Below are 227,005 nucleotides of genomic sequence, written 5' to 3'. Positions count from 1 at the left end.
CAGGCCGTATTTCGCCTGCAAGGTCGGCACCGCGCCGCATTCGATATAGCGGTCGGGGAGGCCGATGCGCGTTACTGTCTTCGCAATGCCGGCATCGAACAAGGTCTCGACGACCAGGCTCGCCAAACCACCCAGCACGACATGGTTTTCCGCCGTGACGATACGGCCAACCGAGTTGGCGAATTCGGCCACCGCCTCGGCGTCGAACGGCTTGATGGTCGGCACATGCAGCACGCCAGCGGAGATGCCTTGTTTGCGCAAGGCATCCGCCGCATCCAGTGCTCGCTCGGTCATGAAGCCGGTCGAGATGATGCCGACATCGCTGCCTTCCCGAAGACGCCGCGCCTTGCCGATCTCGAAGCGATAGCCAGGTTCGAACACGACAGGCACGCTGCCGCGCAGCAGCCGCATGTACACCGGCCCCCGATGCTCCGCGATCGCTTCGGTTGCCGCCTCGATCTCGGTGGCGTCGCAGGGGTCGATGATGGTGAGGCCGGGGATCATGCGCATCAGCGCCAGGTCCTCGATCGCCTGGTGCGTGCCGCCATAGCCGGTCGTCAGGCCCGGCAGGCCGGCGACGATCTTGACGTCGAGGTTGGAGTGGGCAAGCGCGATGGCGACGAAATCATAGGCGCGCCGCGTCGCGAACACGCCATAGGTGGTGGCGAACGGCACCTTGCCGGTGCGCGCCAGCCCGGCGGCGACGGCGACAAGATTCTGCTCGGCCATGCCGACATTGAAGAAGCGGTCCGGGAAGGCATCGCGGAACGGCAGGATGTCGGTGTATTTACCGAGATCGGCGGTCAGCCCGACAATGTCGGGACGGCTCTGGCCGAGCCTCGCCAACGCCTTGCCAAACGGCGCCTCGACGCTCTGCCGGCCGCCATCGACCGCTTCATCCTGGCCCATGGCCAGCGTGCGGCCGGCCTCCATCGCCGCGCCGCTCATTGGGCTGCTCCCACGGTCTGCTCGAATTCGGCGATGATGCCGTCCCATTGCGCCACGTCGATACGGAAGAAGTGTGATTTCTCGGAGGTTTCGATGCGCGGCACGCCCTTGCCCGGCAGCGTGCGCAGCACGATCGCCTTCGGCTTGCCGTTGCGGTTCCTTGCATCCGCCAGCGCGCCGACCACGGCGGTCATATCGTTGCCGTCGATTTCCGCTGTCTGCCAGCCGAAGGCGCACCATTTGTCGGCAACAGGTTCCATGTCGAGCACGACGGGTCCGTCGGCCTGGATGCCATTGCAGTCTATCAGCGCCACCAGCCCGTCGAGCTTGAAATGGCTGGCCGACATCGCTGCTTCCCAGGTCGAGCCTTCCTGCATTTCGCCATCCGACAGCTCGACAAAAACGCGCGCGTCGGATTTGTCGACGCGCAGGCCCAGCGCCTGGCCGACGCCTTGGCCCAGCCCATGGCCGAGCGAGCCGCCGATCATCTCGACGCCGGGCGTGGTGTCGAGCGTCGACATTTCGAGCCGGCTGTCGTCGGCGCCATAGGTGACGAGTTCTTCGACCGGGATGATGCCGGCCTCAGCCAGCGCCGCCCACAGCGCGATCGAATAGTGCCCGGTCGACAGCAGGAAGCGGTCGCGGTCGGACCAGGCCAGATTGTGGGGGTCGTAGCGCAGTTCATGGAAGTAGAGCGCGGCCAGCGCATCGGCGATGCCGAGACCTTGGCCGATATAACCCTGGCCCTGGCCGCGGGCCATCGTCAGCATGTGGCGACGCAATTGTGTCGCCTTGCGTTCGAGCGCGCCGATGTCGGCGGTGCCCGGAGGGGAGTTTCGCAGCATTGGATCAGTCCTTGTCGAGCCCGCCCGACATGTTGAGTCGCTCGGCGGTCATGTATTTGGGCGAATCGAGGCACAACCAGACCACTGCCTCCGCCACCTCGGAAATCTCGGCGCGGCGGCCAACCGGGATCCGTCGCGTGCGCTCGTCGAGAAAGGCTTGCAGATCGTTGCGGCCGTTGGCGCGCGCGAGGTCGACCTCGGTCGAGCGCTGCATCTCGGTGTCCATCATGCCCGGCGCCAGGCTGTTGACCAGCACGCCATAGGGCGCCAACGCCACGGCAGCGGCGCGGGTGATGGAATCGACGCCGGCCTTGCTCGCCGTGTAGGCGGTGTAATCCGGCAGCGCCATGCGCGAGCCGGGCGAGGTGATGTTGATGATGCGTCCCGAACGCTGCTCGCGCATCACCCGGCCCGCCGCCTTGCAGGCCATGGCCAGGGCCGTGACATTAAGCGCCAGCGTCCGCGTCCAGGCCTTGAAGGTGGCGTCGAGGAACGGCTCGATCACGCCATAGCCGGCATTGTTGACGAGGATGTCGATGCCACCCCAGCGCGAGACCACTTTTTCCACTGCCGCTTCCGGCGCGTCCTCCAAGGTGAAATCGCCAATGATGGTCTCGGCTTCCGCGCCGGTTTCTCTTATCTGTTGAGCGGTTTCGGCAAGCCCGCCGCCATTGATGTCGGTGACCGCGACGCTGCAGCCACGCCGGGCCAATTGGATCGCCACCTCGCGACCTAGGCCGCCGGCAGCGCCGGTGACCAGTGCTCTCCTGGGCGTCGTGTTTTGATTTTCGGCAGGCAAGCGAGCACCCTCCCGGTGACCATCTTGACGCATTTGATACCGGTACCATAAATGGCTGTCAACGAGGATGTGTTATTGTCCGCTGGGCCATAGGGTCCGTCGCAGCCGGGAGGAAAGAGATGAAAGTCGTCGCGCTCGAAACGCTGCAACTGGCCGAGTTCCCGTTCCTGTTCTGGCTGCGCGTCCACACCGATGCCGGCCTCATCGGCACTGGCGAGACCTTCTGGGCGCCGGGGCCGGTCGCCGCCTACATCCATGACAATGTCGCGTCCTATCTCATGGGCAAGGATCCGCGCGACATCGAGCTGCACGACCGCACAATGGGCAGCGTCTATGTCGGCGCGCGCGATTCCGGTGCCGAGGTGCGCGGCAATTCCGCCGTAAACATCGCGCTGTGGGACATCTATGGCCAGGCGCTCGACGAGCCGGTCTGGCGGCTGCTTGGCGGCCGCACACACAAGACCGTGCCGATCTACAACACTTGCGCCGGCTACAAACATGTCCGCGCTACAAAGAAAAACGCCCTGTTCGAGCGCGGCGAGGACTGGTCGCTCAAGGCTGGTGATTCCAACGAAGGCCCGTATGAGGACCTGCTCGCCTGGCGCTACAATGCTGGCGACCTCGCCAAAAGCCTCAAATCCGAAGGCATCGGCGCGATGAAGATATGGCCCTTCGACATCGCCGCCGAGGCCTCGAACGGCACGCGCATTTCACTCGCCGATCTCGACAAGGCGCTGGAGCCCTTCCAGAAAATCCGCGACGCTGTTGGCCGCGACATGGAAATCATGGTCGAGTTGCATGGCCTGTGGACCTTGCCGCCGGTGCTGCGCATCGCCGAGGCATTGAAGCCCTACGACGTCGCCTGGCTGGAAGAGCCGATCCGCTACAACGAACTCGACGCCATGGCCGAGCTGGCCCGCCGCACCTCCATTCCGATCGCCGCCAGCGAGCGGCTGGCCTCGCGGCAGATGTTCAAACAGCTGATCGACAAGCGGGCGGCCAGCGTGATCATGATCGACCTCGCCTGGTGCGGCGGGCTCTCCGAGGCACGCAAGATCGCCAATATGGCCGAGGCCAGCGAGCTGCCTGTCACCTTGCACGACTGCACCGGGCCGATCGTCTATGCCGCCAGCTGCGCGCTGTCGGCGACCTTGCCGAACGTCAACTACCAGGAAGCAGTGCGCGCCTATTTCACCGGCTGGTACACCGAAATCGTCGCCGACATTCCACCGGTCAAGGACGGCCATGTCGCGCCGCTCGAAGGGCCGGGGCTCGGCCTCACCCTGCGGCCGGAGCTGTTCCAGCGGCCTGATGCCACCGTTCGGATTACGAAAATCTAGCGCGTGAATGCTCCATTCAGAGTCAGTAGACATTATGCTATTATAATCTATGATGCGCCAAAGCGAGCGACCAACAAGCTCGCCGCCGGCATCTGTCGCCCGGCACCAGATGGATTCAGGGAGGCCTCGGTGGCAATTTCAGCGGCGCGGGCGCGCGACGATTTCAAGGGCGCTCCAAACTTGCCCGACAGGCAGGTTTTGCTCGACCTGTTCGAGCGCATGGTGCTGTTGCGCCGCTTCGAAAGCATCGCCCAGATCGCCTGCCGCAAGGGCGAAACCCCCGGCTTCCTGCATCTCTACATCGGCGAGGAGGCGACAGGCGTCGGCGTCTGCGCGCATCTCAGACCGACCGATTGGGTCACCTCGACCCATCGCGGCCACGGCCACGCACTGGCCAAGGGCGCCAACCCCGGCCGCGTAATGGCCGAATTGTTCGGCAAGGCCGACGGCATTTGCGGCGGCCGCGGTGGCACCATGCATCTCTATGATCGCTCGGTCGGCCTGTTCGGCACCAACGGCATCGTCGCCGCCGGCATCGGCCATGCCGTCGGCATCGGCATGAGCGCGCGCCAGCAGGGGCGTGACGACATCGGCGTTGCCTTCTTCGGCGACGGCGCCGCCAACCATGGCGGCTTCCATGAGGCGCTCAACTTCGCCGCCGTGCAGCGTGCGCCTGCCGTCTTTATCTGCGAAAACAACCTCTACGCCACCGCGACGCCGCTCAAGTCGATCACGCTCAATCCCGAGATCGCCACCAAGGCCGCGTCCTATGGCATGCCTGGTGTGGCGGTGGACGGCAATGATGTCTTCGCCGTCTGGCTGGCCATGAAAGAGGCGACAGAGCGCGCCCGTTCCGGCAAGGGTCCAACGCTGATCGAGGCCAAGACCTATCGCACCGTCGGCCACCATGAGGGCGATCCGGTCATCGGCACCTACCGCACGCAGGAAGAACTCGACGCGTGGATCAAGCGCGATCCTATCGACATGTTCCGCAAGAAGCTGATCGAGGATTACGGCATTGCCGATGCTGAAGCTTTGGCGGCCATCGAGGCGCGGATCGAGAAGGTCGTCGAGGAAGCGCTGACCTTCGCCCGCAACTCGCCGGAACCAGATCCGGCCACTGTGCGCTTGCATGTCTTCGCCGACCCTATCAATCCGCCTGCAGCCCTGCAGCCGCGCGCCGTCGGCGAGACGCGCACACAAGGCTGGCTCGAAGCGGTCCGCGACGGCATCGCCGAGGAAATGCGCGCCAATCCGGCGCTCCTTTATTTCGGCGAGGGCACCGGCGAGCGTGGCGGCAGTTTTGCCCACACGAAAAACCTCTGGCAGGAGTTCGGCGCCGAGCGCATGGTCGACACGCCGATCTCCGAGCAGGGCTTTACCGCCGCCGCTGTCGGCGCCTCGGCCACTGGCGCACGCACCGTCTCGGACCTGATGTTCGCCGACTTCGCTTTCGAAACCGCCGGGCAGATCTTTCTGCAGGCGGCAAAGCTGCGCTACATGACCAGCGGCCGGATGAGCGCGCCGATGGTGGTGCGTGTCGGCGCTGGTGCGCTGCGCAGTTCCGGCCCGCATCACAGCGGCATCTATCATCCGGTCTTCGCCCATATGCCGGGCCTCATCGTTTGCGTCCCATCGACCCCAGCCGATGCCAAGGGGTTGATGAAGACCGCGCTCAGGGCCGGCGATCCCGTCATCATGCTAGAACCCAAGGCGCTGTTCGCCTCCAAGGGCGAGGTACCGGTTGGCGAACATTATGTGCCGTTCGGTGTGGCGCGCATTGCGCGCGCCGGCACCGACATCACCATCGTCGCCGCCGGCCAGATGGTGCAGCGCACGCTTGAAGCGGCCGAAGTCCTGACCGGCGAGGGCATCGAGGCCGAAATCATCGACCCGCGCACCATCATGCCGCTTGATATCAACACGATTGTCGCCAGCGTCCGGAAAACCCATCGCCTGCTCATCGTCGATGAAGCCTGGGCGATGTGCGGCCTTGGTGGCGAGATCGCCCAGGCCATCAATGAACTCGCCTTCGACGAACTCGACGCGCCGCCGGGAAGGCTGCATACCGCGCCGACCTCGCATCCCTTCGCCCCGGTGCTCGAGCGCGCCATGCTGGTCGACAGCGCCCGCATTGTCCAAGGCGCTCGCGATGTCATTGCCGGCAAGCCGCCGGTGCCGGATCACTGGTACACGGTCGGCCTGAAAAGCGCCGCGCCGGCTAATCCTGTTTCTGTGCCGGTCAAATCGCAGCCCACCGCGCCAGTCGTTGCCGCCCTTTCCAGCGACGATGAGCCGATAACGATGCCGTTCGGCGATCTCACCGTCAGCGAAGGCACCGTCATCAAATGGCTGAAAGCGGTTGGTGATCCGGTCAAGGAGGGCGAATTGATCGCCGAGATCGAGACCGACAAGGCCGTGGTCGAGATCGAGGCGCCCATCACCGGCACGCTTGTCGCGATCGATCAGCCGGTTGGCACCGTGGTGCCGATGGGCGGGCGGATCGGCGGCATCAAGAAGTAACCACCACCAGATTATGAAATCCAAAGGGCTGGCATGAAGATCCTGTGCGCCAACTGGCAAGCCGCCGACGAGGCAGAACTCGAGCGCGAGCATTATCCCGATATCGAGTTCATCCTCGCCAGATCGACCAATGACAAGGCGGCAGCACTTGATTCGGCGATTTGCGAAACGGTCGATGCCGTCATCAACTATTCGCCGACCCACAATGTCGCTGCCGCTCCGTCGGCCTTTTCAAAGGCGCGTATCGCCGTGCGTTCGGGTGTCGGCTTCGACAACATCGACACAGCGGGCTGGGGCGCGCGCAAGATTCCGGCCTGCAACGTGCCGGACTATGGCACGACCGAGGTCGCCGACCACGCCATTGGCCTGATGCTGGCGCTGACGCGTGGGACGTCGGCTTATGGGGCCGAGCTCTCCGGCCACGGCGCCGAAGGCTGGCATTTCTCCAAGGCGCCGCTGGTGCGTCGTCACAAGGGCGCCACCTTCGGCATTGTCGGCCTCGGCCGCATCGGGCTCGCCACCGCACGCCGTGCCGCCGCCTTCGACATGAAGGTGGTGTTTTACGACCCGCATCTTCTGTCCGGCGTCGACCTGTCGACCGGCTATGAGCGCGTTCATTCGCTTGACGAATTGATGGGGCGGTCGGACGTGGTCAGTGTCCACGCACCGCTGAGCGAGGAAACCCGCAATTTGCTTGGCGCCACTGCCTTCGCCGCCGCGAAGCCTGGCTTGGTGCTGATCAACACCGCGCGTGGCCCGATCGTCGATCTCGACGCGCTGGAGGTTGCCATGCGCAGCGGCACTGTCGCTGGCGCCGGACTGGATGTGCTGCCGAACGAACCCGGCGATCTCGATCATCCGCTGCTGGCGGCATGGCGCCGCCGCGAGCCGTGGATCGCCAATCGCCTGATCGTCACCCCGCACGCCGCCTTCTATAGCCCGGCGTCGATGCGCGACCTCCGGCTGAAATCGATCGAGGTCGTGCACGCCTACCTCGCCGAAGGCCGGCTCACCAACTGTGTCAATTCTGAGTATCTGAAATGAACATGGCGGTAGCCCAGACCCCGCGACTGGCGGTTTCGCCCTATGCCCGCCGGTTGGTGCGCGAACGCGCGCTGCCGCTTGAGACGCTTCGCGGCAGCGGCCCGGGTGGCCGTATCCTGGCGGCCGATGTGCTGGGTTTTGCTGCAATTGCAGTGCCTGTCAGTCAGCCGACTGTTGAAGCCACGGCTGAAGCGCCTTCTCTCGCCGTGCCCCGGATCGCAGCCTTTGCCGCATTGGTCGCGCTGAATGCATTGCGAGAGTTGCTGGCGGCACTGGAGAGTGCCGGGAAAGCCTTCGATATCGAGGATATGTTGCTGCGTGCGGCAGGTCGGGCATTCGCAGGAGCCTCCGAAATCGCCAGCGGTGCCGAAGCGTCCGTAGCGCTGGAATTGACCGGCCGGCAAGTTGTGTTCGCGACAAGTCCGGAGATGTCCCTGACATCGCTGCGCGCAATGCGCCTTGCGGCTTTGAGCGACAGCCGTGACGAAACGGAAAAGCCGGCGGCTCTGTCCCTGCGTCTGCTTACGGCTAGCGACATCCGGCCGGTGATGATGCCACTTCTGCCCGGCCGCGCCATGCGCCTGACCGTCTCACTCGACATGGCGGGTGATCATGTCGAATGCCTGCTCACGACTGATGCCGTAAACGTCGACGAGGCGATGGCTGTCAAATGGCTCGCTGCCCTGAAATCGACGATCGAGCATCCGCTTCGGCTGTTCGTCTGAGACGGTTGATAGCCGCCCGCCTTGCCTAGCCTCAGGCGAAGGAAGCTATTATAAAAGCTTCGACAAGAGGCGCGACGAGGCACATGGACCATCCCACCATCGACAGTCTTCCCAGGCGCACGCTCGGCCGCGCCAATGGCCCGCTCTATCGCCAGCTTGCCGATATATTGCGCGAACCGATCGGCAACGGCACTTTCCCGGTCGGTGGCGAACTGCCGAAGGAAGCGACCATAGCCGAGCATTTCGGCGTCAGCCTCATCACCGTGCGCCAGGCGCTGCGCGATCTCGAGGCCGACGGTCTGATCCGGAAACGCTCGGCCAAACCTGCCGTGGTCGCGGCGCGCAGCCCGTCGGTCAATCTGAGCTGGAAGTTCAAGAACTTCGCCGACATGGCGGCCTTCACCAAGGACGCTGAGCTGACGGTGAAATCCTACCGCAAGGAGGTTTCGCCCGTTCTCCAGCGCCATTTCGGCATGGGCAAGGACGAGGCCGGCTACTGCCTGCGCAGCGTGCTGGCGATCGGTGAACAACGGAAAGCGCAGATCACCACTTACTTTCCGCCAGACATCGGCGCCCGCCTGAAGCGAGAAGATTTTTCGGATGTGCTGATCTTCCGTTCGGTGCAAAAACATCTCGGCCTGCGGCTCGATGTGGCGCACGTCACGGTGCGTGCCGAAATCGCCGACGAGGCGGTTGCCGCCGACCTTGGCATCACGCTCGGCAGCCCGGTGCTGACCGTGGAGATGCTCTATCAGTCGGCGGACCAGCGCAGCATCGAGTTCTCCGTTGCCCGTCACCCCGCCGACATCTTCAGCATCACCTACGACGCGCCGAACGACCTGTCCTGAGACGCGCCCGCTCGGGTATTTTCTGATGCTGGTCGCATAGACAGACCTATAAAATTATAATAGCATGATAGCTAGGCTGAAGTGCCGGCCACGGGAGAAGTCGCCAGGGAGGAAATCCGGCGAGTTTGGCTCGCGGGCGCAGCCTCGGGGGAAGCCAGGTCAAATTGACATTCGCAATTGGTACCGGTATCAATTTGTCACCTTCATCCGATCAAGATGGCGCAGTCCGTCACCGGCTGGACAGGAAACACTGGGAGGAAGACCATGAAATTAAGGAGCTTGAGCGCCTGCTTCGTGGCGCTAGCCGGGTTCGCAGTCTCGATGAGCGCAACGCCCGGCCATACCGAAGACAAGAAGCCCTACGTCATCTATCTCTCGAACAATTTTGTCGGCAATGACTGGCGCCAGCAAATGGAGCGCGTTGCCAATGTGGCGGTCAACAAGGGGCCGCTGAAGGGCCGCGTCGACCTCAAGATTGAAAACGCCGAAGGCACCGTCCAGGCGCAGATCAATTCGTTGAACAACATCATCCGCCAGAAACCGGCAGCCATCCTCATCGATGCGTCGTCGGCTGAAGCGCTCAATCCAACCATCAAGAAGGCCTGCGACGCTGGCATCATCGTCGTCAGCTTCGACCAGACCGTGTCGGCCGAATGCGCCTACAAGATGCATTCCGATTTCGACATCATGGCCAACAACCAGGCCGAATGGATGGCCTCCATCCTCGGCGGCAAGGGCAAGGTGCTGATGGATCGCGGTCTGGCCGGGGCGCCGATCTCCGAACAGTTCGAGAAGAATTTCGGTGCCGTGCTGAAGAAATATCCCGGCATCGAGATCGTCGGCTATTTCAACGGCAATTATGCCGCTGGTCCCGAACAGGAGGGCGTCGCCAGCCTGCTTGCCGCCCATCCGGAAGTCGACGGCATCTTTTCGCAGGGCTACGGCACCGGCGCCATCAAGGCACTGCAGAATGCCGACCGGCCGATGGTGCCGATCGTCGCCGCCGCCTTCAACGGCACCGGCGTCACCTGCGCGCAGACCAAGGGCGCCAAATGCTGGCTGGGCGCCAATCCACCGTCGCTGTCCGCGGAAGCGATCAAGCTCGCGGTCGACATACTCGACACCGGCAAGAAGCCCGCCGACACCACCGTGCTGTTCAACTCACCCGGCCTGACCACGGATATGGTCGATGCCAAATACGCCCCGAATTCCTCGGCGGTGAAGATCGAACTCGGCAAGACGGTATTCCCGGACCTGGCACCGGGGCTTTCCTTGCCGGTGTCGCCGAGCTGGGTGGAGATTACGCCCAAGGAGGCTTCGGGAACCTGACGCGTGCAACGCGCCGTATTTGGCGCCACTGTTTCGAAACAAAAACGGGAGGAGAAAATCATGAAATCATTGAGCCGTAACATCGGCCTTGCAGCACTTGCCGCGACGATGATGGCGACTGGAATCCAGGCCGGCCATGCCGAGGCCAAGAAGTCCTACACCATCTATCTCTCCAACAATTTCGTCGGCAATGACTGGCGCCAGCAGATGGAGCGTGTCGCCACGGTATCGGTCAACAAGGGTCCGCTGAAGGGCCGCGTCGACCTCAAGATCGAGAATGTCGAGAACACCGTCCAGGCGCAGATCAACTCGTTGAACAACATCATCCGGCAGAAGCCGGATGCCATCCTCGTCGATGCCGGTTCGGATTCGGCCTTGAACCCGACCATCAAGAAGGCCTGCGACGCCGGTATCGTCGTCATCTCCTTCGACCAGGTGGTGACCGAGCCCTGCGCTTTTGCCGTCGCTTCCGACTGGGACCGTATCCCTTCGGTCATGGCCGAGTGGATGGCCACGCAGCTGGGCGGCAAGGGCAACATCATCCTCGACCGCGGCCTTGCCGGCGCACCGATCTCGGCGCAGCTGCAAGGAGGCTATGAAAAGGTGCTGGCCAAGTATCCCGACATCAAGGTCGTCGGTTACTACAATGGCAATTACGCGCTCGGTCCGGAGCAGTCGGGTGTCGCGGCGCTGCTTGCCGCCAATCCGAAGATCGACGGTATCATGACGCAGGGCTACGGCTCCGGCGCCATCCAGGCGTTGAAGGATGCCGGCCGGCCGATCGTCCCGGTCGTCGGCTTCTCCTACAATGTCGCGGCCGTTACTTGCGCGCAGACGCAAGGCGCCAAGTGCATCCTCGGCTCCAACCCGGCCTACCTCTCGTCGGAAGCGATCAAGCTGGCGGTCGATATCCTCGACACCGGCAAGAAGCCGGCCGAGCGTTCCGTCTCGGTCAAGGGTGACTTCGTCACCACCGATCCCTTCGAGTCCAAGCTTTATCCGGGCACCAAGATGATCAAGATCGCGGTCGGCGAAAATGCTTTCCCCGACCAGGCTCCCGGCCTGACGCTGCCGATCACGCCCGATTGGGTCGAGATCACCGCTGCGGAAGCCGCCGGGGCGAAGTAACATCATGTGACCACGACCCTGTCTCCCGGCATCGCAAGATGTCGGGAGAGCTTTTCGAAGGCGCATTCATGGACCTCGTCACCGTCAAAGGCCTGTCCAAACGCTATGGCGGCATCGTTGCGCTGAGCGAGGCGACATTCAGTGCCCGCGCCGGCGAGGTGCACGCACTGCTCGGCGAGAATGGCGCGGGCAAGAGCACCTTCATCCAGATCCTGTCGGGGGCGGTGCAGCACGACAGTGGCTCGATCCTGGTCGATGGCCAGGACTATCGCCCGGCCAATCCGGATGCGGCCCAGGCGTTGGGTATCGCCGCGGTCTTCCAGGAACTGTCGCTGATCCCCGACCTCAGCGTCGAGCAGAACATCTGGTTTCGCCACGAACCGCGAACCTTGCTGCGCACCGTCAACCGCAGCGAGATGCGCCGCAAGACACTGGCACTGCTGGAAAAATATGATTTCCCGACGCTGCGCCCCGAACAGGAACTGCGGCGGCTGACCCTAGCTGAACGCCAGATTGTCGAGATCGCCAAGGGCCTCGCCAAGGATCCGCGCATCCTGATCCTTGACGAGGCGACCTCGGCGCTGCCGGCGCGGGAAGCCGAGTGGCTGTTGAAGCTCACCCGCCAACTGGCGGCCGAAGGCAGGCTGGTCATCTTCATCTCGCACCGCATGGCCGAGGTGCGCGCCATCGCCGACCGGCTGACCATCTTCCGCAATGGCAGCACTGTTGCCGCGCATGAGGCCAATGCCGTGTCTGACAACGAGATCGTCACCCAGATGATCGGCCGGCATCTCGACCGGCTCTATCCCGAGCGCGTCGCCACCGCGACCGATCGCATCGCGCTGAGCGTCAAGAATTTCTCCAGCGGCAGCCGGCTTTCCCAGGTGGATTTCGCGCTGCGCGAGGGCGAGGTGCTCGGCGTCGGCGGCCTTCAAGGCCACGGCCAGCGCGAACTGTTCCAGGCGCTGTTTGGCGCCACCAGGGCCAGTGGCAGCATTGAACTCTGGGGCAAGCCGGTTTCAATCAACAATCCGCGCCAGGCGCTGACCGGCAAGGACGGCATCGCGCTGGTGCCCGAGGATCGGCGCGGGCAGGGGCTGCTGCTGACCAAGAGCGTGCGTGAGAACCTCACTTTGTCGGTCATCAAGCGCTTTACCGAAAACGGCTTGCTGAGCCGGCAAAAAGAGGCGGCGCTGGTCAAGGAGATGGTCGATTTCCTGCGCATCAAAGCCGGTACTTCGGAACAGCTTGCCGGCACGCTGTCGGGCGGCAACCAGCAGAAGGTGATCTTCGGCAAAATGCTGCTCACGCAGGCACGCGTCCTGCTGCTCTATGATCCGACGCGCGGCGTCGATGTCGGCACCAAGGGCGAGATTTTTCTGCTGATGCGCGACCTCGCGGCCAAGGGCTACGCGATCCTGTTCCATTCCAGCGACATGCCGGAACTCGTCCATGTCGCCGACCGCGTGCTGGTCATGCGCAACGGCCGCATTGCCGCAACGCTGGAAGGAGATCACATTTCGGAGGAGGAAATCCTGCGCGCGGCCATGCTTGAAACCAGGGCGGCCTGAGGCATGGTGATGTCCGCGGAGCACCTTATGGAGATGGCGCAAAGGCCAGTTGAAACGAAGCCCACCAAGCCGGCCATCGACTGGCGCGGCCGCGTGCTCGACCGCGCGCCGTTCCTGGTCGCCTGCCTGATGCTGGCATTGATCGTTGGCATCTACGGCAGCCTGCAATCCGGCGTCTTCACGCTCGACGAGCTCAATCTCGATACGGCGGCTGCGATGACGCTGATGCTGGCGGCAACCGGTCAGACGATCGTGCTGCTGCGCGGCGGCATCGATTTGTCGATCGGCGGCATGATCAGCCTCGGCACGGTGATCGCGGCGACACGTTTCACCGACGATCCGTCGACCACGGCACTATGGATGTTGATCATCCTGGCGCTGGGCTTCCTGATCGGCGCACTCAACGGCCTGCTGATCTCGCTGCTCAAACTACAGCCCTTCCTGGTCACGCTCGCCACATGGTCGATCCTCAACGGCGTCGCCATGATCATCCTACCGACCGATGGCGGCAGCATTCCCGGCTGGTGGGTTGGCTTTGCCTCCGCGAAGCTCTTTGGCCTGACCAGCCCGGTCTGGATGCTGCTGGCGTTGCTGCTGTTCTGGTGGTGGTTCCGTGCCACCGGCGTTGGCCTCACCATCCAGGCAACCGGATCCAACGAGAAATCGGCCTTCCTGTCCGGTGTCTCGATCACAAGGGTCAACCTCGTCACCTACGGCCTGTCCGGCCTGTTTGCCGCCGGCGCCGCGTTGTTTCTGGTGACGCAGACCGGTGCCGGTTCGCCGACCATCGGCAAGGACTATATCTTGCCTTCAGTGGCGGCGGCGGTCATCGGCGGCGTCAGCCTGTTCGGCGGGCGGGGCCATCTCGCCGGCACGCTGATCGGCGCCTTCGTGCTGACCCTGATCGGCAACCTCGTCTTCGTCCTGCATGTGTCGAGCTACTGGCAGCCGGTCGCTTCCGGCGTCATCCTGCTGCTTTCGGTGCTCGCCAGTTCCGTTGCCGAGAAAGCCGCAAGGAACCGCGTCCAATGAGCGCCTTCCTCGCCCGCAACCGGCTCATCGTGCTTGCCTATGCCGGCATGGTCGTGCTGCTTCTGGTCACGGCGCTGTTCTCGCCCGGCTTCCTCTCGGTCTCCAACATGCGCTCGACCGTCGTGCTGGCCGCCTTCGTCGGCATCGTTGCGCTCGGCCAGACCTTCGTCATCATCGGCGCCGGCATCGACCTGTCGGTGCCTTGGGTGCTGAATTCGGCGGCCATCATCATGGCGCTGCTGTGCGGCGGCCAGGACCTGCCGCTGGCCTGGGTCATGCCGCTGCTGCTCGCCGGTGGTGCCTTCATAGGTCTGATCAACGGCGTCGGCGTCGCCCAGTTCGGTGTGCCGCCAATCATCATGACGCTGGCCACCAACGTCATCCTGCAAGGCCTGATCCTGGTGCTGACGGGCGGCTCGCCGACGCCTTCGGCACCGTCCCTGATCCAGTTTCTGTCGGTTGGTCGCATCGGCGGTTTTCCAGTGATTGCGCTGATCTGGCTTGCGCTGACGCTGGTGGCGACGATGCTGCTCTCCAAGGCGGCGTTCGGCCGCCATCTCTATGCGCTCGGCACCAGCGCCACCGTGGCCGAATTCTCCGGCGTGCCGACCGCGCGCACCACCATCCTGACCTATGTCATTTCGGGCCTGACCGCCGCCTTCGCCGGCATGCTTTTGACCGGCTATTCCGGCCAGGCCTATCTCGGCATGGGCGACGCCTATCTGTTCACCTCGATCGCCGCGGTCGCCATCGGTGGCGCCTCGATCCTCGGCGGTAGCGGCCATTATCTCGGCACCGTCGCCGGCGCCATGGTGCTGACCATCCTCACCGGTCTTTTGCCGGCGCTGAACCTGTCGAGCGGCGCGCTGCTCATCGTCTATGGCGCTGTGATCCTGCTCACCGTGTCGATCGGCAGCGAAACCTTTGCCGGGCTTGGCGGCAGGCTGCGCAGAAAAGAGAGCTGACCATGGTCGAAATCACTTGTGTCGTCGATGCCAGGGCCGAACTCGGCGAAGGCACGTTATGGGACCCGCAAGCCGGTGTGCTCTGGTGGATCGATATCTGGAAGAAGCTGATCCACCGCTACGATCCCGCCACCGGCAAGGATGAGGTCTTCGCCACGCCGGAATATCTCGGTTGCCTCGGCCTGCGCGAAAAGGGCGGCCTGGTGCTGACCATGACCAACGGCTTCCATTTCTTCGACCCTGCGACCGGTAAATTCGAGGCGATCGTCGATCCGGAATCCCATATGCCCGAAACCCGCTTCAATGACGGCAAGCCGGACCGCCAGGGCCGCTTCTGGTCGGGCTCGATGTTCGAGGTGCCGGGCGAGCCGATCGAATTCGTCGGCGCGCTCTATAGGCTCGATCCCGATCTCTCGGTGCACAAGATGATCGGCGGCATCGGCTGCTCCAACGGTTTGGCCTGGAGCCCGGATTCGAAAACTATGTATTTCTCCGACAGTCATGCCGGCGCGGTGTGGGCCTATGATTTCGACCCCGCCAGCGGCGACATCGAGAACCGCCGCACCTTCATCGACATGACGCTGACCGGCGGCGTCGCCGATGGCGCCACGGTGGACGCCGAGGGCTGCTACTGGGTGACCATCCCGGTGACCAGCAAGGTCTGCCGTTACGATCCCGATGGCCGGCTGATGCAGACCGTGCTGCTGCCGACCGACCTGCCGACCTGCTGCGAATTCGGCGGCAAGGACCTCGACATTCTCTACGTCACGTCTGCCGTGCTCAAGCGCCCCAATAGCCACTTCATCGGCCAGAAGAATCCGGGCGGATTGTTCGCGCTCGATGTCGGCGTCAAGGGCCTGACCTTGCCGGCGTTCAAGGGCTGACGGGCTCGCTCAAGCATCGTTTCGTTGCCGAAACGATTCCCGAGCAGCGAGCATATGGGTCGTCTTTACCGATTGGAGGCGCGCGCTGCACGGCGAACGCTTTGCAGCAGGATGGCGAGGCAGCCGACCAGCAGCAGCGCCCCGCCGATGAGCGGCGGCAGTGCAAGCAGCTTCACCGCCGCCGCGATGGCGGCCACCAGCACCAGCGCGAGCACCGCCAGATTGCCGTCATCGACGAACATGCCGAAGAATTCCCTGGCAACAAGACGAATGGCGTTCATCGGGCGAGCCCTCCAGCTGATAAGGGATAGGTGCTGCGCAGCCAGCGCACCATGGCAAAGGACGCCAGCGCCACGATGGCGAAGATGGCGAGCAGAGCGAGATCGGCGCCCGGCCAGTCGGCACCGATGCCCTCGCCGGTCCAGAAGATGCCGAAGCTGGTCAGCATCAGCCCGACCACGAATTTCAGCGAATTCTCCGGCACGCGCGCCAGCGGCCGGTGGACGGCCAGGCCGACAAGCATCACCAGGATGAACGCCGCCAGCGCGCCGAGGCCGGCGTACAGCGTCTGGCCGTGCGCGGCGCCGACGGCAATGACGATGAACACCACCTCGACACCCTCGAGCAGCACCGCCTTGAACGACGCAAGTCCGGCGAGATAGTCGGCGCGGCGGTCATTGGCCTGCTGGTGCAGGGCCGCCGTTTCCTTGGAGAAGGCCGCCTCCTCGTCATGCAGCGCGATGACACCGACGCTGCGCAGGATGGCCTTTCGCAGCCAGCGCATGCCGAACAGTATCAGCAGCACCCCGACGACGAATTGCAGCGTGGTGATGGGTACCAGCGCCAGCAGCGGACCGAACGCCAACACCAGGGCCGCCAATACCGCCAGCGCCAAGGCGGCACCGGTCAGTGCCGGGCGCCAGCCGCGCGTCACGCCGACCGCAAGCACGATGGTGAAGGCCTCGACGACCTCGACGAAGGAGGCGAGAAATGCCGCCGTGACCGTTGAGAGGATGGGCGTCAGCGTCTGCATTAAGGTTTCCTGTCTCGTTTGCCCCGGACCTTCTGGGCGGGTGCCCGGGAAGCATGGCCCGGAATCAAATGCCTAGAGCAATTCCAGGAAAAGTGTGTGCGGTTTTCCGTCCGGAATTGCGTCAAAACAAAGAGTTAGAGCAGTTCGCCGTTTCCGTGAAACGGTGAAATGATCTAGTCAGCACCACATAGCGCTCCGGGGGCATCGGGAAAGCAAGCGAAGCGCCAACAAGCGGCGCTTCGGGCCAGTCGAGCAGCACGCTACGCAGCCGAGGATGCACGTCTAAATCAGATCAGGCCCGACATGTCGGAGAAGGCCATTGCCTTGCGCAGCAGCTCGGCGAAGCGCTCGCCGGCCACTTCGCGCGGGCCGCTGTTGTCGATCGAGGTCACGCCAACGCCGGTCAGGGTCACATTGGCGCTGCGCGCCAATCGCGCCAGCACTTCGCCGCGCGACTCGCGACCGCGCATCGCCAGTCGCTCGGCCAGCACATCAGGCGAGGCGGTGATTTCGACGATGGCCAGATTGGCATAGCGCTCGCGCAGCACCGGAATAATCGCGCGCGATACATTCGCGACCGCGACATGGCCATTGGTGACGGACCAGTCGACATCGGCCGGCAGGCCATAGCGCAAGCCATGCGCTTCCCACGAAATGGCGAAGGCGCCGTCGGCCTCGGCTTCGACGAAGGCGGCGTCGGCCAGCGTGTCGTGGTCCTCGCTCGCCGCATCGCTCGGCCTGGTGATGACGCGACGGACGAACTCCAGCCGGGTCTCATCAGCGAAAAGCGCGCGGGCATAGCCGATCACCGTGTCCTTGCCGGCGCCACTGGGGCCGACAACGGCGACAAAGACTCCGTTTCGGATCGGAAACTCTTCCGCCGACAACTCACGCTCGATCGATGCCGACACCATCATGCGACCCGGCGTCCCTGCCGCCAGACAGTGCGCACGACAGGAACATGGTCGTCGACGCGCACGCGCACCAGATCGGCGCGTCGGCCCTGTTCGATCATGCCGCGGTCGTTGAGGCCAACGGCTTCGGCCGGGTTCTTCGACACCATCGCGACCGCCTGCGGCAGCGAAATGCCTTCGACCACATCGCCGAGGAAGAAAGCGGACTGGATCAGGCTGAAGGGAATGTAGTCCGACGACAAGATATCGAGCAGCCCGTCGCTGGCCAGCGTGCGGGCCGAGACGTTGCCCGAATGCGAGGAGCCGCGCATGACGTTGGGCGCGCCCATCAGCACGCCAAGCCCGGCCTCTTTCGAGGCCCGGGCAGCCTCTTGCGTGGTCGGGAATTCGGCAACGCGCACGCCCTGTTCGATCGCCTCGCCGACATGGCCAATTGTTGCGTCGTCATGGCTGGCCAGCACGATGCCGCGCTCATGGCAGGCGGCGGCGATCACCGCTCGGTTCGGTGCCGAATTGCGTGCCGATTCGCTCATCCGCTTCTCGCAGAACAGCTTGAAGTCACGGTCGGTCAGCTTCAGCTTGCGCTGGTAGTAATAGGCATAGGTTTCGAGATTGACGAACTGGCGCTGTCCCGGTGCATGGTCCATCAGCGATGCCAGCTTGACCCGTTCGTCCTCGTCGAAATTGGCGAAGGCCTGCAGGCAGTCCGGTGCCGAGACCTCGCAACGCAGATGCAGGAAGTGATCGGCCCGCAGGCGATCCTGCTGCACGCTGTCCTCGATCGCGTCGGCGAGCTTGCGGATATCGTCCGATGTCAGGTCGGCGTCCTCATCCATGCCGACGCGCAAGGCGTCGAGCACAGTGGTGATGCCGGCGGTCGCCACTTGCGCGTCATGGGCAAGCACGGCGGCGATCGGGTTCCAGCGCACCTTCGGCCGTGGCGCATAATGGCCCTCCAGATGGTCGGTGTGCAGCTCGACCAGCCCGGGAATGATATAGTCGCCGCCCATGTCCTCGCCAATCCGGCCAGAACCTGCATCGATACCGGCGATAAAGCCGTCACGCAGCACCAGCGACCCCTCGACGATCTCGTCGGCAAGCACGATGCGGGCGTTGGAAAGAACGGTCTCGGCGGTCATTTCAGGCAGTCCTTGATCATTTGGCCTTGATAGTTGGGGCAGGGCTTGTTCAGGCGATTTTTCTGGCAGGGCGGCGTCCCAGCGCATGCTGGGAAAGCACCATGAACGGCGCGCCCGGTTCAGGTTCGACAAACAGCGTCAGCGCGTCGACCACAACCGGCTGCCGCAGTATATCCGCGAACAGGCCGTCGATTGCTGCGTGCAGGCGAGGGCTTTCCTGTGGCCCGGCCCGGCCGGACAACGTCATGTGGAAGCGGAAGGTCTCGAAGACATAGGGGTAGCCCCACTGGCAGAGATTGCGAAACTCGGCCGGCTTCAGCGAATCCGGGCTGCGTCGTTCGATCTCGGCATCGCTCAACGGCGCGCGAAAGCGGTCGAAATCGCGCACGACCTCGTCGGCGAAGCGGTTGAGCGGCGGCAATGGCCCTTCCGGCACCAGCGCGAAGAAGCTGTCGATCTGGCTGATGACGAGACGTGGGATCGTCACCACCGGCGTCGCCTCGGCAAAATGGTCGAGTGCGGCGCGCAGCGAGCTTTCCGTCTCGTTGGCGGCCAGGCGGAATGGCGCTTTCAGCGTCGCGTGGAAGCCATAGCGGCGCGCCGAGGCGGTGTGGAAGGCAACTTCCGCCGCCGACAGATCAGCCACGGCCTCGACCGGCTTCGTCGCGGCGCCGAACGGGTCGCGGCCCAGCCAGTTGGCGGCGATCCGCGCCAGCGGTTCGTCCTGCCTTGGGGTGAAATAGATGGCATAACGCATGGGAAGTCCTCGTTAAAGCGCGCCGCGATGCGCGCTTTAAGTCTTCATTTGGTGCATGTCGTCGCCCAAAACCGCTGCACACTTTTGGGCGACATGCACTAGCCTCGCTGCCATAGGTGATTTCCATGACGGATTGACGAAGCTTCTGAGGGTTTTCGAAGGCAAATCGCCCCGGCAACTCCTTAGCCGACGATTTTCTTGAGCTGGACCAATAAGTTCGCTCGCAAGCGCTAAATGGTCAGGCCTTCATCAACCATTCGTGCTCGGGCGCATTGTGGAATTTCCACGTCCGCTTCGGCCCGGCCATGACGTTGAGATAATAGAGGTCGTAGCCATGGCAGGCGGCGCAGGGGTGATAACCCCTGGGCACCAGCACGACATCGCCATCCTCGATCGCCATCGCTTCGTCGAGCGCGCGATGGCCATCCTTGTCGGCGTCGGTGTAGACGCGCTGGAAGGCAAAGCCCTGCGGTGGGTTGAGGCGATGATAGTAGGTCTCCTCGAGATAGGATTCGGCTGGCAGATTGTCCTGGTCATGCTTGTGCGGCGGATAGCTCGACGTGTGGCCGCCGGGCGTGATGACTTCGACCACCAGCAAGGAATCGGCTGGCTTGCCTTCCGGCAGGATGTTGGTGACGTAGCGCGTGTTGGTGCCCTTGCCGCGCACCTCCTGGCCGAGATCGTCCGGTGCTATCACGCGAACCGGCAGGCCGCCACCCAGACCAGGCGCGGAGCACACAGCGAGTTCGAGGCCCGTATCTGCCGTCACCGACCAATCCGATCCCTCGGGCACATAGACCGACCACGGCTTGCCTTCGAAGGGTGACATGCGTTCTCCGAGCAGGCCAAGATCCTTGCCTCCGGCTTTTGCCGTGCCCTTGCCGGTGACGAACACCAGGCAAACCTCGCGGTCGCCCGTTTTGCCCGAAGCGCTTTCGCCGGGTTGAAGCCGGTGCAGGTCGAAACCGACATAGGCCCAGCCGGCGTTCTTCGGCGTCACATGGGCAACGCGGCCATGGCCCTTGTCGGCCTTCACCAGCAGCTTCGACATTCGTTACTCCTTCGGTTCGGCCTCGACCGGCGGCTTGGCCTCGTCTGCCGGCTTGTACAGATAAAAAAACTGCCAGACGCCGTAGCCGGCGAAGCCCAGCGCGATGACCCCCCAGAACGGTGTGCCGGTGGCGAACTCGATGATCGACCAGATGACGCAGACCGCGACGACGGCAACACGACGCCATAGCGGGCGGAAGAATGGGTGCTCGTAATCTTTCATCGGGCCAATCTACAGCAACCTGCTTCGTCGGGAACCCTCGCATCAGGCATTCGGAAAACCTTGGGTCTCCACCGTGTAGCCGGTTGAAGTCATCACCCGCATCAGCTCCTTGTGGCCAACCTGCGCCATCTTGAGCGGCGGGTTCTTCTTCGGGTCCTGCTCGGCCTCGACCACGAACCAGCCTTCATAGCCATGGTCAGCGAAGCGTTGCACGATGGCCCCGAAATCCAGCGAGCCGTCGCCCGGCACGGTGAAGGCGCCGAGCGCCACGGCGTCGAGGAAGGATTGCTTGGTGCGGTCGAGCTTATCGATCACACCCATGCGCACATCCTTCACATGCGCATGGCTGATGCGCTTGTGGTGGTTGTCGATGGCGCGCAGCACGTCGCCGCCGGCAAAGGCCAGGTGCCCGGCATCGAGCAGCAGCGGAATGCCTTCGCCGGAATGGCGCATGAAGGCATCGAGCTCCGGCTCGGTCTCGACCACCGCGGCCATGTGGTGGTGATAGGACAGCGGCATGCCTTGTTCGGCGCACCATTCACCGAATTCGGTCAGGCGCCTTGCATAGGCTTTCATCTCGCCGTCCGAGAGCTTCGGCTTGGTAGCGAGCGGCTTGGAGCGGTCGCCCTGGATCGAGCGGCCAACCTCGCCATAGACGATGCACGGCGCGTTCACTGCCTTGAACAGATCGATCATCGGCTGGATGCGATCCTTGTTCTTGCTCATGTCCTCATCGACCAGCGTGCCCGAGAACCAGCCGCCGCACAGCGTCACATCGGCTGCTTTCAGGATCGGCAGCATGATTGCGGGGTCGTTGGGAAAGCGCCGGCCCATTTCCATGCCGGTGAACCCGGCCGAGCGCGATTGGCGCAGGCATTCCTCCAGCGACACGTCATCGCTCAATTCCGCAAGATCGTCGTTCCACCACGCAATGGGGGACATGCCCAGTTTGGCTTTCAAGTCGTCACTCCAGATTAGAACAGTTCATTTTTGGGCGCTGGCGCCGCCCCTTATCCGCCTGCCGGCACCTTCTCCCCGTATAGGGACGGGGAGAAGGGAGCTAGCATCAATCGCCGATGGTCTGCATCTGCCGCTTCTCGTCATAGGCTTTGCGCGCCGCGTTGACCTGGGGCCGCGCGGAGACTTCCGGCACCGCCACATCCCACCAATGGCCGCCTGCGTCGGTGGAAACCAGCGGATCGGTGTCGATGACCAGAACGGTGGTGCGGTCGTTTGTCTTCGCCTTCTGCAGCGCATTTTCCAGCCCGGCGATCGACGGTACTTTTTCTGATATCGCGCCCAGGCTCGCCGCATGGGCGGCAAAGTCGATGTCGGGCAGGATATCGTGGCGCGAGTCCTTCAACAGATTGTTGAAGTTGGCACCGCCGGTCGCCATCTGCAGCCGGTTGATGCAGCCATAGCCACGGTTGTCGAGCAACACGATGGTCAGCTTCAGCCCGAGCATCACCGAGGTGGCGATCTCGGAATTCAGCATCAGATAGGAGCCGTCGCCGATCATGACGACGACCTCTTCGCCGGGCTTGGCCATCTTGGTGCCGAGCCCACCGGCAATCTCGTAGCCCATGGTCGAGAAGCCGTATTCGGCGTGGTAGGAGCCAGGCGCGCCGGCCTGCCAAAGCTTGTGCAATTCGCCCGGCAGCCCGCCGGCGGCATGCAACAGTGTCACGCCGGAGCCCATCGCGCGCTGCACCGCGCCGATCACCTGCGCATCCGATGGGAAAGCTGTATTGGTCGATGCCGTCACCTTGGCCGCATCGACCTGCCATTCCTTTTTGCCCTCGGCCGAATTGTCGGTCCATGCGGCAGGCGCCTTCCAACCCTTCAGCGCGGCGCCGAGTTCAGCGAGCCCCTCGGCCGCATCGGCGACCAGTGGCAAAGCCCGGTGCTTGCCGGCATCGAAAGGTTGCACGTTCAAGCCGATGATGGTCTTGCCGGAATTCTTGAACAGCGCCCATGAGCCGGTGGTAAAATCCTGCAGGCGCGTGCCGATGGCCAGCACGACATCGGCCTCTTCCGCCAGCCGGTTGGCGGCCGAAGTGCCGGTGACGCCGACCGCCGCCATGTTGAGCGGATGCGTGTCGGGCAGCGAGGATTTGCCGCCTTGCGTCTCGCAGACCGGAATGCCGGCACCTTCGGCGAATTTCGCCAGTTCGCCCGAAGCCTGCGAATAAAGCACGCCGCCGCCGGCGATCACCAGCGGCTTCTTCGCACCCTTCAGGGCCGTGACAGCTGCGGCAAGCTCATGGCGGTCCGGGCGCGGCCGGCGCTGGTGCCAGACGCGCTCGGCGAAAAAGCTCTCGGGATAGTCATAGGCCTCGGCTTGCACATCCTGGCAGAGCGACAGCGTCACCGGGCCGCACTCGGCCGGATCGGTCAGCACCTGCATGGTTCGCGCCAGCGCCGGAATGATCTGCTCCGGCCGCGTGATGCGGTCGAAATAACGCGACACCGGCCGGAAGCAGTCATTGACCGTCGCAGTGCCATCGGAAAAATCCTCGGCCTGCTGCAGCACCGGATCGGGAATACGGTTGGCGAAGACATCGCCGGGCAGAAACAGGACCGGCAGCCTGTTAACATGCGCCAGTGCGGCCGCCGTCACCATGTTGAGCGCGCCGGGGCCGATCGACGAGGTCGCGGCCATGAAGCGGCGGCGGAAATTGGCCTTGGCATAGGCAATCGCCGCATGCGCCATCGCTTGTTCGTTATGGGCGCGGAAGGTCGGCAGCTCGTCGCGCACCTGGTAGAGCGCCTCGCCGATGCCGGCGACATTGCCATGGCCGAAGATCGCCCAGACACCGCCGAAAACAGGCACTGTCTTGCCGTCAATCTCGGTCATTTGCTTGCTGAGAAAGCGGGTCAGCGCCTGCGCCATCGTCAGGCGGATTGTCTTGCTCATGGTGGTTTCCTCCGCAGTCCTGTGCCGCGCCTTTATGCTGCTTTACGGCCACGCGCGGCAAGCCACGCCTCGGTCAACTGTTCGAAGCGCGACGCCATGTCGGCGACAGCCTCGTCATCCGACATCTTGCCCGCCAGCCACTGTTCGGCCGCGTGGACGAAGATGGTGCGGCCGACGGCAAACCCCTTGACGATCGGCGCCTTGGCGGTGGCGGCGAAAGCCGCCTCCAGCTCATCCGGCGGCGCTTCCAGGCCAAGCAGCACGATGCCACGGCACCACGGATCATGCTTCAGGATGACCGCTTCGATCTTGGCCCATGCGGCGCTCGACGCCTGCGGCTCGAGCTTCCACCAATCCGGCTTGATGCCGAGCGCATAGAGTTCCTCCAGCGCGCGCGGAATGGTCGTGTCGTCGAGCTGGCCGTGCTTGCCGGCGATGATTTCGATGAGCAGTTCCCGGCCAACTTTGCGTGCGGCCTCGAACAGCGCGCGCAGCTTCTGCTGCTGTTCTTCCTTGAGCGCTGCCGGATCGTCGGGGTGATAGAAGCACAGGCACTTGATGCAGTGATCAACTGGCCATTCGGTAAGCTGCGAGCCGATGTCCTGCGAGAATTCGAAACGCAGTGGCCGCGAGCCCGGCAGTTCCACCGGGCGCCCGAGCCAGGCGAAAGGATGGCGGGCGAATTCGAACATCGCCTCGCGGCCATGCTTCTCGTCGATCAGCATGCCGTAGCCGTCGCGGCCGGCGGCGACCTTCGCCGCGGCCTTGACCGCCAGCACCTTGAAATCGCGGATGCGGGCCGGATCGGCGCCGGCCTTGGCCGCGACGTCCTCGAGCTGCACCCGGTGGTCGCAGGCGAGCGCCATCAGCGAGGGGATGTCGCGCCGGCGGGTCGTTGCCCAATGGATGTGGTTGATCGCCTCGTCCTTGCGCAGGGCGCGATGCTTGCTGCCGTTCTTGAGGAAGAACTGCAACTCCTCGAAGGTCGGATATTCCGGTGCGCAGAGCAGCCGCGACACGGCGAAGGCGCCGCAAGCATTGGCCCACGTCGCCGCCGTCCCATGGTCTTCGCCACCCAGCCAGCCGCGCAGGAAGCCGGACATGAAGGCGTCGCCCGCACCCAGAACATTGTAGATCTCGATCGGAAAGCCCTTGCCGACGACACCGTCCTCGAGATCGTCGCTGATCGGTCCGTCATAGACGATGCAGCCCATGGCGCCGCGCTTCAAGACGATGGTGGCCGAGGACAGCGCCCGGATCGTCTTCAGCGCGCTCAGGCAATCGTCGGCGCCCGACGCGATCATGATCTCTTCCTCGGTGCCGACGATGAGATCGCAATCGGGCAGCACGGTCTTCAGTTGGGCCGAAACCCGGTCCGATTTGACATAGCGCTCGAACCCTTCTGCGTGGCCGGCGAGACCCCACAGATTGGGGCGATAGTCGATGTCGAAGACAACCTTGCCGCCCTTGGCCTTCATGATGCGGATCGCCTTGCGCTGGGCGGCGTCGCTGTTGGGGCGCGAAAAATGCGTGCCCGTGACGACGATCGAGCGGGCCGAGGTGATGAAGGCCTCGTCGATATCTTCTTCCGAAAGCGCCATGTCGGCACAGTCGGTGCGGTAAAAGATCATCGGCGAAACGCCTTCGCTTTCGACCGAAAGCAACACCAGCGCCGTCAGCCGCTCCTTGTCGGTCTTCAACCCGTCCGTGTTGACGCCTTCGCGCTTCAACTGTTCGCGGATGAAGCGGCCCATCTGCTCGTCGCCGACGCGCGTCAGCAGCGCCGAGCGCAGGCCGAGCCTGGCCGTGCCGACCGAAATATTGGCCGGGCAGCCGCCGACCGACTTGGCGAAAGAGGTGATGTCCTCCAGCCGCGAACCGATCTGCAGGCCATAGAGGTCGACGGAAGCGCGACCGATGGTGATGACGTCGAGCGGCGCCTGTTTGGCGTCCACGGCTTCGCTCATTGGAACCTCCCGTCAGTCTTGTTGTAATGAACAACATTGTTTGGGTAACACGCGCGAGCGGCAGCGTGGTGCCGGCAATATGAAATAATAATTCCAATCCATAGTCAATATGGAATGAGCATTCCCTGACCCTAAAATTGACTTTTGGAGTGTAGGCTCAGGCCTTGCGCTTGCGGCCTGCGTCGCGCCGCTTCTCGCCGACACCGACCGTCAGCGCCATGGCCAGCGCCATCGTTGCCGACAGCGAGCGGAAGCCGGCGAAATCGGCCTCGGCAACCTCGAACCAGACCCTGGCGAACTGCGCCAGCGGCGAAAACGCGCTGTCGGTGATGGCAACGATCGGCACGCCCTGTTCCGAAATGGTGCGGGCCTCCTCGATCGTGGCCGGCGCATAGGGCGAGAAACTGATGGCGATGACGGCATCCGCCGGCGTGGCGAAACTGATCATCTCGGCGTTCAGGCCGGCGGCCGATTCGATCAGCTGGTTGCGAATCTTCAATTTGCCCAAGGCATAGGCGATGTAGGTCGCCACCGGATAGGAGCGCCGCTTGGCCAAGACATAGATGGTCTGCGCCTTCGCCAGCAGCGCAATCGCATCTTCCAGATGCGCGTCGTCCAAGGTGCGGGAAATGTCGTTGAGCGAGGTGCTGGCGGCGGCGACGAAACCGTCGAAGATCGCGCGGTGACCGGCACCGCCTTCGGCCTTGGCGCGCAGCGCCTGCAAGCGCTCGTCATAGGAAGAGTTGCGCTCGCGCAGCCGCTCGCGGAACACCTGCTGCAGGCTGGTGAAACCATCGAAGCCAAGCTGCTGGGCAAAACGGATCAGGGTCGAAGGCTGCACGCCGGCTGAAGCCGCGATGCTGGCAGCGGTGCCGAAAGCGATGTCATCGGGATTGTCGAGCGCGTAGGCGGCGATCTGGGCGATGCGCTTGGGCAGGCTTTCGCGCCGGTCGAGGATGGTGGCGCGCAGCGTCTCGAAGTCGCGAGGTACCCGTTCGTCCATCGTCGGCCCGTCCAAGCTCATCGGGTGAAAGCGTCCTCTGTGCCCCATCATAGCGAGCCTGCGCAAGAACACCAATAAAAATGAGGCAGACATTCCATTCCGAAATGAAATGGACTAATTCATCCATCAGCGCTTCAGGCAGTGGAGAAACGGACAATGGTCGGCGTCGGTCTTATCGGCACGGGTTTCATGGGCAAGTGTCACGCCATCGCATGGAGCGCTGTCGGTGCCGTCTTTCCGGATGTGGCCAAGCCCAGGCTGGTCCATCTCGGCGAGGTCAATGAGGAGCTCGCAAAACGCAAGGCAAGCGAGTTCGGCTTCGCCAAGGCCTCAGGCGACTGGCGCGCCGTCGTCAACGACCCCGAGGTCGACATCGTCTCGCTGACCACGCCCAACCAGTTCCATCCGGAAATGGCCATCGCCATTCTGGAGGCCGGCAAGCATCTGTGGTGCGAAAAGCCGATGGCGCCAAGCTTTGCCGAGGCCGAGGCGATGGCGGAAGCGGCAAAGAAGTCCGGCAAGGTCGCGGCGCTTGGCTACAATTACATCCAGAGCCCGGCCATCCGCCACATCGGCGCTCTGCTCGACGAGAAGATCATCGGCGAGGTCAACCATCTGCGCATCGAGATGGACGAGGATTTCATGGCCGACCCCGAAGCCCTGTTTTTCTGGAAGCACGAGGCGTCTTCCGGCTATGGCGCGCTCGACGATTTCGCCGTGCACCCGCTGTCGCTGGTGTCGGCCTTGTTCGGCCGCGTCGCCAGCGTCATCTGCGACATGGCCAGGCCCTATGCCGACCGCAAGCTGGCGGCGGGCGGGCGCCGCGCGGTCGAGACCTATGATATCGCCAGCGTCTTGATGCATCTGGAGAACGGCATTGCCGGCACGCTTCAGGTCAATCGCTCGGCCTGGGGCCGCAAGGGCCGCATCGCCATCCAGATTTTCGGCTCCAAGGGGTCGATCCTGTTCGACCAGGAGCGGATGAACGAAATCCAGCTCTATGTCACCGCGGATCGCCCGACAGAGCAGGGCTATCGCACCATCCTGATGGCGCCGCATCACAGGCCCTACGACGCCTTCCTGCCGGCGCCCGGCCACAATCTCGGCTTCAACGACCTCAAGATCATCGAGTGCCACGAACTGCTGACGCGGCTCGCCGGCAGACCGGCGCGGCTCGTCGAGTTCGCGCAGGGGCTGGAGATCGAGCGCACCGTGCACGCCATGGCGAGATCGTTCGCGGAAAGGCGCTGGGTGGATGTGCGGTAATCTCCACTCGTCTCAACCGCCGGCAGCGGCGTTTGACTCCCAGCCATTGACCCAGACCTGCCGCAGGCGATCGCCTTCGCCCTTGAAGCGTAGGCCTGTCGGCTGCCAATCCTCGATGCGGTCGCTGCGGAAATTGCGGATCGCCTGGCGCAGTTCGCACCAGGCGACGATGTTGGCGGTTTCAGCATAATAGATCAGCGCGATCGGGCGGATGAGGCGTTCGGAGGTGCGGCCCATTTCGTCGCGATAGGAGAGGTCGAGCTTCTCCTCGTCACGTATGGCGCGGCGCACCAGCGCCAGGTCGATCATGCCGGCCGAAGGCGCGGCGAAACCCCAGGCATGCAGCGCGTTGGCTTCAAATGTCTGGCGCAAAGGCGGCGGCACCGCGCCGGCAATCTTGGCGCTGACCCGCTTGGCCGCCTGCTTGAGCTCGTCGTCGCCCGTGCGCTCCAGCAGCGCCAGCGACAGGACGATCGCCTCCATCTCCTCGATCGAAAACATCAGCGGCGGCAGGTCGAAGCCGGGGCGCAGGATATAACCGATGCCGCGCCCGCCCTCGATCGGCACGCGCAGCGCCTGCAAGGCCGCGATGTCGCGATAGATCGAGCGCACCGTCACCTCCAACTGCTCGGCAATCATTGCCGCCGTCACCGGCTGGCGCGCCAGCTGCAGGATCTGGATGATCTCGAACAGGCGTGACGCCTTGCGCATTTTTCTCACCCGATGCCGATCACAACTGACACACCATCGTCAGTTGGGTCTGGGTATAGGACTGCCTATCGAATTGAAAATCAACAGGTTCCGCTGTGGCTTGGCGGAGCGAGGCGACAGGCAACTGACATGGGTTATACGGAAAATCTCTGGCTTTTCTTTATCCTGCTGTTCGGCATCATCGTCGTTCCGGGCATGGACATGCTGTTCGTGCTGGCCAATGCGCTGACGGGCGGGCGCGACAGGGGCCTGGCCGCTACCGGCGGCATCATGGTCGGCGGCATGGTGCACACGCTGAACGGCGCCATCGGCGTGGGCCTGCTGATGCATTTCGTACCGATCCTGTTCAAGCCGCTGCTGATCGCCGGCGCCGCCTACATGGCCTTCATCGGCATCACGCTGATGCGCAGCTCCATCACTGTCGGCGAGGGCGGCCCCGCCGGCAGCCGCTCCGCCTGGAAGGCGTTTCGCCAAGGACTGGTAACCTGCCTGATCAATCCCAAGGCATACTTGTTCGTGCTTGCCGTCTATCCGCAGTTCCTGAAGCCGGACTACGGCCCGATCTGGATGCAGGCGACTGTCATGGGGCTGATGACAGTCCTGACCCAGGCCGCGATCTATGGTGGGCTCGCGATCACAGCCGGCCGCAGCCGCAATCTTTTGATCGCCAATCCGCGGGCGACCACTCTTGCCGGCCGCGCGGCCGGACTGCTGCTCTTCGCGGTTGCCGTGTTTACCGCCTGGGAAGGATTGGGGGCGGCGTAGTCTAACTCTTTTTTGGAGCATGATCTCTGGACAAACGAAAACCGTTTGTCCGAGAAAACCGGTTCCCACTTTTCGGGATCATGCTCTAGCGCCGCCCTTCCCACATCGTCATCCTATCAGGCGGCGCCCTGCCGGCTCTCCAGCATGGCGCGGCGTGCCGAGCGGCGCCATTCGACGGCACCGGCGAGACCGTGCAGCACGGTCTCGGTGGTCGCCCAGTCGATGCAGCCATCGGTAATGCTCTGGCCATAGACGAGCGGCTTGCCCGGCACCACGTCCTGCCGGCCGGCGACGAGATTGCTTTCGATCATGAGGCCGATGATGCGCTCGTCGCCGGCAGCGACCTGGCCCGCCACGTCGGCGGCGACCTTGGGCTGGTTCTCCGGCTTCTTGGCCGAGTTGGCGTGGCTGACATCGATCATCAGCCTGGGCGCGACACCGATGCGGGCGAGTTCGGCGCTCGCGGCTTCGACGCTTGCCGCGTCATAGTTCGGCTGAACGCCGCCGCGCAGGATGACGTGGCAGTCTTCATTGCCCGTAGTGGTCGCGATGCCGCTGCGGCCGCCCTTGGTCACCGCCATGAAATGATGCGGCTGGGCGGCGGATTTCACGGCCTCGGCGGCGATCCGCAGATTGCCGTCGGTGCCATTCTTGAAGCCGACCGGGCAGGAGAGACCCGATGCCAGCTCGCGATGGATCTGGCTCTCGGTGGTGCGCGCGCCGATGGCACCCCAGGCGACGAGGTCGGCAATATATTGCGGAATCGTCATGTCGAGGAACTCGGTCGCCGCCGGCAGGCCGAGATTGTTGACGGCCGACAAGACGTTGCGCGCCATGCGCAACCCTTTCTCGATGTTGAAGCTGCCGTCGAGGTCAGGGTCGTTGATCAGGCCTTTCCAGCCGACAGTGGTACGTGGCTTCTCGAAATAGACGCGCATGACGATCTCGAGCCGGTCGGACAGGGTCTCGCGCAGCGCCGCCAGACGGCTGGCATAGTCAACGGCCGCGACCGGATCGTGTATGGAACAAGGGCCAACGATGACAAGCAGTCGATCGTCGGCCCCCGTCAGAATGGAATGGATCGCGTTGCGCGCGGTGGCGACGGTGCGCGTCGCCGTCAGCGTGCGCGGTATCTCGCGCATCACCTCTTCCGGCGCGCTCAATGCTCTGATTTCGGTGACCCGAAGGTCGTCTGTGGTGGTCAACACGGCTTTCTGCTCCTGTTTCAAGAGACCTGCCGGCTGATACAAAAAAGCCGCCAGGTCTGGCGGCTGTTCGGATCTTGTTGCTGCAATCTTCAGATCGAGCGCAATCCTCCCGCCGCCAGCGAGCTCCTAAAGTACCAATACGTGGCGGACAGGTTGATCATGAGCGGTCATATAGTCGATGCGGAGGCGTTTGTCACGGGGGTGTTGGCATCCATTCAGGATGGGCCGAACCCACGCGATTTCGTCATCCCAGGGCGAAGCAGGAGCGAAGCTCCGTCGCGAAGACCCTGGGATCCATTCCGTTACATTAGCCAAAGGAAGCGGCGGTGCAGAAATCTGCACCGTGGCGGCGCTCCGGAGTCCCGGCATGGATCCTCGGGTCTGCGCCGCGTCGCTTCGCTCCTTGCTCCGCCCGTGGATGACGAAGTGATGGGCGTTTTCGCTGGGCTCGGCTACTCGCCGACCACTCCCGCGATGTTCTGATCGTAGTCGACCAGCGACCCGGTCATGACGCCGGCCTGCGGGCTGATCATGTAGCTGATCAGCCGGGCGAGCTGTGCCGGCTTCACCAACTGGCCCATAGGTTGTGAGGCCTCGGCCTTTTCCAGCCAGTTATCCGGCGCATTGTGCCACTTCTTCTGCACGATCGCCTCGCCCTCCGTGTCCATCCAGCCGGGCAGCACCGCATTGCAGCGGATGCGGTTCTTTCGGTACGAGCTGGCGACATTCTTGGTCAGCGTCATCAGCGCGCCCTTGCTGGTCGAATAGGGCGTCAGGAAGGACTGGCCGGCATGCGCCGACATCGACAGCACGTTGACGATCGAGCCCGGCGCCTTGCGCTCCAGGAGATGCGCCACCAGTCCCTGCATCAGGAAGAACGGGCCACGCACATTGGTGTCGAAGATCTGGTCGAAAAGTTCTTCCGACGTTTCGACCAGCGACCCGCGCGCCGAGGTGGCGGCGGCATTGACCAGCGCGTTGAGCGTGCCGAAACGCGAGATCGCGGTGGCGACCGCGCGCTTGCAGTCCGCCACTTTTGAGACATCGGCGCTGATGAAGATCGCGTCGACTCCCAACGTCTTGAAGTGGGCGACCGCCTTGTCGCCCTTCTCCTGCGAGCGGCCGATGAGCGCCAGAGCACGGCAGCCCTCGTCGGCCAGCGCCTCGGCGACGGCAAAGCCGATGCCTTGCGCGCCGCCGGTGACGATGGCGCGTGTCTCGTGATTGCGATCGGCGGATGCGCTCATCGCTCTGCTCCTTTTGTTGGATCTCAAACAGCTCAAGGTGTGTTTAGATTCGGGTCAGGCCGGCCTCACCCGAATATCAACGCACCGTGTCGAGACGGACGGCCTTGCCCGTCGTCGCCGACTTCAGCGCCGCATCCGCCAGCTTCAGCGCCACGAGGCCATCGGCGCCGCTCGGTGTCGCCTTCTTGCCCGACGTTGCCGCCGTGATGAAGGCAGCGATCTCAAGGGCATAGGCGTCCAGATAGCGGGTCATGAAGAAGTCGTGCAGCGGCGGGCGCGTATAGCCCTTTTCGTTCGCCACTTCGATCGACACCGGCCGCTGGTTTTCGGCCGCGACCATGCCTTTCGAGCCATGCACTTCGATGCGCTGGTCATAGCCATAGGTGGCGCGGCGCGAGTTGGAGATGATGGCCTGCTTGCCGGAAGCGGTTTCCAGGATGACGCTGACCGAGTCGAAATCGCCGGCAGCACCAATCTTCTTGTCGACCAGCACCGAGGCATGCGCGCTGACCGCCACCACCTCCTCGCCGAGCAGGAAGCGCGCCATGTCGAAATCATGGATGGTCATGTCGCGGAAAATGCCGCCCGAGCGCTTGATGTAATCGATCGGCGGCGCGCCGGGATCGCGTGAGGTGATGGTGACCATCTCGACGGTGCCGATGGCGCCGTCGTCGATCGCCTTGCGCACGGCGGCGAAATGCGGGTCGAAGCGCCTGTTGAAGCCGACCATCAGCGTGGCCTTGGTCTTCTCGACCACGGCCAGGCATTTTTCCACACGCTTGACGTTGAGGTCGATCGGCTTCTCGCAGAAGATCGCCTTGCCGGCCTTGGCGAAACGCTCGATCAGATCGGCATGGGTGTCGGTCGGAGTGCAGATGACGACGGCGTCGATATCTTCGGATTTCTCGATGGCATCGATCGTGCGCACTTCGGCGCCATAGGCCGATGCCAGTTCCTTCGCCGCCTTCTCGAAGGCGTCGGCGACGGCAACCAGTTTGGCCTGCGGATTGGAGCCGACGGCGCGGGCGTGGACCTTGCCGATGCGGCCGGCACCGAGGAGGGCGAAGCGGAGAGTCATGGATATTTCCTCTAAGGATGGTTCGGGAGAGTTGTGTCCGCACCTTCCCGTCGAGGAAAGGTGGTTAGGGTATTTTCTTGGCGCGGCAGATCGTCCCGGAGCGGGTGACCACGCGCCCGGCCTCAAGCCGCGAGTTCCGCCTCTCCGGTCTTGGCGCCGGTGATGTAGGAGACGATGTCGTTTCCGTCGGTGTTCTCCTTGCGCAGATTGGCAACGATGCGGCCGCGCCGGAAGACGACAATGCGATCGCAGAGGTCGAACACCTGCCGCATGTTGTGGCTGACCAGGATCAACGATTCGCCATTGTCCTTCAGCGTGCGGATGATGTTCTCGACCTGCGCCGTCTCCTGCACGCCGAGCGCCGCCGTTGGTTCGTCCATGATGACGAGCTTGGAAGCGAAGGTCGCGGTCCTGGCAATCGCCACGCATTGGCGCTGGCCGCCCGACATGTGGCGGATGGTGTTGGACAGGTTGGGGATTTTCACCGCCGTGCGGATCAGCGCCGCCTCGGTCGCCTTGCGCATATATTTGCGGTCGAGGATCGAGAAGGGTCCCAGATTGAACAGCACCTTTTCGCGACCGAGGAACAGGTTCGACGGCACGTCGAGGTCGTCGGCCAGCGCCAGGTTCTGGAACACGGTCTCGATACCCGCCGTGCGGGCCTCGATCGGCCCGGCAAAATTCACTTCCTTGCCGTCGAACCAGATCTGGCCGCTGGTGCGCTGCTCCACAGCGGTGATCTGGCGCACGAAGGTCGACTTGCCGGCGCCATTGTCGCCCATGATGGCGACATGCTCGCCTTTGCGCAGCTCGAAGTTGGCGCCTTCCAGCGCATGCACGCCGCCATAGCGCTTGGTCAGGTTTTCGGTCTTCAGGACGATGTCTGACATGGTCAAGCCCTCAATGCCCGCAGGCGTTGGCGCCACTGGTCGAGAACGACCGCGCCGACAATGATCACGCCCTTGACCATCTCCTGGTAGTAGGCGTCGAGGCGCAGGAAGGTGAAGCCGGAGATGATGACGCCGAAGATCAGCGAGCCGATGACCGTGCCGATGATCGACCCACGGCCACCCGACAGCGAGACGCCGCCGATGACCGCCATGGCGATGGCGTCGAGTTCGTACATCACGCCCATGCCCGACTGCGCGGTCAGGTTCTTGGAACTCAGCACCACGGCGGCGAGCGCGGCGAGTATGCCGGCGATGACGTAGACGAGGATCTTGTGGTTGGCGATCTTGATGCCGGACATGCGCGCGGCATCCTCATTGGAGCCGATCGCATAACAATGCTTGCCGTATCTTGTGTAGGTCATGATCAGCTGGAACAGCACGGCTAGCGACAGGAAGATAATGACCGGCATCAGGCCCTTGCCGATTGCCGCGAAACCGTCGGTGGGAAACGAGATCGGCTGGCCCTTGGACCACCATTTGGCAATGCCGCGCGCGGTCACCATCATGCCAAGCGTGGCGATGAACGGCGGAATGCGCGTGTAGGCGATCAACGAGCCATTGACGAGGCCGGCCAGAAGCCCACAGCCGATCGCCACCAGCACCGGCACGAGAACCGGCAGGTCGGTCCAGCCTTGCGCCAGGAACATCGCCTTGGGGTTGGGATTGCCGTTGACGGTCGCCACCTGGGCGAAACTCATGGCGATCATTGCTGTGGCGCCGACGATCGAACCCGAGGACAGGTCGATGCCGCCACAAATGATCACTTGTGTGACGCCGATGGCAATGATGCCGACGATCGACACCTGCAGGATGATGATCTGCAGCCGCGCCTCGTTGAAGAGGCCGCCGACATCGCTGCGCGTGTTGAACAGGAAACTGTCGCCGAGAAAGATGCGGCCGATCAGTTCGAAGATGACGACGAGAATGACGAGCGCCAGGAAGACGTTGAATTCGGCCGGCCATGTGCGCTTCTTCGCGTCATAGCTGACCCCGCCGACGCCATGCGATGTCTGTGACAATCTTCTATCCTCCGTCAGCCACCGTCGTTCCTCAGCACCTGGAGGCGCTGGGGGAAGAGGAGCGGCACTGCCTTGCGCGAGAGCGCCGCTCCGTATGTCCGTGGCTCAGTTCTTCTTCAGGAACTTATCGATGTTGGCAGGGGTGACGAGCTGGAAGGGAATGTAGACCTTGTGGTCGACCTTCTCGCCCTTGGCCAGCTTCAGCGCTGCATCCAGAGCGCCTGCGCCCTGGCCGGCCGCATCCTGGAACACGGTTGCGTCGAGGTCGCCTGCCTGCATTGCCACCAGTGCGTCCTGGGTGGCGTCGACACCGCCGACGACAACAGTCTTCATGTCGATGTTGGCGGCCTTCATCGCCTGGATGGCGCCGATGGCGCTCTCGTCATTGTTGGCGATCACGCCATCGAACTTCTTGCCCGTCGACAGCCAGTTGGTCATCAGGTTCTGCGCTTCGTCGCGGTTCCAGTTTGACGTCTGCTTGTCGATGATCTTGATGAAGCTGCAATCCGGCGTGGCTATCACGTCGTCGATGTCCTTGGTGCGCTGTACGGCGGCCTGGTTGGAAAGCTCGCCCATGATGACATAGACATTGGCTTCCTTCTTGCCGGCTTCCTTGAACAGGCGGCAGACTTCCTTGGTTTCGAGCGTGCCGGAATCGGCCTCGTTCGACGCGACGAAGGCCTGGTTGGCGGGCAGCGTGTCGACATTGACCGGCTGGCGATTGACGTAGACCAGCGGAATCTTGGCTGCTGCTGCGGCGTCCGACATCGCCTGCGTGGCCGAGGTGTCGACCGGGTTGACGATGATGGCGTCGACGCCCGAAGCCGCGAAGTTCTTGATCTGGTCGAGTTGCTTGGCAACATCGTTCTGGGCGTCTTCGACCTGCAGCTCGACGCCGCTTATGCCCTTGGCCTGCGCGATCATGCCGTTGCGCAGCACAGTGAGGAAGTTGTCGTCGAACTTGGCCATCGACACGCCGATCTTGGCGGCCATGGCGGATGAACTCATCAGCGCCGCGAAGGCGACGCCCAAAAGCAGTTTCTTCATTGTATCTCTCCTCCACTTTTGGTGTCCGGTTGCACCGATCTATCCGGAATCCCCGATCTCCCCGGGGAATCTCTCCCTGATGTCGTCTCGTTCCGCGCGGCGTTCCCTTTTTTGCTGGAACGTCAAACCGTCTTTTTGAAACAGACGTTACGGAACGAAAGAACCAAAATGTATAGTTGGTGAAATATTTATTCCATTTCGCCACGATGCGTCAAGGGCGATTCCAAAACCGGACGCGCGATTTTGGCCGATGCGGAGAAGCGGGTGAGAGACTGTGTGCTGTGTCAGGGCAGGCCCAAGGCAAGGCACGTCTGAGATATCAGCGACAGGACAGTGCCTGTGGGCTAGAAGTGCCAGATGTCCCGTTGCATCAACAGGTCCAGCGGCGCCCGCCACACCCGGTACTTTGCCGCAGACTCTATCTGCTGGCTTACGGGCAGATAGTTGACGCGCTCGAAAAAGGCTTCAAGGCGTTGCCTGGCAAAGAGCTTTCGACCCCTGGTGGTGTAGTTTCGAAGCGGCAGCCCATGACGCCTGATCGTCCGGCCATCTTGTGAAAGCGCAACGCTAGCGCAGAACTGTTCTGGAGTGTGCACACTGACGACGCGAATCACGCGCTCGATCGCCACATAGGCGCGCTCTAAAGCCGGCATGTTGTAGTTGTGGACGCCAAGGACGCCACTGGCCCACATCGTTTCGTCGCCTGTCAGGACGCGATCCCCCAGCGTGATGCCCTTGCCTTGAAGTGATCGGTATTCGGGCTTTGGCCGCCCCTCGCGTCTGTACATGATGGAATGCGAAGATGAGATGCGGTCGAAGCATTGTGAGATATCTCCGACAGGATAGATGTCCGTGTCCATGACAAGGAGCCGCTCGCAACGTTGTAGCAGTTCGATAATGCCGGCAGCCTTGATGCCAAACATGTAGCGATCGCCAAAAGACATCTCGGTCATCTGTTTGGCGGTAAGCTCGATCGCTTCGATTGGATAGCCGTCGAAAATGCTTGGCCGATCCGTCAGGACTGAAATTCTGGCTCCGGGCACAAAATGCAGCAGGCGAAGGGCGCTGAAGAGCGCTCCACGCGCATAGAGCTCATCCTTGCCAAACGCGATGTACCCGAATCCGCCCATGCCCATTAGCGGATCATAATATATTGGTGGCCCGACTTTCAACTCTGCTTCGCGCTTCGGCTACGGTCGCGCTTGAGGAGAAAGAATGTTCCTAGATATTTTCGGGCAGATAAATGTCGAACGGCAGGAAGGTCTGCCCCGGCGCGTTCGCCGCGCCCGTTTCGATGGCATGCACCATCAGCTCCAGCAACTCGCGGCAAAGTGCGGCCAGCGGCGTCGAGATCACCATGGTCAGGATGCCGTCCGCCAGCGCCGAACGCGAGACCGCCGTGATCTCGTTGCAAACCACCGCCGGCATCTCGGCCGGCCTGGCCTGCCTTAGCGCCGCGACCGCTCCTTCCATGCCGCCGCCGGCGACGTAACAGCCGACCAGATCAGGATGGCGGCCGAGAAGCTCGAGCAACGTGTCCTGGGTGATCTGGTTGGCCTCGAGGTTGACCTGCGTTTCCAGCAAGGTGAAGTCCGGTGCTTGTTCGCGGAAGAAGGAGCGAAAGCCGATCTCGCGCAGTTCGTGGCCGTGAAAGCGGTGGCTGCCGACGAACAGCGCGACCTTTCCCGGCCGTTTCGCCGCTTTCGAGATCATCCAGGCCGCGCTGCGGCCAACCTTGCGGTTGTCGAGGCCGACATAGCCTTCGCGGATGCCGGCGGCGAAGTCGGACAGCAGGGAAAACACCGGCAGTCCCCTGGCCTTCATCTCCTCGACAGCGACCGTCAGTGTCGGATGATCGGGCCCGACCAAAGCGACGGCCCTGCATTTTGCCGCCAGTTTGCGCGCGCGCTCGACAATCTCGTCGGGCGCCAGAGAGTCGGCAAAATCGATGATCGCGACGCCGCGAAAGCGTGGCGATCGCGATACAGCCAGTTCAAGCTCGCGGGCGAACTCGCTGTAGAAGACATAATTGCCCCTCAGCAACAGGAAGCCGAGCCGGTATTCCGGCAGTTCATGGCGCATCCGCTGCTTGATCAGGCCGGCGGCGTGATAGCCGATCTCGGTCGCGGCTTCGTAGACCCGGCGCGCGGTGTCCTCACGCACTGGCAGGCGGCTGTTGAGCACGCGGTCCACCGTGGCAACACTGACGCCGGAGACGCGCGCCAGATCTGATATGGTCGGCCGTTTCGCCATGCTCGCCTCGATGCAGTGTTCGAGTCTTCCTACATCATTCTGATAGGAAATGATAGAAACTATCTTTGTGATGTTGAGTCTATCATCGGCTGGGGCTATTTTTAGCCTGGAAGCCAAAGGGTATCGTGCATTCGCTATGGCGAGCGCCGTTTGCCGTGGGAGACAATCATGACCGCAACGCCGTCCCGGCGTGACTACAGTCTGATCGGCCGCGACGCCAAGCTCGCCGTGGAAAACGGCCTGTCGGCCGCCGAGTGGTATCACACCGACGTGTCCCGCAAGCAGATGAAGGAGCTGATGCAGCGCTCCGACGGACCGGCGATCCGCGACACCGCGATCTGGCTCGCCGCCCTGATCATCAGCGGCGCCGGTGGCGCCTGGTTCTGGGGCACATGGTGGTGCGTGCCGTTCTTCTTCGTCTATGGCGTCCTCTACGGCTCATCGACGGATTCACGCTGGCATGAATGCGGCCACGGCACGGCGTTCCGGACACCGTGGATGAATGATGTGGTCTATCAGATCGCCTGCTTCATGATCATGCGCAATCCGGTGACCTGGCGCTGGAGCCACACGCGCCATCACACCGACACCATCATCGTCGGCCGCGACCCGGAGATCTCGGTCATGCGGCCGCCGGACTTGGCTCGCGCCATGCTCGGCTTTGTCGGCGTGCTCGATGCCTGGCATGCGATGAGCGATATGCTGCGCAACGCTGCCGGCAACATCAGCGCCGCCGAAAAGACCTTCATTCCCGAGCAGGAACAGGGCAAGGCGATCCGCATCGCCCGCATCTGGACCGCGATCTATGCCGCGACCATCGCGCTGGCACTCTACACCGGATCGTTCCTGCCTTTGATGCTGGTTGGCCTGCCCAGGCTCTATGGCGCCTGGCATCACGTCATGGTCGGCCTGCTGCAGCATGGTGGCCTCGCCGACAATGTCATCGACCATCGGCTGAACAGCCGTACCGTCTACATGAACCCGATCAGCCGCTTCATCTACTGGAACATGAACTATCACGTCGAGCATCACATGTTCCCGATGGTGCCCTACCACGCGCTGCCCAAGCTGCATGAGCTGATCAAGCACGATTTGCCGGCGCCGACGCCGTCGATCCTGGCCGGCTACCGCGAGATGATCCCGGTCTTCCTGCGCCAGCTGCGCAACGAGGATTACTTCCTCAAGCGCGAACTGCCGCCGACCGCCAGGCCTTACCGCGAGGATTTTCACAACGACGCCGCGATGGCGGCGGAATGACATCAGCCCAGGCCGGGCAAAGGATTTACCGGGAGGATTTATGAGCGACTGGGTCGAAGCGTGCGGCGCCACGGATATCGACGAAGAGGATGTGATGCGCTTCGATCATGGCGGGCGCACCTTCGCGATCTACCGTTCCCCGGACGACGAGTTTTTCGCCACCGATGGTCTATGCACGCATGAGAAGGTGCATCTGGCCGACGGTCTGGTGATGGGCGACATCATCGAATGCCCCAAGCACAACGGCCGCTTCAACTACAAGACGGGTGCGGCCAGGGGCGCCCCGGTTTGCGTCAACCTGAAAACCTATCTGGTCAAGGTCGACGCCGGCAAAGTCCTCGTCCAGATCGGATGACGGATATGGCGCGTGGCATGGTCATCATCGGCGCCGGCGAATGCGGCGGGCGGGCAGCACTGGCACTGCGCGATCTCGGCTATGACGGGCCGGTGACGCTGGTCGGCGACGAGCCGCATCTGCCTTACGAGCGGCCGCCTCTGTCCAAGGATGCGATGGCCAGCGACGCGCCGGAAATCAAGGCGATTGCCAGCGACGAGGTGCTGGCCGGGAAATCGATCCGGCATATCCATTCCGTCCAGGCCGTGGCGATCGATCGCGCGGCGCATGCGGTGCGGCTGTCGGATGGTTCGGTCCTGGCCTATGACAAGCTGCTGCTGGCCACCGGCTCGACCCCGCGCAAGCTGCCGATGCCCGGCCCTGGCGAGCGCTGCGTCTATCTCCGCACCTTCGCCGACGCGCTGGCCATTCGCGCCCATCTCCGTGCGGGCAATCGCATTGCCGTCATCGGTGGCGGCTTCATCGGCCTCGAACTCGCCGCCGCCGCCAGCAAGCTCGGCGCCTCGGTCACTGTTATCGAGGCGCAGCCGCGCCTCCTGATGCGTGGCGTGCCGGCCGAGATCGCCGAAATCATCCACAAGGCGCATGTCGCGGAAGGCGTCGACATCGTGTGCGGTGAAGGCATTGCGTCCATCGCCGACGACGGCAGGCAAGTGCGTGTGGCGCTGGCCAACGGGCGCGAAATCACAGCCGATCTCGCCATCATCGGCATCGGCGCCGTACCGGTGACCGGGCTAGCGGCCGAAGCCGGCCTGACCATCGACAACGGCATTGCCGTCGACGTGGAGCTCCGCACCAGCGATCCCGACATCTTTGCGGCCGGTGACTGCTGTTCGTTCCCGCTTGCCGTCTATGGCGGCCGCCGCGTGCGGCTGGAGGCCTGGCGCAACGCGCAGGAACAAGGTGCGCTGGCGGCGAAGAATATGCTGGGCGCCGGCGAAGCGCATATGGCGGTGCCGTGGTTCTGGTCGGATCAGTATGGGCTCACACTGCAGATCGCGGGGCTTTCCGACGAAGGCCGTAGTACCGTGCGCCGCGAACTCGGTGACGGCGCCTTCATCCTCTTCCATCTGGCCGGGGATGGCAGGCTGGTGGCGGCCAGCGGCATCGGTCCTGGCAATGCGGTCGCCCGCGATATCCGCCTGGCCGAAATGCTGATCGGCAAGCAGGCCAGGCCGGCGCCGGAAGCGCTGGGATCGCAGGCCGTCAAGCTGAAGTCGCTGCTGGCGGCCTGAGCCGTGCTAAATTTGAGCGCGGTTTCTAAAGGTTGCCGGCTCATGCCCTATTCGATCCTCTATGGCCTCTCCGTCGCCAGATCAGGGACGATTTTGCCACTGCGAAAGAAGCTATTGGGCGCGTCGAGGCGCTGCGGCGCGGCAACGCCGTCGGTATCATCATCCTGGATGAGCACGGCGCGGAAATCAGTGGAGTGCATCTGAATGCACTTGCCAAAATCGAAGACGGCAACAGGCAGACGTAGACCGAGCGTTCCGTGAAACGCCCTAGAAAAGCGCCTTCAGCTCCGGCAGCTTGTCGTTGACCAGCCAGCCGTAATAATTCTCTTCCGGCAGCTTCGCCTGTTCACCCGCGGCGCGGCGCTTGTCGTTTTCTGCCTTCAGCGCATAGGCGCGCTGTTCCGGATTACCGACATTGTAGAGCGTGGCGGTCAGTCCCGGGTTGCCCGAAATGTCGAAGCCGGCAATGCTTTTGTAGGCATCGATCGATTTCCGGATCGTCGCCGCGACGTAGGGCAAAGTCAGGTCGGGATCCATGATGGTCTTGTAGACCGAGTTGGGATCAGCGACATCGAGCTTCGGCAGGCCGGACACCTTGTGCACGAGATCGCTCATCTGCAAGGCGGTCAAGGGGTTCAACTGGCCGAGGCCAAAAGTCTGGCCGGCATAGTAGGGCTGGAAGAAGGTGGCGCCGAAACGGTCGTCGGGAAAGTCCTCGCCGCCAACTGTCTTGCCGCGAAACGCGTGGTTCCAGACCTGTTCGCGGCACTCCCACAGATCGTAACTGTCAGACATTGCCGCACATTTCTTGAATTCGGGCCGCTGCACGAAATCCGTGATGTCCTCGCCGTCATAGGCAAAGGACAGCTTGCTGGAGAGGTAGGAGATCGCCTTGACGTAATAGGTCTGCAGCCGGTCATAGGCGTCGACGTTGTAGGTATGCTCGCCGACGATGGCACCGACGATGTGCATGGGATCGATGCCGTAGGCGGCGGCAGCCTTCTTGATCTTGGCGCGCAGGTCAGGGTCGTTCTGCAGCAAGGCATAAACCTTGCGGTATTTCGCCTGGAAGGTGGTGTTGGTCGCTTGCGTACGCCGGCTCGAAGCGCCGGGAATATCAGGCTGCTCGGCATTGCGGTTTCCCGGCGGCACCAATGTCGCCGCCTCAGTGGCGAACACCGTCGCCACCAGCATCAAGCCGAGAATGACCGAAATCAGTTTTTTCATGCGCCGCCGCCCACCGATATTGCCGCGCAAACTAGGTAAAGCTCAGGGTTGAGTCGAGAGCGGCCCTTCACCTTGCAAGACGAAAGGTGGCCAGCTGGTACCATCTGGCCACACATGATTCCTGCCGGAAGTTGCTGCCTGGACCGGCGTCGGAGCCTTCCGACGCCGCCGCTCAAAGGATGAATCGCGACAAATCAGTGTTTCGCGAGAGGTCGCCGACATGCTTTTCCACATAGGCGGCGTCGATGGTGACGCTCGTTCCGTTGCGGTCGGGCGCGTCATATGAAATCTCGTCCAGCACCCGCTCCATCACCGTCTGCAGCCGCCTGGCGCCGATATTCTCGACGCTGGCATTGAGGTCGACAGCGATCCCGGCCAGCGAATCGATGGCGTCGTCGGTGAAGGTGAGGTCGACGCCCTCGGTCTTCATCAGCGCGATATACTGCTTGATCAGGCTGGCTTCCGTCTCGGTGAGGATGCGGATGAAATCGTCCTTCTCCAGCGCGCGCAGTTCGACGCGGATCGGCAAGCGGCCCTGCAATTCCGGCAAAAGGTCTGACGGCTTCGAGACATGGAACGCGCCCGACGCGATAAACAGGATATGGTCGGTCTTCACCGATCCGTATTTGGTCGCCACCGTGGTGCCTTCGACCAGCGGCAGCAGATCACGCTGCACGCCTTCACGCGACGGGCCGCCTGAAATATCCGATCTGGCGGCGATCTTGTCGATCTCGTCGAGAAAGACGATGCCGTCATTCTCGGTGGCGTCCAGCGCCTGGCGCACCACCTCGTCCTGGTCGAGCAGCTTGTCGGACTCGTCGTTGACCAGCAGCGCGTAGGATTCCTTGACGGTCGTCTTGCGCGACTTGGTCTTCTTGCCGCCCATCGCCTTCGACAGCATGTCGTTGATGTTGAGCACGCCGATATTGGCGCCCGGCATGCCGGGAATCTCGAAGCCGGGCATGCCGCCATTGCCGGTGTCGGCCACTTCGATCTCGATTTCCTTGTCGTCGAGTTCGCCATCGCGCAGCTTCTTGCGGAAACTGTCGCGCGTCGCCGGGCTCGCCGTCTTGCCGACCAGCGCCTCCAGCACGCGTTCCTCGGCGTTGATGTGGGCGCGTGCCTTGACGTCCTCGCGCATCTTCTCGCGCACCAGGCCGATGGCGATCTCGACCAGATCACGAATGATCTGCTCGACGTCGCGGCCGACATAGCCGACTTCGGTGAACTTGGTGGCCTCGACCTTGATGAAGGGCGCGCCGGCCAGACGCGCCAGGCGGCGCGAGATTTCGGTCTTGCCGACACCGGTCGGCCCGATCATCAGGATGTTCTTCGGCATCACCTCTTCGCGCATCTGGCCTTCCAGTTGCTGGCGGCGCCAGCGGTTGCGCAAGGCGATGGCCACGGCGCGCTTGGCGTCCTTCTGGCCGATGATGAAGCGGTCGAGTTCCGAAACGATTTCGCGAGGAAGAAATGTGCTCATATCACTGAATTCCACTTTGCCACTGCTTGATGGCCTCGAACGGATGCAGCAGCATGATCACGTTGAGTGTCAGATTGTCCCGGATGAGATAGCCGGTACCGAGTTCAAAGAGGATGGCGAGGCTGACGATCACCCATATAGGTAGCCTTCGCGCCATCACAAATCCCAGCACCATGGCCAGTGTGTCGGACACCGAATTGATGATGCTGTCGCCGTAATAGTCGAGCGAAATGGTGCCGGCCCGGTAGCGGTCGATGATGAACGGGCTGTTTTCCAGGATTTCCCAGCCGCCCTCGATGAGCACGGCGAATGCCAGCCTCAAGCCGATCGGCGAGCGCGGGAACAGGAACCTCGCAAGCGCGTAGAACAGGAAGCCATGGATGATGTGCGAGAAAGTGTACCAGTCCGAAACATGCTGGGAGTTCTCCGAACTGTTCACCACGCCATGCCAGAGCTTGACGTAGCCGCAAGTGCAGATCGGTGGGTGGCCCATCAGATAGAGTGTCACCGCCTGGACTATGATCAGGCCAAGCACGATCAGCAGCCCCATCCGCCAGCTGTTTTCGTAGGCCGAGAGGTCCTTGTCCTCGCCGGATGCGTTCATGCCTGTTGCCTCTCGTCCCCGCCGTCCTCGGCATCGCCTTCTTCGGCATCAATAGCCATCAGCACGACGTCGCCATATCTGGATTGCCGGCGATCAATGGCCCGGAATCCGGCTTTTTCATAGGCGCGGATGGCCCTGATGTTGGCGGGGTCTGGGTCGATGATGACACGCGGCACGCCTTCTTCGAACAGATCTTCGACGAACTGTCTGGCGATGGCTGAGCCGTGCCCGATGCCGATCAGCTCCGGTCGGCCGATCGTGAGATCGATGCCGAGCGTGCCGAACGGTTGATCGGCATAGGGATGGTCGTCTTCCAGATGCGGGTCGTAACTCTGCAGATAGGCGATCGGCTTGCCGTCGAGTTCGACGATCAGCGGCTCGACGGAAATCGAGTCGATATGATCGCGAATCCCGGCGATTTCCGTCGCCGGATCGTCCCACCACTGAGCGACTTCAGGCTCGGCAAGCCAGCCAGCGATCATCGGCAGGTCTTTTTCCGTCACCGGTCGAAAATCGTACAGCACCGCCTCTTCAAGCGGCATCGAGCGTTTCGACGACAAAATTGTTGTTGGTGTAGACGCAGATGTCGGATGCGATCTGCATCGCCTTGCGGGCGATTTCCTCGGCATCCTTGTCGGTATCCATCAGCGCGCGGGCGGCGGCCAGCGCATAATTGCCGCCCGAACCGATGGCCATGACGCCATATTCGGGTTCCAGCACGTCGCCGGTGCCGGTCAGCGCCAGCGAGATCGACTTGTCGGCCACCAGCATCATCGCTTCCAGCCGGCGCAGATAGCGGTCGGTGCGCCAGTCCTTGGCAAGCTCGACGCAGGCACGCGTCAGCTGGTCGGGATATTGTTCGAGCTTGGCTTCGAGGCGTTCCAGCAGCGTGAAGGCATCCGCCGTGGCACCGGCGAAACCGGCAATCACATTGCCGCCCTTGCCGATGCGACGCACCTTGCGGGCATTTCCCTTCATGATGGTCTGGCCAAGGCTGACCTGGCCGTCGCCGGCGATCACCACCTTGTTGCCCTTGCGCACTGTCACGATGGTCGTGGCGTGCATGGTCAGATTATCAGACATTCCTTGGCTCCGAGCAGCGCCATCCCAAAAGGCGATTGGCGCGGTACGAGTAACTTTGATCGGCCATATGTATGCACGGGACCAATGATTGCAAATCGCCTCTCCGGCAAGGCCGATACCGTTGTGAGAGGCAACTGGCAATCGCCGGACCATGCTGGTAGAAGGCTTTCGTTTTCAAGCCCGCAAGCGCTTGAAGCCTGTGAACCGGTCACCATGTGAACCCGGTTTACCCTGTGAACCGCTGGGACAAGGATAGAGTGATGGCGCCCCGTTCCGCCGAAGCCAGCCGCAAGACCAGGGAAACCGACATCTCGGTGTCGGTCCATGTCGATGGTTCGGGCAAATCCGATATCGCCACGGGTGTCGGCTTCTTCGACCACATGCTGGACCAGCTTTCGCGCCATTCGCTGATCGACATGACGGTCAGGGCGAAGGGTGACCTGCATATCGACGATCACCACACGGTCGAGGATACCGGTATCGCGCTCGGCCAGGCTTTGACCAAGGCGCTGGGCGAACGGCGCGGCATCATGCGCTATGCCTCGATCGACCTTGCCATGGACGAGACGCTGACACGCGCGGCGATCGATGTGTCCGGCCGCCCGTTCCTGGTCTGGAACGTTTCCTTCTCGTCGCCGAAAATCGGCACCTTCGACACCGAACTGGTGCGTGAATTCTTCCAGGCGCTGGCGCAGAATGCCGGCATCACGCTGCATGTCACCAACCATTATGGCGCCAACAACCACCACATTGCCGAGACCTGCTTCAAGGCGGTTGCGCGTGCGCTGCGCGCCGCACTCGAGCACGACCCGCGCCAGCCGGACGCGGTTCCTTCCACCAAGGGATCGTTGAAGGGATAGCGTCATGCCCAGCTATGTCGTGATGGAACCGCCCGGCCGCAGCGAGAAGGTTGACGCCACAGCCTTTGTCCGCGATGGCTTCGCCTGGCTCGGCTTCTTGGTGCCGCCTCTATGGCTTGCCTGGCACCGGTTGTGGATCGAAGCGGCGCTGGCCTTCATCGTCATGGGCGCGCTTTCGATGCTTGGCCAAAGGCTTGGCCTTGGCCTGGCTGGCTCGCTGCTGTCGCTGCTGGTTTCGCTCTATGTCGGCCTGGAGGGGCAGGGGTTGCGCATCGCGGCTCTGCGCCGCCGCGGCTGGCATGAATGGGGCGTGGTTCAGGCCGGCCAGCTCGACGATGCCGACCTGCGCTATGCTTTGGAGGTCGAGGCACAGGCCGATGAGGCGGTGCCCGCGCCGCGCATGGTTCCGGATGCCGCCCTGGCCCGCCCGGCGCAGCCCGGCATGGCACTGGGGCTGACCCACATTCCGGGACGGCCCTGACATGCGGGTAGCAATCATCGATTACGGCTCGGGCAATCTGCGCTCGGCCACCAAGGCCTTCGAGCGCGCCGCGCGCGAAGCCGGCATATCAGCCGAGATCGACCTGACGGCCGATGCCGAACGGGTGCGCAGCGCCGACCGCATCGTCCTGCCCGGCGTCGGCGCCTATGCCGACTGCGCGGCCGGCTTGCGCGCCGTCGACGGCATGTGGGAAGCGGTCGAGGAAGGCGCCATTGCGAAGGCTCGCCCGTTCCTTGGCATCTGCGTCGGCATGCAGCTGATGTCTGAGCGCGGCCTCGAAAAGACCGTCACCAACGGCTTTGGCTGGATATCAGGCGACGTCAAGGAGATCACGCCGGCCGATCCGGCGCTGAAGATCCCGCAGATCGGCTGGAACACGATCGAGCTCAGGCGCCAGCATCCACTGTTTGCCGGCATCCCCACCGGGACCAACGGACTGCACGCCTATTTCGTCCATTCCTACCATCTCGATGCGCGCAAGGCAGACGAGGTGCTGGCGGTGGCCGACTATGGCGGCCCCGTCACCGCGACTGTCGCCCGCGACAATCTCGTCGGCACGCAATTCCATCCGGAGAAGAGTCAGGCTCTAGGCCTGGCGCTGATTACCAATTTCCTGAAGTGGAGGCCCTAGATCATGAACAAGAAGGGCTACTGGATGGCGATGATCGATGCCCGCGATCCCGAGATGTACAAGCAGTACATCGAGGCTAATGCTGTTGCCTTTGCCAGGTATGGCGCGAAGTTCGCGGTTCGCGCCGGCCGCCATGAGAACCCGGAGGGACCGACCGGCAACCGCAATGTGCTGGTGGAGTTCGAAACCTACGACAGGGCGGTCGAATGCTATCATTCACCAGAATATCAGCGTGCCTCGAAGTTCCGGCTTGCCGCCTCATCAGGCCATTTCGTCATCGTCGAAGGCGCCTGAACGGATGATCCTTTTCCCCGCCATCGATCTGAAGGACGGCAAATGCGTGCGCCTGAAGCACGGCGATATGGCGACCGCAACCATCTACAATGATGATCCTGCCGCGCAGGCGCGAGCCTTCGAGGACCAAGGCTTCGAGTGGCTGCATGTCGTCGACCTCAACGGCGCCTTCAAGGGCCAGAGCGTCAACAGCGCCGCGGTTGGCGCCATACTCAAGGCGACGAAGAACCCGGTGCAGCTCGGCGGCGGCATCCGTTCGCTGGAGCAGATCGAGGACTGGCTCGACCGCGGCCTCGCCCGCGTCATCCTCGGCACGGTGGCGGTGCGTGATCCCGACCTGGTCAGGCAGGCCTGCAAGGCTTTCCCGGGCAAGGTGGCCGTCGGCATCGACGCCAAGGGCGGCAAGGTCGCCGTCGAGGGCTGGGCCGAGGCGTCGAGCCTCGGCGTCGTCGAACTGGCCAAAAAGTTCGAGGGCGCGGGTGTGGCCGCCATCATCTACACTGACATCGACCGCGACGGCGTGCTGACCGGCATCAACTGGGATGCCACCATCGACCTCGCCGACGCCGTGTCGATCCCGGTCATCGCTTCAGGCGGCCTCGCCTCGATCGCCGACATCGTGCGCATGACCATGCCCGACGCGCAGAAGCTTGAGGGCGCGATCTCGGGCCGCGCGCTCTATGATGGCCGCATCGATCCGGCCGAGGCGCTGGCGATCCTGAAGGGCCGGCCGGTGGCGGAGGCGAAATCGTGAAGATCACCATCATCCTCGCCTCTTATGACAGCGGCCATTACCATGGCGGCATGGGCCAGGGCCCGGACGCGCTGATCTCAGGCGGTCTCGTCGATGCGCTGACCATGGCCGGCCACGAGGTCACGGTCGAGGATATCGGCAAGGTCGGCGACGGCCAGGAGCGCGAGATCGCCACCGGCTTTGCCGTCTGCAACGCCGTCTCGGGCGAGGTCCGCATTGCCATCGATAGAGGGCGCTTTCCCATCGTGCTCGCCGGAAACTGCCTGACATCGGCCGGTGCGGTCGCCGGCGAGGGCGCCGACGCGATCATCTGGGCCGACCAGCATGGCGACCTCAACACGCCCGAGACCTCGGTCTATGGTTTTCTCGACGGCATGGCACTGGCGACGGTGCTTGGCCTGTGCTGGCGTCCGATGGCGTCAGCCATTCCCGGCTTCCAGCCGATCGACCCCTCACGCTGCGTGCTGGTCAACGCCCGTGATCTCGACCCGGCCGAGAAAGAACTTCTCAAGACCTTGCCGGTCATCCGCACGGAATGTCCAGGCGTGGGGCAAGCGACGCAAAAGCTGCAGGCAGTAGGCGCCAAGCGTGTGCACATGCATCTCGACCTCGACGTGCACAACCCCAAGGACCTGCAGGCCAACCGCTATGTCACGTCGGGCGGTCCGAGCCCCGAACAGTTTCGCGACGCGGCTTGCGCCATGGCGTTGACGCTGCCGGTCGTCGGCATCACCGTTTCGGCTTACGATCCGGCTTTCGACGCGCAGTCCGACGTTCCGCCGCGGGTCGGCCAGCTGCTCAACGATCTCATCGCCACGATGGAGGGCCGCTGATGTTGAAAGCCCGCGTCATTCCGTGTCTCGACGTCAAGGATGGCCGCGTCGTCAAGGGCGTCAATTTCGTCGATCTGATCGACGCTGGTGACCCGGTAGAGGCGGCCAAGGCCTATGATGCCGCCGGTGCCGACGAGCTTTGCTTCCTCGACATCACCGCTTCGTCCGACAACCGTGAAACCATCTTCGATGTCATTGCCCGCACCGCTGAGCAATGCTTCATGCCGCTCACCGTCGGCGGCGGCGTGCGCAAGGTCGCCGACATCAGGAAATTGTTGCTGGCCGGCGCCGACAAGGTGTCGATCAACACCGCGGCGGTGAAGAATCCGGACTTCGTCGCGGAAGCCGCCGACAAGTTCGGCAACCAGTGCATCGTCGTTGCCATCGATGCCAAGAAGGTTTCCGGCGCCGGCGAGACCGACCGTTGGGAGATCTTCACTCATGGCGGGCGCGAGAAGACCGGCATCGACGCGGTCGAATTCGCTCGGAAAATGGTCGATAGTGGCGCCGGCGAGATCCTTTTGACGTCGATGGACCGGGATGGCACCAAGGCCGGCTACGACATCGCGCTCACCCGCGCGATTGCAGACGCGGTGCGTGCGCCGGTCATCGCTTCAGGCGGCGTCGGCACGCTGGATCACCTGGTCGAAGGCATTCGTGATGGCCATGCCGGCGCCGTGCTGGCGGCCTCGATCTTCCATTTCGGCACCTACACGATCGCCCAGGCCAAGGCGCATATGGCTGAGGCCGGCCTGCCGATGCGGCTGGACTCCACGAAAGATCGGTCCTAAACGGCGGCATGACCGAGTTTTCGCTGCCCGATCTGGAAAAAATCATTAGGGAACGCGCCCATTCCGGTGACGCCGACTCGTGGACGGCGAAACTGTTCGCGCGCGGCATCGACAAGGCGGCGCAGAAGTTGGGCGAAGAGGCGGTCGAGACGGTGATTGCCGCCGTCAAGGGCGACAAACAGGGCCTCGTTTCCGAAAGCGCCGATCTTATATATCATTGGCTTGTCGTTCTCGGCATCTCGGGTGTTCCGTTGAGCGACGTGCTCAAGGAGCTCGAAAGCCGCACCGGGCGTTCCGGCATCGCCGAAAAGGCGTCACGGCCCAAGGGCTGACCGCGAGGGAGGGCAGGTATCTCGATGGATCAGCTCGCACCAACCGAGAAATATTCCCCCTTTCGTTTCTTCTCGGCCGAGCAATGGTCGCGATTCCGCGCCGACACGCCGCTGACGCTGAGCGACGACGAATTCCGCCGCCTGCGTTCGCTCAACGACCCGATCGACCTCGCGGAGGTCTCGCGCATCTATCTGTCGCTGTCGCGGCTTCTGTCGGCCCATGTCGAGGCGAGCCAGCTTCTGTTCCGGCAGCGTCAGGCCTTCTTCAACGCCGTCGACGTGGTCAAGACGCCGTTCATCATCGGCATCGCCGGCTCCGTCGCTGTCGGCAAGTCGACCACGGCGCGCGTGCTGAAGGAACTTCTGGCGCGCTGGCCGTCGAGCCCCAAGGTCGATCTCATCACCACCGACGGTTTCCTGCTGCCCAACGAGGTGTTGCGCCGCGAAAACCTGATGGAACGCAAGGGCTTCCCCGACAGCTACGATGTCGGCGCGCTGCTGCGCTTCCTCTCTGGCATCAAGTCGGCGCTGCCCGATGTCCGCGCGCCGGTCTATTCGCATCTCACCTATGACGTCATTCCCGGCGAGTTCGTGACCATCGACCGGCCTGATATCCTGATCTTCGAAGGCATCAATGTCCTGCAGCCGGGCAAGCTGCCGCATGACGGCAAGATCGTGCCTTTCCTGTCAGACTTCTTCGACTTCGCCATCTACATCGATGCCGACGAGAAGCTGATCCACAACTGGTACATTTCCCGCTTCATGCGGCTGCGCGAGACGGCCTTCCGCAATCCGGACTCCTTCTTCCATCGCTATTCGCAACTCTCGGAGGATTCGGCGCGCGCCATCGCCGAAGGCCTTTGGACCAACATCAACCTGAAGAATTTGCGCGAAAACATCCTGCCAACGCGTGCCCGCGCCGACTTGATCCTGCGCAAGGGCGCCGACCACCTGATCGAGGAAGTGGCGCTGCGCAAGCTCTAGCTCGCACCGCAACAGGCTTTAGAACGCCCTTAACCGCTGGCTTGCTACATATCCGGCTCAATTGCTGCTTTGGTGGTGAGGACCGCTGGCATGGACGCGCCATTCGTTGCTTCCGACGAACCGGTCGGTTTGCACTCGGCCAGGGCCGCGCCCGCCGTCCGGCTCGGCTGGCCGATGGCCGCGACGCTTCTGATTGCCGCCTATGCGATCATTGTCTCGCTGCTTGTCATGCCCGGCAATGTCGACGTGTCCTGGCTGCTGGTGATCGGCGAACGCGTGCTCGACGGCGCGCGCCTCTCGGTCGACATCATCGAGGTCAATCCGGCTTTTTCCGTCTGGCTCTATTTGCCTTTCGTTCTGCTCGAGCGGCTGACCGGGCTTTCGGCGGAGCTCTGGGTGAGCGTCGGCGTGACCGTGTTGGCGATCGCGTCGGTCTGGTTCTCGGCCGGCATTGCCGCACGCGCGGACGAAACGCTGAAACGGCACCTCTGGATGGTACCGGCCGCGCTATTCTTCGTGCTGTTCCTGTTCCCGATCGATTTTGGCCAGCGCGAACAGATAGCCGTCATCGCCCTGCTGCCGTGGCTGACGCTGTTTTCCGCCCGCGACAGGACTGTCGATTTTCGCGCCGGCAGCACGGCCGAGCGGATCGTCGCGGGCATCGGCGCCGGTGTCTTCGTGATGATCAAGCCACCCTATAGCGTGCTGGCCCTGGCGGTGCCGGCCGCGGTCATCGCGCTGAAACGGCGCTCGCTGCATCCGCTGCTGACGACAGAGAATATGATCGGCGCCGCTCTCACCGTCGTCTACCTGGCTGCACTTGCCGTCTTCATGCAGCCTTTCTTCACCGACGTCATGCCCTTGCTGCGCCAGGTCTATCTGCCGATGCGCATGCCGGTGGTTGACGTGCTGATGCTGTGGCAGGTCACGATGTTTGTGGCGATGACCGTCGCCACGCTGGCGATGGCCTCTCCCGCCCGGCCGGATCGCGATGCGAGCATAATGTTGCTCGCCGGGGCCGCCTACGTCCCGGCTTTCGTCATTATGGGCAAGGGCTGGACCTATCAGGCATTGCCCTTCCTGACGCTCGGCGTGCTGGCGCTGCTGCTGCAATACATCAGGCTGAAACCGTGGCGCAGCCTCACGCTGACGGCAAAGGCCGGTGCCGCGCTCGGCCTGTTTTCGATCGTACTTTTGGCGGGGTTGCAGCAAGGCCTGGCCTTCACCCAGTCGCGTCGCGATCTTGATGCCGCGACAGCAGCAATCGTGCGCGCGGTCGATCATCCGACCATGATGTCGATCGCTTCGCAGCTGCAGTTCAGCAACCCGCTCACCCGCATGACTGGCGCTCGATTCGTGGCGCGCCAGCAATCGGGCTGGATGGTCAATGACACGGGCATATTGATGGGGCTGGAACAGGATCCCGCGATACGCCAGGACCTGGCCGGCCTCAGGGAAAGATACACCGCATCGATCGCAGGCGAACTTGCCGCGAAACGGCCCGACATCATCATCGACGACGGAACATCAGGACCGCGCCCGCCGGTGCTGCTGAACGTAAAGGACCAGCATCCCATGCCGCCGCTGCACGATGCCCCCGGGATTGCCGAGGCGCTGCGCAACTACCGCGTTTTGCATCAGGACGCTTCGGTGACGGTGTTCATCCGCACCGATATCGCCGCCCACGAATAGACGGGCTCCGGAGCGGCCGGTCTGTCACCGCTTGGCAACAGACCGGCCGCAACCGCACTCAGCCGTTGGCGAAAGGCACCGCGACATAGATCTGGCTGCCGTCGCGTTCGACCAGCAGCAGCACCGACTTGCGGCCCGACTTGCTGGCCTGTGCGATCGCCTGCGTGACCTGCCTGGCGCTCTTCACCGGAACCTGGTTGACGGCTGCGATGATATCGCCCGGCTGGATGCCGGCAGCGGCCGCCGCCTTGTCGGGATTGACGCGCGCAACCACCGCGCCATGCTCGTTGTCGGCGAGGTTCATCTGCTGGCGAATGTCGGGCGTGATGTCCAGCAGGCCAAGCCCGATCGCCGGCGCACGCGCGCCCTGTTCGGTGCTCGGCGTGTCGGAACTATCAGTCGATGCCGTCTTCACATCGTCGCTGTTTTGCCCGACATCGACGGAGATCTGCATGGCCTTGCCTTTGCGCCAGATATCGAGCGATTCCTTGGCGCCCGGCGCGACATCGGCGACGGCCCGCGACAGATCCTTGGGATCCTTGACGTCCTGTCCGGCGAAGCTGGTGATGACGTCGCCGGTTTCGACGCCGGCGCTGGCCGCGGGCGAGCTGTCGTTGACCTTTGAAACCAGCGCGCCGCCGGCATGGTCGAGCCCGATGGCGCTCGCCACGTCAGGCGTCACCGGCTGGATCTCGACACCGAGATAGCCATACTGGATGGAGCCGTCCTTCATCAGCTTGGCGACCACTTTCTGCGCCTGGTCGGACGGGATGGCGAAGCCGACGCCGACGCTGCCGCCATTGGGCGAATAGATCGCCGTGTTGATGCCGATGACATTGCCGTTCACGTCCACCAGCGGGCCACCGGAATTGCCATGGTTGATCGGCGCGTCGATCTGGATGAAATCGTCGAACGGCCCGCTGTGCAGGTCGCGGCCGCGTGCCGAAACGATGCCGGCGGTGACCGTGGTGCCGATGCCGAACGGATTGCCGATCGCCAGCACCTGGTCGCCGGTCATCAGCCTGTCGGAATCGCCCCATTTGACCGTAGGCAAGGGCTTGTCGGCCTTGATCTTGAGCACGGCGAGATCGTTCTTGGCGTCGCGGCCGACGAGCTTGGCGGGGAGCTCGGTGCCGTCATCGAGCGTCACCTTGATCGATGAGGCACCATCGACGACGTGATTGTTGGTGACGATGGTGCCATCGGCGTCGACAATGAAGCCGGAACCGAGCGCCTCGGCGCGTTGCGCCTGTTGCGGTGGCGTCTGCGGAGCGGGCATGCCCTGGTCGCCAAAGAACTGGCGGAAATACTGGTCGAATGGCGAGTTGCCGAGTGGCATCCCGTCATCGGCGCTTGCCGGCTGTGCCTTCATGATGGTGGTGACCGTCACCACCGCCGGCTTGTCGGCCGCGACGATCGGCGCAAACGAGCCGTTGGGGGCAGTGATACCGGCGACAGGGGTCTGGGTCGTCGCGACGACGTTGCTCACGCCTGCATTGCTGGCACTTTGGGCAAAGGAGACGACGAAGGGAGAGATGATGAGGGCGGCGCCCAGCAATGCGGCGACGCGATGTCTGCGAAGAATGTTGATGGATGACATGGTCGTTGTCCGTGCGAGACATTGGGTTCGGCGCCGTGGCCTCGGGAGGGAGCGGGCCCATTCGGCGTACCGGCCCTCGCGGCTGCCTGTCTCGCTTCATGCGGCAGCCGTTCAGGTCGATGACCGGAATCTAGGACGCGGATGCGGGCGAATTAGGTTTTTTCGGTTATATTACAAAGATTTAATTCTTTACGCAGGATTGTTGCCGGGACCCGGCCTCTCCCACAAGCCGACAGTCATGCCGAAGCTCAGATATTGCCGGCTTGTCTGAGGTAAGCCGTTGCAATCTCACGCATACGCCTGCCGTCGTAGCTTGGCCCGTGACCGCCGTGGCCGATGCGGATCGGCAGGTCGAGCAGCCGCTGCATGGTGTTGACATAGGCCGAGCGGTCCGAATCCGGCAGGCTGTCGATCAGCGTGTCGTCGTAAATGGCGTCGCCGCTGAAGAACAGGCCGTCGGCTTCGTCGAACAGCGCGATCGAATCCGGTGAATGCCCGGGCAGATGCAGCACGCGGAATTGCCGGTCGCCGAGATCGACCACGTCGCCCTCATCAAGCGTCCGCGATAGCGGTGCCGGCGGGATCTTGTAGTCGGCGGCCTTCCAGCCCGGCCCGGGCAGTTTCGAAACGCCACCTTCGAGATCATGGAACATGTAGGCGTAAGTCACGGCCTCATCCATGCTCTCGAACTGCGCGGCGCTATGCCTTGGCCCGGCCCGCCATGGAAATTCGTGCAGTGAGCCGACATGGTCGAGATGGATGTGGGTGGCGACGACCAGCAGAGGCTTGCCGTCAGGCGTTTCGATCTGCGGCGCCAGCGGACAGATGCCCATGCCGGTGTCGACCAGAAGGTCGGCGTCACGGCCGCGCAGATGCCAGATGTTGGCGCGCAGATAGTCATGCACAAAAGGTTCGGTCAGCATCGTCGTCCTGTCGTCGACGATGCTTTTGCTGAACCACTCCTGGCTCACGTCTGAGCCTGGCATCAGACGAACGGCTTCCCGACCTTGTACTTTTCCGGCACCAGCCGCTTGAGATAGGTCATGCCGGCCTCCGACAACTGGTTGACGTCGGGCTTCATGAAATCGTCGGGCATGTGACGGGTCTTGCCGGCGACATTCTTCAGCGGCACCTTCTTCAGGACGGTCTTGGTGCCATCATATTGCAGCGCCACCGAGCCGCCGCCCTGTTCGGCGACAGAGACGGCGAAGGCGCCGGCATCGAATGCCTCCTGCGCATCGACCGCGCTGATGGCGCCGATATAGCCGCGCGGCATGTAGCCAAGCGCATCGACGCGGGCTCGTTTGCCCGGCAGCCCATCGGCCAGCGCGCGTTCGAGCGCGGCCGGCAGATCGCTGCCCGACAATTTGACGTTGCCATGCGCGTCGCGTTCCAGTTTGTCCGGGGGTACCAGGCTTTCGACCAGCGCCTTGCCATCGGCGGTGCTCACCCCTTCCGACACAGCGACGATGCAGCGCTTGTGGCGGTCGAGCGTGGCGCGCACATCATCGATGAAGCCGGCCGCCGAGAATGGCCGCTCCGGCACGTAGACCAGGTGCGGGCCGCTGGCGGGATCGAGTTGCCATGCGGCGGCGGCCGCCGTCAAGAAGCCGGCATGCCGGCCCATGACGATGCCGACATAGATGCCGGGCAAAGCGCGAAAATCGAGATCGACCGAGAGAAAGGCACCGGCAACGAACTCGGCCGCCGAGATGAAGCCCGGAGTGTGGTCGTTTTCCTCGAGGTCATTGTCGATGGTCTTTGGCGCATGAACGAAAGCGATCGAGCCGCCGGCAGCATCGGTCAGGATCTGCTGCGTGCCCGACGTGTCGTTGCCGCCAATATAGATGAAGGCATCGGCGCCGGCCTTTTTCAGGCCGTTGAGGATGACATCGCAATAGGCGGCATCCGGCTTGTCGCGGGTCGAGCCGAGTGCCGCGCTTGGCGTTCCGGCGATCAGCCGCAGCCGATCTTCGGGGATGGCCGAGAGGTCGACATAATTGCCGTCACGAATGCCGCGCACGCCGTGGATGGAGCCCAGCACCTTGGCGCCGGGATGCCGCTTGCGGATCTCCAACGTCGCTCCGACAACCGTCTGGTTGATGACGGCGGTTGGGCCGCCGCCCTGCGCGATGACAAAAGTTCCGGCCATTCCTGACGTCTCCCGAGCGATGAATTCGCAGGCACATTCGCCTGTCTTTCGCTATCGCGCAACGGGGGAGTCGGGTCGACTGGACGATCACATGACGACGACGGGGTTTTTCTTCGAAACGCGGCTGTAGAGGTCGATGATGTCCTGGTTGATCAGGCGCACGCAGCCCGACGACATCGCCTGGCCGATGCTCCACCACTCCGGCGAGCCATGGATGCGGTAGCCGGTGTCCTTGCCGTCCTGGTAGATGTAGAGCGCACGCGCGCCCAGCGGGTTGGTGAGGCCACCGGGCTGGCCGCCCTGCCACTTAACCAATTCGGGCTTGCGCTGGATCATTTCTGGCGGCGGCGTCCAGGTCGGCCATTCCCTGCCATACTGGATGTTGGCACGGCCGGACCAGCGGAAGCCGTCCTTGCCGATGCCGACGCCGTAGCGGATGGCATCGCCGCCCGGCTGGACCAGATAGAGCATGCGCTCCTTGAGGTGGACGACGATGGTGCCGGGCGCCTCACCGGTCGTGTCGACGACGATCTGGCGGCGGAATTCCGGCTTGACCTTCAGGTAAGGCACCTCCGGCACGTTGAAGCCGTTGTCGGTCAAGGCGGCATACATGACATCGGCGCTGGTGATGTTCTTGTCGACGCTGATCGCGGGCCGCATCGGCGGCACCGAACCGGTGACCGTATTGTCAAGATCCAGCGCCGGCATGCCGCCGTCACCCGAGGTCGAGCAGCCGGCGGCGCTGAGCAGCGCCAGCGCGCCTGCCCCAGAAAGGATGGCGCGGCGGGAAAGATGATAATCGGTTTCGATTGCGTCGCCGTTTCGTGGCGGCGTCAGACCTTGCGGCAACTCACGCATATACCCAAACCCTACGCTGTCGGCGGGAAGCACGGTCCGGCCGGATAGAAGGCATTTTCATCATTCATGGTTGATAAAGCGTGAACGCCTTGCGCTGCCTGCATTTGCGCGTCGCCTGGCGGCGTCAGGCTGTCCTGGATAGCCATCAGCCGAGAGCTCCTGCACAAAGAGACCTCGGTCGGGTCATAATCCCGGCACCGGCCTTTCCTACCCATCGGGTGATCAGCGAGGGGCCTCCATGTGCAAGACTTTAAAAACCGACATCAAGCTTTTTGCCGCTGCCATTGTCGCGGCCGCATTGGTTCTCGGTGCCAATGTCAGCCTGGCCGATATATTGAGCACGCTGGGCGGCGCGAACTGACGCCGAGCTGCCGTTGGCGCAATTGAGGCCGCAGTAACTCCAGAAAAGCGCGTGGCGGTTTTCCGTCCGCAATTGCTCAAAAAGAAAAATCAGGCCTCTTTACATTCTCCCTGGGCTCGGGATTTATCCTTTTCCTTAACCCAAGGGAGACAGACATGTCCTTCGAAAACTGGGCCGCTTTCGCCGCCGCTTCGACCATCCTCCTCATCATTCCGGGCCCGACCATCCTGCTGGTCGTGTCCTATGCGCTGGGCCAGGGCTGGCGCACCGCTCTGCCGATGGCCGTTGGCGTGGCGCTGGGCGACTTCACCGCCATGACCTTGTCGATGCTGGGCATCGGTGCGCTGCTCGCCGCTTCGGCTGGTGTCTTCACCATCCTGAAGCTGATCGGCGCCGGCTATCTGATCTATCTCGGCGTCAAACTGTTCCGCGCCGGCGGGGCGCTGAAGGCCGAACCGCGCACCGACGCGGTGTCTTCCGCCAAGATGATGGCGCATGCCTGGCTGGTCACCGCGCTCAACCCGAAAAGCATCACCTTCTTCGTCGCCTTCCTGCCGCAGTTCCTCGACAGGCACGCCAATTTCTGGACGCAGATGCTGATCTTCGAGACCACCTTCCTGGCGCTCGCCTTCGCCAATGCCTTCGGCTACGCGTTGATCGCGGCACGCGCCCGCAACGTCGTGCGCAATCCCAAAGCGATCCGCATCTTCAACCGCACCGGCGGCACGCTGCTGGTCGGCGCCGGCATCGCCACGGTGGCGATGCGTTCGGGCAATTAGCTGGCCTGTTTTATTCGACCATCTGAAAATCGGCTTCCGGTTTTCAGATGGTCTGGTTCACCACTTCACGCTGATACCCAGATTGCCCTCGAGGATGCGGCGCTTGTCGCCGCCGAGATTGGTGGTGTAGTCGCCGGTAGCAAAGATGCTGACCTTGTCCGTCACCTTGGCGACGACACCGCCGCCGAACTCGAACGAGGTCGATAGGTCCTCGGTCGAGATGTTGGTGGTGTCGAAGCTGACAGTGTCGGTGCCGCCGAAATCGTGCCAGATATTGGCCTTGAGGTAAGGCTGCAGCGCCATGCCATTGACCGTTGTCTCGCCCTGCAGCCGGGCACCCAGCCGGCCGGACACGCTGTCGTCGGTGCCGAAAGAGACCGACGAGAAGCGGTCGTTGGTGTCATCGAGCGACAAATGCTGCCAGACCAGTTGCGCCTGCGGTTCGAGCGTCCAGCCCTGTCCCAGCGCTATGGGATAGCCGCCTTCCAGCGATGCGGTGACGCCGGTTCCGCCGACATCGATGCCGATGTCACGTGACGACGTCGCGTTGCCGCCGAAGAAAGTGGCCATGAGCACGCCGTCCAGGTACCAGCCGCTTTGGCCGATGCGGGTCCAGTAGCCGCCGACGCTGGTGCCATTGACGTCGAGCTTGCCAACGGCCAGATCGTCTCGTCCCAGCGCCTGGCCGCGCACATCGCCATGCATGCTGCCATAGGCGACGAACAGGCCGGCGCGGTCGATTCCGCCAGAGGCGGTCTCGCGTCCGAACAGGTCGAAGCCCGCCTGAAGGCCGAACAGCGTGCCGTCGAACGAGGGTGATACCGTTCCCGACCAGCCCATCTCAGTGTCCTGGCCGAAAATGCGACCCCAGACCGGCGACAGCTCCGTGTCCGACAGCAGGCTCTGTTCGCCACGCCGTTCGTGGAAGGTGCCGAGTGTCGTCATCGCCAGGTGCTCGACGACCGGCTGCAAGGCCGAATAGACGGGGACCTCGATGCGATAGAGCAGAATCTGCTCGCCTGGCGCCGGTGTCGGCAGATCCGGCACAGCGGTTGGAACCGGGGGCGGTGGAGGTGGCGGATCCGCAGGCGGCGCCTCGGGCGGGGCCGGTGGCGGCGTGGGAGGAGGATCGCCGGCCTGCACCGGCGGCGTCGGATCGACCGGAGGGTTGTTGATGTCGCCATCGGTCGGCACCGGCACCGGCGGCAGTTCGGATGGCGGCGGCGGTGCTTCCGTCGCCGGGGGCTCCGGTTCGGGGTTCGGCGCTGGTTCCAGCGCCGGCGGCGCGGGCGCCGGCGGAGCCGGTGTGGTCAGCGTCGAGCGCAAATACCAGTTTTCGTCGCTACCGGCGCTGACGCCGCCCTTGAACAGATAATATTCGAAGGCGCCCGCCGCGACCGGCGCGTCGAGAGCAAAAGCCGTGGCGCTGGATGTGGCGCCATTGGTCGCCTGCACGACCATGATGCCATCGGCGGCGGTCTGCGCGCCTACGCCGCCGACATTGACCACGGCGATGCCGGTCGAGCCGGAGGCGGTTCCGCCCGACAGGACGAGCCGGTCGGAAGCCGAATTGTCGTCGCCAAGTTCGGTCTGGATAAGCAGCAGGCCACCGAGCCCGGTATAATTGCCTGTAATCGTCAGCCGGTCGGTGGCGCCGGTTGTGCCATTGGTCAGGTCGATGCGGCCGGCATTCATCACTTCGGCCATCTGGCCAGATGTAAAGGCCCGGATCTCGGCGTTGAAGCCGCCGCCATAGAGCGTGCTCGCAGCGTCGACATTGAGTGACCCCTTGCCGGTGCCGCTGTCGCCAAGCACCAGATTGCCATCCAGCGTCAATTCGGTGTCGTTGGTAGCGTTGATCGTCTCCCAGTTCTGGACCCTTGCGATGCCGTCCAGCTTGACGTTGTCGAAGGTCAGTGTGTCGGCGCCAAGACCACCATTTATGGCATCCATGCCGCCGAGATTGCCATTGGTGAGGTTGCTGAGCTTGGCTGTGTCGTTGTCACCGCCGAGATCGACGGAACCATAGACGATGCCGCCGCCGTTCCACACGAAGCTGTCGGCGCCAAAGCTCATCAGCACATCGCCACCGACCGTGCCGCCGGTGATCGTCACGCTGTCATTGCCGCCGCTGACGCTGATGTTGCCGCCAATCGTGCCGCCGGAGAGGATAATGGTGTCCTGGTCGAAGCCGGTGACGAGGTTGCGGTCAATGGTGCCGCCGGACATGTTGAAATAGTTCTTGTCGAGTTTCATGTTGACGCGGCCGATGCGGCCGCCGGTCATGACAGCCTGGTCGCCATCGTCGAAGAAATCGACGATGCGCCCGCCCGTAATGGTGAAGGTGTCGAGCCCGTCGCCCTGGTTGAGCGAACCGATCTGGCCGCCGCTCATGTTGAAGTCGTCGATGCCGGCGCCCTGCTGGACATTGCCGGCGACAGTGCCGCCACCGATGGTGAAGAAATCCGTGCCGTCGCCCTGGTCGACCGTGCCGGTGATAGTGCCGGACTGCATGTTGATGCGGTCCGCGCCGACGCCGAAGGTGACGCTGCCTGATATCTGGCCGGTGCCGCCGGCGGGAAAATTCAGAGTGTTGTCGCCGCTGGTATCGGTGAGGCTGCCGCCCGAATCGCCGCTGTCGCAGGTGAAGGTGGTATTCCCCGCCGACGGAACCAACACGCAGGCCGCCAAGGCCATGGAATTGGGCAGCAACGCCAGCGCTGTAGTTGCAAGTAAGCTAATAAACCATGGATGGATTTGCCGCGACCTTCGCCGCAACAAGGCAATCTCCTCGCCCACGTACTCCGAACGGCTGTTCGGAAGCTGTATTTCAAAATGCCGCATCGCGTCCCCTCTCAGATCGCGATTGCAAACCCTCCGCCGCGCCGCAATGAAGCCACAATTCGCTCGATTTTACAAAGCCTAATCTGCCAGTCATGGTTGATGAACTGAAAAGCATACTGGGATAGATCTTGTATAGTGCGTGATTGGCACGTCCGTGGCCTATGCTCTAAGATCGCTTTGGCCCGAAGGGTCTGGGGCTTGTCCCAGGCAGATCAAAGGACATTGCATGCCAATCAAGGACACATTCGGCCTGGCATTTTCGGGTGCGACGGTAGCGGGGTTCACGCCCTACAGCGAGGCGGTACGCCAATTGCAGTGCTTCATCGGCGACCCCGTCGCCTCCGTCGATCGCGCCATCGCGGAAGATCCCGGTTTTGTCATGGCGCATGTCTTCAAGGGCTATCTCTTCGGCCTGGCCACCGAGCGCGAGGCGACGGCCGTGGCCAGGGCCTGCCACGAGGCGGCCCTGCCGCTGGCCGCGACAACGCGCGAACAGGCGCATGTCTTAGCCCTCGGTCACCTCGCCAATGGACGCTGGCATGACGCCGCCCGCATTCTCGAGGATATCGCCATCGAGAGCCCGCTCGACGCCGTGGCGCTGCAGGTCGGGCATCAGATCGACTTCTTCACCGGCAATGCCCGCATGTTGCGTGATCGCATCGCCCGCGCCTTGCCGTCATGGCAGATCGACATGCCGGGTTACCACGCCATGCTCGGCATGCAGGCATTCGGGCTGGAGGAGATGGGCGAGTACGCATTGGCCGAAAAACTCGGCCGCATAGCGGTCGGGATTGAGCCGCGCGACGGCTGGGCTCAGCACGCAGTGGCGCATGTCATGGAAATGCAAAGCCGGCAAAGGGATGGTATTGCCTGGATGCGCGCCGATCCCGAAGCCTGGACAAAGGAGAGCTTCCTGCAGGTGCACAATTGGTGGCACCTGGCGCTGTTTCACTACGATCTCGGCGAGACCGACGAGGTGCTGGCGCTCTATGACGGGCCGATCTATGGCACGCCATCAACGATGGCGCTGAACATGGTCGATGCGTCGGCAATCCTGTGGCGGCTGCATCTCGGCGGCGTTGATGTCGGCACCCGTTGGACCGCGCTCGCCGCCAACTGGCCCAAGGCCGGCGCCGGCGACTACGCCTTCAACGATGCGCATGCGATGATGGCCTTCGTCGGCGCCGGCCTCGACGGACCCGCCCTTGCCCTGCTCGAGGCGCAGCGCGAGGCGATGCATGGCAGCGGCGACAACGTCGCTTTCACCAGGGATGTCGGCCATCCCTTGACGCGGGCCATCAAGGCGTTCGGCGAGGGCAAATACACCGAGGTCGTGCGCCTGATCAGGCCGATCCGGGCGATCGCCCATCGTTTCGGCGGCAGCCACGCCCAGCGCGATGTCATCGATCTGACGCTGATCGAGGCGGCCTTGCGGGCCGGTGACGGCGCGCTCGCCAGGACGCTCACCGCCGAGCGTTCGATGGCTCGGCCCGACAGCCCACTGTCCGCGCTGTTCTTACGGCGCGCAGCCGATTTGTCAGAGAATTGACCCGGAGCGGATCTTGCCTTAAAAACTGGCTCGGCCAGATTTTTTCGGGATCCGAAAAAAATAAGGACGTGGGAGGAAAACATGTATCTCGGCCTCGACCTGGGCACGTCGGGCGTCAAGGCGCTGCTGATCGATGCCGGACAGACCGTCGTCGGCTCCGGCCATGGCACACTTGATGTTTCGCGGCCGCATCCCGGCTGGTCCGAGCAGGACCCGTCCCACTGGATACGCGCCTGCGAAGACGCGATCGCCGAACTCAAGGCTTCCCATCCCAAGCAGTTCGAGGCCGTAAAAGGCATCGGCCTGTCCGGCCAGATGCATGGCGCCACCTTGCTCGATGCGGCCGATCATGTGCTGCGCCCCTGCATCCTGTGGAACGATACGCGCAGCCATGTCGAGGCGGCAGCGCTTGACGCCGACCCGCGCTTCCGCGCGCTGACCGGCAACATCGTCTTCCCTGGCTTCACCGCGCCAAAACTCGCCTGGGTGAAGAATAACGAGCCCGCTGTCTTCGCCAAGGTGGCGAAGGTGCTGCTGCCGAAGGATTTCCTACGGCTCTGGCTGACCGGCGATCACATTTCGGAAATGTCCGATTCGGCCGGCACGTCCTGGCTCGATGTCGGCAAGCGCCGCTGGTCCGCCGAATTGCTGGCGGCGACATCACTTGATGAAAAGCAGATGCCATCGCTGGTCGAGGGCACGCAGAAGGCTGGCGCGCTTCGTGCCGAACTGGCGTCGAAATGGGGCATTGTGTCAGGTATTCCGATCGCCGGCGGCGCCGGCGACAATGCGGCTTCGGCCTGCGGCATGGGCACGGTCGGCGCCGGCCATGCCTTTGTTTCTCTGGGCACGTCGGGCGTGCTGTTTGCCGCCAACGCGTCCTACCTGCCCAACCCGGCCAGCGCGGTCCACACCTTCTGCCATGCGCTGCCCAACACCTGGCACCAGATGGGCGTCATCCTGTCGGCGACCGATTCGCTGAACTGGCTGTCGGAAATCACGGGCAAAGGCGCCGGCGAGCTGACATCGGAACTCGGCGACACGCTGAAGGCGCCGAGCGGCGTGTCCTTCCTGCCCTATCTCTCGGGTGAGCGCACGCCGCACAATGATTCCGCCATTCGCGGCTCCTTCACCGGGCTGGCGCATGAATCGAGCCGCGCGGTGCTGACGCAAGCGGTGCTCGAAGGCGTCGCCTTCGCTTTCCGCGACAGCCTCGAAGCCTTGAAGACGGCCGGCACCACATTGACGCGCGTGACCGCGATCGGTGGCGGCTCGCGCTCGCGCTACTGGCTGAAGGCGATCGCCACCGCGCTGCAGGTTCCAGTGGATATTCCCGCCGACGGCGATTTCGGCGCCGCCTTCGGCGCGGCCAGGCTTGGCCTGATCGCAGCGACGGGCGCCGATCCGCTGGCCGTGTGCACGGCGCCTAGGACAGACGCCACCATTGAACCGGACGCCGCACTCGGCGGCGCCTATGCCGATGCCTATCATCGCTACCGGGCACTGTACCCGGCGATCAAGGGCGCCACGGCGTGAACGATTACTCGCCCACGCCGCAACTTGCCGGCTCACTGCGCCGGCATTTTGTCCAGAAACCCGGTCACGCCCTTCAGCCGGCCGTTCTCGATGTCGCCGATATCGGTGCCTTCGATGACGGACTCTGTGCCTTCAGGCCCGAGGTTCCACGAGAAGCGGATCTTGTCGGCAAAGCCATCTGGCGTGCCTTTCAGCGAGAACCGGAAGCCGGCAAAGCGATTTTGAACGGCATCGATGAGCGCCGCGACGCCGTCATGGCCGTCGCCCTGCATGAGCGGATCACGATAGTTGACGTCTTCGGTGAAGACAGCCTTGAGCAGTTCGGCGCGGCGGCTGGCATCGCTTTCGTTCCAAGCGGTGATGTAACCCTCGGCGATTGTGTTGAGGTCGGTCATGGATTGTCTCCTGTTTTGAGTGGCTTTGACATCAGCTTTTTCGACCGGCCCAAGAGCGAAACCAATTACGCCTGAGGTAATCAGGGCGAACTATTCGAGAGAGGACAGAAATCATGAGCAGCGGATTTTTCGGCGACATCCAGAAGATCAAATATGAGGGGCCGGATTCGACCAATCCGTTGGCCTACCGATTCTACAATCCCGATGAGGTGGTGGCCGGCAAGCGGCTGGAAGACCATCTGCGCTTTGCCGTCGCCTATTGGCACTCCTTTGCCTGGCCGGGCGGCGATCCCTTTGGTGGCCAGACTTTCGACCGTCCCTGGTTCCCCAAGGCCGGCGGCATCGACACGATGGAACTGGCGAAACTCAAGGCCGATGTCGCCTTCGAGATGTTCTCGCTGCTCGGCGCGCCCTATTTCTGCTTCCACGATGCCGATGTCCGGCCCGAGGGCAAGGATTTCTCCGAAAGTGCGGCCCATCTCGATGAGATCGCGGACTATTTTGCCACCAAGATGAAGCAGACCGGCGTCAAGCTTCTGTGGGGCACGGCGAACCTGTTCTCCAATCGCCGCTTCATGTCGGGCGCCGCCACCAATCCCGATCCGGATGTCTTTGCCTATGCGGCAGCGACGGTGAAAAGCTGCATCGACGTCACCAAGCGCCTGAAGGGCGAGAACTACGTGCTGTGGGGCGGGCGCGAGGGCTATGAGACGCTGCTCAACACCGACCTGGCCCGCGAGCAGGAACAGGCCGGTCGCTTCCTCAGCCTCGTCGTCGACTACAAGCACAAGATCGGCTTCAAGGGCACGATCCTGATCGAGCCGAAGCCGCAGGAGCCGACAAAGCACCAGTACGACTATGATGTCGCCACGGTGTACGGCTTCCTCAAGCGCTTCGGGCTGGAGAAGGAAGTCAAGCTCAACATCGAGCAGGGCCATGCCATCCTGGCCGGCCATTCCTTCGAGCACGAACTGGCGCTGGCCAATGCACTCGGCGTCTTTGGCTCGATCGACATGAACCGCAACGACTACCAGTCGGGCTGGGACACCGACCAGTTCCCCAACAACGTGCCGGAAATGGCGCTCGCCTATTACCAGGTCCTGCAGGCCGGTGGCTTCAAGACCGGCGGCACCAATTTCGACGCCAAGCTGCGCCGCCAGTCGCTCGACCCGCAGGACCTGCTGATCGGCCACATCGGCGGCATGGACTCTTGCGCACGCGGTCTGAAGGCCGCGGCTCGCATGGTCGAGGACAAGGCGCTGTCCGCGCCGCTCGCCGAGCGCTATGCCGGGTGGAATACCGCAGAGGCCAAGGCGATGCTTTCCGGCAAGCGCACGCTGGAAGACATCGCCGAGCGCGTGTTGAAGAAGAAGATCGAGCCGCAGCCGCGCTCCGGCCGCCAGGAACTGCTGGAAAACATCGTCAACCGCTACGTGTGAAGCCTGACGCTGGACCGACACCTGCCTGGTGTGGCTGAAAGCCGCCGTGATCGCCTTTTGCTAGTCCGCTCTCCCAAGTGATGGAGAAAGACGATGGCAAACGGGAAGATCACGGTGCGCGAGGCGCGGCAGGGCGATGTAGCGGCTCTCAAACAGGTGCTGCAGGAAACGTTCGAAGGCACCTGGCTGCCACACATCACCCAGGCATCGGCGCAGCGCTATGTCGAGACCGATATTGGCGGGCGCTATGTCGAGGAATACTGGCCGGATTTCACAGTGGCCGAGATCGCCGGTGAAATTGCCGGCCTGATCCACTGGCGCGGCGATTTCATCGAGGCCGTGCATGTCAGGGCCTGCCATCAGGGCCAGGGTGTCGGCGGCAAGCTGCTGTCGCATGCCGAACAAGCGATTCGCGCTGCCGGCTTCCGCCAAGTGCGGCTCGAAACCGATACGTTCAACGATCGCGCCCAGGGCGTTTACAAGGCGGTCGGCTATATCGAAAAAGACCGCTATCCGGATGATGAATGGGACAGCGGCTGTACGACTGTGTTGTTCGAGAAGCGGCTCGGCTGAACCTCACCCACTTCGGATTTTCGTACGGAACAGCTTTGCGCCAAAGGCCGTGTTTGGCGACAAGGTTTTGCCCCTTCGCGCCCCTCAATCACCTCGCTCTTGCCTTCAAACTGCCGTCACGTATCTCGTATAAGAGTGACGTTGTGGCGGGTGAAAAGGAAGGAGGCGAACCGATATGCAGCACGAACGCGAAATCGACGCCCTACTCTCATCTGGCGAGACCGGATCGATCATCGACCGGCTGATGGCGCTGCCGAGGAAAACCGACGACGCCAAGGTCTCGAACGAATGGGATCGCGCTGTCAGCAGCCGATTCGAAGTCCGGCTGGTGAGGCAAATGCGCTCGCAGATCGACGCCGGCAGCGATCGACAGAACGCCGCGTAATCCCCTGGATGTGATTATCCTCGGCGCAGCCTGACTGGGGCTTCGCCAAAAGCTCTTGAAAACGCTCTGGAAAATGCTGCGGCGGACGAGAATCCCGTCCGCCCGGCAATATCGGCCATGGCTATCCGCGTGTCGACGACCAGCCGGCGCGCGGCCCCCAGCCGCAGCCTGAGATAGTAGGCGCCCGGCGTCTCGCCGATCGACTTGCGAAAGATGCTTTCCAGTGTGCGCGCCGTCACCCCGGCACGCTTTGCGATGGCTTCGATGGTCAGCGGCTGGTCGACATGCGCTTCCATCAGCCGAATGGCTTGCGCCAGGCGCGGGTCGTAGCCGTCAAGCCGGCCAAGCGAGACCAGCGGCTGCGCATCGGTCGCCACCCGCGCCTGATCGTAGATGAACGCGCTTGCCACATCGAGCGCCACGGCCATGCCGAGCCGGGTGCGAATCAGGTGCAACATCAGATCCAGGGTCGGTGACGCCCCGCCCGTGGTGAACACCGGCCCATCAATGATGTATCGATCGGGGCGCACGTCGACACCGGGAAAGGCGGACGAGAAATCCTCCATGTCCTCCCAATGGGTGGTGGCGCTGCGCCCTTCCAGCAGGCCGGCGCGCGCCACCAGCCATGTGCCGGCCTCGACGCCGCCACAGGCGCGGGCTGAGCGCGCCGCACGGCGCAAGCCGGCGAGCAAGGCTGACGTGGCATAGTTCTGGGTGCCGAAGCCCGCGACCACGATCAGGACATCGGTCGGTTCCGTCGCGTCGAACCGGCCGCTGACCGCCACGGGCAGGCCGCATGTCGTGACCGGCGCCTCCCCGGTCACCGAAACCAGTTTGAAGTCGAACAGGGTTTCGCCGGCGATACGATTGGCGGCGCGCAGCGGGTCAACGGTGCATGCCACGCACATGATGGACGCCCCGGAAAACACCAGCAGCGTAACCTTGAGCGGCGACTGCTCGGCGCGAAAGATTGTCGTTCTTTCGTTTTTTATCATGGCGCCTTCGTAAAACGCAAAACAGTTCCCGGCAAGTCGCGCAATGTTGTACCTCTGTTCGAATTGGGAGGAGAATTCCATGCCGCTTGCGATGAACCGTGAGGTCTTCATTACCTGTGCCGTGACCGGATCCGGCGGTTCGCAGGATCGCAGCCCGCATGTGCCGCGCTCGCCCAAGCAGATCGCCGATTCGGCCATCGACGCGGCGAAGGCGGGAGCGGCGATTGTCCACTGCCATGTCCGCGATCCCGAGACCGGCAAGCCTCGCCGCGACGTGCATCTCTACCGCGAAGTGACCGAGCGCATCCGAGCGGCGAACGTCGACGTCATCCTGAACCTGACCGCCGGCATGGGCGGCGACATGGTGTTCGGTTCGCCCGAGGCGCCGTTGCCGCTCAACGAAAAAGGCACCGACATGGGCGGCGCCACCAACCGCATGGAACATGTGCGCCAGTGCCTGCCGGAAATCTGCACGCTGGACTGCGGCACCATGAACTTCGCCGAAGCCGATTATGTCATGACCAACACGCCCGGCATGCTGCGCGCCATGGGCGGCATGATGACGGCGCTCGGCGTCAAGCCCGAGATCGAGGCCTTCGACACCGGCCATCTCTGGTTCGCCAAGCAGCTGGTCGAGGAAAAAGTGCTCAACCCCGACGCACTGGTGCAGCTCTGCATGGGCGTGCCGTGGGGTGCGCCCGATGACCTCAACACCTTCATGGCCATGGTCAACAATGTGCCGTCGACCTGGAACTGGTCGGCTTTCGCCATCGGCCGCAACCAGATGGCCTATGCCGCGGCTGCCGTTTTGGCCGGCGGCAATGTCCGCGTCGGGCTCGAAGACAATCTCTGGCTCGACAAGGGTGTGCTGGCCACCAACGCGCAGCTCGTCGAGCGCGCCGCCAGCATCGTCACCAATCTCGGCGCCAGGATCCTGGGACCGGAGGAAGTGCGCCAGAAGCTCAACCTGACCAAGCGGGCGCCAATAGCAGCCGCGGCATAGAGCGGGGGTTTGAGATGACAACCGTCAAGTTCACCGCGATGAAGGATGGCGACAAGGACGATTACGAGTTCCTGACCGCCCATGAAATCGACTATGCCGCCAGGACTGGCGATCGGCTGCTCGACGCCCTGGTGCAGCTCGACGAAGGTCTGTCGGGCTACAAGATCACCCGGCTCGGCCATTCGCTGCAGGCGGCGACGCGCGCCTGGCGCGACGGCGCCGATACCGATTGGATCGCCTGCGCGCTGCTGCACGACATCGGCGACATCTACGCGCCCTACAATCACGACGAATACGCCGCTTCGATCCTGAAACCCTTCGTGCGCGAGCAATGCACCTGGGTGGTGGAGAAGCATGGCGATTTCCAGCGGCTCTATTACGCCCACCATCTCGGCGGCAACCGCCATGCCCGGGACCGCTTCGCTGGTCATGCCTATTTCGACGATTGCGACCAGTTTTGCGAACGCTGGGACCAGTCGAGCTTCGACCCTGACTACGAGACGCTGCCGATCGAGTTCTTCCGGCCCTTCGTGCTCGAAGTTTTTGCCCGCAAGGCCTACGACCCCTCGGTGATCCGCGCCGGCGAGCGCGTGCCTCTCATCGATCCCGAAACAGCCAAGACAAGAACCGGAGCCTCAGCATGAGCATCATCAACAAGGCGGCCGCCATTGGCGGCGGTGTCATCGGCGCCGGCTGGGTGGCGCGCCTGCTCTTGAACGGCATCGACGTGTCGATCTTCGACCCCGATCCGGAGGCGTCGCGCAAGGTCTCGGAAGTGATGAAGGGCGCGCGCCGCGCCTACAAGCAGATGGTGCCCGGCGGCCTGCCCACCGAAGGCAAGCTGACCTTCGCCAAGACCATCGCCGAGGCGGTGGCAGACGCCGACTTCATCCAGGAAAGCGTGCCGGAACGACTCGACCTCAAGCACAAGGTGCTGGCCGAGATCGACGCCCATGCGCCGGCCAATGCCATTGTCGGCTCGTCGACATCAGGCATCAAGCCGACCGACATGCAGGTGGCGATGAAGAAGCATCCGGAGCGATTAGTCGTCGGCCATCCGTTCAATCCGGTCTATCTCCTGCCGCTGGTCGAGATCGTCGGCGGCGAGCAGACTTTTCCCGAGGCGATCGAAGTCGCCAAGGAGATTTATGCTTCGATCGGCATGAAGCCGGTGGTCATCCGCAAGGAGATCGAAGCCTTTGTCGGCGATCGCCTGCTGGAGGCAGCCTGGCGTGAGGCGCTATGGCTGATCAAGGACGGCATCTGCACCGTCGAGGAACTCGACGATATCATGCGCTATGGCTTTGGCCTGCGCTGGGCGCAGATGGGCATGTTCCAGGTCTATCGCGTCGCTGGCGGCGAAGCCGGCATGCGCCACTTCATGGCCCAGTTCGGACCGTGCCTGAAATGGCCATGGACCAAGCTGATGGACGTTCCGGAATTCAACGACGAGCTGGTCGACCTGATCGCCACCCAGTCGGACGACCAAGCGCACGGCCTGTCGATCCGCGAGCTGGAAAAGATCCGCGACGACAATCTGGTCGCCATCATGGATGCGCTGTCGAAGCAGAACAAGGGCAAGGGCTGGGGTGCCGGCGCGCTGCACAAGGACTATACCAAGCAGCTCGCCAAGCTGGCGGCAAAGAAGCCGGCGGCCTCGAAGGCTGCCGAGAAGGCCAAGGCTTCCAAGCCGGTGAAGAAGGCCGAAAAGCCGAAGAAAAAGAAGAAGGGCTGAGACCATGGATTTCGGTCTTTCGGAAGAGCAGAAACTCATTGTCGAGACGACGCGCGCCTTCGTCGAGAATGAGCTCTACCCGCATGAGCGCGAGGTGGAGCGCACCGGCGTGCTGCGCCGTGACCTGATCGAGGAGATCAAAGCCAAGGCGATCGAAGCCGGCCTCTACGCCGCCAACATGCCGGCCGATGTCGGCGGCGCGGGCCTCGATACGGTGACCTGGCTGCTCTACGAAAAGGAGCTCGGCCGCGCCAACTACGCGCTGCACTGGACCTGCGTGGCGCGCCCGTCCAACATTCTGCTTGCCGGCACGCCGGAGCAGCGCGAAAAGTACCTGTTTCCTTGCATCCGTGGCGAAAAGTGGGACTGCCTGGCGATGACTGAGCCCGGCGCCGGTTCCGATCTGCGCGGCATGAAAGCGACGGCGGTGCAGGATGGCGACGACTGGGTGCTGAACGGCACCAAGCACTTTATCTCCCACGCCGATCTCGCCGACTTTGCCATCGTGTTCATGGCATCAGGCGAAGAGGATTCGCCGCGCGGCAAGCGCAAGAAGATCACCGCCTTCTTCGTCGACAAGGGCACGAAGGGCTTTGCGGTGCGCGATGGCTATCGCAACGTCTCGCATCGCGGCTACACCAATGCCATCCTCGAATTCGACGATTGCCGGCTGCCGGCGAGCCAAGTGCTCGGCGAAGTCCATAAGGGTTTCGAGGTCGCCAATTCCTGGCTCGGCGCCACGCGCCTGCAGGTCGGCGCCACCTGCCTCGGCCGTGCCGAGCGGGCGCTGGGCCACGCCATCGAGTATTCCGCGCAGCGCCAGCAGTTCGGCCAGCAGATCGGCAAGTTCCAGGGCGTGTCGTTCAAGCTCGCCGACATGGCGACCGAATTGAAGGCCGCCGACCTGATGGTGTTCGAAGCCGGCTGGAAGTACGATCAGGGCACCGTCGCCGACCAGGACATGGCCATGGCCAAGCTGAAAGCCACTGAAATGCTGGCTTACGTTGCCGACGAAGCGATCCAGATCCATGGCGGCATGGGGCTGATGGACGACCTGCCGCTGGAGCGCATCTGGCGCGACGCCCGCGTCGAGCGCATCTGGGAAGGCACTTCGGAAATCCAGCGACATATTATTTCGCGCGCGCTGCTGCGTCCGTTCGGAGCATAGAGCATGATCGCCAAAAGCCGGAGTTCGGCTTTTGGGAGAAAATGATGCTCAAACGAAAAGATGACCATGCATAAACTCGAACGTCTCCTGCGCCCGAAATCGATCGCCGTCTTCGGTGGCGTGCAAGCGGCTGCGGTCGTTGCGCAATCGATCAAGATGGGCTTTGCCGGCGAAATCTGGCCGGTGCATCCGACCAAGGACGAGGTTGCCGGCCGTAAGGCCTATCGCTCCGTCGCCGATCTGCCTGGTGCGCCGGATGCCGCCTTTGTCGGCGTCAACCGGCATCTGACCATCGAGGTCATCAAGGCGCTGGCCGAGCGCGGCGCCGGCGGCGCCGTCTGCTTTGCCGCCGGCTTCCTCGAAACCGAGGCCTATGACGACGATGGCGAGCGGCTGCAAGCCGAACTGGTCGCGGCTGCCGGCCAGATGCCGATCATCGGGCCGAACTGCTATGGCCTGATCAACTATGCCGACGGCGCGCTTCTGTGGCCCGACCAGCATGGCGGCATCCGGCTGGACGAGGGCGGCAAGGGCGTCGCCATCATCACCCAATCATCCAACATCGCCATCAACATGACGATGCAGAAGCGCGGCCTGCCGATCGCCTTCCTGATGACAGCCGGCAACCAAGCGCAGACCGGTCTCTCCGAAATGGCGCTCGGCCTGATCGAGGATGACCGGGTCACGTCGCTCGGCCTGCACATCGAGGCTTTTGACTCCGTAGCCGGCTTCGAGCGGCTGGCGGCACGGGCGCGTGAGCTGAAAAAGCCAATCATCGCCATGAAAGTCGGCCGCTCCGAACAGGCGCGGCAGGCGACCGTCTCGCACACCGCGTCACTGGCTGGCTCGGATGCCGCCTCCGGCGCTTTCCTGAAGCGCCTCGGCATCGCGCGCGTTGATTCCATCCCCTCTTTCATCGAGGCGCTGAAGCTGCTGCACATCACCGGCCCGCTGGCCGGTTACAAGCTCTCCTCGATGAGCTGTTCGGGCGGCGAGGCTTCCGTGATGGCTGACAGTGCCGAAGGGCGCTGGGTCAACTTCCCGGTCCTGACGGAAAAACACCGCGCCCACGTCAAGTCGACGCTCGGGCCGCTGGTCGCGGTCGCCAACCCGCTCGATTACCACACCTTTATCTGGAACAACGAGCCGGCGATGACCGCCACCTTCACCGCCATGGTGTCGGGCGGTTTCGATCTCAACATGCTGGTGCTCGACTTCCCTCGTCCCGACCGTTGCTCGGTCACCGACTGGTGGGCGACGCTGCGCGCCTTCGAATCGGCGCTAAAGACCAACAAGGCGCATGGCGCGATCGTCTCCTCGCTGCCGGAAAACCTGCCCGAGGAATACACCGCCGAACTGATGGCGCGCGGCATGGTGCCATTGTTCGGCATTTCCGAGGCGATGGATGCCGCGGGTGCCGCAGCCTTCATCGGCTGGGCGTGGGCTGAACCGCAGGCGCAGCCGATCGACACCTCTGCTTCCGGTGCTGCCGGCGGCGGTCACGTTACGCCTGATGAGGCCGAGGCCAAGGCACGGTTGATCAAGGCCGGACTGCCCGTGCCGAAGGGTGAGCGGGCCGGCAATGCGGTCGAGGCCGTCATCTCGTCGATGGCGCTCGGCTTTCCCGTCGCTCTGAAAGCACTTGGCGTCGCCCATAAATCCGAGGTTGGCGCCGTCAGGCTCAACCTCAGGGATGCCGAATCCGTCAGCACGGCGGCCCATGATCTGCTGCCGCTCGGTACGGGCCTCTATGTCGAGCGCATGGTGCGCGACGGCGTTGCCGAACTGATCGTCGGCTTCACCAGGGATCCGATGTTCGGCGCTGTCATGACGCTGGGTACCGGCGGCGTGCTGGTTGAACTGTTGCGCGACAGCGTCACGCTGATGCTGCCGGCGACCCGCGAAGACATTGAGGCGGGCTTGCGTGGGCTAAAGCTCTATCCGTTGCTCGACGGCTATCGTGGCCGGCCGAAGGCTGATGTGGCTGCCGCCATCGACGCGATATCAGGCATTGCCGCCTTTGTGCAGAAGAATGCCGGTGAGATCGAGGAACTCGATATCAACCCGCTGATCGTCTGCGCGCAGGGCAAAGGCGCCTGGATCGCCGATGCCTTGCTCGTGCTTGGAGAGAACAAGAATGTCTGACGTTATTTCGACCCGCCGCGAAGGCACCATCCTTGAAGTCACGCTCGACCGGCCCAAGGCCAACGCCATCGACCTCAAGACCTCGCGGCTGATGGGCGAGACCTTCAAGGCGTTCCGCGACGACGCAGACTTGCGTGTCGCCATCGTCAAGACCGCGGGCGACAAGTTCTTCTGCGCCGGCTGGGACCTGAAGGCGGCTGCCGGCGGCGATGCGGTCGATGGCGACTATGGCGTCGGCGGCTTTGCCGGCTTGCAGGAATTGCGCGACCTCAACAAGCCGGTCATTGCTTGCGTCAACGGCATGGCGGTGGGCGGCGGCTTCGAGCTGGCGCTGTCCTGCGACCTTATCTACGCATCAGATCATTCCTCCTTCGCGCTGCCCGAAATCCGCGCTGGCACGCTGGCCGATGCGGCGACGATCAAGCTGCCGAAGCGCATCCCCTATCACGTCGCCATGGATCTCCTGCTGACCGGCCGCTGGATGGATGTCGCCGAGGCGCATCGCTGGGGCCTGGTCAACGAGGTGCTGCCCAAGGAAAAGCTCGAGGAGCGCGTCTGGGAGATCGCAAGGCTGCTCGCCGGCGGCCCGCCGCTGGTCTTCGCCGCGATCAAGGAGACGGCGCGCGTGGCCGAGTCCCTGACCTTCCAGGACGCGATGAACCGCGTGACGCGGCGCCAGTTGGCAACGGTGGATGCGCTCTATGGTTCGGAGGACAATATGGAAGGGTTTCGCGCGTTCGCGGAGAAGCGCGATCCGGTTTGGAAGGGGAAGTGACTCTGCGGAAATGATAGCGCGAAGCACCCCCCTCTGCCCTGCCGGGCATCTCCCCCTCAAGGGGGGAGATTGGCAGCTTTGGACCCGACGCATTTCTTGGGACGTAGGAGATTGGCGAAAGCCTTCGCGACATCTGATCTCCCCCCTTGAGGGGGAGATGTCCGGCAGGACAGAGAGGGGGGACTGGGCGCCATCATCTAAAGTTGGTTACCCTACATGACCGACTACAAAACCCTTATCGACGCCGAGACTTGGGCCTTCATCGAGCGCACCAACTCCTACTATCCTCCCGATACGATCGACTACACGATCACCCAGCAGCGCGCGATCTACGACCGCATGTGCAGGGAATTCTTTGCCGGCTATCCCCAGGGTGTCGCGGTCGAAACTTCTTCCATAGCAACGCCCACCCACCACATTCCGATCCGCATCTACCGCACCGCCCCGCAACCGACAGCAACAGTGCTCTACATCCATGGCGGCGGCTTCATCCTTGGCGGGTTGGACAGCCATGACGATGTCTGCGCCGAGCTCTGCGCCCGCACCGGCTACGAGGTGATTTCGGTCGACTACCGGCTGGCGCCGGAGCATCTGCATCCAGCCGCCTTCGACGATGCGATCAGCGCCTTCGCATGGGCTGCGTCCACCCGCGATCGTCCCATCCTGCTCTGCGGCGACAGCGCCGGCGGCAATCTCTGCGCCGCCGTCAGCCACGCCACGCGCGGCCACGCGAAACGGCCGATCGGCCAGGTGCTGATCTATCCCGGCCTCGGCGGCGACCGCTCGACAGGGTCCTACGTGACACACGCCGAAGCGCCGATGCTGACCAGACGCGATCTTGAATTCTACAAGCACATCCGCACCGGTGGCGCGGACCGGGCCGGCGACGTAACGCTCTCGCCGCTCGCCGACACCGACTTTACCAACTTGCCGCCGACGGTGCTGATCACCGCGCAGTGTGACCCGCTGTCTTCAGACGGCGAGACCTATCGTGACCTTGTCATCGCCGCGGGCGGGCTCGCCACCTGGTTCGAGGAGCCGGGCTTGGTGCACGGCTATCTCAGGGCCCGACACACGGTCGGTCGCGCCCGCGAAAGTTTCACGCGGATCGTCGATGCGGTGGCAGCGCTCGGACGGGGCGCCTGGCTCTGGTGAGCGTTTTCCCTATCCTGTGAGTTGGGCATGCTTGGATAGGTACGCGTAATGCAGGTGCAATGCAGGCGGTGCAGACCACGCTGGGTTTGACCGACAGCAGGACATCACAGACATGACCAGGTTCGCAAGCGCGTTGGCGCTCATCATCTGCGCTGCGGCGCTCAGCGCATGCGTAGACACGGACGACTATCGCGACCGCCCCTGGCGCGACCATCATTGGCGCGACCGTGATCACAGACCCGACAGGCCATGGCGCCCCGACAGACCCGATCGTCCGGACAGACCAGGCAGGCCTGATCGTCCGGACAGACCCGACTGGCCGGACAGACCGGATCGTCCAGACAGGCCCGATCGACCAGACAGGCCCGATAGGCCGGATCGGCCTGATTGCGGCGGACCAGCAATCGATTGCGCGCCAGTACCCGACATACAACTTGGCGCCCCGGACTGCGGCGGCGGCCCGGCGACGACACCGTCGCCCGACTGTATCGAGCCGGGCCGTCCGCGCCGGAATCCCTGACGGAGGGCGGGGCATATGCGGCCTTTATATTTAAGGCCAAAACCTGCTCTCGAATTCCTATGCAGCCAGCGACTATGTAATTCCGAGCCGCCGCTTGACTGGCGACCGGACCAACAGCTGGCTTCAGACGACCATGAGATTACATTCAGTCTGGCTGACCTCAAGGGCCAGCCGCAGGGTGCCGACGGAGTATTTCGTCCTGGCAAACCTCAAGGAAGAAGGGGCGATCATCGGCCGACTCGCCGGCCACCCGATCGCCGACACAGTCGTCGATGCAAGAGGCCGGCGATACAATTTTGTCGGTGTTGCAACACGCGACGCCAGTGGACGCTTCGATGTCGAAGCGCTCCGGGCTGGCGAATGGATCGTCCAGCCCGGACTGGTCTATGCCGCTGATGGCAAGGCGTCTCCGTCAAAGCCGCCACGGCGCGGGCGAGGCCTGCACCGCTCTTGATTGCGCGACGCCGGGGATGCTTCCGGACAGAGCCTGCATGGCTTCCCGTATGGCGGTTTCGGTTTCAGGGCGAACAGCTGTCATCGGCAAGCGGACATCCGGGCTCATGCCCAGCGCCAGGCTGAGCGCATATTTGACCGGCACGGGATTGCTTTCCAGCTCAAGCGCCGCGATCAGCGGCCGTAAGCGGTGATGGATGGCCCGCGCGGTGTGGTGGTCGCCCTGCCGGCACGCATCATGCATCTCGACGCACAGTCGCGGAGCGACATTGGAGACCACCGAGATCGTTCCGCGCCCGCCCATCGTGTTGAAGCCGAACGCGGTTGCGTCATGGCCGGAGAGGCAGATGAAGCGGCGCCTGAGCACAGCCGGAAGCGAGGATAGCCGGCTCACATCGCCGGTGGCGTCCTTGATGCCGATAATGGTCGGAATCTGCGCCAGCCGTTCGATCGTCTCCTCGGACAGGTCGACGCCGGTTCGCGCTGGCACATTGTAGACGATGATCGGTATCCTGACCTTGGCCGCGACCGATTCGAAATGGCGAAAGATCCCTTCCTGGCTCGGCCTGTTGTAGTAAGGCGTCACGATCAGGGCGGCGTCGGCGCCAAAGGCTTCGGCGGCTGTCGAAAAGGCGATCGTCGTCTCTGTGCTGTTGGTTCCGGTGCCGGCAATGATCGGCACCCTGCCGCCGGCGATTTTCACACACAGCGCGATGATGTCGAGGCGCTCCTCCCACGACAGGGTAGGGGCCTCACCTGTGGTGCCGCATGGGACCAGCCCGTTGATCCCTTGTTCGATCTGCCAGCGCAACAGTGCGGTCAGCTGCTTCAGATCGACCTCGCCGTCGGTGAACGGCGTTACCAGCGCGGTCATCGCTCCGGTCAGGCGCATTCGGGCTTGTTCTGGGGTCATGGCAATCAGAGTCTCCTGGATGAATTTCTGGGTGCACCGTTTTCATGAGGTGCGAGGAAAGCAGGGCCGACAGCAGCGCGGCGGCCAGATCGATGTGGTCCGCTTCGATTGTAGGGGCCTTAGCCGTTGTTCTTGGCGGTGTGATTTGAACGGAGCAAAACCAGCGCTCGCCGACCCTGCCGATGGCCGACACTGAACGCCCCGGCTTCGACAAGGTGACGAGCAGGAGGACGGCTTCGAGCATGGCGCCAGCCTCCATCAGACCGGCAAACCGGCGGCCTTGCCGGGACGACCTGACGAGCGACAGGGCGCGCGCCGCCTCCCAAAGCTGGTGCTCAAGCAGCCTGCCGACATGCGGCAGGCGATCAAGCAATCCGGCGAGATCGGCGCCGTTGGGCTCAGCAATGGTGTTGGAATTGTCCATGGCCAGATCGTTCCGATCAGTTCGGAACCGGGCGCGGCTCAATTGAACAGGGAAAGCCGCATACTTGCCGGGGCGAAGTGTATCGCTCCGGCGCGATGGCCGCTTTCCATCGTGGCGAAACGGACAGCGGAATTCTTGTCGGCAAAAACGCCGCCGGTCAGGCCTTCTTCGTCGCGTGCGATCCAGTGGCCTTCACCATCACGTCCGACGACGAAGCGGTGAAGGGCATTTCCGTCAGGAGGAATAGGGGAGCTTTGCATGGTTATCTCCTGTCTCTCAGGAAAGCTGGGCAGCGATCGCGGCGGCAGCCAGCAAGGCGCCGACGACCAGGAGCCACCATGTCGGTGTGAACGGCGCGACCAGGCTGACCGGCGCGCGATTGCCGTTGGCGGCACGCCTGATCTGTTCGACCTGCGACGCCGGCAACGGACGATGGGTGGGCAGATAGAGCCCGTCTGAGAGGAACATCGAAGACTTCCTTCTTCCTGGTACTGCCGCCACAAGGTGGCGGCCGCCTGCAGCGGCTCAGGACCGGCTGCACTCAGAAAGATAAAAGCATCGGCATTTGTATTCGAGGCGGGCGAAATCTGAAAAATATAAAAAAGTCATATGTTTATCGCACGGGCGTATAGGACCACAGGCGACGGTGATGGCTTCGTTTCACGCCACCGAGGCCGCTGCTGCCCGGCCGGCGCTGCGGCCGGAAAAGATGCAGCCGCCGAGGAACGTACCCTCCAGTGCCGCATAGCCATGTACGCCGCCGCCGCCGAATCCGGCGGCTTCGCCGACGGCATAGAGCCCGGGCACCGGCTGGCCATCGGCACCCAGCACGCGGCTGTCGAGATCGGTCTGCAGGCCGCCGAGCGTCTTGCGCGTCAGGATGTTGAGGCGCACCGCGATCAGCGGGCCGTTTGCCGGGTCGAGCATCTTGTGCGGCTTGGCCGTGCGGATGAGCCTGTCACCGAGATAGGCGCGCGCACCGCGCAGCGCGGTGATCTGCATGTCCTTGGAGAATGGATTGTCGAGTTGCCTGTCGCGGGCGCGGATTTCGCGTTCCACCTGGGCAAACTCAAGCAGCGGTTCGCCGCCGGCCAGTGCGTTCATGCGCGCCACCAGCGTCGACAGATCGGCCTCGACAATAAAGTCCTCGCCCTTCTCCATAAAGGCCTTCACAGGGCCGGGAATACCCGAAGTGGCGCGGCCGAGCACCTGGCGCCAGCTCTTGCCCGTCAAATCCGGGTTCTGCTCGGAGCCCGACAGCGCGAACTCCTTCTGGATGATCTTCTTGGTCAGGATGAACCAGGAATAATCGAAGCCGGTGCTCATGATGTGGTTGAGCGTGCCCAGCGTGTCGAAGCCGGGATAGAGTGGCACAGGCAGGCGTTTTCCACGCGCGTCGAGCCACAGCGAGGACGGGCCAGGCAGGATGCGGATCGCATGGTCGGTCCAAATCGGCGCCCAGTTCTTGATGCCCTCGACATAGTGCCACATGCGGTCGCGGTTGATGATCGAGCCGCCGGCCGCTTCGGTGATTGCCAGCATGCGGCCGTCGACATGGTCGGGCACGCCGGTGATCATCCGCGTGGGTGCTGCGCCCAGCCGCTCGGGCCAGTTTTCCCGCACCAGCTGATGGTTGGCGCCGATACCGCCGGAGGCGACAATCACCGCTTGCGCATGCAGCTCGAAATCGCCTGATATTTCGCGCGAGCTCTTATGGCCGCGCTCGACCGTGCTCGGCTCGAGGATATCGCCACGCACGCCGGTCACGACAGCGCCCGTCCGCGTCAGTTCATTGACCCGGTGGCGGAATTTGAAGCTGATCAATCCACGCATCTGCGCCTCACGCACGCGTAGGACAAAGGGCTCGAGCACGCCGGGGCCGGTGCCCCAGGTAATGTGGAATCTGGGCACCGAATTGCCATGGCCGATGGCATTGCCGCCGCCACGCTCGGCCCAGCCGACGACCGGAAAGAATTTCAGGCCGCGCTGCAGGAGCCATGGGCGTTTCTCGCCGGCGGCGAAGCCGACATAGGCCTCGGCCCATTTGCGCGGCCAGAAATCCTCAGGCCGGTCGAAGGCGGCGGTTCCCATCCAGTCCTCGAGCGCCAGATCATGCGCATCGCGGATACGCATGCGCCGCTGTTCGGGTGAATCAACGAGGAAAAGCCCACCGAACGACCAGAAAGCCTGGCCGCCCAGCGACTGCTCCGGCTCCTGGTCGACGATGATGATTTTCTTGCCGGCCTCGGCAAGTTCGGCGGCGGCAACCAGCCCGGCAAGGCCGGCACCGACTATGATCACGTCCGCGTCGTCAGCCATTTGTCCTCCCAGGATTAGCCGGCTAACGCAATTCCAGGAAAGTGTGAGCGGTTTTACGTCCGGAATTGCGTCAAACTAAGGTTTAGACAGCCTCCCAGCCGTCCTTGCCGCCGGCGCGGAAGATGGCGTCGATGACCTTCTGGTTAAGCACGGACTCCTCCAGCGTGAAGACACGCTCCTTGCCGCCCTGTGCCGTGCGCGCGAAGGTCTCGACCTCCAGCCGGTACTGCTGGGTGCCTGGGAAGCGAAACACTTGTGCTTCGGTGTGGTTCTGGTTGTGCAGTTCGACGCGGTGATGGTCGTAGAGTCCGGCATTGAAGGGCGAGAACACCTCGATGAAACCCTTCTCGCCGTGGAACACCATCACCTGGCGCGCCGCCATCTGCGTCGACAGATAGAAGGACAGTTCGAAATCGCCGAAATCGGCGCGGATCGAGGAGTAGATGTCGGTACCGAATTTCTTGTCGCGCTCGATCGTCGCCTGCACACGGCTAGGCTCCTTGCCGGTCGAAAACCGCGTCGACACGGTCGGGTAGACGCCGATATCGGGCAGCGCGCCGCCGCCGAGGTCGAGCTGGTTGCGCATGTTGTTGGGGTCGACATTGTAGTAGGAGAACGCGCCCTGCACATGGCGCAGGCGGCCGATGGCGCCACTGGCAATGAGGTCGCGCACCTTGATCCATTGCGGGTGGTAGATGACCATGAAGGCTTCGCAGACCAGCACTTTCTTGGCGTCGCGCAACTTGATCAGGGGGAGAATATCCTTGGCATCGAGCGCCAGCGGCTTTTCGACCAGCACATGCTTGCCGGCTTCGATTGCTTTCGCCGTCCATTCGACATGCTGCGAGGTCGGCAGCGGAATGTAGACGCCGTCGACGTCTTTCGAGGCAAGCAGTTCCTCATAGGAGCCGAACGCATGACGCGCGCCGAAGCGCTCGGCCAAGGCCTTGGCCTTCGACAGGTCGCGGCTGGCGATGGCCGACAGCACGCCGTTCTCGGCCTCGACCATTGCCGGCAACAAATGCTCGCGGCCGATCTTGGCCGTCGACAGAACACCCCATCGGAACATCACGCTTCTCCCTATCGATTACATCAGGGAGATTTGCCTGAAATCTGCGGAAAAGCCAATGACTGGAGGCTGACCCTTGGTCAGCGCGATCTCAGCACCTTGCCGGTGACATGGAATTTGATCGTGCCGCCCTTGAGGCCGCCAAGCTCGGCGGTGAATTTGTCGATACGGGTCGAGCTTCTTTCCAGCGGCCTTCACCCTCCACCTTGCGGGCGGGTGGGCTAGCGGCCTGTCTTGAAGAAATCCACAAACGCTCTCAGCGCCGGCCGCATCTGCCGGCGGCTGGGATAATAGACAAAGAACCCCTCGAAAGACGGGCACCAGTCCTCCAGCACGCGGATCAGCCTGCCGTCGGCGAGCGGCCCCCGTACATAAGGCTCGAAGACGAAGGCAAGTCCTGCGCCGTCGACCGCCGCTTGCGCGATCAGATGGTCCTCGTCGAGGATCAGCGGCCCTTGCGCCGCGATCTCGATCTCCTCGCCGCCCTTTTCGAATTCCCAGCGGTAGAGGATGCCGCTGGAGAAGCGGAAGCGGATGCAGCGATGGTCGGCGAGGTCGCGCGGATGATGCGGTCTGGGCATGGCCTCGAAATAGGATGGCGCGCCGACCACCGCGCCGCGCATGTCCGGCCCGATGCGCACCGCGATCATGTCGCGCTGCAGGCTCTCGCCAAGCCGCACGCCGGCATCGAAACCACCTTCCACCACATCGGTGAAGCGGTCCTCGATGACGATCTCCAGAACGATGTCGGGATAGGCCCTGGCAAAGGCGCCAAGCCGCGGCGTCAGCACCAGATGCGCTGCCGTGCGCGGCACGCTGAGCCTGAGATTCCCGGCTGGCCGGTCACGCGATTCGACCGCCGTCTCCAGCGCCAGGTCGATCTCGGAAAGCGCCGGCCGCAATCGCTCCAGCAACTGCGCGCCTTCCTCGGTCGGCGCAACGCTGCGCGTGCTGCGTGCCAAAAGCCGCACGCCAAGCCGCGCCTCCAGGCTGGACACCGCATGGCTGACCGCCGACGGCGCGATGGCCAATTCCCTGGCCGCGCCGCGAAAGCTGCCGCACTGGGCAACGGTTGCCAGAACCGCCAGCTGCGAAAGATGTGCTCGATTCATTGATCTATTTCTTAGAACACCCCGTGCTCAGAAGAGCCGATTATCGAACACAACGCAAGACGCTATCTCATGCTGCATGTCGCCCAAAAGTGCTCTGCGGTTTTGGGGCAACGACATGCACAAGGACAAGACTTAAAGCGCGTCGCAGACGCCCTTTAAGCATCACAACACGGAGACGCGTGATGCAAACCCGCAAACTAGGAACTGAACTGAACGTCTATCCCGTCGGCCTCGGCTGCATGGGCATGAGCTTCGCCTATGGCGGTCAGCCGGAGGCCGAAGCGATCGCCACGCTGCACCGCGCCGTCGAGATCGGCGTCAACTTCTTCGACACGGCGGAAGTCTATGGCCCCTACGAAAATGAGATCCTGCTCGGTAAGGCGCTGAAGTACGTTCGGAACAAGGTGACCATCGCCACGAAATTCGGCTTCAAGATTCTGGAGGAAGGCACGGGCCTCGACCGCATGGCTGGCGTCGACAGCCGCCCCGAGCACGTCAAGGCTGTTGCCGAAGCCTCGCTGAAGCGGCTGGCTACCGATGTCATCGACCTCTACTACCAGCACCGTGTCGACCCCAACGTGCCGATCGAGGACACGGTCGGCGCCATGGCCGAGCTGGTGCGCGAGGGCAAGGTACGCGCGCTCGGCCTGTCGGAGGCAAGTGCTGCGACCATCCGCCGGGCGCATGCGGTGCATCCGATCGCGGCCGTGCAGAGCGAATATTCGCTGTGGACCCGTGACCCGGAAGACGACGTGTTCGCCGTCTGCCGCGAACTCGGCGTCGGTTTTGTTCCCTATAGCCCGCTCGGCCGTGGCCTGCTGACGGGCACGATCGCCAAACCCGAAACGCTTGATGACGGCGATTGGCGCCGGACCTTGCCGCGCTTCCAGGCCGAGGCCATGGAAGCCAATGCCAAGGTTATTGCCACGCTGGAAAAGCTGGCAGCTGAAAAGGGCGTCACCTCAGCGCAGCTGGCCCTGGCCTGGGTGCTGCATCAGGGCGACTTCATCGTCCCGATCCCCGGCGCGCGAAAGATCCGCCATCTCGAGCAGAACACGGCGGCGGCTGCAATTGAACTGAGCGGAGCCGAGGTGGCGGCGATCGGTCACGCGTTGTCGCCGGACAAGGTGATGGGGAAGCGCTACACCGAGGAGTTGTTGGCGCTGGTGAATGGGTGAGCCGGGAGCGGCTGAACAATCGAAAGGGGCGCTTCGGTGCCCCTTTTTTGCATGTCGCGTGGCTAAGGAGGTGCGGGACGTTGGCGCGAGGCACCCCCCTCTGTCCTGCCGGACATCTCCCCCGCAAGGGGGGAGATCGGATGTCGTCGCTGCTTTCGCTAAATCACCAAAGTTGCAGGAGGAGGGAGAAGGCCGAAGCTGCCAATCTCCCTCCTTGCGGGGGAGATGGCCGGCAGGCCAGAGGGGGGTGCCTCGCCCCGACATTCCGGCAATCCTACCAAGGCACCACCGAAATCTCCGTCCAGTTCTCCTGGGCCCGCTTACCCTTCGCCTCATGCGTCCGCTGATTGTCCAGCACCCGGTTCGGCGTGATGCGAAACGAAAAAATGTCGTCCAGCCCAAACGGCGCCACCAACTCCAATGCTCGGTCGCGGCCGTACCGCACCCCGACCGCATGCGTCTTCGAAGCAAAATAGCTGACGGATTGACTGGCACTGACGTACCGCGGGCACGGCTGGCCGAACTTCTGCGGATACCACAGATGCACCCGGGCCTGGTTACGCACCTCGACCGGCAATGCCAGCCCCTCGAAATGCTCCGCTGCCTGGCGAATGACCGCATCCTCGGCCTCGTAAGACAGATCATCGCCATCGAAGTAGAAGAGATCGACGTCCTTGATGCCGTAACCCGACGGCTTGCCGGTCAGATGGTTCCAGACGCTGTTGTAAAGCACGCCGGATACGACCAGCCAGTCCGGCAGAGCCAGCGCGTGAGCCCGTACCAGCGCGTCGCGGACGAGCGGATCCCCCGACACGATGTCGAGAAACGCCACACGTTGTGCTTCGAACGGGAGCCCGGAATAGCGCAGATGGTCCATCGCCCCTTGGAGGACGATTCGCCATCTGCTCGCAAGTTTCGGAGCAATTCCAGGAAAAGTGTAAGACGGTTTTCCGTCAGGAATTGCGTCAAAACAGAGAGTTCTACCCGCGCAGAATCCCGCCTGTCTGCTTGCCGACATTCTCGATGATGCGCTTGGCGAGCGATTCGAAATCCTCGTCGGTCAGCGTCTTCTCGACCGGCTGGATCGACACCTCGATGGCGATCGATTTTTTTCCCTCGCCGAGCGCCGCGCCCTCGAAGATGTCGAAGACCGAGACGCCCGTGATCAGCTTCTTGTCGGCGGCCAATGCGGCGCGCACCAGGGTGCCGGCCTCGACCGTTTTGTCGACGACGAAGGCGAAGTCGCGCTTCACTGCCTGGAAAGCGGAGAGTTCCAGCTTCGGCTTGGTCTTGGTCGGCTTGGCCTTCGGCTCGGGCACAGCATCGACGAACACTTCGAAGCCGCACAGCGGTCCGGAGACATCGAGCCCTTCCATTGTCTTCGGATGGAACTCGCCGAACGTGCCGAGCACGGTCTTCGGCCCGAGCTTGATCGTGCCGGAACGGCCGGGATGGTACCAGGCTGGGCCGCCCGCCTCGATCTGCAGTCGGTCGATCGGCGCGCCGCAGGCTTCGAGCGCCGCGATCGCGTCGGCCTTGGCATCGAACACACCGACGGGGCCGGAATTGCCGGCCCAGTTGCGGCCGGAGCCGTCGAGCTTGGCAGTGCCGCGGCGCACGCCGGCGGCAACGCGCCGCTGCTGGTCGGCGCCGTCGCCCTCATAGGTGCCGGACACCTCGAACAGCGCCACATCGCCAATTCCCTTGTCGGCATTGCGCTGGGCAGCCGCGATCAGCCCCGGCAGCAGCGACGGCCGCATATCCGACATGTCGGCGGCGATCGGGTTGGCAAGCTTCAGCGCCGTCTGGCCGCCGCCGAACAGTTCGGCGTGTTTGGCCGGGATGAACGACCAGGTGACGGCTTCCATCATGCCGCGCACGGCAAGCGCCCGCTTGGCGGTGCGGGTGCGGACCTGCAGCGTAGTCAGGATCTTGGAATTGACCGCATCATGTGCGCCGAGCGGCTGCGGCGCGATATTGTCGACGCCATGGATGCGCATCACCTCTTCGACAAGGTCGGCCTTGCCATCGACATCGGGGCGCCAGGACGGCACCGCCACATCGACGACATCGCCGGAGCCCTGCGGCTTGAAGCCAAGGCGCGACAGGATGTCGAGGCTTGTCGAGCCCGGCACCTCGATTCCGGTCAGCCGCTTCACTTCCGACAATGGGAAAGAAACGATCTTGGGTGTGTGACCGGCATAGCCGACGACCTCGGTCTCGGTTGGCTCGCCACCGCAGAGATCGAGCACCAGCCTGGTCGCCAGCTCGACGCCGGGGACCATGAATTCGGGGTCAACGCCGCGCTCGAAGCGGTAGCGGGCATCGGTGATGATGCCGAGCGTGCGCCCGGTGCGGGCGGTTGTGATTGGGTCCCAAAGCGCCGATTCGATCAGCACGTCCGTCGTGTTTTCGTCGCAGCCGGAATGCTCGCCGCCCATGACGCCGGCGATCGACTCGACGCCATTGTCATCTGCAATAACACATATCTCAGGCGTCAGTGTGTATTCGCGCCCGTCGAGCGCCAGCACCTTCTCGCCGTCGCGCGCGCACCGCACGACGAGGTTGCCGGCAACCTTCTTGGCATCGAACACATGCAACGGCCGGCCGCGATCGAAGGTGACGTAGTTGGTGATGTCGACCAGCGCGCTGATCGGCCTCAGCCCAATGGCGATCAGCCTCTGCTGCAACCATTTCGGCGAGGGGCCGTTCTTCAAGCCCTTGACCAGCCGCAAGGCGAAACCGGGGCAAAGCTCCGGCGCCTCGATCGTCACCTTGATCGGCGTCTTGCCCTTGCCGGGGATTGCCGCGACGGCCGCACTTTTCAGTGTGCCGAGCCCGCTCGCCGCCAGATCCCGGGCGATGCCGTAGACGCTGGTGGCATCAGGCCGGTTCGGCGTCAGATTGATCTCGATCAGCGGATCGTCGAGATGCGCATAGGCGGCGAAGCTGGTGCCGACCGGTGCATCCTCGGGCAAATCGATGATGCCATTGTGCTCATCGGACAGCTCCAGCTCGCGCTCGGAACACATCATGCCATGGCTCTCGACGCCACGGATCTTGCCGACCGTCAGCGTCACGTCGATGCCGGGCACATAGGCGCCGGGCGCGGCAAAGGCGCCGATCAGACCGGCGCGGGCATTGGGCGCACCACAGACCACCTGGACGGGCGGCTTGCCGTTGCCTGTATCGACGGTCAGCACGCGCAGCCGGTCGGCATCGGGATGCTGCACCGCTGTCAACACCTTGGCGATGACGAAGGGTTTCAGGCTCGACTTGTCGTCCACATGCTCGACTTCGAGGCCAATCGACGTCAGCCGCTCGACAATCTCGTTGAGCGAGGCATCGGTCTCGAGATGATCCTTGAGCCAGGAGAGGGTGAATTTCATTGGATTGTTCCGTCTGGTCTTTTGACGCTTGTTTTCAGATGTCTCGGCAGCTCGTCGGACATATGCAGGAAAGGAAGCTGCTCGCTGACATAGGCATGCTGCGTCGGTTCGAAATCGGCCGGCATGTCCATCGCACCGAGCATGAAGTAGATATCGTCTTCAAGCCGGTCGTCGACATAGGCGATCGGCGAACCGCAGATGCCGCAGAACGAGCGCGTCACAGGGCCGTTCTCGTACATCTTCAGCGCCTTGCCCGTAAACGCCACCTTGTCGATCAGCAAGCCGACAAACGCCGATACCGGCGCGCCGCTCGCCCGCCGGCAATCGCCGCAATGGCAATAGCTGACGTGGTGCGGTTCGACGGAAGCCTCGAACCGCACGGCGCCGCAGCGGCAGCCGCCGATATGGAGCGCTGTCACGCGCTCAACCCGCCGAACAGGGTCGGCATGTCGAGCGGCCGGAAGCCGTAATGCGACAGCCAGCGTACGTCGGCGTCAAAGAAGGCGCGCAGGTCCGGCATGCCGTATTTCAGCATGGCGATACGGTCGATGCCCATGCCCCAGGCAAAGCCCTGATACTCGTCCGGGTCGAGCCCGCCGGCGCGCAGCACATTGGGATGCACCATGCCGCAGCCGAGGATCTCCATCCAGTCGGAGCCTTCGCCAAAGCGCACCTCGCCGGGCCGCGAGCGGTCGCACTGGATGTCGACCTCGAGGCTTGGCTCGGTGAACGGGAAGAAGGACGGCCGGAAGCGCATCTTGACCGAGGGCACCTCGAAAAACGCCTTGCAGAACTCTTCCAGCACCCACTTCATGTTGGCGACGTTAGCCGTCTTGTCGATCACCAGGCCCTCGACCTGATGGAACATCGGCGAGTGCGTGGCGTCGGAATCCTGCCGGTAGGTCTTACCCGGAATGACGATGCGGATCGGCGGCTTCTGCTTCTCCATGGTGCGGATCTGCACGGGCGAGGTGTGGGTGCGCAAAAGCTTGCGCTCGCCCTTCTCGTCCGGCTGGAAGAAGAAGGTGTCGTGCATTTCGCGCGCCGGATGCCCCTCGGGGAAATTCAGCGCAGTGAAATTGTAATAGTCGGTCTCGATATCGGGACCTTCGGCGATGGCGAAGCCGAGATCGCCGAAGATCGCTGCGATCTCGTCGATGACCTGGCTGATCGGATGGATGCGGCCGCGTTCGGCCGGCGACTGCCGCACCGGCAGCGTCACGTCGACCTTTTCAGCGGCAAGGCGGGCGGCGATCGCCACGTCCTTGAGTTCGGCCTTGCGGGCCGTCAGCGCCTCGGTGACGCGGTTCTTGAGCCCGTTGATGACGGGGCCCTTGAGCTGGCGCTCCTCGGCGGTCATGGCGCCGAGCGTCTTCAGCATCTCGGACACGGTGCCCTTCTTGCCGAAGGCAGCGATGCGCACGGCTTCGATGGCCGGCTCATCGGCTGCCGACGCGATGTCGGCCAGCAGTGAAGCTTCCAGGGTTTCAAGATTTCCAGCGGTGGCGTTCACGGCGAAACTCTCTCGATCGGCGACCGGCACCATTTTGGTTTCGGTGTCACCATTTTGGTTACATCAGGCATAAGAAAAACCCGCGCCAGCCGTGCCAGCGCGGGTTCCCCAAATCAGAATTGCGAATGCTTGGGAAGCGCTGGTCTTAGGCGACAGCGCTTTCAAAAGCGTTCGGCGTGGTGTTCTTCAGATATTCGAGCGCGACCTTGGCCTTGGCGACCAGGGCTGCGAAAGCCTGCGGCTCATGGATGGCCATGTCCGACAGGATCTTGCGATCGATCTCGATGCCCGACTTGTTGAGGCCGTCGATGAAGCGGCCATAGGTCAGGCCATGCTCGTGCGTCGCGGCGTTGATGCGCTGGATCCACAGTGCGCGGAACGAGCGCTTGCGGTTCTTGCGGTCGCGGTAAGCGTACTGCAGTGACTTTTCCACCGCCTGCTTGGCGATGCGGATGGTGTTCTTGCGGCGGCCGTAAAAGCCTTTCGCGGCTTTCAGGACCTTCTTGTGCTTGGCGTGCGAGGTGACGCCTCTCTTTACGCGTGCCATGTCATGATCTCCTTAAAAGCAATTCCAGGTGCCTGGCGGCGTTCCGTTCCGAATTGCGTAAAACTGATGCGTGTCCGGACCGAATGCCTTAGAGGCCGTTCGGCAGAAAATTCTTGATGACCTTCTTGCCATCCGGTTCAGCCAGAACCATCGTGCCGCGGGCATTTCGAATGAACTTGTTGGAACGCTTGATCATGCCGTGACGCTTGCCGGCCGCAGCCGACAGGACTTTACCCGTACCTGTGATCTTGAACCGCTTCTTGGCGGCCGATTTGGTCTTCATCTTGGGCATTTTGCTACTCCGTCTAGTTGGCGCACTATCGCGCTTCTTGTTCGCTTCAGGCCGACCAAAGCCCGAAAAGCAAATGAAACCGCCACGGCATGCCCTGCCGGGCGGTTTTCTTGAACGGCGGTCCTATACGTCAAAGATAGCCAGCGCGCAACACCTGAAGCCGTGCGACGCTGTGTCCCCGGTCAGGGCAGGGTGAACCAGACCGGCAGCATGCCCGACAGTTGCGCGCCGTCGATCAGTTCGAAGGCGGGCAGCGCGATCAGGAACACCAGCCCATCGAGCAGCGTGGTGAGCAGCAGGCGCGGCTTGAAACTGCCGGTATCGCCTTCCTCGTAGAGCGAGAGCTTGGGAAAGAAGCGTGGCACCTTGTCCAGATAGGCCTGGTAGGGCGCGCCGAGCGCCACCTTGAGGAATTTTTCCTCGCGCAGGATGACGATGTGGAAGGCGCCCGCGCAAAGCAGCGCGAACAGGATGATGCCCGAGAACGAGCCGATCTGGGCGCCAACGCCGGCCGCGGCCACGGTCGAGAAAACATAGAGCGGGTTGCGGGTGATCGAGTAGGGCCCGCCCGTCACCACTTCCGACGATTTGCGCCCGCCTATGTAAAGTGTCGCCCAGAGGCGCCCGACAATGCCAAGGAAAATCAGCAGCACGCCAAACATCTCGATCGATTCATGCACCGGCGTATTCGGCGGAAAGGTCGATTGTCCGAACAGCAGCGCCAGGAACAGAACGACCACGAGCACGGCAAGCACCAGCCGGCGCATTTGCTGGTAGTTGCCCAGTTCGTGCGTGGCGGGCTTGGCATTCGGGGATTTTACGTCTTCGACCATGTCAGGAATCCGATCGTCGAGAAGCTGAGCCGGCGATCGCAGCTTTTGCTGGCAAACAGGCGTCCCGCCAATCGCCGGGACGGCCTGTAACACAATTCAGGAGGATTTTGCGCGAGATGACCACGCCTAACCTTAACGTGACCACGCCGTGATCTGATGCATGTCGCCGGCGGCGCGCTTCAGCGCGGCGCCAGCACCATCATCATCTGGCGGCCTTCAAGCTTCGGCTCCGCCTCGACCTTGGCAATGGTCGCCACTTCCTCGCGCACCTTGTTCAGAAGCTGCATGCCGAGCTCCATATGCGCCATCTCACGACCACGGAAGCGAAGCGTCAGCTTGACCTTGTCACCTTCCTCGAAGAAGCGGCGAACCGCCTTCATCTTGGTCTCATAGTCGTGGCTGTCGATGTTCGGGCGCATCTTGATCTCCTTGATCTCGATGACCTTCTGGTTCTTGCGCGCCTCGGCCGCCTTCTTCTGGTTGGCGTATTTCAACTTGCCGAGATCGAGGATCTTTACGACGGGGGGCACCGCATTGGGCGATATCTCGACCAGATCGAGCCCGGCCTCTTCGGCCAGCAGCAATGCGTCGTTGATTGAAATATCGCCGCGGTTCTGGCCATCGGCGTCGATAAGCTGGACCCGGGGAACCCGGATATCACGGTTGGAGCGCGGCCCATCCTTGGTCGGCGCCGCTGCTTTGAAAGGTCTGCGAATGGTCGTGGTCTCCTTGGCCGTTTCGTTCCGGGTTTTGTCGGTCTGATGTCTGGACGCGCCAATGTGGTGAGCGCGCGGGCGGAGTCAATAGCACAGCATTGACAGAAAATCACCCTGATCACTGGCCTGTACCAAACAAAGAAGCAGCGCGAGCACTTTTCGCCACGCCTGTGGCTGTGTCACAAGAACCCCATGCCAAAAGAGGGGCCTGAGGAAATAGCCATGACCGCCACGCCCCCAACCTTTCTCGATGTCCCAATCTTTCTGGATGTTGGGGGATCGCGCATTGCGGTGCGCCATACGGCTGGCTCGGCGCCGGGCATCGTCTGGCTCGGCGGCTACAAGTCGGACATGCTGGGCACGAAAGCCGAGACGCTGTCGGACTGGGCGGCAAAAGAGGGCCGTGCCTTTCTGCGCCATGACTATTCCGGCCACGGCGAATCCGGCGGTGCGTTTGCCGACGGTACCATTTCGACATGGCTATCGCAAAGCCTTGCCGTGTTCCGGCATTTCACCAGCGGCAGCCAGATCCTGGTCGGCTCCTCGATGGGCGCCTGGATCGCGCTGCGCATGGTGCAGGAATTGCGCAAGGCGGGCGATGCCAGAATCGTTGGCCTTGTGCTGCTGGCGCCGGCGCCGGATTTTACCTCTGAGCTGGTCGAACCGGTGCTGACCGAGGCGCAGAAGCGAGACCTTGCTGAAAAAGGCTTCTTCGCCGAGCCATCCGACTATTCCGCCGAGCCCTATATCTACACGCGTGCGCTGATCGAGGACGGGCGCAACAACCGGGTGATGAGCGGCCCGATCGACACGCATTGCCCGGTCCACATCCTGCAGGGCCTGGCCGATGCGGACGTGCCGTCGAGCCATGCATTGAAACTGGTCAGCCTGCTGCCCGCCGACGATGTCACCCTGTCGCTTATCCCTGATGGCGACCATCGCCTGTCGCGGCCGCAGGACCTCGACATGCTGCTGCGGGCGGTCGGTGACATGGCCGGGCGGAGCAGCTGACGATGCGCCTTTCCATCCCGATCTCGGCCTTTGTCGCGGCCATCGTCGGCTTCGGCGGCACGCTGGCCATCGTCATCGCCGCCGCTCATGCGGTCGGTGCGACACAGGTTCAGACGGCAAGCTGGGTGACGACCATTTGCCTGGCCATGGCGATCGAGAGCCTGTGGCTGTCCTGGCGCACGAAAATGCCTGTCATCACAGCCTGGTCGACGCCGGGCCTGGCGCTGATGGCGGCATCGAGCGGCTTTTCGATCGGCGAGGCAGTCGCCGCCTTCATCGTCACCGCCATCCTGCTGATCGCCACCGGCCTGTTTCGGCCCTTGACGCAATTGATCTCCAGAATACCGCCCTCGGTCGCTTCCGGAATGCTGGCCGGCATCGTCGTCACCTTCGCCATCAATGCGGTCAAGACCATTCCTGTCGACCCGTGGCTGATCCTGCCTCTGATCGCGGCCTTCTTCATTATTCGCCTGTTCAACCCGGCGCTGTCCGTGTTGGCGGTGCTGGTCGGTGGCGGTCTCGCCGCGTTTCTCACCGGCCGCGTCGGCGGCCTGCCGACACCCGAACTGTCGACGCTGACGCTGATCACACCTGATTTCACCGCCAAGGCGATCATCGGTCTGGCGCTGCCGCTCTACCTCGTCACCATGGCTTCACAGAACCTGTCCGGTCTCGCCGTGCTGCGCGCCGCCGGCTATCACCCCGAGCCCGGCCCGTTGATCGGCATCACCGGCCTGTTTTCGCTGCTGTCGGCGCCGTTCGGCGGCTCGACCACCAATCTGGCGGCGATCTCGGCGGCGATCTGCACCGGGCCGGACGTCCACCCCGACCCCGCCGAGCGCTGGAAGACCGGCCCGTTCTATGCGCTCGCCTATCTCATCTTCGCGATTTTCGGCGCCTCGCTGGTGGCGATCTTCGCCGTCCTGCCGCAGAGCCTGATCGTGCTGGTGGCGGGTCTGGCGCTGATGGCGTCGCTCGCCAACGCGCTGGCGATCGCGCTGAAGGACGAGGGCGACCGCATGGCCGCCACCGTCACCTTCGTCGTCACCGCCTCCGGGCTGACACTGTTCGGCGTCGGCGCCGCATTCTGGGGGCTGATTGCCGGGCTGGTCGTGCTTTTCCTCGATATGCTTAAAAAGCGATAATCATTTCAAACCCTTGTCCGGTTTTGGCCGGCATTGTCTTGAATCGCCGTTTTCTCTTTCCCATTTCGATTCCACGCAGCCGGGTTTGGCTGTCTCCAACCGAAGGAATGGGAGAAAATGAACACATCTGCATTGATCCGCCCAGCCTGGACGCCGGCGACCATCGCGTTGATGGTGATCGGTTTCATGGTGTTCTGGCCGCTCGGCTTCGCCATGCTCGCCTACATCATCTGGGGCGACCGGCTCGACGGTTTCAAGCGTGACGTCAACCGCGCCACAGACGGCATCTTCGCCGGCTGCCGTCGTGGTTCCGACAAGGCCGCGCGCTGGGGCAATGGCTCCGCTCGCACCGGCAACGTCGCGTTCGACGACTGGCGCGAAAAGGAACTTGAGCGCCTGAATGAAGAGCGCGCCAAGCTCGACGAGATGCTGACGCAGTTCGACGACTATGCCCGCGAATTGCGCCGCGCCAAGGATCAGGACGAGTTCGATCGCTTCATGGCGAACCGCAACAAGTCGACCGCGCCGGCCAAGACCGATCCGAGCACCGGAACGACCACCACCAAGCGTGGCAAGGGTTCGAACCTGCTTGACGACTAAGGCCCGGCGACAGGGCCTGACGTAAAAAACGGCGTCGCGCGAGCGGCGCCGTTTCTTTTTTGTTCTAGTCGTTTTTCTCGAATCGCGTATCGTCCCGCCATGACCATCGGATTCTTCCGCAATCTGACAAAGCCCAAACCCACGCCTGTCGTCGAGCGTGAGTATTGTGTCGCCGGCCGCACGCTGCCGCTCAAGATCGTCGAGAGCGCCAGGGCACGACGCCTGACGTTGCGTATCGATTCCGGCGGCCAGGGCCTGCGCATCACCGTGCCGCCGGGCCTGCGTCGCGGCGAGGTGGACAGGTTCCTCGAACGCCACCAGGACTGGCTGGAACAGCGCCTGGCCAAGGTGCCGACGCGCCCGCAGGTACGGCCGGGCATCAAGATTCCGGTGCGCGGTGTGGCGCATCGCATCGTTCACGAACCGTCAAAGCGCGGCACCGTCACCATATCGCGCGACGAGCGCGGCCCGCTCCTGATCGTGTATGGCGACCGCATACATCTCCCGCGCCGCATCGCCGATTTCCTGAAGCGCGAGGCCAAGAAGGAGATCGAGAAGCTGGTGATCAAACACACCGAGGCACTCGGCAAGCGCGCCAAGGCGATCCGCTACAAGGATACGTCCAGCCGCTGGGGCTCCTGCACCTCCGAAGGCAATCTCTCCTTCTCCTGGCGCATCATGATGGCGCCGCAGCCTGTTATAAACTACCTCGTCGCGCATGAGGTGGCGCATCTCAAGGAGATGAACCACGGGCCGAAATTCTGGAAATTGTGCGAAAAACTCTGTCCCGACACCGACCGCTGCAAGGACTGGCTGAAGCGCAACGGCGGCGCGCTGCAGGCGATCGTGTTCGAGTAGTTCTCAATCGTCGTTCGCGGCGTTAAGCTCATCCGGCCGCAAACCCTCATCGCCATGATGTGGCCAAGGCAAGAAATTTCCGTCGAAGGCATCGCCACCGAAATAATCGAGCGCCCGGTGCGCTTCGGCACCGTTGAAGGCCGCCTTGTCCATCAGATGGGCGATCACCTCACGGGCTTGCGCGATTTTCTGTTTCAGTTCGGCAACGGTTCTGTCGGCCATGCTTTTACTCCCGCCTTGCATCCACTTCATCAATAGGTAGCGCCTTTGGCCTTGCCGGCAAACAGCATGCTTTTTCTCGACTCTTGGAGCTTTTCGTGCCAATTCCCGCGCCATGGCGCTCGATATCAAAATCTGCGGCTTGAAGACCGACCAGGCAATGGCCGCGGCCCTGGCTGGCGGTGCCAGCCATGTCGGCTTTATTTTCTTTGCGAAAAGCCCCCGCTATGTCGAGCCGGCGGAAGCCGGGCGTCTGCGCGAAGCGGCGCGGGGCAAGGCTTTGGCGGTCGCTGTCACGGTCGACGCCAGTGACGCCTTCCTCGATGAGATCGTCAAGGCCATGCAGCCCGATATGCTCCAGTTGCACGGGTCGGAAACACCTGAGCGGGTGGCCGAACTGAAGGCCCGCTACGGCCTGCCGGCGATGAAGGCGCTGCCGCTCAGCGAGGCTGCCGATCTGGACCGGATCAAGCCGTTCGTCGGCGTCGCCGACCGCTTCCTGTTCGACGCCAAGCCACCGAAGGGCTCCGTATTGCCGGGCGGCAACGGCGTCGCCTTCGACTGGCGCATCCTTGCCGGCCTTGACGCCGGCGTCGATTACATGCTTTCCGGTGGGCTCAACGCCGCCAACATCGGCGATGCCCTTCGGCTTGCCAATCCGCCCGGAATAGACATTTCCTCGGGCGTGGAAAGCGCCCCGGGCGTCAAGGATCCGGCGCTGATCGAACAGTTTTTCCGGGCCGTCCGGGCAGCACGCGACGACCGCGCCGCCTGAACGGTTTTCCAATCAGAGCATGTCCCGGAAGAGTGGTATCCGGTTTTCCGATGAGGACATGCTCAAAACATAGCAGTTAGGAGATCGGCGATGAACAAGCCGGCGACACCCAATTCCTTCCGCACCGGACCTGACGAGCAAGGCATGTTCGGCATGTTTGGCGGCCGTTTCGTCGCCGAAACCTTGATGCCGCTGATTCTGGACCTCGAAAAGCACTGGACCTTCGCCAAGACCGACCCGGCCTTCAAGGCCGAGGTCGAGCATCTCAACAAGCACTATACCGGCCGGCCCAGTCCTCTCTATTTCGCCGAAAGGCTGACCCAGCATCTCGGCGGCGCAAAAATCTATTTCAAGCGCGACGAGCTCAACCACACCGGCTCACACAAGATCAACAACTGCCTTGGCCAGATTCTGCTGGCCAAGCGCATGGGCAAGACGCGCATCATCGCCGAGACCGGCGCTGGCCAGCACGGCGTTGCGTCGGCGACAGTTGCCGCGCGCTTCGGCTTGCCTTGCGTGGTTTACATGGGTGCGACCGACGTGCAGCGTCAGGCGCCTAACGTTTTCCGCATGAAGCTGCTCGGCGCCGAGGTGGTGCCGGTAACTTCCGGTCACGGCACATTGAAGGATGCCATGAACGAGGCGCTTCGCGATTGGGTGACGAATGTCGACGACACCTACTACATGATCGGCACCGCCGCGGGTCCGCACCCCTATCCCGAGATCGTGCGGGAGCTGCAGTCGGTCATCGGCCGCGAGGCCAAGGAGCAGATGCTGGAGGCGGAAGGCCGGCTCCCGGACCTGCTTGTCGCAGCGGTGGGCGGCGGCTCAAACGCCATCGGGCTGTTCCATCCGTTCCTCGACGACACGGATGTGAAGATCGTCGGCGTCGAAGCCGGCGGCAAGGGCCTTGATGGCGACGAGCACTGTGCGTCGCTTACCGCCGGTTCGCCTGGCGTTCTGCACGGCAACCGCACCTACCTGCTGCAGACGTCCGACGGCCAGATCATGGAAGGCCATTCGATCTCGGCCGGCCTCGACTATCCCGGCATTGGCCCGGAACATTCGTGGCTGAAGAATCCAATCGTGTCGAATACGTGCCGATCATGGATTCGGAGGCACTCGAGGCGTTCCAGTTGCTGACCCGGCTGGAGGGCATCATTCCGGCGCTGGAACCGGCGCATGCGCTGGCCGAGGTGATCAAGCGCGCGCCGAAGATGGGCAAGGATCAGATCATCGTCATGAATTTGTGCGGCCGCGGCGACAAGGACATTTTCACTGTCGGCAAAATTCTGGGGATGGAGCTTTAGGATGACCACCCGCATCGATCGCCGCATGGCGAAACTCAAGGCCGAAGGCAGGCCGGCGCTCGTCACCTATTTCATGGGCGGCGACCCGGACTACGACACCTCGCTGTCGATCATGAAAGCCCTGCCGGGCGCCGGCAGCGATGTCATCGAACTCGGCATGCCGTTTTCCGATCCGATGGCTGACGGCCCGGCGATCCAGGCGGCGGGCCTGCGCGCACTGAAAGCTGGCCAGACCCTCGTGAAGACGCTGAAGATGGCGTCGGATTTCCGCGCCGGCGACAATGAAACGCCGATCGTGCTGATGGGCTATTACAACCCGATCTACGTCTACGGCGTCGACCGCTTCCTGAGCGACGCGCTGGCCAGCGGCATTGACGGGCTGATCGTCGTCGACCTGCCGCCTGAGATGGACGAGGAACTCTGCATTCCGGCACTGAAAGCCGGCATCAACTTCATCCGCCTGGCAACGCCGACCACCGACGACAAGCGCTTGCCCAAGGTGCTGCAGAACACATCCGGCTTCGTCTACTACGTGTCGATGACCGGCATCACCGGCTCGGCGCTGGCCGACACCGGCAAGGTGGCGGCGGCGGTCAAGCGCATCAAGGGCCATACCGACCTGCCGGTCTGCGTCGGCTTCGGCGTCAAGACAGCGGAGCAGGCGCGCGTGATCGGCGCCAATGCCGATGGCGTCGTCGTCGGCACGGCGATCGTCAATGCGGTCGCCAACGTGCTGGGGCCAAATGGCGAAAAGACTGCCGACCCGGCCGAGGCCGTGGCCACGCTGGTCAGCGGCCTGGCGCAAGGCGTGCGCCAGGCCCGCCTTGCTGCCGCCGAATAGTTCTCCTACCTCTCTTCCCAAATCTTCGTCAGGACAGGAGCCGAAGCGATGAACTGGATCACCAATTACGTTCGCCCGAAGATCAATTCGATGCTCGGCCGGCGCACCGACATGCCCGAGAATCTCTGGATCAAGGATCCCGAGACCGGCGAGATGGTGTTCCACAAGGACCTTGAATCCAACCAGTTCGTCATTCCATCGTCCGGCCATCATATGAAGATTTCGGCCAAGGAGCGGCTGAAATTCTTCTTCGACGACGGCAAGTACGAGCAGCTTGAGAACCCCAAGGTCGTCCAGGATCCGCTGAAATTCCGCGACGAGAAACGCTATGTCGACCGGCTGAAGGACGCCAAGGCCAAGACCGGCCTGGAGGACGCCATCATCAACGCGCTGGGCACCGTCGAAGGCCTGCCGGTGGTGGTGACGGTGCAGGATTTCGCCTTCATGGGCGGCTCGCTCGGCATGGCCGCCGGTGACGCCATCGTGCATGGTTTCGAAGTCGCCTTGCAGCGTAAGCGGCCGCTGATCCTGTTCGCCGCCTCCGGTGGAGCCCGCATGCAGGAAGGTATTTTGTCCCTGATGCAGTTGCCGCGCACCACGGTCGGCGTCGACCGGCTGAAGGAAGCCGGCCTTCCCTACATTGTCGTTCTGACCAATCCAACCACCGGCGGCGTCACCGCCTCCTACGCCATGCTGGGCGACGTGCACATTGCCGAACCCGGTGCTCTGATCGGTTTTGCCGGCCCGCGCGTCATCGAGCAGACCATCCGCGAAAAGCTGCCGGATGGCTTCCAGCGCTCCGAATATCTGATGGAGCACGGCATGGTCGACATGGTGGTGTCGCGGCTTGAGATGCGCGAAACGATCGCGCGGCTGTTGAAGATGCTGCTCAAGATGCCGGTTGAGCAAAAGCCGCTGGAGCCGGAAATCCTGCCGCCGGCGGTGATCCCAGCCGAAGCCCGGCCGCAGGCCTGACGCGACATTGTGCATGTTGCCCAAAAGTGGCCTCGGTTTCGGGAAAACGACATGCACAAAACACGACTTTGCCCGCCGCGAACGGCGATTGCGCCACCTGCATGGCGCGCTGTAGCCTTTTGATTGCCATGGCCAGTCCGGGAGCGATTCTGGCTCTCGGGCCATGCGCGAGGATTTTGTCATGACAACGCTCGCCGCCGACCGCGAAATCGAAGCCCTGATGGCGCTTCACCCGAAAGGCTTCGACCTTTCGCTCGACCGCATCACGCGGCTTCTGGAACGGCTTGGCAATCCGCAGGACTTGCTGCCGCCCGTCATCCATATTGCCGGCACCAACGGCAAGGGCTCCTGCGCCGCCTTTTCGCGCGCGCTGCTCGAAGCCGCCGGCCACCTTGTCCATGTCCACACCTCGCCGCATCTGGTGAACTGGGCCGAGCGCTATAGGCTGGCCGCCGAAGGTGGCGGCAGGCTGGTCGACGACAAGGTGTTCGCCGAAGCTATAGCCCGCGTCGCCAAGGCCAACGGCGGTCAGAAGATCACGGTCTTCGAAATCCTCTCCGCTGTCACCTTCATCCTGTTTTCCGAACATCCGGCGGCGGCCGCGATCATCGAGGTCGGTCTCGGCGGCCGTCTGGACGCCACCAATGTTATCGCCAGGCCGGCGGTGTCGGTGATCATGCCGGTGTCGCTCGACCACGAAGCCTATCTCGGCGACCGAGTCGAACTGATCGCCGTCGAAAAGGCCGGCATCATGAAGCGCGGCTGTCCAGTGGTGATCGGCGCCCAGGAAAGCGACACGGCGCTGCAGGTGCTGATCGAGACCGCCGAGCGGCTGGAGTGCCCGACCTTCGTCTATGGCCAGGATTTCCTTGCCTTCGAGGAAAACGGCCGCATGGTCTACCAAGACGAAGACGGTCTGATGGACTTGCCGCCGCCACGCCTGCCCGGGCGCCACCAATTCGCCAATGCGGCCGCAGCGATCGCAGCCGTGAAGGCTGCCGGCTTCGAGATCAGCCATCGCGCCGCCGAGAAGGCAATGACCAATGTCGCCTGGCCCGGTCGCATGCAGAAGCTGTCACAAGGCAGACTGGTGGATTTGGCGCCGAAGGGCGCCGACATCTGGCTCGACGGTGGCCACAATCCGGGCGCCGGCGTGGTTGTTGCCGAGGCGTTGGCCGAGCAGGAGGAAAGGAACCCGCGCCCGCTGTTCCTCATCTCCGGCATGATCAACACCAAGGACCAGAGCGGCTATTTCCGTGCCTTCAAGGGCCTGGCCCGGCATGTCTACACCGTGCCGGTGAGCATGAGCGAAGCCGGCGTGCCGAACGACGAACTGGCGATCCGCGCGACGGAAGCTGGGCTGACGGCCGAACCGGTGAGTTCCGTCGCCAGCGCGCTGATGCTGTTGCGCGATACCTGGGACGGTCCGCCGCCGCGGATCCTGATCGGCGGATCGCTTTACTTCGTCGGCGCGGTGTTGGCCGAGAACGGCACGCCGCCGACGTGAGGTCGGCCGGACGACCTTACTTCAGCTCGATCTCGATAAAAGCATATTCGCCCTCATTGGCACTGATGACGTCGTGTTCGACGCCCTCCTTGCGGAAATAAGGCACGCCTTTCTTCATCTCGGCGAAGGTTTCGCCGTCCTTGGTCACCAGCTTGAGCTTGCCGTCCATCAGCGGCACCACGACATAGTCGTGGCCATGGCGGTGCCAGCCGGTGTTCTCGCCGGGCTGGAAGCGGTACTCGGTGACGATAACGCGATCATTGTCGATAAAGACGGTGGCTTTGGCGGATCCGGTCATGGCGTTCTCCCTGTTTCTGCTCCAGCAGAAGACATGGAACGCCCTGATGTGAGGGCCAGAGCGACCCAGCGATGACGCCAACAAAAAGCCCGGCGCGATTGGCCGGGCTCGATATCAGGATCTCAGGCCGATCAAAGGTTGCCGTTGATCCAGTGCGACAGTGCCGTCTTCGGCGCCGCACCGACCTTCATGTCGGCCATTTCGCCGCCCTTGAAGATCATCAGCGTCGGGATCGAGCGCACACCGAACTGCGCGGCAAGCTCGGGATTTTCGTCGATGTTGAGCTTGGCGATCTTGACCTTGGCGCCGAGTTCAGTGGCGATGTCTTCGAGCGACGGCGCGATCATCTTGCACGGTCCGCACCATTCCGCCCAGAAATCCACCACGACCGGCACGTTGGCGTCGAGCACGTCGGCCTGAAAATTGTTCTTGTCAACCTTGACGGTGGCACCCATCCGGAAAATCCTTTCGAGAGTTCTTTGTCGCACCAAATGTGGTGGTTGTCTGGCCCTTCTTCAAGCAGGTCTTGTGTCACGCTCCCGTGAGTCGGGCAAGGGCGTCATCCATGGCCCCGGCCGGCAGTTCGATCAGCCGCGGCGCTTCGGTGAACAGCAGAGCCGCCTTGACCTCGCGCCCGGGATAGAGCGGCTGCAACAGCGCACGATAGAGCGCCAGCTGTAGCAGATAGGCCGGCGGGACATCGGCCAGAGAGGCTGGCGCCGGCCGGTTGGTCTTGTAGTCGACGATCGAGATCTTATCCGCTGTCACCGCCAGCCGGTCGATCTTGCCGGAAATCGAGCGTTTTTTCCCTCTCACGTCCAGGCTGCCCATGATGGCCACCTCGGCGCGCGACGACGGTGCGAACAACTGGCCGAGGTCAGGGTCGGCAAGAATGGCGATAACCGATGCCAGGGCCTTTTCCCGCTCTGACGGCGGCCATCCGGCACCTGTTCGCGCGAGATAACGCGAGGCTGCGCCTTCGCGCTCATTCTCGGCAATGCCGGGCAGCATCTGCAGCAATTTGTGCAGGGCCAGCCCGCGCAGCACCGCAAAACCTGGTTCTGTATCGGCATCCAGCACCGGCGAAGCCTTGTCGACCACCGCTTCCTTGCCTTCGTCGATAAGTGCCGAGGCGCCGGAGGGCGACAACGGTCGCGGCAGGTCCTCGAAGGGCGGCAAAGGCCGGAACAGGGTCGCCGGCAACGGCCCGAAAGCGTCGGCCTGCCGCGCCTGCTCACTGGTGCTTGGCGCGACCGGCGGCAATTTGGTGACGTGGAAACGATGCACCGGCTCGCCGCTGGCGGGGTGCGGGCGCTGCTCGCTTTCCGGCGTACCGATCAGCGCGCGGCTGACGATCGAATGCCAGGTGCCGGCATTCGGCGCCCGCTTGCCGTGATAGCCGCAGACGATCAGCCGGTCCTCGGCGCGGGTCATGCCGACATAGAGCAGCCGACGGTATTCGTCGTCGGCGAGTTCCCTTGCCCGCGCTGCTGCTGCCTTCGAGAAGCCGTTGGCGACATCGCTGGCCGAACGCCAGAGATAGCCCTTGCCCTCCCAGTAGCTACCCGAGCCCTTGAAGGGCATCAGCCGCGGCAGATGCTGGTCGCTGAACGGGGCGGAGCCGCCATCGACCAGGAACACCACCGGCGCTTCCAGGCCCTTGGCGGCGTGCACGGTCATGACGCGGACCTCGTCGCGGGTCTGGTCCATCTCGCGCTTGATCTCGGGGCCGGCATTCTCCAGCGTCGACAGGAAGGCTTCCAGCCCGGGCAGGCCGGTCCGTTCCTCTGCAAGGCAGAAGCTGAGGAATTCGTCGAGAATGTCACCGGCTTCGGGCCCGAGCCGCGCGATCATTTTCCGGCGCACGCCATCACGCGCCAGCAGGCCGGCATAGAACTCGAACACCGGCTGGAAGGCGGCCTCGTTTGTCCAGACGTCAAGCTGGGCGACAACCTTTGCGAGGACTTCGTCGTCACCGGCATGCTGGCGCAGCGATGCGGCCAGCGACATACCGGGCGGCCTTTGCGCGGCAAGCGCGAACAGCGTCTCCTCCGGCAGGTCGAAGATCGGGCTGCGCAGCACGGCGGCGAGCGACAGATCGTCCTGCGGCTGGATGAGGAGATGGCCGAGCGCGATCAGATCCTTGACCGCGATATGGCCGGGCAGGCTGAGCCGGTCGGCGCCGGCGACCGGAATGTCGCGGCGCTTGAGGGCGCGGGTCAGGGCATGGACAAAACTATCGCGCTTGCGCACCAGCACCAACACGTCGCCCGGCCGCAGCCGCTTGCCGCGACCTTCGATGATCTCGCCCTTGCCGATCCAGCCGGCAATTGTCGCCGCCACATTTTCGGCAACCCGCACCGCCGGCGCATGGGCGTGGTCGATGGATTTCGTCCAATCGTCGGGCTCGTCGACGGCTTCAGTGCCGATCGACGGCCAGACCTCGACATAGCCCGGCGCATCGGTGCGGATCGCCCTGTGGCTCAGCGGATCGGGATCGTGGCTGATGCCACGCCGCACGATTGGGTCGGCAAAGACGCGGTCGACAGCGGCCAGCACATCGTCGGTCGAACGGAACGACCAGGTCAGCTTGAGGTCGGCGAATGACGCTTCGGCATCGCGCACCCGTCCGGCAAACAACAGCCGGCTGTCGGCGAAGGAATCCGGGGCCGCGCCCTGGAAGGAATAGATCGACTGCTTTTCGTCGCCGACGGCGAAGACGGTACGATGGACACGATCGCGTGCGCCAAAACCGGCAAAGAATTCCTCCGCCAGCCGCTTCACCACTTCCCATTGATCCGGACTGGTATCCTGCGCCTCGTCGAGCAGGATGTGGTCGATGCCCTGGTCGAGTTTGTACTGCACCCAGGGACCGGCATCGGGCCGCGCCAGAAGGTTGACCGTGCGGGTGATCAGATCGTTGAAGTCGAGAAAGCCGCGGCTGCGCTTCAGCACTTCGTAGCGGGCGATCAGCCAGTCGGCGATGGTCAGCGCAGCAGCCGTGCCTTCCAGCATGCGGAACAGCGCCAGCCGGTCGACGGTTTCGATGATGGCACTCGATGCCGAGAGATAGCGCTCGGCCAGATCCGGCAAGCGGTCGGTGAGTGCTTTCTTGAAGGCCTTTGCCGGGTCGTAGGGATCGCCGTCCGTCTTGAGGAAGGCCCTTGCGAGCAATTGCAGGCGGCGAACGGGGTCGCTCTCGGCGACAGCCTGACGCGCATAGGGCAGGATGTTGTTCAGCACCGATCTGGCGTCGGTGGATTCGGCGGCCTGGGCGAAGCCGGCAAAATAGTCGGGCAGAAAGCCCGGCAGCGGCCATGCCGACGCCGCTATCCCATCGGCGGTCTGGCCGGGGCGGAAATGGAATTCATCGAACAGTGGCTGGAAGCCGTCACGTCCGACGGCATCGAGGAAATCACGCAACCCGTCGCGCTTGCGCACGATCTCGCCGAGCAACGCATCGAGACCGGCTTCGCCGCCACGCTCCAGCACAGCGGCGAAGGCGTCTGCCAGATCCGCGTTGCCGGCTGCCGTGCCGGAGATCATCTCACGGCGCGCTGATGCAAAGAGCGAGGCCTCCATCTGGCTGTCGAGCAGCTCGAAATGGGCGGGGATGTTGGCTTCCAGCGGGAACTGGTGCAGCACCGATTCGCAGAAGGCGTGGATGGTCTGGATCTTCAGCCCGCCGGGTGTTTCCAGCGCCTCGGCGAACAGGCGCCGCGCCCGGCGCATGGTGTCGCGGTCTGGCCGGCGTCCCTCCAGTGCCTCGACCTTTGCCGAAAGCTCGATGTCGCCGAGAACCGTCCAATCGGACAGCGTGGAAAAGACCCGGTTCGACATGTTGGCGGCGGCGGCGCGCGTATAGGTCAGGCACAGGATCTTCGACGGGTCGGTGCCGTTGAGCAGCAGCCGGATGACGCGCTGGGCCAGCACATGGGTCTTGCCGGAGCCGGCATTGGCCGACACCCAGGCGGAATTTTGCGGATCGGCGGCGCGGGCCTGGCTGTTCGCGGTGTCGCTCGGGATGGGATAGGCCTTCGTCATGCCTCCCCTCCCTCGTCCCCGGCATCGCCGCCGGCTGACCATTCGAGCACGCGGGCGAGATGGTCGTAGTCACCATCCGTTTCGCCCTCGCGAAACGGCAGCGCGCGCGACAGATATCCGGTCGCCGGATCGGCATAGTGGATCAAAAGCTTTTCCAGCCGTGCCCAGGCCTCTTCGGCAAGATCGGCGGCGGTTCGCGGCTGGCGGTTGTGTTCGAGGATGGACTCTTCGAAAACCTCGCCATTCGGCTTCAGCCGCACGAACGCCAGTTGCGACGGTTCACGCGCGCCCAAATCCTTGAAGGCGCCACGCCGCAGCAGTGCGCCTTCCAGCGCCAGCTGCGGCGCCAGCAGCGTGTGCGCCTGCGCCTTGGAGGGCGAGGAGCCGGTCTTGTAGTCTAGTATATCGGCCATGCCGCCTGCCAGCAGGTCGACGCGGTCGGCATAACCGGACAGCGTGACGCCGGACTGGCCAACCACGGTCTTCCCCGCCCGCTCCTCGGCATGCCGCTCGACCACCGCGTCGGCACGCGTGCGCTCCCATTCGATGATGTTGGCGGCGAGTTTTTCGAAGCGTGGCCACCATACGGCCTCGACATCGGCAGGAAGCGCGGCTTCGGCAAAGCAGGTGCGGCCGGCGGCAATGAGACTGGTCAGCGCGTCCGGCGCACGCGGATCGGCCACCTCGGACGAGAACAGATGCAGGATGGCGTGAAACAGCGTGCCGCGTTCGGCAGCACCAGGGTCGCGGATCAGCGGGTCGAGCGGCAGCAGGCCGAGGATTCGCCTTGCGTAGACGGCGTAGGGATCACGGCGCAAGGTCTCGATCTCGGTGACCGAGAAATGCGTCGGGCGCACCGCCAATGGCGGTTTCGGCTGCGGTCGCGGCGCGAAATCCTGCTTCGGCCCGGTATCGAGCGCGCGCGCCCAGGCCAGCAATTCGTTGCCGCGCCGGCGCAAAGCCGACGCCTGGTCGGTGCCGATGAAGGTGAGCAGGCGCTGCAGCCAGCGTGACGGCACGGCGGGCGCGTCGCCGGAACGCGCCGAGCGGGCAAGCACGACATGTCTCGCGCCCATCGCCATCTGAAAGTCATGCGCGGCGAGGCCAATGCGCCGTTCGGGCGGCTCGAGATCGATGCCGGTCTTCATCAGCCGCGACATGAAGCGGTCGCTCTCCGGCTTGCGCGGCCAGACACCCTCGTTGAGCCCACCGATGACCAGCGTGTCGACGTCCAGCAGCCGCGCCTCCAGCGCGCCCCAGATGGCGATGTTGCGGTCGGTGCCTTGCGCCGGCTTGACCGTTTCGGGCGCGATCAGCGCGTCCATCACATCGGGCCATTCGCTCACCGCGAACGACAGCGATGCCGATGCCGCAACCAGCCCGCGCAACAATTCGGCAAGCTTTTCGCCGGCATCGCCGGCATAGAGTTCGCCCAGGCCGCCATCGGCGGAACGGCCGAGATTTTCCAAGGACACGACGCTGGCTTTGACCAGCGCGGCAAGATCGGCATCCGCCTCGCCGCGAAAGGCCGAGAGCGGCGCCAGTGCTTCTGTCAGGCGTGCGAGCAGGTCGCGAGCATCGTCGATGGAGCGCACGGTCAGCCGGGAAAACCAGAAGGGCGGCCGGCTGTCATCGCTCAGTCCAGTGAGGCGAGCCTCAAATAGTTCCGGCAGCGAAACGATGTCGGGGCGACCGGTGCCGCCGCGCAGCGCCATAAGTTCGACCAGTGCCGCCGCGTTGCGCACATCGGCGCGCTCAAGGCCGAGACCGAGCAGCGGATGCTTGAGCAGCGACAGCAGGCCGACCGGATCGCCTGGCCGGAACAGCGCTTCGAGCGCCAGCCGAAGCAGGCTGGCCGCCGGGCTGTTGGCGAGGGGCGTACCGCCGGAATCGTCGGCAACGACGCCGAAGCGCTGGAGTTCGACGCAGACGCGCCGTGCCAGCGCACGGTCGCTGGTGACGAGAGCTGCCCTTTGGCCGGGCTGTTCGACAGCCTGCTTCAGCGCAACCGCGATGGCGACGGCCTCGTCGCGTTCGCTGGCCGCCTCAAGCAACGTCACATCGGCGAAGGCACCGGCAATATCAGGCGCCGAAAACCCGTTGCGCGTTTCAGCCCACAATTCGGTGGTTTCGGCCGGCCGCAGCGCCTCGCCGACAAGCGCCGCGCGAAGTGCAAGGTGCGGCCCGGGCACGCCGATCTCTTCAACATCTGAGCGCAGCACGCCGATCTTGCCGATCAGTCTGGCCAGGCCATATTGCGGGTGGCCGAGTACGGCCGGGCGCGCGCCGGGGGCGATGAGTGCCTGGAAGGATGCTTCGTCCAGCGTCTGGTCGAGCCCGGGCAGCACGATGGCGCCGTGGGGCAAGCGGGCGATCGCGGCAAGCAGTTCGGCCGTGGCAGGGATGGAGCCCGTCGAGCCGGCAGCGATGACCGGTCCGGCCGGTGGATTGCGCCTCAGCCGCGCCGCCTCGGTGCGGATCAGCGCGCTGCGGTGCGCGGCCGGATTGGAGCGGTCACTCTCGATCAGGAATTTCGGCCAGGCCTCGGTGACGATGCCGAGAAATTCGAGTGTCACCTGCCACCATCCGGCAAGGTTGCCGGTCACCAGGCCTGCAAGCTTTGCCCAGTCGGTGCCTTCCGTCTCGATCTCGTCCATCAGCTCGGCAAGGTCGCGCGCCAGCCAGATCGCATCGGCAGTGGAGGCGGGGATGACGATTTCCTCCGCGAAAAGCTTCGCCACATGCTCCGGCAGCCGGCGTTTCCACGCGCGCACCAGCGGCGTCAGCAGCAACAGGCGTTCGGTTGCGGAGATCGGCGGTGCAAGATCGATCGCCGCCGCCGGCTCGGCCTCGAACAGGGCTTCATCCTCGTCGAATTCGCCGAGCGGGCGGATGACCGGCAGGATCGCCGAACCGCCGCCGCCACGTTCCTTCAAACTGTCGACGAAGACACCACGCAAGGCGCGCGCGGCGCGGCGCGTCGGCACATAGATGGTAACATCGGCGAGAGCGAGCGGATCGCCGTCGAAACGAAACCCGGGGACAAGACGGCCGGCAAGCAGCGCCTCGGCCAGCGTCGGCAGAAACGGCGCTCCGGGGGGGATCGAGAAAACGCGGCTTGAGCCGCTCATTGCATCTCGGCTAGTGCGCCGGCGACGGCTGCTTCCGCCAGCGGGATGGCATCGGGTGTGCCGACGGTGATCCAGTGGCCCTGCATCTTCATGCCGAACAGGCGGCCGGCGGCTATTGCCGTGTCGAAATAGGCGTTGAGCGAATGCGGTTCCGCCGGCGCGCCCTTGAACAGGCGCGGATGGATGATCGCCGCGCCGGCATAGATCAGGCCGGCCGGATCGCCTTTTGAGCGTCGCAAGGCACCGTCCGGCGCCACCAGGAAATCGGTGGAGCCGCAATGTCCTGTCGCCTGATGGAGATCCGCCAGCATCAGCAGAATATCCATTTTCGCGGCGTCCCATGCAAGGGCGAGGCTGCCAAGATTGAGCGGACCGTGGTCGATCCAGAAGGTGTCGGCGTTGAGGATGTAGAACGGCTGTTGACCCAGTTCCGGCAACGCCTTGACGATACCGCCTGCCGAATCGAGCAGCCGGTCGCTTTCATCGGAAATGATGATGCGCGGCGCGCGGCGCGCCGTGACATGGGCGACGATCTGTTCGGGAAGGTAGTGGACGTTGACCACGGCCTTGGTGACGCCTGCCGCGGCGAGGCTGTCTAGGCCCCAGTCGAGCAGCGTCTTGCCGGCGATCCGGACCAACGGCTTGGGGATGGTGTCGGTGATCGGCCGCATGCGCTTGCCGAGCCCGGCGGCGAGTACGATTGCAGTTCTGGGCACAATGGCAGTGTCCGGTCTTGCTGTCACAGCGTTCGTTCCTCAAGCAGCCCGTGCGCGTTGTAGAAATCCCGCAGGCTGGCGAGCGCCGGGTGGGACAGCGCCCGGCGCAGATAGTCGCGGATGCGCGGCAGGTGTCTGAGATAATAGGGTTTGCCATCACGCTTTTCGAGCCGCACGAAAATGCCGAGGATCTTGGAATTGCGCTGCGCGGCCATGATTGCATAGGCTTCGAGGAAAACCGCTTCGTCGAAGGCACCCGCTGCATGGCGCGCCGTGACATAGGCATCCAGCGTCTGCTTCTCGATCCCGGGCGAGATGGTGACGCGGGCATCCATGGCCAGTGAAGCGACATCATAGGCTGAAGGCCCGATCAGCGCATCCTGGAAATCGACGATGCCCAGCCGGTCATGGCCGGAGCGGTCACCGCGCCAGATGATGTTGGGCGAATGGAAGTCACGCAGCATCAGCGTAGGTTCGCCGCCTTTCAACCGGTCGAAAAGCGCGTTCCATTCCCTCGCGTAGCCGGTGCGCAATTCGTCGCTGGCCGGGCCACCCGATATCGCCGGCACATACCAGTCGACCAGCAAATCGGCCTCGATCATCATCGCGTCGCGGTCGAAAGGCGGCACCTCGTGGAAGCTGCCCGGTCCGGCTTGCAGACGCTGCGGCCAGGTCTTGCCATGCATCATGGCCAGCAGCTCGGCCGCCGCCGCATAGCGCTCGGCCAGCGGTTCGCCATCCCCACCGAGAAACCCTTCGGAACCGAGATGTTCGATGAGCAGGAAGCCTTGGTCCTGATCCTCGGCATGGATAGTGGGAACGCTGACACCGCCGGCCTTCAAGGCATGGTCGATGGCGACGAAGGCGGAGACCGATTGGGCGGTGTGGGCAATCACGGCGTAGGGCTTGCCGTCGCGCACGGGTGGGCCGAGCACAAGTCGCGGCGAGTTCATCAGCACACGCGGCTCTTGGCCAGCGAGCGTCACGATCTCATAGGAGCGGGCGGAGGCGTCGCCGATGAAATAGCGCCGCTGAGCCTCGCCCCAGCCGGCATCTCTTAGAAAACCGCGCATGGCCAGCGATCGCGCCGCGCGGTCGAAGGTCACTCCTTGCCCCGAGAGACGCGCCAGCCGGCCCTCGCCATGCTCGAAGAGTTCGATCAAGAGCGTCGTCTTCGGCAAATAGGCTTCGGCGCGCTCGGGCCATTCGACCAGGGCAGCGCCTTGCGTCAGCGCTTCGTCGAAGCCGAGCTCGTCGAGTTCGCTCGCCGACGACAGGCGGTAGAGGTCGAAATGATGCACTGGAATGCGGGTGTCGTAGCTCTGCACCAAGGTGAAGGTCGGGCTCGGCACGTCGAGACCGGCATCGTCGGCCAGCGTCCGGATCAGGGCGCGTGCGAGCGTCGACTTGCCGGCGCCGAGATCGCCCTTGAGCGCCAGCACGTCGCCGGCGCGCAACGCCAGCGCCAGATCCTCGCCCAGCCTCGCTGTCTGTGTCTCATCGGCGAGCAGACGCTCGATCACCAAACCCGTCATCGAGCGCGCTACTCGGCTGCGGCGCGGATGCCCGGCATGTCGGGGAAGGTGCAGATGACGGTCGTGCCCTTGTCCTTGCCGGTTTCGATGCGAACGTTGCCACCATGCAGTTCGACGAAGCTCTTGACGATCGACAGGCCGAGGCCGGCGCCGCGCCGGCGACCGCCATTGGTACGCGGTTCGAACCGGCGGAACACCGAATCCAGCACATCCGGCGGCATGCCGGGACCATCGTCGTGGACCGAGAATTCCACCCCGTTTGCCAACTGGCGGCAGGTGAGCCGGATGGTGCTGGCTTCCGGCGCGTAATTGGCGGCATTGCTGAGCAGATTGTAGAGGATCTGGCGGATGCGGGTCTCGTCGCCGTGGAACGTCTTCGGCGCCGCCGCGGCGTCGACCTCGAGACGGATCGAATGCTCCTGCAGCCGGTCGGCAACCAGCTCGGCGGCGGCCGCGATGGTGCGGTCGACCTGCACCTCGGAAATGTCGAGCTGCATGATCCCGGCGTCGACCGTCGCGAGGTCGAGTATATCGTTGACGATGGTCAAAAGCACCGAGGAGGACGAGCTGACATGCTCGACATATTCGCGCTGCTTTTGAGTGAGCGGTCCGGTTGCGGGCACGGAAAGCAGTTCGGTGAAGCCGATGATGTTGGTCAGCGGCGAGCGCAGCTCATAGGACACGTGCTGGACGAAATCGTTCTTGAGCTGGTCCGACTTCTCCAGCGCCTCGTTCTTGTCCTTCAGGGCGCGTTGGACATGCACGCTGTCGGTGACGTCGACGAAGGTCATCATCACTTGCCCGTTGGGCAGCGGAATCACGGCGTAGCGCAGCACCGTGCCGTTGTTGAGCTCGGTCTGGCCGTGACGCTCGCGGCGCTCGTCGTCGAAGCCGGTGATGGCGGCGACGAAGCCGGGCCAGGGGCTGTCGACCGCTTGCCGGTCGCTAAGATCACGGATCGTCGAGACGTGCACATTCGGCTTGGCGGCCTCGCCGCCCAGGCCCCACAGCGTGGCAAAGGCCGGGTTCGACAGCCGCAGCCGGCCGTCGGGGCCGAACACCGCCACGCCTTCAGCGAGGTTGTCGAGCGTTTCGCCCTGGACGCGCACCGCCGTGCGATAGCGGCTTTCCAGGTCCATCTTTTCGGTCAGGTTCTCGAACACCCAGGTCACGCCGCCCTTGGGCTGCGGATTGGCGACGACGCGGATGGTCTTGCCGTCGGGCAGATGCCACCAGTGCTCCTGCGATTCCACCGCGCGGTAAGCGCCGAGCAGGCCTTCCTTCCAGCGACGCCATTCAGGCTGTTCGGCGATCTTGCCTTCGCTGCGCAGCCGGTCGAGCAAAAGCGCGTTGTCAGGTGCACTGTGCAGGAAGCCGCTGTCCAGACCCCACAGTTTCTGGAACGCCTGGTTGAAAAAGCGCAGCTTCTCGTCGGTGTCGAAGATGGCGACCGCGGTGTTGAGCTGGTCGAGCGTGTCGGCGTGGCTGCGCACCGTGCGCTCATATTCGCCGCGAATGGTCTCGATGGCGCTGGTGTCGCAGGCAAGGCCGGCCGAACCGTCGGCGCCGGCAAAGTCGGTCACCGCGAATACACGGCGGTCGCCTTCGATCACCGTGGAAAGCGACTGCTCGAAGATCGGGTGCGATTTGTGCTGGGTGGCGATTGCTTCACGCGCCTGGCCGCCAAGGAACTCCTTGGCGTCGCGCACGGCGGCTTCCGCGTTCTCGGCTTCGACCGCGTCGGCATAGGCTCGGTTGACCCATTTCAGGCGACCGTGCTCGTCGCGCAGCCATGCCGGCATCTTCAGCGCCTCGAGCAGGCCGATCATCGTGTCATGGTCGGCGGCCAGCCGTTGGTTCTCGATCTTCAGCCGGGCCTGGCTGCGCTGCGTCTCGGAAAGCGAGACAAACCGCACCAGTATATGCGCGGCGCTCTTGCGGCCATGCACTTCGAGCGGCGCGCCGGCCTGCGATTCGATGACGAGGTCGAAGGGCCTGGCCTTCTCGCGCAAGCCCGCAACGGCATGTTCGAGCGCCGCCGCCGAGCGCGGCATCAGCCAGCGGCCGAAGGCGAGGAACGCCGCCCGCTCCTCTGGCGCGCCGCTTTCGACCGGCAATGTACCGATGAGTTCGGGCTTCTTGTTTTCCGAGGCCCAGACGATCACCCGCTGGTCGCGCAGATTGAGCAGTGCTTCCGAACGGCGCAGCGCCGCGTTGACATCGGCGACGCGGCTTCTCAACTCGACATTTTCCGCCGAGGTGCGGGCGCGTTCACGGATGAGAACGATGGCAGACAAAAGCGCCGCGCCCGTCACGCCGACGAACACGGCGAGCTGCATGACCTCGACTGTGCTGATCGACAGGCCGGCGGTCGCGACAGCGGCGTTCTCGGCATGCGCGACGGCGCTGGCCAACGGATAGGACAGCGCGGAACTGGCCAGGAACAGGCCCGCGCGGGCACGCCATGAAAGGCGCCCGCCCTCGGTGGCTGACTGTATGGTCCCCGAATCGTCATGGCCGCCGGAAACGGCCGATCCCGCTCCGTGCGGGTTTTGCCCCGGCATGTCTTGGTCCTCTCCGCCGCCTGAATGCAAGACCGCCCTGATACGCGCCTCTCTGATCCCCTCTCGGGCCGGAAGCGTCGCGAATCACCTGACAATAAACCCTCGCCGAATCGCCGTGAAGGCGATTGCGCGCAAAAATAAAGCCGGGCGAAAAGTCAATCGCCCGGCTTCAATATCTGGTAGTAAATCTAGCTTTGGTTAATAGCGGTAGTGTTCCGGCTTGAACGGACCCTGCTGAGTGACGCCGATATAGGCGGCCTGTTCACCCGACAATTCGGTCAGGCGGGCGCCAAGCTTGTCGAGGTGCAGCCGGGCGACCTTCTCATCGAGATGCTTGGGCAGGACATAGACCTGGTTCTGGTACTGCTCACCCTTGGTGAACAGCTCGATCTGGGCCAGCACCTGGTTGGTGAAGGATGCCGACATGACGAAGCTCGGATGGCCGGTGGCGTTGCCGAGATTGAGCAGGCGGCCTTCCGACAAGAGGATCATCCGCTTGCCGTCCGGGAAGGTGATCATGTCGACCTGCGGCTTGACGTTGGTCCATTTCAGATTGCGCAGCGAGGCGACCTGGATCTCGTTGTCGAAGTGGCCGATATTGCCGACGATCACCATGTCCTTCATCGAGCGCATATGGTCGAGGGTGACGACATCCTTGTTGCCGGTGGTGGTGATGACGATGTCGGCGGTCGGGGCCGCGTCTTCCAGCGTGACCACTTCAAAGCCGTCCATCGCCGCCTGCAGGGCGCAGATCGGGTCGACTTCGGTGACCTTGACGCGGGCGCCGGCGCCCTTGAGCGAGGCCGACGAGCCCTTGCCGACGTCGCCATAACCGCAGACGACCGCAACCTTGCCGGCCATCATCGTGTCGGTGCCGCGACGGATGCCGTCGACCAGCGATTCCTTGCAGCCATATTTGTTGTCGAATTTCGACTTGGTGACCGAATCGTTGACGTTGATGGCGGGGAAGGGCAGCAGGCCCTTCTTCTGCAACTGGTAAAGCCGGTTGACGCCGGTGGTCGTCTCTTCGGTGACGCCGCGGATCGCTGCCTTCTGCTTGGTGAAGAAGCCGGGCGAGGCCTTCAGGCGCTTCTTGACCTGGGCGTAGAAATATTCCTCTTCCTCGCTCTGCGGATTGGACAGCACGTCCTCGCCGGCCTCCGCGCGGGCGCCGATCAGGATGTACATGGTGGCGTCGCCGCCATCGTCGAGGATCATGTTGGAGAGGCCGCCATCGGTCCACTGGAAGATGCGGTCGGTGTAGTCCCAGTACTGTTCGAGGCTCTCGCCCTTGACGGCGAAGACCGGAATGCCGGCCTCGGCGATGGCCGCGGCGGCGTGATCCTGGGTCGAGAAGATGTTGCAGGAAGCCCAGCGGATATCGGCGCCGAGCTCCTTCAGCGTCTCGATCAGCACGGCCGTCTGGATGGTCATGTGCAGCGAGCCGGTGATGCGCGCGCCCTTGAGCGGCTTCTTGGTGCCGAATTCCTCGCGGCAGGCCATCAGGCCCGGCATTTCGGTTTCGGCGATATCGAGTTCCTTGCGGCCCCAGCCGGCAAGCGAGATGTCGGCGACCACATAGTCCTTGCTACCCGTCATGGCAGTCTCCCTACGAATTGTTGTGCGTGCGAATTGGTTGCGGATGCGCCCGCGCCGGTCGGCGCGTCGAAGGGCGCGAATTGCCGGCCTGACTAGCAGATCGGTGTCGAGACGACAATGGGATATAAAGAAATCTTTATCCCTGCATGTCTCTCGGGCATGCTTGGGCGGTCTAATGCATGTCGCCCAAAAGTGACCTCGGTTTTGGGATAACGACATGCATAAAAACAAAACCAAAAGCGCGTCGCATGAATCCGTTTCGACGCGATGAGCTTTAGGAGATCAGCATTCCTCGCCGAAGCGGGAGGCGACAAGCTGCTCCAGCGCGTCCATGACCTCGAGCGCCTCCGGTCCGCTGGCGGTGACGCGGATCGAGTAGCCCGGGCTTGCGGCCAGCATCATCAGGCCCATGATCGACGTGCCGCCGACCTTGACGCCGTCCTTCTCGACATGCACCGCGGCATCGAAGCCGCTGGCGAGCTGGACGAATTTCGCCGAGGCGCGTGCATGCAGGCCGCGCTGGTTGACGATCGGAAACTCCCTGGTGATCTGATCTTTGGCGATCTGGTCCTTTTCCGGGGATAGCGCGCTCATTTGCTGCTCAGAAGCTGGCTGGCGACGTTGATGTATTTGCGGCCGGCGGCCTGCGCCTCGTCAAGCGCGGCCGCCATGTTGTCGCCCTTGCGGATCGAGGACAGCTTGATCAGCATCGGCAGGTTCATGCCGGCGATAACCTCGGTGCGGCCGGACTCCATCACCGAGATGGCGAGATTCGACGGCGTGCCGCCGAACATGTCGGTCAGCACGATGACGCCAGTCCCCGTATCGACACGGGCCACGGCGTCGACGATGTCGCGGCGACGCTGCTCCATATCGTCATCGGCACCGATCGCCACGGTTTCGAAATTGTCTTGTGGCCCGACGACATGTTCGACGGCATGTCGGAACTCGGTGGCCAGTTGACCGTGCGTTACAAGCACGAGTCCGATCATTCTTTGGTGGCTCCCGTCATCGCCGCTTCACAGGCGTATTTTATGCTCGCCAACCATTCCAGGCGGCGGGAGCGCTATCTTGTCGACGCGCGGCCCGTTGACAAGCCCAAAATTGCGCCGGCCCATGCCATTTTGACGCATTGCAGCAAAAAATCCGGGGCGGATCATAGAAAAGGCGGGATCGACAGCCGCGCCATCACGGCCGGCAAGGCAGCCTGGACATTGCGCTCGGCCAGATCGATCCTTGGCACCGCGCAGCCGGCAATGTCGTCGCTGGTGTCCTCCTGGAAGCGTGCGATTTCACCGGCCGGCAGCAGGCGCACATGCAGGTCGATGACGCAGGCCGCTTCGAACGGCAGCTTCCGTGGCCCGAGCCCCCGCACTTCGGCGAGACCTTCTATCGTGGCGGGAGCGCGGCACACCAGGCGCCCGGCATGCGCCGCGACGAAAAGCTGATCGTCGCCGACCAGCCGCGAAAACAATCCGCGCTGGCGTCCATGGTCGATGAGCGTCAGCGCGAGCGTCGTCTTGCCTGAACCGGATGCGCCGCTGACGAGAATGCCACGCTCGCCGATGAGGATCGCCGTTGCATGAATGTTTTCAGCCTGCACGATCGGGCCGGTCATCTCTGGGGATCGTGTGTGGCGAAGCCGGCCTCATGCTTCGGCCGGCAGCGTCACGACGAAGCGCGCGCCCTTGATCTCGCCGAGCTTGGTGCCCGGAATGTTTTCGGCGGTCAGCGTGCCGCCATGGGCCTCGACGATCTGCCTGGATATGGACAGGCCAAGGCCCGAATTCTGGCCGAACGCCTCGCCGGCCGGCCGGTCGGTGTAGAAGCGTTCGAAGATGCGGTCGATGTTGTCGGCGCGGATGCCGGGGCCATTGTCGTCGACGGTCAGGATGTTGAACTTGCCGGCGCGCGCCAGAGACAGGCTGATGTGGCCATGGTCGTCGGGAACGAAGGAACGGGCATTCTCGATCAAATTGGTGACGACCTGGCCGATGCGCAGGTCATGGCCGACGACGACATAGCCTTTGACGCCCTGCGGCAGCTTGGCGACCTTAAGTTCGATCTCGACCGCCTTCTTGTTGCGCGTGGCCTCACGCGACACGGCGACAAGGTCGGTGATGAATTTCTTCAGGTCGACCGTGCCTGCATCCTCCCGCGCGAGCTCGGCGTCGAGCCGGGAGGCGTCGGAGATGTCGGTGATGAGGCGGTCCAGCCGTTTGACGTCGTGCTGGATAATCTCCATCAGCCGGCTGCGCGAATTGTCGTTCTTGGCCAGCGGCAGGGTTTCCACCGCGCTGCGCAGCGAGGTCAGCGGGTTCTTCAATTCATGGGAAACATCGGCGGCGAAGCTTTCGATCGCCTCGATGCGGGCGTAGAGCGCGTTGGTCATGTCGCGCACGGCGATCGACAGATTGCCGATCTCGTCCTGGCGGTCGGAAAAGTCGGGGATTTCCTCACGGCTCTTGACGCCGCGCCTGACCCGGACCGCCGCGGCGGAGAGCCGGCGCAGCGGGTTGGCGATGGTCGAGGCCAGAAGCATCGACAGGATGGCGGTGACGAGGGCCGCGATGCCAAAGACGCGCAGGATCGCCTTGCGCTCGGCGGCAACGATCTTGTCGATGTCACCGCCTTCCGTCGACAGCATCAGCACGCCGAGGACGGCGCGGAAGCGCTGGATCGGCACCGCCACCGAAACGATCTGCTCGCCCTGTTCCGAGACGCGCACGATGGTCGACGGGCTGCCTGTCAGTGCCTTGACCACTTCCGGGAAGGCCGCGCCGTTACCGCCTGGCTGCTCGTGATAGACCGGCAGGTCGGTGTTGCGGAAGAAGTCGAAGATGAACTTCTGCACGCGCTCGATAAGGTCGGGCTCTTCCTCGTCGACCGGCGGCAGATCATAGCGCAGGATCTGGCCGCGCGAATAGAGGTGGCGGGAATCGAGCAGCAGGTTGGCGTCGCGGTCATAGATGCGGGCTCGCGTGCGCGTCGGCGAGATCAGTCGCCGCAGCACCGGTGCGACACGCTCGGGATTGATCGGAAAATCGAGATTGTCGAGCTGGTCCGAGCCTGGTCCCAAGCTCTCGCCGGCCTGCAGCTCAAGCAGCTTCTCCGGGTCGATGCTGATCGAATCGGTTTCGACCGTTGCCGAAGCCGCGATCGCGCCGGCGATGATCTCGCCCTGCGTCATCAGGCTTTCGACGCGGGCGTCGATCAGCCCGTCGCGGAAGGTGTTGAGATAGAGGATGCCGGTGACCAGGACGGCCAGACCAGCGAGGTTGAGGAAGAGGATGCGCCGCGTCAGGCTGGAAAAGATGTGGTGGCCGAGGAAGCGGCGCATCGGCACCGTGATTTTCGACACGAAGGACGGCATGATGCGCGACGGCCGCCTGGCGGCGCCCGTCGGTCGTGTTCGCTGTGCTTCCACTGCCATCGAATAGCAGCTCCCGCCTAATCCGTGGTTTGACGCATGTCGCGGCCCCAGACCCGGGACCGCTTATGGGCGACATACATCAAATTACGCTTCGCGGAACCGATATCCGACTCCGTAAAGGGTTTCGATCATCTCGAAGTCGTCGTCGACAGCCTTGAACTTCTTGCGCAACCGCTTGATGTGGCTGTCGATCGTGCGGTCATCGACATAGACCTGCTCATCATAGGCCGAATCCATCAACGCATCACGGCTTTTTACGACACCGGGGCGCTGCGCCAGCGAATGCAGGATCAGGAATTCGGTGACGGTGAGCGTCACCGGCTCGCCCTTCCAGGTGCAGGTGTGGCGCTCCTGGTCCATGACAAGCTGGCCGCGCTCGAGCGAACGGGCCTGTTGGCTGGGCGTCTTGGCGGCTGCCTCACGGGCACTGGCCCGGCGCAGCACCGCGCGCACCCGCTCGACCAGCAGGCGCTGCGAGAATGGTTTGCGGATGAAATCGTCGGCGCCCATCTTGAGGCCGAACAATTCATCGATCTCGTCGTCCTTGGAGGTCAGGAAGATCACCGGCAGGTCGGACTTCTGGCGCATCCGGCGCAAAAGCTCCATGCCGTCCATGCGCGGCATCTTGATGTCGAGAATGGCAAGATTCGGCGGACGTGCCGCCAGGCCTTCCAGCGCGGACGCACCATCCGTGTAGGTCTCGACGCGATACCCCTCGGATTCCAGGGCTATCGACACAGACGTCAGAATGTTGCGGTCGTCATCGACAAGCGCGATTGTTGCCATTTCAAGCGGCTCCCTCATGAGCTGTCCCTTCTTTCGTAGAGAAGGGGCTTTTGCAGGACAAATTAGGTACAAAATGTGGCATAGGCCTTGTCCGCTGTCACGCGCGGGGTGCCGCCGGCCACAATTCAACCTCGACATGGATTGGACGAACGAACATCGCCAATCCTTTGGGCAACCGTGAAACTTTTCGCATATATAAACGATTTAAACAACTTTCAAAATATTTAAATCGATTAATGATTTGATATCATTTGGCTTTTCTGGTTCTGACCATGTCAGCCTGCGTAGTGGGCGTGCCGGAAACGCGCCGGCAAAGATGCGGAAAATCGAAGAAGGGACACCAATGTCGGAAGTCGGCAAACGCAATCCTGCTTGCCCGATCGATCGTATCGGCCTGAAAACCACCGGTGTGGTGCGCTACAATTTCGGCGCGGCCGCCCTTTACGAGGAGGCGATCCGGTGTGGCGAAGCCCGACTGACCGCGCATGGCGCGCTGGTGGCCGAGACCGGCCAGCATACAGGCCGCTCGCCCAAGGACAAGTTCGTCGTCCGCGACGGTGCCACCGAGCCACATGTCTGGTGGGACAACAACAAGGCGATTTCGCCGGCCCAGTTCGAGACGCTGTTCGCCGATTTTCTTGCCCACGCCGTGGACAAGGATCTCTACGTGCAGGACCTGGTCGGCGGCGCCGATGCGGAACTGAAGCTGCCCACGCGCGTAATCACCGAATTTGCCTGGCACTCACTGTTCATCCGCAACCTGCTCATCCGCCCCGACCAGGCTGAACTCGAGCAGTTCGTGGCTGAGATGACGATCATCGACCTGCCGTCCTTCCGCGCCGATCCGGCCCGCCACGGCAGCCGCACCGAGACGGTGATCGCCGTCGATCTCACCCGCAAGATCGTGCTGATCGGCGGCACCTCCTATGCCGGCGAGATGAAGAAGTCGGTGTTCACCATGCTCAACTATCTCCTGCCGGAAAAGGGCGTGATGCCGATGCATTGCTCGGCCAATGAGGGGCCGGCAGGTGACGCCGCCATCTTCTTCGGCCTTTCCGGAACCGGCAAGACGACGCTGTCGGCCGATCCGTCGCGCACGCTGATCGGCGATGACGAGCATGGTTGGGGCCCGCACGGCATCTTCAATTTCGAGGGTGGCTGCTACGCCAAGACGATCAAGCTGTCGGCGGAAGCCGAGCCGGAAATCTTTGCCACCACGCAGCGTTTCGGCACGGTGTTGGAAAATGTCGTGCTCGACGCAGATGGCGTACCGGATTTCAACGACGGAAGGCTGACCGAAAACACACGCTGCGCCTACCCACTCGACTTCATCCCCAATGCCTCGAAGACCGGGCGCGCCAGTCATCCCAGGAACATCATCATGCTGACGGCCGATGCCTTCGGCGTGATGCCGCCGATCGCGCGGCTGACCCCGGCGCAGGCGATGTATCATTTCCTGTCCGGCTACACGGCCAAGGTTGCCGGAACCGAAAAGGGCGTCACCGAGCCCGAGGCGACGTTCTCGACCTGCTTCGGCGCGCCATTCATGCCGCGCCACCCGTCGGAGTACGGCAATCTGCTGCGCGAACTCATCGCACTGCATGGCGCCGATTGCTGGCTGGTCAACACCGGCTGGACCGGCGGCGCCTACGGCATCGGCAAGCGCATGCCGATCAAGGCGACACGCGCCTTGCTTGCCGCCGCCCTCGACGGCTCGTTGAAGACAGGCGCCTTCCGCCGCGACGCCAATTTCGGCTTCGAAGTGCCTGTGGCCGTGCCTGGCGTCGACAGCGCCATTCTCGACCCGCGCTCGACCTGGGCCGACAAGGCAGCCTATGACCGCCAGGCGGCACGGCTGGTCGGCATGTTCGCGGTCAATTTCGAGAAGTTCGAGCCGCATGTCGATGCAACCGTCATGGGTGCGGCGCCCCGCATGCAGGAAGCGGCGGAGTAGCAGTCAAACCGCTCGGCACCAGTGAAGGCCCGATTTCGATCGGGCCTTTTCTTTTGATGCCGCCGCGCCATGACTGCGCCATGCCCATCGACGACGACATCATCATTTCAGGCGAGGCCGTGATCCACCCGGGCGACCTGCACGAGGATTTCATCCGCTCGTCGGGTCCCGGCGGCCAGAACGTCAACAAGGTGGCGACCGCGGTGCAGCTGCGCTTCGACGCGGCCAACGCGGCCGGCCTGTCGGAACGTGTTCGCGAGCGCACGATCAAGCTTGCCGGCCAGCGCGCCACCAAGGACGGCGTCATCGTCATCGAGGCCGGGCGCTTTCGCACCCAGGAACAGAACCGGGCCGACGCCCGGGCAAGACTGACAGCACTCGTCGCCAAGGCCGCGGAGCCACCACCACCGCCGCGCAAGAAGACCCGGCCGACGAAAGGTGCGGTGGAGCGGCGACTGAAGAGCAAGGCCGGACGCGGCACGATCAAGAAGCTGCGCGGCCGGGTGGACAACGATTAAGCGCCACACTTGGCGCGTGTGTGTAAAGCGACTTCCCATTTCGCGCCGCGCATCCGAAAGGACGGCGCTTTCGATTTTACCAGCTGTGTTTCAGCGAGGCCGTGATGTTGCGGCCCTGGCCCATGTAGCAATAGCCGCTGTTGCATACCGTCGCGCGCTCATCGGCGATGTTGCGGACGGCGAAGGCGGCGGAAACACCTTCATACTTCTTGTCGATGGCGCCGAAATCATAGGATGCCGAGGCATCGAGATAGACCGCGGCGTCATTCTTGGCGGTGTTTGACGTGTCGGTATAGGTGGCGCTCTGCAGCCGCACGCCGGCGCCGACCGAAAGGCCTGGCACGGCACTGCCCTCATCGAACTTGTAGTTGGCCCAGAGGCTCGCGACATGCGCGGGCGTGACGGCCGGAACCTTGCCGATCTCCGTTGTGTCGAAAGCGTCTGTGATCTCGGCATGGTTGTAATTGTAGGCCGCGATCACATCCAGTCCGTGCAAAATGCCGGCGCGCGCCTCGAGTTCAAAGCCGTTGCTGGTGACTTCGCCCAGCGCGCGGTAGGTGCCCGTGTTGGCGTTGACGACGACGGGCTTGTTCTTCTCAACGAGATGATAGGCGACCGCCGACAGGAGGATGTCGGTTCCCGGCGGCTGATATTTGATGCCCAGTTCGAACTGCTGACCCTTGGTCGGCTGAAGGATGTCGCCTGACTCGGACCGGTTCGTGACCGGCTCGAACGAGGTCGCATAACTCGCGAAAGGTGCAACGCCATTGTCGAACAGATAGAGGGCGCCGGCCTGTACGCTGAACGCGTTCTTGTTCAAGCCTTCGGAACTGCCGTCACCGTACGCACGCGTCTGCTCGACCCAGGTCTGGCGTCCGCCAAGTGTGAAGCGCCATCTGTCCAGTTCGACCTGATCCAGTGCGTAGATGCCGGTCTGGCCCAGATCCGCGTCGGACGTCGTGATATTGTAATGCGGCGTCGGGCCGGAAACGCCGTAAGTCGGATTGGCGATGTCGAAATCATAGGCAGGGTTGGTCGGCCCCGCCCCATAGCCGAAGGACGAGGTCAGGTTCGTATAGTCGAGGCCGATAAGCACTGTATGGGCCAACGCCCCGGTGTCGAACCTGGCCTCGACCTGGTTGTCGGCCTGGAGCACATTCATTTCGTCGCGGATCGAATTCGCATAACGATGCGCGACTGTACCCGTCCAACTGGCGACCGCGAGATAGCGCGACCTCAAATCCAGATGTGAATATCGAACATTCTGGCGCACCGTGATGCCGTCGCCGAAATCGTGCTCGAACTTGTAGCCGATCTGCTGCTGCCGGATCTTCTGGTAATCATAGTCCGGATCGCTCTCGCGCAGAACGTGGATCTTTCCCGACGGGTCGGTGATCACGCCGACATTAGAATCGGTCTCGTCGGCCTGAGCCAGCCCGTAGATGGTGAAGGAGGTCGCGGCATCGGGATTCCAGGTCAGCGACGGCTGCAGGAAATAGCGGTCGTCGGCGATGTCGAAATTGGTGTCGCCGTTTCGCGCCAGGCCGACGATCCGGTAGAGGAACTCGTCGCTGCCTTCCTTGACCGGGCCGCCGAAATCGAAGGCCGCCTGTGCCCTGTCCTTCGTGCCATAGAGCAACTCGACTTCGCGGATCCTGTCCTCGGTCGGCAGCTTGGGCACCTTGTTGACGATGCCGGCCGGCGTTCCCGCGCCGTAAAGCACCGACACCGGTCCCTTGATGAGCTCGACGCGTTCGAGCGAATAGGGGTCGGTGCGGAACGTGCCATAATTGATGTAGGGCTGGCGCAGGCCGTCCTTGTAGTCGCCGAGCGTGGTGGCGTCGTAGCCCCTGATATAGATCTGGTCGAAGCGCGGATCGAAGCCATAGGCGCCGGTGCTGACGCCCGCCGAATAGCGCACCGCCTCGATGATGTCCTGCGCGCCGCGTTCCGCGATCTCCTTACGTGTCACTACCGAGACGGAGCGCGGCGTTTCGATGAGCGGCGTATCCGTCTTGGTCGCACCGGCGCTGCGCTTGGCGGCCACCGTCTTGTCGTCATCCCGGAATTGTCCCGACCGGCCTTGCCGTCAACCCTGATCGGTTCGAGCGTGCCATCTTGTGTCCGGGTGCCGGTTTGCTGCGCAAGTGCTGGATGAGCGCCTAGCAGTGTCGCCAGACACGTTGTGGCGAGAAATCCCCGGCCCCAGACCCTGCCACACCTGACCATGTGAAACCTCTCATGAAACGTCACGTCGATATGCCTCGCTCTTTCCCATTCGCCGCCGGCGGCCTCTCTCTCTCGCCGACATCCAATTTGTTGATTTAAACGCTCAAGTTCTAAACTTGACTATGAAATTCATATTTATCCGTCAACCGCCTTTCGCGAAGCCGGGGCGCGAATTCACCGCCCATCTCGGCATTTGCAATTGCGGTGACATCGGTGACGGCTTTCGGGTCGCCGTTTTCTTTCGATGGTGGCATCTTGCGGGTCCGAACCATCTCAAGGTGCGCCAATCCATGCTCGTTCTGCCCAAGGGCGTCCGCCACATGCCGGCCTATCTCTCCCGCCCTGTTCAGGAGGCACTGGTCGAGGCGGTCAGAGGCATCGTCCAGCGGGCGCCGCTGTTCGTGCCGGCCATGCCGCGCACCGGCAAGGAGATGAGCGTGCGCATGACCAATTGCGGCCCGCTCGGCTGGGTCACCGACAAGGAACGGGGTTATCGCTACCAGGCGACGCATCCGCTGACTGGAGAGCCATGGCCGCCAATTCCCGACGGCCTGCTCGATCTGTGGCGGCAGGTATCGGGCTATCCAAATCCGCCGCAGGCCTGCCTGATCAATTTCTACACGGCCGAAGCAAAGATGGGCCTGCACCAGGACCGCGACGAGGCTGATCTCTCGGCACCCGTCGTCTCCGTCTCGCTGGGGGACGATTGCCTGTTCAGGGTCGGCCAGGCCACGCGCGAAGGCGGCACCAAATCATTCCGGCTGAAGAGCGGCGACGTAGTCGTGCTCGGCGGCGAGGGCCGTCTCGCCTTCCACGGCGTCGACCGCATCTATCCGTCGACCTCGGCCCTGCTCAAGAACGGCGGCAGGATCAATCTGACTCTGCGGCGGGTGACCAGACCGGACGACGGCTCCGCATAAGCCGATCTTAACGCGCATCGCTTATCAAGGCTGCCAGGGTCTTGGAAAACTGCGCGATGACACCGGTCAATCAAACTGCCCGCACCCAATCCGATTTGCGTTTCGCGGCACTTGTGCTGTGCACCGGAATTCTGATCGGGCTGCGCTACCACCTTGCCCTGTGGACCTTCGATGAACACGGCTTCTCCGAGCTCAGCGACCGGTTGCCTTATTGGGACTTCACCAATCTGTGGGCAGGCGGGCGCATGGCGCTCGACGGCCATGTGACCTGGCTGTTCGACGTCGACATTTATCGCGCGGCCTTGCGGCGGATGTTTTCGCCCGATCTTCCCAATCAGGAATGGAGCTACCCGCCCAGCATCCTCATCTTCGGCGCGCCGCTTGCGCTGCTGCCGATTTTCTCGGCCTATTTTATCTGGACCTTCGGCACCGTCTTCTGCCTGTGGCTGGCGGTGCGGCCGTTGAAAATGGGCATGCTTGCGCAAGCGGCCATCCTTGTGTGCCCGGCCGTCTTCATCAACGCTATCTTCGGTCAGAACGGCGCCTTGACCACCGCCTTCCTCATCGGTGGACTGGTCGTAGCACCTAGGCGGCCGATCCTGGCCGGGCTGCTGTTCGGGTTGCTGACGGTCAAGCCGCATCTGGGTATTCTGGTCCCGTTCTGCCTGCTGGCCAGCGGCAATTGGCGCGCCATCGTTGCCGCCGCTTTGTCATCGGCGGCGCTGTTCATCCTGACGGGCGCCTCGCTCGGCTTCGACGTCTGGCACCTGTTCTGGACCGAAACCCGCCCCCTGATGACGGCAATACTGGAGGCACCCTATCCGCAGCCTTACCAGGCCAACGCCGCAACCATGTTCTTCCTGGCGCGCGCAAGCGGGGCGGGGCTGACGGTCGCCTATGCAATGCAGGCCATTGCGACGATCGCGGCCATCGCCGCCGCCATCTGGGCGTGGCTGCCCTGGCGGCAGGTCCAGCATGGCGAAAGAGTGGTTCTCACCGCCGTGCTGGCAACCGTTGCGACGCCTTATGGCTACAGCTACGACACGGTGGGTCTTGCCGTTGCCGTCGCATATCTGTTTTTGACGCGCGCCAACATACCTCGGCTCTTCCTGGCGCTGGTCTGGCTCTACCCGGCCATCGCTCATTTGGTGAACGGCGTCGGGCTTGGCATCGGTGTCCTGGTGCCGTTGTCGCTGTCGGTATGGATGCTTGCCGAGATCAGGGCCCGCGAACGCAGGGACGTTGTTTTGGGCGCAGCCGATAGCCAGGCATCTTAGCCCCGGAGCCGCGTGGTTCTCAGCGCAGCGGCGAAAATGCCGCAGAGATCAGTTGGAAGGGCAGCGCGCCATAGGTCGCGACCGCCGCAGCATCGTCCCATTGCCGGAATTGCCGGGAAGGTCGCGCCTCCAGCGTCAAGGCATGCCTTTGCCCATCAAGCGTCACCTTGCCGCGAAAATGCAGCACCCGTTCCTTGCCGGACCGGCTGATGGCCATGGCGCGCAGGCGCGCGACATGGTGGTCATCGGCATTGATCTCCATCTCGATGCGGCGCCGGACCGGTGGAACACTGATCCTGACCGTGATGTCCAGCATCATCTCTCCCGCCGTTGGCGGGCAGGGTATGGCTTGGGAGAGCACCGATGGCGATGGTGCTTCCAGCGGTTCGCGGCGGGCTGGCCTGCCGCGCCATGCTTTGGCTGACGGCTCCTGCCGCAGCCGGCCGCTCTTGCGCCGCAGCCGCAACTGCTTGGCAAGGCCGCGCGACAACCAGACCAGCCTGCCGAAATCGGTCCGTGGCTTGGCCTGCAGCACGGCCGACCACCGCGAAAGGCCGGTGCGGTCGGCCATATCAAGCACGCGCGCCAGCACCCGGTCCGGCACCGCCACGCCTGTTTCAAGCGTGAGGTAAGAGAGCGCCACCGCCGAGGCAACGGCAAGGCCGCGCCTGGCGACAACATCGAGGAACACATCCCAGTCGACATCGCCGCCGCGGATGGCCACGGCGCAATCGACCAGCCAGTCGCTATGCGTGTGGGCGTCGAGCCCGCCATGCGCGATGGCAAGCGCGATGCGGTCGGCGGGCGACGGCACCAGCACGCCGACGCCGCTGAACTCGGCGCTATCAGCCCGTTGCCATATGGCCAGGTCGTCTTCCTCGCTGCGCTGCGAACCGTCATAGGCGAGCTGGTGCAGGTCGATGTCGCCAAGATTGCCCTTGAAGAAATTCATCGAGCGCAGTGAAGCCAGTCTTGTCCTCAGATATTGCGGGCTGACCCCGGTGGCGATTTGCCAGTCGCCGTCGCGCAGCACGTCAAAAGCCGTTTGCATGTCCTGCGGCCGCACCAATATGTCGATGTCATGCGCCACCCGGCCGCGCTGTGCCGAGGCGTTCAACGCAATGCGGCTGGCGCCCTTGATCAGCATCACCTGGCATCCCGCATCGGCCATCGCCTTCAGCGCCGGTTCTGCTTCCCGCATCGCCATGCGCGATTTGGTCCACAGCATCTTCTGCAGGCCGACGAGACGCGGATAGGCGGAATGGCCGGCCAACTTCCTGCCGAACCGGTCGGAGATCGCGGCCAGCAGCCGGTGCTCGCGAAACGAGACGAGATCGATATCGTTTTCGTCCAGCCAGCGGCCGGCGCTAGCGGCTGCGGCTTCCTCGTCTGGAAGAAGTGCGGCCTTGAGCAACTGGTCGAGCCCGCCCGTCGGCCAGGACCAGCCATAATCCGGGAAGCGGCGGGTGACGCGGCGGATATCAGCCATCAGCCCGAGCCGGCCTTGTTCTGCGCCCGCCGCAGCATGGCGAGGCGCGCCACCTGGAGATAGCCGCGGTCGCGTGCCGCATCGCGTCCATAGGACAGGCTGCCCGGCCGGATGCGGCGCAGCGCCAAAGCCTCCTCCAGCATGTCGAGAGCAAGGCCTGCCTCGCGCGCCCGGGCGATCCAGTCGATCATTTCGCCACGGCCGCCCGGTGGATCGACGATTGGTCCAACGGTCTCGGCGACCGCACGGCGGATCATCATGGTGGTGCGTGACCAGCCGGGCACGGAAGTAGCCTCAGGCGCGTCGGGCTGGTCGTTGCGGAAATTGCGCCAATGACAGAAAACCCCCGCTGTCGCGGGAGATTTTTCGAGATGCGCGAGCTGTCTTTCGATCTTGTTCGGCAGCCAGAGGTCGTCCGCGTCGAGCGTCGCAATGAGCGGCGTCGACAGCGCGGCGATGCCTCGGGTCGTGGCGCTGCCAGGTCCGGCATTCTCCTGCCGCAACAAGTGTAGCGGCAGGTCCGTATCGCTGACCGCCGACGCGAGATCGTCGGTCGAACCATCATCGACGATCACCACCAGTTCCGGTCGAACCGTCTGGGCGGCGACCGATCGCAGCGTCTCGGCAATGGTGCTGCTGGCGTTGAAAGCCGGGATGACGATGCCGTATCCACTCATCAAATGAACTGCCAGTCAGCGAGATCCTTGAGTTCGAAGATGCCTTCGATCCGCCGCAAGGTCGGATCTGCCTTGCGGCGGGTCATCGACTTGTAGATGGCGCGCATGAATTCACGGGACTGGACCTCGGTTTGTCGAGTCATGTTACCGGGATGGCGTCTGTAATAGAGGGCCACGGTCTCGGGCATAACGTATCTTGGCCCGCTTTCAAAAGTGCGCAGCAGGTAGTCCGTGTCCTCTGCCTGATTGAAGGCTTCATCGAAGACACCGATACGCTCGACAAGCCGGCGCGTGAAGATCGCCGCCGACAAATGGATGCCGCGGACCGTGATGCTGCGGCTGTCAGCGGCAGGCTCCAGGCGCTCGTCGTCGATCTTGTCGACCAGCATCATCCTTGAATAGGTGAGATCCAGCTCGGGATCGTCACGGAAGAGTTGGATATCGGCCGCAAAGCGCCCAACCGGGGAAATATCGTCCGAATCCAGAAAGGAGACCAGTCCCGTTTCTGGCCCAAGCAGTCTCAACCCTGTGTTGCGTGCCCGGGTCACTCCCATGTTGGGTTGTTGAAACAGGCGGATGCAGGGGTTCTCACGCATTATCGAGCGCACCGCCTCGGCCGATCCGTCGGTCGAGCCGTCATCGATGACGATGATATCGAGATCGGCGGCGTCGCGCTGCCTGAGCAGCGAGCGCAGGGCCGGGCCGACAAGGCCCTCACGGTTGTGGACAGGCATGATCACGCTCAGCCTCCACGACCGTTCCAGATCTGCTGGATCTGATCCGATTGCGCCCGGCATCACGTCATCGGCCAATCATTCAAGGGGCTCTTCATCTCGAAAATACCCGGAATCTCGCGCAGCGACGGATCGGCCTTGCGCCGCCGAATCGACTTGTGGATTGCGCGCAAATGATTGCGGACCCTATCGCCGTGTTCCCTGGTTACATTCCCCGCGTGGCGCCGGTAGTAGATCGCGACGCTGTCCAGCAATTCGTAGTTCGGACCGCTTTCGAAAACCCGCAGCAGATAGTCGGTGTCCTCGGACTGCTCGAACTCCTCGTCGAACTGGCCCGTTCGCTCGACAAGACTCCTGCGAAACAAGGCAGTGCTCAGCGAAATTCCCCGGACCGTCATGGTGCGGCTATCAAATGTAGGCTCCAGCCGCTCGTCGTCAATCCGGTCAGCCAGGGTCATCAGTGAATAGGTCAACTCCAGGGTGGGGGTGGCGCGGAAATGCGCAAGATCGGTCTTGAAGCGCTCGGCCAGGGAGATGTCGTCCGAATCCAGGAAGGACACGAATTCGGTGTCCGCGGGCAACTGCCTCAGCCCGGCATTGCGTGTCTTGGCAACGCCCATGTTCTCTTGCCGGAACAGGCGGATGCAGGGGTTCTCGACCATCATCGAGCGGACGGCCTCTGCCGAACCATCCGTCGAACCGTCGTCGATGACGATGATGTCGAGATCGGCGGCATCGCCCTGGCGGACCAGCGAGCGCAAGGCCGAAACGACATAGCGTTCGCGGTTGTAGACAGGCATGATCACGCTCAACTTCACGAGGCAACCCGCGTTAGAAAATCCGCAACAGTGCCGGCGATCTCCTTAGGATGCGTTCCCAAGGACAGACGGTAGCTTGGTAGCAGCCGGGTGAGGTCGCCGAAGAAACGGAAGCCGCTTTCGCGCTCCCCCGGCATCTGCATGATGCCCGACGGCGCCAGTGCTATCATGGCGTCTCGACGCGACACCGGCATGATCGAACTCGTCTCGCCACCGCCGATATGTGGCACCACCAGCGCAGCGATGTCCAGCGCTGCGGGCACCGGCCGGGGCGCGATGTCGGCAATGTGAAACGTGTGCTTGCCTTGCCAGTTCAAAGGGCTCGCGATCTTCAGTCGCTGCTTCAGGCCCAGCCGGGCGAAACCTCGCGGATCCTGTTTCAGCGTTGAAAACAGGGGTCGCGCGGTCACGCCGCCGGCAAGATCGATCAGCACGTAGTCGTCGCCGACGCTGTCCAGCCCGTTGAGCAAACCGGCGGCGACGGTGCCGGATTTGCCGGCGCCGCCCGCACCGGCGATCAGCACGCCCTTGCCATTGGCACCGAGCGTGCCGGCATGGGTCAGCCGCATGCCGCGCGCCGCATACTCCCAGTGCAGGAATGCCCGCAGCGGCGCTGTCGGCTCCCAGGGCGGAAAGGCATCGGCCGCTTCCATCAGTTGCACGCCAGTGCGACGTTGCGGATCGTAGACCTGCCAGAAATCCAGATCGTGAAAATAATGGCCACGCAGCCCGGCCTCGGCGAGCCGTTCGGCAAAGCCGTGTTCGGTGAAATGCGCGTCGCCCCATCGCGCCGGCTCGGGGATGCCGGCGATGCCGGGATGGACGATGAAGATGCGGCATGCCAGCGATTCCCGCTGGTCTTGCGCGGCCTCCACGAAAGCATGACCAAACGCATCCGCAAGCACCCCGGGACCGACATGAGCGATCAGTTCCAGTCGGGGCAGCTGGACCTTACGCGTGGCCGGATAATCCTTAGCCACACTTTCGGCGGCGGTGATGAGATACCGGGCGTAATCCGGCAGGGTTTCGAGCGTGACGCGCGGCATCCTGCGCCTCTATCCCAGCCGCAACCGGCCCGTCAGGATGCCTGCTTGACCGCCGGCCAGCCCAGGGGTTCCTCGACCTCGTGTATGGGATCCACAATGATCAGGTCGGCGAGGTCGTCGTGAATGCTCACATGGAGCGGCTCGCTCGTGGCGGCAAGTTCGGCGGGCAGCTCGCCCGGCAGCGGTTGCGCCGTCGCTTCCAGACGTGCCAGCAATCCCAGGTCGAGCAATTGCGATATGAAGTGGTCGAGTTCGGCCGCAGCTATTGTCGAGCCGCCTGCGGCCAGCCCGATCAGGGCCTGGGCATCGATCCCCGACGAAAGCGCCTGCCAAACCCTGCTGCCGGAATCTGAGAAGCCGAAATATTTGCCATTCGCAAGGTTGAGCACCACGGCCTCGCCATCGAAGGATTCGAAGACAATATCCCTGTTCGCAACCGCATAGACATTGGAATCACGCATTATCGTCGCCCCGCCCCGCAATTCCGCCCCCCAGCAGGATCGCTTCACCTACAACGCCTGTAAACGCTCGGTTCTTTGTTGGCAAGGCAACCGGTGCTGGCAAGGCGCCGAGCATTTCGGGACTCAGTTGGTCGCCAAGTGGATCACGCTTCGATTTCGAGCGCTGACAGCGGCTTCGAGCAACAGGCCAGGATGAAGCCGTCATCGATCTCGTGATCGAGGATGCCGCCATTGTGGCTCATCTCGACAGCGCCGGAGACCTTCTTCACCTTGCAGGTTCCGCACAGACCGAATTCGCAGGCGGCAGGTATCCGCACGCCCGAAGAACGTGCCGTCTGCAGCACGGTCTGGCCGGCGACGCATTCGGCGTCGACGTCCGAAAGCGCGAACCGGATCGGGGTTGCGGCTTCGAAGGGAACAGCCGCGCCGTCTTGCGCCGGCGCTGCGAATGGCGCCGGGATTTCCTCCACCGCAGGCGCGGCAAAGCTTTCCTGGTGATACTTCGTCATGTCGAAACCAGAAGCGTCCAGCATGCCACGCACGGCACGCATGAAAGGATCGGGGCCGCAGCAAAAGATTTCACGTTCGCGGAAATCGGGCGCGAGCAGCGGCAGCCGGATGGCGTCGATGCGGCCCATATGGCCGTACCAGCCCTCGCGGCTCGACCGCTCCTCGATCATGAAGCCGAGCGACAGGCCCGGCATATGGCCGCCGAGCAGTTCGAGCTCCTTGCGGAAGATGATCTCTTCGGCGCGCCGTGCGCAATTGACGAAGCCGACATCGGTCCATGGCGCGCAGTCGTTCAGCCAGCGCAGCATCGACATCATCGGCGTCACGCCCGAACCGGCCGAGATGAACAGATATTTGGCCGCCGGATGGCTGTGCAGCGAGAAGTCGCCACTCGGTCCATAGGCTTTGACGTGCGAGCCGGGCTTCAGATGGTCGAACATCCAGCGTGTGCCGATGCTGCCTGCCTGCGCCTTCACCGTCACCGCGATGGAGAACGGCCGTGACGGCGACGACGACAGCGTATAGGTGCGCATCAGCGGCCCGTCTGGCGCCGGCAGCTCCAGCGTCACGAACTGGCCCGGCTTGTAGCGGAACCAGGTCTGGTTGTCGGAGCGAAAGGTGAAGGTCTTCACGTCAGGCGCCTCGTCGCTGACGCCGATCACTTCCAGCACCTGGAGCCTGTCGTTCCAGGGCGCCATCTGATCGAGATGGCGATAAAGGCCAAGGTCAGTCATCGCGTTCATTCCTTAACCTCTCAAGCCACGCTGCGCAGCGCCGGCCGGCCGCCTTCGGCAAGGCGCGGACCGATGAAGCGCGCGTACCAGTCGACGAACTGGATCACGCCGCCCTCATGCAGCTCCGAATAGGGGCCGGGTTCATAGGCCGGCGACAGGATGCCAAAGGCGTTTTCCTCGACGATGCGGCGGTCCTGGTCGTTTGTCTCGGTCCAGACATGGATGAGCTCGGCGAGATCGTAGTCGACGCCCTCGACCGCATCCTTGTGCACCAGCCATTTGGTTGTCACCGCGGTTTCCGTGGCGCTGATCGGCAGCACGCGGAAAGTAACGGCATGGTCGATGAGGATGTGGTTCCACGTCGTCGGGTAGTGATAGTGCATCAAGGTGCCGATGCGGTCGGCCGAGACGCTGTCGGACAGGTTCTTCTTCACCGCGCGCTTGCCGGTCATCGTGTAACTGACCGCATCGCGCAGCAGCGGTGCGCGCGTGGCGCGGTATTGTCCGGCCGGATCGATGCGGAACTTGCTCGGCAGGCTGGCGGCCTCGCATTTCGCCCAGTGCGCCAGCATTTCGGGATCGCTGTCGGCGCCTTGCACGCCGGTCACGGTCGGTGCTTCCGGGAAGGTCTTGCAGAGTTCCGGGTGGTTACCGGCGCAATGGTAGCATTCGCGGTTGTTTTCCCAGACGAGTTTCCAGTTGCCCTTCTCGACAATGGTGCTCTCGAAGGCGACCTTCGCCTCGCCCAGCCGGTGTGGCTTGAGATAGGGTTCGATCATCGCCCGCATCGGTGCGAAGTCGGCCGGCTCCTTTGCCAAACAGATGAAGATGTAGCCGGCGACACTTTCGCAGGCGACCGGCTTCAGGCTGAACTGGCTCTTGTCGAAACCGTCGGCCATCTGGCGGGCGAACAGCAGGCGGCCGTCCAGCTCATAGGTCCACTGGTGATAGGGGCAGACCAGTTTGGCGGCGGTGCCCTTGTCGGTGTTGCAGACACGGCTGCCGCGATGGCGGCAGGAATTGTGGAAAGCGTTGATCTTGCCCTGCTGGTCGCGCACCAGCACGACCGGATAGTCGCCGATCTGCACGGTGATGAAGCTGCCGGGCTTCGGCAGTTCGCAATCATGGCCGATGAACAGCCAGTCGCGATACCAGATCAGCTCCATGTCCAGCTTGAAGTAGTCCGGGTCGGTGTAGAAGGGTTGTTCGAGCGAGAACCCGTCCCTGCGGCTGTTCAAGAGCCTCAGCATGTCGTTGCGAGCATCCATGTCCTGTCCTCATACTTCAAGGACTGAACTGGTGGTGACGGAGGAAGGACCGGACGCAGGCCGGCGGAAGCCGGGCATGCACCATCCGCCTCTTGACCGCCCACCGCGATCAGTCGAGTTCAAATATCTCGGGCTGGTTTCCGGGCTCTGGAGTGTCCTTGCGGACGGTCGCGACACCTTCCCAGGCTTTCGCCCAGTGGTCTCCCGTTGCGACTTGAACTCCACCACCGTTGCGGGGGCAGCGCCGGACTTTGACCGGCTTCCCAATTCTCCGCCCCGTCGTCACGAAGCGGCACCTGAGATGCCATGATCTAACCACGGCAACGATCGCGACATCGGCATGAAAGCGACATCGTATCCATGCGGCGCGACACGCCGGACGAAACGCTCCGGCCAGCGATTGAACAGCTGAGATCCGGTCTGGCTAGCAATCTGTGCCGTTTCGAATCGTCTCTTTTTCGGCTCCTGGCGCGGGGAAAACAGGCCAACGGTATCGAAAAGTGACTATTAGCAACTTCTAAAATCGAACCGAACGGTTCGTTTCTGTTGACAATGCGTGCAGGACGGTGTGAACGCTGACGCCCGGATACACTCGGTGAGTGGGTCGGCATGTTTATTTAAGTAATTGTATTAAATACACAAAAAAAGATGATCGGCATGCTTATTAAAATTACAAGATGTAAAATCATGGCCCAGACGGAACAACTTCGTGATTGGAATCCGGCAGACGGCTCACCCACATCGGGGCTGTCCGAACGACGCGATTTCATCCCAAGACACGCCGCTAGACGGACAGCAAAAATACTGGAGTACTTAAAATGAAAAAGATCATTCTCACTGCCGCCGCCCTTCTGGCGATTTCCGGCAGCGCCTTCGCTGGTAGCGACCACTACGGCTCGAATGCCCCTGCAGCCACTGCTGCTGTCGACAGCTCGTACACCGCTTCGGTCAAGAAGTCGGAACCGGCTGCTCAGACGCCTGCCACGGGTGCCGACCGCAACCTCTTCGGCCACTAACAGCCGATCCTCCGGAGCGGTGGGCTTGCCTGCCGCTCTGTTGAAACTTGAAATTCAGGAGACTTGAAATGAAGAAGATCATTCTTGCTGCCGCCGCTGTTCTGGCCATTTCCGGCAGCGCTTTCGCCGGCAGCGACAACTACAACGCCAATAGCGCCAACCCGCCTGCTGCGACTTCGGTTGACAACTCGCGTACGGGTTCGATCCGCGAAAACGGCTCGCCCGTCTACAAGCTGCTCAACTCGTCGGGCGACGTGCAGAAGTCGGCGCCCCAGGGCAGCGACCGGAACCTCTTCGGCCACTAACAGCCAAAGTCGATCCAAAAAAGAGCGGCGGGCCTGGCCCGCCGCTCTTTTTTGTGCCTTGATCCAGCGGGCCTGGCCGCTTCAGGCTGCCTTTGCTTCCGGTTTCTGGAGCGCGAAGGAATGTCCGTCCGCATCGAAGATGTGCAGGTCTTCGCCATTGGCACTGAGCCGCAATGTCGAGCCGCGCTTGACCTCGACATTGCCCGGCAGCTTGGTCACCAGTGGCAGGTCGGCGCGGCCAATGTCGACATAGACCAGCTGTACCTCACCGAGTTGCTCGACATAATCGACCGTTCCTTCGAACAGATACTCCGTGCCGATGGCGACAATCAGGTCTTCCGGCCGCACGCCGAAGCTCACGGCCGCACCCTTCGCCGAGGCGGGCGTGGTAATCGTCACCGTGGCCTTGCGCCCGCCGACATGGCTGACCACGGTCGGCGTGCCGGTCTGTTCGATGGTCGCCGGCAGGATGTTCATGGCCGGCGAGCCAATGAACTGGGCGACGAACAGATTGCCGGGCTTCTTGTAGAGATCCATCGGCGTGCCAACCTGCTCGATATGGCCGTCCTTGAGCACGACGATGCGGTCTGCCAGCGTCATCGCCTCGACCTGGTCGTGGGTGACGTAGATCATGGTCGTGGCCGGCATCGATTCCTTGAGCTTGGCGATCTCGATGCGGGTAGCGACGCGCAGTGCGGCGTCAAGGTTCGACAGCGGTTCATCGAACAGGAACACCTTTGGGTTGCGCACGATGGCGCGGCCGATGGCGACGCGCTGGCGCTGGCCGCCCGACATCGCCTTGGGCAGCCGGTAGAGATATTTGGTCAGCTGCAGGATTTCGGCTGCCTGTTTCACGCGCCGGTCGATCTCGGCCTTGTTCTCCTTGCCGATCTTCATCGAGAACGCCATGTTGTCGTAGACGGTCATATGCGGATAGAGCGCATAGGACTGGAACACCATGGCGATGCCGCGTTTCGACGGGGGCACGTCGTTGACCACCTCGCCATCGATCTTGAGCTCGCCTGAAGTGATTTCCTCGAGGCCGGCGATCGATCGCAGCAAGGTCGACTTGCCGCAGCCCGACGGACCGACGAAGACGATGAACTCGCCCGATTTGATATCGAGGTCGATGCCGTGGAGAATGTTCAGATTGCCGTAGGACTTCTTCACTTGTCTCAAATTGACATCGGCCATTGGTTTCCTCCCAGTGATGTCCTCAAAGATTTCAGTCGATGCGTCCGAACCAGGCGCCGTAGCCGCCGAGTTCGATCGAACCGGTGCTCGCCTGCCCGGAAAACCCGTGTCCCGGCAAAGGTTGCAGCGGCCGGTTACCAAGGTCAACTTTCGCCGGCTTGGCGCCGAGGTTGAAGGCACAGACGATCTGCTCATTGCCGGCGCCGCGGGTGAAGGCGACGGTGTCGCCCTGGCTTTCGATGAAGGTGATATCTCCCTTGGCCAGCGCCGGATGGGCGCGGCGGAAGGTGAGGAAGCGCCGGTAGTGCTCGAGCAGCGAAGCCTGGTCGCCCTGCTGGATATTGACTGCCTGCGACAGATGCTTGGCCGGCACCGGCAACCAGGGCTTTGCCTGGGAGAAGCCGCCATTTTTGGCGCCGTCATCCCACACCATGGGCGTGCGGCAGCCATCACGGCCCTTGAATTCCGGCCAGAAGCGGATGCCATAGGGATCCTGTAGATCCTCGAAGCGCAGATCGGCCTCGCCGAGCCCGAGCTCCTCGCCCTGGTAGATGCAGACCGAGCCGCGCAGTGACATCAGCAGCGCCGAGATCACCTTGAGATAGGCCGTAGGGTCGGCCTCATTGGCAGCCCAGCGCGAGGCCGGGCGCATCACGTCATGGTTGGAAAACGCCCAGCACGACCAGCCGTCGCTGGCGACCTTGCCGAAGGCCTCCAGCACTGAGCGGACCTTGCCGGCACTGATCTTTTCCGGCGCCAGGAAGTCGAAGGAATAGCACATGTGCACGCGCTTGCCGCCGGCGGTATAGGCTGCCACCACTTCCAGCCCGCGCTGCGAATCGCCGACTTCGCCGACCGCGGCGGTCGCCGGATACTCGTCGAGCAGGGCGCGGAAGCGTTCGAGGAAGCCGAGGTTTTCCGGCCGGCTCTTGTCGTAGATGTGATCCTGGTAGTTGTAGGGATTGACCGCCGGCGCGGTCTGGTCGTTGCGCTCTTCCGGCGGCAGTGGCGGATTGTTTTCCAGGCCCTGGCTGTGGAAGTAGAAATTGATCGTGTCGAGGCGGAAACCGTCGACGCCGCGCTCCAGCCAGAAGCGGGTGACGTCGAGCAGCGCGTCCTGGACCTCGCGGTTGTGAAAGTTGAGGTCGGGCTGTTCGGCCAGGAAATTGTGCAGGTAATATTGCTGGCGGCTGGTGTCCCATTGCCAGGCCGATCCGCCGAAGATCGACAGCCAGTTGTTGGGCGGCGTGCCGTCAGGCCTGGCGTCGGCCCAGACATACCAGTCCGCCTTGGGATTGGTGCGGGTCGACCGACTCTCTTTGAACCACGGGTGGCTGTCTGCGGTGTGCGAAAGCACTTCGTCGATCATCACCTTCAGCCCCAGCCGGTGCGCCTCCGCCGTCAGCGCATCGAAATCGGCCAGCGTGCCGAACATCGGATCGACGTCACAATAATCCGAGACGTCGTAGCCGAAATCCTTCATCGGCGACTTGAAGAAGGGCGAGATCCAGATGGCGTCCGCGCCGAGTGCGGCGATGTAGGGCAGCCGTTCGATGATGCCTTTCAAGTCACCGATGCCGTCGCCATTCGAATCCTGGTAGCTGCGTGGATAGATCTGGTAGATGACAGCACCTCGCCACCAGTCGCGGTCGGCGGCGACGTCAGGGTTCGAACTGGCCTTTAAAGCGGATTGCATGGTCTCAGCCTCCTTTTACGGAACCGGCAAGCAGCCCGCGGACGAAATAGCGCTGCAGCGAGAAGAACACGATCAGCGGCACGATGATGGTCACAAAGGCCGATGTCGTCAGGATCTCCCAATCGCCGCCGCGTGAGCCAAGCAGTGCGTTGAGCTTGGCCGTCAGCACGATCTGGTCTGCTTCGGTACCCAGGAAAACCATTGCCACCAGCAGATCGTTCCATACCCACAGGAATTGGAAGATGGCAAACGAGGCCAGCACCGGGAATGACAGCGGCAGCACGATCTTGACGAAGATCTCGAAATCGCTGGCGCCGTCGATGCGCGCCGATTCCATGATCTCGCGCGGCAAGCCGGCAATATAGCTTCGCAAGAGATAGATGGCGAAGGGCAGGCCGAAGCCGGTATGCGCCAGCCAGATACCGAGATAGGTCTTCGACGGCACGCCGAAGAACGTGCCGACGCCGTTGTAAAGCTTCAACAGCGGGATCAGCGACATCTGCAGCGGCACGACCAGCAGGCCGATGATGACCGCGATCAGCAGTGCCCGGCCGGGAAAGCGCATCCAGGCCAGCGCATAGGCGGCAAAGGCGGCGATCAGGATCGGGATGACGGTCGCCGGAATGGTGACGGTCAGCGAGTTCATGAACGAACGGCCGATGCCTTCGGAAAGCAGCACGGTCTTGTAATTGTCGGTGGTGAATTTCGGCGGCGCCGACGAGGCGTAATAGACGCGCTGGCCGCGGTCGCCCTCGAACGCCTTGGGCGAAGCCATGACGAAGCTGCCGTCGGCATTGACCTGCAGGGTGACGCCGTCACCGAGATCGGCCGAACTGCCGGCCGTATACTGCGTCGGTGCCGCCGCCTTGACGCCGAAGGCGCTGATCGCACGCTTGGCGCCATCGCCGAAGATGTTGCCCTCGAGAACGAACTTGCCGTCCTTCTGGGTCTGCGCCGAGGCGGGCGGCAGCCGGCCGGCTTCGGTCTGGCTGGAGCTGGAGAACGAATTCCACCAGCCTGAAGCGATGATCTGGTCCTTGTCCCGCAGCGAGGAGACCAGGATGCCGAGTGTCGGGATGGTCCAGATCGTCACGAAGATCAGCACCGCGATGTGGACGCCGAAGCGGCTGGCGAAAGAATTCCCGGTCGCGACGGCCATCTCAATGCCCTCCCGTTTCTTTGTTGGCCTGGCGGATGTTCCAGACCATGATCGGAATGACCGCGATCATGATGATGATGGCGATTGTCGCGCCACGGCCAAAATCGCCGCCGCCGCGGAACATCCAGTCGAACATCAGATTGGCCAGCACTTGGCTGTTCCACTGGCCGTTGGTCATGGTCAGCACGATGTCGAACACTTTGAGCACCAGAATGGTGATCGTGGTCCAGACGACGGCGATCGTGCCCCAGATCTGCGGCACCATGATCTTCCAGAAGATCTGGAACGGGTTGGCCCCGTCGATGACCGCGGCTTCCAGCGTCTCTTCGGGAATGCCGCGCAGGGCCGAGGACAGGATGACCATGGCAAAGCCGGTCTGGATCCAGATCAGGATGACCATCAGGAAGAAATTGTTCCAGAACGGCAGCGAGATCCAGACCTGCGGCTGGCCGCCGAAATGCTGGATGATGGCGTTGAGGATGCCGATCTGCACCTGGCCCTCGCCGCGATACTCGTAGATGAATTTCCAGATCACGCTGGCGCCGACGAAGGAGATCGCCAGCGGCAGGAAGATCAGGCTCTTGGCGATCGTGCCCCACCAGATCTTGTCGGTCAGCACCGCAATGATCAGGCCAAGGAAGGTGCAGGCGGCGGGCACCACGGCCAGCCACAGGACATTGTTGAGGATCGAGTTGCGGAAATCGCGGTCACCGAACGCCCATTGATAGTTGGCCAGACCGACGAAATTGATGCCGCCGCGATCGAGGAAGGAGAGCCGCAGTGTCTCGATCACGGGATAGATCAGATAGATGGTCAGGATGATCATTGCCGGGCCGACGAACAGCCAGGGCCGGACCAGGCCTTGCCGGCGAAGATTGTCGATGGCCGCAGCGCCGGCGACGCCGCGCGATGGGAATATCAGGTCGACCAGCTTGTTGGCGCCCCAGAAATAGGCAACGCAGCCGCCGACGCCGATGATGATGACAAATATGGCCGAGAAAATCTGAGACGCCATGCATTCCTCCCCTGCGGATGATCCAGCGAGGCTTGATAACCTCGGGACCAGGCGCCGATTCAGTTGTTTTGGAACGCGATCGGCCGCTTTAAAAATCTCGCGTGCGGATTGCGCTTCATGTCGATGCGCTCATGACGAAACGGGGCGGCGTCGACCGCCGTCGGATCCGGGCCGGCAAGGTCCGGATCCCTGAAGATGAAACGGCCGGCCGCCAGGCGGCCGGGCAGATCAATCGCTTACTTGATCCCGTCCCAGCTCTTCTGGATGTCTGTGGCGACATCCTGGGCGGACTTGCCGCCAACCAGGTCGATCATGCCGGTCCAGAAGGCGCCGGCGCCGATCTTGCCCGGCATCAGGTCGGAACCATCGAAGCGCACGGTCGTCGCTCCGACCAGGATCTCGCCCTGCTTCTTCAGCGCTTCGCTGCCATAGGCGTCCTTGTTGGCTCCCTTGAAGGGGGTGACGAAGCTTTTCTGCGCCATCCACAATTCATGCGCGAGCGGCATCTGCAGGAACTTGATGAACTCGTGCGAAGCCTTGGAATCCTTGGTGATCATCACCAACGTTCCGGCCACTTCCAGCGGCGTGCCAAGCTCCGGCTTGGAGGCATAGGGCGGATAGTTGAAGAAGTCCGCATCCTGGCCGAGCTTTACGCCCTCCGGGAAGAAAGAGGGGATGAACGAAGCCTGATGATGCATGTAGCACTTGGGCGGCACCGAGAAGAGGCCCTTCGGGCTGTCGCGGAAGTCGGTCGCCGCGACCGCCTTGGCGCCGCCGTCCACCATCTTGTCGTCGGTGGCGATCTTGCCGAAAAGGTCGATGGCGTTGACCACTGCGGGGTCGTTGAACGGGATCTCGTTCTTTACCCACTTGTCGTAGACCTCCGGCGGCTGCGTGCGCAGCATGATGTCCTCGACCCAGTCGGTTGCCGGCCAGCCGGTGGCGCCGCCGGAGCCAAGCCCGATGCACCAGGGCTTGCCGCCATCGGCGATGATCTTCTTCTCGAGCTCGGCGAGTTCCTCCTGGGTCTTGGGGACCTTGTAGCCGGCTTCCTGGAAATTATCGGGCGAGTACCAGACCAGCCCCTTAACGTCGATCTTGTAGGGAAGCGCATAGAATCCTGGCTTGCCGTCCTTGCCTGCGAAGGTGCCAAGCTTGGCCCAGGAGTCGCCGGCCGCGTAGTTTTCCTTCACCCATGCGGCGACGTCGTCGCCCAACGGGGTCAGAACGCCCTTGGATGCGAGATCCTGGATGAGGCCCGGCTGCGGCAGGATGGCGATGTTGGGCGGGCTGCCAGCCTGGGTGTCGATGACGATCTGCTGCTCGTAGTTCTCGGACGAGGAATATTTGATCTCGACGCCGGTGGCTTCGGCGAAATAATCGAGCACCGAACGGGCAAGGGTCTCGTCCTCGCCGCGCCATGGCCCGAAGATGGTCAGGGTCTCGCCCTTGAGGTCGACTTTCTTGAGGTCTTCGAAATTTGCCCAGTTGAAGCGCTTGTCTTCACCCGGCTTGAACTTCAGTTCGGCATGCGCGGGCGCATTCAGGGCGAGCGTGGCAAACGCGGCACCCAGCAAAAGCATTTTCTTCATAGGTATTCCCTCCCAGTGGGTCACATACACCAGACGGAACCTCCATTCCGTCCGCCGACGCCGCAGGACTGTGACTCAGTCGCAAGGGAACCGCAACCTTTCGAAGAGTCTTCCAAAGCGCTTTGGCTTTCCTGATCTCGCCATTGATTCACTCAAGAGTCAAGAGGGGGCGGTGGCTAATCGATTTAAGCTTACGCATTTGTAGGCAAAAAAGTGCGCTGCAACATGCTTTTATGGCGGTGCAGCAGTAATTTCTGTTTCAAACTCGCGCAAACCGCGCTTATGCTTGGTCCTGGTATGACCACGCCCTAGTGGCGCTTGGGTCGATTCAATTTAAAAGCGCTTTGAGGGAATGGAGATCTTTTGTGAACCTCAAGCAGCTCGCGCATATGCTGGCGCTTTCGCAGACCACGGTGAGCCGGGCGCTGAACGGTTACCCGGAGGTCAACGAGGAAACCCGCAGGCGCGTCATGGACGCCGCCAAGCGCCATGGCTATCGCCCCAATCCGAGCGCACGCAGGCTGGCGACCGGCAAGTCCGGCATGATTGGTTATGTCTTGCCGACGGGTGCGGCCGTCGACATCGACCCGCACTTCGTCGAATTCCTGTCGGGCCTCGGCGACTATGCCCGCTCGCATGAGCTTGACCTCGTGCTGTCGCCGGCCGATGCCGACGACCAGGAGACAACCTATCGGCGCATCGTCGCCAACCGGCAGGTCGATGCCGTCTATATCTCTTCGCCTAAGCCTCAGGACACGCGGGTGGCGCTGGTCAGCACGCTGGGCATTCCCTTCCTCGTTCATGGCCGCAGCGAGGGCTTCGATTTCGACTACCCCTATCTCGACATCGACAATGAGGGTGCCTTCCACGAGGCTGCGCGGTTGCTGGTCCAGCTCGGGCATCGACGGCTGGCGTTGATCAATGGCGACGACCGCGAGACCTTCGCCATCCATCGCGAGCGCGGCGTGCGTCGGGCACTTGCGGCCAGCGGACTGAACCTGGGTGAGCGCCACGTCTGCTCTGTGGTCATGACCGAGGAAAACGGCTATCGCGCCACCCGACGTCTGCTGGAGGCGAGCGACGCGCCGACGGCGATCGCCTGCTCCAGCCTGATTATGGCGCTGGGCGTCGTGCGCGCGGTGCGAGACCTCGGCCTGACCATTCCAGGCGACGTCTCGCTGATCGCCCATGATGACGTCTTTCCCTGGCTGAAGCCCGAGAATTTTTCCGTACCGCTATCGACGACGCGCTCGTCCATCCGCCTCGCCGGCGCCCGCGTTGCCGAGCGGCTGGCGGCACGGATTTCGGGACTGGAAGAGGGCGCGCGCGGCGAAGTCTGGCCGGTTGACCTGGTGGTCAGGGGTTCGGTCGCCGGGGCGCCAGCGTAGGGGCAAGACCCGATCACGGTCACCGACCGAGTTCGGCAAGCGACCGCTCATGTCACCTAAAAGTGACCTCGGTTTTGGGACAACGACAAGAGGCTATTAACGCCGCATTAGCCCGCTTGTTCGAACGTGGGCCGATGAACACCAATCAGCCCAGCGCGGTTTTTGGCCGTCGCGGGCGCGAGAATCGCGCCCCGGCTGCCCCGGTTGACCGCACTGCAAGACCAACAAGACCGGCGCGCCCTGTCGGCCATATCGTGTTTCTGCTTGGCCTGACGGGCCTTTTATTGACGGTTGCCGGTGCAGGCTTCTGGACCTTGCCAGGTATAGAAAAGGCGAATGCGGAAGCCGCGCGGACGGAACAGAAAGTGGTCGAAATCGTCAACCAGCCGATTACCCATCTGCCCCGCTCTGGGTCTTTCTCGGTGTTTTCACCGGGCTGGTTTCATCAAGGCGCGACAAAACCGGACTTCAACAACGTTGATATCCGCGCCACACAGGAACGCAATTATGAGGGCTACGTCACTTCAGACCTGAACCCCACCGAGATGTTCATCGGCCGTGAACTCGAATTCAACGCGATGACCAAATATTTCTACACCGATCGAACACTGCCCAAAAAGCGGTTGTCCGACCCGGAAATGGTCGAGATCAACGGTCTCTACCGCGTCATCGGCCAGGATGAGCAGGCGGTATTGATGCGGTGGCTTGTTATATCAGGGCTGGTTGTCGTCGGGCTTTGTCTTGCATCCGCGTTGCTTCTGCAAATCGGTCGAACCCGCGAACTCCCGGCGAGTTGATTGATACCGTTCGCAGGGGGCAAATTGGTGACGGCCGAGGAGAATGGTTATCGCTGCACCCGGCGCCCGCGTCGCCGAGCGGCTGACGGCACGGATATCGGGAACGGAGAAGGGCGCTCGTGGCACGGTCTGGGCTGGCCGGTCGCGGGGGCGCCAGTCATCTGAAGCGATCGAGCTCGACCCCGTTTGCCAATCTGGCCGCCAGTTGAAGGCAGTGTCGGTTAGTGTATCAACGATGTGATGAGCTACCCTCCGATTGAGCCGTTCGATGCTGGGCTACTCAGCGTCAAAGACGGTAACGAACTCTACTGGGAAATGTCGGGCAACCCTGCTGGGAAGCCCGCTCTATATCTGCATGGCGGTCCCGGCAGCGGCCTTCGTTCGGGCAGCTATCGCCGTCATTTCGATCCGCAAAAATATCGTATTGTCGGGATCGACCAGCGCGGATGTGGCCGAAGTCGCCCTCTCGCCTCTGACGCTCTCAGCGAGTTGCACCACAATACGACAGAGTCGCTCATCCAGGACATCGAGGCAATCAGGACACGCCTCAACATCGACACATGGTTGGTGTCGGGCGTGTCCTGGGGAACAACGCTTGCCCTTGCCTATGCCTTGGAGCATCCGAACAGAGTTTCTGAGTTAGTGTTGGTCGCGGTGACGACGACCAGCCGACAGGAGGTCGATTGGATCACTGAAGGCGTGGGGAGCATATTTCCCGAAGCCTGGAAACGGTTTGAGCAGGGCTCCTGCAGGCGCGACGGGGAGCGCATCGTGGAGGCCTATGCTCGGCGGCTCGCTCACGGCGACCAGCAGGACCGATTGCGGGCGGCATTTGCTTGGAACGATTGGGAGTCGACGCACATCTCGCTTGATCCAAACTCGGTGTCGATTGATCAACGCTTTGACGAAGAACGGGGATTGGCATTCGCGACCCTCGTCACCCACTATTGGTCCAACGACGGATTTCTCCGGAATGGCGGGGAAATACTTGGCCGCGTTACTTCTATCGGGCGTATTCCTGCCGTTCTCATTCATGGCCGCCGTGACATCAGCGGGCCAGTGATCACGGCCTGGAGCCTCCATCAACTGTGGCCTGGAAGCCGCCTCCACATCGTGGAATCGGAGGGGCATGGAGGGCCGCAATCCATGGAACAGATGCGCATCGCGCTTGATTCATTTGCGTCTGGACAGTGACGCGTGTCGCCTGAAATTGTTTGGCTGCGTTGGGAACGATATGCATTAAACTGCAGGGGTGCCTTCACTCCTTCGCCGCCTCCGCCGCCTTAATATCCAGCAGCCCATAGCCGAAATCATTGTCGCGCCCCTTGGGGCCGAGATCTTTCGCCGTTGCCGCCAGCGATTTCTCGATATCGTCGGCGCTACGGCCGGGCGAAGCATGGATCAGATTGGCGATGGCGCCGCTGACGATCGCCGCGGCAAACGAGGTGCCGGTCACCACGTCGGAGCCAGCGCCGCTCGGCGCCACCATCTCGACGCCCGGCGCCGAGATGAAGACATAGGCGCCGCGATTGGCTTGCGGCATCAGCCCGTCCTCGGCATCGGTGGCGGTCACCGCGATGACACCGTCGAAGGCCGCCGGATAGCCATAGGGCGCTTTCGGACCGTTGTTGCCGGCCGCGGCGACAAGCACAATGCCGAGCGCCCTTGCATTGCGGCAGGCGGTGCCGAGCAGATCGTTCTTCGGCCCGACGAAGCTCATATTGATGACGCTGACATTCTGCTCCGCCGCCCAGTCGAGCGCCGACAGGATGACATCCATGGTCGACTTGCCGCCTTCGAAGGCACGCGCGTGATAAATCTTGGCGCCCGGCGCCATGCCTTCCAGCGCGCCGACGCCGGCGATCAGCCCGTCGACCGAGGTGCCATGGTCGCGCTTTTCGATCGGCACGTCCGGCATGGCGTCGAACTGCGCGGCGATGACGCCGGCCAGAGCCGGATTGGTGTCGTCGATGCCGGTATCGATGACGGCAACCCTGACGTTTTCGCCGCTGGCCTGTTTGGAATCGAGTTCGATATGGTCGAAGGCGTAGTTCACAATGCCCGCGGCCTGTTGCAGCGAATAGATGTGATTGGGCTCGCGCCGCTGCGTGCGGCCGTCGGCGGCGAGCTGCGCCAGCACGACGCCGACCGGACGGCCATCGGGAATACCGAAGCGCACCAATGTGGTGCCCAGCAGCCGGGACTGGCGCTGCGAACGTACTTCGAGGCCGAAGGAGGCGGCGATCTGCTGCACGGCACCGGCATCGCCGTCGACCGTCACCAGCACCTCGTCGGGCACGAAATCGCCGGCCACGGCGCGCGGCGGCTGAACGGCGATGAGATCGGTCGGCGAGATGATCGGGCCCCCGGCCGGCTGGCCGGCTTGATTGTTGCCGGGCGGCGTCTGTGGCTCGGGCCGTGGTGTCGGCACGGGTGCCGGAGGCGCGACCGGATTGGGAAACAGGTCGACGATCAAGGCGGGGAGAAAGACGGCGCCGGCCTGATCGGTACCCGATCCGGCCTTTGCGCCACTGCCGTCCTTGGCGCAGTCGGGCGCCGTCGCATTTGCCCCGTTGCGGCAGTCGATTTTCGTCTGGTCGCCATTGGCGGCGTTGGTTTGCGCCGACGCGGGCACGACGGCGATTGTCATCGCCGCCGCCAGGATCGCCGCAAATCGAAGGGCCGCCTCAGCCGCCATCAACCGGTTTCCTTCCCTCGATCACAGTATCAGTGAAAGGCTGGGCGGCAATAAGGCCGAGTTGCTTCGTATAGTCGGCGGCGCTGGCTGCGGGAATGCCGAGCCGGAACACGCCGTCGGCGGTCGGTCCGCCGATGATCTTGAGCCCATTGCCGCCGAGGAAGCCCGAAATATCGGACATCTTCGCATCCGGTTTGAACTTGACGAGCGCGAACGGCATTTTCGCCAGATCGTCTTCCGTACCGGCGATTTCGAAATTGCCATTTTTGCCGCCGGGCTGCACCAGAGACTGCACCGCGATCAACGCCAAGAGGACCGCGGCCGCCGCCCAGGCGACGCCGACCGGCACCGCCATGAAACGCCCCCAGGCCTGCGCCAGCCAGGACGAGCCTGCCGGCTTGCGTGCAGGCCCGGCCTCGGCATCGAACGCCCTGGCGAAGCGGCTGAGCGCATCGGCCGGCGGGCGGATCGCTTCATTGGCGGCCGATGTGCCGGAGAATTCGGCCTCGGCCTCGCCAAGGGCTGCCATTGCCGCCGGATCGGTCGCCAGCCATTCCTCGACGGCCTCGAGGTCGGAGCCTTCCAGCGAGCCGTTCAGGTAGAACGGCAGCAGCGTTTCCATGTCGTCGCGGCGCGACATCTTTTCAGCGGCACTCATGGCCACCCCCTGTCGTAACCGGCGGCTTTGAGGGCTTCGCCGAGTTTCTTGCGGGCGTAAAACATCCGGGTCTTGACCGTGGCGACCGGGATGCCGAGCACCTCGCCGATCTCCGTCACCGACTGTCCGTGATAATAGGCAAGGTCGATCACCGTGCGGTGTTCTTCGGGCAAGGCATCGATGAAGCGGCGCAAGGCGGCGGCCTTGTCTTCCTTCATGGTGACGACTTCCGGCGTGTCGGCGCCGTCGGGCACCGCGGCGGCGGCCTCGTCGTCGATCCAGTCTTCCTTCTTCTTGCGCAGCAGGGAGAGCGCCTTGAACCGGGCGATGCCGAGCAGCCATGTCGAGACTTCGGAGCGTCCTTCGAAGCCTGGCGCCTGGCGCCACAGTTCGAGGAACACCTCGTTCGCGATATCGTCAGCCATCATTTCCGATCCCGTCTGGCGCGCCACGAAGCGGTAGACCCGCGCGTGGTGACGCATGAACAGGAGCCGAACGGCGGCACGGTCGCCCTTCGCGACCCGGTCGACAAGCGCGCGATCGGTCTCCGTCGCTGCCGTCATGGCCGGTCGAGCCGCCTGGCTCCTGTCTGCTCTGTCGCTGATCGGTGCAAAAAGGTTCATCCTCCGCCAAGGAATTTGCGGAGGCTAACCGAAGTAGGGGGCGGTTGCCAGAGCCGCCCCGCTCAACTCAAGAAGGGCTTCGCCTTCATCGTCGCCGGCACCGGCACACCGAGCCGGCCCAACACCGTCGGCGCCAGCTGCAGCTGGTCGAGCAGCATGTCGGCCTGCGGTCCTTTGCCGGATCCGAAGTAATAGAGCGCGAAATCCTGCATCTCATCGTCATGGCCGCCATGGTGGCCGCGATCGGTCTGGCCATGGTCCGCGGTGACCATGACTTCGTAGCCGGCTTCGATCCAGCTCGGCAGGAACGCCGCCAACATGCCGTCCATGGCGTAGACGGCATGGTCCATCTCATGGCAGTCGTGGCCGAAGCGATGGCCCATCGAATCCAGCGTGCAGGTGTGCAGGATGCCGTAGTCGATGCCGTGGCGTCTGGTCAGCATGGTCAGCGTCGCGAACAGGTCGACATCGCTCGGCGTCATCTGGTTGCGCGCGTTATAGCCGGTCATGGTGTGGAAGCGGCCATGTGTGATCGGCCCGCCGGGCTCGTCATATTCCATGTCCTCGACCAGGTCGAACGGATAGGACCGGAAGAATTCCGACCAGTAGGAATGGGTGACGGCACCCGTCTTGCCGCCGGCCTTGCTCACTTCGGAGAAGATGTCCGGCTGCGAGACGCGGAACCGGTTTTCGTTGGAGAGGATGCGGTGCACCTGCGGTGAAACCCCGGTATGAATCGAGGCGTAGCAGCAGGCCGAGGTCGACGGCAGCACCGAACGCATCTTCCACACCCGCGCCTCGCCCGATTGCACCCAGCCTTCGAGATTACCCATCAGCCGGCGCCAGTTCCTGTAGGGAACGCCGTCGAGGATGATCAGCAGAAGCTTGGATTTGAGCGCCATGGGCTGCTCCATGATGTCTAGCAGTTGGAACGGGAACGCCGCGTGCCGTTTCGGGCACACGGCGTTCTTACACGTGAATCAAGCAGGCAGGATTCGACTAAGCGTTGAGCCAGCACTCACCAAGCGCGTAGCCGTCCATCATTTCGCCGATCGGGCTCTTGGCAAAGCCGCTGATCTTGTTGGTGGCGGCGGCATCGATGAACTGGTTGAAGAACGGCACGATCAGGCCGCCTTCGTCGCGCATCATGACCGCCATGTCGTGGTAGATCGCCTTGCGCTTGTCCTGGTCGAGCTCGCCGCGCGCGGTAAACAGCATCTTGTCGAATTCCGGCCGCTTGAAGCGCGTGTCGTTCCAGTCGGCGGTCGAGACGTAACCGGTGGAATACATCTGGTCCTGGGTGGCGCGGCCACCCCAGTAGGACAGCGAGAAGGGCTGCTTGTTCCAGACTTCCGACCAGTAGCCGTCGCCCGGTTCGCGCTTGATCTCGATCTTGATGCCGGCCTTGGCGGCGCTCTGCTGATAGAGCTGGGCGGCATCGACGGCGCCGGGGAAGGCGACATCGGAGGTGCGCAACACGATCGAGCCGCTGTGGCCGGACTTCTTGTAGAGAGCCGCAGCCTTTTCCGGATCGAATTTGCGCTGCTCGATGGCGGTAAACAGCGGATAGGCTTCGTTGATCGGGAAGTCGTTGCCGACCGAGCCGTAGCCGCGCAGGATCTTCTCCAGCAGTTCGTCGCGGTCCATGGCGAGCTTGAGCGCCATGCGCAGATCGTTGCTGTCGAAGGGCGCGGTGTCGCAGAACATGTTGAACGGGTAGTAGCCCTTGCCTGACACGTTCTCGATGGTGACGCCCGGGATGCGCTTGACCAGATCGACGACCTTCGGCTCGACGCGGTTGATCATGTGGACCTGGCCGCCCTGCAGGGCGGCGAGACGCGCCGTCGCGTCATTGATGACGACGATCTCGATCTGGTCGGCATGGCCTAGTTTGTCACCTTGCCAGTAGTTGGCGAAGCGCTCGCCGCCATGGCGCACGCCCGGCTGGTTGACGGTGACCTTGTAGGGGCCGGCGCTGATGCCGGCATTCGGATTGTCCTTGCCGCCATTCGGCTGGATGACGAGATGGTAGTCGGCCATCAGATAGGGGAAGTCGGCGTCGGCGTCGCCCAGCGTGACGATGACTTCCTTGCCGCTTGCCTTGACGCCCTTGATGTTCTTGAGGATGCCGAGAGCGCCCGACTTGGACTTCTCGTCGGCATGGCGTTCTATGGTGGCGGCGATGTCTTCAGCCGCAACCGTCTTGCCATTGTGGAACTCGATGCCGTCGCGCACCTTGATCGTCCAGGTCTTGGCGTCCTTGGACGCGCCGATCTCCTGCGCGATCATATTTGTCAGGCTGTTGTCCGGCATCAGGCGGACCAGATATTCGCCCCACTGGTTGCCGAAACTGTAGGTGACCTGGCTGAGATTCAGCGCCGGGTCGAGGCTGTTGGTCGATTCGCCACCCTGAAGGCCGGCCTTGAGGACGCCGCCCTTGACCGGGGTCTGCGCGAAGGCCTTGCCGGCCAATGTCGTAGCCAATGCCGCCGAGACGCCAAGTGCCGCGGTGCGGCCGAGAAAGTCGCGGCGCGAGATGCGGCCCTGACCGGCGAGTTCAGCGAGATGGTCGAATTCGGTCTTCATGTCCTACCCCTGTTGAAAACAATGTCACACGAGCCGTGCCCGTCCAGAAGGACGTGTGGCGCTCTAGTGTTGCATCTGGATGACGACAGTCGCCCTTGACCAGTCGCTAATTCCCCGCGCTGGCCATGCGCCGCCCCTTGATCGCCTTTTCCAGCCAGCCGATCTCCATTTCCGGAACGGACGACAAGAGAAGATCGGTATAGGCATCGAAGGGCGGCGTCAGAACCGTGCTCTTCGGCCCATAACGCACCACCTCGCCTCGATACATCACTGCGATCGAATCGGCGATCGACTTCACCGTTGCGAGGTCGTGGGTGATGAACAGATAGGCGACGTTTTCTTCCTTCTGCAGGTCGAGCAGCAGCTTGAGGATGCCGTGGGCGACAAGCGGGTCGAGTGCCGAGGTCACCTCGTCGCAGATGATCAGCTTCGGCTTGGCGGCGAGCGAGCGGGCAATGCAGACGCGCTGCTTCTGGCCGCCGGAAAGCTCAGCCGGGTAGCGATCGACAAACCCCTTGCCCATCTCGATCTTGTCGAGCAGTTCGGCAACGCGCTTGTCGCGCTCGCGGCCGCGGATGCCGAAATAGAATTCGAGCGGCCGGCCAATGATGGTGCCGACGGTCTGGCGCGGGTTCATCGCCACGTCGGCCATCTGGTAGATCATCTGCAACTGGCGCAGATCCTCCTTCGGCCGGTCGGCAAGCCGGTTGGCCAGCGGCCGCCCGTCGAAGGTGACGGTGCCTTCCTCTGGCGGCAGCAAGCCGGTGATGGCGCGCGCCAGCGTCGACTTGCCCGAGCCGGACTCGCCGACAACAGCCAGCGTCTGGCCGGGATAGATGTCGACCGAGACGTTCTTCAGCACCTTGATGTGACTGCGGCCATAAGCGGCGGTGACGTTCTTAACTGACAGGAACGGCGCGGTGCCGGGCTTCTGTTCGGCATGTTCGATCTCATGCACCGAGACCAGGGCATTGGTGTATTCCTGGCGCGGTTCCTTGATGATCTGACGGGTGCCGCCCCATTCGACCAGCCTTCCATGGCGCAGCACCATGATCTCGTCGGAGACCTGGGCGACGACGGCGAGGTCGTGAGTGATGTAGAGCGCCGCGACATGCGTGTCGCGGATGGCATCCTTGATCGCCGCCAGCACATCGATCTGGGTCGTCACGTCGAGCGCCGTGGTCGGTTCGTCGAAGACGATCAGGTCCGGCTCGGAACACAGTGCCATCGCCGTCATCACGCGCTGCAGCTGGCCGCCCGAGACCTGGTGCGGAAAGCGCTCGCCGATTGTCTCGGGGTTCGGCAGGCTGAGCTTCTTGAACAGCGCCACGGCTCGCTTCTCGGCCTCTGCGCGGGTCGCCGTGCCATGCAGCAGCGTCGCCTCCACCACCTGGTCCATCAACTTGTGGGCTGGGTTGAAGGCTGCCGCCGCCGATTGCGCGACATAGCAGACCTCGCGGCCGCGCAGCTTGCGGAAGCCGTCCTTGCCGGTCTTGAGGATGTCGCGGCCGTTGAGAATGACCTCGCCGCCGGTGATGCGCACGCCGCCACGGCCATAACCCATTGACGACAGGCCGATGGTCGACTTGCCGGCACCGGATTCGCCGATCAGGCCCAGCACCTTGCCCTTTTCCAGGGTCAGCGAAACATCATGCACCAGCACGATGTTCTTCGGCGCCTCGCCGGGCGGATAGACGGTGGCCTCGATGCGCAGATTGCGGATGTCGAGCAGCAGGCCGGGTTTCGCTTTGGTATCAGCCATCACCCGCGTCCTCCCTTCAGGCTTGTCGTCCGGTTGAGCACCCAGTCTGCGACGAGGTTGACGGAAATCGCCAGCATGGCGATCGCCGCCGCCGGGATCAGCGCTGCGCCGATACCGAACACGATGCCGTCCTTGTTTTCCTTGACCATGCCGCCCCAGTCGGCGTCCGGCGGCTGCACGCCAAGACCGAGGAAGGACAGCGTCGACAGGAACAGCACGGCGTAGATGAAGCGCAGGCCGAGTTCCGAAACCAGCGGCGACAGCGCATTGGGCAGGATCTCGCGGAAGATGATCCAGCCGCTGCCTTCGCCGCGCAGCTTTGCCGCTTCGACGTAATCCATGACGTTGATGTCGACGGCGACCGCGCGCGACAGGCGGTAGACGCGGGTCGAGTCGAGGATACCCATCACCAGGATCAGCGTCACCAGATTGGTCGGCAGCACGGAAAGCACGACCAGGCCCATGATCAGGGTCGGGATCGACATCAGGAGATCGACGAGGCGCGACAGCAGAGTGTCGTACCAGCCGCCGAACACCGCGGCCGAAAAGCCAAGTATGGCGCCGAGCGAGAAGGATAGTGCGGTCGCAAGCACCGCGATGAACAGTGTGATGCGGGCGCCGTAGATCATGCGCGACAGGAGATCGCGGCCGAGATTGTCGGTGCCCAGCCAATGCGCCGCCGACATCGGTTCCCAGACGTCGCCGATGATCTCGCCATTGCCGTGCGGGGCGATCCAGGGTGCGAAGATCGCCGCCAGCACGAACAGCGCCGTCAGGATGATGCCGATCAGCGCGGGAATGGGGATGCGTTTGATATCGAGCATATCCGCCCCCTATTTCGGATGTCTGAGGCGCGGATTGGCGATGATCGCCGCTATGTCCGCAATGATGTTCAGTGTGATGTAGACAGCGGCAAAGATCAGGCCGACGGCCTGCACCACCGGCACATCACGCTTGGTCACATGATCGACCAAATACTGCCCCATGCCGGGATAGACGAAGATCACCTCGACGACGACGACGCCGACGATCAGATAGGCGAGGTTGAGCATGACGACATTGATGATCGGCGCAATGGCATTGGGGAAGGCGTGCTTGCGGATCACGTTGAAGGCTGACAGGCCTTTCAATTCCGCCGTCTCGACATAGGCCGACTGCATGACATTGAGGATCGCCGCACGTGTCATGCGCATCATATGGGCAAGCACCACCAGCGTCAGCGCCGTCGCCGGCAAGGCGATAGCCTGCATGCGCTCACCGAACGGCATGCCGTCATAGACAGTCGAGATGCCGGGGAAGATCTGCCACTTCACGGCAAAGAAGTAGACAAGGACGTAGCCAATGAAGAACTCGGGGAAGGAGGTCGAGGCGAGCGCCAGTCCGGAGATCAGCTTGTCGACCCAGCCATTGCGGTAGCGCACCGCGATCAAGCCGAGAATGATCGCCAGGGGCACGGCAACGATAGCTGCCCAGAAGGCGAGGAACAGCGTATTCCACAGCCGGCCCTTGATCGACGTGGCAATGTCCTGGCCGCTCGACATGGCGGTTCCCAGGTCACCGGTCAGCACACCGCCAAGCCAATGGAAATACCTGACATAGGCGGGCGCATTGAGACCGAGCTGCTCGCGCAGATTGGCGAGCGACTCCGGTGTCGCCGATTGTCCGAGAATGGCTTGCGCGACGTCGCCGGGCAGGATCTGGGTGCCGGCGAAGATCAGGACCGAGACGGCCAACAAGAGGACTATGCCCAGCGCAATGCGCTGGGCAATCAGCTTCAAGATGGGTGAAGACATATCCGCAAAGCCGGCTCAGGCCTGCAGCCAGCACTTCGCCAGGGCGTAGCCGTTCATCAGCTCCTGATGCGGATCGTCCACCCAGCCGTCGACCTTGGCACCTGTCGCGTCGATGAACTGATTGAACATCGGCAGGATGAGACCGCCATCGTCGCGCACCATGACGGCCATGTCGTGGTACATCGCCTTGCGCTTGGTCTCGTCGAGTTCGGCGCGCGCCGCCAGCACCATCTTGTCGAAATCCGGACGGATGAAACGGGTGTCGTTCCAGTCGGCCGTCGACAGATAGGCGGTCGAGTACATCTGGTCCTGCGTCGAGCGCCCACCCCAGTAGGAGGCGCAGAAGGGCTGCTTGTTCCAGACTTCCGACCAGTAGCCGTCGCCCGGTTCGCGCTTGATCTCGAGCGTGATGCCGGCCTTGGCCGCGCTCTGCTGGAAGAGCTGGGCCGCATCGACGGCGCCGGGGAAGGCGACATCCGACGTGCGCAGCAGCACCGAGCCGTCATGACCCGACTTCTTGAAGTGGAACTTGGCCTTGTCCGGATCATACTTGCGCTGCTCGATCTCGGTGAACAGCGGGTAAGACGCGTTGATCGGGAAGTCGTTGCCGAGCGAGCCGTAGCCGCGCAGCACCTTGTTCAGCATCTCCTCGCGGTCGATCGCCAGCTTCAAGGCCATGCGCAGATCGGCGTTGTCGAAGGGTGCCGTGTTGCAATGCATGATGAAGACATAGTGGCCGGGGCCGGCGTGGTTGCGGATGGTCACGCCGGGCACCCGCTTGATCAGGTCGACGATCTTCGGCTCGACGCGGTTGATCATGTTGACCTGGCCACCCTGCAGGGCCGCCGTGCGCGCCGTCGCATCGTTGATGACGATGATCTCGATCTGGTCGGCATGGCCCATCTTGTCGCCCTGCCAGTAGTTGGCGAAGCGTTCACCGCCATGGCGCACGCCCGGCTCATTGGTGGCGATCTTGTATGGGCCAGCGCTGATGCCAGCGTCCGGCTTGTCCTTGCCGCCATTGGGCTGGATGATCAGGTGATAGTCGCTGAGCAGGTAGGGAAGGTCGGCATTCGGCTCCTTCAGCGTCAGCACCACTTCCTTGCCGCTGGCCTTGATGGTCTCGATGCCTTTCATGTAGCCGAGCGCGCCCGACTTCGACTTTTCATCCGAATGGCGCTCGAGCGTGGCGGCCACGTCTTCTGCGGTCACCGTCTTGCCATTGTGGAATTCGATGCCGTCACGGATCTTCAGCGTCCACACCTTGGCGTCCGGCGACGAGCCGATCTCCTCGGCGATGCGGTTCTCGAGCTTGCCGTCGGGCGACAGCTCGACGATCAATTCGCCCCACATCTTGCCGAAGGCGAACGGAACCTGCGTCATCATCAGCGCCGGATCGAGGCTGTTGGTGGATTCGCCGCCAACCAGGCCGGCCTTCAGCGTGCCGCCCTTGACCGGACCTGCCGCGCGCGCCGCGCTGGACAGCAGCGAGTTGGCAAAGGGTGCGGCGATGCCGAGCGCTGCGGCGCGACCGAGAAAATCACGACGGCTCAGCTTGCCCGCGGCAACACGCCGGCTAAGGAATTCGAGTTCATTCGACATTTTGAGTTCCTCACTCTGTTGGTTCGACTCTGCGGTCGATTTTCTTTGTTAATTCTCCCTGAATAATGAGGGTAAGCTAATGCCGTAAGCAAGACCGAATGCGACATGCCGTGGCGTAAATCGTACGTCGCATTTGGACCAACGGCTTGGGCGCTCAGACCAGCGCGCGTGGAATCTTTTCCTCGAAATTGCGCTCGAAAACGATTTTTTCTTCTTCGTAGGCCTCGATTCTGGCGCTGACGATGAAGTTTTGCGCGTCCGATCGCATCTCGGCCCATGTCTCGGTACGCACCGACCATCCATTTCGCGACAGAGTCTGCGTCCAGTGAGTTTTCCCCGAGGCTGACAGCGGATTGTCAGGCTGGATCGCCCAGGTCTCGCGGGCGACGCTGCCATTGACCAGGCCATGGTCGAGATCGCGTACCTCGCCGAAATCATCAGATATGGAAAGCGTGACAATTCCGGTCTTTTCGTCGCGATCGACATGGCGTTCGGAATTGGTGGCACGGATCGTCTCGGTCGCCCAGGGTGCCGCACCTTCCGGGTCGGCGAACGTCACTTCGTCGCCTGTCGCCAGCGGGCGCAGCGGCAAGGACAGCGTCGCAGCCGACAAGGTGAGTTTCACCGGTTCCGGCGATGGCCAGATGGCAGGCCAGTAGGCGTTTGATACGGCAATGCGCAGGCGGTGGCCGGCCGGGACGCGATAGGCGCATTGGTCGAGCACGACACGCGCGGAGACGGTCTCATCAGGCACCAGCGCCTGCGGGAACTCATGCGAGTTGCGGTGTGTCAGGTTGAGCACGCCATAGGAGATCAGTTCCGAAGCGCCGTCGGGGTGCACGTCGCACAGCCGGACCGCGATATTGGCCTGCGGACGGTCGGAGGAAAGCGTGACCAGAACCTCCGGAGCGCCGACGATGTCGACCGCCTCACCAAGTTCCGGCTGGTCGAAACACACCGACAGCGCATCGTCGGGACGCTGGTCGCCCGGCAGTTCCGGGCCGAAGGTGAACGGGAAATACTCGCCGCCGGCGAGGCCGCAGGTCTGCGGCGAGGCGACGATGGCGGGTTTGCCGCCCGCTGCGATCAAATCGATCTTCTCCGTCTTGATGGCGGGTGACGGCCATTCTTTCTCGGCTACCCAGCGGCCAGGTCGCTCGGGATGCCAGCGTGCCGGGCGCACGCTGTCCATGACATAGGCGCGGTAGGCCGGATCGTTCTCGACGCCGGTCTCATCGCCCTTCAGCCAGTGGTCCCACCAGCGCAAGGCTTCCTGCAGGAAGCTGATGGCCGGCTGGGGTCCGGCGTAGTGCGGATATTTGTGGATCCAGGGGCCGACGATGCCCTTCACCGGCGCTTCGATGCTGGTGACGAGATTGGAGATCGTGTTGCGGTAGCCGTCATGCCAGCCGCCGATCGACAACACGGCCGCCTTGACCGCGGAAAAATCCTCACAGATCGAACCGCGTTTCCAGTAGGCGTCGCGATGCTGATGGCTAAGCCATAACGGCAGCAGGAAGGACTGGTTCTCCAACCGCGTCAGCCACAGATCGCGCCAGCGGTTGTCGCCTGCGATCAGGGGGTCCGGCGGCCGCGACGAATAGGACAGCATCGTCGAGGCCCAGCCGAAATTCTCGATCAGCAGGCAGCCGCCCTTGTAGTGGATGTCGTCGGCGTAACGATCGACGGTCGAACACAGGCTGATGACCGCCTTCAGCGCCGGCGGCTGCTTGGCGGCCACCTGCAGGCAGTTGAAGCCGCCCCAGGAGATGCCCATCATGCCGACATTGCCGTTGCACCAGGGTTGAGCCGCCGCCCAGGCGATGACGTCGCAGGCGTCCTGCAATTCCTGCTCGGAATATTCGTCGTCCATCAGCCCTTCGGAATCGCCATTGCCGCGCATGTCGACACGGATCGAGGCATAGCCGTGGCCGGCGAAATAGGGATGCGTCAGCTGATCGCGGAAAATGGTGCCGTCGCGCTTGCGGTAGGGCAGGTGCTCGAGGATGACAGGCACCGGATCGTCGCCGGCATCCTCCGGCATCCACACCCGCGCCGACAACCGGCAGCCATCCGGCATGACGATGCCCATGTCAGGGAATTCGACGACCTTGCGGGGAAATTCGGTGATGGTTTTCATGGGCTGGCATAACGCCCCGCGGCGCGCCAACTTTCAATCGCCATTCGCGACTGGAGCAGCGAAATATGCGACCTGTGCCGCTACCTGTCGCACACCCTCAATTCAGCGGAATGTCGTTCTCAGCCTTGCTTTCCTGATAGGCGCCGGACAGTTCGTCGTAGCGTGCCGAGATTTTTCCGATGCGGGTCTCCAGCCGCTGGCGGTCGGCCTCGGGCAGCGCCCGCACCAGCCTGCGGATGGAAAAGCTCTTCCAATAGGCATTCTCGGCATTGTAGCCGCCGGGGTCGAGGGTGAAGACCTCTTTCAGGATCTTCAGATCGTGCGGGATGGCAAAACTGTCGCGCGAATCTTCATGGCTGAACAGATAGTAGAAATTGTCGAAGCCGGTCCAGGTGATAGCCGACAGGCAGAGCGAACAGGGCTCATGCGTGGCGATGAAAAGTGCGTCCTTGGTGTCGACGCGTTCCGCCTTTGGCATTTCGTAGAATCGCTTCAGGCAGTGCACCTCGCCATGCCAGAGCGGGTTTTCCATCTCGTTGTTGGTTTCGGCCAGCACCAGCGAGCGGTCGTCCTTACGCAGGATCGCCGCGCCGAACAGCTTGTTGCCATGGGCAACGCCTTCTTCGGTCTTCGGCACGATGTCGTGCTCGATAACGTCGAGCAGGCGGTCGATCAGCGAAATGTCGGTCATGAAGGAATCCCGTCGGGGAGATGGATCTCGTAGGCGTGCGAGAAATGGAATTCTTCGAGGTTGGAGCCGTCACCGCCACGGTCGACGATGAGGAAATCCTGGGCCTCGCCGAGCGGCGTCAGCACGCCGTGCCAGAGATTGCGGGCATAGTTGATGCCTTGTCCGGGTGCGGTGATGAAGGCATGCGGCTCGCCGGGCCCCTCATCACGATCATGGCAGACGACGACCAGGAACGGGCGAGGCGACAGCGGGATGAACGCCTGGCTGCCGAAGGGGTGGCGCTCAACCATGGTCAACTTCAGCGGCAGTTCATAAGGCGTGCCGCGCACCATCGAGATCAGCACACGGGCGTTCGGCCCTGCTGCTTCGGCGGTGGCGAGATCGTGGTAGCGTTCGGCGCGCCCGCCATTGATCGGGTAGTGATTGTCGCCGCCCATGTCGATGACATCGCCGAACGGGGCAAAGGCTTCACGGGTCAGCTTCTGTGCTGTGATGCGGGTCACCGCGCGCGACCGCCAATGCCCGCCCCGCCGAGCTTGGCGTGCCGGTTGACGTCCTTGTAGAGCAGATAGCGGAATTTTCCCGGCCCGCCGGCATAGCAGGCCTGCGGGCAGAAGGCGCGCAGCCACATATAGTCGCCGGCCTCGACCTCGACCCAGTCCTGGTTGAGGCGATAGACCCCCTTGCCCTCAAGCACGTAGAGCCCGTGTTCCATGACATGCGTCTCGGCGAAGGGAATGACGGCGCCGGGCTCAAGCGTAACGATCGTCATATGCATGTCATGGCGCAGATCGGCCGGATCGACGAACCGCGTCGTCGCCCAGCGGCCCTCGGTGCCGGGCATCGGCGTCGGTGCGATCTCCTGCTCATTGGCGAAGAAAGCTTCCGGTATGTCGAGACCATCGACAACTTCGTAAGTCTTGCGAACCCAATGGAAGCGGACTGGCGCCTTGCTTTCGTTGCGAGCCGTCCAGCCGCTGGCGGGTGGCAGGAAGGCGAAGCCGCCGGGGCTTAAGCTATGCTTCTTGCCGGCGAGCAGAACCGTCAATTCGCCTTCGACCACGAACAGTGCGCCCTCGGCGCCGGCGTCGGGCTCCGGCCGCTCGCTGCCGCCGCCCGGCGCGACCTCGACGATGTATTGCGAGAAGGTCTCGGCGAAGCCGGACAGCGGTCGCGACAGGATCCAGACGCGGGTCTTGTCCCAGAACGGCAAGGCGCTGGTGACGATGTCCTGCATCACCCCCCTGGGGATGACGGCGTAGGCCTCGGTGAAGACGGCGCGGCCTGTCAGCAGCTCTGTCTGGCCGGAATGGCCGCCATGCGGCGCGTAATAGGTTCGCTCGGGCATCGTGATCGTATCCATGGGTTCAAACCTATTGCGGTAACATATCCCTGAGGCGGAGCAGCGCGATGCGCTCCACCTGTTTGCAGGCGGTATCGAGTTCGACGCCACGGCTGTTGCCGATGCGCGCCTCGAACTCCGCCAGGATCTCTTCCTTGGTGTTGCCCCGCACCGCGATGATGAAGGGGAAGCCGAAGGTGGTGACGTAGGCGGCGTTGAGCTTGGAAAACAGCTCACGTTCCTTGTCGGTCAAAGCGTCGAGGCCAGCCGACGCCTGTTCTTTGGTTGATTCCGCCGTCAGCCGTCTCGCTTTGGCCAGCTTGCCGGCAAGGTCGGGATGGGCGTTGAGCACGCCGAGCCGCTCGGTCTCGCTGGCGGCGCGGAAGACACGGCAGAGCGCATTGTGCAGGCCGCCCGCCGTGTCATGCGCCGGCCCGAGCTCCAGCTCGTAGGCCCGCTCGGCAATCCAGGGCGAATGTTCGAACACGCCGCCGAACGTGTGGACGAAGGTTTCGAATTCCATCTTCGATGGACGCAGCGCCGCCGGCTTGTAGGGATGGTTCTCCTGCCAGTGGCGGGCGATATCGATGCGTCGTGCCAGCCAGACCTTGTCGTGTGATCTGACATAGTCGACGAAGCGCTTCAGTGCTGCCACCCGGCCCGGCCGCCCGACGAGCCGACAATGCAGGCCGATATTCATCATGCGCGGCCGCCCGGCCTTACCTTCGGCATAGAGCGTGTCGAAACTGTCCTTGAGATAGGCGAAGAACTGGTCGCCGGAATTGAAGCCCTGCGGCGTGGCGAAGCGCATGTCGTTGGCGTCGAGCGTATAGGGAATGATGAGCTGCGTGCCGCCGCTGTGCTCGAACCAGTAGGGCAGTTCGTCGTCGTAGGTGTCGGAGACGTAGTCGAAGCCGCCCTCTTCGGCCACGATGCGCACCGTGTTGACCGAGGTGCGGCCCGTATACCAGCCTGTCGGACGCTCGCCGGTCACCTCGTAGTGCAGCTTGATCGCCGCTTCGAGGTCGCGGCGCTCGTCCTCGGCGCTATGGTCGCGATAGTCGATCCATCTCAGCCCGTGCGAGGCGATCTCCCAGCCGGCTTCCTGCATGGCGGTGACCTGGTCGGGCGAGCGGGCGAGTGCTGAGGCAACGCCGTAGCAGGTCACGGGCACTTGCGACTCGCTGAAGAGGCGCAACAGCCGCCAGAAGCCGGCTCGCGCGCCATATTCGTAGATCGATTCCATGTTCCAGTGGCGCTGGCCGACCCATGGCGCGGCTCCGACGATCTCCGACAGGAAGGCTTCCGAGGCCTTGTCGCCGTGCAGCACGCAGTTCTCGCCGCCCTCTTCGTAATTGACGACGAACTGCACCGCGACATGCGCGCCGCCGGGCCATTTCGGATCCGGCGGATTGGCTCCGTAGCCGCGCATGTCTCTGATGTAACGCATTGCCCCTCCTGCCGGGCATTGCCCGAAAGTGTGATCAGGATATCGAAAGGGTGCTTCTCGCATTCCCCCGAAAATTTTTGAAAGTGTTTTTGTCGCACTCCGCTCGACCGGGACTTATGCATCGCCTTTAATTGGCGCACAATTCATCACTATTGTTCTGATGTACCTGGATGGGAGGCGGCCAATGGCAGAGACGTCGAAAGCCGATGGCGGGCGCCTGACGACCCACGTGCTGGACACGGCGACCGGCAAGCCGGCGGCCGGGTTGTCAATCGCGTTCTATCGTCTCGATGGCTCGGCCAGAACACATCTGAAGACGGTCGCGACCAATGCCGACGGCCGTTGCGACGCACCGCTGCTGGCAGGCAGCGAATTCCGCACCGGCGAATACGAACTGGTGTTCGCCGCCGGCGACTATCTGCGCGGCCAGGGCACAAAGCTGCCTAATCCCGCCTTCCTCGACAGCGTGCCGATCCGCTTCGGCATGGCCGACGCCGTGCACTATCATGTGCCATTGCTGATCTCGCCCTACGGCTATTCGACCTACAGGGGGAGCTGAACCATGGCCAAGATTTCCATTCGCAACGAGATTCGCTTCATCCTGAACGGCAGCGATGTTGTGCTCTCATCGATGGCGCCTGATACGACCTTGCTCGACTGGCTGCGGCACGACCGTTCGCTGCGCGGCACCAAGGAAGGCTGCGCCGAGGGCGATTGCGGCGCCTGCACCGTGCTGGTCGGCAAACTCTCGGCTGGCGGCTTAGTCTATGAAAGCGTCAATGCCTGCATCCGGTTCCTCGGTTCGCTCGACGCCACCCATGTCGTGACGGTCGAGCATCTACGCGGCGAGCCTGGCCAGTTGCATCCTGTCCAGCAAGCGATGGTCGATTTCCACGGCTCGCAATGCGGCTTCTGCACGCCGGGCTTCGTCATGTCGCTCTACGGCCTGTGGATGAAATCGCCGGACCCGTCGAACGCGGCGATCGAAAAGGCTTTGCAAGGCAATCTCTGCCGCTGCACCGGCTACGAGGCGATCATGCGCGCCGCGCACGCCATTGCCAGCTATGGCAAGGCGGCAAAGGATCCACTGGCGGCGGAGCGCAAGACGATCACGGCCCGGCTCGAGGGCATGCATGACGGCGCGCGGGTCGAGATCGGTTCAGCCAAGGCGCGGCTCATCGTGCCGGCCAATGTCGACGATTTCGCCACAGTGCTCGACAAGGAACCCGGCGCCACCGTCGTTGCCGGCTCGACCGATGTCGGCCTGTGGGTGACCAAGCACATGCGCGACATCTCGCCGGTGGTCTTCATCGGCAATCTCGACGGGCTTTGCACCATCTCGGAAGACAGGGGCGTCATCTCGATCGGCGCCGGCGTCACCTACACCGAAGCCTTCTCGACGCTCGCCAAACGCATCCCGGCGCTGGGCCCGCTGTTCGACCGTATCGGCGGCGAACAAGTGCGCAACATGGGCACCATCGGCGGCAATATAGCCAACGGCTCGCCGATCGGCGACACGCCGCCACCCTTGATCGCGCTCGGCGCTCGGCTCACGCTGCGCAGGGGCAACAAGAGGCGCACCATCCCGCTGCAGGATTTCTTCATCGCTTATGGCAAGCAGGACCGGCAGCCGGGCGAATTCGTCGAGGCGGTGCACGTGCCCGTGCCGGCGAAGGACACGAAATTCGCCGTCTACAAGATCACCAAGCGCCGCGACGAGGACATCACGGCGGCACTCGGCGCCTTTTTCCTGACGCTTGCCAAGGACGGCACGGTCGCCGATGTGCGCATCGCCTATGGCGGCATGGCGGCCACGCCGAAGCGGGCGACAGCGGTTGAGAGCGCCTTGCGCGGCAAGCCCTGGACCGAAGCGACGGTCGAGACGGCAATGGATGAATACGCCAGGGATTTCACCCCGCTCACTGACATGCGGGCGTCAGCCGAATACCGGGCTCTGGCAGCGAAAAACCTGCTGCTGCGCTTCTTTGTCGAAACCACCGGCACCAAGGCACCCTTCCAGGTGTCACGCAACGAGGCGGCCTGATGAACAAGCACGCCACATCAAATCTCAAGCCCGAAAAGATCACCGGCGGCGTTGCCACTGATCAACGGCATGATTCCGCGCACAAGCATGTCAGCGGCGCCGCCGTCTATATCGACGACATGCCGGAACCATCAGGCACGCTGCATGCCGGCCTCGGCCTGTCGAAGGTCGCGCATGGCACCTTGAAGAGAGTCGATCTCTCGGCTGTGCGGGCCGCACCCGGCGTCGTCGATGTGCTGACCTACGCCGACGTGCCCGGCGAGAACGATGTTTCGCCCTCCAACATGCATGACGACCCGGTGCTGGCGGAAGGCAAGGTGCAGTTCTTCGGCCAGCCGATCTTCGCGGTCATCGCCGAAACACGGGACGCGGCGCGCCGTGCCGCGCGTCTGGCCAGGATCGAATATGAAGAGCTTCCAGCCATTCTCGGCATCTGGCCGCTGGACCCGCTCCAGGACAGGCTGGTTACCACGCCGTTGACCTTGCGCCGCGGCGACGCGGCCGCCGCGATCGCTGCGGCGCCTCGTCGCGTGAAGGGGCGGATGAAGCTCGGCGGACAGGACCACTTCTACCTCGAGGGTCAGGTATCGTTGGCCGTGCCGGGCGAAGACGACGAGGTCACGGTCTATTGCTCAACCCAGGGGCCGAGCGAGACTCAGCATCTCGTTTCCCATGTGCTCGGCGTGCCAAGTCATGCGGTGACCGTCGAAGTCCGCCGCATGGGCGGCGGCTTCGGCGGCAAGGAAACACAGGCCAACCAGTGCGCGGCAATCGCCGCGATCGCGGCCAAGAAGCATAAACGGGCCGTCAAGGTCAGGCTCGACCGCGACGAGGATATGACCGCTACCGGCAAGCGGCACGACTTCGCCATCGATTATGAGGTCGGCTTCGACAACGAGGGCAATATCCTCGGCGTCGACTTCATGTTCGCCCTTAATGCCGGCTTCTCGGCAGACCTGTCCGGTCCGGTCGGCGACCGTGCGCTGTTCCATTGCGACAACGCCTATTTCTATCCGAACGTCCACGCCAAATCGGCGCCGCTCTACACCAACACCGTTTCCAACACGGCCTTTCGCGGCTTCGGCGGCCCGCAAGGCATGGTCGGCGCCGAGCGCGTCATCGACGAGGTTGCCTTCGCCGTCGGCAAGGATCCGCTCGAAATCCGCAAGCTGAATTTCTATGACCCGATGGAGGCGATCGGCGCGCGCAACGTCACGCCTTATCACCAGAAGGTCGAAGACAACATCATCCAACGCATCGTCGCCGAACTCGAGGAAAGCGCCGACTATCCGCGGCGGCGGCGCGAGATCCAGGCCTTCAACGCCAACAGCCGCTTCATCAAGCGCGGCCTGGCGCTGACCCCGGTGAAGTTCGGCATCTCCTTCACCAAGACCGAGTCCAACCAGGCCGGCGCGCTGGTGCATGTCTATGCGGACGGTTCGGTGCATATGAACCATGGCGGCACGGAAATGGGGCAGGGCCTGCACCTCAAGGTGGCGCAGGTCGTTGCGGAAGAGTTCCAGATCGATCTCGCCAGGGTAAAGATCACCGCCACCACCACCGCCAAGGTACCGAACACGGCCCCGACAGCGGCGTCTTCAGGAGCCGATCTCAATGGCATGGCGGCGCAGGATGCGGCGCGGCAAATTCGCAAGCGGCTCACCGATTTCGCTGCCGAGAAATATCAGGTGCCGGTCGATCAGGTGGTGTTCCTGCCCAACCGGGTTCGCGTCGGCAACCAGGAAATCAGCTTCAACGATCTGGTCAAGCAGGCGTTTATTGCACGCGTGCAGCTCTCGGCCGCCGGCTTCTACAAGACGCCGAAGATACATTGGGACCGCAGCAAGGGCCAGGGCCACGCCTTCTACTACTACGCCTATGGCGCAGCCTGCTCCGAAGTGTCCGTCGATACGCTGACCGGCGAATATGTCGTTGAGCGCGCCGACATCCTGCACGATTGCGGCCGCTCGCTGAACCGGGCGATCGACATTGGTCAGGTCGAGGGCGGCTTCATCCAGGGCATGGGTTGGCTGACGACGGAGGAGCTGTGGTGGGACGACAAGGGTCGGCTGCGCACGCACGCGCCGTCGACCTACAAGATCCCGCTGGCCTCCGACCGGCCGAAGATTTTCAACGTGGCGCTGACCGACTGGTCGCAGGCCTATGAGCCGACCATCCATCGTTCCAAGGCGGTCGGCGAGCCGCCGCTGCCGCACGGCATGTCGGTGCTGCACGCGCTGTCGGACGCGGTGGCCAGTGTCGCCGACCACAGGATCTGTCCGCGCCTCGATGCGCCGGCGACGCCGGAACGGGTGCTGATGGCGATCGAAAGGTTGAAGCGGGAAGCCGCAGAGCCGTCCTGATTGAGCCAAAACGTGCAAATCGAGCCTGAAAACGCTATATTCCCCGGGTGAGAATGCAGACGATGAACTCGAAAGTGCAAAGCCTGAAAGCCTTTCTCGGCAGCGCCGGCCGGCTTGCGCTGGTCGAAGTGGCCGGCACCAAGGGCTCGACGCCACGTGAGAAGGGCGCCTTCATGCTCGTCTCGCAAACGGCGATTTTCGGCACGATCGGCGGCGGCCAGCTTGAATATATGGCCATCGACAAGGCCCGGCAGATGGTGGCGCCGTCCGACCGGTTTGGGTTGGTCAGCCGCCTTCAATCGAGCTCCCGCATCGAGGTCGATGAAGTCTGCGCCACACTCGACGTGCCGCTCGGGCCGGAGATCGGCCAATGCTGTGGCGGGCGTGTCGAAGTCTTGATCCGACTTGTCGATGCCACGCTCTCTGCCGAGCTGGTTGAGACGGCGGAAGCCGAAGAGGCACACCTGCCGCATGTCTACATCTTCGGCGGCGGCCATGTCGGCCAGGCGCTGGCATCGACGATCGCGCTGCTTCCCGTGCACGGCGTCGTCATCGAGACGCGGGCCGAGGCGCTGGAGGGGATGCCGGAAACCGTTGAGACACGGCTGACCCCGATGCCCGAGGCCGAGATACGCAAGGCGCCCGCCGGCACCGCCTTCGCCATCCTCACCCATGACCACGCGCTGGATTTCCTGATCGTCGCCGAAGCGCTGAAACGCGACGACGCGGCCTATGTCGGCATGATCGGCTCGAAGACCAAGAAGGCGACGTTCAGGAACTGGTTCCTGAAGTCGGCTGAAGGCACGGAAGCGGCGTTTGCCCGCCTCGTCTCGCCGATCGGCGGTGATGCAGTCAAGGACAAGCGCCCTCCGGTGATCGCCGCGCTCGCCGCCGCCGAGATCATGACGGCGCTGGTCGTTCACAACGCGGAATCAAATGCCGACCACCAGGTCCGGCAGGACAAGGCGATGGCTGGTTAGCCATCGCCGGCTTGTGTTTTCAATCGCCCGAACCGCGCATTTGCGCTATCCACGCTGCATTGCGGCATGAGGCGAAGACATATGGATGTTCTGAAAATCGCGGCCTTTTCGGATGGCGACACCGGCGGCAATCCGGCCGGGGTGCTGATCTGCGATGTCTTGCCCGATGCGGCCGAAATGCAGCGTCTGGCGGCGGAGGTCGGTTTCTCCGAAACCGCCTTTGCCGCGCCGGATGGGGATAACTGGCGCGTTCGCTATTTTTCGCCGGAATCCGAAGTTCCTTTCTGCGGTCATGCCACCATCGCCTTGGGAGCGGCTTTGGTTCGCCAGTTTGGCGACGGGATTTTCCCGCTGACCCTCAACCAGGCCAGCATCACCGTCGAAGGGTTCCGCGATGGGGCGAACGTCGCCGCCGCACTGCAGTCACCGCCGACAAAAAGCAGGCCGGCTCCGCCAGAGCTGATCACGGAGGCGCTGGCACTGTTCGGCTACTCGCCAAGCGATCTCGATCCGGCCATTCCGGCGGCGCTGATCCATGGCGGCGCCGACCACCTCGTGCTGGCTCTCAAGTCACGCGAGGCGCTGGCCGCCATGCGCTACGAGCTGAAAGCCGGCCAAGCCTTGATGCGGCGCAATGGGCTGGTAACGATCCTGCTTGCTTATGCCGAAACGCCGCGGCTGTTCCACACGCGCAATCCCTTTGCCTCGGGCGGCGTCTATGAGGACCCGGCGACGGGAGCATCGACGGCTGCCTTTGCCGGCTATCTGCGCGACATCGCCTGGCCGCATGGCGGCGCGATCGATATCGTGCAAGGCGAGGACATGGGCATGCGCTCGCGTCTGCATGCCGATATTTCGCCCGAGATCGGCAGCTCGATCAGGGTTTCCGGCACGGCCCGGATGATGGACGAAGCGTAGAAGCTGCCGACTCAGGCCGGTCGCTTTAAGCCCAGATGCTCGCGCAGTGTGTTGCCTTCGTATTCCCGGCGGAACAAGCCGCGCCGCTGCAGTTCCGGTACGACCAGCGTGGCAAAGGCATCGAGTTCGCCCGGGAAATAAGCCGGCATGACATTGAACCCGTCGGCAGCACCACCTTCGAACCGCGCCTGCAATTCGTCGGCGACTTGCGCCGCTGTGCCGACGATACGCCAATGGCCGCGCGCGCCGGCGAAGTGGCGGGCAAGCTGGCGTATGGAAAGGCCGTCGCGGCGCGATTGCTCGACGACCAGGGCCTGCCGGCTTTTCATGCCTTCGCTCTCCGGCAGCTCCGGCAGCGGCCCGTCGATCGGATAGCGTCCTAGATCGGAAATGCTGAGATAGCTGGACAGCAGCGCCACGCCGACATCGTCGGGGATCAGCGCTTGCAATTCCTCGTGTTTCTCGCGGGCTTCTGCCTCGGTTTCCGCCACCACGGGTGAAACGCCCGGCATGATCTTGATGTCATCCGGCTCACGCCCATAGGCGGCCATGCGCCCCTTGAGGTCGTCATAAAAGGCCTTTGCTTCCTCGAAAGTCTGCGCCGCCGTGAAGACCACGTCTGCTGTGCGGGCGGCAAGATCGCGGCCGACGTCCGAGGCGCCGGCCTGGACCATGACCGGCGCGCCCTGCGGCGACCGCGGCAGGTCGAGCGGGTCGCGCACCGAAAAGCTCTGGCCGTCATGGCCGGAAGCATTGCCGCGCCAAAGGCCGGTGACCACCTCGGCGAATTCTCGCGCCCGTTCGTAGCGGTCGGCATGGGGTTTGAGCCCGGTCGCGCCGAAATTGGCGGCTTCGATGGGGCTGGCTGAGGTGACCAGGTTCCAGCCGGCCCGACCGCCACTCAGATGGTCGAGCGACAGGAAGGTGCGCGCAAGGCCATAGGGCTCGTTGTAGCTTGTCGACGCGGTGGAGACGAGACCAATGCGGCTGGTTTGCGCGGCCAGCGCAGAAAGCAGGCTGATCGGCTCGAAGCCGATCGAGCGCGAGGTCTGGCTGGCGATCTCGATATTGGCTTCGCGCAGGCCCGCGGCGTCCTCGCAGAATATCATGTCGAACTTCGCCGCTTCCGCTGTGAGCGCCAGCTGGATGTAGTGGTCGATATCGATGCCGGCGGTCACATGCGCTTTTGGGTGACGCCAGGCGGCAATGTGGTGGCCTGTTGCCCACAGGAAGGCGCCGAGCTTCATCTGCGCGGTCATTGCCGACCTCCATTGGCGAGCCCAAGATGCGAGCGCAGCGTCGTGCCGCGATAATTCTCTCGGAACAGGCCGCGCCGCCGCAGCTCCGGCACGACAAGATCGGCGAACTCGCCGAGTGCCGAACGCTGTGCCGGCAGCTGGATGTTGAATCCGTCGCAGCTTTTCGACTGGAATTGGTCTGCCAGCTTGTCGGCGATGGCGGTTGGCTTGGCTTCAATGAAGGGCGAGAGATTCGTCAACACCTTTACGGCATCCGGCTCGCGCCCGCAGGCGGCGATGCGGCGCTTGAGATCGTCGTAGCGTGCTTTCGCGCGCTCGTTAGGTTCGTCGTCCAACAGGATGACATCGGCGGTGCGGACGGCAATATCCAGATCCGATACCGACAGGCCGGACACCACCAGCACCGGCGTATCCTGGGGCGATCGTGCAACATTCAGCGGGCCACGCACCGAAAAGAATTCGCCCTTGTGGTCTAACAAGTGCATCTTTCCCGGGTCATGGAAGTGGCCGCCGCTCTTGTCGAACAACAGAGCATCTGCATCCCAGCCCTGCCACAGGCCTTGAACAATGCCGATATACTCCTCTGTGCGGCGACGAAAATCGTCCTCGGAGAATCCATCCGGCCGGCTGAAATTGTCCGCTTCGCGCGGGCTTTGTGCAATTGTGGCGTTCCAACCGACACGGCCATGGCTGATGATGTCGAGCGAGGCGAAACGGCGCGCCAGATTGTAGGGTTGGTGGGCAATGGTCGAGGCCGCGGCGACGAGGCCGATCTTGCTTGTCACCGTCGCTAGCGCGGCCAGCAAGGTCGTCGCTTCGAAGTGCATTGGCCTGTTCTCTGCCTTGCCACCGGACGCTGGAGCGGAATCGGCAAGCAGCACCATGTCCAGTCCGGCTGCTTCGGCCTTTTGCACAAGACCAGCAAGACGGCTGAATTCCGGCTCGGGCGATGGATCCGCGGTTCCCGCAACCAGCGAAACGGCAAGATGCATTGTGGCGCCGTTGTCCATCGATAATCCCTGCAAGGCGAAACAGAACCGAGACTATGTTCGCCGCTTCCAGGGATGGCAACCGCTGGCGCTGGGCCAACCGCTGGTCACGTGCCGGCCAGCTATCACTTTCAGGTCAGCCTCTATTTGCCAGCCAGAAGGTCATTGATCAGCCGCTGGCAGCGCTCGGCCATGAAGTCGAGCAACAGCCGCACCTTCGGGTCCTGCAGCTTCTTGTGGGGATAGACGGCGGCGAATTGCACCGGCGTCGGCGGCGTGTTGGCCAGGATCACCTGCAGCCGCCGGTCGCGAATGAAGGGTTCGACCTCGAAGCGCGGCTTGTTGATGATGCCGCGCCCCGACAGCGCCCAGCCGGTCAGCACGTCGCCATCGTCCGTGTCGTAGGGTCCGTGCACCTCGAATTTCTGCGGGCCGGTGGGCGTCTGCAGCGTCCACACATATTCACGCGCGCCGGAATAGCGCAGCATCAGGCAATCATGCTTCTTGCCGATCAGTTCCTGCGGCTCCAACGGTTCGCCGCGGGCCTCCAGATATTTCGGCGCGGCCACCAGCACGCGCTCGCATTCCATGATGCCGCGCATCCTGAGGCTGGAATCCTCGATGATGCCGAGCCGGAAGGCCACATCGATACCTTCCTTCATGATGTCGACATTGTGGTCCGAGAGCCTGAGCCGCACCTCGATATCGGGATATTTGTCGTGGAAATCGGGAATGCCCGAGGCCACCAACCGACGGCCGAGGCCAAGCGGTGCGGTCACTTTGATGGTACCGCGCGGCTGGCCGGACAATGCCGAGACCGCCGCCTCCGCTTCGGTGATCGCCTCCAGCACCTGCTTGGCGCCCGAGTAAAACACCGTGCCATGCTCGGTCGGCATCAACTGTCTGGTCGTGCGATTAAACAGCCGCACGCCCAGATGCTTCTCCAACTCCTTGATGCGGTTGGAGGCGACCGCCGGCGAAATGCGCATGTCGCGCCCGGCCGCTGACAGATTGCCGAGTTCGACGACGCGAACGAAGACGGCGATGTTGTCGAGATAGGCCATGCGGTTCCGTGGCTTTCCCAGGGCCGCCTTCGGGCGGCTCCCATCCTGCTGCGTGGGGTGAGCTTAGTATTTTCCATTTTTTTTTGAAAGTCATCGTACACCTCGCCTCTTTCCGTTTGCGCGCCAAACCGTAAAGTCAGCCAATCGGCAGGGACGACTTCAATGATGGATTTCGCGATTTTCTGGGAATGGCTGAGCTTCGCCGTGCGCTGGCTGCATGTCGTCACCGGCATCGCCTGGATCGGTTCGTCGTTCTATTTCGTCGCGCTCGATCTTGGCCTGCGCCAGCGTCCGGGCATGCCTGTCGGCGCCTTCGGCGAGGAGTGGCAGGTGCATGGCGGCGGCTTCTACCACATCCAGAAATATCTGGTGGCGCCGGCCGAAATGCCGGAGCATCTGACATGGTTCAAATGGGAATCCTACGCCACCTGGCTGTCCGGCTTCGCCATGCTGTGCGTCGTCTATTATGCCGGCGCCGACCTATTCCTGATCGATCCCAATGTGCTGCCGATGTCGGTGCCAACAGGCATCCTTTTGTCGATGGCGACAATCGGCGTCGGCTGGGTGGTCTATGATCTCTTGTGCCGCTCGCCGCTTGGCAAAAGCGACACCGGCCTGATGCTGGTGCTTTACGGCGTGCTGGTGTTCATAGCCTGGGGGCTGACGCACCTGTTCACCGGCCGCGCCGCCTTCCTGCATCTGGGCGCCATCACCGCCACGATCATGTCGGCCAATGTCTTCATGGTCATCATCCCCAACCAGAAGATTGTCGTCGCCGACCTCATCGCCGGCCGCAAACCCGATCCGAAATACGGCAAGATCGCCAAGCAGCGCTCGCTTCACAACAATTATCTGACGCTGCCGGTGCTGTTCCTGATGCTGTCGAACCACTATCCGCTGGCGTTCGGCACCCAGTTCAACTGGGTCATCGCCTCGCTGGTGTTCATCATCGGCGTGCTGATCCGGCATTATTTCAACACCGTGCACAAGCGTGCCGGCAACCCGCACTGGACGTGGCTCGGCGCCCTGGTCCTGTTCATCATCATCATCTGGCTGTCGACCGTGCCAAAAGTGCTGACCGGTGAACCGAAGGCCGCCGCCTCGGCCGATATCTACATAGCCTCGGCGCATTTCCCGGCCGTGCGCGACACCGTGCTTGGCCGCTGCTCGATGTGCCATGCGGCCGAACCGGTCTATGAAGGCATCTATCACGCGCCCAAGGGGGTGATGCTGGACACCGACGCCGATATCGCCAACCACGCCCGCGAGATCTATCTGCAGGCTGGCCGCAGCCACGCCATGCCGCCCGCCAATGTCAGCCAGATCACCGACAAGGAACGCGAGCTACTGGTGGCCTGGTTCGAAGGCGCAGGGAAATAGCATGATTTCGACACTTCTGCGCGGCCGCACGCTGTCCTTCGTGCGCTGGCCGCAAACCATCGATGACCATTCGGCCTGGCGCTACGAGCAAGACGGCGGGTTGCTGATCCGCGACGGCAGGATCGTTGCCGCTGGCGCTTATGCGGATGTCGAGAAACAGGCCGGTGAGGGAACAAAAAAAATCGATCACCGGCCGCATCTGCTGCTGCCGGGCTTTATCGATGCCCACGTACATTTCCCGCAGATGCAGATCATTGCCTCCTATGGCGCCGAGCTGCTCGACTGGCTGAACACCTACACCTTCCCGGAAGAAACGAAATTCGCCAACGCGCAGCACGGCCGCCGCATCGCCCGGCTGTTCCTTGACGAGATGGTGCGCCATGGCACGACGACAGTCGCCGCCTATTGCTCCGTGCACAAGGCCTCGGCGGAAGCCTTTTTTGCCGAGTCGCACGACCGCAACATGCTCAACATCGCCGGCAGGGTGATGATGGACCGCAACGCGCCCGAAGGCGTGCTCGACACGCCGCAATCCAGCTATGACGATACGAAGGCGCTGATCAAGGAATGGCATGGCAAGGGCCGGCAGCACTACGCCATCACCCCGCGCTTCGCCATCACCTCGTCGCCGGAACAGATGGAGATGGCCGGCGCGCTCTGCCGCGAACATCCCGACCTGCACATGCAGACGCATCTGTCGGAAAACCACGCCGAGATCGCCTTCACCCAGGAACTCTATCCGTGGTCGCGCGACTATACCGACGTCTACGAGCATTACGGGCTGCTGGGCAAAAAGAGCCTGTTCGGCCACTGCATCCATCTGTCGGAGCGCGAAGCCGATGCGCTTTCGGACTCAGGCTCGGTGGCAGTGTTCTGCCCGACCTCCAACCTTTTCCTCGGCTCCGGCCTGTTTGACTATCAGCGCTTTCGCCGCCGCGACAAGCCGCTCAGGATCGCCGCCGCCACCGATGTCGGCGGCGGCACCAATTACTCGATGCTGCGCACCATGGACGAAGGCTACAAGGTGATCGCGCTGAACGGCGAGAAGCTGAACCCGTTCCAGTCCTTCTGGCAAATGACGCGCGGCAATGCCGAAGCGCTGTCGGTGGCCGACAAGATCGGCACGCTGGATGAAGGCACCGACGCCGACATCGTCGTGCTCGATGCCAGGGCAACACCGGCGATGCGGCTAAGGATGGAAACGGCGCAGACGCTGGCGCAGGAATTGTTCCTGCTGCAGACGCTGGGCGACGACCGCGCCGTGCGCGAGGTCTATGTCGCAGGGCGAGCGGCGAAGAGCGATATGGCGATTTAGAGCGTCAACTGCGTTCATTGCTTGACCCCGCGGCAGCCATCGGTCAAAGCGTGCGGCGAAGTTGACAGGGGAACGACATGGCCGTTGCTGACGACATCGCTCTGATCCGCAAACAGGAAGAAGTCCTGTTCTTTGCCGCCTTTGACGAGGCTGTTGCCTTCAAGATCGGTTCCGCCATCCGCGATCGCGCATTGGCCGAAAACCTGCCTGTCATCGTCGACATCAGGCTGTGGGACCGGCCGCTGTTTTACGCCGCAATGCCGGGTTCGAACGCTTCCAATCCCGACTGGGCGCGGCGCAAGATCAATGTCGTCAGGCGGTTCCTCAGAAGCACCTACCGTCTTGTGCTGGAACAGCAGCGCCCCGACCGCACCTTCAAGGTCGGTGAAGGCTTGGACATAGCGGATTATGTGCTGGCCGGCGGTGGCTTTCCGGTCACCGTCAAGGGCGCCGGCGTCATCGGCGTGATCGCGGTGTCCGGCCTGCCGGAACGCGAGGATCACGGCGTCGTGGTTGATGCGCTGTGCGATCATCTGAGCATCGACAAGCGTGGGCTGGCGCTGGCTGCGGAAACCGAATGACCGTGCTCGACCCCAAGACCTTCCTCACCTCGATCTTCAATGCAGCCGTCGCCGCGGCCGATCCGGAGCGGACCATCAGGGATCATCTGCCGGCGAAACCAAAGGGCCGCACCATCGTCGTCGGCGCAGGCAAGGGCTCAGCACAGATGGCAGCCGCCTTCGAGAAGGTCTGGGATGGTCCGATCGAAGGGCTGGTCGTTACGCGCTACGGCTATGGCGCCAAATGCGAGCGCATCGAGATCATCGAGGCCGCGCATCCGGTACCGGACGCTGCGGGCCTCGAAGCCTCGCGGCGCCTGCTCGCCAAGGTCCAGGGTCTCACTGAGGACGATCTGGTCGTGGCGCTGATTTCGGGCGGCGGCTCGGCATTGCTGCCGTCGCCGGCCGCCGGCCTGACGCTGGCCGACGAGATCGCCGTCAACGAGGCGCTGCTCGCCTCCGGCGCGCCGATCGCGGCGATGAACACTATCCGCAAGCATCTTTCCACCATCAAGGGTGGCCGGCTGGCGGTCGCCGCCTGGCCTGCAAAAGTGGTGTCGCTGGTTGTGTCGGACATTCCCGGTGACAATCCGGCCCTTGTCGCCTCCGGCCCGACGGTTCCGGATACCGGCAACCGTGAAGATGCGCTGGCGTCGATATCGGCCTATGCCATGAAGCTGCCGGCCTCGGTGATGGCGCATATCCATTCGCCGGCTGCCGATGCACCCAATCCCGATGATCAGCGCTTCTCGCGCAACGAGGTCCATCTGATCGCCTCGGCCGGCGTATCGCTGGAAGCGGCAGCGGCCGAAGCCATGCGCCAAGGCATCGAGGCCGTCATCCTCTCCGATGCGATTGAAGGCGAGGCGCGCGAGGTTGGCGGCGTCCACGCCGCAATTGCGCGTGAGGTCGCGACCCGCAACCGGCCATTTTCGAAGCCGGTGCTGATCTTGTCCGGCGGCGAGACGACTGTGACCTTGCGGGCAAAAGGCAAGGGCGGCCGTAATTCGGAATTCCTGCTCGCCTTCGCCATTGGCATCAACGGCGTTGAAGGCATCCACGCCCTGGCCGCTGACACCGATGGCATCGATGGCTCGGAAAACAATGCCGGCGCCTTCGCCGACGGCTCGACCGTATCGCGCATGCGTGGGGCGGGTGTGGATGCCAAGGCGATGTTGGCCGGCAACAATGCCTGGACGGCGTTCGATGCGATTGGGGATCTGTTTGTGCCTGGCCCGACCGGCACGAACGTCAACGATCTGAGGGCCATTCTCGTCCGTTAGGCAGATCAGGCAGCCATCAACCGCTTGACCTGCTTCATATCCTGCAGAAACCGCTCACGCTCCGCGTCCTTCTCCGCCGGTTCCTGAATGCGCAGGATAAAGGACGGATGAATGGTGATGAAAACCCTCAGTCCATCGTCCCGCTCGATCACCTGGCCGCGCATTTTCGTCACCGGGATTGTCTTGCCGAGCAAAGACAGCGCGGCCGTCGCACCCAATGCCACCGCAAGCTCAGGCTTGATCAGCGCGAATTCCCGGTCGATCCACCAGCGGCAGGCCTGCACCTCACCGGTATTCGGCTTGGAGTGGATACGCCGCTTGCCGCGCGGCTCGAATTTGAAATGCTTGACCGCATTGGTGACGTAGACTTTTTGCCGATCCACGCCAGCATCGTCCAGTATTGCGTCGAACACCTTGCCCGCCGGGCCGACGAAAGGTTTGCCGGCGAGGTCTTCCTGGTCGCCAGGCTGTTCGCCGACGAAAATCACCTTGGCATTGTCAGGGCCCTCGCCGAATACGGTCTGCGTGGCGTCACGCCACAGCGGACAGCGGCGGCAGCCTTTCGCTGCCTCGCGCAATTCGGAAATGGTGCTGGCCTCATCCTGAGGTACTTCGGCTGCCTGCTTCGGCCAATGCTTTGCCTGCACCTTGGCGTGGTGCGGCGCGGGCGTGGTCGGCATCTTTGCAATCATGTCTTTGGCGGCCTTGTCCGCTCCTGCGATCAGGTTTGGAATGAGCGAGGCCTCGGGAAGGTTCCGCCAATATTTCTTCGGCATCTCCTTCTGCATAGCCTTCACCTTCAGCCGCGCCGGATTGAAGATGTTCTCGAAATAGGTACGCCACAGCGCTTCAGTGTCGTCCTGATCGGGCGCGTCGCCCTTGGCGGCACCCGGCCCGATGGCCAGCCTTTCGCCGTCCCAATCGGCGGAGGCATAAGGGGTCAATATGGTCCAGCGCATGCCGGTGAAACGCCTGACGAAGAAATCCGCGTTGCGCTCGACTATGAAATGATCGGGCTCAAACCAGGCGACATAGCGCTCATCGGCGCCGTCGCCGATCTTCCGGAAGCGCACGAAGGCATGCATCTTGTGGCTGTCGCGCCGCACCGCCTTTTCCATCGCCTCGAGCCGTCTGGTGTCGGGATCCGATGCGATCGCCAGCAGCTTGGGTTCGGTGCGCAGCCGCCACAGCAGCCGGTAGAGAAAGGCGAACCGGCCGGGGTCGGAATGGCAGAAGGCGGTTTCAGCGTGCCTGATGAAATCACGCGGCACGACGAGCTGCGCGCCTGCAGGGGCGGCCGGCAAATCAGCATGATCGGAGTCGGATGCCACGTGCCAGCTGATGTCCTCGGGCCGGACCTCGTTCAGCGCCAGCCGCCGGGCCGCGTCGCGCCAGCCGGCAAAATCGGTCTCGCTGTCGAGCCGCACACTGTACCGGGCAAGATCGAGTTCAGCAGGCTGCATGGTCAAAACAGCGACAGTTGCTCGCAGGAGCGCACGATCTTGTCGCGCAAGCCCTGCTTGTCGGTGAGCGTTCCCGGCGACCAGCCTTCGGCGATGATGAATGGCCTGAGCTTGGCGATCGACTGGCAAATCCGACCGACATCTTCCAGCCGCATCCGCCTATGGCGGCGGGTCTCCAGGATTTTCGCCACCACCTTGGTGCCGAGACCGGGCACGCGCAGCAGGGATTCACGGTCGGCGCGGTTGATGTCGACGGGAAATTGTCCCCTGTTGCGCAGCGCCCAGGCGAGCTTGGGGTCGATGGCAAGGTCGAGCATGCCGTCGCTGCTGCCGGCCAGGATTTCCGGCTGCGAAAATCCGTAGAACCGCATCAGCCAGTCGGCCTGGTAAAGCCGGTGTTCGCGCATCAACGGCGGCTTCTGCAGGGGCAGGGACGATGACGAATCGGGGATCGGGCTGAAGGCCGAATAATAGACGCGCCGCAGGTGGTAGCTGCCATAAAGCCGGGCGCTGGTGTGCAATATGCCGTCGTCGGATGTCTTGTCGGCGCCGACGATCATCTGCGTCGACTGGCCGCCGGGCGCGAAGCGTTCGCGTTTTTTGGTCCTGAGCGTCCGCTCGGCCTTTTCCTCCATCTTCTGGCGCAACTTCGCCATGGAAAGCCGGATCGTTTCCGGCTTCTTCTCCGGCGCCAGCCGCTTCACGCCTTCATCGGTGGGCAGCTCGACATTGATCGACAGCCGATCGGCATAAAGGCCGGCCTGTTCGACCAGTTCCGCCGAGCTTTCCGGGATGGTCTTCAGATGGATATAGCCGGAGAATTTCTCCTCCAGCCGCAACCGTCGCGCCACCTCGACCATCTCGCCCATGGTCTCGTCAGGCGAGCGGATGACGCCCGAGGACAGGAACAGGCCCTCGATATAGTTTCGGCGGTAGAAATCCATGGTCAGTTTCACCACTTCGTCGATGCTGAAGCGGGCACGCTTCACATTCGAGGACGAGCGGTTGATGCAATAGCTGCAATCATAGATGCAGAAATTGGTGAGCAGGATTTTCAGAAGCGAAATGCAGCGCCCGTCCGGCGCGTAGGAATGGCAGATGCCCATCCCCTCGGTCGAACCGATGCCGCCGGATTTCAGCGAATCCTTTTTCGCGGCACCCGACGAGGCGCACGACGCGTCGTATTTGGCGGCATCGGACAGGATCGCCAGCTTTTCACGGACGGTGGGTGCGCTCATCCGTTCATGATATGTTCTAGAGAGGCAGCGCGCTACCTCATTTGATGCAGGCGGCGAAAAAGTGATCGCCGCCCGATATCAGGTCATCACACCTCGTGCAGGTAGAGGTGATAATCCAGTTCGCTGACCGTGCGCGCTACGCGCAGATATTCGGACTGTTTGATCGCCACGAAGGTGCGGTGCAGGTCCTCGCCAAGCGCGCCTTTCAGAAAGCTGGATGCTCTTGCAGCCTCGATGGCACCACGCCAATCGGCTGGCATTGTCGTGCGGGTGACGGCCGCTTCATAGCCATTGCCGGTGGTTTCAGGGCCAGGATCAAGGCCTTCGTCGAGACCCTTGATGATGCCGGCGAGCACCGTCGCCGCAATCAGATAGGGGTTGGCGTCGACGCCGGACGGCCGGTGCTCGATGCGCCGGTTCTTCGCGTCGCCCGCCGGCACGCGCAGCGCCACCGAGCGGTTGTTGACGCCCCAGGTCGGTGCCACCGGTGCATAGGATTGCGAGACGAAGCGCCGCCAGGAATTGGCGTGCGGGGCAAACACCAGCATCGATTCCGCCATCGTCTGGATCAGCCCGCCGAGACCCTGCAATAGGGGTAGGGACCAGCTCTCGCCGCCCGCTTCGGCAAACACGTTTCTGCCTGATTTGTCCTGCAGCGAGACGTGGAAATGCATCCCCGAGCCGGCATATTTCTCGATCGGCTTGGCCATGAAACAGGCGGTCACGCCATGGCGGCGTGCCTGTGCCCGCACCAGCCGCTTCAGCATGACGAGATCGTCGGCCGCCCGCATCACGTCCTTGCGGTAGTTCAGCGTCAGTTCGTACTGGCCAGGCGCATATTCCGAAATGACCGTCTCGGCTGGAATGCCTTGCGCCTTGGCCGCCGCATAGATGTCGGAAAACAGCGGCTCCATGCCGTGCAGATGGTCGACGGAATAGACCTCGGTCTTGCCCGAGACACGGCCATCGAGCACCGCGCGCGCCGGCTGCACCTTGCCATCGGCATCGCGTTCATTGGCCAGGAGAAAGAATTCGAGCTCGAAGGCGCCGGCCGGGTAAAGCCCCTTGGCCGCCAATATGTCGACCTGCCGGGCCAGCGCCAGGCGCGGATCCGACGACATTGGCTGGCCGTCAAGGTGATACATCGCCATCAGCACCTGGCCGCGCGGCGGGTTGGTGCCGTAAAGCGGCACCAGCGTCCCGGGGATCGGCCACGCCCTGAGATCGCCGTCGCCGGTTGTCCAGATCAGCCCGGTTTCGTGCACATCCTCGCCGGTGATGTCGAGGCCGAGGATCGAGATCGGCATGTGCCGGCCGCCGTCGAAAATGCTTTTCAGCTCGTGCCGGCGCACAATCTTGCCGCGGCCGACACCATTGGCGTCGGTCAGCACGATATCGAAGGCCTCGATCTCGGGATGGGCGTCGAGAAAGGCTTGCGCCTCGGTCGGCGAAGACCCCGAAGGTGAGGTCACGCTGGCATTGGGATTGTCCATGGCCGCTTGTCTCACGCCGCAAGCTTTGCCGCAACCGCGCCGAAGGCGCTGATCAGCCGGTTGACCTGGGCGCCCGTGGTTGCCGGCGAGATCAGCATCATGTTGTGGAAAGGCGCGATCAGCACGCCACGGTTGACCAGCGCGACGTGGATTGCGGCCTCCAGTTCGGGCGCATGCGCGGTCTCAGCCTCGGCGCCGTTGCGCAGCGGTCCCGGAGCGCAGATGAACTCGACGCGCGCGCCGACACGGGCGACATGCCAGGGCAGGCGGTAGCGGTCGATCACGCCGGTCAGCCCGGCATCGAGCCGCCGCGCCAGATGGTCCATGCGGTCATAATTTTCCTCGGTCATCACTTCTTCGAGTGTGGCGCGCATGGTGGCGAACTGCAGCGGGTTGGCTGACAGCGTCGTGCCCATGCCGGAATAGCCAGGCTCCTTGGTCCTGTTGTAGTCGGCGTAGCGCGAGGCGACCTCATCGCTCATGCCCCACACGCTTGCCGGCACGCCGCCGGCGATCGGCTTGCCCAGCACGAAGAGGTCCGGCTCCAGCCCGTATTTCCTGGTGTAACCGCCGGGACCGGTCGAGATCGTGTGCGTCTCGTCGATCAGCAGCAGCGTGCCGGCCTCGCGCGTCAGTTTGCGCAGCGCGTCATGGAAACCAGGGTCAGCCAGCACCATGCAGGAATTGGTCAGCACCGGCTCGGCGATGACACAGGCTACATCCCTGTCCTTCAGGGCTGCTTCAAGTGCCGGAATGTCGTTGAATTCGATGACCTTGGCCGTGCGGGTCAGGTCGCGGAATTCGCCTGCCAGCCCAGGCCGGTTGGCGGGCTTGCCATCGATCAGACGCACCATCGTCTCGTCGACTGAGCCATGGTAGCAGCCGTTGAAGACTAGGATCTTTTCCCGCCCGGTGATGGCCCGGGCTACACGAAGCGCAAAACGGTTGGCGTCGGTCGCCGTCGTCGCGATCTGCCAGAACGGCAGGCCGAAGCGCTGCTGCAGCAGTGGCCCGATGGCGAGCGCGTCTTCCGAGGGCAGCATATAGGTCAGGCCGCGACCGGCCTGGCGGCGGATGGCGCGCGCCACCGGCGGCGGCGAATGGCCGAACATCGAGCCGGTGTCGCCAAGGCAGAAATCGTCGAGCCTGTTGCCGTCGATGTCGGTGATCGCGGCACCCCTGGCGCTGTCGACAAGGATCGGAAACGGTGTCGGCCAGTCGTTCATCCAGTGCATCGGCACGCCGCCGAAGAAACCGGGCAGGCCGTTGCCGACCTTGGCCTGGGATTTCGGCCGTGCCGCACGGAAGGCCGTTCCCTCGGTCTCGCGCAATTGGGCGATGCGGCCACGGCTGATGCCGCCGATGGTCTCTGAACTGTCGCTGCTGTGCATGGAAACCCCTCTGATAGGTTCCTCTTAGCCAATCAACCCCCGCGACCGCAATTGGCCGCGCGTCTGTCCTGCATTGGCTCAGCCGCCAGCAGCGGCGCTTGACCATGCTGACGAAGTCAGTGCCAATGCGGTCGGCAATGACGACGCGGGGGAATATGCGGACGATCATCTGCGTGACGATGCTGTTTCTGTCGGCAGGCACTGCGTTTGCCACCGGCGGTATCTGGTGCTCCGTCGACGATGCGGCGGTGAAATTCCAGGTCGATGCGGGCGTCACCACTGGCCTTGGCAGCCCGACCTTCAACTTTCGCGGCGACGTCGAAATCAAGGCGAGGCCGGTCGACGATCAACTGCGAAAGACGACATTCGAGAATTCCAACCTCACCCAGTATTGGCTCGACGCCAAGGAATTGCGCTTGAACGTCTATCACGAACAGGAGGTGGCCAAGAGGTTCAGCTCGGTCGAGCTGACGATCCTGACCAAGGCCAGCGATGAAGGCGTCTATGACGGAGACTACAAGCTTGCCGTCTATGACAGCACGGCTGACAAGGACGGTGACGGCAAGACCGCCGATCTGACTGGCAAGGTCTCCTGCGGCGCCGAGTGATTGGTGGGCAAACCTAGGCCGTGATGTCGATGACGCCGCAGTCGCCGGCGGCACTGCCGAAGGCGATGAGGCGTTCTTCCTTGTCCCACATCATCGATGTGATGGCGCCCTTGCCCTGCCGGCGCAGCAGCACTTCCTTGGCGTCAGCGAAGCGCGCGGCAATCACCATGCCGTCGTCATAGCCTATGGCCACGACATCCTGGCTTGGGTGGCAGGCGACACAGGTCACCATCGTGTTGCCGCGCGTGCCAAGCTCCAGCGGTGCTTTGCCCATCGGCCCGTCCTTGCCCGAAAACGGCCAGACGATCGCTGCTGGCGCGCCGGAACTGGCCAGCCATTTGCCCTTGACGCTCCACGACAGGCTTTTGACCTTGCCGGGATAGCCGGTCATGCGCATGTGCTTGCCGTCGGCGAGCTTCCAGCCATGCAAGGCATTCTCCTGCATGGTGGTGACCAGAAAGGCGCCGTCGGGTGAGAAGGTGATGCCGGTATGGGCGCCGGCCCATTCGAGCTCCACCGGCTTGCCCTCGGCGGCCGGGAAATGCAGCGTCGCGCCATTGTAGCGGGCAACACCGAAACGCATTCCCTTGGGCGAGAACGCCAGCCCCTCGACCGAACGCGGATGGACGAATTCCCTGACCTTGCCATCGGCGAAGCGGACGAATGCGGCTTTTCCCGTGGCATAGGCGATGGCGCCTTGCGGCCCGGCCGCGACGCTGGTGATCCACTTCTTGCCGGCTGTCGCCAGATCGGTGACTTCGCCGCCTGCCTTGACGGCAAACACCTTGCCGTCCTCGCCGCCGGTGATCAGCCGGTCGTTCGCCACATCGTGGAAGGCAGCGAGCAGTCCGTCATTGGCCTGAACCGTCTTCTGGCCATTGTCGAGCCGATGTATGGCGCCATCAGCCAGAGCGAAATGCGGCACGTCGCCGAGGAAGACGGCGGCGACGCAATGGCCTTCAAGATCAAGCGGGGCGACGGTCGGCATGGCGGGTCTCAACAGTCATTCGTTCGTTCCAGCGCAGGATGACGGTTCCCTCGATCGGAACCGGGCCGCCTTGATAGGTGAAGACGAACCATTTGTCCCAGTTTTCGATCAGCCAGGCTTTCGAAAGGCCAGGTTTTTTCTCGAACCGGCTTTCCCTAGGCAGCACCGCGAAAACCAGACCCGCCCTATAGCCAGATGTCACCATCAGACCGAGCCCGGCCTCCTCGTCGCGGGGATCGAAGATCAGAAGATCGACCGGGCCGGAGGCCGGCCCGAGATCATAATTGTCGGAAAGTCGGATGACGTCGCCGATGATCAGAAAATCATCGGCTAGATCGAGCAGACGCGGCATCGATTGCGGTCAAGCCGCCTGGCAGGCGTCGAAACTCTTCTTCAGCCGCTCGGCATCCAGCTCGCGGCCGATGAACACCAGCCGGCTCTCGTGCTTCTCGCCGTCCTTCCAGGCACGCTGGTGGTCACCCTCGATGATCATGTGCACGCCCTGGATGACATAGCGCTCGTCATCGCCCTTGAGCGCGATGATGCCCTTCAGCCGCAGGATGTTCGGACCCTCCATCTGGGTGATCTTCTCAATCCACGGGAAGAACTTCTTCGAATCCATCTCGCCGCCGCGCAGCGATACCGACTGCACCGTCACGTCATGAATGTCAGAGGGATGCGCATGATGGTGATGATCATGCCCGTCATGATCATGGTGGTGATCGTGGCCATCATGGTCGTGATGATCATGATCATGATGGTGGTCGTCATGCGCCTCGAGGAAATGCGGGTCGTTTTCCAGCGCCCGCGACAGGTCGAAGGCGCCGCGGTCGAGCACTTCGGACAGGGCGACGCCGGCGCGCGTGGTGCGGTGGATCCTGGCCGCCGGGTTGATGGCGCGGATCGTCGCCTCGACCTTGGCCAGCTCTTCGGGGGTGACGAGATCGGTCTTGTTGAGCACGACGACGTCGGCGAAGGCGATCTGGTCCTCGGCTTCCTTGGAATCCTTGAGCCTGAGCGGCAGATGTTTGGCGTCGACCAGAGCGACCACCGCATCGAGCCTGGTCTTGGAGCGCACGTCGTCGTCCATGAAGAAGGTCTGCGCCACCGGCACCGGATCGGCCAGACCGGTGGTCTCGACCACGATCGCGTCAAAGCGGCCGGGCCGGCGCATCAGGCCCTCGACGACGCGGATCAGGTCGCCGCGAACCGTGCAGCAGACGCAGCCATTGTTCATCTCGTAGATTTCCTCGTCGGATTCCACGATCAGGTCGTTGTCGATGCCGATCTCGCCGAACTCGTTGACGATGACCGCGTAACGCTTGCCGTGGTTTTCCGACAGGATGCGGTTGAGCAGCGTCGTCTTGCCGGCGCCGAGATAGCCGGTGAGAACGGTTACGGGAATTTGCGTCTGTGCGTCGCTCATGGCTTGCCTCGAAATGACTGGGCCCTAGAAAATACAGGGCCGCGAGAAGGGATTGTTGGCCTGATATAGGATGTGTGCCGGCCTTTTGCACGAGGCAAACCGCCTGTGCGTTTGACCCAGATGTGGAAAGCCAGAACATCGTTCGCGCCGGCAGTGCATAAGGCGACGCCTGCGCTGCAGCTTCGTCGCCGGAAACGCTTCTCGTCAATCTGAGCGGAACCCCGGCTCGCCGAACCGCTGCAATTGCCTTGGCGGAAACTCGTTTGTCATCTAACTGAAATAAACATCTGGCATCACCACGGCGGACACCGCAATGCTTGCCGGCAAAGCTGTTTGGAGCGCCGGAATCTTTTGATCGTCGATTGCCAACCGGCCGACTGCGTCTATGCTGCATGCACCGGTACGGCCGAAGAGGGATGACCATGGCCAAGGCGGACAAGACTGCAACAATGAGCCGGCTGCATTCGGCGGCAAGGCTGGCAAGAACCGCGCTGGCGGCCCGGCTTCTGGCGCACGGCTTCTATGCCGGCCAGGACCAGATCATGCTGGCGCTCGACCGTGAGGACGGCCAGACGCCTGGCAATCTTGCCGGTCGCCTCGGCGTGCGCCCGCCGACCATCACCAAGACCATCAACCGGCTGCAGGCGCAGGGTTTTCTGGAAAAGCGCGCCTCAGAGGCCGATGCGCGTCAGGCGCACATCTTCCTCACCGAGACTGGCCGCGACACCATCCGCGCCATCGAGAAGTCGGTGAAGAAGACCGAAAAGCAGGCGCTCAAAGGCCTCGACAAGAAGGACCAGAAGGCGCTGTTCAAGCTGCTGGCCCGCATCGAGGCCAACCTCTCCAATGAGGAACTGGCGCTGATCGACGACGACGCCGAGTCGGACGACTGATTGCAACAATCAGGCCGCTGCCGGGACTGATTCCCGGATCAGCGAGGACCAACGTCCCGGCGTCATGCCGAACGCCTTCTTGAATTGCCTGTTGAAATGGCTCTGATCGGTGAAGCCGGCCTCGACCGCGATCTGCGCCAGGGGCTCGCCGGCGGCAATCATTCGCCGCGCGCGCTGTAGCCGGCGCATCACCAGGAAACGATGCGGGCTGGTCGAGAAGGCGGCACGGAAATGCCGCGACAAGGCATAGCGGTCGAGCCCGGTAATGGCTTCCAATTCGTCGGAACGCACGGGGCGCGTTGCATTCTCCGTCAGATAGTCTCGCGCCAGCTTCGCCGCCCGCCACGCCGTCCTGGTCATCGGCTTTGCCGGCTGGCCGGCATGGCGTGCCAGGCTTAGCATCAGTTGCGCCAGGAAATCATCGACGAACAGTTCGTCGAGTTCCTGCTGCAGCGGGCCCAGCGCTGAAAGCAGCGTTGCGCAGAAGACGTCGTCCCGCACCACGGCGTCCCTGACGAAGGGCAGGGCTGCGCCGCCAAGGCAGTCCAGCATCAGCGACGGTTCAAGATAGAGCATCCGGTAGCGCAACCCGTCCTCGGTGCCGGCGCCGCCATCATGCAACTCGTCGGGGTGCAGCACGATGATCTGGCCGGGCAAGCTTAGCCGCGTCGCACCGCGATAGCGAAATGTCTGCACACCTTGCAGCGTCACTCCGATCGCGTAGCTGTCGTGGCGATGCATATCGAAGGCGCTGCCGTGGAACCGCGCTTCGATCCGCTCCATGCCCGCAGGGTCGGGAGCGGAGATGATGCAGTTTTCAGCTGCACCCGCGCACAAACGTCCAAGACCCTCGAAGGCCTGGCGGTCTAATTCGAACGACATCGTCTCCTTCAGCCTCGAAAATCGGGGCACAACCTCGAATGGTCCATTTTCTCATGTTCGATACGAAATTTGCAATCGTGCTGCGGGAAGATCTGCCGGTCTGGCAGAAACTCAACGTCACTGCCTTCCTGACCAGTGGCATCGTCGCCCAGTTTCCCGATATCATCGGCGAACCCTATCGCGACCGCACGGGCAATCTCTACAATCCCCTGTCGATCCAGCCGGTCATCGTGCTGTCGGCCGACCAGGCGACGCTCGCCACGATCCACCGGCGCGCGCTCGAACGCGGCGTGACGACCTCGCTCTATGTCGAGGAGATGTTTTCCACCGGCTTCGACGCCGCCAACCGCGCCGTCTTCGCCGAGTTCGCGCCTGAAGACGCCAAGGTGGTCGGCATCGCGTTGCGCGCTGACAAGAAGCTCGTCGACAAGATCACCAAGGGCGCCCGCATGCACGCCTAGACGGAAGGCTGCCGCCGATCGAGAAGGGCGGCATACAGTGCCGCCAGCAATGCGAGTGCCGCTGATATCAGCATCGTGACGAACAGCGCTGGGATCGACCCTGCCAGGAACAGGCCGGCGATGGAGGCCACGAGTGCTCCGCCACCGATCCGCATTGCGGCGGCCAGTCCTGCGGCGGTGCCAACCAGATCCTGTCGTACCGACAAGGCGCCGCTGTTGCCGGCAGGCATGGTCAATCCATTGCCTACGCCGATGAACAGGCAAGGTCCGAAGAAGGCCAGGACGTGCGTGATGCCAAAGCTTGACAGGACCAGACCGGCCGACAGGCCGGCGCAGGTCAGAAGGCGCGCGAAAACAAGTGTGGCGCCGAGCGACGCCTTTGAGGCGTAACGCCCAGCCAGATAGCTGCCGAGAATGAAGCCGGTAGGGACCAATCCCATGAAAAGGCCGAGCTTGGCGCTTGACCCACCGAGCGCGTTACCGACGACCAATGGGGCTCCTCCCAGGAACACATAAAGCACCCCCATCGAGGCGGCCATGCACAGTGTGTAGGCCCAAAACCGCGCCGAACTCATGAGCAGCCGATAGGAGGCGATGTAATTCCCAGGCGATCTCGACAATGGCGTCCTTCTGATCTCCCACATGGACAAGGCGAAAGCGGCGACCCCGAGGATCGCGAAGACAACGAAGCTTGACCGCCATCCGAACAGTTCGTCCAGTGATCCGCCAAACAGAGGACCGACCATGGGGGCAAGCGCCCACCCCATGGCGAGATAACCAAATTTGCTGGCGGCTTCGCGCTCGTCCGATGTCTCCTTGATGATGACCAGGGCGACGGAATAGCAGGGGCCGATGCACGCCTGCATCGCGCGAAACAGAAGGAAAGTGCCGATATTGGGAGCCAGTGCACAGCCGATGGACGCCGCGACAAAGATCGAGAGAGATGTCAGGACGACCGGCCTGCGTCCAAATCGGTCCGAGATTGCGCCTCCGATGGCCTCTATGACGGCAGTGATGACCGCAAAGCCGGCAACCGACAGATTGACCAATGCGAAATCGGCCTGGAAGGCTGCGGCAATGTTCGGCAGCGACGGCAAAATCATGTTCACCGGCAACACGGCCAGAGCCGAAAGCAGGATAAGGGTGATGAGTCGGGGTGGAGCAGCGGGTTCGGAGACCATCGTTTTCCCTGATGTGTCCGTGCCCGGACTCCGAATGGGATTATCGCTCGCCATGATCTCGTTCGCCTTGTCGGTGGAATTAAGGGAGGGTCTGACGAGGCGGCCCAAATTCCGGGCATAAAAAAAGGCCCCGTCAGGAGCCTGCTTACCGCGCATGGGTGCTTTCGCCGGATGGTTACACCACCCCGCCCATGCGCTCCCCTACCACGATCAAAGCGATTGCGATGTTCATGACATCAGAGCTAGGCGGAAAGCCTGATGTCGTCAAGGCAGCATGCCTGCGGCGTCGATCAACAACAGAACCGGGCATGTGCCGCCCTGAGGCCTGACCCGAGCGGGGGAGTGGGTTTGTGGCTATGCACGAAGAGGGCTCTCTAAGCCTGTCGACGCGTCTTGTTGTGCCAGGCGCTTTTGGCTTGCCGGCAAGCGACAATTCCCGCAAAGGTGGGGCTTCAGCCCAGCTTTTCCCCGGCCTGCAAGTGAATGCTTCCCAAAGATATGTCGAAAGCGCGACGCCGCCGGTGGCGATCCTGTGCATGCTGACCACCTACGTCTTCTTCACCTTCCTCGACACCTCAAGCAAATATCTCGTCCTTGCCGGCATTTCGGCGCTGATCGTCGCCTGGGTGCGCTTTGCCGTGCATGTCGTGCTGGTCGGCACGCTGCTGCGCGGCTGGCGCCAACCCATGCGGTTTCGCCCGGTCAACCTGCCGGCGCATGTGCTGCGCGGTGTGTTCCTGTTCGGCTCGACCATGTGCAACATCCTGGCCCTGCGCTCCCTGCAGCTGGCCGAGACGACGTCGATCTATTTCTTCGGACCGATGGTGATCACAGCACTTGCCGGCCCGCTGCTCGGCGAATGGGCCGGCTGGCGGCGCTGGCTTGCCATCCTGGCCGCCTTCGCCGGGGTTCTGATCATCACAAGGCCGGGTGTCGGCGTCTTCGGCATCGGCCATCTCTTCGCGCTCGGCTCGATGCTGTCGAACAGCTTCTATGTCATCATGACGCGCCGCATGTCGGCGACCGAGACGTCGGAAAGCCTGATCCTGTTCTCGGCGCTGGCGCCGGCGGTGCTGCTTTTGCCTATGTTGCCGTTTTCCTTCTCACTGCCGCATGATGGCTGGCACTGGTTCATCCTGCTCATGCTTGGCGTGTTCGGCGGCGTCGGCCATTGGCTGCTGGTGCAGGCCTACCGATTGGCGACGACCACGGCGCTCGCCCCCTATCCCTATTCGCAGATGGTGTGGATGATCATTTCCGGCTGGATCGTCTTCAAGCAGTTTCCAGACCGCTGGACGCTGGTTGGCGCGGCCATCATCGTCGCCAGCGGCCTCTATATCGTCCACCGCGAGCACCGGCTTCGGCTGCAGAGCCGCGCTGCCTCGGATGTCGAGGCGGAAGCGCTGGCAAAAAAACTTTGATTTGCCTCCGATCGGTGGCATAACGCCGCCTTTAAACAGTTTAGGTCGGAACTCAGGTCGTTCGGGGAGCGCAAGGCGCTGGCACAAAAAATCAAGCTTTCGACGATCGCGGATGCGCTCGGCGTGTCCACGGCCACCGTCTCACTGGCGCTGCGCGACAGCCCGCTGGTCGCCGGCTCGACGCGCGACCGCATCAAGGAACATGCTCGCGCCATCGGCTATATCTACAACCGCCGCGCCGCCAGCCTGCGCACGTCGCGTTCGGGCATTGTCGGCGTCGTCGTACATGACATCATGAACCCGTTCTTTGCCGAGATCCTGCGCTCGATCGAGAGCGAACTCGACCGCAGCCGGCAGACCTTCATCCTGTCCAACCATTACGACCAGCTTGAGAAGCAGCGCACGTTTATCGACACACTGCTGCAGCTCGGCGCCGACGGCGTCATCATGTCGCCGGCCATCGGCACGCCTGCTTCCGACATATTGATGGCCGAGGAGAACGGCCTGCCGGCGGTGCTGATCGCCCGCACCGTCGAGGGCGCCGATGTGCCGGTGTTTCGCGGCGACGACTCCTATGGAACAGGCCTCGCCACCAACCATCTGATCTCGCTTGGCCACAAGCGCATCGCCATGATCGGCGGCACCGACCAGACCTCGACCGGCCGCGACCGCTACCAGGGCTATGTCAACGCCATGGAGGCGGCCGGGCTCGAAGTCAGGCCGTCCTGGCGCATCGCCGGCCCGCGCACCAAGCAGGCGGGATTTGAGGCCGCCGGGCAGTTCCTGGCGCTAAAGGACAAACCGACCGCCGCCTGCTGCTGGAACGACCTCGTCGCCATCGGCCTGATGAACGGCATTGCGCGTGCCGGCCTGGTGCCGGGCATCGACATTTCGGTCACCGGCTATGACGATCTCGAAGAGGCGGCGATCGCTACGCCGGCGCTGACCACGGTCTGGAACGGCCAGCGCGAAGTTGGCCGTCGCGCCGCCAGCGCCCTGCTCGACAAGCTCAACGGGCAGACGGTGCGGCCCTCGCAGGAACTGATCAAGCCGGAGCTGCATGTGCGCCAGTCGACCGGCAAGCCGGTGGAGCGTGCATGACCAAGGCCGAACAACTGCAAGCCGTTGCCATTCTGGTGCCGGCGGACTTCAGCGACCATGCCGTCCGGCGTATCGACCGCACCTTCAAACAAATGAGGATCGAACGTGCCGATCCGGCGCTGGTCACCGACGAGATGCGCCGCACGGTGCGCGGCATTGCCTGCTTTGCCGGCATCGGCGCGGCGATGATGGATGCGTTGCCCAATCTCGAACTCATCGCATCCTTCGGCGTCGGCTATGACTCGGTCGATGTCGGCCATGCCCGAGCGAAAAACATCATGGTCACCAACACCCCCGACGTGCTGACCGAGGAGGTTGCCGACACCGCGATCGGGCTGCTGATCAATACGGTGCGCGACCTGCCGCGCGCCGAGACCTGGCTGCGTGACGGCAGCTGGGTGAAGAAGGGCAACTATCCACTGAGCCGGCTGACCTTGCGCGCGCGCCGCGTCGGCATTTTCGGCATGGGCCGCATCGGCCAAGCCATTGCCCGGCGGCTGGAAGCCTTCGGCCTGCCCGTCGCCTATCACAACCGGCGTCGTGTTGAAGGTCTTTCCTATCAGTACCATCCAACGCTGAAGGGCTTGGCCGAAGCGGTCGATACGCTGATTTCGGTGGCGCCTGGCGGCGCTTCGACGCAGAAGGCGGTCAATGCCGAAATCCTGTCGGCGCTTGGCGCCAACGGCGTCTTCGTCAACATCGGCCGCGGCAGCACGGTCGATGAGGCAGCACTTGCGGCAGCCCTTGCCGATGGCACCATCGCCGCCGCCGGGCTCGATGTCTTCGCCGACGAACCGAACGTGCCCAAGGCGCTGCTCGATGTGCCCAACGCTTCCCTGTTGCCGCATGTCGGCTCAGCCTCGGAGCACACACGCCGCGCCATGGCGGATCTCTGCGTCGACAATCTGGTGTCCTGGTTCACCGAGCGTCGGCCGCTGACACCGGTGCCCGAGACGGCGGATGTGAAGGCGCGCGACTGACTGGCCGTTCGCCACATTTATTAACGCCAGCTTAACCCTTTGGAATCATTCTGCATCCTGTTCGTGTGCGTGGATGAAGAGTGATGAAAACGCTTTCCGCATTGATTGCTGCCGGCGCGCTGTTTGGCGGCGTTCAAATTTTCCATGAAGGCAATGGGGAAAGCGTCGCCACCGATGCAACTTCGTCCAACAGCTACAGGCTGGTCGCCAACGGTGATGAGGGAGCCTGCGCCGTCGTACGTGGAGCCTCGATTTCGGATGGCCTGTCCTCGTTGACGGTGTCTCCGACCTGCCGCCGGCTGTTGCCGGGCATCGAGCAGGCAAAATTCTGGCGGGAACAGAACGACGGCACAGTCGCTTTCAGCTCCAATGGCATCGACCCGATCGTCACCTTCTCGGTTGCTGATGGCGATGGCTATGAATCCTACGCTCCAGCCATGCCATTGCTGTCGCTGGCGGTCGACGGTGATCTGAAAACTGGCGACTGATTATTCCGCAGCGGCTCGCGAGCCAGCCTTCGCCGCCGCGTGCAGGCGCACCGCATCGCCGAACGCGCGGAAGATCTTGGCCGAGTTGCTGTCCGATTTGACCCAATATTCGGGGTGCCACTGGACGCCGACGGCGAAGGCGCGGGCCCCCTTGACCGAAACCGCTTCCACCGTGCCGTCAGAGGCGACAGCCTCGATCTCGAGCTTCGAACCCAGCCGGTCGATCGCCTGGCGATGCAAGGAATTGACCTTGATGTCGCCGGCGCCGAACACGCCGGCCAGGCAACTGCCTTGCTTGATCGAAATGGTCTGGTGGATGGCGAAGCGCTCATCCTGCTCGTCGCTCACCGGCGCGCGGTGGTCGAGCGAACCCTCGCGCTCCTGGATCTCGGTGCCCAGCGTGCCGCCCAGCGCGACGTTCAGCTCCTGGATGCCGCGGCAGATGGCAAGTAGCGGCACGCCGCGCTCGATCGCCCGGCGGATCAGCGGCAACGTGGTGGCGTCACGCGCCGGATCGTAGGGACCGTTGGCTTCGCTGGCATCGCCGCCATAGAGCGAGGGGTGCACATTGGACTTTGACCCTGTGACCATGACGCCATCGACCGAGGACAGAAGTTCGTCGAAGTCGAGCCTGTCGCCGAACGAAGGCACCAGCAGCGGGAACACGCCCGCCCCGGTAATCGCTGCTTCCAGATATTGCTGTGGGGCGGCATGCCAGGTGTAATTGTCGAACTGACGGACGTCGGTCGATATGGCGACGAGCGGCTGGTGCATTTTGGGTCTGTTTTCCATCTGGCAAGGGATGTCCTGCCTTCAAAATAGGCGATCTCAGCGCATTTTTCCATGCCAAGTTTCAACGTGTCGCATGGGCCACGAACGCCGCCGTTAGACTATAGTTGCAGGGTCGCAAGGCTTGATCACCAAATCTGGCGGCTGTGCTGGACTAGACTTCTTGCCCGTGTATTGTTTCGGCCAACCGATACGGGACCGAGGATTTCCCGAAAATCGGTCTGTTGATCCAAAAGGGAGGAACTTCATGGATCGTCGTTCATTCATTCGCAAGGCCGGCGTAACCGGCGTCGGCGCTGCCGCTGCGGCGGCGGCGCTGGCGGCGCCGGCAATTGCCCAGTCCAATCCCAAAGTGACGTGGCGGCTGGCGTCGTCCTTCCCGAAGTCGCTCGACACGATCTATGGCGGCGCCGAAGTGTTCTCCAAGATGCTGTCGGAAGCCACCGACGGCAATTTCCAGATTCAGGTCTTCGCCGCCGGCGAACTCGTGCCCGGCCTGCAGGCTGCCGACGCCACCACGGCCGGCACGGTCGAAGCCTGCCACACGGTGGCATATTATTACTGGGGCAAGGACCCGACATGGGCGCTCGGTGCCGCGGTTCCCTTTTCGCTCAACGCACGCGGCATGAATGCCTGGCACTACCATGGCGGCGGCATCGACCTGTTCAATGAATTTCTTGCCACGCAAGGGTTGTTCGGCCTGCCGGGCGGCAACACCGGCGTGCAGATGGGCGGCTGGTTCCGCAAGGAGATCAATACCGTTGCCGACCTATCCGGCCTCAAGATGCGCATCGGCGGCTTTGCCGGCAAGGTGGTGCAGAAGCTCGGCGTCGTGCCGCAGCAGATCGCCGGCGGCGACATCTATCCGGCGCTGGAAAAGGGCACCATCGACGCCGCCGAATGGGTCGGCCCCTATGACGACGAAAAGCTCGGCTTCTACAAGGTCGCGCCCTATTACTACTATCCCGGCTGGTGGGAAGGCGGCCCGACTGTCCACCTGATGTTCAACAAGGCGAAATATGAAGAGCTTTCGCCGGCTTACAAGTCGCTTCTGCGCACCGCGGCGCAAGCCGCCGATGCCGACATGCTGCAGAAATACGACTACGTGAATCCGCCGGCGGTGAAGCGGCTGGTGGCCGGCGGCGCGAAGCTGCGCCCGTTCAGCCAGGACGTCATGGCCGCTTGCTTCGAAAAAGCCAACGAGGTCTATGCCGAAATGGAGGCCACCAACGCACCCTTCAAGAAGATCTGGGAATCGATCAAGGGCTTCCGCAAGGAGCACTATCTCTGGGCGCAGGTGGCCGAGTACAATTACGACACCTTCATGATGGTTCAACAGCGCCAGGGCAAACTGTAGAACTGGTTGAAGAGGGTGCGCGCGGGCTATTAACCGAAGTCTGCGCCGCCCCTCATCCGCCTGCCGGCACCTTCTCCCCGTATAGTGACGGGGAGAAGGGAACTGCCGTCCTCAACCCCGGCCTGGCACCACCAGCACCTTGACCTCGCCCGGCGCCGGCGGGTTGGCGATCACCATTGCCGCCTCTTCGAGCGGCACCTGCCTCGAGATAAGCCGGTCGATCTCGATCGCGCCGGACGCGATCAGCTCGGCGCCGCGGCGATGCGTGTAGGGATTGAGGAAGGAGCCCAGCACCTTCAATTCCCGAAACAACAGGTCGAAAGGCTCGAATTCTGCCTTCATGCCTTGCGGCGTGACGCCGACGATGACGACGGTGCCGCCTGCCCTTGCCAGCCGCATCGACTGCTCGACGGTCTCGCGCACACCAGCGCATTCGAACACCACGTCGGCGCCGCCCGGCAACAGGCCCGCCGGCCCGGCGATGGCCTCAATGACATCGGCGGCGGTGGGATCGACCGTCACTGTCGCGCCGAGCTCCTCGGCAAGCGCGCGCCGCGAAGCCTGTCTGGTCGACAGGACAATCGTCGTGGCCCCGGCCAGCCGCGCCAATTGCACAGTGAGCAGGCCGATGACGCCGCCGCCAAGCACGATCACCGAACTGCCCGGCTTGATCTCGGCCAGATCCACGCCATGCAGGCAGCAGCCAAGCGGCTCGCAGAACGCGCCATGCGTTGGCGGCAGGTCGGCGGGCAGGATGAAGGCCTGCTTCTGCGGCAGCACGACATAGTCGGCAAAGCCGCCGTCGCGATGGATGCCGATCGCGTTGAGATTGCGGCAGAGATTGACCCGGCCGGCATGGCAATGCGGGCATCGCCCGCAGGCGATGTTGGGATCGCCGGTGACGCGGTCGCCGACGGCAAAGCCCGAGACGGCGTCGCCGACCGCCTCGATGATGCCCGAGAATTCATGTCCGGGCGTCACCGGCGGCTTGCAGGGGAATTCTCCGTGGAAAAGGTGCCGGTCGGTGCCGCAGACGCCGCAGGCTTCGACCCGCACCAGAAGCTCGTCAGGACCGGGGATGGGTTTGTCGACTTCGCGCAGCGCAATGCTGCCCACGGCTTCCAGTCGCACCGCTTTCATGGTCCTGGCATCCATCAGTTGAAGCTCGGCGGCTGGGACAGGTCCGGCTGGGGCGTAGCCGGTTGCGCGGGTGGCGTGTCGCCGAAGCTCGGTGGCTGTGAAAGGTCGGGTGTGGCAGCTGGAGCCGTGCCGCCATTGGCAGGCGCGGTGCCGTTGGCCGGTGGCGCACCGGGCGGTGACATGCCAGGTATTGCCGGCACCGTGTAGTCGATCGTGCCCGGATCAACCGTGGTGCCTTTGTAGCGCATCACCATTTGCGGGAAGGCGATCGTCAGTCCGATCATGATCACCTGGATGCAGACGAACGGCACCGCCCCCCAATAGATCTGGCCAGTGGTGACCGGCGCGATCTGCTTGCCGGTGAGGCGGTCGAGATAGGGCACGCGGGCGGCGACCGAGCGCAGGTAGAACAGCGCGAAGCCGAAGGGTGGATGCATGAAGCTGGTCTGCATGTTGACGCCGAGCAGCACGCCGAACCAGATCAGGTCGATGCCGAGCTTGTCGGCTGCCGGTGCCAGCAGCGGCACGATGATGAAGGCGAGTTCGAAGAAATCGAGGAAGAAGGCCAGGAAGAAGACGAGGATGTTGACGCCGATCAGGAAGCCGACTTCGCCGCCCGGCAGCGAGGTCAGCAAATGCTCGACCCAGATCTGGCCGTTGACGCCATAGAAGGTGAGCGAAAACACCCGCGCGCCGATCAGGATGAACAGCACGAAGGATGACAGCCGCGTCGTCGAGGTCAGTGCCTGCTTGATCACATCCAGCGACAACCGCCCTTTTGCCGCCGCCATGATCAATGCCCCGACGGAACCCATGGCGCCTCCCTCGGTCGGGGTGGCGATGCCGAGGAAGATGGTGCCCAGCACCAGGAAGATCAGCGCCAGCGGCGGGATCAGCACGATCACCACCTGCTGCGCCAGCCGCGACATCATGTTGATGTTCAGCCGCCTATCGGCAATGGCAACGATATAGATCAGGAGCACGCCGGCCGTGGCGCCCAGAATATCGGCATTGTCGCCATGTGCCGGCGCCAGATAGCGGTACGCCGCATAGGATATGGCCACCGTTACCGCCAGCGCCACCAGCAGCGACATCACGCCATGGCCAAGCGTGCGCGCTTCGAGCGGCAGCGCCGGCACCATTTTCGGCCGGAAGATAGACACGATGAGAATGTAAAGCGCGTAGAGCCCGGTCAGGACGAGGCCGGGGATCAGCGCGCCCGCATACATGTCGCCGACCGAGCGGCCGAGCTGGTCGGCGAGCACGATCAGCACAAGCGAAGGCGGGATGATCTGCGCGAGCGTGCCGGAGGCGGCAATGACGCCCGAGGCCAGCCGGCGGTCATAACCATAGCGCAGCATGATCGGCAGTGAGATCAGCCCCATGGCGATGACCGATGCCGCCACCACGCCGGTGGTCGCGGCCAGCAACGCGCCGACAAAGATCACCGCATAGGCAAGTCCGCCACGGATCGGCCCGAACAGCTGGCCGATCGTGTCGAGCAGGTCCTCGGCCATGCCCGATCGCTCGAGCACGATGCCCATGAAGGTGAAGAACGGGATGGCCAGCAGCGTGTCGTTCGACATCACCCGGCTGCCGTAGAAATTGTCCGGCAGCGCATAGAGCAGCGGCCAGTCGAGATTGATCGCCCCACCTGAATAGGGCGTCAGAAACACACCGATAAAGAAGAACATCAGCCCGTTCGCGGCGAGCGAAAAGGCGACGGGATAGCCGATCAGCATAAACAGGATCAGCGAGGCGAACATGATCGGCGCCATGTTCTGGGCGATGAACTCCATCACGAGCGCACCTCTTCGGCGAGCGCCTTGGCTTCGAGCTCGGCCTGCTCGTGCACGGAAATGAAGGGGTTGGGATCGTCCATGACGCCGCGCATGATGGCGATCTTCTTGATGATTTCTGAAATGCCCTGCAGCGCGAGCAGGAAAAACCCGACCAGGAGAATCGCCTTGGCCGGCCAGACGATCAGGCCGCCGGCATTGGTCGACATCTCACCGCTATGGAACGACAGCCTGACATAGGGGACGAAGTAAAACACCATCAGCGTCACGAACGGCATCAGGAAGAAGACGTGGCCGAGAAGGTCGATCCAGTGTTGCACGCGGCGTGAAAACAGGCCGTAGACGATGTCGATGCGGATATGCTCGTTCTGTTTCAGCGTATAGGCCGCCGCCAGCATGAAGGCGGCGCCGAACAAATACCACTGCAGCTCTAGCCACGCGTTTGACGAGATGTCGAAGACCTTGCGGATGACGGCATTGCCGGCGCTCACCAGGATCGCCAGCAGTATTAGCCAGGATACCGATTTGCCGATGAACTCGTTGAGGCGGTCGATGCCTCGTGACAGAGCGAGCGGCCCTTGCATGAAGTCCTCCCTTGTAGCGGAGGCGTGCCGGCTCCCCTTTTCCCGCCGTCACGCCGCGTGGCCCAACGGTATGCCGCGCGTGGCCACACGGGTCAACACGGATGACGGCATCAAAACGGTATCGAATGGAGGGCGGGACGGGGCAAGGGCGGTCTGCCCCGGCGTCATGCAACCAAAGTCTGATGGCTCAGACGACCTTGCCGGTGTCGCGGCCGGCGCCGATCAGGATCAGCATGGCCACCAGGAACAGGTACATCCACGCATCGCGCCATTCGATCGGGAAATAGCCGGCCCACAGTGATTCGGCCATGCCGAAGGCGGCGGCACCGAGCGCTGCCCGTGGCGGCGAGAGATAGCCGCCGACCGCGGCCACGAACAGGATCTTCAGCCCGTAGACAAGGCCGGAGCCGAAGCTAACATTGCCGTAGTAGAGGCTGGCCATGACACCAGCCAGGGCGGCGCAGAAACCGCCGAACAGCACAGCATGCCGGAAGACGCGGCGCACATCGACGCCGCACAGGGCGGCGGCCCGTGGGTCGTCGGAGACAGCCCGCCAGGCCCGGCCGAAGCTGGAGTGGGCAAACGCCCATGTGGCGAGTGCGACCGCGGTCAGCACCGCCGCGCAGTCCAGCACCTGGATCAGCGTCAGCGTTGCCTTGAAGCCGGCGCCTTCCGCGAAGACGATAGGCTGGGCCAGCATTGGTGGCAGCCACAGATCATGCGTGTTGGCCGCGATGCGGCTCGCCTCCGACAAGACGATCAGGATGCCGAGCGTCGTTACCACGATCGCATTGGGCGAGCGGTCGGCCAACGGCTCGAAGACGCTGCGCGACAGGACATGGCTGATCAGCGCTGCATAGAGCAATGCCGCGACCACGCCGAACAGCACCGACGCCAGCAGCGTCAGCCACAGCACTTGGTAGCCGAAGGCGACGCTCAGGATCATGACCTGGCCGCAAAAGGCGAACAGCGCGCCATAGGCGAGGTTGGTGCGGTGCAAAATGCCGTTGGTCAGCACGTAGCCGAAGGCGAGCAGCGCATAGAGCGCGCCCGAATGCAGCCCGTTCAGCACCTGCTGGAAGAAGTAGAGCATGCGGAGAGGTTTGCATCGCTGAATCTAACTTGTCAAATGCGATTTATCGGTTAGATTTTGTGGCATGACAGTTGCCTGGACACCGCACCGCTTCACCGGCGGCCTGCTCGCGCTCGACACGGCGAACACCGTCGTGCTGCGCGGCGATCCGGAGCGCACATTCGACCGCTTCGCCGATCCGGTCGAAATCGCCCGCTTTGCCGACGCGGCCAGCGGCTTTCGTGCCGCCGAGCTTGGCGACAGGCGGCTTGCGGTATCCTCGCCGGCAGCGATCGCTCCGATAGTGCTGTCGATCCGCGAGACGACCGACCGGCTGTTCCGTGGTGCGGTGTCGAAGGGCGCGGTCGCCACCGCCGACCTGCCCGAATTCCTGCGCGCCTGCGCCGAAGGCCTGGCCGGGAGCCGCACCGAGATCAGCACGCTGGGAAGGCCGTTCGGTGATCCCCTGGTGCCGATCGCCTTCGAGGCTGCGCTGGCGGTTTCAGCCCTTTCTCTGCTGCGCGACGACACGATCGCAAGGCTCAGGATATGTCCCAACTGCACCTGGCTGTTCGTCGACAGAAGCCGTAATTCCAGCCGCCTTTGGTGCGACATGGCGGTGTGCGGCAACAGGCAGAAGGCAAGTCGTCACTATCGCCGCCGTCGTTTGGCGGCCCATGAGGTCGAGGATGTCTAGAAGGGTTTTTCGCTCGGTCGCTGTCGGCGCCATGCTGATTGCGGCCGTGGCACTCGGCGCCTGCCGCGATACCGGCGGCGAAGGCAAGCTGTTCGAGGTCTCAGGCAAGATATTCGTCTTCAACTACCGGCTCGCCAGGGCGACCTACGTTGTGACGCTGCGGCCGCTGCAGCCGATGGGCGAAGGTCAGGTGGTGGTCGCCGACTTCCAGAACCCTGCCGGCGGTGCGCCGATCGTGGTCGAGCAGAAAGTCTGGCCGAAGCTCGACAAGGTGAGCCTGGAGAGCCCGGCGCTGACCTGCATCGTCAAGAACAAGCCCTACGCCATCGCCATCAGCATCAAGGGCGCCGACGGTACCGTCCTGCAGAAGATCGACACCACGCTGATGTCGACGGAAGACCAGTCGATCCTGCCCGACCGGCCGCTGGTCGTCGATCAGCTCTACACGGCCAACCCCGACCTCGTCGGCCATCCCGACGGCAAGCTGCCGGGTGATCCGAAGCCGGACTGCTCGAAAGCCGGCTGACACCGCCTGACGGCATCCATTTCACTGGAATTTTAGCGCGCCTTCTCCCTGTCGGCGCGCGGTTTCATGCGCGGTCCAGCGCCTGCCGGACTGTTTGTTGCGCGTTGCCTGGCCCCTGCGATTTTGTTTGACCTCACTTGCAAGGGGAGAAAGGATGCGTCATCCGATCCCGACGTTGGCCGCTTCCCCCGCCGGCCTTCGCAGAGGAAATGCCTGATGACGCTGCATGATGTCGCGCTCGACGACAAGTTCGACCTCGGAAAGGAGCGCATCTTCCTGTCCGGCGCGCAGGCGGTCATCCGCATGCTCCTGATGCAGCGCGAGCGCGACCGCCGCGCCGGCTTGAACACGGCCGGCTTCGTCTCCGGCTATCGCGGCTCGCCGCTGGGCGGCCTCGACATGCAGTTGTGGAAGGCGAAGAACCAGCTCGCGCAAGCCGACATCGTCTTCCAGCCCGGCCTCAACGAGGAGCTTGCCGCCACCGCCTGCTGGGGGACGCAACAGACGGAACTGCTGGGCGAGGGCACCCATGATGGTGTCTTTTCGGTCTGGTACGGCAAGGGCCCGGGCGTTGATCGCTCAGGCGACGTGTTCCGTCACGCCAATCTCGCCGGCTCGTCCAGGCATGGCGGCGTCCTTGCGCTGATGGGCGATGACCATATGGCCGAATCGTCGACCAATGCGCATGCCACCGAATTCCTCTTCGTCGACACAATGGTGCCGATCCTCAATCCGGCCGGCGTCCAGGAGATCATCGACTACGGCCTGTATGGCTTTGCCATGTCGCGTTTCGCCGGCACCTGGGCAGCGATCAAATGCGTCAAGGACAACATCGAATCGACGGCCTCGGTCGATGCCTCGCTCGAACGGCTCAACATCGTCGTGCCGGAATTCGACATGCCGCCGGGCGGCCTCAACATCCGCCACGAGATCGACATGCTCGGCCAGGAGGAGCGGCTGCACGAGTACAAGCGCGCCGCGGCCTCCGCCTTCATCCACGCCAACGGGTTGAACCACATCGTCTATTCAGGCGGCCGCAACCCGAAGCTCGGCATCATCACACTGGGCAAGAGCTATCTCGATGTCCGCCAAGCGCTGGAGGATATCGGCATCGACGAGGCCGCCGCCAACCGCATCGGCGTGCGGCTGTTCAAGGTCGGCTGTCCCTGGCCGCTCGACCTGCAGCACATCGCCGACTTCGCCCGCGGCCTCGAAACCATCGTCGTCGTCGAGGAGAAGCGCTCGCTGATCGAGGTGCAACTGCGCGAAAGCCTCTACGGCACTGCCTCGCAGCCTGTCATCGTCGGCAAGAAGGATGAGCGCGGCGACTGGCTGTTCCCGGCCAAGGGCGCGCTCGACCCCAACGAGATCGCCATTGCGCTTGGCGAGCGGATCGTCAAAACCATCGGTCCGTCGGAAGAGATTTCGGCACGGGTGGGCAAGCTGCGCCAGTTCCAGGCGATGCTCAATGATGCCACCGATATCGGTTCGCGCACGCCCTTCTTCTGTTCCGGCTGCCCGCACAATTCCTCGACCAAGGTACCCGACGGCTCCATCGCCGCCGCCGGCATCGGCTGCCATTTCATGGCGTTGTGGATGGACCGCAACACGCTCGGCTTCACCGCCATGGGCGGCGAGGGCGCGCAATGGGTCGGTCAGGCGCCGTTCTCGAAGCGCGAGCACATTTTCCAGAATCTCGGCGACGGCACCTACAACCATTCCGGCGTGCTGGCGATCCGCTTCGCTTTGTCGAGCGACGCCAACATCACCTACAAGATCCTCTACAACGATGCGGTGGCGATGACCGGCGGCCAGCCGCATGAGGGCGGCCTGACGGTGGACATGATCGCCAGGCAGGTGCGGGCGGAGGGCGTCGACCGCATCGCCATCGTCACCGACGAACCTGACAAATATGCCGGCAAGGCCGAGTTTCCGGCCGGCGCCACCATCCATCATCGCGACGACCTCGATCTCGTCCAGCGCGAGCTGCGCGACGTCAAGGGCGTCTCGATCCTGATCTATGACCAGACTTGTGCCGCCGAAAAACGCCGGCGCCGCAAGCGCGGCACCTTTCCCGATCCCGACAAGCGCGTCTTCATCAACGAACTGGTCTGCGAGGGCTGCGGCGATTGCGGCGTGCAGTCCAACTGCGTCTCGATCCAGCCCGTCGAGACCGAATTAGGCCGCAAGCGCAAGATCGACCAGTCGAGCTGCAACAAGGATTTCTCCTGCGTCAACGGCTTCTGCCCGTCCTTCGTCACCGTGCATGGTGCCAAGATCCGCAAGGCCGAGGGCCTGGCCGGCAAGACCGATCCGCTTGATGGCGTGCCGACGCCTGCCGAATTCACGCTGGGCGCCGAGGGCTGGGCGGCGATCATCGATGGCGTCGGTGGCACCGGCGTCGTCACCGTCGGCGCAGTGCTCGGCATGGCGGCCCACCTCGAGGACAAGGGCTGCGGCATGATCGACATGGCCGGCCTCGCCCAGAAGGGCGGCTCGGTGTTCACCCATGTCCGCATTGCCCGCACCCCGGACGACATCCATGCCATCCGCGTGTCGGCGGGCAAGGCCGATCTGGTGCTCGGCTGCGACCTCGTCGTGTCAGGCGCCAAGAAGGTGCTGACGGCGGTGCGCGAGGGCCATACGATCTTCCTCGCCAACACCGCCGAGATCATGCCTGGCGAGTTTGCCCGCTCGGCCGATTTCTCGTTACCGATCGAGCGCCTGAAGAAGGCGATCCGGGCCGCCGCCGGCGACGACAAGACGCATTTCTTCGACGCCACCCGCACCGCCACATCACTGTTTGGCAACTCGCTTGGCGCCAACATGTTCATGCTTGGCTTTGCCTTCCAGCATGGCGGCCTGCCGCTGTCGGCCGAGGCCGTCGAAAGGGCGATCGAGCTCAACGGCGAAGCGGTGGCGATGAACATTGCCGCCTTCCGCTGGGGCCGCCGCGCGGCGCACCAGCCGGATTTCGTGCGCGGCCTCGTCGCCCAGCCGGGCAAGGCGGGACAAACCGCCCCCGTCGCGCAGACGCTGGACGAGATCATTGCCCGCCGTGTCGCCTTCCTGACCGCTTACCAGAACGCCGGCTACGGCAAGCGCTATGCCGACAGGCTGGCGTTGCTGCGTGCCGCGGAAGCCAAGGCCGTGCCCGGCTCGACTGCCGTGACCGAGGCGGCGGCCAGGAACCTGTTCAAGCTGATGGCGATCAAGGACGAATACGAGGTGGCGCGGCTCTACACCGACGGCTCCTTTGCCGCCGAGCTTGGCAAGCAGTTCCAGAGCTACGAGAAACTCGAATTCCACCTCGCCCCGCCGATCATGGGACGTCGCGGCAATGACGGAAGACCTCGGAAATCGAGCTTCGGCCCCTGGATGATGAAGGGTTTTCGCCTGCTGGCGGCTCTGAAGGGCCTGCGCGGCACCGCTTTCGACCTGTTTGGCTATAGCGCTGAACGACGCATGGAACGGCAGCTTTTGGCGCAATATCAGGCCGATCTTGAGCTCGTCGCCAGGTCGTTGGCGCCGGGCAAGACCGATGCGGCGGTCGCTCTCGTCTCGGTCCCCGCCCTCATCCGTGGTTACGGCCACGTCCGGCAGGCAAGCGCGCAAAAGGCCGCGGGCGAGCGCAAAAGGCTGCTCGAACGCCTGTCGGCCGCGTCAGTGCGGCCGGAACTGCAGGCCGCCGAATGACGGATACGGCTTGTTTACCTGAAGCTTGATTTTCCTGGCCTGTCCTGCAGTCGCAGGTCCTCGGCAGCTAAGTCGAAATCACTGTTCTAAGCCTTTCTTAAGGCGGTTGTGACATGACAAGGCTTAGCGTTGGGCCGACGATATGGGCAGAACAAAGACCGAGAACATCCCTGCGGATGTCTATATCCAGTTTGTGCGGTCGTTGTTCGACAACGCCCACATGCTGGTGATCGGTGGCGTATGCTACTGGATCCTCGGATTCATGATCTACCTGCGTACGCAGAACCCTTTGTTCCTGGGTTTTTCTTTCACCCTGCTGTCCATCAGCCTCTTCCGCTACTCCGGCATTCGCAGCTTCCGCAAGGCGGGCGGCGTCATAGCCAATGTCGAAGAGGCGCGGCGGTGGGAGCGCACCTATATCCTCAAGGGCAGCCTGCAGGGCCTCGGGCTGGGCGCGCTGTGTTTCATATCGATCTATGTCTATCCCGATCCGTTTGCCGAACTGGCTGCGACGTCGCTGGCCATCGCAACCTTGGTGACGGTTGTTGGCCGCAACTACGGATCTCCGCTCATGGTGCGGATTTTTTCCGTGACCTTCATTGGTCCGGCGGCACTTGCACTCTTGCTGCGCATGGATCTCCCCTCGGTCGTTCTCGGCTTGATGATCATCCCGTTGACTTTCATTACGATCAACAGCGCCGATCACGTCCGCGACGTGCTTTTCTCGGCGGTCATCGGCCACAAGGAAGCGAGGAAGCTCGCGCACAGGTTCGATCGCGCCCTCAATACCATGTCGCACGGCCTTGTCATGCTCGGCCCCAACGGCCGGGTGGCGGTGGCCAATGCCGAGGCTGCCCATCTGATGTCGCTCAAGTCCGGGGATGCGCTGCTCGGGCGGTCGATCCATGGTCTTTTGATGCGCGGCGTCGCCGGCGGCATGCTGGCGCCGAAGGATTGCCGCTACATCGAGGCCCAGCTGACCCGCGCCCTGCGCGAGGGCCGCGACCGCAAGGTGCTCGTTTCCCTCGCCAACGGCCAGCACTATGAATTTTCCGCACGCGAAGGCAGCCAGGAATTGGGTGTTATCACCTTCGAGGATGTGACGGCTCGCGTCGAGGCGGAAGACAAGATCCGCTTCATGGCGCGCTACGACAATCTCACCGGCCTGCCCAACCGCGCTTATTTCCACGAACTCGTCGGCGAGGCGATGGCATCGGGCGACCGCGACCGTCTCTGCGGCCTGGCCGTGCTCGACCTCGACGATTTCAAGAGCGTCAATGACACGCTCGGGCATCCGATCGGCGACGGGTTGATCTATGCGGTCGCCGAACGTCTCGCCGGCGTTGCAAGGCAAGGCATCACCGTCAGCCGTTTTGGCGGCGACGAATTCATGGTGTTCTTCGACCGGATCGAGGATGAAAGCCACCTGACCATCCAGATCGACGAGATCTTTGCAGCGTTGCAAGGCGAAGTGGACGTTGCCGGCCACGGGTTGCGAATCCAGGCCAGCGGCGGCGCCGTGTTGGCACGGGTCAGGGACAGCGACGTCGACGCCATGATCGTCAAGGCCGATCTGGCGCTTTACAAGGCCAAGGAGCTTGGCAAGAACGGATGGCGGCTGTTCGAGGCCGCGATGGACGCCGCGTTCCGCAACCGTCAGCTGATGAAGGCGGACCTGCGCAGCGCGGTGGAAAGCAAGAGCCTGCGGGTCGTCTATCAGCCGATTGTGGCAATGAACACCATGCGCATCGCCAGTTGCGAGGCGCTGTGCCGCTGGGATCATCCCGATCTCGGGCCGATTTCGCCCGCCATCTTCATTCCGCTCGCCGAGGAAATGGGCATTATTTCCGAGATCAGCACCTTTGTGCTCCAGGCAGCCTGCACCGAATGCGCCAAATGGCCGGATCAGACCAGCGTCTCGGTCAATCTCTCCGCCAAGGATTTCCGCAATCGCGACGTTATCCAGAAGGTTCGCGATGCGTTGATCAGCTCCTGCCTCGCCGCCGGCCGGCTGGAGATCGAGGTCACCGAGACGGCGCTGCTCGACGACAAGTCGCTGACGCGCCAATATCTCGACGAATTGAAGCAGCTTGGTGTGCGCATCGCGCTCGACGATTTCGGCACCGGTTATTCGAGCCTGAGCTATCTACACAAGCTGCCGCTCGACAAGATCAAGATCGATCGCTCGTTCCTGATAGACGTCACCCAGAATTCCCGTTCGCTGGAGCTGCTCAAAGGCATCGTCAATCTGTCACGGCCGCTTGGGCTTTCGGTGACCGTCGAGGGCGTCGAGACCTTCGAGCAACTCAAGATCCTGGCTTTGCAGATCAAACCGGACCTTGTGCAGGGCTTCCTCTTCGGTGCCGCACTGAGCGCGTCGGGTATCGAGACGATGTCGAATGTCACCTGGCCATTTGCCGCGGACCTGCGCCTCACCGGCAAACGGGCAGCCAGTTCCGGCAAACGGACAGCCAGTTAGGCAATTCCAGGAAAAGTGCGAAGCGGCTCGCTTGGGGTGGTGCCACCGCTTTGCCAGGCGTTTCATGTCCGGCGGTGCACAATGTTGCGTGATCACCGGGAACGGGTCGGGCGAAATCCAGCCTGACAGGCGGCGTCATTGACAGCCAGCCGGTTAAAGTCTGCCAGGCAAAACAAGGGGTTACGACACATGCGATGATTGCTGAACGCAAGGGTCGCATTCTCAAGTGGACGCACGGCTGTTAAGGTTAACAGAAGGTAAACCAGCACCATCCAAGTTTCAGCTTGTGTCTCATTTCAGCTCGAATACCCTTATCCACAGGCGGAATTTCGAGGACAGATAATGGATGCTGCACGGGCCGTGAGGAATGCCTCTGGCGGGGTCGGCTCAGCCGGGGATTCCGCGCTGAACCGATCGATGATGCAACTGCTGGAGCATGTCGATTATCGCCTCATTACAGGGGGCGAGGATCTCGAGGCGATTTACCGACTTCGCTATAAATCCTATCTGCGCTCGGGCATGTGCGGCCCAATCGCGAGCGGGATGTTCGAGGATCGCTGGGACAATCTGCCCAATTCCTACCGGTTCGGTGTCTATTTCTATGGCGAGTTGGTCAGCACGCTCCGCTTCCATTACATTTCTCGGGAGCACCCGAATTCCCCCTCCGTCGACGCCTATCCGGAAGTACTGCTCGAGCGACTTGCCCGCGGCGAAACCTTTATCGACGGAACCCGGTTTGCAACCGATCCCGACGCCGCGCCGGCGCCCGGAGTGCTGCCGTTCCTGACACTCAGGCTTGCCATGGTGGCTTCGCTCTATTTTGGCCAGAACTCGGTGCTTACACCGGTCAAGGTCGAGCATTCCAATTTCTATTCGCGTTATTTCAATGCCGTGCAGAGGACCGAGGCCAAGGAATTTCCGGGCGTTCTTACCCGGATCGCCCTGTTCGAAATCCCCGCCGGCGAAAATATGCGCCTGACACTCGAACGGTTCCCATTCTTCAGGTCGACGCCCATGGAACAGCGGCTGATGTTTGGCAATCCGGCCATCAACCGACTGACACCCTTGTCCATCGTGCCGACAGCGAAATATTATCGCGCCGCCGCCTAGAGCAGTTCACCTTTTCACGAAAACGGTAAACTGCTCTAACCCTCTGTTTTGACGCAATTCCGGACGGAAAACCGTTTCACACTTTTCCTGGAATTGCTCTAGGCCCCGATTTTCGCAAGGCACCCGGAGCCTTCCGGCCAGATCCGCGTTCTGATGACGGCGGTGCGCTGCCGCTCTGTCTTTGTCATCCCAACGGATCTGCCAGAAGGACCCCGACATGCACATTTCCCAGCTCGCGCTCACGCCGCTTATCTCGCTGATCGCCGGTGTGCTGATCCTCGTCATGCCACGGCTGCTGAACTACATCGTGGCGCTTTATCTGATCGTCGTTGGGCTGCTGGGGCTATTCCCGCACCTCGCCGGCTGAAACCGGAGCAATTCCAGGAAAAGTGTGAAGCGGTTTTCCGTCCGGAATTGCGTCAGAAGTGCCTCTCAGCCAGCAAAGAAGCGCAGCGCTGCGGCGACGATCGCTTGCGGTGCGTCTTCCTGCATGAGATGGCCGGAGCCGGGAATAAGCGTCAAGCCGCAACCCGGCAGCATGGCCGCGAGCCTTTGGCCGCTGTCCGACGGTATCCAGCGGTCTTCCTCGCCCCATAGCAAGGAGACGGGGCAGCGGAATTTGCCGTAAAGCGGTTCTACCTCGTCGGTGAAACGCTGATCCATCTGGGCGATCTGCCGATAGAAAGCCGGCTGGCCAATAGGCCCGGTCCATGGCGCGACATAGGGTTCCAGATCGCTGTCCGACAACGGTCTGGCCGCGGCGCCTGAAATATAGGCTTTCAGGACCGCGACCTGTATGTAGTCCGGCATGCCGGCGAACGCGGCCTCATGCTGCCGCACATGCTGGACAAAGGGCGAGCCCCACGGGCGCACCGCCACCGGGTCGATCAGCAACAACCTCTCATAGTTGCAGCCGTCGATCAGATGTGCGCGCAACGCCGTGGCGCCGCCGAAATCATGGGCGATGATCTGAGGCCGGTCGAGCTTCCAGAAGGCCAGCATTGCCGCCAGCGCCTTGTTCTGGATGCCCAGCGAAACATCCTGGCCTTCGCATTTGTCGGATCGCCCATATCCGGGAAGATCGTAGAAATACAGCGTATGGTCGCGCGCCAGTTCCGGTGCGACGCGATGCCAGACATGCGAGGAGAATGGCGTACCATGCACGAGCACGATCGGAGGGCCTGAACCGGCGGTTCCCCACGCGATGGTCGTGCCGTTCCAGTCAAATGTCTGTGTGGGTGTGACCATGGTGCTTCATCGACCGGCTGTTCGTCCGACGACGATAATCCCCCGCGGCGCCGTTCAGAACCGCCAAATTCTCACAGCAGCTTCAATGGAACTCACGCAGGACGTCCGGCGATCGCACCGCCAACAGGCTGGGCAGGCCAGCAGTTTCAATATTCCCTTGAGGCAGTTGTCGGCCCAATGCGGCAATAGCGCCATTGCTCTCGGCCCGGCTTTTCGGTATGTGCCTGAAAGATGTCTTCGAAGGGGTATTGCTATGGCTGATCACTCGCCGACCGGTCCTGTCGAACTGGGCGCGAAGATGGACTACGCGGAGCATGACCGCACCTATGCGGGCTTTCTCGCGCTGGCCAAATATGGATCGCTGTTCTGCGGCGCGCTCCTTGTGGCGATGGCTTTCGGCTTCTTTGCGGCAGGTTTCTTCTCAGCGCTGATCCTGTTCGTCCTGCTTCTGGCCGTCGGCGCCTTCATTCTGCGATAGACCTTCCAAAACCCCGTTGCGGTTGACGTCGCCGGACATTCCGGCCGACACTTTGCGCAAACAGGTTCCAGCCGAAAGGATCATGCGGTGGGACAGACGGTTTTCATCCCTCGTGAGCTTGATGCGAACGAGCCGCGCGTCGCGGCCTCGGCCGATACGGTCAAGCGGCTGGCGGCACTTGGTCTCGATGTGGTTGTCGAAACCGGCGCCGGTACGAGGTCGCGTATCCCCGACGAAGAGTTCGCCAAGGCAGGTGCCGCCATCGGCAAGGCTTCCGATGTCGCCAGGGCCGATGTCGTGCTGAAGGTTCGCCGGCCAACGGACACCGAGTTGAAGAGCTACAAGTCCGGCGCTGCCGTCATCGCCATCATGGATCCCTACGGCAACGACGCCGCCGTAGCGGCGTTGGCCAGGGCCGGCGTGACGGCTTTCTCGATGGAGTTCATGCCGCGCATCACCCGCGCGCAATCGATGGACGTGTTGTCCTCGCAGGCCAACCTTGCCGGTTACCAGGCGGTGATCGACGGCGCTTCGGAATATGACCGGGCGCTGCCGATGATGATGACGGCGGCCGGCACGGTGCCGGCGGCAAAGGTGTTCATCATGGGTGTCGGCGTCGCCGGCCTGCAGGCGATCGCCACGGCGCGCCGGCTAGGTGCTGTCGTCACCGCCACCGACGTTCGCCCCGCCGCCAAGGAACAGGTCGCCTCGCTCGGCGCGAAATTCCTGGCCGTCGAGGATGAGGAATTCAAGGCGGCCGAGACAGCCGGCGGCTACGCCAAGGAAATGTCGAAGGAATACCAGGCCAAGCAGGCGGCACTCACGTCAGAGCACATAGCCAAGCAGGACATCGTCATCACCACGGCGCTGATCCCCGGCCGGCCGGCGCCCAAGCTGGTCTCGGCGGCGATGGTCGCCTCGATGAAGCCGGGCTCGGTGCTCGTCGACCTCGCGGTAGAGCGCGGCGGCAATGTCGAAGGCGCCGAAGCTGGCAAGGTTGTCACCACGGCCAACAACGTCAAGATCGTCGGCCATCTCAACGTGCCGGGCCGCGTCGCCGCATCCGCCTCACTGCTTTACGCCAGGAACCTGTTCGCTTTCCTCGAGACGCTGGTCGACAAGACCACGAAAACGCTTGCCATCAACCGCGATGACGATCTGGTCAAGGCGACGATGCTGACCGACGGCGGCAAAGTCGTTCATCCAGCCTTCGCCAAGGCTGATCAGCAGCCTCATGTAGAGCCGGCCGCGATACCGGCCACGACGATGGTTGCCGACGCCTCGGTTGCACCAGAGAAAGCCGCGCCCAAGAAAACTGCCGCATCCAAGTCCTCGCCCAAGCCGAAAGGGACCGCGTGATGGATCAGACCCTGCAGAAAGCCCTCGATCAGCTCGACCAGGCCTCCGCCGCCGTCAAGCTTGCGGTGCAGAACCTGGCCAACGCCCCAGGCGGCACTGACGCGGCGGGTGACGCCGCGCACGCGCTGTCCGGCGGCGCCATCGATCCCTTCGTCTTCCGCTTCGCCATCTTCGTGCTGGCGATCTTCGTCGGCTACTATGTCGTCTGGTCGGTAACCCCGGCGCTGCACACGCCGCTGATGGCCGTCACCAACGCCATCTCCTCGGTCATCGTCGTCGGTGCGCTGCTCGCCGTCGGCATCGCTGCTTCCGGCATCGCAGCCGGGTTCGGCTTCGTCGCGCTGATGCTGGTCTCCGTCAACATCTTCGGTGGCTTCCTAGTCACCCAGCGCATGCTGGCCATGTACAAGAAGAAGGACAAGTAGCGCGCCATGAACGCCAACTTCGCGTCCTTCCTCTATCTGGTTTCCGGCGTCCTGTTCATCATGGCGCTGCGCGGCCTGTCGCATCCGACCACCAGCCGCCAGGGCAATTTCTACGGAATGATCGGCATGGGCATTGCCATTGCCACCACGCTGGCGCTGGCAACCCCTTCGGCCGGCCGCTTCGGCCTGATCGTGCTTGGCCTCGCCATTGGTGGCGGTGTCGGCGCCGTCACTGCGCGCCGCATCGCCATGACCTCGATGCCGCAGCTGGTCGCCGCCTTCCACTCGCTGGTCGGCCTTGCCGCCGTCATGGTCGCGGCAGCCGCCATCTATGCTCCTGAAAGCTTCGGCATCGGCGCGAATGGCGACATCCACGCCCAAGCCCTGATCGAGATGAGCCTTGGCGTCGCCATCGGCGCCATCACTTTCACCGGTTCGGTCATCGCCTTCCTCAAGCTCGACGGCCGCATGTCCGGCAAGCCGATCATGATCGGCGGCCGCCACTTTATCAACGCCGCGCTTGGCGTCGCACTGATCGTGCTGATCGTGCTGCTCGTCACCACCGAAGCCAAACTGGTGTTCTGGCTGATTGTCGCGGCCTCGCTGGTGCTTGGCATCCTCTTGATCATCCCGATTGGCGGCGCCGACATGCCGGTCGTCGTCTCGATGCTGAATTCATACTCGGGCTGGGCCGCCGCGGCGCTTGGCTTCACGCTCGGCAATCTGGCGCTGATCATCACCGGCGCGCTGGTCGGTTCGTCCGGTGCCATCCTCTCCTACATCATGTGCAAAGGCATGAACCGAAGCTTCATCTCGGTCATCCTCGGCGGGTTCGGCGGTGAAACCGCGGCAGCCACCGATGACGGCATCGAGCGCACGGTCAAGCAGGGCTCGGCCGATGACGCCGCCTACCTGATGATGAACGCGCAGAAGGTCATCATCGTGCCCGGCTACGGCATGGCGGTCGCCCAGGCGCAGCATGCGCTGCGCGAAATGGCCGACAAGCTCAAGGCCAACGGCGTCGACGTCAAATACGCGATCCATCCGGTCGCCGGCCGTATGCCCGGCCATATGAACGTGCTCTTGGCCGAGGCCAATGTGCCTTACGATGAAGTGTTCGAACTGGAGGACATCAACTCAGAGTTCGCGCAGGCTGACGTCGCCTATGTCATAGGCGCCAACGACGTCACCAATCCGTCTGCCCGTGACGACAAGTCGTCGCCGATCTACGGCATGCCCATCCTCGACGTCGACAAGGCGCGCACCTGTCTGTTCGTCAAGCGCTCGCTCGGCTCCGGCTATGCCGGCATCGACAACACGCTGTTCTACAAGGACGGCACCATGATGCTGCTCGGCGACGCCAAGAAGATGACCGAAGAGATCGTCAAGGCCATGGATCACTGATCCGGCCGCGACTCAAGCAACAGAAAAGCCCGGCTTCATGCCGGGCTTTCTTTTCAGCGGTGTAGTCAGTTTCAGCGGGTGGTCAGGAAAACCGCTTCCTCTTCGTCGCGCTGCCTGCCGCCGAGAGCGGCCGCGGCACTGGCGATGAAAGCGCCGATGACCAGCGACAAGGCGCCGAGCAGGGCAAAAGTCGCGCTGCCTTTCCTGGCGGTGTCGGCGGCCTGCTTGGCCTTGACCTTGGCGTCCTCGACCTTGGCAACCAGGGCATCGACACGCGCCTTGGCGTCGGCTTCAGACAGGCCAGTGCGGGCGGCAACGAGTTGCGACAGATAGGTCTTGTCGTCGGCCGAAATCTCGCCGGCCGCCGCACTGGCGATCAGGATGCGCGACGCCTGGCCAACCGCGGCGGCATTGCCGTCCGGACCAGCCGCCGCGAGCTTGCTCGCATCGGCCGGACGGAACAACGAATCCACCAGGTAGGAGGTCGCGTTGTCGGTCGATGCGCTACCGGCGTTGGCAGAAACACCAGCCGATGCACCCATGGCGGCACCGGAAGCCACGGTGGACACCGCCTGTACGCCTGAGCCGACTACTGCGGAAAGCGCCGAGCCAAGCACACCGACGACAAGCAGCGTTGCCAACGCCCAGGCAAGGAAGCCATGAGCGGTGTCACGGAAATACACTTCGTCAGTGTGGACGCCGACCCATTTGGTGCGCAGGCGTCCGGCAAGGTAACCGCCGACGCCGGAGGACAGCCATTGCACGATGACCAGCCAGATGGCGGTCGACACAGCGAAGGTGGTGATCGAAGCGCCGGACCCCGACCATGGTGAAACCATGCTGAGCCCAAGCCCTGAGCCGAGCAGCATGAGGATGAAGGTCAGCGTCGAGGCCGCGAAGGCGCCAGCGATGATCGGCCCCCAGCTGACGGCTGTCGAGGACGATTCTTCTGAAGCGGATAGGTCGATAGCTGATACGGTGGGCTGCATCGACGCCCCCTACCGTACGAACAGCATGATGAGAATGATGATCGGAATCGGAATACCGAGCAACCAGAGCAATATGCCACGTCCCATGAAAGGCCTCCTGTGAGAAATTGTGATCGATGCTGTCACAATGTCGTCGGAGGACTTCCGTTCCGGCGGGTATGAAATGATTTTATGGGTACAGGCGGAACAATTGGCGCGCGGCAGCTCCGTACTGTCTGAACCCGATGATGCTGTTGTGATTTGACCCGCAAATTGAGTTGGGCGAAAGCGGACACATTGTCCCGCCTCGGGCTACCAATTCCTCTGACGCCACATTTCCTTTCTGAGCAGAAAGCCCAATGGTCCTGACGAAGTTGCGGATGCAGCAAAAAGCAAAAGCCCAGCGGATTTTGGATGCTGCCTGTTGGCCGCATTTGCCAATTTTAGCCGGCTTGGCCTTTCTCTGTGGAGTGTTCGTTTGGGGCGGAGCCTTGGCGGCCACAACCACTGCGCCGGCTGGTGTGGTGCCGACAGGGTCAGTTACCCAAGATATCGGGCATCTTTCTCCGGTGGGATTTGAAGTGGTTCGCATTCCCAATGGCGACGAAGCGCCGCTGGCTGCCGGCATCTGGTACCCGACTTCAGCCGAGCCGCGCGATGTGCTGCTGGAAAGCTTCAAGCAGCGCGTCGCTCCTTCCGGTCCGGTAGAAGGCTATGCGCTGCCGCTCATCGTGATCTCGCATGGCGGCGGCGGCTCATATGCCGGGCATTACGACACGGCGATCGCCTTGGCGAGAGCCGGGTTCATCGTCGCCGCGGTCAGCCACGCCGGCGATACCTACGACGACCAGAGCAAGGTGCTGATGCCATGGCGCCGGCCCGCCCAGCTAAGCCGGCTGATCGATTTCATGCTGAAGGACTGGCAAGGACATGCCGACATCGATCCGCAGCGGATCGGCGCCTTCGGATTCTCGAATGGCGGCTTCACCGTGCTCGTCGAAGCGGGCGGAGTACCCGATCTCGGCAGGATAGACCCATACTGCGCGGCAAATCCGCAGCACGATCTTTGCACCGCGTTGGCGAAAGCAGGGGTCCAGTCGATTGCAAAAGCGGTCCAACCACCGCCGGAGGCATGGAAGCGTGATCGGCGAATCCGTGCCATCGCAGCTGCCGCGCCGGCGTTCGGCTTCACCTTCGACCGGGCCGGCCTCGCGTCGGTTCAAATCCCGGTGCTCCTATGGCGCGCAGCCGAGGACCGGCATCAACCCGACCCCTGGTATGAGGAACAAATCCGTTCGGCGCTGCCTCGACCGCCGGAGTACCATGTCGAACCCATGGCGGGTCACTATGCGTTCCTACCGCCATGCAGCGCCCAACTGCGCGTCGCCGCTCCCGGGATTTGCATCGACTTCCCGGGCTTCGACCGGGCCGCGTTTCACCAGCGCCTGAACGACGCCCTGGTGAGTTTCTTCAGGGCAGCGCTACGGTCTTAATGCTGCGCGCTTGTGGGCGACATGCATCAGATATCCAGATTGGCGACCGACAATGCGTTGTCCTGGATGAACTCGCGTCTCGGCTCGACCTCGTCGCCCATAAGGCGCGAGAACAGGCTGTCGGCATCGGTCGCATCGTTGACCTTGACCTGCAGCAGCGAGCGTACATTCGGGTCGAGCGTGGTTTCCCAGAGCTGCTCGGCGTTCATCTCGCCAAGACCCTTGTAGCGCTGCATGGTCAGCCCCTTGCGGCCGGTCGCAAAGACGGCGTTGAGCAGGGCCAGCGGACCCGAAACGATTTCCGAGACATCCTTGCGGCGCAGGACCGGCGGCGACCCGTAGATTTCGGTCAGACGCTGTGCGTAGCGGTCTAGCTGGCGCGCATCGGCCGAATTGATCAGCGCCAGGTCGAGGTGGGCGTATTCCTTGACACTTCGCACGGTGCGCTCGAAGACATAGCCGCCAGTGCCCTCATTCGAGGTCGACATACGGCCGGTCCAGCCGCGCTCGGTGTCCTCGGCGATGATGTCGAGGCGTTTTGCAATGCGGTCCGCCATCGCATTGGCTCGGCCAAGGTCGTCGAATACATCTGGATTGAGCCCGCCGGCGATCGCCGCCTGCTCGACCACGCCCCTGTTGTAGCGTGTGTGCAGCCCGTTGATCAGCTGGCGCACGGCCAGCGCATCGTCGATGGCGCCGCGCAGATCCTGTCCCGTTCGCACCTCACCTGAGCCGAGCGACAGGGAGGCCTCCTCAAGTCCCGAGCCGATCAGGAATTCCTCGAAGGCGCTCTCGTCCTTGATGTATTGCGAACTCTTGCCGCGCGTCACTTTGTAGAGCGGCGGCTGGGCGATGTAGAGATGGCCACGCTCGATCAGTTCCGGCATCTGCCGGAAGAAGAAGGTGAGCAGCAAGGTCCTGATGTGGGCGCCGTCGACGTCGGCGTCGGTCATGAGGATGATCTTGTGATAGCGCAGCTTGTCGGCGTTGAACTCGTCCTTGCCGATCGATGTGCCGAGCGCGGTGATCAGCGTGCCGATCATCTCGGAGCCGAGCATGCGGTCGAAGCGCGCCCGCTCGACATTGAGGATCTTGCCGCGCAGCGGCAGGATCGCCTGGTTCTGGCGCGAACGGCCGCCCTTGGCCGAGCCGCCGGCGGAATCACCCTCGACGATGAAGATTTCGGATTTCGCCGGATCGCGTTCCTGGCAGTCAGCCAGTTTGCCGGGCAGGGACGTGACGCCAAGCGAGCTCTTGCGGGTGATGTCGCGCGCCTTGCGCGCCGCTTCACGCGCCGCCGCGGCCTGGATCACCTTGTCGATGACCACCTTGCCCTCGGACGGATGCTCTTCCAGCCAGGTGCCGAGCGCCTCGTTGACCAGCCCCTCGACCACCGGACGGACTTCCGACGAAACCAGCTTGTCCTTGGTCTGCGAGGAGAATTTCGGGTCGGGAACCTTGACCGACAGCACCGCCGTCAGCCCTTCGCGGCAATCGTCACCGATCAGCGAGACCTTTTCCTTCTTGGTCAGGCCCGAGGACTCGCCATAGCCGGTGATTTGGCGCGTCAGCGCGCCACGGAAACCGGCCAGATGGGTGCCGCCGTCGCGCTGCGGGATGTTGTTGGTGAACGCTAGCACGTTCTCGTGGTAGCTGTCGTTCCACCACATCGCCACTTCGACGGTGATGCCGTCGCGCTCGGCCTTGATGGCGATCGGCGTCTCGATCAGCGGCTTCTTGACCCGGTCGAGATATTTGACGAACTCTTCCAGCCCGCCATCATAGTGGAGCTCATGGCGCACAATGTCGGCGTGGCGGGCATCGGTCAGAATGATGCGAACGCCGGAATTGAGGAAGGCGAGCTCGCGCAGCCGGTGCTCCAGCGTGCCGAAGTCGAATTCGACCATGGTGAAGGTTTCGGATGACGGGAAGAAGGTGATCTGGCTGCCGCTGCGTCCCTCATAGGTGCCCGGCTGCTTGTTTTGCTCATAGCTGCCCGTCGCCTTCAGCGGCGCATCGGCATTGCCGTGCGTGAAGCTCATCTCGAAGATCTGGCCGTTGCGCCGGATCTTGAGCTTCAGCCATGCCGAAAGGGCGTTGACCACCGAGACGCCGACGCCATGCAGACCGCCTGAGACTTTGTAGGAGTTCTGGTCGAATTTGCCGCCGGCATGCAGCTGCGTCATGATCACTTCGGCCGCGGAAATGCCTTCGCCGGTGTGGATATCGGTCGGAATGCCTCGGCCATTGTCGATCACCGTCACCGAACCATCGGGGTTGAGCGTCACGGTGACGAGGTCGGCGTGACCGGCCAGGGCCTCGTCGATGGCGTTGTCGACCACCTCATAGACCATGTGATGCAGGCCTGAACCGTCGTCGGTGTCGCCGATATACATGCCGGGGCGTTTGCGGACAGCGTCCAAGCCCTTCAAAACCTTGATGGAATCGGCGCCGTATTCGGCCTCGGCGCCGTTGGTGTTCTCGGTCTGGTCGCTCATGAAAACCTGTTGTCTAGATGCCGCTTGTACAGCGCGAAAAATCGGCCCCGAATCGCGCGTCTGATATCGACTAGATATAGGCGCTAAAGGCGGTTTTTCCAAGGTTTGCGGGCATTTCCGGGCTGAATCCTGGGCTGGCAGCCGGCTATTTTTTTCGAGCGCCGAATTTGGCGAGAAGATCGCGCAGATATTTGATCGTGGATTTGTCCCGGGGCGCCAGCCGGCCCGTGCGGTCGAGCTCCAGCGTCAGGGTCAGCGCCTTGGTCAGCACCGCCTTCGGATCTTTCGCCACATAGGCATAGTTGATGTAGGCCTGCACCAGATCGAATTGCCAGATCGCATTGTTGGGATCGGACTGGGCCAGTCGCTGGCGGATCGCGAGGCTGGCTTCGAAGGCCTTCTTGGAGCCCTCGAAGTGGCGCTGCTTGGTCTCCAGCATGCCGATTTCCGAGAACGTGATCGACAGGTCGCGCTGCCAGTCGGAATTGGCCGGGTCGAGCTTGGCCAGCCGGTCCGCAATGACAAGGCTGTCCTGGTAGTTTTGCAGTGCGCCGCTGACATCGCCCTGGGCATCGAGCACACCGGCGACCTTTTCCAGACAGACCGACAGGTCGCGCTGCCATTCGGTGTTGCCCGGGTCCTCAGCGGCAAGTTCACGCATCACAGTCAGCGCTTGCTGATAGGAAGCCAGCGCCGCCGGCCAGTCCTGCTGGTCGTTGAGCGCGTTGCCGACCTTGTCGTAACTGATCGACAGGTCGCGTCTCAGGTCGGTATCGTTGGGGTCGCGGCGCACCAGCTCTTGGGCGATCGCCTGGCTCTTGGCGTAGGCAGCGAGCGCACCGGCGGCGTCGCCGCGCTCGCGCAGCACGTCACCAATCCGCTCCTGGCTGACAGCGACAGCGCGCTGGCGCTCAGGGTCATCGGGTTTGTTCTCGGCCAGCACAAGCCGAATTCTCAGGCTCTCTTCAAAGGCCGTCTGGGCGCCGTCCAACTGGCCGGCGGTCCGGGCAAGGTCGCCGATTTCATCATAGGTAATCGTCAGGTCGCGCAGCAGATCGGCGCTGTTCGGCTCGGCATTGGCCAACTGCTGCTTGATCGACAGGCTCTGCTGATAGGCCTGGGCCGCCGCGCCCACATCGCCTTGCGTCGCCAGCACATTGCCGATCTTGTCATTGGCCATGGCAAGATCATCAAGCCAGTTTTTCTTGTCCGGCACGCTTGCGGTCAGGTCCTGCAGCATGTCCCGGGCCGCCTCATAATTTTCCAGGGAGGTTGGCAGGTCGCCTTGCGCCATCTCTATGTTGGCGAGCTTGATGTGGCTGATGGCGAGATCACGCTTGACGCTGGGGTCGGTTTCCTGACGCGACCGCTGCTCGAGATTGGCCACCAGCGCGGTAAAGGCGCGGCCGGCCGCCTCGACATTGCCCACCGTCGTATAGAGAATACCGAGTTCCTCCAGCGTGCGGCTCTGGCGATCGGCCTGTTCCAGGTTGAGCGAGGTCTGCCCGGCCTCGCCATACAGCGACAGCACCGTTTCATAGTCCCTGATGGCCGTGGCGTAGTCGAGATCGGCGCGCGCGGCACCGCCGGACAGATAGACCGTGGCGGCTTCGGACAGGGTGCGGCTGACGAAATTGACCTTCAGTGCCTGGCGCGAGACATTGTCGATATCGGCGGCCTTGGCGAGGATCGCACGAGCGCCGTCGAAGGCACCGAGCGACAACTGCTCCTCGGCCTGCCGGCGCAGATCCGTCACCTGCGGATCGTCGGAGGCGAGCGTCTTCATTTCGCTGCGCACCTTGACGAAGGCGTCGGCAGCCTCGCGCAGTCTGGCATTCAGGCTGTCCGCCGACAGATGGCTGGTGTCGGTGCCGATCAGCGCCCCATAGAGCGGCGCCAGCGGCATGTCGGCATCACTGGCGATCTGCTCAACCTCGCCGCGCATTTCCGGCGTCACATCGGCCATGGCCAGCAGCAGCCGCTCGCGTTCCGGCAGCTGTTCCTTGGCCGCGGCGGCGAAGAAGAGTTTCGGAAGGCCGCTCTCGACATAAGGCAGCTGCTTGCCGCGCGACAGGTCATAGACCTCCTGCTGCACCAGCGTCAGCACCGAGCGGATTTCGAGCCCGTCCGTGCCGAGATATTTGGTCAGCGCCGTGGTGAAGGGCGAGTTCTGGCCGGTGCCGTCGGCGGCCGTCTCGCCGGGCGCGGCCGAAAAGGCAAACAGGATGTTTTCCGCCCGGCCGATACGGCCGAGACCTGGCTTGACCTTGTCAACGACATCCTTCGCCAACGACGTCGCCCCGCGCCCCTCGCCGTTGCCGCCCGCGAACGGATCGCTGCGGCAGGCATCGAGCACGATAAGCCCGACCTTGGCGGTGGCGGCGACCGCAGCGCGCACCTCTTCCAGCGGCAGGCTGGTCTTGTCCAGCGCGTCGAGCGAGGAGGCATCGGCATCGACCGGCAGCAGCCGGTTGTCGCCCGAGATTTCGACGCCATGACCGGAGAAATAGACCAACGCCACATCGGCACCCTTGGCGTCCTCGCGGAAATCATCGAGCGCACGCCGCATGCGCCGGAGGTCGCGGTTGGTTTCGAGAACGACCTTGAAGCCGAGCGTCTTCAACGCCGCTTCCATCGCCTCGCCGTCATGGATGGGATTGGCGAGCGGCCGGACCAGCCGGTAGTCGCCATCGGCGATGACCAATGCCACGCGCCGCTCCGCCACCGCGGTGGCGGTGGTCGCAAGCATCAGCAGCAGGGCAAACAGCAAACGCAAATCGAACCGCCCCCGGCTCAGTCCTATGCCGACCATTCCATCTCTTTATGGCGCGAGCAAGCCAGGCCGAAAAACCGGCTCTTTCACTTGGCCGGAGCGTCGAGCTGCTTGAGCCGCTTGCGCAACTCATCCGGGATCCAGGCGTCGGTGGGCGATAGGATTCCGGTCTGCTGCATGTCGGACGCGATCTTGAGCGCGGCCGTCAGATTCGAACGGACATCAAGGCCCATCTCGGCCATTTTGAAATGGTCGATGACCATGTCGCGCAGCCACATCGAATTGTCCGGATCGATGGCAGAGAAGCGCACGGCGATGTCGAGCGACTGCTGGTAGAATTGCGTGGCGAGATCCTTGTTATCAGTTCTTGCCAGGAGATCGCCGATCTTGCCGCAATTGATCGCCAGGTCGCGTTGCCAAAGGCTGTTGCTGGCGTCGTTTCCGGTGAGGGCAAGCGATGCATCGAGTGCGGATTTGTAAGCGGACAGCGCCGCGTCCGGCTCGCCATTCGCCAAGTGCGCGTCGGCCATCTTGCTGTAGTTGATTTCGAGATCGCGCAGCCATCGCGTGTTGCTCTGGTCGGTCTTGACCAGCATTTCCCAGATGTGGTTGGCCTTGTTGTAGGCGGCAAGAGCCTCTGCATTCGCCCGCAGATTGAGCTGCGCGTCGCCGATGCTGTCATGCAGGATCGCGATATCCCGCTGGCCCTCGAGATTTTCGGGATCGGCACTGGCAAGGGCCGAACTCACGCTCAAGCCGGCCTGATAGGAAACGATCGCGTCCTTGTATTCGCCTAGTATCTGCAGGCTGTCGCCGATCTTGGTGTAGGAAACGCAAAGATCGCGCTGCCAGGAGAGATTGCCGGGGTCCAGTGCCGTCAGCTTGCGCCATATCGCAAAGCCCGAACCAAAGGCGTCGAGGGCTCCGTTGTAATCGCCCTCCATGATCAGCACGTCACCGATCGAATCATGGGCCACGCCGAGCCGGCGCTGCCAGGCAACATTGTCGGGTTCGAGCCCGGCCACCCGTTTGGAAATGTCCAGCGACTTCTGGTAATAGGGCATCGCGTCCTTGAGATTGCCCTGTGAGCGTAGGACGTAGCCGATGCGGTCGTAGGCAAAGGAGAGATCGCTCTGCCATTCGAGCTCGGTCGGAGCCGCGGCAGCGACCTTCTCGGCCATGCCAGCCGATGCCTGGTAATCGGCAAGGCCATCGGCGAGCTTGCCCTGGGCGACGGCGGTATCGCCCATCTTGTCCAGACTGAGCGAAACATCCCGCTGCCAGAGAATATTCGTTGGATCGATGCCGGCGCGTCTTGTCGATCCTTCGTTCCATTCCTTGTAGGCCTTGGCGGCGTCATCCAGCCTGCCCAGCGTCGTATAGACGTCGCCCAGCCGGGCAAGCGTCAGAAGCTGCTGCAGCCGGTCGTCAGCCGGAATGTCCTCGCCATTGACCTCGCGGTAAAGCGCTGTCGCCTTCTCATAGCCATCCGCGGCTAGCTGGTATCTCAAAAGAGCGCTTGCCGCACCGCCTTCGAGCGAATGGGTTGCCGCTTCCGAAAGCGTGCGTTCCACATAATTGGCCTTCAACTGCTGGCGCGAATCCTTGTCGATTCCGGCGGCATCGGCGAGCTTGGCACGAGCGGCGTCAAAAGCACCGAGCGAGAGCTGTCGTTCCGCCTCCTGCCGCAACTGCGTAACCGCAGGGTCGCCCGAGGCCAGCGTGGTCATTTCCCGTTGCACCTTGACGAAGGCATCCGCGGCCTCCCTGAGCTTGGCAGCGCGTTGCTCGGGACCGAGCGCGGCAAGATTCTCGGACAGCAGCGCGCCATAGAGAGGCGCCAGCGGCATGTCGGCATCGCTGGCGATCTGCTCGACCTCGCCGCGCATGTCCGGCGTCACATCGGCCATGGCCAGCAGCAGCCGTTCGCGCTCCGGCAGCTGTTGCTTGGCCGCCGTGGCGAAGAACAGTTTTGGCAGGCCGCTTTCGACATAAGGCAGCTGTTTGCCGCGCGACAGGTCATAGACCTCCTGCTGCACCAGTGTCAGCACCGAGCGGATCTCCAACCCGTCCGTGCCGAGATATTTGGTCAGCGCCGTGGTGAAGGGCGAGTTCTGGCCGGTGCCGTCGGCGGCTGTCTCGCCAGGCGCGGCCGAAAAGGCGAACAGGATGTTTTCCGCTTTCCCGATGCGGCCGAGACCTGGCTTGACCTTGTCAGAGACATCCTTCGCCAGCGAGGTCGCGCCACGACCGTCGCCGCTGCCCCCCGCGAACGGATCGCTGCGGCAGGCATCGAGCACGATAAGCCCGACCTTGGCGGTGGCGGCGACCGCAGCGCGCACCTCTTCCAGCGGCAGACTGGTCTTGTCCAGCGCGTCGAGCGAGGAGGCATCGGCATCGACCGGCAGCAGCCGGTTGTCGCCCGAGATTTCGACGCCATGACCGGAGAAATAGACCAGCGCCACATCGGCGCCCTTGGCGTCCTCGCGGAAATCATCGAGCGCACGCCGCATGCGCCGGAGGTCGCGGTTGGTTTCGAGAACGACCTCGAAGCCGAGCGCCTTCAACGCGGCTTGCATCGCCTCGCCATCATGGAGGGGATTGGCCAAGGGCCTGACCAGCCGGTAGTCGTCCTCGGCCATGACCAGCGCCACGCGCCGCTCCGCCACCGCTGTGGCGGTAACAGACAAGAACACCAGCAAGGCAAGCAGCAAACGCACGTCGAACCGCCCCCGGCTCAGTCGCTTGCTGACAATTCCACCTCTTTATGGCGCGAGCAAGCCGGGCATTTGCCCAAAACCCGGCTCTTTCAGGCGGCGCGCATCGGTTTCAACGCCTCGCTCCAGCGCGACAGCTCGTCCAGCATGGTCTTGGCCCCGTTGGCAACCAGCTCGTTGGCGCTGAAAGCGCCGCTCTTGTCGAGAAGCGTCTGATACATCGGCAGTGCAATGCCTTCTGGGATCGGCATGATGCCAACCGCCGCCAGCAGCGGCTTCAAGGCCTGCGCCGCGCGCAGTCCGCCGGAGACGCCGCCATAGCTGAGGATGCCTGCCGGCTTGTATTTCCATTCCCGCGCGAGATAGTCGATCGCGTTGACGATCGCCGGGGCCGCGAAATAATTGTACTCCGGCGCCACGAACACAAACGCGTCACCGGCACCGATCGCCTTTGACCAGGCCTTGGTATGGTCGTTCTGATAGTTGCCGAGCCTGGGATGATGCGGTTCGTCCAGCACCGGCAGGTTGAAAGCGTGGATGTCGGTCAAGACCGGCTCGAACTTTCCGTGCTCACGCGCGAACGTCTCCAGCCACTCGGCAAAAACCGGACCGGCGCGGCCAGGCCGCGTGCTGCCGATGATGATGTTCAACTGGTGCTTCAAGACGGGCTCCTTTGTCGGCGGTATCTGTTGGTAACTGTCACTACGGCAGAGTGTTGTGGCGGACAAGGTTGGACGTCTGGCCGAACGGTCACGATCGGATGAACAGACTGTCTGCCTCGTGCCGCGACTTGCCTGCCGTTCGGTCACATGGACGCCCGGATTGCCAGCCACTACATTCATAAGAGCAGCGGAGCACTTCATGGACATCCAGCCCGCCCCTTTCGTTCCACCAGCACCGAAGCCGCGCACAACGCCGCCTTCGACGCTGGAGATGATCCGCATTGTCTACCGCAATCCGCTCGAACTGTGGGGTGAGCACACCTACAACGAGCCCTGGGTTTCGGCGAGCGGGGTTGGTGGACATCTGATCGTCGCCAATGATCCCGGCCTCATCCGCCATGTGCTGGTCGACAACGCCAAGAACTATAAGATGGCGACGGTGCGCCAGAAGATCCTGCGGCCGATCCTGCGCGATGGCCTGCTGACCGCCGAGGGCGAGGTGTGGAAGCGATCGCGCAAGGCGATGGCGCCGGTCTTCACGCCGCGCCACATCTTCGGCTTCGCCCAACCGATGCTGAAACGCACGCAAGAGTTCGTCGCCCGCTACGAACAGGGCGGCACATCCGATATCGCCCACGATATGACGTTGCTCACCTACGACATCCTGGCCGAGACGCTGTTCTCGGGCGAGATCGCGGGCGAGCCGGGCAGTTTCGCCAACGAGATCGACCGCCTGTTCGAGACCATGGGCCGCGTCGATCCGCTCGACCTGTTGCGCGCGCCCGACTGGCTGCCGCGGCTCACCCGCATCCGTGGCCGTAAGACCATGGCCTATTTCCGCAAGATCGTCACCGACACGGTCAAGATGCGCGAGGAGAAATTCAGGCGCGATCCTGACGCCGTGCCGCAGGATTTCCTGACCCTGCTGCTCAAGGCCGAAGGCCCGGAGGGACTGACGCGGGCGGAGGTCGAGGACAACATCATCACCTTCATCGGCGCCGGCCATGAGACGACGGCCCGCGCGCTGGGCTGGACGCTTTACTGCCTCGCCGAATCGCCCTGGGAGCGCAACCGGGTCGAGCAGGAGATCGATGAGGTGCTGGCGCGAGAACCCGATCCGACGAAGTGGCTCGACGCCATGCCGCTAACACGCGCCGCCTTCGACGAGGCGCTCCGGCTCTATCCGCCGGCGCCGTCGATCAACCGTGAGCCGATCGAGCCGGAGATGTGGAAGGATCTTTATATCCCCAAACACGCGGCCGTGCTGGTCATGCCTTGGGTTGTGCACCGCCACAGGAAATTATGGGACCGGCCGGATGCCTATCTGCCCGAACGGTTCCATCCGGGAAATCGCGAAAAGATCGACCGCTTCCAGTACCTGCCGTTCGGCGCGGGGCCACGCGTCTGCATCGGTGCAAGCTTTGCCATGCAGGAGGCGATCATCGCGCTCGCCATCCTGCTGTCGCGCTTCCGCTTCGATACCACGGCCGAGACCAAGCCTTGGCCGGTGCAGAAACTGACCACACAGCCTCAAGGCGGTTTGCCGATGCAGGTCACACCCCGCTAGGCATGCAGATATTCAGGTGATGCCGGCCTGCGAACGATGGCTTACTGCGCTTCCGGTGCTCACGTACTTGAGTACGCTCCGCTCCGGTTCTCGTAACCCATCGTTCTCGACTCGGCCTGACCTGAATCTCGACACGCCTAGAGCTTGTGCTGCTAGGGCTTAAGCCGCGGGCTTGCGCTGCTGGAACTGGCCGGCGGCGCGGAAACGCCAGAGGTAGCTGGGAAGGATCGTCGCGATCGATTGCGGCTGGATGCCAAGCCCGGTGAGTGTCCGGTTGGCCTTGGCGGCGGCTTCCGAAACGACGTTGTGCTCGCGTAGCTGCATCACCTGGTCCTTGGTCAGCAGCGGATTGGGCAACAGGCCCAGGATCGAGGCCTGGATATTCGCCACCCACCACGGCACAGGTACCAGCAGGCGCTTGCGCTCGATGACGGCGAGCAACTCCTCCATGCACTCCTTGAAGGTGAGCACATTGGGGCCGCCCAGCTCGTAGATCTGGCCGCCATTGATCTTGCCGTCGACCGAGCGCGCCACCGCTTCGGCGACGTCGCCGACATAGACCGGCTGGAACTTGGTCTGGCCGCCGCCGATCAGCGGCAGCACCGGCGAATAACGCGCCATGTTGGCAAAACGGTTGAAGAACTCGTCTTCCGGGCCGAAAATGATCGACGGCCGAAAGATCACCGCGTTGCCGATCGTCTCCAGCACGGCCTTTTCGCCAAGCGCCTTGGTGCGTGCGTAGTCCGATTCGGAGTCCAGATCGGCGCCAAGCGCGGAAATATGGGTCAGCCCGGCACCAACGGAGCGCGCCGCTTCGGCGATGGCGCGGGAACCGAATTCGTGCACGGCGGAGAATTTCTGCCGGCCGGTCTCATGCAGGATGGCGACCAGGTTGACGACGTGGTCAGCGCCCTGCACGGCGCGGTCGACCGACCAGCGCATGCGCACATTGGCCTGCACCGGCTGGATCTGGCCGACATTGCCCAGCGGCTGGAGATGGCCGGCAAGATCGGGCCGCCGGCAGGCGACCCGGATGCGGTAGCCACGCTTGGCCAGCGCGCGCACGACATGGCGGCCGACAAAACCAGACCCGCCAAAGACGACGACGAGCTTTGGGGTCTGCAGGATTTCGGTCATGGCTGGCTCCGGCGCACGTTCCAGATGGCTTGGCTGAAGCCGTTTCATAGTCGGTTTTGCGCCAAAGGCAAAGGGCGACGCGTCGTCGCGTCACCCTTCTTGAAGGCTTGTTAGAATGCCTTGCCGATGCGGGCGTCAACCGCGTGCCGGTTGCCGCCGCGAATGACGAAGAAGAGCAGGATCGCCGCCCATAGCAGCGAATTTTCCGCGCCCGAAAAGACTTGGCCCATGGTGACCCAATGGAACCAGACGGTGACCAGCAGCACGAACAGCCCGGCAAAGGCGGCCGGTCGAGTCAAAAACCCGATGGCGATCAAGATGCCGCCGAAAAACTCGGTGCAGGCCAAAAGCAGCGACCAGAAGGCGCCTGGATAGAAACCGAGGCCTTCGACCATCTCGGCAGCGCCGAAAGGATTGGTGATCTTCTGCGAGCCGTGGATGGTGAGAAACCCTCCGGCGACGACGCGCAGCACGGTTTCGCCGGCGTCATGCAGCGACGAATACAGGCGGCCAAGTGCGGGAATGATCAGTCTGCCGCGGGAAGCGTCGGTGGTTACGGACATCGTAGCTCCTGTTTTGTGGACATCCGTTCGCAAACGCCTGATGGCTTCCATCAAGTCAAGTTAACAAAAGTTAACTTTTATAATCAGGTTTGATCGTATGCGCGGGACGAAACGCAGAAAACCTCGCCGAAGCGAGGTTTTCCGGGTGAAACTCATGTCGAAACCAGGGTCCAACGAGGCGGCCTGACCTGAGACGGTATCAGCATGGCGTGAAGCAAGTACGCCCGCCTCAGCCCTTGACGCATCCGACAGAAGACACCGACCGGGCAAACCCGACCCGGACAGTTATTGGTCGCAGCCAGGCGCGGGAAGGTTCACCGAGGCGCGGAAAAATTTGTGATTTGCTTCAGGCCGAATAGCGTTCGGCGAATTCGGAAATGCGTTGCACCACCGCCTTGGGTGCGGTGATGCCGCGCGCCTGCGCCTTCTCAGCCGCCTCGGCCCTGGACCGGCCGGGCACATGCACGCCGAAGCGGCGACGCAGGCGGTCGAGCTGGTCCTTCATCCGCTGCTCGAAATCGGGATCCAGCAGCTTCGGCTCGACGGCAAGCACGAACAGGCCGGTTCCCGGGCTGTCCGGCCCGCCGCTGAACCATGGCGCGTCGAGCGACCAGTTGGCGCCCGATAGGCCGGCCG

At 63.1% G+C, this 227,005-nt stretch carries 207 protein-coding genes, 3 pseudogenes and 1 riboswitch (2 of these 211 cut by a window edge); of the genes and pseudogenes, 90 read left to right on the top strand and 120 right to left on the bottom strand.

The annotated features are described in order from the left end of the window. The 3 genes in view from ACZYHG_RS04970 to ACZYHG_RS04960 are tightly spaced (at most 4 nt apart) and all read right to left on the bottom strand, a layout consistent with a single transcriptional unit that may run on beyond the window. Positions 1–948 carry the 5' portion of a transketolase family protein gene (locus ACZYHG_RS04970; RefSeq protein WP_464612804.1) on the bottom strand. Its footprint begins 42 nt before the window's first position, so 948 of the gene's 990 nt are visible here — the first part of the coding sequence; it begins with the start codon at positions 946–948; its stop codon lies beyond the left edge, outside the window. Further along, positions 945–1,793 carry a transketolase gene (locus ACZYHG_RS04965; protein WP_464612803.1) on the bottom strand — a complete coding sequence of 283 codons (849 nt, stop codon included), beginning with the start codon at positions 1,791–1,793 and terminating at the stop codon, positions 945–947. The genes ACZYHG_RS04970 and ACZYHG_RS04965 overlap by 4 nt, the downstream gene beginning before the upstream one ends. Positions 1,794–1,797: 4 nt before the next feature. Further along, positions 1,798–2,592, bottom strand: a complete 795-nt coding sequence (locus ACZYHG_RS04960) for an SDR family NAD(P)-dependent oxidoreductase (protein ID WP_464612802.1) — start codon at positions 2,590–2,592, stop codon at positions 1,798–1,800. Positions 2,593–2,711: 119 nt separating this feature from the next. Between ACZYHG_RS04960 and ACZYHG_RS04955 the strand changes: the two genes are divergently transcribed. The 11 genes from ACZYHG_RS04955 to ACZYHG_RS04905 all read left to right on the top strand — a co-directional run bounded on the left by ACZYHG_RS04955 (position 2,712) and on the right by ACZYHG_RS04905 (position 15,981). Beyond that, positions 2,712–3,932: a mandelate racemase/muconate lactonizing enzyme family protein gene (locus ACZYHG_RS04955; RefSeq protein WP_464612801.1), complete on the top strand. Its 1,221-nt coding sequence runs from the start codon at positions 2,712–2,714 to the stop codon at positions 3,930–3,932. Between the two features lie 129 nt (positions 3,933–4,061). Next, a complete protein-coding gene (locus ACZYHG_RS04950; RefSeq protein ID WP_464612800.1) occupies positions 4,062–6,455 on the top strand; it encodes a thiamine pyrophosphate-dependent enzyme in 2,394 nt (797 codons plus the stop codon). Positions 6,456–6,488: 33 nt separating this feature from the next. Then, a complete protein-coding gene (locus ACZYHG_RS04945; RefSeq protein WP_464612799.1) occupies positions 6,489–7,499 on the top strand; it encodes a C-terminal binding protein in 1,011 nt (336 codons plus the stop codon). Next, a complete protein-coding gene (locus ACZYHG_RS04940) occupies positions 7,496–8,224 on the top strand; it encodes an E3 binding domain-containing protein (RefSeq protein ID WP_464612798.1) in 729 nt (242 codons plus the stop codon). Before ACZYHG_RS04945 ends, ACZYHG_RS04940 begins: the two co-directional genes overlap by 4 nt. Before the next feature lie 83 nt (positions 8,225–8,307). Next, positions 8,308–9,072: a GntR family transcriptional regulator gene (locus ACZYHG_RS04935; RefSeq protein ID WP_464612797.1), complete on the top strand. Its 765-nt coding sequence runs from the start codon at positions 8,308–8,310 to the stop codon at positions 9,070–9,072. A 264-nt stretch (positions 9,073–9,336) separates the two neighbouring features. Beyond that, a complete protein-coding gene (locus ACZYHG_RS04930) occupies positions 9,337–10,401 on the top strand; it encodes a substrate-binding domain-containing protein (protein ID WP_464612796.1) in 1,065 nt (354 codons plus the stop codon). A gap of 60 nt (positions 10,402–10,461) precedes the next feature. After that, entirely contained in the window at positions 10,462–11,529 is a 1,068-nt protein-coding gene (locus ACZYHG_RS04925; RefSeq protein ID WP_464612795.1) for a substrate-binding domain-containing protein, read from the top strand. Between the two features lie 38 nt (positions 11,530–11,567). Then, positions 11,568–13,100 carry a sugar ABC transporter ATP-binding protein gene (locus ACZYHG_RS04920; RefSeq protein WP_464612794.1) on the top strand — a complete coding sequence of 511 codons (1,533 nt, stop codon included), beginning with the start codon at positions 11,568–11,570 and terminating at the stop codon, positions 13,098–13,100. Positions 13,101–13,103: 3 nt separating this feature from the next. Next, the gene (locus ACZYHG_RS04915; protein ID WP_464612793.1) at positions 13,104–14,132 is read left to right on the top strand and encodes an ABC transporter permease; all 1,029 of its coding nucleotides are present in this window, start codon (positions 13,104–13,106) and stop codon (positions 14,130–14,132) included. Then, positions 14,129–15,097 (top strand): ABC transporter permease, encoded by a 969-nt coding sequence (locus ACZYHG_RS04910; RefSeq protein ID WP_464612792.1) that lies wholly within the window; start codon positions 14,129–14,131, stop codon positions 15,095–15,097. The genes ACZYHG_RS04915 and ACZYHG_RS04910 overlap by 4 nt, the downstream gene beginning before the upstream one ends. A 2-nt stretch (positions 15,098–15,099) precedes the next feature. After that, the gene (locus ACZYHG_RS04905) at positions 15,100–15,981 is read left to right on the top strand and encodes an SMP-30/gluconolactonase/LRE family protein (RefSeq protein WP_464612791.1); all 882 of its coding nucleotides are present in this window, start codon (positions 15,100–15,102) and stop codon (positions 15,979–15,981) included. Between the two features lie 65 nt (positions 15,982–16,046). Here the strand turns inward: ACZYHG_RS04905 and ACZYHG_RS04900 are convergent, their stop codons facing one another. The 11 genes from ACZYHG_RS04900 to ACZYHG_RS04850 form a co-directional block, all read right to left on the bottom strand. After that, positions 16,047–16,262 carry a hypothetical protein gene (locus ACZYHG_RS04900; RefSeq protein ID WP_464612790.1) on the bottom strand — a complete coding sequence of 72 codons (216 nt, stop codon included), beginning with the start codon at positions 16,260–16,262 and terminating at the stop codon, positions 16,047–16,049. Next, complete coding sequence (locus ACZYHG_RS04895) at positions 16,259–17,014, bottom strand: COG4280 domain-containing protein (protein ID WP_464612789.1); 756 nt, start codon at positions 17,012–17,014, stop codon at positions 16,259–16,261. The genes ACZYHG_RS04900 and ACZYHG_RS04895 overlap by 4 nt, the downstream gene beginning before the upstream one ends. A 287-nt stretch (positions 17,015–17,301) precedes the next feature. Beyond that, a complete protein-coding gene (gene phnN / locus ACZYHG_RS04890; RefSeq protein ID WP_464612788.1) occupies positions 17,302–17,931 on the bottom strand; it encodes a phosphonate metabolism protein/1,5-bisphosphokinase (PRPP-forming) PhnN in 630 nt (209 codons plus the stop codon). Next, positions 17,928–19,067 (bottom strand): alpha-D-ribose 1-methylphosphonate 5-triphosphate diphosphatase, encoded by a 1,140-nt coding sequence (locus ACZYHG_RS04885; protein WP_464612787.1) that lies wholly within the window; start codon positions 19,065–19,067, stop codon positions 17,928–17,930. Before ACZYHG_RS04885 ends, phnN begins: the two co-directional genes overlap by 4 nt. Positions 19,068–19,116: 49 nt before the next feature. Beyond that, positions 19,117–19,824, bottom strand: coding sequence for a DUF1045 domain-containing protein (locus ACZYHG_RS04880; protein ID WP_464612786.1), 708 nt, complete (start codon positions 19,822–19,824; stop codon positions 19,117–19,119). Positions 19,825–20,062: 238 nt separating this feature from the next. After that, on the bottom strand, positions 20,063–20,875 hold the full coding sequence (gene iolB, locus ACZYHG_RS04875; RefSeq protein WP_464612785.1) for a 5-deoxy-glucuronate isomerase: 813 nt from the start codon (positions 20,873–20,875) through the stop codon (positions 20,063–20,065). 3 nt (positions 20,876–20,878) lie between these two features. Further along, on the bottom strand, positions 20,879–21,097 hold the full coding sequence (locus ACZYHG_RS04870; RefSeq protein ID WP_464612784.1) for a DUF3329 domain-containing protein: 219 nt from the start codon (positions 21,095–21,097) through the stop codon (positions 20,879–20,881). A gap of 42 nt (positions 21,098–21,139) precedes the next feature. Continuing rightward, positions 21,140–22,057 (bottom strand): myo-inosose-2 dehydratase, encoded by a 918-nt coding sequence (gene iolE / locus ACZYHG_RS04865; RefSeq protein WP_464612783.1) that lies wholly within the window; start codon positions 22,055–22,057, stop codon positions 21,140–21,142. A 106-nt stretch (positions 22,058–22,163) separates the two neighbouring features. After that, positions 22,164–24,014 carry a 3D-(3,5/4)-trihydroxycyclohexane-1,2-dione acylhydrolase (decyclizing) gene (iolD, locus tag ACZYHG_RS04860; protein WP_464612782.1) on the bottom strand — a complete coding sequence of 617 codons (1,851 nt, stop codon included), beginning with the start codon at positions 24,012–24,014 and terminating at the stop codon, positions 22,164–22,166. A 32-nt stretch (positions 24,015–24,046) separates the two neighbouring features. Next, on the bottom strand, positions 24,047–25,981 hold the full coding sequence (locus tag ACZYHG_RS04855) for a bifunctional 5-dehydro-2-deoxygluconokinase/5-dehydro-2-deoxyphosphogluconate aldolase (protein WP_464612781.1): 1,935 nt from the start codon (positions 25,979–25,981) through the stop codon (positions 24,047–24,049). A gap of 157 nt (positions 25,982–26,138) precedes the next feature. Beyond that, entirely contained in the window at positions 26,139–26,984 is an 846-nt protein-coding gene (locus tag ACZYHG_RS04850; RefSeq protein WP_027032500.1) for a MurR/RpiR family transcriptional regulator, read from the bottom strand. 156 nt (positions 26,985–27,140) lie between these two features. Here ACZYHG_RS04850 and ACZYHG_RS04845 point away from each other — a divergent pair, with 156 nt between their 5' ends. Then, entirely contained in the window at positions 27,141–28,250 is a 1,110-nt protein-coding gene (locus ACZYHG_RS04845) for a Gfo/Idh/MocA family protein (RefSeq protein ID WP_464612780.1), read from the top strand. A 12-nt stretch (positions 28,251–28,262) separates the two neighbouring features. Here ACZYHG_RS04845 and ACZYHG_RS04840 read toward each other — a convergent pair whose 3' ends face one another. Further along, entirely contained in the window at positions 28,263–28,961 is a 699-nt protein-coding gene (locus ACZYHG_RS04840) for a helix-turn-helix transcriptional regulator (protein ID WP_464612779.1), read from the bottom strand. A gap of 129 nt (positions 28,962–29,090) precedes the next feature. Between ACZYHG_RS04840 and ACZYHG_RS04835 the strand changes: the two genes are divergently transcribed. Beyond that, a complete protein-coding gene (locus tag ACZYHG_RS04835; RefSeq protein WP_464612778.1) occupies positions 29,091–29,726 on the top strand; it encodes a LysE family translocator in 636 nt (211 codons plus the stop codon). A 116-nt stretch (positions 29,727–29,842) separates the two neighbouring features. Here ACZYHG_RS04835 and ACZYHG_RS04830 read toward each other — a convergent pair whose 3' ends face one another. The 8 genes from ACZYHG_RS04830 to ACZYHG_RS04795 all read right to left on the bottom strand — a co-directional run bounded on the left by ACZYHG_RS04830 (position 29,843) and on the right by ACZYHG_RS04795 (position 38,528). After that, positions 29,843–30,934, bottom strand: a complete 1,092-nt coding sequence (locus ACZYHG_RS04830) for a 3-deoxy-7-phosphoheptulonate synthase (RefSeq protein WP_464612777.1) — start codon at positions 30,932–30,934, stop codon at positions 29,843–29,845. A gap of 452 nt (positions 30,935–31,386) precedes the next feature. Beyond that, positions 31,387–32,181: an SDR family oxidoreductase gene (locus ACZYHG_RS04825; RefSeq protein ID WP_464612776.1), complete on the bottom strand. Its 795-nt coding sequence runs from the start codon at positions 32,179–32,181 to the stop codon at positions 31,387–31,389. A 76-nt stretch (positions 32,182–32,257) separates the two neighbouring features. Beyond that, entirely contained in the window at positions 32,258–33,259 is a 1,002-nt protein-coding gene (iolG, locus tag ACZYHG_RS04820) for an inositol 2-dehydrogenase (protein WP_464612775.1), read from the bottom strand. A 122-nt stretch (positions 33,260–33,381) separates the two neighbouring features. Then, on the bottom strand, positions 33,382–34,149 hold the full coding sequence (locus ACZYHG_RS04815) for an ATP-binding cassette domain-containing protein (protein WP_027061936.1): 768 nt from the start codon (positions 34,147–34,149) through the stop codon (positions 33,382–33,384). Between the two features lie 2 nt (positions 34,150–34,151). Then, positions 34,152–35,228, bottom strand: coding sequence for an ABC transporter permease (locus tag ACZYHG_RS04810; protein WP_464612774.1), 1,077 nt, complete (start codon positions 35,226–35,228; stop codon positions 34,152–34,154). A gap of 105 nt (positions 35,229–35,333) precedes the next feature. Next, entirely contained in the window at positions 35,334–36,275 is a 942-nt protein-coding gene (locus ACZYHG_RS04805; protein WP_464612773.1) for a sugar ABC transporter substrate-binding protein, read from the bottom strand. 344 nt (positions 36,276–36,619) lie between these two features. Beyond that, positions 36,620–37,411, bottom strand: coding sequence for a hypothetical protein (locus tag ACZYHG_RS04800; protein ID WP_464612772.1), 792 nt, complete (start codon positions 37,409–37,411; stop codon positions 36,620–36,622). 85 nt (positions 37,412–37,496) lie between these two features. Then, the gene (locus tag ACZYHG_RS04795; RefSeq protein WP_464612771.1) at positions 37,497–38,528 is read right to left on the bottom strand and encodes a LacI family DNA-binding transcriptional regulator; all 1,032 of its coding nucleotides are present in this window, start codon (positions 38,526–38,528) and stop codon (positions 37,497–37,499) included. A 168-nt stretch (positions 38,529–38,696) separates the two neighbouring features. Here ACZYHG_RS04795 and ACZYHG_RS04790 point away from each other — a divergent pair, with 168 nt between their 5' ends. The 4 genes from ACZYHG_RS04790 to ACZYHG_RS04775 are packed head-to-tail and all read left to right on the top strand — an operon-like array spanning position 38,697 to position 41,620. Continuing rightward, positions 38,697–39,785, top strand: a complete 1,089-nt coding sequence (locus ACZYHG_RS04790; RefSeq protein WP_464612770.1) for a fatty acid desaturase family protein — start codon at positions 38,697–38,699, stop codon at positions 39,783–39,785. A 40-nt stretch (positions 39,786–39,825) separates the two neighbouring features. Beyond that, on the top strand, positions 39,826–40,140 hold the full coding sequence (locus tag ACZYHG_RS04785; protein ID WP_464612769.1) for a MocE family 2Fe-2S type ferredoxin: 315 nt from the start codon (positions 39,826–39,828) through the stop codon (positions 40,138–40,140). Further along, the gene (locus ACZYHG_RS04780) at positions 40,137–41,375 is read left to right on the top strand and encodes an NAD(P)/FAD-dependent oxidoreductase (protein WP_464612768.1); all 1,239 of its coding nucleotides are present in this window, start codon (positions 40,137–40,139) and stop codon (positions 41,373–41,375) included. The genes ACZYHG_RS04785 and ACZYHG_RS04780 overlap by 4 nt, the downstream gene beginning before the upstream one ends. Before the next feature lie 32 nt (positions 41,376–41,407). Continuing rightward, positions 41,408–41,620 carry a hypothetical protein gene (locus ACZYHG_RS04775; protein ID WP_464612767.1) on the top strand — a complete coding sequence of 71 codons (213 nt, stop codon included), beginning with the start codon at positions 41,408–41,410 and terminating at the stop codon, positions 41,618–41,620. A 22-nt stretch (positions 41,621–41,642) separates the two neighbouring features. Here the strand turns inward: ACZYHG_RS04775 and ACZYHG_RS04770 are convergent, their stop codons facing one another. The 5 genes from ACZYHG_RS04770 to hslV form a co-directional block, all read right to left on the bottom strand. Next, positions 41,643–42,602, bottom strand: a complete 960-nt coding sequence (locus ACZYHG_RS04770; RefSeq protein WP_464612766.1) for a DUF1402 family protein — start codon at positions 42,600–42,602, stop codon at positions 41,643–41,645. A 172-nt stretch (positions 42,603–42,774) separates the two neighbouring features. Continuing rightward, a complete protein-coding gene (hslU, locus tag ACZYHG_RS04765; RefSeq protein ID WP_464612765.1) occupies positions 42,775–44,085 on the bottom strand; it encodes an ATP-dependent protease ATPase subunit HslU in 1,311 nt (436 codons plus the stop codon). 1 nt (position 44,086) lies between these two features. Continuing rightward, positions 44,087–44,689 carry a DUF2585 domain-containing protein gene (locus ACZYHG_RS04760; RefSeq protein ID WP_464612764.1) on the bottom strand — a complete coding sequence of 201 codons (603 nt, stop codon included), beginning with the start codon at positions 44,687–44,689 and terminating at the stop codon, positions 44,087–44,089. After that, the gene (locus ACZYHG_RS04755) at positions 44,686–45,231 is read right to left on the bottom strand and encodes a GNAT family N-acetyltransferase (RefSeq protein ID WP_464612763.1); all 546 of its coding nucleotides are present in this window, start codon (positions 45,229–45,231) and stop codon (positions 44,686–44,688) included. The genes ACZYHG_RS04760 and ACZYHG_RS04755 overlap by 4 nt, the downstream gene beginning before the upstream one ends. Beyond that, positions 45,221–45,772: an ATP-dependent protease subunit HslV gene (gene hslV / locus ACZYHG_RS04750; RefSeq protein ID WP_027061924.1), complete on the bottom strand. Its 552-nt coding sequence runs from the start codon at positions 45,770–45,772 to the stop codon at positions 45,221–45,223. Before hslV ends, ACZYHG_RS04755 begins: the two co-directional genes overlap by 11 nt. 260 nt (positions 45,773–46,032) lie before the next feature. Between hslV and hisB the strand changes: the two genes are divergently transcribed. The 10 genes from hisB to ACZYHG_RS04700 all read left to right on the top strand — a co-directional run bounded on the left by hisB (position 46,033) and on the right by ACZYHG_RS04700 (position 53,445). Then, the gene (hisB, locus tag ACZYHG_RS04745) at positions 46,033–46,632 is read left to right on the top strand and encodes an imidazoleglycerol-phosphate dehydratase HisB (RefSeq protein ID WP_464612762.1); all 600 of its coding nucleotides are present in this window, start codon (positions 46,033–46,035) and stop codon (positions 46,630–46,632) included. Between the two features lie 4 nt (positions 46,633–46,636). Then, entirely contained in the window at positions 46,637–47,113 is a 477-nt protein-coding gene (locus ACZYHG_RS04740) for a DUF2628 domain-containing protein (protein ID WP_464612761.1), read from the top strand. Position 47,114: 1 nt separating this feature from the next. Continuing rightward, positions 47,115–47,765, top strand: coding sequence for an imidazole glycerol phosphate synthase subunit HisH (hisH, locus tag ACZYHG_RS04735; RefSeq protein ID WP_464612760.1), 651 nt, complete (start codon positions 47,115–47,117; stop codon positions 47,763–47,765). Between the two features lie 3 nt (positions 47,766–47,768). Next, a complete protein-coding gene (locus tag ACZYHG_RS04730) occupies positions 47,769–48,059 on the top strand; it encodes a DUF1330 domain-containing protein (protein ID WP_464612759.1) in 291 nt (96 codons plus the stop codon). A gap of 4 nt (positions 48,060–48,063) precedes the next feature. Further along, positions 48,064–48,813, top strand: coding sequence for a 1-(5-phosphoribosyl)-5-[(5-phosphoribosylamino)methylideneamino]imidazole-4-carboxamide isomerase (gene hisA, locus ACZYHG_RS04725; protein WP_464612758.1), 750 nt, complete (start codon positions 48,064–48,066; stop codon positions 48,811–48,813). After that, a complete protein-coding gene (locus tag ACZYHG_RS04720) occupies positions 48,810–49,646 on the top strand; it encodes an arginase family protein (protein WP_464612757.1) in 837 nt (278 codons plus the stop codon). Before hisA ends, ACZYHG_RS04720 begins: the two co-directional genes overlap by 4 nt. After that, a complete protein-coding gene (gene hisF, locus ACZYHG_RS04715) occupies positions 49,643–50,437 on the top strand; it encodes an imidazole glycerol phosphate synthase subunit HisF (RefSeq protein ID WP_464614620.1) in 795 nt (264 codons plus the stop codon). The genes ACZYHG_RS04720 and hisF overlap by 4 nt, the downstream gene beginning before the upstream one ends. An 8-nt stretch (positions 50,438–50,445) precedes the next feature. Then, complete coding sequence (locus ACZYHG_RS04710; RefSeq protein ID WP_464612756.1) at positions 50,446–50,769, top strand: phosphoribosyl-ATP diphosphatase; 324 nt, start codon at positions 50,446–50,448, stop codon at positions 50,767–50,769. Positions 50,770–50,793: 24 nt separating this feature from the next. Further along, a complete protein-coding gene (gene coaA / locus ACZYHG_RS04705; protein WP_027032527.1) occupies positions 50,794–51,753 on the top strand; it encodes a type I pantothenate kinase in 960 nt (319 codons plus the stop codon). Between the two features lie 90 nt (positions 51,754–51,843). Further along, a complete protein-coding gene (locus ACZYHG_RS04700; protein WP_464612755.1) occupies positions 51,844–53,445 on the top strand; it encodes a hypothetical protein in 1,602 nt (533 codons plus the stop codon). 58 nt (positions 53,446–53,503) lie between these two features. On the opposite strand, the gene ACZYHG_RS04695 is transcribed toward ACZYHG_RS04700, so the two are convergent. The 4 genes from ACZYHG_RS04695 to ACZYHG_RS04680 form a co-directional block, all read right to left on the bottom strand. Beyond that, positions 53,504–55,045: a DegQ family serine endoprotease gene (locus tag ACZYHG_RS04695; protein ID WP_464612754.1), complete on the bottom strand. Its 1,542-nt coding sequence runs from the start codon at positions 55,043–55,045 to the stop codon at positions 53,504–53,506. A gap of 248 nt (positions 55,046–55,293) precedes the next feature. Next, positions 55,294–56,031, bottom strand: a complete 738-nt coding sequence (locus tag ACZYHG_RS04690) for an MBL fold metallo-hydrolase (protein ID WP_464612753.1) — start codon at positions 56,029–56,031, stop codon at positions 55,294–55,296. After that, positions 56,031–57,197, bottom strand: coding sequence for a diphosphate--fructose-6-phosphate 1-phosphotransferase (locus ACZYHG_RS04685; protein ID WP_464612752.1), 1,167 nt, complete (start codon positions 57,195–57,197; stop codon positions 56,031–56,033). Before ACZYHG_RS04685 ends, ACZYHG_RS04690 begins: the two co-directional genes overlap by 1 nt. An 87-nt stretch (positions 57,198–57,284) precedes the next feature. Continuing rightward, complete coding sequence (locus ACZYHG_RS04680) at positions 57,285–58,055, bottom strand: L,D-transpeptidase (protein ID WP_464612751.1); 771 nt, start codon at positions 58,053–58,055, stop codon at positions 57,285–57,287. A gap of 238 nt (positions 58,056–58,293) precedes the next feature. On the opposite strand from ACZYHG_RS04680, the gene ACZYHG_RS04675 reads away from it, so the two are divergent. Beyond that, on the top strand, positions 58,294–58,416 hold the full coding sequence (locus ACZYHG_RS04675) for a hypothetical protein (protein WP_464612750.1): 123 nt from the start codon (positions 58,294–58,296) through the stop codon (positions 58,414–58,416). Between the two features lie 155 nt (positions 58,417–58,571). Next, positions 58,572–59,195: a LysE family translocator gene (locus ACZYHG_RS04670; protein ID WP_464612749.1), complete on the top strand. Its 624-nt coding sequence runs from the start codon at positions 58,572–58,574 to the stop codon at positions 59,193–59,195. 57 nt (positions 59,196–59,252) lie between these two features. Here the strand turns inward: ACZYHG_RS04670 and ACZYHG_RS04665 are convergent, their stop codons facing one another. Beyond that, the gene (locus ACZYHG_RS04665; RefSeq protein ID WP_464612748.1) at positions 59,253–62,039 is read right to left on the bottom strand and encodes an autotransporter family protein; all 2,787 of its coding nucleotides are present in this window, start codon (positions 62,037–62,039) and stop codon (positions 59,253–59,255) included. A 226-nt stretch (positions 62,040–62,265) separates the two neighbouring features. On the opposite strand from ACZYHG_RS04665, the gene ACZYHG_RS04660 reads away from it, so the two are divergent. Further along, a complete protein-coding gene (locus ACZYHG_RS04660; RefSeq protein WP_464612747.1) occupies positions 62,266–63,588 on the top strand; it encodes a tetratricopeptide repeat protein in 1,323 nt (440 codons plus the stop codon). 81 nt (positions 63,589–63,669) lie between these two features. Next, a complete protein-coding gene (gene xylB, locus ACZYHG_RS04655) occupies positions 63,670–65,124 on the top strand; it encodes a xylulokinase (protein ID WP_464612746.1) in 1,455 nt (484 codons plus the stop codon). A gap of 32 nt (positions 65,125–65,156) precedes the next feature. On the opposite strand, the gene ACZYHG_RS04650 is transcribed toward xylB, so the two are convergent. Beyond that, complete coding sequence (locus ACZYHG_RS04650) at positions 65,157–65,519, bottom strand: nuclear transport factor 2 family protein (RefSeq protein WP_464612745.1); 363 nt, start codon at positions 65,517–65,519, stop codon at positions 65,157–65,159. Between the two features lie 113 nt (positions 65,520–65,632). On the opposite strand from ACZYHG_RS04650, the gene xylA reads away from it, so the two are divergent. The 3 genes from xylA (at position 65,633) to ACZYHG_RS04635 (ending at position 67,916) form a co-directional block, all read left to right on the top strand. Next, complete coding sequence (gene xylA, locus ACZYHG_RS04645) at positions 65,633–66,958, top strand: xylose isomerase (RefSeq protein ID WP_464612744.1); 1,326 nt, start codon at positions 65,633–65,635, stop codon at positions 66,956–66,958. Positions 66,959–67,051: 93 nt separating this feature from the next. After that, entirely contained in the window at positions 67,052–67,531 is a 480-nt protein-coding gene (locus ACZYHG_RS04640) for an N-acetyltransferase family protein (protein WP_464612743.1), read from the top strand. Positions 67,532–67,706: 175 nt separating this feature from the next. Next, positions 67,707–67,916, top strand: a complete 210-nt coding sequence (locus ACZYHG_RS04635; protein WP_027061904.1) for a hypothetical protein — start codon at positions 67,707–67,709, stop codon at positions 67,914–67,916. A 14-nt stretch (positions 67,917–67,930) separates the two neighbouring features. Here ACZYHG_RS04635 and ACZYHG_RS04630 read toward each other — a convergent pair whose 3' ends face one another. Then, positions 67,931–68,911, bottom strand: a complete 981-nt coding sequence (locus ACZYHG_RS04630) for a GlxA family transcriptional regulator (protein WP_027061903.1) — start codon at positions 68,909–68,911, stop codon at positions 67,931–67,933. Between the two features lie 79 nt (positions 68,912–68,990). Here ACZYHG_RS04630 and bcoG point away from each other — a divergent pair, with 79 nt between their 5' ends. From bcoG to ACZYHG_RS04590, 8 genes are all read left to right on the top strand, one after another. Beyond that, positions 68,991–69,914 carry a 3-dehydrocarnitine:acetyl-CoA trimethylamine transferase BcoG gene (bcoG, locus tag ACZYHG_RS04625; RefSeq protein ID WP_464612742.1) on the top strand — a complete coding sequence of 308 codons (924 nt, stop codon included), beginning with the start codon at positions 68,991–68,993 and terminating at the stop codon, positions 69,912–69,914. 14 nt (positions 69,915–69,928) lie between these two features. Then, the gene (locus ACZYHG_RS04620; protein WP_464612741.1) at positions 69,929–70,558 is read left to right on the top strand and encodes an HD domain-containing protein; all 630 of its coding nucleotides are present in this window, start codon (positions 69,929–69,931) and stop codon (positions 70,556–70,558) included. Next, complete coding sequence (locus tag ACZYHG_RS04615; protein ID WP_464612740.1) at positions 70,555–71,649, top strand: carnitine 3-dehydrogenase; 1,095 nt, start codon at positions 70,555–70,557, stop codon at positions 71,647–71,649. The genes ACZYHG_RS04620 and ACZYHG_RS04615 overlap by 4 nt, the downstream gene beginning before the upstream one ends. Before the next feature lie 4 nt (positions 71,650–71,653). Next, complete coding sequence (locus ACZYHG_RS04610; protein WP_464612739.1) at positions 71,654–72,817, top strand: acyl-CoA dehydrogenase family protein; 1,164 nt, start codon at positions 71,654–71,656, stop codon at positions 72,815–72,817. Between the two features lie 66 nt (positions 72,818–72,883). Continuing rightward, positions 72,884–74,962 (top strand): acetate--CoA ligase family protein, encoded by a 2,079-nt coding sequence (locus tag ACZYHG_RS04605; protein ID WP_027061898.1) that lies wholly within the window; start codon positions 72,884–72,886, stop codon positions 74,960–74,962. Beyond that, the gene (locus tag ACZYHG_RS04600) at positions 74,955–75,737 is read left to right on the top strand and encodes a carnitinyl-CoA dehydratase (protein WP_464612738.1); all 783 of its coding nucleotides are present in this window, start codon (positions 74,955–74,957) and stop codon (positions 75,735–75,737) included. The genes ACZYHG_RS04605 and ACZYHG_RS04600 overlap by 8 nt, the downstream gene beginning before the upstream one ends. Positions 75,738–75,953: 216 nt before the next feature. Next, a complete protein-coding gene (locus tag ACZYHG_RS04595) occupies positions 75,954–76,892 on the top strand; it encodes an alpha/beta hydrolase (RefSeq protein ID WP_464612737.1) in 939 nt (312 codons plus the stop codon). Positions 76,893–77,545: 653 nt separating this feature from the next. Next, on the top strand, positions 77,546–77,866 hold the full coding sequence (locus ACZYHG_RS04590) for a hypothetical protein (protein ID WP_464612736.1): 321 nt from the start codon (positions 77,546–77,548) through the stop codon (positions 77,864–77,866). Here ACZYHG_RS04590 and dapA read toward each other — a convergent pair. From dapA to ACZYHG_RS04550, 8 genes and pseudogenes are all read right to left on the bottom strand, one after another. Continuing rightward, positions 77,825–78,730, bottom strand: a complete 906-nt coding sequence (gene dapA, locus ACZYHG_RS04585) for a 4-hydroxy-tetrahydrodipicolinate synthase (RefSeq protein WP_464614619.1) — start codon at positions 78,728–78,730, stop codon at positions 77,825–77,827. The two genes, ACZYHG_RS04590 and dapA, sit on opposite strands and share 42 nt — an antisense overlap. Continuing rightward, positions 78,618–79,202 carry a hypothetical protein gene (locus tag ACZYHG_RS04580; protein ID WP_464612735.1) on the bottom strand — a complete coding sequence of 195 codons (585 nt, stop codon included), beginning with the start codon at positions 79,200–79,202 and terminating at the stop codon, positions 78,618–78,620. The genes dapA and ACZYHG_RS04580 overlap by 113 nt, the downstream gene beginning before the upstream one ends. A gap of 38 nt (positions 79,203–79,240) precedes the next feature. After that, positions 79,241–79,462, bottom strand: a complete 222-nt coding sequence (locus ACZYHG_RS04575) for a hypothetical protein (protein WP_464612734.1) — start codon at positions 79,460–79,462, stop codon at positions 79,241–79,243. A 16-nt stretch (positions 79,463–79,478) separates the two neighbouring features. Next, the gene (locus ACZYHG_RS04570; protein WP_464612733.1) at positions 79,479–79,670 is read right to left on the bottom strand and encodes a hypothetical protein; all 192 of its coding nucleotides are present in this window, start codon (positions 79,668–79,670) and stop codon (positions 79,479–79,481) included. Positions 79,671–79,862: 192 nt separating this feature from the next. Then, entirely contained in the window at positions 79,863–81,521 is a 1,659-nt protein-coding gene (locus ACZYHG_RS04565; RefSeq protein WP_464612732.1) for an FAD-binding dehydrogenase, read from the bottom strand. Positions 81,522–81,603: 82 nt separating this feature from the next. Beyond that, positions 81,604–82,590, bottom strand: a complete 987-nt coding sequence (locus ACZYHG_RS04560; protein WP_464612731.1) for a Gfo/Idh/MocA family protein — start codon at positions 82,588–82,590, stop codon at positions 81,604–81,606. A gap of 83 nt (positions 82,591–82,673) precedes the next feature. Then, positions 82,674–82,757: pseudogene (locus tag ACZYHG_RS04555) on the bottom strand (YceI family protein); the annotation flags it as partial. Positions 82,758–82,811: 54 nt separating this feature from the next. Next, entirely contained in the window at positions 82,812–83,702 is an 891-nt protein-coding gene (locus tag ACZYHG_RS04550; protein ID WP_464612730.1) for a LysR family transcriptional regulator, read from the bottom strand. Positions 83,703–83,884: 182 nt separating this feature from the next. Between ACZYHG_RS04550 and ACZYHG_RS04545 the strand changes: the two genes are divergently transcribed. Further along, positions 83,885–84,880: an aldo/keto reductase gene (locus ACZYHG_RS04545; protein WP_464612729.1), complete on the top strand. Its 996-nt coding sequence runs from the start codon at positions 83,885–83,887 to the stop codon at positions 84,878–84,880. 274 nt (positions 84,881–85,154) lie between these two features. Here ACZYHG_RS04545 and ACZYHG_RS04540 read toward each other — a convergent pair whose 3' ends face one another. The 8 genes from ACZYHG_RS04540 to infC form a co-directional block, all read right to left on the bottom strand. After that, complete coding sequence (locus tag ACZYHG_RS04540; protein ID WP_464612728.1) at positions 85,155–85,757, bottom strand: nucleotidyltransferase family protein; 603 nt, start codon at positions 85,755–85,757, stop codon at positions 85,155–85,157. A gap of 103 nt (positions 85,758–85,860) precedes the next feature. Next, positions 85,861–88,269: a phenylalanine--tRNA ligase subunit beta gene (pheT, locus tag ACZYHG_RS04535; protein WP_464612727.1), complete on the bottom strand. Its 2,409-nt coding sequence runs from the start codon at positions 88,267–88,269 to the stop codon at positions 85,861–85,863. After that, positions 88,266–88,688 (bottom strand): GFA family protein, encoded by a 423-nt coding sequence (locus tag ACZYHG_RS04530; RefSeq protein WP_464612726.1) that lies wholly within the window; start codon positions 88,686–88,688, stop codon positions 88,266–88,268. The genes pheT and ACZYHG_RS04530 overlap by 4 nt, the downstream gene beginning before the upstream one ends. Then, on the bottom strand, positions 88,685–89,815 hold the full coding sequence (pheS, locus tag ACZYHG_RS04525; protein ID WP_051429751.1) for a phenylalanine--tRNA ligase subunit alpha: 1,131 nt from the start codon (positions 89,813–89,815) through the stop codon (positions 88,685–88,687). The genes ACZYHG_RS04530 and pheS overlap by 4 nt, the downstream gene beginning before the upstream one ends. 112 nt (positions 89,816–89,927) lie before the next feature. Then, the gene (rplT, locus tag ACZYHG_RS04520; RefSeq protein ID WP_013528310.1) at positions 89,928–90,329 is read right to left on the bottom strand and encodes a 50S ribosomal protein L20; all 402 of its coding nucleotides are present in this window, start codon (positions 90,327–90,329) and stop codon (positions 89,928–89,930) included. An 88-nt stretch (positions 90,330–90,417) separates the two neighbouring features. Continuing rightward, positions 90,418–90,621 carry a 50S ribosomal protein L35 gene (gene rpmI, locus ACZYHG_RS04515; RefSeq protein ID WP_006201248.1) on the bottom strand — a complete coding sequence of 68 codons (204 nt, stop codon included), beginning with the start codon at positions 90,619–90,621 and terminating at the stop codon, positions 90,418–90,420. A gap of 182 nt (positions 90,622–90,803) precedes the next feature. Continuing rightward, entirely contained in the window at positions 90,804–91,454 is a 651-nt protein-coding gene (locus ACZYHG_RS04510; RefSeq protein WP_464612725.1) for a methyltransferase family protein, read from the bottom strand. Between the two features lie 179 nt (positions 91,455–91,633). Then, positions 91,634–92,170 (bottom strand): translation initiation factor IF-3, encoded by a 537-nt coding sequence (infC, locus tag ACZYHG_RS04505; protein ID WP_023772325.1) that lies wholly within the window; start codon positions 92,168–92,170, stop codon positions 91,634–91,636. A 222-nt stretch (positions 92,171–92,392) separates the two neighbouring features. On the opposite strand from infC, the gene ACZYHG_RS04500 reads away from it, so the two are divergent. The 4 genes from ACZYHG_RS04500 to ACZYHG_RS04485 all read left to right on the top strand — a co-directional run bounded on the left by ACZYHG_RS04500 (position 92,393) and on the right by ACZYHG_RS04485 (position 95,784). After that, positions 92,393–93,181: an alpha/beta hydrolase gene (locus ACZYHG_RS04500; RefSeq protein WP_464612724.1), complete on the top strand. Its 789-nt coding sequence runs from the start codon at positions 92,393–92,395 to the stop codon at positions 93,179–93,181. A 2-nt stretch (positions 93,182–93,183) separates the two neighbouring features. Next, a complete protein-coding gene (locus ACZYHG_RS04495) occupies positions 93,184–94,326 on the top strand; it encodes a benzoate/H(+) symporter BenE family transporter (RefSeq protein ID WP_464612723.1) in 1,143 nt (380 codons plus the stop codon). A gap of 117 nt (positions 94,327–94,443) precedes the next feature. Then, positions 94,444–94,926 (top strand): DUF2852 domain-containing protein, encoded by a 483-nt coding sequence (locus tag ACZYHG_RS04490; protein ID WP_464612722.1) that lies wholly within the window; start codon positions 94,444–94,446, stop codon positions 94,924–94,926. A 99-nt stretch (positions 94,927–95,025) separates the two neighbouring features. Beyond that, entirely contained in the window at positions 95,026–95,784 is a 759-nt protein-coding gene (locus ACZYHG_RS04485) for a M48 family metallopeptidase (RefSeq protein WP_464612721.1), read from the top strand. 3 nt (positions 95,785–95,787) lie between these two features. Here ACZYHG_RS04485 and ACZYHG_RS04480 read toward each other — a convergent pair whose 3' ends face one another. Further along, entirely contained in the window at positions 95,788–96,036 is a 249-nt protein-coding gene (locus tag ACZYHG_RS04480; protein WP_464612720.1) for a hypothetical protein, read from the bottom strand. Positions 96,037–96,118: 82 nt separating this feature from the next. Here ACZYHG_RS04480 and ACZYHG_RS04475 point away from each other — a divergent pair, with 82 nt between their 5' ends. The 5 genes and pseudogenes from ACZYHG_RS04475 (at position 96,119) to ACZYHG_RS04455 (ending at position 101,411) form a co-directional block, all read left to right on the top strand. Beyond that, on the top strand, positions 96,119–96,778 hold the full coding sequence (locus tag ACZYHG_RS04475; RefSeq protein WP_464612719.1) for a phosphoribosylanthranilate isomerase: 660 nt from the start codon (positions 96,119–96,121) through the stop codon (positions 96,776–96,778). Between the two features lie 90 nt (positions 96,779–96,868). Continuing rightward, positions 96,869–98,088 (top strand): annotated as a pseudogene (trpB, locus tag ACZYHG_RS04470) (tryptophan synthase subunit beta). Position 98,089: 1 nt separating this feature from the next. Then, the gene (gene trpA, locus ACZYHG_RS04465) at positions 98,090–98,929 is read left to right on the top strand and encodes a tryptophan synthase subunit alpha (protein WP_464612718.1); all 840 of its coding nucleotides are present in this window, start codon (positions 98,090–98,092) and stop codon (positions 98,927–98,929) included. Positions 98,930–98,977: 48 nt separating this feature from the next. Next, a complete protein-coding gene (gene accD, locus ACZYHG_RS04460; protein WP_464612717.1) occupies positions 98,978–99,904 on the top strand; it encodes an acetyl-CoA carboxylase, carboxyltransferase subunit beta in 927 nt (308 codons plus the stop codon). 181 nt (positions 99,905–100,085) lie between these two features. After that, on the top strand, positions 100,086–101,411 hold the full coding sequence (locus ACZYHG_RS04455; protein WP_464612716.1) for a bifunctional folylpolyglutamate synthase/dihydrofolate synthase: 1,326 nt from the start codon (positions 100,086–100,088) through the stop codon (positions 101,409–101,411). Between the two features lie 16 nt (positions 101,412–101,427). Here the strand turns inward: ACZYHG_RS04455 and ACZYHG_RS04450 are convergent, their stop codons facing one another. From ACZYHG_RS04450 to ACZYHG_RS04390, 13 genes are all read right to left on the bottom strand, one after another. Next, on the bottom strand, positions 101,428–101,709 hold the full coding sequence (locus tag ACZYHG_RS04450) for a cupin domain-containing protein (RefSeq protein ID WP_464612715.1): 282 nt from the start codon (positions 101,707–101,709) through the stop codon (positions 101,428–101,430). A gap of 131 nt (positions 101,710–101,840) precedes the next feature. Then, positions 101,841–102,164 (bottom strand): thioredoxin, encoded by a 324-nt coding sequence (gene trxA, locus ACZYHG_RS04445; RefSeq protein WP_464612714.1) that lies wholly within the window; start codon positions 102,162–102,164, stop codon positions 101,841–101,843. 76 nt (positions 102,165–102,240) lie between these two features. Continuing rightward, positions 102,241–105,753: a double-strand break repair helicase AddA gene (gene addA, locus ACZYHG_RS04440; protein ID WP_464612713.1), complete on the bottom strand. Its 3,513-nt coding sequence runs from the start codon at positions 105,751–105,753 to the stop codon at positions 102,241–102,243. Next, the gene (addB, locus tag ACZYHG_RS04435; RefSeq protein WP_464612712.1) at positions 105,750–108,884 is read right to left on the bottom strand and encodes a double-strand break repair protein AddB; all 3,135 of its coding nucleotides are present in this window, start codon (positions 108,882–108,884) and stop codon (positions 105,750–105,752) included. The genes addA and addB overlap by 4 nt, the downstream gene beginning before the upstream one ends. Further along, a complete protein-coding gene (locus ACZYHG_RS04430; RefSeq protein WP_464612711.1) occupies positions 108,881–109,600 on the bottom strand; it encodes a nucleotidyltransferase family protein in 720 nt (239 codons plus the stop codon). The genes addB and ACZYHG_RS04430 overlap by 4 nt, the downstream gene beginning before the upstream one ends. 23 nt (positions 109,601–109,623) lie before the next feature. Further along, positions 109,624–111,135, bottom strand: a complete 1,512-nt coding sequence (gene tsaE, locus ACZYHG_RS04425) for a tRNA (adenosine(37)-N6)-threonylcarbamoyltransferase complex ATPase subunit type 1 TsaE (RefSeq protein ID WP_464612710.1) — start codon at positions 111,133–111,135, stop codon at positions 109,624–109,626. Positions 111,136–111,143: 8 nt separating this feature from the next. Next, a complete protein-coding gene (locus ACZYHG_RS04420; protein WP_464612709.1) occupies positions 111,144–113,699 on the bottom strand; it encodes a sensor histidine kinase in 2,556 nt (851 codons plus the stop codon). 198 nt (positions 113,700–113,897) lie between these two features. Then, positions 113,898–115,298: an adenosylhomocysteinase gene (gene ahcY, locus ACZYHG_RS04415; protein WP_464612708.1), complete on the bottom strand. Its 1,401-nt coding sequence runs from the start codon at positions 115,296–115,298 to the stop codon at positions 113,898–113,900. A 282-nt stretch (positions 115,299–115,580) separates the two neighbouring features. Further along, positions 115,581–115,892 carry an HPr family phosphocarrier protein gene (locus ACZYHG_RS04410; protein WP_464612707.1) on the bottom strand — a complete coding sequence of 104 codons (312 nt, stop codon included), beginning with the start codon at positions 115,890–115,892 and terminating at the stop codon, positions 115,581–115,583. Then, positions 115,889–116,290, bottom strand: coding sequence for a PTS sugar transporter subunit IIA (locus ACZYHG_RS04405; protein ID WP_027032585.1), 402 nt, complete (start codon positions 116,288–116,290; stop codon positions 115,889–115,891). The genes ACZYHG_RS04410 and ACZYHG_RS04405 overlap by 4 nt, the downstream gene beginning before the upstream one ends. A gap of 164 nt (positions 116,291–116,454) precedes the next feature. Then, positions 116,455–116,916 carry an HPr kinase/phosphorylase gene (locus ACZYHG_RS04400; RefSeq protein ID WP_464612706.1) on the bottom strand — a complete coding sequence of 154 codons (462 nt, stop codon included), beginning with the start codon at positions 116,914–116,916 and terminating at the stop codon, positions 116,455–116,457. A gap of 30 nt (positions 116,917–116,946) precedes the next feature. Next, positions 116,947–118,731 carry a stimulus-sensing domain-containing protein gene (locus ACZYHG_RS04395; RefSeq protein WP_464612705.1) on the bottom strand — a complete coding sequence of 595 codons (1,785 nt, stop codon included), beginning with the start codon at positions 118,729–118,731 and terminating at the stop codon, positions 116,947–116,949. A gap of 84 nt (positions 118,732–118,815) precedes the next feature. Next, positions 118,816–119,517 carry a response regulator transcription factor gene (locus ACZYHG_RS04390; RefSeq protein WP_013528337.1) on the bottom strand — a complete coding sequence of 234 codons (702 nt, stop codon included), beginning with the start codon at positions 119,515–119,517 and terminating at the stop codon, positions 118,816–118,818. Between the two features lie 343 nt (positions 119,518–119,860). Between ACZYHG_RS04390 and ACZYHG_RS04385 the strand changes: the two genes are divergently transcribed. Together ACZYHG_RS04385 and arfB are read left to right on the top strand one after the other, a co-directional pair. Beyond that, positions 119,861–121,471, top strand: a complete 1,611-nt coding sequence (locus ACZYHG_RS04385; protein WP_464612704.1) for a phosphoenolpyruvate carboxykinase — start codon at positions 119,861–119,863, stop codon at positions 121,469–121,471. 80 nt (positions 121,472–121,551) lie between these two features. Further along, positions 121,552–121,989 (top strand): alternative ribosome rescue aminoacyl-tRNA hydrolase ArfB, encoded by a 438-nt coding sequence (gene arfB / locus ACZYHG_RS04380; RefSeq protein WP_464612703.1) that lies wholly within the window; start codon positions 121,552–121,554, stop codon positions 121,987–121,989. A gap of 76 nt (positions 121,990–122,065) precedes the next feature. Here the strand turns inward: arfB and ACZYHG_RS04375 are convergent. Together ACZYHG_RS04375 and ACZYHG_RS04370 are read right to left on the bottom strand one after the other, a co-directional pair. Continuing rightward, positions 122,066–124,218, bottom strand: a pseudogene (locus ACZYHG_RS04375) (TonB-dependent siderophore receptor). A 110-nt stretch (positions 124,219–124,328) separates the two neighbouring features. Then, on the bottom strand, positions 124,329–124,505 hold the full coding sequence (locus tag ACZYHG_RS04370; protein ID WP_464612702.1) for a hypothetical protein: 177 nt from the start codon (positions 124,503–124,505) through the stop codon (positions 124,329–124,331). 3 nt (positions 124,506–124,508) lie between these two features. Between ACZYHG_RS04370 and ACZYHG_RS04365 the strand changes: the two genes are divergently transcribed. Together ACZYHG_RS04365 and ACZYHG_RS04360 are read left to right on the top strand one after the other, a co-directional pair. Continuing rightward, positions 124,509–125,138, top strand: coding sequence for an alpha-ketoglutarate-dependent dioxygenase AlkB family protein (locus ACZYHG_RS04365; RefSeq protein WP_464612701.1), 630 nt, complete (start codon positions 124,509–124,511; stop codon positions 125,136–125,138). 56 nt (positions 125,139–125,194) lie between these two features. Further along, on the top strand, positions 125,195–126,415 hold the full coding sequence (locus ACZYHG_RS04360; protein WP_464612700.1) for a glycosyltransferase family 87 protein: 1,221 nt from the start codon (positions 125,195–125,197) through the stop codon (positions 126,413–126,415). Positions 126,416–126,434: 19 nt separating this feature from the next. Here ACZYHG_RS04360 and ACZYHG_RS04355 read toward each other — a convergent pair whose 3' ends face one another. From ACZYHG_RS04355 to ACZYHG_RS04320, 8 genes are all read right to left on the bottom strand, one after another. Further along, on the bottom strand, positions 126,435–127,904 hold the full coding sequence (locus ACZYHG_RS04355) for a nucleotidyltransferase family protein (RefSeq protein WP_464612699.1): 1,470 nt from the start codon (positions 127,902–127,904) through the stop codon (positions 126,435–126,437). Next, the gene (locus ACZYHG_RS04350; RefSeq protein WP_464612698.1) at positions 127,904–128,581 is read right to left on the bottom strand and encodes a glycosyltransferase family 2 protein; all 678 of its coding nucleotides are present in this window, start codon (positions 128,579–128,581) and stop codon (positions 127,904–127,906) included. Before ACZYHG_RS04350 ends, ACZYHG_RS04355 begins: the two co-directional genes overlap by 1 nt. After that, on the bottom strand, positions 128,581–129,315 hold the full coding sequence (locus tag ACZYHG_RS04345) for a glycosyltransferase family 2 protein (protein ID WP_464614618.1): 735 nt from the start codon (positions 129,313–129,315) through the stop codon (positions 128,581–128,583). The genes ACZYHG_RS04350 and ACZYHG_RS04345 overlap by 1 nt, the downstream gene beginning before the upstream one ends. Positions 129,316–129,377: 62 nt before the next feature. After that, the gene (locus ACZYHG_RS04340; RefSeq protein WP_464612697.1) at positions 129,378–130,133 is read right to left on the bottom strand and encodes a glycosyltransferase family 2 protein; all 756 of its coding nucleotides are present in this window, start codon (positions 130,131–130,133) and stop codon (positions 129,378–129,380) included. Further along, entirely contained in the window at positions 130,130–131,179 is a 1,050-nt protein-coding gene (locus tag ACZYHG_RS04335; protein ID WP_464612696.1) for a serine kinase, read from the bottom strand. Before ACZYHG_RS04335 ends, ACZYHG_RS04340 begins: the two co-directional genes overlap by 4 nt. Before the next feature lie 32 nt (positions 131,180–131,211). Further along, entirely contained in the window at positions 131,212–131,661 is a 450-nt protein-coding gene (locus ACZYHG_RS04330; protein ID WP_464612695.1) for a PqqD family peptide modification chaperone, read from the bottom strand. 122 nt (positions 131,662–131,783) lie between these two features. Further along, positions 131,784–132,884, bottom strand: coding sequence for an FAD-binding oxidoreductase (locus ACZYHG_RS04325; protein WP_464612694.1), 1,101 nt, complete (start codon positions 132,882–132,884; stop codon positions 131,784–131,786). A 20-nt stretch (positions 132,885–132,904) separates the two neighbouring features. Next, positions 132,905–134,152 (bottom strand): aromatic ring-hydroxylating oxygenase subunit alpha, encoded by a 1,248-nt coding sequence (locus tag ACZYHG_RS04320; RefSeq protein WP_464612693.1) that lies wholly within the window; start codon positions 134,150–134,152, stop codon positions 132,905–132,907. A 114-nt stretch (positions 134,153–134,266) separates the two neighbouring features. Further along, positions 134,267–134,467, bottom strand: a riboswitch (cobalamin riboswitch). Positions 134,468–134,970: 503 nt separating this feature from the next. Between ACZYHG_RS04320 and ACZYHG_RS04315 the strand changes: the two genes are divergently transcribed. After that, positions 134,971–135,168, top strand: a complete 198-nt coding sequence (locus ACZYHG_RS04315) for a DUF680 domain-containing protein (protein WP_464612692.1) — start codon at positions 134,971–134,973, stop codon at positions 135,166–135,168. 68 nt (positions 135,169–135,236) lie between these two features. Beyond that, positions 135,237–135,473 (top strand): DUF680 domain-containing protein, encoded by a 237-nt coding sequence (locus tag ACZYHG_RS04310; protein ID WP_027061279.1) that lies wholly within the window; start codon positions 135,237–135,239, stop codon positions 135,471–135,473. Positions 135,474–135,554: 81 nt separating this feature from the next. Here ACZYHG_RS04310 and ACZYHG_RS04305 read toward each other — a convergent pair whose 3' ends face one another. The 5 genes from ACZYHG_RS04305 to ACZYHG_RS04285 form a co-directional block, all read right to left on the bottom strand. Continuing rightward, positions 135,555–136,667, bottom strand: a complete 1,113-nt coding sequence (locus tag ACZYHG_RS04305; RefSeq protein WP_464612691.1) for an ABC transporter ATP-binding protein — start codon at positions 136,665–136,667, stop codon at positions 135,555–135,557. A gap of 31 nt (positions 136,668–136,698) precedes the next feature. Next, complete coding sequence (bglA, locus tag ACZYHG_RS04300; RefSeq protein WP_464612690.1) at positions 136,699–138,363, bottom strand: beta-galactosidase BglA; 1,665 nt, start codon at positions 138,361–138,363, stop codon at positions 136,699–136,701. Between the two features lie 4 nt (positions 138,364–138,367). Further along, positions 138,368–139,522 (bottom strand): carbohydrate ABC transporter permease, encoded by a 1,155-nt coding sequence (locus tag ACZYHG_RS04295; protein ID WP_464612689.1) that lies wholly within the window; start codon positions 139,520–139,522, stop codon positions 138,368–138,370. A gap of 1 nt (position 139,523) precedes the next feature. After that, entirely contained in the window at positions 139,524–140,537 is a 1,014-nt protein-coding gene (locus ACZYHG_RS04290; protein ID WP_027061275.1) for a carbohydrate ABC transporter permease, read from the bottom strand. Between the two features lie 236 nt (positions 140,538–140,773). Beyond that, a complete protein-coding gene (locus tag ACZYHG_RS04285) occupies positions 140,774–142,129 on the bottom strand; it encodes an ABC transporter substrate-binding protein (protein WP_464612688.1) in 1,356 nt (451 codons plus the stop codon). Positions 142,130–142,494: 365 nt separating this feature from the next. Here ACZYHG_RS04285 and ACZYHG_RS04280 point away from each other — a divergent pair, with 365 nt between their 5' ends. The 3 genes from ACZYHG_RS04280 (at position 142,495) to pip (ending at position 145,508) form a co-directional block, all read left to right on the top strand. Beyond that, a complete protein-coding gene (locus ACZYHG_RS04280) occupies positions 142,495–143,517 on the top strand; it encodes a substrate-binding domain-containing protein (protein WP_464612687.1) in 1,023 nt (340 codons plus the stop codon). Between the two features lie 134 nt (positions 143,518–143,651). Next, the gene (locus ACZYHG_RS04275; protein ID WP_464612686.1) at positions 143,652–144,314 is read left to right on the top strand and encodes a hypothetical protein; all 663 of its coding nucleotides are present in this window, start codon (positions 143,652–143,654) and stop codon (positions 144,312–144,314) included. Positions 144,315–144,554: 240 nt separating this feature from the next. Next, complete coding sequence (gene pip / locus ACZYHG_RS04270; protein ID WP_464612685.1) at positions 144,555–145,508, top strand: prolyl aminopeptidase; 954 nt, start codon at positions 144,555–144,557, stop codon at positions 145,506–145,508. A gap of 64 nt (positions 145,509–145,572) precedes the next feature. Here the strand turns inward: pip and ACZYHG_RS04265 are convergent, their stop codons facing one another. From ACZYHG_RS04265 to puuE, 14 genes are all read right to left on the bottom strand, one after another. After that, entirely contained in the window at positions 145,573–147,012 is a 1,440-nt protein-coding gene (locus tag ACZYHG_RS04265) for a S8 family serine peptidase (RefSeq protein ID WP_464612684.1), read from the bottom strand. Then, positions 147,002–147,670 carry an anti-sigma factor gene (locus tag ACZYHG_RS04260; RefSeq protein ID WP_464612683.1) on the bottom strand — a complete coding sequence of 223 codons (669 nt, stop codon included), beginning with the start codon at positions 147,668–147,670 and terminating at the stop codon, positions 147,002–147,004. The genes ACZYHG_RS04265 and ACZYHG_RS04260 overlap by 11 nt, the downstream gene beginning before the upstream one ends. Next, positions 147,667–148,233, bottom strand: coding sequence for a sigma-70 family RNA polymerase sigma factor (locus tag ACZYHG_RS04255; RefSeq protein ID WP_027040618.1), 567 nt, complete (start codon positions 148,231–148,233; stop codon positions 147,667–147,669). The genes ACZYHG_RS04260 and ACZYHG_RS04255 overlap by 4 nt, the downstream gene beginning before the upstream one ends. Positions 148,234–148,355: 122 nt before the next feature. Then, positions 148,356–149,195, bottom strand: coding sequence for an alkaline phosphatase family protein (locus ACZYHG_RS04250; RefSeq protein ID WP_464612682.1), 840 nt, complete (start codon positions 149,193–149,195; stop codon positions 148,356–148,358). A 97-nt stretch (positions 149,196–149,292) separates the two neighbouring features. Then, complete coding sequence (locus ACZYHG_RS04245; RefSeq protein ID WP_464612681.1) at positions 149,293–150,879, bottom strand: ABC transporter substrate-binding protein; 1,587 nt, start codon at positions 150,877–150,879, stop codon at positions 149,293–149,295. Between the two features lie 106 nt (positions 150,880–150,985). After that, the gene (locus ACZYHG_RS04240; protein WP_027032615.1) at positions 150,986–152,641 is read right to left on the bottom strand and encodes an ABC transporter ATP-binding protein; all 1,656 of its coding nucleotides are present in this window, start codon (positions 152,639–152,641) and stop codon (positions 150,986–150,988) included. After that, positions 152,641–153,465 carry an ABC transporter permease gene (locus ACZYHG_RS04235; protein ID WP_027032616.1) on the bottom strand — a complete coding sequence of 275 codons (825 nt, stop codon included), beginning with the start codon at positions 153,463–153,465 and terminating at the stop codon, positions 152,641–152,643. The genes ACZYHG_RS04240 and ACZYHG_RS04235 overlap by 1 nt, the downstream gene beginning before the upstream one ends. A gap of 9 nt (positions 153,466–153,474) precedes the next feature. Beyond that, positions 153,475–154,434, bottom strand: a complete 960-nt coding sequence (locus ACZYHG_RS04230) for an ABC transporter permease (protein ID WP_464612680.1) — start codon at positions 154,432–154,434, stop codon at positions 153,475–153,477. A gap of 15 nt (positions 154,435–154,449) precedes the next feature. Continuing rightward, positions 154,450–156,036, bottom strand: a complete 1,587-nt coding sequence (locus ACZYHG_RS04225; RefSeq protein ID WP_027032618.1) for an ABC transporter substrate-binding protein — start codon at positions 156,034–156,036, stop codon at positions 154,450–154,452. A gap of 154 nt (positions 156,037–156,190) precedes the next feature. Then, a complete protein-coding gene (locus tag ACZYHG_RS04220; RefSeq protein WP_464612679.1) occupies positions 156,191–158,176 on the bottom strand; it encodes a CocE/NonD family hydrolase in 1,986 nt (661 codons plus the stop codon). Positions 158,177–158,273: 97 nt separating this feature from the next. Beyond that, positions 158,274–158,867 carry a nucleoside deaminase gene (locus tag ACZYHG_RS04215; RefSeq protein WP_464612678.1) on the bottom strand — a complete coding sequence of 198 codons (594 nt, stop codon included), beginning with the start codon at positions 158,865–158,867 and terminating at the stop codon, positions 158,274–158,276. Beyond that, positions 158,864–159,370 carry an ureidoglycolate lyase gene (locus tag ACZYHG_RS04210; RefSeq protein ID WP_464612677.1) on the bottom strand — a complete coding sequence of 169 codons (507 nt, stop codon included), beginning with the start codon at positions 159,368–159,370 and terminating at the stop codon, positions 158,864–158,866. Before ACZYHG_RS04210 ends, ACZYHG_RS04215 begins: the two co-directional genes overlap by 4 nt. Continuing rightward, a complete protein-coding gene (locus ACZYHG_RS04205) occupies positions 159,367–160,230 on the bottom strand; it encodes a bifunctional allantoicase/(S)-ureidoglycine aminohydrolase (RefSeq protein WP_464612676.1) in 864 nt (287 codons plus the stop codon). Before ACZYHG_RS04205 ends, ACZYHG_RS04210 begins: the two co-directional genes overlap by 4 nt. Positions 160,231–160,240: 10 nt before the next feature. Beyond that, on the bottom strand, positions 160,241–161,659 hold the full coding sequence (puuE, locus tag ACZYHG_RS04200) for an allantoinase PuuE (RefSeq protein ID WP_464612675.1): 1,419 nt from the start codon (positions 161,657–161,659) through the stop codon (positions 160,241–160,243). 184 nt (positions 161,660–161,843) lie between these two features. On the opposite strand from puuE, the gene uraH reads away from it, so the two are divergent. The 5 genes from uraH to ACZYHG_RS04175 all read left to right on the top strand — a co-directional run bounded on the left by uraH (position 161,844) and on the right by ACZYHG_RS04175 (position 167,964). Then, positions 161,844–162,218: a hydroxyisourate hydrolase gene (gene uraH, locus ACZYHG_RS04195; RefSeq protein WP_464612674.1), complete on the top strand. Its 375-nt coding sequence runs from the start codon at positions 161,844–161,846 to the stop codon at positions 162,216–162,218. A 3-nt stretch (positions 162,219–162,221) separates the two neighbouring features. Further along, complete coding sequence (gene xdhA, locus ACZYHG_RS04190) at positions 162,222–163,703, top strand: xanthine dehydrogenase small subunit (RefSeq protein ID WP_464612673.1); 1,482 nt, start codon at positions 162,222–162,224, stop codon at positions 163,701–163,703. Continuing rightward, complete coding sequence (gene xdhB / locus ACZYHG_RS04185; RefSeq protein WP_464612672.1) at positions 163,703–166,066, top strand: xanthine dehydrogenase molybdopterin binding subunit; 2,364 nt, start codon at positions 163,703–163,705, stop codon at positions 166,064–166,066. The genes xdhA and xdhB overlap by 1 nt, the downstream gene beginning before the upstream one ends. Positions 166,067–166,128: 62 nt before the next feature. Further along, positions 166,129–167,046 (top strand): xanthine dehydrogenase accessory protein XdhC, encoded by a 918-nt coding sequence (gene xdhC / locus ACZYHG_RS04180; RefSeq protein ID WP_464612671.1) that lies wholly within the window; start codon positions 166,129–166,131, stop codon positions 167,044–167,046. An 81-nt stretch (positions 167,047–167,127) separates the two neighbouring features. Beyond that, entirely contained in the window at positions 167,128–167,964 is an 837-nt protein-coding gene (locus tag ACZYHG_RS04175; RefSeq protein WP_464612670.1) for a PhzF family phenazine biosynthesis protein, read from the top strand. An 11-nt stretch (positions 167,965–167,975) separates the two neighbouring features. Here ACZYHG_RS04175 and ACZYHG_RS04170 read toward each other — a convergent pair whose 3' ends face one another. The 3 genes from ACZYHG_RS04170 to ACZYHG_RS04160 form a co-directional block, all read right to left on the bottom strand. Continuing rightward, entirely contained in the window at positions 167,976–169,223 is a 1,248-nt protein-coding gene (locus ACZYHG_RS04170) for an LLM class flavin-dependent oxidoreductase (protein WP_464612669.1), read from the bottom strand. Next, a complete protein-coding gene (locus ACZYHG_RS04165) occupies positions 169,220–170,233 on the bottom strand; it encodes an LLM class flavin-dependent oxidoreductase (protein ID WP_464612668.1) in 1,014 nt (337 codons plus the stop codon). The genes ACZYHG_RS04170 and ACZYHG_RS04165 overlap by 4 nt, the downstream gene beginning before the upstream one ends. Positions 170,234–170,355: 122 nt before the next feature. After that, positions 170,356–171,276 (bottom strand): LysR family transcriptional regulator, encoded by a 921-nt coding sequence (locus ACZYHG_RS04160; protein WP_464612667.1) that lies wholly within the window; start codon positions 171,274–171,276, stop codon positions 170,356–170,358. A 162-nt stretch (positions 171,277–171,438) separates the two neighbouring features. Between ACZYHG_RS04160 and ACZYHG_RS04155 the strand changes: the two genes are divergently transcribed. From ACZYHG_RS04155 to ACZYHG_RS04140, 4 genes are all read left to right on the top strand, one after another. Then, entirely contained in the window at positions 171,439–172,656 is a 1,218-nt protein-coding gene (locus ACZYHG_RS04155) for a urate hydroxylase PuuD (RefSeq protein WP_464612666.1), read from the top strand. A 1-nt stretch (position 172,657) separates the two neighbouring features. Further along, positions 172,658–173,971, top strand: coding sequence for a guanine deaminase (gene guaD, locus ACZYHG_RS04150; RefSeq protein WP_464612665.1), 1,314 nt, complete (start codon positions 172,658–172,660; stop codon positions 173,969–173,971). A gap of 77 nt (positions 173,972–174,048) precedes the next feature. After that, complete coding sequence (locus ACZYHG_RS04145) at positions 174,049–174,552, top strand: heme-degrading domain-containing protein (protein WP_464612664.1); 504 nt, start codon at positions 174,049–174,051, stop codon at positions 174,550–174,552. Then, positions 174,549–175,814, top strand: a complete 1,266-nt coding sequence (locus ACZYHG_RS04140; protein ID WP_464612663.1) for a glycerate kinase type-2 family protein — start codon at positions 174,549–174,551, stop codon at positions 175,812–175,814. Before ACZYHG_RS04145 ends, ACZYHG_RS04140 begins: the two co-directional genes overlap by 4 nt. Positions 175,815–175,819: 5 nt before the next feature. Here the strand turns inward: ACZYHG_RS04140 and ACZYHG_RS04135 are convergent, their stop codons facing one another. From ACZYHG_RS04135 to ACZYHG_RS04120, 4 genes are all read right to left on the bottom strand, one after another. Then, entirely contained in the window at positions 175,820–177,277 is a 1,458-nt protein-coding gene (locus tag ACZYHG_RS04135) for a UdgX family uracil-DNA binding protein (RefSeq protein WP_464612662.1), read from the bottom strand. Positions 177,278–177,279: 2 nt separating this feature from the next. Continuing rightward, positions 177,280–178,515, bottom strand: a complete 1,236-nt coding sequence (locus ACZYHG_RS04130; RefSeq protein ID WP_464612661.1) for a putative DNA modification/repair radical SAM protein — start codon at positions 178,513–178,515, stop codon at positions 177,280–177,282. Between the two features lie 86 nt (positions 178,516–178,601). Beyond that, positions 178,602–180,008: a glutamine synthetase family protein gene (locus ACZYHG_RS04125; RefSeq protein ID WP_464612660.1), complete on the bottom strand. Its 1,407-nt coding sequence runs from the start codon at positions 180,006–180,008 to the stop codon at positions 178,602–178,604. An 11-nt stretch (positions 180,009–180,019) separates the two neighbouring features. Then, on the bottom strand, positions 180,020–181,399 hold the full coding sequence (locus tag ACZYHG_RS04120) for an aspartate aminotransferase family protein (RefSeq protein ID WP_464612659.1): 1,380 nt from the start codon (positions 181,397–181,399) through the stop codon (positions 180,020–180,022). Between the two features lie 155 nt (positions 181,400–181,554). Between ACZYHG_RS04120 and ACZYHG_RS04115 the strand changes: the two genes are divergently transcribed. After that, the gene (locus ACZYHG_RS04115) at positions 181,555–182,007 is read left to right on the top strand and encodes a hypothetical protein (protein WP_464614617.1); all 453 of its coding nucleotides are present in this window, start codon (positions 181,555–181,557) and stop codon (positions 182,005–182,007) included. 13 nt (positions 182,008–182,020) lie between these two features. Here the strand turns inward: ACZYHG_RS04115 and ACZYHG_RS04110 are convergent, their stop codons facing one another. The 3 genes from ACZYHG_RS04110 to ACZYHG_RS04100 are packed head-to-tail and all read right to left on the bottom strand — an operon-like array spanning position 182,021 to position 184,421. Next, positions 182,021–182,995, bottom strand: coding sequence for a WD40 repeat domain-containing protein (locus tag ACZYHG_RS04110; protein ID WP_464612658.1), 975 nt, complete (start codon positions 182,993–182,995; stop codon positions 182,021–182,023). After that, positions 182,973–183,347: an Imm45 family immunity protein gene (imm45, locus tag ACZYHG_RS04105; RefSeq protein WP_464612657.1), complete on the bottom strand. Its 375-nt coding sequence runs from the start codon at positions 183,345–183,347 to the stop codon at positions 182,973–182,975. The genes ACZYHG_RS04110 and imm45 overlap by 23 nt, the downstream gene beginning before the upstream one ends. Positions 183,348–183,356: 9 nt before the next feature. After that, positions 183,357–184,421, bottom strand: a complete 1,065-nt coding sequence (locus tag ACZYHG_RS04100; protein WP_464612656.1) for a CobW family GTP-binding protein — start codon at positions 184,419–184,421, stop codon at positions 183,357–183,359. Positions 184,422–184,843: 422 nt separating this feature from the next. Between ACZYHG_RS04100 and ACZYHG_RS04095 the strand changes: the two genes are divergently transcribed. Further along, positions 184,844–185,314 carry a MarR family winged helix-turn-helix transcriptional regulator gene (locus tag ACZYHG_RS04095; protein ID WP_464612655.1) on the top strand — a complete coding sequence of 157 codons (471 nt, stop codon included), beginning with the start codon at positions 184,844–184,846 and terminating at the stop codon, positions 185,312–185,314. A 9-nt stretch (positions 185,315–185,323) separates the two neighbouring features. On the opposite strand, the gene ACZYHG_RS04090 is transcribed toward ACZYHG_RS04095, so the two are convergent. Continuing rightward, positions 185,324–186,196: an AraC family transcriptional regulator gene (locus ACZYHG_RS04090; protein ID WP_464612654.1), complete on the bottom strand. Its 873-nt coding sequence runs from the start codon at positions 186,194–186,196 to the stop codon at positions 185,324–185,326. 53 nt (positions 186,197–186,249) lie between these two features. Between ACZYHG_RS04090 and ACZYHG_RS04085 the strand changes: the two genes are divergently transcribed. Next, entirely contained in the window at positions 186,250–186,657 is a 408-nt protein-coding gene (locus tag ACZYHG_RS04085; protein WP_464614616.1) for a DUF2000 family protein, read from the top strand. Here the strand turns inward: ACZYHG_RS04085 and ACZYHG_RS04080 are convergent. Next, positions 186,654–187,838 carry an MFS transporter gene (locus ACZYHG_RS04080; RefSeq protein ID WP_464612653.1) on the bottom strand — a complete coding sequence of 395 codons (1,185 nt, stop codon included), beginning with the start codon at positions 187,836–187,838 and terminating at the stop codon, positions 186,654–186,656. The two genes, ACZYHG_RS04085 and ACZYHG_RS04080, sit on opposite strands and share 4 nt — an antisense overlap. A 536-nt stretch (positions 187,839–188,374) precedes the next feature. On the opposite strand from ACZYHG_RS04080, the gene ACZYHG_RS04075 reads away from it, so the two are divergent. The 4 genes from ACZYHG_RS04075 to ACZYHG_RS04060 all read left to right on the top strand — a co-directional run bounded on the left by ACZYHG_RS04075 (position 188,375) and on the right by ACZYHG_RS04060 (position 191,828). Beyond that, on the top strand, positions 188,375–189,259 hold the full coding sequence (locus ACZYHG_RS04075; protein ID WP_032926636.1) for a DMT family transporter: 885 nt from the start codon (positions 188,375–188,377) through the stop codon (positions 189,257–189,259). Between the two features lie 78 nt (positions 189,260–189,337). Then, positions 189,338–190,360: a LacI family DNA-binding transcriptional regulator gene (locus tag ACZYHG_RS04070; RefSeq protein ID WP_081850252.1), complete on the top strand. Its 1,023-nt coding sequence runs from the start codon at positions 189,338–189,340 to the stop codon at positions 190,358–190,360. Next, positions 190,357–191,340, top strand: coding sequence for a 2-hydroxyacid dehydrogenase (locus ACZYHG_RS04065; RefSeq protein ID WP_464612652.1), 984 nt, complete (start codon positions 190,357–190,359; stop codon positions 191,338–191,340). Before ACZYHG_RS04070 ends, ACZYHG_RS04065 begins: the two co-directional genes overlap by 4 nt. Before the next feature lie 83 nt (positions 191,341–191,423). Beyond that, the gene (locus ACZYHG_RS04060; protein ID WP_464612651.1) at positions 191,424–191,828 is read left to right on the top strand and encodes a hypothetical protein; all 405 of its coding nucleotides are present in this window, start codon (positions 191,424–191,426) and stop codon (positions 191,826–191,828) included. Here the strand turns inward: ACZYHG_RS04060 and ACZYHG_RS04055 are convergent, their stop codons facing one another. Beyond that, complete coding sequence (locus ACZYHG_RS04055) at positions 191,829–192,602, bottom strand: gamma-glutamyl-gamma-aminobutyrate hydrolase family protein (protein ID WP_464614615.1); 774 nt, start codon at positions 192,600–192,602, stop codon at positions 191,829–191,831. It abuts the gene before it with no gap. A gap of 262 nt (positions 192,603–192,864) precedes the next feature. On the opposite strand from ACZYHG_RS04055, the gene ACZYHG_RS04050 reads away from it, so the two are divergent. Further along, positions 192,865–193,974, top strand: a complete 1,110-nt coding sequence (locus ACZYHG_RS04050) for a TRAP transporter substrate-binding protein (RefSeq protein ID WP_464612650.1) — start codon at positions 192,865–192,867, stop codon at positions 193,972–193,974. Between the two features lie 111 nt (positions 193,975–194,085). Here the strand turns inward: ACZYHG_RS04050 and ACZYHG_RS04045 are convergent, their stop codons facing one another. The 4 genes from ACZYHG_RS04045 to ACZYHG_RS04030 form a co-directional block, all read right to left on the bottom strand. Then, positions 194,086–195,114 (bottom strand): zinc-dependent alcohol dehydrogenase family protein, encoded by a 1,029-nt coding sequence (locus ACZYHG_RS04045; protein ID WP_464612649.1) that lies wholly within the window; start codon positions 195,112–195,114, stop codon positions 194,086–194,088. A 14-nt stretch (positions 195,115–195,128) separates the two neighbouring features. Further along, complete coding sequence (locus ACZYHG_RS04040; protein ID WP_464612648.1) at positions 195,129–196,913, bottom strand: TRAP transporter large permease; 1,785 nt, start codon at positions 196,911–196,913, stop codon at positions 195,129–195,131. After that, positions 196,913–197,497, bottom strand: a complete 585-nt coding sequence (locus ACZYHG_RS04035; protein WP_027032654.1) for a TRAP transporter small permease subunit — start codon at positions 197,495–197,497, stop codon at positions 196,913–196,915. The genes ACZYHG_RS04040 and ACZYHG_RS04035 overlap by 1 nt, the downstream gene beginning before the upstream one ends. Before the next feature lie 187 nt (positions 197,498–197,684). After that, positions 197,685–198,590, bottom strand: coding sequence for a branched-chain amino acid ABC transporter permease (locus ACZYHG_RS04030; RefSeq protein WP_464612647.1), 906 nt, complete (start codon positions 198,588–198,590; stop codon positions 197,685–197,687). Positions 198,591–198,654: 64 nt separating this feature from the next. Here ACZYHG_RS04030 and ACZYHG_RS04025 point away from each other — a divergent pair, with 64 nt between their 5' ends. From ACZYHG_RS04025 to ACZYHG_RS04000, 6 genes are all read left to right on the top strand, one after another. Continuing rightward, positions 198,655–199,266 (top strand): CGNR zinc finger domain-containing protein, encoded by a 612-nt coding sequence (locus tag ACZYHG_RS04025; protein WP_464612646.1) that lies wholly within the window; start codon positions 198,655–198,657, stop codon positions 199,264–199,266. After that, on the top strand, positions 199,259–199,792 hold the full coding sequence (locus tag ACZYHG_RS04020) for a hypothetical protein (protein WP_464612645.1): 534 nt from the start codon (positions 199,259–199,261) through the stop codon (positions 199,790–199,792). The genes ACZYHG_RS04025 and ACZYHG_RS04020 overlap by 8 nt, the downstream gene beginning before the upstream one ends. A 216-nt stretch (positions 199,793–200,008) precedes the next feature. Continuing rightward, on the top strand, positions 200,009–203,488 hold the full coding sequence (locus ACZYHG_RS04015) for an indolepyruvate ferredoxin oxidoreductase family protein (protein WP_464612644.1): 3,480 nt from the start codon (positions 200,009–200,011) through the stop codon (positions 203,486–203,488). A 142-nt stretch (positions 203,489–203,630) separates the two neighbouring features. Beyond that, on the top strand, positions 203,631–205,967 hold the full coding sequence (locus ACZYHG_RS04010) for a putative bifunctional diguanylate cyclase/phosphodiesterase (RefSeq protein ID WP_464612643.1): 2,337 nt from the start codon (positions 203,631–203,633) through the stop codon (positions 205,965–205,967). A 417-nt stretch (positions 205,968–206,384) separates the two neighbouring features. After that, on the top strand, positions 206,385–207,077 hold the full coding sequence (locus tag ACZYHG_RS04005) for an N-acyl amino acid synthase FeeM domain-containing protein (protein WP_464612642.1): 693 nt from the start codon (positions 206,385–206,387) through the stop codon (positions 207,075–207,077). 217 nt (positions 207,078–207,294) lie between these two features. Next, entirely contained in the window at positions 207,295–207,444 is a 150-nt protein-coding gene (locus tag ACZYHG_RS04000) for a DUF3096 domain-containing protein (RefSeq protein ID WP_080680904.1), read from the top strand. A gap of 65 nt (positions 207,445–207,509) precedes the next feature. Here ACZYHG_RS04000 and ACZYHG_RS03995 read toward each other — a convergent pair whose 3' ends face one another. Continuing rightward, positions 207,510–208,325 (bottom strand): alpha/beta fold hydrolase, encoded by an 816-nt coding sequence (locus tag ACZYHG_RS03995; protein WP_464612641.1) that lies wholly within the window; start codon positions 208,323–208,325, stop codon positions 207,510–207,512. Positions 208,326–208,578: 253 nt separating this feature from the next. Between ACZYHG_RS03995 and ACZYHG_RS03990 the strand changes: the two genes are divergently transcribed. The 4 genes from ACZYHG_RS03990 (at position 208,579) to ACZYHG_RS03975 (ending at position 211,991) form a co-directional block, all read left to right on the top strand. Continuing rightward, positions 208,579–208,803 carry an aa3-type cytochrome c oxidase subunit IV gene (locus tag ACZYHG_RS03990; RefSeq protein ID WP_027032662.1) on the top strand — a complete coding sequence of 75 codons (225 nt, stop codon included), beginning with the start codon at positions 208,579–208,581 and terminating at the stop codon, positions 208,801–208,803. A gap of 87 nt (positions 208,804–208,890) precedes the next feature. After that, positions 208,891–210,162: a Re/Si-specific NAD(P)(+) transhydrogenase subunit alpha gene (locus ACZYHG_RS03985; protein ID WP_464612640.1), complete on the top strand. Its 1,272-nt coding sequence runs from the start codon at positions 208,891–208,893 to the stop codon at positions 210,160–210,162. Continuing rightward, entirely contained in the window at positions 210,162–210,587 is a 426-nt protein-coding gene (locus ACZYHG_RS03980; RefSeq protein WP_464612639.1) for an NAD(P) transhydrogenase subunit alpha part 2, read from the top strand. The genes ACZYHG_RS03985 and ACZYHG_RS03980 overlap by 1 nt, the downstream gene beginning before the upstream one ends. Before the next feature lie 6 nt (positions 210,588–210,593). After that, a complete protein-coding gene (locus ACZYHG_RS03975; RefSeq protein ID WP_464612638.1) occupies positions 210,594–211,991 on the top strand; it encodes an NAD(P)(+) transhydrogenase (Re/Si-specific) subunit beta in 1,398 nt (465 codons plus the stop codon). Between the two features lie 71 nt (positions 211,992–212,062). Here the strand turns inward: ACZYHG_RS03975 and ACZYHG_RS03970 are convergent, their stop codons facing one another. Continuing rightward, the gene (locus tag ACZYHG_RS03970) at positions 212,063–212,980 is read right to left on the bottom strand and encodes a hypothetical protein (protein WP_464612637.1); all 918 of its coding nucleotides are present in this window, start codon (positions 212,978–212,980) and stop codon (positions 212,063–212,065) included. A 338-nt stretch (positions 212,981–213,318) separates the two neighbouring features. Between ACZYHG_RS03970 and ACZYHG_RS03965 the strand changes: the two genes are divergently transcribed. Next, on the top strand, positions 213,319–214,452 hold the full coding sequence (locus ACZYHG_RS03965) for an alpha/beta hydrolase family protein (RefSeq protein WP_464612636.1): 1,134 nt from the start codon (positions 213,319–213,321) through the stop codon (positions 214,450–214,452). Positions 214,453–214,478: 26 nt separating this feature from the next. Here the strand turns inward: ACZYHG_RS03965 and gyrB are convergent, their stop codons facing one another. The 4 genes from gyrB to ACZYHG_RS03945 all read right to left on the bottom strand — a co-directional run bounded on the left by gyrB (position 214,479) and on the right by ACZYHG_RS03945 (position 223,102). After that, complete coding sequence (gene gyrB / locus ACZYHG_RS03960) at positions 214,479–216,950, bottom strand: DNA topoisomerase (ATP-hydrolyzing) subunit B (RefSeq protein ID WP_464612635.1); 2,472 nt, start codon at positions 216,948–216,950, stop codon at positions 214,479–214,481. 145 nt (positions 216,951–217,095) lie between these two features. Continuing rightward, entirely contained in the window at positions 217,096–219,762 is a 2,667-nt protein-coding gene (locus ACZYHG_RS03955; RefSeq protein WP_464612634.1) for a caspase family protein, read from the bottom strand. A 47-nt stretch (positions 219,763–219,809) separates the two neighbouring features. Further along, positions 219,810–222,443 (bottom strand): caspase family protein, encoded by a 2,634-nt coding sequence (locus ACZYHG_RS03950; protein WP_464612633.1) that lies wholly within the window; start codon positions 222,441–222,443, stop codon positions 219,810–219,812. Positions 222,444–222,532: 89 nt separating this feature from the next. Next, positions 222,533–223,102, bottom strand: coding sequence for an NADPH-dependent FMN reductase (locus ACZYHG_RS03945; RefSeq protein WP_464612632.1), 570 nt, complete (start codon positions 223,100–223,102; stop codon positions 222,533–222,535). Between the two features lie 199 nt (positions 223,103–223,301). On the opposite strand from ACZYHG_RS03945, the gene ACZYHG_RS03940 reads away from it, so the two are divergent. After that, positions 223,302–224,669: a cytochrome P450 gene (locus ACZYHG_RS03940; RefSeq protein ID WP_464612631.1), complete on the top strand. Its 1,368-nt coding sequence runs from the start codon at positions 223,302–223,304 to the stop codon at positions 224,667–224,669. Between the two features lie 159 nt (positions 224,670–224,828). Here the strand turns inward: ACZYHG_RS03940 and ACZYHG_RS03935 are convergent, their stop codons facing one another. The 3 genes from ACZYHG_RS03935 to ACZYHG_RS03925 form a co-directional block, all read right to left on the bottom strand. After that, on the bottom strand, positions 224,829–225,806 hold the full coding sequence (locus ACZYHG_RS03935; RefSeq protein WP_464612630.1) for a complex I NDUFA9 subunit family protein: 978 nt from the start codon (positions 225,804–225,806) through the stop codon (positions 224,829–224,831). Between the two features lie 110 nt (positions 225,807–225,916). After that, positions 225,917–226,369 (bottom strand): DoxX family protein, encoded by a 453-nt coding sequence (locus ACZYHG_RS03930; protein ID WP_464612629.1) that lies wholly within the window; start codon positions 226,367–226,369, stop codon positions 225,917–225,919. A gap of 346 nt (positions 226,370–226,715) precedes the next feature. After that, a protein-coding gene (locus tag ACZYHG_RS03925; protein WP_464614614.1) for an Ldh family oxidoreductase crosses the window boundary here: on the bottom strand, positions 226,716–227,005 show its 3' end. The gene runs 712 nt beyond the window's last position; 290 of the gene's 1,002 nt are visible here — the last part of the coding sequence; the start codon falls outside the window, past its right edge — the gene reads right to left on this strand; its stop codon occupies positions 226,716–226,718.

It is taken from the genome of Mesorhizobium subarcticum, assembly GCF_055456085.1.
The sequence above is the reverse complement of the archived record's forward strand: the minus strand, read 5'-3'. Positions and strand labels throughout refer to the sequence as shown.

What these genes read in the sequence shown, in the direction of transcription:
- ACZYHG_RS04965 (WP_464612803.1), bottom strand. Translation starts at nt 1,793, where the DNA reads ATGCTGCGAAACTCCCCTCCGGGCACCGCCGACATCGGCGCGCTCGAA.
- ACZYHG_RS04955 (WP_464612801.1), top strand. Translation starts at nt 2,712, where the DNA reads ATGAAAGTCGTCGCGCTCGAAACGCTGCAACTGGCCGAGTTCCCGTTC.
- ACZYHG_RS04945 (WP_464612799.1), top strand. Translation starts at nt 6,489, where the DNA reads ATGAAGATCCTGTGCGCCAACTGGCAAGCCGCCGACGAGGCAGAACTC.
- ACZYHG_RS04940 (WP_464612798.1), top strand. Translation starts at nt 7,496, where the DNA reads ATGAACATGGCGGTAGCCCAGACCCCGCGACTGGCGGTTTCGCCCTAT.
- ACZYHG_RS04935 (WP_464612797.1), top strand. Translation starts at nt 8,308, where the DNA reads ATGGACCATCCCACCATCGACAGTCTTCCCAGGCGCACGCTCGGCCGC.
- ACZYHG_RS04930 (WP_464612796.1), top strand. Translation starts at nt 9,337, where the DNA reads ATGAAATTAAGGAGCTTGAGCGCCTGCTTCGTGGCGCTAGCCGGGTTC.
- ACZYHG_RS04925 (WP_464612795.1), top strand. Translation starts at nt 10,462, where the DNA reads ATGAAATCATTGAGCCGTAACATCGGCCTTGCAGCACTTGCCGCGACG.
- ACZYHG_RS04920 (WP_464612794.1), top strand. Translation starts at nt 11,568, where the DNA reads ATGTCGGGAGAGCTTTTCGAAGGCGCATTCATGGACCTCGTCACCGTC.
- ACZYHG_RS04915 (WP_464612793.1), top strand. Translation starts at nt 13,104, where the DNA reads ATGGTGATGTCCGCGGAGCACCTTATGGAGATGGCGCAAAGGCCAGTT.
- ACZYHG_RS04910 (WP_464612792.1), top strand. Translation starts at nt 14,129, where the DNA reads ATGAGCGCCTTCCTCGCCCGCAACCGGCTCATCGTGCTTGCCTATGCC.
- ACZYHG_RS04905 (WP_464612791.1), top strand. Translation starts at nt 15,100, where the DNA reads ATGGTCGAAATCACTTGTGTCGTCGATGCCAGGGCCGAACTCGGCGAA.
- ACZYHG_RS04900 (WP_464612790.1), bottom strand. Translation starts at nt 16,262, where the DNA reads ATGAACGCCATTCGTCTTGTTGCCAGGGAATTCTTCGGCATGTTCGTC.
- ACZYHG_RS04895 (WP_464612789.1), bottom strand. Translation starts at nt 17,014, where the DNA reads ATGCAGACGCTGACGCCCATCCTCTCAACGGTCACGGCGGCATTTCTC.
- phnN (WP_464612788.1), bottom strand. Translation starts at nt 17,931, where the DNA reads ATGATGGTGTCGGCATCGATCGAGCGTGAGTTGTCGGCGGAAGAGTTT.
- ACZYHG_RS04885 (WP_464612787.1), bottom strand. Translation starts at nt 19,067, where the DNA reads ATGACCGCCGAGACCGTTCTTTCCAACGCCCGCATCGTGCTTGCCGAC.
- ACZYHG_RS04880 (WP_464612786.1), bottom strand. Translation starts at nt 19,824, where the DNA reads ATGCGTTATGCCATCTATTTCACCCCAAGGCAGGACGAACCGCTGGCG.
- iolB (WP_464612785.1), bottom strand. Translation starts at nt 20,875, where the DNA reads ATGTCGAAGCTGCTGGTGAAGGCCGACAAGGGCCATGGCCGCGTTGCC.
- ACZYHG_RS04870 (WP_464612784.1), bottom strand. Translation starts at nt 21,097, where the DNA reads ATGAAAGATTACGAGCACCCATTCTTCCGCCCGCTATGGCGTCGTGTT.
- iolD (WP_464612782.1), bottom strand. Translation starts at nt 24,014, where the DNA reads ATGAGCAAGACAATCCGCCTGACGATGGCGCAGGCGCTGACCCGCTTT.
- ACZYHG_RS04855 (WP_464612781.1), bottom strand. Translation starts at nt 25,981, where the DNA reads ATGAGCGAAGCCGTGGACGCCAAACAGGCGCCGCTCGACGTCATCACC.
- ACZYHG_RS04850 (WP_027032500.1), bottom strand. Translation starts at nt 26,984, where the DNA reads ATGGACGAACGGGTACCTCGCGACTTCGAGACGCTGCGCGCCACCATC.
- ACZYHG_RS04845 (WP_464612780.1), top strand. Translation starts at nt 27,141, where the DNA reads ATGGTCGGCGTCGGTCTTATCGGCACGGGTTTCATGGGCAAGTGTCAC.
- ACZYHG_RS04840 (WP_464612779.1), bottom strand. Translation starts at nt 28,961, where the DNA reads ATGCGCAAGGCGTCACGCCTGTTCGAGATCATCCAGATCCTGCAGCTG.
- ACZYHG_RS04835 (WP_464612778.1), top strand. Translation starts at nt 29,091, where the DNA reads ATGGGTTATACGGAAAATCTCTGGCTTTTCTTTATCCTGCTGTTCGGC.
- ACZYHG_RS04825 (WP_464612776.1), bottom strand. Translation starts at nt 32,181, where the DNA reads ATGAGCGCATCCGCCGATCGCAATCACGAGACACGCGCCATCGTCACC.
- iolG (WP_464612775.1), bottom strand. Translation starts at nt 33,259, where the DNA reads ATGACTCTCCGCTTCGCCCTCCTCGGTGCCGGCCGCATCGGCAAGGTC.
- ACZYHG_RS04815 (WP_027061936.1), bottom strand. Translation starts at nt 34,149, where the DNA reads ATGTCAGACATCGTCCTGAAGACCGAAAACCTGACCAAGCGCTATGGC.
- ACZYHG_RS04805 (WP_464612773.1), bottom strand. Translation starts at nt 36,275, where the DNA reads ATGAAGAAACTGCTTTTGGGCGTCGCCTTCGCGGCGCTGATGAGTTCA.
- ACZYHG_RS04800 (WP_464612772.1), bottom strand. Translation starts at nt 37,411, where the DNA reads ATGGGCATGGGCGGATTCGGGTACATCGCGTTTGGCAAGGATGAGCTC.
- ACZYHG_RS04795 (WP_464612771.1), bottom strand. Translation starts at nt 38,528, where the DNA reads ATGGCGAAACGGCCGACCATATCAGATCTGGCGCGCGTCTCCGGCGTC.
- ACZYHG_RS04790 (WP_464612770.1), top strand. Translation starts at nt 38,697, where the DNA reads ATGACCGCAACGCCGTCCCGGCGTGACTACAGTCTGATCGGCCGCGAC.
- ACZYHG_RS04785 (WP_464612769.1), top strand. Translation starts at nt 39,826, where the DNA reads ATGAGCGACTGGGTCGAAGCGTGCGGCGCCACGGATATCGACGAAGAG.
- ACZYHG_RS04780 (WP_464612768.1), top strand. Translation starts at nt 40,137, where the DNA reads ATGACGGATATGGCGCGTGGCATGGTCATCATCGGCGCCGGCGAATGC.
- ACZYHG_RS04770 (WP_464612766.1), bottom strand. Translation starts at nt 42,602, where the DNA reads ATGAAAAAACTGATTTCGGTCATTCTCGGCTTGATGCTGGTGGCGACG.
- hslU (WP_464612765.1), bottom strand. Translation starts at nt 44,085, where the DNA reads ATGAGCACATTTCTTCCTCGCGAAATCGTTTCGGAACTCGACCGCTTC.
- ACZYHG_RS04760 (WP_464612764.1), bottom strand. Translation starts at nt 44,689, where the DNA reads ATGAACGCATCCGGCGAGGACAAGGACCTCTCGGCCTACGAAAACAGC.
- ACZYHG_RS04755 (WP_464612763.1), bottom strand. Translation starts at nt 45,231, where the DNA reads ATGCCGCTTGAAGAGGCGGTGCTGTACGATTTTCGACCGGTGACGGAA.
- hslV (WP_027061924.1), bottom strand. Translation starts at nt 45,772, where the DNA reads ATGTCTGATAATCTGACCATGCACGCCACGACCATCGTGACAGTGCGC.
- hisB (WP_464612762.1), top strand. Translation starts at nt 46,033, where the DNA reads ATGGCGCCCCGTTCCGCCGAAGCCAGCCGCAAGACCAGGGAAACCGAC.
- ACZYHG_RS04740 (WP_464612761.1), top strand. Translation starts at nt 46,637, where the DNA reads ATGCCCAGCTATGTCGTGATGGAACCGCCCGGCCGCAGCGAGAAGGTT.
- hisH (WP_464612760.1), top strand. Translation starts at nt 47,115, where the DNA reads ATGCGGGTAGCAATCATCGATTACGGCTCGGGCAATCTGCGCTCGGCC.
- ACZYHG_RS04730 (WP_464612759.1), top strand. Translation starts at nt 47,769, where the DNA reads ATGAACAAGAAGGGCTACTGGATGGCGATGATCGATGCCCGCGATCCC.
- hisA (WP_464612758.1), top strand. Translation starts at nt 48,064, where the DNA reads ATGATCCTTTTCCCCGCCATCGATCTGAAGGACGGCAAATGCGTGCGC.
- ACZYHG_RS04710 (WP_464612756.1), top strand. Translation starts at nt 50,446, where the DNA reads ATGACCGAGTTTTCGCTGCCCGATCTGGAAAAAATCATTAGGGAACGC.
- coaA (WP_027032527.1), top strand. Translation starts at nt 50,794, where the DNA reads ATGGATCAGCTCGCACCAACCGAGAAATATTCCCCCTTTCGTTTCTTC.
- ACZYHG_RS04700 (WP_464612755.1), top strand. Translation starts at nt 51,844, where the DNA reads ATGGACGCGCCATTCGTTGCTTCCGACGAACCGGTCGGTTTGCACTCG.
- ACZYHG_RS04695 (WP_464612754.1), bottom strand. Translation starts at nt 55,045, where the DNA reads ATGTCATCCATCAACATTCTTCGCAGACATCGCGTCGCCGCATTGCTG.
- ACZYHG_RS04690 (WP_464612753.1), bottom strand. Translation starts at nt 56,031, where the DNA reads ATGCCAGGCTCAGACGTGAGCCAGGAGTGGTTCAGCAAAAGCATCGTC.
- ACZYHG_RS04685 (WP_464612752.1), bottom strand. Translation starts at nt 57,197, where the DNA reads ATGGCCGGAACTTTTGTCATCGCGCAGGGCGGCGGCCCAACCGCCGTC.
- ACZYHG_RS04680 (WP_464612751.1), bottom strand. Translation starts at nt 58,055, where the DNA reads ATGCGTGAGTTGCCGCAAGGTCTGACGCCGCCACGAAACGGCGACGCA.
- ACZYHG_RS04675 (WP_464612750.1), top strand. Translation starts at nt 58,294, where the DNA reads ATGTGCAAGACTTTAAAAACCGACATCAAGCTTTTTGCCGCTGCCATT.
- ACZYHG_RS04670 (WP_464612749.1), top strand. Translation starts at nt 58,572, where the DNA reads ATGTCCTTCGAAAACTGGGCCGCTTTCGCCGCCGCTTCGACCATCCTC.
- ACZYHG_RS04665 (WP_464612748.1), bottom strand. Translation starts at nt 62,039, where the DNA reads ATGCGGCATTTTGAAATACAGCTTCCGAACAGCCGTTCGGAGTACGTG.
- ACZYHG_RS04660 (WP_464612747.1), top strand. Translation starts at nt 62,266, where the DNA reads ATGCCAATCAAGGACACATTCGGCCTGGCATTTTCGGGTGCGACGGTA.
- xylB (WP_464612746.1), top strand. Translation starts at nt 63,670, where the DNA reads ATGTATCTCGGCCTCGACCTGGGCACGTCGGGCGTCAAGGCGCTGCTG.
- ACZYHG_RS04650 (WP_464612745.1), bottom strand. Translation starts at nt 65,519, where the DNA reads ATGACCGACCTCAACACAATCGCCGAGGGTTACATCACCGCTTGGAAC.
- xylA (WP_464612744.1), top strand. Translation starts at nt 65,633, where the DNA reads ATGAGCAGCGGATTTTTCGGCGACATCCAGAAGATCAAATATGAGGGG.
- ACZYHG_RS04640 (WP_464612743.1), top strand. Translation starts at nt 67,052, where the DNA reads ATGGCAAACGGGAAGATCACGGTGCGCGAGGCGCGGCAGGGCGATGTA.
- ACZYHG_RS04635 (WP_027061904.1), top strand. Translation starts at nt 67,707, where the DNA reads ATGCAGCACGAACGCGAAATCGACGCCCTACTCTCATCTGGCGAGACC.
- ACZYHG_RS04630 (WP_027061903.1), bottom strand. Translation starts at nt 68,911, where the DNA reads ATGATAAAAAACGAAAGAACGACAATCTTTCGCGCCGAGCAGTCGCCG.
- bcoG (WP_464612742.1), top strand. Translation starts at nt 68,991, where the DNA reads ATGCCGCTTGCGATGAACCGTGAGGTCTTCATTACCTGTGCCGTGACC.
- ACZYHG_RS04620 (WP_464612741.1), top strand. Translation starts at nt 69,929, where the DNA reads ATGACAACCGTCAAGTTCACCGCGATGAAGGATGGCGACAAGGACGAT.
- ACZYHG_RS04615 (WP_464612740.1), top strand. Translation starts at nt 70,555, where the DNA reads ATGAGCATCATCAACAAGGCGGCCGCCATTGGCGGCGGTGTCATCGGC.
- ACZYHG_RS04610 (WP_464612739.1), top strand. Translation starts at nt 71,654, where the DNA reads ATGGATTTCGGTCTTTCGGAAGAGCAGAAACTCATTGTCGAGACGACG.
- ACZYHG_RS04605 (WP_027061898.1), top strand. Translation starts at nt 72,884, where the DNA reads ATGCATAAACTCGAACGTCTCCTGCGCCCGAAATCGATCGCCGTCTTC.
- ACZYHG_RS04600 (WP_464612738.1), top strand. Translation starts at nt 74,955, where the DNA reads ATGTCTGACGTTATTTCGACCCGCCGCGAAGGCACCATCCTTGAAGTC.
- ACZYHG_RS04595 (WP_464612737.1), top strand. Translation starts at nt 75,954, where the DNA reads ATGACCGACTACAAAACCCTTATCGACGCCGAGACTTGGGCCTTCATC.
- ACZYHG_RS04590 (WP_464612736.1), top strand. Translation starts at nt 77,546, where the DNA reads ATGAGATTACATTCAGTCTGGCTGACCTCAAGGGCCAGCCGCAGGGTG.
- ACZYHG_RS04580 (WP_464612735.1), bottom strand. Translation starts at nt 79,202, where the DNA reads ATGGACAATTCCAACACCATTGCTGAGCCCAACGGCGCCGATCTCGCC.
- ACZYHG_RS04575 (WP_464612734.1), bottom strand. Translation starts at nt 79,462, where the DNA reads ATGCAAAGCTCCCCTATTCCTCCTGACGGAAATGCCCTTCACCGCTTC.
- ACZYHG_RS04570 (WP_464612733.1), bottom strand. Translation starts at nt 79,670, where the DNA reads ATGTTCCTCTCAGACGGGCTCTATCTGCCCACCCATCGTCCGTTGCCG.
- ACZYHG_RS04565 (WP_464612732.1), bottom strand. Translation starts at nt 81,521, where the DNA reads ATGGCTGACGACGCGGACGTGATCATAGTCGGTGCCGGCCTTGCCGGG.
- ACZYHG_RS04560 (WP_464612731.1), bottom strand. Translation starts at nt 82,590, where the DNA reads ATGTTCCGATGGGGTGTTCTGTCGACGGCCAAGATCGGCCGCGAGCAT.
- ACZYHG_RS04550 (WP_464612730.1), bottom strand. Translation starts at nt 83,702, where the DNA reads ATGAATCGAGCACATCTTTCGCAGCTGGCGGTTCTGGCAACCGTTGCC.
- ACZYHG_RS04545 (WP_464612729.1), top strand. Translation starts at nt 83,885, where the DNA reads ATGCAAACCCGCAAACTAGGAACTGAACTGAACGTCTATCCCGTCGGC.
- ACZYHG_RS04540 (WP_464612728.1), bottom strand. Translation starts at nt 85,757, where the DNA reads ATGGACCATCTGCGCTATTCCGGGCTCCCGTTCGAAGCACAACGTGTG.
- pheT (WP_464612727.1), bottom strand. Translation starts at nt 88,269, where the DNA reads ATGAAATTCACCCTCTCCTGGCTCAAGGATCATCTCGAGACCGATGCC.
- pheS (WP_051429751.1), bottom strand. Translation starts at nt 89,815, where the DNA reads ATGGTGCCGGTCGCCGATCGAGAGAGTTTCGCCGTGAACGCCACCGCT.
- rplT (WP_013528310.1), bottom strand. Translation starts at nt 90,329, where the DNA reads ATGGCACGCGTAAAGAGAGGCGTCACCTCGCACGCCAAGCACAAGAAG.
- rpmI (WP_006201248.1), bottom strand. Translation starts at nt 90,621, where the DNA reads ATGCCCAAGATGAAGACCAAATCGGCCGCCAAGAAGCGGTTCAAGATC.
- ACZYHG_RS04510 (WP_464612725.1), bottom strand. Translation starts at nt 91,454, where the DNA reads ATGGTCGAAGACGTAAAATCCCCGAATGCCAAGCCCGCCACGCACGAA.
- ACZYHG_RS04500 (WP_464612724.1), top strand. Translation starts at nt 92,393, where the DNA reads ATGACCGCCACGCCCCCAACCTTTCTCGATGTCCCAATCTTTCTGGAT.
- ACZYHG_RS04495 (WP_464612723.1), top strand. Translation starts at nt 93,184, where the DNA reads ATGCGCCTTTCCATCCCGATCTCGGCCTTTGTCGCGGCCATCGTCGGC.
- ACZYHG_RS04490 (WP_464612722.1), top strand. Translation starts at nt 94,444, where the DNA reads ATGAACACATCTGCATTGATCCGCCCAGCCTGGACGCCGGCGACCATC.
- ACZYHG_RS04485 (WP_464612721.1), top strand. Translation starts at nt 95,026, where the DNA reads ATGACCATCGGATTCTTCCGCAATCTGACAAAGCCCAAACCCACGCCT.
- ACZYHG_RS04480 (WP_464612720.1), bottom strand. Translation starts at nt 96,036, where the DNA reads ATGAAGTGGATGCAAGGCGGGAGTAAAAGCATGGCCGACAGAACCGTT.
- ACZYHG_RS04475 (WP_464612719.1), top strand. Translation starts at nt 96,119, where the DNA reads ATGGCGCTCGATATCAAAATCTGCGGCTTGAAGACCGACCAGGCAATG.
- trpA (WP_464612718.1), top strand. Translation starts at nt 98,090, where the DNA reads ATGACCACCCGCATCGATCGCCGCATGGCGAAACTCAAGGCCGAAGGC.
- accD (WP_464612717.1), top strand. Translation starts at nt 98,978, where the DNA reads ATGAACTGGATCACCAATTACGTTCGCCCGAAGATCAATTCGATGCTC.
- ACZYHG_RS04455 (WP_464612716.1), top strand. Translation starts at nt 100,086, where the DNA reads ATGACAACGCTCGCCGCCGACCGCGAAATCGAAGCCCTGATGGCGCTT.
- ACZYHG_RS04450 (WP_464612715.1), bottom strand. Translation starts at nt 101,709, where the DNA reads ATGACCGGATCCGCCAAAGCCACCGTCTTTATCGACAATGATCGCGTT.
- trxA (WP_464612714.1), bottom strand. Translation starts at nt 102,164, where the DNA reads ATGGGTGCCACCGTCAAGGTTGACAAGAACAATTTTCAGGCCGACGTG.
- addA (WP_464612713.1), bottom strand. Translation starts at nt 105,753, where the DNA reads ATGACGAAGGCCTATCCCATCCCGAGCGACACCGCGAACAGCCAGGCC.
- addB (WP_464612712.1), bottom strand. Translation starts at nt 108,884, where the DNA reads ATGAGCGGCTCAAGCCGCGTTTTCTCGATCCCCCCCGGAGCGCCGTTT.
- tsaE (WP_464612710.1), bottom strand. Translation starts at nt 111,135, where the DNA reads ATGACGGGTTTGGTGATCGAGCGTCTGCTCGCCGATGAGACACAGACA.
- ACZYHG_RS04420 (WP_464612709.1), bottom strand. Translation starts at nt 113,699, where the DNA reads ATGCCGGGGCAAAACCCGCACGGAGCGGGATCGGCCGTTTCCGGCGGC.
- ahcY (WP_464612708.1), bottom strand. Translation starts at nt 115,298, where the DNA reads ATGACGGGTAGCAAGGACTATGTGGTCGCCGACATCTCGCTTGCCGGC.
- ACZYHG_RS04410 (WP_464612707.1), bottom strand. Translation starts at nt 115,892, where the DNA reads ATGAGCGCGCTATCCCCGGAAAAGGACCAGATCGCCAAAGATCAGATC.
- ACZYHG_RS04405 (WP_027032585.1), bottom strand. Translation starts at nt 116,290, where the DNA reads ATGATCGGACTCGTGCTTGTAACGCACGGTCAACTGGCCACCGAGTTC.
- ACZYHG_RS04400 (WP_464612706.1), bottom strand. Translation starts at nt 116,916, where the DNA reads ATGACCGGCCCGATCGTGCAGGCTGAAAACATTCATGCAACGGCGATC.
- ACZYHG_RS04395 (WP_464612705.1), bottom strand. Translation starts at nt 118,731, where the DNA reads ATGGCAGTGGAAGCACAGCGAACACGACCGACGGGCGCCGCCAGGCGG.
- ACZYHG_RS04390 (WP_013528337.1), bottom strand. Translation starts at nt 119,517, where the DNA reads ATGGCAACAATCGCGCTTGTCGATGACGACCGCAACATTCTGACGTCT.
- ACZYHG_RS04385 (WP_464612704.1), top strand. Translation starts at nt 119,861, where the DNA reads ATGTCGGAAGTCGGCAAACGCAATCCTGCTTGCCCGATCGATCGTATC.
- arfB (WP_464612703.1), top strand. Translation starts at nt 121,552, where the DNA reads ATGCCCATCGACGACGACATCATCATTTCAGGCGAGGCCGTGATCCAC.
- ACZYHG_RS04365 (WP_464612701.1), top strand. Translation starts at nt 124,509, where the DNA reads ATGCTCGTTCTGCCCAAGGGCGTCCGCCACATGCCGGCCTATCTCTCC.
- ACZYHG_RS04360 (WP_464612700.1), top strand. Translation starts at nt 125,195, where the DNA reads ATGACACCGGTCAATCAAACTGCCCGCACCCAATCCGATTTGCGTTTC.
- ACZYHG_RS04355 (WP_464612699.1), bottom strand. Translation starts at nt 127,904, where the DNA reads ATGGCTGATATCCGCCGCGTCACCCGCCGCTTCCCGGATTATGGCTGG.
- ACZYHG_RS04350 (WP_464612698.1), bottom strand. Translation starts at nt 128,581, where the DNA reads ATGAGTGGATACGGCATCGTCATCCCGGCTTTCAACGCCAGCAGCACC.
- ACZYHG_RS04345 (WP_464614618.1), bottom strand. Translation starts at nt 129,315, where the DNA reads ATGCCTGTCCACAACCGTGAGGGCCTTGTCGGCCCGGCCCTGCGCTCG.
- ACZYHG_RS04335 (WP_464612696.1), bottom strand. Translation starts at nt 131,179, where the DNA reads ATGCCGCGCGTCACGCTCGAAACCCTGCCGGATTACGCCCGGTATCTC.
- ACZYHG_RS04325 (WP_464612694.1), bottom strand. Translation starts at nt 132,884, where the DNA reads ATGACTGACCTTGGCCTTTATCGCCATCTCGATCAGATGGCGCCCTGG.
- ACZYHG_RS04320 (WP_464612693.1), bottom strand. Translation starts at nt 134,152, where the DNA reads ATGGATGCTCGCAACGACATGCTGAGGCTCTTGAACAGCCGCAGGGAC.
- ACZYHG_RS04315 (WP_464612692.1), top strand. Translation starts at nt 134,971, where the DNA reads ATGAAAAAGATCATTCTCACTGCCGCCGCCCTTCTGGCGATTTCCGGC.
- ACZYHG_RS04310 (WP_027061279.1), top strand. Translation starts at nt 135,237, where the DNA reads ATGAAGAAGATCATTCTTGCTGCCGCCGCTGTTCTGGCCATTTCCGGC.
- ACZYHG_RS04305 (WP_464612691.1), bottom strand. Translation starts at nt 136,667, where the DNA reads ATGGCCGATGTCAATTTGAGACAAGTGAAGAAGTCCTACGGCAATCTG.
- bglA (WP_464612690.1), bottom strand. Translation starts at nt 138,363, where the DNA reads ATGCAATCCGCTTTAAAGGCCAGTTCGAACCCTGACGTCGCCGCCGAC.
- ACZYHG_RS04295 (WP_464612689.1), bottom strand. Translation starts at nt 139,522, where the DNA reads ATGGCCGTCGCGACCGGGAATTCTTTCGCCAGCCGCTTCGGCGTCCAC.
- ACZYHG_RS04290 (WP_027061275.1), bottom strand. Translation starts at nt 140,537, where the DNA reads ATGGCGTCTCAGATTTTCTCGGCCATATTTGTCATCATCATCGGCGTC.
- ACZYHG_RS04285 (WP_464612688.1), bottom strand. Translation starts at nt 142,129, where the DNA reads ATGAAGAAAATGCTTTTGCTGGGTGCCGCGTTTGCCACGCTCGCCCTG.
- ACZYHG_RS04275 (WP_464612686.1), top strand. Translation starts at nt 143,652, where the DNA reads ATGAACACCAATCAGCCCAGCGCGGTTTTTGGCCGTCGCGGGCGCGAG.
- pip (WP_464612685.1), top strand. Translation starts at nt 144,555, where the DNA reads ATGAGCTACCCTCCGATTGAGCCGTTCGATGCTGGGCTACTCAGCGTC.
- ACZYHG_RS04265 (WP_464612684.1), bottom strand. Translation starts at nt 147,012, where the DNA reads ATGGCGGCTGAGGCGGCCCTTCGATTTGCGGCGATCCTGGCGGCGGCG.
- ACZYHG_RS04260 (WP_464612683.1), bottom strand. Translation starts at nt 147,670, where the DNA reads ATGAGTGCCGCTGAAAAGATGTCGCGCCGCGACGACATGGAAACGCTG.
- ACZYHG_RS04255 (WP_027040618.1), bottom strand. Translation starts at nt 148,233, where the DNA reads ATGACGGCAGCGACGGAGACCGATCGCGCGCTTGTCGACCGGGTCGCG.
- ACZYHG_RS04250 (WP_464612682.1), bottom strand. Translation starts at nt 149,195, where the DNA reads ATGGCGCTCAAATCCAAGCTTCTGCTGATCATCCTCGACGGCGTTCCC.
- ACZYHG_RS04245 (WP_464612681.1), bottom strand. Translation starts at nt 150,879, where the DNA reads ATGAAGACCGAATTCGACCATCTCGCTGAACTCGCCGGTCAGGGCCGC.
- ACZYHG_RS04240 (WP_027032615.1), bottom strand. Translation starts at nt 152,641, where the DNA reads ATGGCTGATACCAAAGCGAAACCCGGCCTGCTGCTCGACATCCGCAAT.
- ACZYHG_RS04235 (WP_027032616.1), bottom strand. Translation starts at nt 153,465, where the DNA reads ATGCTCGATATCAAACGCATCCCCATTCCCGCGCTGATCGGCATCATC.
- ACZYHG_RS04230 (WP_464612680.1), bottom strand. Translation starts at nt 154,434, where the DNA reads ATGTCTTCACCCATCTTGAAGCTGATTGCCCAGCGCATTGCGCTGGGC.
- ACZYHG_RS04225 (WP_027032618.1), bottom strand. Translation starts at nt 156,036, where the DNA reads ATGTCGAATGAACTCGAATTCCTTAGCCGGCGTGTTGCCGCGGGCAAG.
- ACZYHG_RS04220 (WP_464612679.1), bottom strand. Translation starts at nt 158,176, where the DNA reads ATGAAAACCATCACCGAATTTCCCCGCAAGGTCGTCGAATTCCCTGAC.
- ACZYHG_RS04215 (WP_464612678.1), bottom strand. Translation starts at nt 158,867, where the DNA reads ATGACCGACATTTCGCTGATCGACCGCCTGCTCGACGTTATCGAGCAC.
- ACZYHG_RS04205 (WP_464612676.1), bottom strand. Translation starts at nt 160,230, where the DNA reads ATGGATACGATCACGATGCCCGAGCGAACCTATTACGCGCCGCATGGC.
- puuE (WP_464612675.1), bottom strand. Translation starts at nt 161,659, where the DNA reads ATGCGTTACATCAGAGACATGCGCGGCTACGGAGCCAATCCGCCGGAT.
- uraH (WP_464612674.1), top strand. Translation starts at nt 161,844, where the DNA reads ATGGCAGAGACGTCGAAAGCCGATGGCGGGCGCCTGACGACCCACGTG.
- xdhA (WP_464612673.1), top strand. Translation starts at nt 162,222, where the DNA reads ATGGCCAAGATTTCCATTCGCAACGAGATTCGCTTCATCCTGAACGGC.
- xdhB (WP_464612672.1), top strand. Translation starts at nt 163,703, where the DNA reads ATGAACAAGCACGCCACATCAAATCTCAAGCCCGAAAAGATCACCGGC.
- xdhC (WP_464612671.1), top strand. Translation starts at nt 166,129, where the DNA reads ATGAACTCGAAAGTGCAAAGCCTGAAAGCCTTTCTCGGCAGCGCCGGC.
- ACZYHG_RS04175 (WP_464612670.1), top strand. Translation starts at nt 167,128, where the DNA reads ATGGATGTTCTGAAAATCGCGGCCTTTTCGGATGGCGACACCGGCGGC.
- ACZYHG_RS04170 (WP_464612669.1), bottom strand. Translation starts at nt 169,223, where the DNA reads ATGACCGCGCAGATGAAGCTCGGCGCCTTCCTGTGGGCAACAGGCCAC.
- ACZYHG_RS04165 (WP_464612668.1), bottom strand. Translation starts at nt 170,233, where the DNA reads ATGGACAACGGCGCCACAATGCATCTTGCCGTTTCGCTGGTTGCGGGA.
- ACZYHG_RS04160 (WP_464612667.1), bottom strand. Translation starts at nt 171,276, where the DNA reads ATGGCCTATCTCGACAACATCGCCGTCTTCGTTCGCGTCGTCGAACTC.
- ACZYHG_RS04155 (WP_464612666.1), top strand. Translation starts at nt 171,439, where the DNA reads ATGATGGATTTCGCGATTTTCTGGGAATGGCTGAGCTTCGCCGTGCGC.
- guaD (WP_464612665.1), top strand. Translation starts at nt 172,658, where the DNA reads ATGATTTCGACACTTCTGCGCGGCCGCACGCTGTCCTTCGTGCGCTGG.
- ACZYHG_RS04145 (WP_464612664.1), top strand. Translation starts at nt 174,049, where the DNA reads ATGGCCGTTGCTGACGACATCGCTCTGATCCGCAAACAGGAAGAAGTC.
- ACZYHG_RS04140 (WP_464612663.1), top strand. Translation starts at nt 174,549, where the DNA reads ATGACCGTGCTCGACCCCAAGACCTTCCTCACCTCGATCTTCAATGCA.
- ACZYHG_RS04135 (WP_464612662.1), bottom strand. Translation starts at nt 177,277, where the DNA reads ATGCAGCCTGCTGAACTCGATCTTGCCCGGTACAGTGTGCGGCTCGAC.
- ACZYHG_RS04130 (WP_464612661.1), bottom strand. Translation starts at nt 178,515, where the DNA reads ATGAGCGCACCCACCGTCCGTGAAAAGCTGGCGATCCTGTCCGATGCC.
- ACZYHG_RS04125 (WP_464612660.1), bottom strand. Translation starts at nt 180,008, where the DNA reads ATGGACAATCCCAATGCCAGCGTGACCTCACCTTCGGGGTCTTCGCCG.
- ACZYHG_RS04120 (WP_464612659.1), bottom strand. Translation starts at nt 181,399, where the DNA reads ATGCACAGCAGCGACAGTTCAGAGACCATCGGCGGCATCAGCCGTGGC.
- ACZYHG_RS04115 (WP_464614617.1), top strand. Translation starts at nt 181,555, where the DNA reads ATGCGGACGATCATCTGCGTGACGATGCTGTTTCTGTCGGCAGGCACT.
- ACZYHG_RS04110 (WP_464612658.1), bottom strand. Translation starts at nt 182,995, where the DNA reads ATGCCGACCGTCGCCCCGCTTGATCTTGAAGGCCATTGCGTCGCCGCC.
- imm45 (WP_464612657.1), bottom strand. Translation starts at nt 183,347, where the DNA reads ATGCCGCGTCTGCTCGATCTAGCCGATGATTTTCTGATCATCGGCGAC.
- ACZYHG_RS04100 (WP_464612656.1), bottom strand. Translation starts at nt 184,421, where the DNA reads ATGAGCGACGCACAGACGCAAATTCCCGTAACCGTTCTCACCGGCTAT.
- ACZYHG_RS04095 (WP_464612655.1), top strand. Translation starts at nt 184,844, where the DNA reads ATGGCCAAGGCGGACAAGACTGCAACAATGAGCCGGCTGCATTCGGCG.
- ACZYHG_RS04090 (WP_464612654.1), bottom strand. Translation starts at nt 186,196, where the DNA reads ATGTCGTTCGAATTAGACCGCCAGGCCTTCGAGGGTCTTGGACGTTTG.
- ACZYHG_RS04085 (WP_464614616.1), top strand. Translation starts at nt 186,250, where the DNA reads ATGTTCGATACGAAATTTGCAATCGTGCTGCGGGAAGATCTGCCGGTC.
- ACZYHG_RS04080 (WP_464612653.1), bottom strand. Translation starts at nt 187,838, where the DNA reads ATGGTCTCCGAACCCGCTGCTCCACCCCGACTCATCACCCTTATCCTG.
- ACZYHG_RS04075 (WP_032926636.1), top strand. Translation starts at nt 188,375, where the DNA reads ATGCTGACCACCTACGTCTTCTTCACCTTCCTCGACACCTCAAGCAAA.
- ACZYHG_RS04065 (WP_464612652.1), top strand. Translation starts at nt 190,357, where the DNA reads ATGACCAAGGCCGAACAACTGCAAGCCGTTGCCATTCTGGTGCCGGCG.
- ACZYHG_RS04060 (WP_464612651.1), top strand. Translation starts at nt 191,424, where the DNA reads ATGAAAACGCTTTCCGCATTGATTGCTGCCGGCGCGCTGTTTGGCGGC.
- ACZYHG_RS04055 (WP_464614615.1), bottom strand. Translation starts at nt 192,602, where the DNA reads ATGCACCAGCCGCTCGTCGCCATATCGACCGACGTCCGTCAGTTCGAC.
- ACZYHG_RS04050 (WP_464612650.1), top strand. Translation starts at nt 192,865, where the DNA reads ATGGATCGTCGTTCATTCATTCGCAAGGCCGGCGTAACCGGCGTCGGC.
- ACZYHG_RS04045 (WP_464612649.1), bottom strand. Translation starts at nt 195,114, where the DNA reads ATGAAAGCGGTGCGACTGGAAGCCGTGGGCAGCATTGCGCTGCGCGAA.
- ACZYHG_RS04040 (WP_464612648.1), bottom strand. Translation starts at nt 196,913, where the DNA reads ATGGAGTTCATCGCCCAGAACATGGCGCCGATCATGTTCGCCTCGCTG.
- ACZYHG_RS04035 (WP_027032654.1), bottom strand. Translation starts at nt 197,497, where the DNA reads ATGCAAGGGCCGCTCGCTCTGTCACGAGGCATCGACCGCCTCAACGAG.
- ACZYHG_RS04030 (WP_464612647.1), bottom strand. Translation starts at nt 198,590, where the DNA reads ATGCTCTACTTCTTCCAGCAGGTGCTGAACGGGCTGCATTCGGGCGCG.
- ACZYHG_RS04025 (WP_464612646.1), top strand. Translation starts at nt 198,655, where the DNA reads ATGACAGTTGCCTGGACACCGCACCGCTTCACCGGCGGCCTGCTCGCG.
- ACZYHG_RS04020 (WP_464612645.1), top strand. Translation starts at nt 199,259, where the DNA reads ATGTCTAGAAGGGTTTTTCGCTCGGTCGCTGTCGGCGCCATGCTGATT.
- ACZYHG_RS04015 (WP_464612644.1), top strand. Translation starts at nt 200,009, where the DNA reads ATGACGCTGCATGATGTCGCGCTCGACGACAAGTTCGACCTCGGAAAG.
- ACZYHG_RS04010 (WP_464612643.1), top strand. Translation starts at nt 203,631, where the DNA reads ATGGGCAGAACAAAGACCGAGAACATCCCTGCGGATGTCTATATCCAG.
- ACZYHG_RS04005 (WP_464612642.1), top strand. Translation starts at nt 206,385, where the DNA reads ATGATGCAACTGCTGGAGCATGTCGATTATCGCCTCATTACAGGGGGC.
- ACZYHG_RS04000 (WP_080680904.1), top strand. Translation starts at nt 207,295, where the DNA reads ATGCACATTTCCCAGCTCGCGCTCACGCCGCTTATCTCGCTGATCGCC.
- ACZYHG_RS03995 (WP_464612641.1), bottom strand. Translation starts at nt 208,325, where the DNA reads ATGGTCACACCCACACAGACATTTGACTGGAACGGCACGACCATCGCG.
- ACZYHG_RS03990 (WP_027032662.1), top strand. Translation starts at nt 208,579, where the DNA reads ATGGCTGATCACTCGCCGACCGGTCCTGTCGAACTGGGCGCGAAGATG.
- ACZYHG_RS03980 (WP_464612639.1), top strand. Translation starts at nt 210,162, where the DNA reads ATGGATCAGACCCTGCAGAAAGCCCTCGATCAGCTCGACCAGGCCTCC.
- ACZYHG_RS03975 (WP_464612638.1), top strand. Translation starts at nt 210,594, where the DNA reads ATGAACGCCAACTTCGCGTCCTTCCTCTATCTGGTTTCCGGCGTCCTG.
- ACZYHG_RS03970 (WP_464612637.1), bottom strand. Translation starts at nt 212,980, where the DNA reads ATGCAGCCCACCGTATCAGCTATCGACCTATCCGCTTCAGAAGAATCG.
- ACZYHG_RS03965 (WP_464612636.1), top strand. Translation starts at nt 213,319, where the DNA reads ATGGTCCTGACGAAGTTGCGGATGCAGCAAAAAGCAAAAGCCCAGCGG.
- gyrB (WP_464612635.1), bottom strand. Translation starts at nt 216,950, where the DNA reads ATGAGCGACCAGACCGAGAACACCAACGGCGCCGAGGCCGAATACGGC.
- ACZYHG_RS03955 (WP_464612634.1), bottom strand. Translation starts at nt 219,762, where the DNA reads ATGGTCGGCATAGGACTGAGCCGGGGGCGGTTCGATTTGCGTTTGCTG.
- ACZYHG_RS03940 (WP_464612631.1), top strand. Translation starts at nt 223,302, where the DNA reads ATGGACATCCAGCCCGCCCCTTTCGTTCCACCAGCACCGAAGCCGCGC.
- ACZYHG_RS03935 (WP_464612630.1), bottom strand. Translation starts at nt 225,806, where the DNA reads ATGACCGAAATCCTGCAGACCCCAAAGCTCGTCGTCGTCTTTGGCGGG.
- ACZYHG_RS03930 (WP_464612629.1), bottom strand. Translation starts at nt 226,369, where the DNA reads ATGTCCGTAACCACCGACGCTTCCCGCGGCAGACTGATCATTCCCGCA.